General features: G+C 43.1%; 215 protein-coding genes, 2 tRNA genes and 6 pseudogenes (2 of these 223 cut by a window edge). 153 read left to right on the top strand and 70 right to left on the bottom strand.

What is annotated here, in order from left to right; all coding sequences use genetic code 11:
- Positions 1–59, bottom strand: the 5' portion of a protein-coding gene (panC, locus tag JRG66_RS06140; protein WP_265164963.1) for a pantoate--beta-alanine ligase. Its footprint begins 790 nt before the window's first position; the window shows 59 of its 849 coding nt (coding positions 1–59); it begins with the start codon at positions 57–59; its stop codon lies off the left edge, out of view.
- Positions 60–165: 106 nt separating this feature from the next.
- On the opposite strand from panC, the gene JRG66_RS06135 reads away from it, so the two are divergent.
- The 5 genes from JRG66_RS06135 (at position 166) to JRG66_RS06115 (ending at position 6,573) form a co-directional block, all read left to right on the top strand.
- Entirely contained in the window at positions 166–975 is an 810-nt protein-coding gene (locus JRG66_RS06135) for a glycogen/starch synthase (RefSeq protein ID WP_265164961.1), read from the top strand.
- A gap of 53 nt (positions 976–1,028) precedes the next feature.
- Complete coding sequence (gene bamH / locus JRG66_RS06130) at positions 1,029–2,555, top strand: BamH family beta-barrel-assembly machinery protein (RefSeq protein ID WP_265164959.1); 1,527 nt, start codon at positions 1,029–1,031, stop codon at positions 2,553–2,555.
- A 3-nt stretch (positions 2,556–2,558) separates the two neighbouring features.
- Positions 2,559–4,409 (top strand): glutamine--fructose-6-phosphate transaminase (isomerizing), encoded by a 1,851-nt coding sequence (gene glmS / locus JRG66_RS06125; RefSeq protein WP_265164958.1) that lies wholly within the window; start codon positions 2,559–2,561, stop codon positions 4,407–4,409.
- Positions 4,410–4,684: 275 nt separating this feature from the next.
- On the top strand, positions 4,685–6,196 hold the full coding sequence (gene atpD, locus JRG66_RS06120; protein WP_265164952.1) for a F0F1 ATP synthase subunit beta: 1,512 nt from the start codon (positions 4,685–4,687) through the stop codon (positions 6,194–6,196).
- A gap of 86 nt (positions 6,197–6,282) precedes the next feature.
- A complete protein-coding gene (locus JRG66_RS06115) occupies positions 6,283–6,573 on the top strand; it encodes a FoF1 ATP synthase subunit delta/epsilon (protein WP_265164951.1) in 291 nt (96 codons plus the stop codon).
- Between the two features lie 309 nt (positions 6,574–6,882).
- Here JRG66_RS06115 and JRG66_RS06110 read toward each other — a convergent pair whose 3' ends face one another.
- Positions 6,883–8,655: a M61 family metallopeptidase gene (locus JRG66_RS06110; RefSeq protein ID WP_265164949.1), complete on the bottom strand. Its 1,773-nt coding sequence runs from the start codon at positions 8,653–8,655 to the stop codon at positions 6,883–6,885.
- A gap of 299 nt (positions 8,656–8,954) precedes the next feature.
- On the opposite strand from JRG66_RS06110, the gene JRG66_RS06105 reads away from it, so the two are divergent.
- From JRG66_RS06105 to mnhG, 7 genes are read left to right on the top strand one after another with little or no spacing between them, the layout of a single operon-like run.
- Positions 8,955–11,270 carry a putative monovalent cation/H+ antiporter subunit A gene (locus JRG66_RS06105; RefSeq protein WP_265164948.1) on the top strand — a complete coding sequence of 772 codons (2,316 nt, stop codon included), beginning with the start codon at positions 8,955–8,957 and terminating at the stop codon, positions 11,268–11,270.
- 3 nt (positions 11,271–11,273) lie between these two features.
- Positions 11,274–11,687 (top strand): Na+/H+ antiporter subunit B, encoded by a 414-nt coding sequence (locus tag JRG66_RS06100; RefSeq protein ID WP_265164947.1) that lies wholly within the window; start codon positions 11,274–11,276, stop codon positions 11,685–11,687.
- 3 nt (positions 11,688–11,690) lie between these two features.
- Entirely contained in the window at positions 11,691–12,044 is a 354-nt protein-coding gene (locus JRG66_RS06095; protein WP_265164946.1) for a Na+/H+ antiporter subunit C, read from the top strand.
- Positions 12,041–13,549, top strand: a complete 1,509-nt coding sequence (locus tag JRG66_RS06090; protein ID WP_265164945.1) for a proton-conducting transporter transmembrane domain-containing protein — start codon at positions 12,041–12,043, stop codon at positions 13,547–13,549. Before JRG66_RS06095 ends, JRG66_RS06090 begins: the two co-directional genes overlap by 4 nt.
- 6 nt (positions 13,550–13,555) lie before the next feature.
- On the top strand, positions 13,556–14,032 hold the full coding sequence (locus JRG66_RS06085; RefSeq protein WP_265164944.1) for a Na+/H+ antiporter subunit E: 477 nt from the start codon (positions 13,556–13,558) through the stop codon (positions 14,030–14,032).
- Positions 14,029–14,307: a cation:proton antiporter gene (locus JRG66_RS06080; protein WP_265164943.1), complete on the top strand. Its 279-nt coding sequence runs from the start codon at positions 14,029–14,031 to the stop codon at positions 14,305–14,307. The genes JRG66_RS06085 and JRG66_RS06080 overlap by 4 nt, the downstream gene beginning before the upstream one ends.
- Positions 14,304–14,690: a monovalent cation/H(+) antiporter subunit G gene (mnhG, locus tag JRG66_RS06075; protein ID WP_307726313.1), complete on the top strand. Its 387-nt coding sequence runs from the start codon at positions 14,304–14,306 to the stop codon at positions 14,688–14,690. The genes JRG66_RS06080 and mnhG overlap by 4 nt, the downstream gene beginning before the upstream one ends.
- Here the strand turns inward: mnhG and JRG66_RS06070 are convergent.
- Positions 14,687–15,136 (bottom strand): MgtC/SapB family protein, encoded by a 450-nt coding sequence (locus tag JRG66_RS06070; RefSeq protein ID WP_265164942.1) that lies wholly within the window; start codon positions 15,134–15,136, stop codon positions 14,687–14,689. The genes mnhG and JRG66_RS06070 overlap by 4 nt on opposite strands.
- A gap of 106 nt (positions 15,137–15,242) precedes the next feature.
- Here JRG66_RS06070 and JRG66_RS06065 point away from each other — a divergent pair, with 106 nt between their 5' ends.
- From JRG66_RS06065 to JRG66_RS06055, 3 genes are all read left to right on the top strand, one after another.
- Positions 15,243–15,656: a putative signal transducing protein gene (locus JRG66_RS06065; RefSeq protein WP_265164941.1), complete on the top strand. Its 414-nt coding sequence runs from the start codon at positions 15,243–15,245 to the stop codon at positions 15,654–15,656.
- 237 nt (positions 15,657–15,893) lie between these two features.
- The gene (locus JRG66_RS06060) at positions 15,894–16,481 is read left to right on the top strand and encodes an SET domain-containing protein (RefSeq protein ID WP_265164940.1); all 588 of its coding nucleotides are present in this window, start codon (positions 15,894–15,896) and stop codon (positions 16,479–16,481) included.
- A gap of 219 nt (positions 16,482–16,700) precedes the next feature.
- Positions 16,701–17,579, top strand: a complete 879-nt coding sequence (locus tag JRG66_RS06055) for a cupin-like domain-containing protein (protein ID WP_265164939.1) — start codon at positions 16,701–16,703, stop codon at positions 17,577–17,579.
- Between the two features lie 29 nt (positions 17,580–17,608).
- On the opposite strand, the gene JRG66_RS06050 is transcribed toward JRG66_RS06055, so the two are convergent.
- The 3 genes from JRG66_RS06050 to JRG66_RS06040 form a co-directional block, all read right to left on the bottom strand.
- Positions 17,609–18,091, bottom strand: coding sequence for a regulatory protein RecX (locus JRG66_RS06050; RefSeq protein WP_265164938.1), 483 nt, complete (start codon positions 18,089–18,091; stop codon positions 17,609–17,611).
- Between the two features lie 124 nt (positions 18,092–18,215).
- Entirely contained in the window at positions 18,216–19,757 is a 1,542-nt protein-coding gene (locus JRG66_RS06045) for an Rne/Rng family ribonuclease (RefSeq protein ID WP_265164937.1), read from the bottom strand.
- Between the two features lie 295 nt (positions 19,758–20,052).
- Entirely contained in the window at positions 20,053–20,358 is a 306-nt protein-coding gene (locus JRG66_RS06040) for an HU family DNA-binding protein (protein WP_262507439.1), read from the bottom strand.
- 120 nt (positions 20,359–20,478) lie between these two features.
- Here JRG66_RS06040 and mutY point away from each other — a divergent pair, with 120 nt between their 5' ends.
- The 6 genes from mutY to JRG66_RS06010 all read left to right on the top strand — a co-directional run bounded on the left by mutY (position 20,479) and on the right by JRG66_RS06010 (position 25,194).
- Positions 20,479–21,513 carry an A/G-specific adenine glycosylase gene (gene mutY, locus JRG66_RS06035; RefSeq protein WP_265164936.1) on the top strand — a complete coding sequence of 345 codons (1,035 nt, stop codon included), beginning with the start codon at positions 20,479–20,481 and terminating at the stop codon, positions 21,511–21,513.
- 93 nt (positions 21,514–21,606) lie between these two features.
- Entirely contained in the window at positions 21,607–22,107 is a 501-nt protein-coding gene (locus JRG66_RS06030) for a single-stranded DNA-binding protein (protein ID WP_265164934.1), read from the top strand.
- Between the two features lie 21 nt (positions 22,108–22,128).
- Positions 22,129–23,451 carry a gliding motility-associated protein GldE gene (locus JRG66_RS06025; RefSeq protein WP_265164932.1) on the top strand — a complete coding sequence of 441 codons (1,323 nt, stop codon included), beginning with the start codon at positions 22,129–22,131 and terminating at the stop codon, positions 23,449–23,451.
- Positions 23,448–24,020, top strand: a complete 573-nt coding sequence (gene gldD, locus JRG66_RS06020) for a gliding motility lipoprotein GldD (protein WP_265164931.1) — start codon at positions 23,448–23,450, stop codon at positions 24,018–24,020. Before JRG66_RS06025 ends, gldD begins: the two co-directional genes overlap by 4 nt.
- Positions 24,021–24,063: 43 nt before the next feature.
- Positions 24,064–24,945, top strand: a complete 882-nt coding sequence (locus JRG66_RS06015; RefSeq protein ID WP_265164930.1) for a DMT family transporter — start codon at positions 24,064–24,066, stop codon at positions 24,943–24,945.
- A gap of 75 nt (positions 24,946–25,020) precedes the next feature.
- Positions 25,021–25,194, top strand: coding sequence for a hypothetical protein (locus JRG66_RS06010; RefSeq protein WP_265164929.1), 174 nt, complete (start codon positions 25,021–25,023; stop codon positions 25,192–25,194).
- 137 nt (positions 25,195–25,331) lie between these two features.
- Here JRG66_RS06010 and JRG66_RS06005 read toward each other — a convergent pair whose 3' ends face one another.
- Together JRG66_RS06005 and JRG66_RS06000 are read right to left on the bottom strand one after the other, a co-directional pair.
- Positions 25,332–27,398, bottom strand: a complete 2,067-nt coding sequence (locus tag JRG66_RS06005) for a M16 family metallopeptidase (protein ID WP_265164927.1) — start codon at positions 27,396–27,398, stop codon at positions 25,332–25,334.
- Positions 27,399–27,412: 14 nt separating this feature from the next.
- The gene (locus JRG66_RS06000; protein WP_265164926.1) at positions 27,413–28,732 is read right to left on the bottom strand and encodes a M16 family metallopeptidase; all 1,320 of its coding nucleotides are present in this window, start codon (positions 28,730–28,732) and stop codon (positions 27,413–27,415) included.
- A 172-nt stretch (positions 28,733–28,904) separates the two neighbouring features.
- Here JRG66_RS06000 and JRG66_RS05995 point away from each other — a divergent pair, with 172 nt between their 5' ends.
- The 5 genes from JRG66_RS05995 (at position 28,905) to JRG66_RS05975 (ending at position 30,986) form a co-directional block, all read left to right on the top strand.
- Entirely contained in the window at positions 28,905–29,369 is a 465-nt protein-coding gene (locus JRG66_RS05995) for a DUF4199 domain-containing protein (RefSeq protein WP_265164925.1), read from the top strand.
- A gap of 93 nt (positions 29,370–29,462) precedes the next feature.
- Positions 29,463–29,951, top strand: a complete 489-nt coding sequence (rplU, locus tag JRG66_RS05990; RefSeq protein WP_265164923.1) for a 50S ribosomal protein L21 — start codon at positions 29,463–29,465, stop codon at positions 29,949–29,951.
- 27 nt (positions 29,952–29,978) lie between these two features.
- Entirely contained in the window at positions 29,979–30,239 is a 261-nt protein-coding gene (gene rpmA / locus JRG66_RS05985) for a 50S ribosomal protein L27 (protein WP_265164921.1), read from the top strand.
- Positions 30,240–30,330: 91 nt separating this feature from the next.
- Positions 30,331–30,645 carry a hypothetical protein gene (locus JRG66_RS05980; protein WP_265164919.1) on the top strand — a complete coding sequence of 105 codons (315 nt, stop codon included), beginning with the start codon at positions 30,331–30,333 and terminating at the stop codon, positions 30,643–30,645.
- 23 nt (positions 30,646–30,668) lie between these two features.
- On the top strand, positions 30,669–30,986 hold the full coding sequence (locus JRG66_RS05975; protein ID WP_265164918.1) for a putative signal transducing protein: 318 nt from the start codon (positions 30,669–30,671) through the stop codon (positions 30,984–30,986).
- Positions 30,987–31,089: 103 nt separating this feature from the next.
- Here the strand turns inward: JRG66_RS05975 and ahcY are convergent, their stop codons facing one another.
- Positions 31,090–32,406, bottom strand: coding sequence for an adenosylhomocysteinase (gene ahcY / locus JRG66_RS05970; RefSeq protein WP_265164917.1), 1,317 nt, complete (start codon positions 32,404–32,406; stop codon positions 31,090–31,092).
- Positions 32,407–32,468: 62 nt separating this feature from the next.
- Here ahcY and JRG66_RS05965 point away from each other — a divergent pair, with 62 nt between their 5' ends.
- The 9 genes from JRG66_RS05965 to JRG66_RS05925 all read left to right on the top strand — a co-directional run bounded on the left by JRG66_RS05965 (position 32,469) and on the right by JRG66_RS05925 (position 39,391).
- Entirely contained in the window at positions 32,469–33,104 is a 636-nt protein-coding gene (locus JRG66_RS05965; protein WP_265164916.1) for a 4'-phosphopantetheinyl transferase family protein, read from the top strand.
- The gene (locus JRG66_RS05960; protein ID WP_265164915.1) at positions 33,104–33,811 is read left to right on the top strand and encodes a phosphoglycerol geranylgeranyltransferase; all 708 of its coding nucleotides are present in this window, start codon (positions 33,104–33,106) and stop codon (positions 33,809–33,811) included. Before JRG66_RS05965 ends, JRG66_RS05960 begins: the two co-directional genes overlap by 1 nt.
- Positions 33,812–33,893: 82 nt before the next feature.
- Positions 33,894–34,154 carry a YkoF family thiamine/hydroxymethylpyrimidine-binding protein gene (locus tag JRG66_RS05955; protein ID WP_265164914.1) on the top strand — a complete coding sequence of 87 codons (261 nt, stop codon included), beginning with the start codon at positions 33,894–33,896 and terminating at the stop codon, positions 34,152–34,154.
- Positions 34,138–34,773, top strand: coding sequence for a nicotinamide riboside transporter PnuC (gene pnuC / locus JRG66_RS05950; RefSeq protein ID WP_265164912.1), 636 nt, complete (start codon positions 34,138–34,140; stop codon positions 34,771–34,773). The genes JRG66_RS05955 and pnuC overlap by 17 nt, the downstream gene beginning before the upstream one ends.
- Positions 34,731–35,294 (top strand): AAA family ATPase, encoded by a 564-nt coding sequence (locus JRG66_RS05945; protein WP_265164910.1) that lies wholly within the window; start codon positions 34,731–34,733, stop codon positions 35,292–35,294. The genes pnuC and JRG66_RS05945 overlap by 43 nt, the downstream gene beginning before the upstream one ends.
- A gap of 4 nt (positions 35,295–35,298) precedes the next feature.
- Positions 35,299–36,849 carry a DUF4301 family protein gene (locus JRG66_RS05940; protein ID WP_265164908.1) on the top strand — a complete coding sequence of 517 codons (1,551 nt, stop codon included), beginning with the start codon at positions 35,299–35,301 and terminating at the stop codon, positions 36,847–36,849.
- Position 36,850: 1 nt separating this feature from the next.
- Positions 36,851–37,255: an alternative ribosome rescue aminoacyl-tRNA hydrolase ArfB gene (gene arfB / locus JRG66_RS05935; RefSeq protein WP_265164907.1), complete on the top strand. Its 405-nt coding sequence runs from the start codon at positions 36,851–36,853 to the stop codon at positions 37,253–37,255.
- Between the two features lie 184 nt (positions 37,256–37,439).
- Positions 37,440–37,778, top strand: a complete 339-nt coding sequence (locus tag JRG66_RS05930) for a hypothetical protein (RefSeq protein WP_265164906.1) — start codon at positions 37,440–37,442, stop codon at positions 37,776–37,778.
- A 269-nt stretch (positions 37,779–38,047) separates the two neighbouring features.
- A complete protein-coding gene (locus JRG66_RS05925) occupies positions 38,048–39,391 on the top strand; it encodes a sigma-54-dependent transcriptional regulator (RefSeq protein WP_265164905.1) in 1,344 nt (447 codons plus the stop codon).
- Here the strand turns inward: JRG66_RS05925 and JRG66_RS05920 are convergent.
- Both JRG66_RS05920 and JRG66_RS05915 read right to left on the bottom strand, forming a co-directional pair.
- Positions 39,381–39,788, bottom strand: a complete 408-nt coding sequence (locus tag JRG66_RS05920) for a hypothetical protein (RefSeq protein WP_265164904.1) — start codon at positions 39,786–39,788, stop codon at positions 39,381–39,383. The two genes, JRG66_RS05925 and JRG66_RS05920, sit on opposite strands and share 11 nt — an antisense overlap.
- Positions 39,749–41,794: an ATP-binding protein gene (locus tag JRG66_RS05915; protein ID WP_265164902.1), complete on the bottom strand. Its 2,046-nt coding sequence runs from the start codon at positions 41,792–41,794 to the stop codon at positions 39,749–39,751. The genes JRG66_RS05920 and JRG66_RS05915 overlap by 40 nt, the downstream gene beginning before the upstream one ends.
- A 295-nt stretch (positions 41,795–42,089) precedes the next feature.
- Between JRG66_RS05915 and JRG66_RS05910 the strand changes: the two genes are divergently transcribed.
- Together JRG66_RS05910 and JRG66_RS05905 are read left to right on the top strand one after the other, a co-directional pair.
- The gene (locus JRG66_RS05910; RefSeq protein WP_265164901.1) at positions 42,090–42,266 is read left to right on the top strand and encodes a hypothetical protein; all 177 of its coding nucleotides are present in this window, start codon (positions 42,090–42,092) and stop codon (positions 42,264–42,266) included.
- A gap of 14 nt (positions 42,267–42,280) precedes the next feature.
- Positions 42,281–44,446, top strand: coding sequence for a TonB-dependent receptor (locus tag JRG66_RS05905; RefSeq protein WP_265164900.1), 2,166 nt, complete (start codon positions 42,281–42,283; stop codon positions 44,444–44,446).
- A 62-nt stretch (positions 44,447–44,508) separates the two neighbouring features.
- Here the strand turns inward: JRG66_RS05905 and JRG66_RS05900 are convergent, their stop codons facing one another.
- Entirely contained in the window at positions 44,509–44,937 is a 429-nt protein-coding gene (locus JRG66_RS05900; protein WP_265164899.1) for a hypothetical protein, read from the bottom strand.
- Positions 44,938–45,052: 115 nt separating this feature from the next.
- Between JRG66_RS05900 and greA the strand changes: the two genes are divergently transcribed.
- The 3 genes from greA to JRG66_RS05885 all read left to right on the top strand — a co-directional run bounded on the left by greA (position 45,053) and on the right by JRG66_RS05885 (position 46,432).
- The gene (greA, locus tag JRG66_RS05895) at positions 45,053–45,529 is read left to right on the top strand and encodes a transcription elongation factor GreA (protein ID WP_265164898.1); all 477 of its coding nucleotides are present in this window, start codon (positions 45,053–45,055) and stop codon (positions 45,527–45,529) included.
- Between the two features lie 103 nt (positions 45,530–45,632).
- Positions 45,633–46,022, top strand: a complete 390-nt coding sequence (locus JRG66_RS05890; protein WP_265164897.1) for an HIT family protein — start codon at positions 45,633–45,635, stop codon at positions 46,020–46,022.
- A complete protein-coding gene (locus JRG66_RS05885) occupies positions 46,022–46,432 on the top strand; it encodes an acyl-CoA thioesterase (RefSeq protein ID WP_265164895.1) in 411 nt (136 codons plus the stop codon). The genes JRG66_RS05890 and JRG66_RS05885 overlap by 1 nt, the downstream gene beginning before the upstream one ends.
- On the opposite strand, the gene JRG66_RS05880 is transcribed toward JRG66_RS05885, so the two are convergent.
- Entirely contained in the window at positions 46,407–47,576 is a 1,170-nt protein-coding gene (locus JRG66_RS05880; RefSeq protein ID WP_265164893.1) for a sensor histidine kinase, read from the bottom strand. The genes JRG66_RS05885 and JRG66_RS05880 overlap by 26 nt on opposite strands.
- A 110-nt stretch (positions 47,577–47,686) precedes the next feature.
- On the opposite strand from JRG66_RS05880, the gene JRG66_RS05875 reads away from it, so the two are divergent.
- From JRG66_RS05875 to aat, 3 genes are all read left to right on the top strand, one after another.
- Complete coding sequence (locus JRG66_RS05875; RefSeq protein ID WP_265164891.1) at positions 47,687–48,565, top strand: flavin reductase family protein; 879 nt, start codon at positions 47,687–47,689, stop codon at positions 48,563–48,565.
- A 1-nt stretch (position 48,566) separates the two neighbouring features.
- Positions 48,567–48,941 (top strand): DUF3127 domain-containing protein, encoded by a 375-nt coding sequence (locus tag JRG66_RS05870; protein WP_265164890.1) that lies wholly within the window; start codon positions 48,567–48,569, stop codon positions 48,939–48,941.
- 128 nt (positions 48,942–49,069) lie between these two features.
- Positions 49,070–49,708 (top strand): leucyl/phenylalanyl-tRNA--protein transferase, encoded by a 639-nt coding sequence (aat, locus tag JRG66_RS05865; RefSeq protein WP_265164889.1) that lies wholly within the window; start codon positions 49,070–49,072, stop codon positions 49,706–49,708.
- A gap of 80 nt (positions 49,709–49,788) precedes the next feature.
- On the opposite strand, the gene JRG66_RS05860 is transcribed toward aat, so the two are convergent.
- From JRG66_RS05860 to JRG66_RS05830, 7 genes are all read right to left on the bottom strand, one after another.
- Positions 49,789–50,367, bottom strand: a complete 579-nt coding sequence (locus JRG66_RS05860) for a DNA-3-methyladenine glycosylase I (protein ID WP_265164888.1) — start codon at positions 50,365–50,367, stop codon at positions 49,789–49,791.
- 1 nt (position 50,368) lies between these two features.
- Positions 50,369–50,917 carry an energy transducer TonB gene (locus JRG66_RS05855; protein ID WP_265164887.1) on the bottom strand — a complete coding sequence of 183 codons (549 nt, stop codon included), beginning with the start codon at positions 50,915–50,917 and terminating at the stop codon, positions 50,369–50,371.
- Between the two features lie 187 nt (positions 50,918–51,104).
- The gene (gene truB / locus JRG66_RS05850) at positions 51,105–51,809 is read right to left on the bottom strand and encodes a tRNA pseudouridine(55) synthase TruB (RefSeq protein ID WP_265164886.1); all 705 of its coding nucleotides are present in this window, start codon (positions 51,807–51,809) and stop codon (positions 51,105–51,107) included.
- A gap of 3 nt (positions 51,810–51,812) precedes the next feature.
- Positions 51,813–52,613: an undecaprenyl-diphosphate phosphatase gene (locus JRG66_RS05845; protein WP_265164885.1), complete on the bottom strand. Its 801-nt coding sequence runs from the start codon at positions 52,611–52,613 to the stop codon at positions 51,813–51,815.
- A 2-nt stretch (positions 52,614–52,615) separates the two neighbouring features.
- Positions 52,616–52,870 (bottom strand): DUF3098 domain-containing protein, encoded by a 255-nt coding sequence (locus JRG66_RS05840; protein ID WP_265164883.1) that lies wholly within the window; start codon positions 52,868–52,870, stop codon positions 52,616–52,618.
- Between the two features lie 186 nt (positions 52,871–53,056).
- Positions 53,057–53,431, bottom strand: a complete 375-nt coding sequence (locus tag JRG66_RS05835) for a GxxExxY protein (RefSeq protein WP_265164881.1) — start codon at positions 53,429–53,431, stop codon at positions 53,057–53,059.
- A 28-nt stretch (positions 53,432–53,459) separates the two neighbouring features.
- Entirely contained in the window at positions 53,460–54,338 is an 879-nt protein-coding gene (locus JRG66_RS05830) for a cell division protein FtsX (protein WP_265164879.1), read from the bottom strand.
- A gap of 152 nt (positions 54,339–54,490) precedes the next feature.
- On the opposite strand from JRG66_RS05830, the pseudogene leuS reads away from it, so the two are divergent.
- Positions 54,491–57,306, top strand: a pseudogene (gene leuS, locus JRG66_RS05825) (leucine--tRNA ligase).
- Between the two features lie 114 nt (positions 57,307–57,420).
- Positions 57,421–58,113: a zinc metallopeptidase gene (locus JRG66_RS05820; protein WP_265164878.1), complete on the top strand. Its 693-nt coding sequence runs from the start codon at positions 57,421–57,423 to the stop codon at positions 58,111–58,113.
- Positions 58,114–58,189: 76 nt separating this feature from the next.
- Here the strand turns inward: JRG66_RS05820 and JRG66_RS05815 are convergent, their stop codons facing one another.
- The gene (locus JRG66_RS05815; RefSeq protein ID WP_265164876.1) at positions 58,190–58,702 is read right to left on the bottom strand and encodes a ferritin; all 513 of its coding nucleotides are present in this window, start codon (positions 58,700–58,702) and stop codon (positions 58,190–58,192) included.
- 183 nt (positions 58,703–58,885) lie between these two features.
- On the opposite strand from JRG66_RS05815, the gene JRG66_RS05810 reads away from it, so the two are divergent.
- Positions 58,886–59,083, top strand: coding sequence for a hypothetical protein (locus JRG66_RS05810; protein ID WP_265164875.1), 198 nt, complete (start codon positions 58,886–58,888; stop codon positions 59,081–59,083).
- Positions 59,084–59,196: 113 nt separating this feature from the next.
- On the opposite strand, the gene JRG66_RS05805 is transcribed toward JRG66_RS05810, so the two are convergent.
- Positions 59,197–60,570, bottom strand: coding sequence for a saccharopine dehydrogenase family protein (locus JRG66_RS05805; RefSeq protein ID WP_265164874.1), 1,374 nt, complete (start codon positions 60,568–60,570; stop codon positions 59,197–59,199).
- Between the two features lie 79 nt (positions 60,571–60,649).
- Between JRG66_RS05805 and JRG66_RS05800 the strand changes: the two genes are divergently transcribed.
- Both JRG66_RS05800 and pckA read left to right on the top strand, forming a co-directional pair.
- Complete coding sequence (locus JRG66_RS05800; RefSeq protein WP_265164872.1) at positions 60,650–61,039, top strand: DUF423 domain-containing protein; 390 nt, start codon at positions 60,650–60,652, stop codon at positions 61,037–61,039.
- 78 nt (positions 61,040–61,117) lie between these two features.
- Positions 61,118–62,719, top strand: coding sequence for a phosphoenolpyruvate carboxykinase (ATP) (gene pckA, locus JRG66_RS05795; protein WP_265164870.1), 1,602 nt, complete (start codon positions 61,118–61,120; stop codon positions 62,717–62,719).
- 66 nt (positions 62,720–62,785) lie between these two features.
- On the opposite strand, the gene JRG66_RS05790 is transcribed toward pckA, so the two are convergent.
- Together JRG66_RS05790 and JRG66_RS05785 are read right to left on the bottom strand one after the other, a co-directional pair.
- Positions 62,786–63,538 (bottom strand): uroporphyrinogen-III synthase, encoded by a 753-nt coding sequence (locus JRG66_RS05790; RefSeq protein WP_265164869.1) that lies wholly within the window; start codon positions 63,536–63,538, stop codon positions 62,786–62,788.
- Positions 63,539–63,549: 11 nt separating this feature from the next.
- A complete protein-coding gene (locus JRG66_RS05785; protein WP_265164868.1) occupies positions 63,550–64,218 on the bottom strand; it encodes a DUF4271 domain-containing protein in 669 nt (222 codons plus the stop codon).
- A 101-nt stretch (positions 64,219–64,319) separates the two neighbouring features.
- On the opposite strand from JRG66_RS05785, the gene JRG66_RS05780 reads away from it, so the two are divergent.
- The 3 genes from JRG66_RS05780 to JRG66_RS05770 are packed head-to-tail and all read left to right on the top strand — an operon-like array spanning position 64,320 to position 66,884.
- Positions 64,320–65,051, top strand: a complete 732-nt coding sequence (locus JRG66_RS05780) for a polyprenol monophosphomannose synthase (RefSeq protein ID WP_265164866.1) — start codon at positions 64,320–64,322, stop codon at positions 65,049–65,051.
- Entirely contained in the window at positions 65,051–66,391 is a 1,341-nt protein-coding gene (locus JRG66_RS05775; RefSeq protein ID WP_265164864.1) for a dihydroorotase, read from the top strand. The genes JRG66_RS05780 and JRG66_RS05775 overlap by 1 nt, the downstream gene beginning before the upstream one ends.
- 1 nt (position 66,392) lies before the next feature.
- Entirely contained in the window at positions 66,393–66,884 is a 492-nt protein-coding gene (locus JRG66_RS05770) for a DUF4296 domain-containing protein (protein WP_265164863.1), read from the top strand.
- 2 nt (positions 66,885–66,886) lie between these two features.
- On the opposite strand, the gene JRG66_RS05765 is transcribed toward JRG66_RS05770, so the two are convergent.
- Entirely contained in the window at positions 66,887–67,906 is a 1,020-nt protein-coding gene (locus JRG66_RS05765) for an SDR family oxidoreductase (protein WP_265164861.1), read from the bottom strand.
- A gap of 82 nt (positions 67,907–67,988) precedes the next feature.
- On the opposite strand from JRG66_RS05765, the gene tyrS reads away from it, so the two are divergent.
- Complete coding sequence (gene tyrS, locus JRG66_RS05760) at positions 67,989–69,284, top strand: tyrosine--tRNA ligase (protein ID WP_265164859.1); 1,296 nt, start codon at positions 67,989–67,991, stop codon at positions 69,282–69,284.
- 129 nt (positions 69,285–69,413) lie between these two features.
- Here tyrS and JRG66_RS05755 read toward each other — a convergent pair whose 3' ends face one another.
- From JRG66_RS05755 to JRG66_RS05740, 4 genes are all read right to left on the bottom strand, one after another.
- Positions 69,414–70,385 carry a LuxE/PaaK family acyltransferase gene (locus tag JRG66_RS05755; RefSeq protein WP_265164857.1) on the bottom strand — a complete coding sequence of 324 codons (972 nt, stop codon included), beginning with the start codon at positions 70,383–70,385 and terminating at the stop codon, positions 69,414–69,416.
- Positions 70,386–70,437: 52 nt separating this feature from the next.
- Positions 70,438–70,776: a T9SS type A sorting domain-containing protein gene (locus JRG66_RS05750; protein WP_265164856.1), complete on the bottom strand. Its 339-nt coding sequence runs from the start codon at positions 70,774–70,776 to the stop codon at positions 70,438–70,440.
- A gap of 165 nt (positions 70,777–70,941) precedes the next feature.
- Positions 70,942–72,111 (bottom strand): beta-helix domain-containing protein, encoded by a 1,170-nt coding sequence (locus JRG66_RS05745; RefSeq protein ID WP_265164855.1) that lies wholly within the window; start codon positions 72,109–72,111, stop codon positions 70,942–70,944.
- Positions 72,112–72,140: 29 nt separating this feature from the next.
- Complete coding sequence (locus JRG66_RS05740) at positions 72,141–74,906, bottom strand: TonB-dependent receptor (RefSeq protein WP_265164854.1); 2,766 nt, start codon at positions 74,904–74,906, stop codon at positions 72,141–72,143.
- A 188-nt stretch (positions 74,907–75,094) separates the two neighbouring features.
- On the opposite strand from JRG66_RS05740, the gene JRG66_RS05735 reads away from it, so the two are divergent.
- Together JRG66_RS05735 and JRG66_RS05730 are read left to right on the top strand one after the other, a co-directional pair.
- Positions 75,095–75,784, top strand: a complete 690-nt coding sequence (locus JRG66_RS05735; protein WP_265164852.1) for a response regulator transcription factor — start codon at positions 75,095–75,097, stop codon at positions 75,782–75,784.
- Positions 75,784–76,830, top strand: a complete 1,047-nt coding sequence (locus tag JRG66_RS05730; RefSeq protein WP_265164850.1) for a sensor histidine kinase — start codon at positions 75,784–75,786, stop codon at positions 76,828–76,830. Before JRG66_RS05735 ends, JRG66_RS05730 begins: the two co-directional genes overlap by 1 nt.
- Here the strand turns inward: JRG66_RS05730 and JRG66_RS05725 are convergent.
- Entirely contained in the window at positions 76,798–77,856 is a 1,059-nt protein-coding gene (locus JRG66_RS05725) for a glycosyltransferase (RefSeq protein WP_265164849.1), read from the bottom strand. The two genes, JRG66_RS05730 and JRG66_RS05725, sit on opposite strands and share 33 nt — an antisense overlap.
- A gap of 67 nt (positions 77,857–77,923) precedes the next feature.
- On the opposite strand from JRG66_RS05725, the gene trmB reads away from it, so the two are divergent.
- The 7 genes and pseudogenes from trmB (at position 77,924) to JRG66_RS05690 (ending at position 82,566) form a co-directional block, all read left to right on the top strand.
- Positions 77,924–78,598 (top strand): tRNA (guanosine(46)-N7)-methyltransferase TrmB, encoded by a 675-nt coding sequence (trmB, locus tag JRG66_RS05720; protein ID WP_265164847.1) that lies wholly within the window; start codon positions 77,924–77,926, stop codon positions 78,596–78,598.
- A gap of 6 nt (positions 78,599–78,604) precedes the next feature.
- Positions 78,605–79,228, top strand: coding sequence for a LysE family translocator (locus tag JRG66_RS05715; protein WP_265164846.1), 624 nt, complete (start codon positions 78,605–78,607; stop codon positions 79,226–79,228).
- A complete protein-coding gene (locus JRG66_RS05710) occupies positions 79,228–79,557 on the top strand; it encodes an MGMT family protein (RefSeq protein WP_265164845.1) in 330 nt (109 codons plus the stop codon). Before JRG66_RS05715 ends, JRG66_RS05710 begins: the two co-directional genes overlap by 1 nt.
- Positions 79,558–79,690: 133 nt before the next feature.
- A pseudogene (locus JRG66_RS05705) lies at positions 79,691–80,817 on the top strand (Mrp/NBP35 family ATP-binding protein).
- Positions 80,818–80,819: 2 nt separating this feature from the next.
- Complete coding sequence (locus JRG66_RS05700) at positions 80,820–81,065, top strand: NifU family protein (RefSeq protein WP_228916004.1); 246 nt, start codon at positions 80,820–80,822, stop codon at positions 81,063–81,065.
- Positions 81,066–81,095: 30 nt separating this feature from the next.
- On the top strand, positions 81,096–82,157 hold the full coding sequence (locus JRG66_RS05695) for an NAD(P)/FAD-dependent oxidoreductase (RefSeq protein WP_265164844.1): 1,062 nt from the start codon (positions 81,096–81,098) through the stop codon (positions 82,155–82,157).
- Positions 82,158–82,227: 70 nt separating this feature from the next.
- Positions 82,228–82,566, top strand: a complete 339-nt coding sequence (locus tag JRG66_RS05690; protein WP_265164842.1) for a 2Fe-2S iron-sulfur cluster-binding protein — start codon at positions 82,228–82,230, stop codon at positions 82,564–82,566.
- Between the two features lie 270 nt (positions 82,567–82,836).
- Here JRG66_RS05690 and JRG66_RS05685 read toward each other — a convergent pair whose 3' ends face one another.
- A complete protein-coding gene (locus tag JRG66_RS05685) occupies positions 82,837–84,015 on the bottom strand; it encodes an acyl-CoA dehydrogenase family protein (RefSeq protein WP_265164841.1) in 1,179 nt (392 codons plus the stop codon).
- A gap of 171 nt (positions 84,016–84,186) precedes the next feature.
- On the opposite strand from JRG66_RS05685, the gene JRG66_RS05680 reads away from it, so the two are divergent.
- The gene (locus JRG66_RS05680) at positions 84,187–84,327 is read left to right on the top strand and encodes a hypothetical protein (RefSeq protein ID WP_265164839.1); all 141 of its coding nucleotides are present in this window, start codon (positions 84,187–84,189) and stop codon (positions 84,325–84,327) included.
- A gap of 26 nt (positions 84,328–84,353) precedes the next feature.
- On the opposite strand, the gene JRG66_RS05675 is transcribed toward JRG66_RS05680, so the two are convergent.
- From JRG66_RS05675 to JRG66_RS05660, 4 genes are all read right to left on the bottom strand, one after another.
- Positions 84,354–85,034, bottom strand: coding sequence for a tRNA1(Val) (adenine(37)-N6)-methyltransferase (locus tag JRG66_RS05675; RefSeq protein WP_265164838.1), 681 nt, complete (start codon positions 85,032–85,034; stop codon positions 84,354–84,356).
- Positions 85,035–85,198: 164 nt separating this feature from the next.
- Entirely contained in the window at positions 85,199–85,540 is a 342-nt protein-coding gene (locus tag JRG66_RS05670) for a four helix bundle protein (RefSeq protein WP_265164837.1), read from the bottom strand.
- Positions 85,541–85,637: 97 nt separating this feature from the next.
- Complete coding sequence (gene rimM, locus JRG66_RS05665) at positions 85,638–86,162, bottom strand: ribosome maturation factor RimM (protein ID WP_265164835.1); 525 nt, start codon at positions 86,160–86,162, stop codon at positions 85,638–85,640.
- An 18-nt stretch (positions 86,163–86,180) separates the two neighbouring features.
- Positions 86,181–86,750 carry a 30S ribosomal protein S16 gene (locus tag JRG66_RS05660; RefSeq protein ID WP_265164833.1) on the bottom strand — a complete coding sequence of 190 codons (570 nt, stop codon included), beginning with the start codon at positions 86,748–86,750 and terminating at the stop codon, positions 86,181–86,183.
- Between the two features lie 240 nt (positions 86,751–86,990).
- Between JRG66_RS05660 and JRG66_RS05655 the strand changes: the two genes are divergently transcribed.
- The 5 genes and pseudogenes from JRG66_RS05655 (at position 86,991) to JRG66_RS05635 (ending at position 94,094) form a co-directional block, all read left to right on the top strand.
- Positions 86,991–87,440, top strand: a complete 450-nt coding sequence (locus JRG66_RS05655; RefSeq protein ID WP_265164831.1) for a ferritin-like domain-containing protein — start codon at positions 86,991–86,993, stop codon at positions 87,438–87,440.
- A gap of 215 nt (positions 87,441–87,655) precedes the next feature.
- A pseudogene (gene dnaE, locus JRG66_RS05650) lies at positions 87,656–92,037 on the top strand (DNA polymerase III subunit alpha).
- 558 nt (positions 92,038–92,595) lie between these two features.
- Positions 92,596–92,913 (top strand): thioredoxin, encoded by a 318-nt coding sequence (trxA, locus tag JRG66_RS05645; RefSeq protein ID WP_029034062.1) that lies wholly within the window; start codon positions 92,596–92,598, stop codon positions 92,911–92,913.
- Positions 92,914–93,005: 92 nt separating this feature from the next.
- On the top strand, positions 93,006–93,935 hold the full coding sequence (locus JRG66_RS05640; RefSeq protein WP_265164829.1) for a DUF58 domain-containing protein: 930 nt from the start codon (positions 93,006–93,008) through the stop codon (positions 93,933–93,935).
- Positions 93,936–94,020: 85 nt separating this feature from the next.
- Positions 94,021–94,094, top strand: a tRNA-Asp gene (locus JRG66_RS05635).
- A gap of 260 nt (positions 94,095–94,354) precedes the next feature.
- On the opposite strand, the gene JRG66_RS05630 is transcribed toward JRG66_RS05635, so the two are convergent.
- Positions 94,355–94,972 (bottom strand): hypothetical protein, encoded by a 618-nt coding sequence (locus tag JRG66_RS05630; RefSeq protein WP_265164828.1) that lies wholly within the window; start codon positions 94,970–94,972, stop codon positions 94,355–94,357.
- Positions 94,973–95,035: 63 nt separating this feature from the next.
- Here JRG66_RS05630 and JRG66_RS05625 point away from each other — a divergent pair, with 63 nt between their 5' ends.
- Positions 95,036–96,232: a site-specific integrase gene (locus JRG66_RS05625; protein WP_265164827.1), complete on the top strand. Its 1,197-nt coding sequence runs from the start codon at positions 95,036–95,038 to the stop codon at positions 96,230–96,232.
- Between the two features lie 71 nt (positions 96,233–96,303).
- Here JRG66_RS05625 and JRG66_RS05620 read toward each other — a convergent pair whose 3' ends face one another.
- Positions 96,304–96,762, bottom strand: coding sequence for a hypothetical protein (locus JRG66_RS05620; RefSeq protein ID WP_265164826.1), 459 nt, complete (start codon positions 96,760–96,762; stop codon positions 96,304–96,306).
- Between the two features lie 6 nt (positions 96,763–96,768).
- On the bottom strand, positions 96,769–97,692 hold the full coding sequence (locus JRG66_RS05615; protein WP_265164825.1) for a DUF6731 family protein: 924 nt from the start codon (positions 97,690–97,692) through the stop codon (positions 96,769–96,771).
- Between the two features lie 121 nt (positions 97,693–97,813).
- Between JRG66_RS05615 and JRG66_RS05610 the strand changes: the two genes are divergently transcribed.
- Positions 97,814–98,191: a hypothetical protein gene (locus JRG66_RS05610; RefSeq protein ID WP_265164824.1), complete on the top strand. Its 378-nt coding sequence runs from the start codon at positions 97,814–97,816 to the stop codon at positions 98,189–98,191.
- On the opposite strand, the gene JRG66_RS05605 is transcribed toward JRG66_RS05610, so the two are convergent.
- Positions 98,188–98,415 carry a helix-turn-helix domain-containing protein gene (locus JRG66_RS05605; protein ID WP_265164823.1) on the bottom strand — a complete coding sequence of 76 codons (228 nt, stop codon included), beginning with the start codon at positions 98,413–98,415 and terminating at the stop codon, positions 98,188–98,190. The genes JRG66_RS05610 and JRG66_RS05605 overlap by 4 nt on opposite strands.
- A gap of 265 nt (positions 98,416–98,680) precedes the next feature.
- Between JRG66_RS05605 and JRG66_RS05600 the strand changes: the two genes are divergently transcribed.
- From JRG66_RS05600 to JRG66_RS05570, 7 genes are all read left to right on the top strand, one after another.
- Positions 98,681–99,256, top strand: a complete 576-nt coding sequence (locus JRG66_RS05600) for a hypothetical protein (protein ID WP_265164822.1) — start codon at positions 98,681–98,683, stop codon at positions 99,254–99,256.
- 17 nt (positions 99,257–99,273) lie between these two features.
- The gene (locus tag JRG66_RS05595; RefSeq protein ID WP_265164821.1) at positions 99,274–99,777 is read left to right on the top strand and encodes a hypothetical protein; all 504 of its coding nucleotides are present in this window, start codon (positions 99,274–99,276) and stop codon (positions 99,775–99,777) included.
- A 244-nt stretch (positions 99,778–100,021) separates the two neighbouring features.
- On the top strand, positions 100,022–100,390 hold the full coding sequence (locus JRG66_RS05590) for a hypothetical protein (RefSeq protein ID WP_265164819.1): 369 nt from the start codon (positions 100,022–100,024) through the stop codon (positions 100,388–100,390).
- 117 nt (positions 100,391–100,507) lie between these two features.
- A complete protein-coding gene (locus tag JRG66_RS05585; protein WP_265164818.1) occupies positions 100,508–101,398 on the top strand; it encodes an AAA family ATPase in 891 nt (296 codons plus the stop codon).
- A complete protein-coding gene (locus JRG66_RS05580) occupies positions 101,379–102,362 on the top strand; it encodes a DUF3871 family protein (protein ID WP_265164817.1) in 984 nt (327 codons plus the stop codon). The genes JRG66_RS05585 and JRG66_RS05580 overlap by 20 nt, the downstream gene beginning before the upstream one ends.
- A 23-nt stretch (positions 102,363–102,385) precedes the next feature.
- A complete protein-coding gene (locus tag JRG66_RS05575) occupies positions 102,386–102,637 on the top strand; it encodes a hypothetical protein (protein WP_265164816.1) in 252 nt (83 codons plus the stop codon).
- A gap of 168 nt (positions 102,638–102,805) precedes the next feature.
- On the top strand, positions 102,806–104,002 hold the full coding sequence (locus tag JRG66_RS05570; protein ID WP_265163636.1) for an IS256 family transposase: 1,197 nt from the start codon (positions 102,806–102,808) through the stop codon (positions 104,000–104,002).
- 181 nt (positions 104,003–104,183) lie between these two features.
- On the opposite strand, the gene JRG66_RS05565 is transcribed toward JRG66_RS05570, so the two are convergent.
- The 3 genes and pseudogenes from JRG66_RS05565 to JRG66_RS05555 all read right to left on the bottom strand — a co-directional run bounded on the left by JRG66_RS05565 (position 104,184) and on the right by JRG66_RS05555 (position 107,820).
- Positions 104,184–104,504, bottom strand: a complete 321-nt coding sequence (locus JRG66_RS05565) for a hypothetical protein (RefSeq protein ID WP_265164814.1) — start codon at positions 104,502–104,504, stop codon at positions 104,184–104,186.
- A 570-nt stretch (positions 104,505–105,074) separates the two neighbouring features.
- A pseudogene (locus JRG66_RS05560) lies at positions 105,075–106,100 on the bottom strand (IS481 family transposase); the annotation flags it as partial.
- A gap of 76 nt (positions 106,101–106,176) precedes the next feature.
- Positions 106,177–107,820, bottom strand: coding sequence for a DEAD/DEAH box helicase family protein (locus JRG66_RS05555; RefSeq protein WP_265164812.1), 1,644 nt, complete (start codon positions 107,818–107,820; stop codon positions 106,177–106,179).
- A 164-nt stretch (positions 107,821–107,984) separates the two neighbouring features.
- Here JRG66_RS05555 and JRG66_RS05550 point away from each other — a divergent pair, with 164 nt between their 5' ends.
- The 4 genes from JRG66_RS05550 (at position 107,985) to JRG66_RS05535 (ending at position 115,873) form a co-directional block, all read left to right on the top strand.
- A complete protein-coding gene (locus JRG66_RS05550; protein WP_265164811.1) occupies positions 107,985–110,141 on the top strand; it encodes a site-specific DNA-methyltransferase in 2,157 nt (718 codons plus the stop codon).
- A gap of 1 nt (position 110,142) precedes the next feature.
- Positions 110,143–113,028: a type III restriction-modification system endonuclease gene (locus JRG66_RS05545; RefSeq protein ID WP_265164810.1), complete on the top strand. Its 2,886-nt coding sequence runs from the start codon at positions 110,143–110,145 to the stop codon at positions 113,026–113,028.
- Positions 113,029–113,460: 432 nt separating this feature from the next.
- Complete coding sequence (locus JRG66_RS05540) at positions 113,461–115,488, top strand: PAS domain-containing sensor histidine kinase (RefSeq protein ID WP_265164809.1); 2,028 nt, start codon at positions 113,461–113,463, stop codon at positions 115,486–115,488.
- 34 nt (positions 115,489–115,522) lie between these two features.
- Positions 115,523–115,873, top strand: coding sequence for a response regulator transcription factor (locus JRG66_RS05535; protein WP_265164808.1), 351 nt, complete (start codon positions 115,523–115,525; stop codon positions 115,871–115,873).
- A gap of 428 nt (positions 115,874–116,301) precedes the next feature.
- Here JRG66_RS05535 and infB read toward each other — a convergent pair whose 3' ends face one another.
- Genes infB through rimP form a run of 3 tightly spaced genes read right to left on the bottom strand, consistent with a single transcriptional unit; the run spans position 116,302 to position 120,841 of the window.
- The gene (gene infB / locus JRG66_RS05530; RefSeq protein ID WP_265164807.1) at positions 116,302–119,088 is read right to left on the bottom strand and encodes a translation initiation factor IF-2; all 2,787 of its coding nucleotides are present in this window, start codon (positions 119,086–119,088) and stop codon (positions 116,302–116,304) included.
- A 31-nt stretch (positions 119,089–119,119) separates the two neighbouring features.
- Positions 119,120–120,364, bottom strand: a complete 1,245-nt coding sequence (nusA, locus tag JRG66_RS05525) for a transcription termination factor NusA (RefSeq protein WP_265164805.1) — start codon at positions 120,362–120,364, stop codon at positions 119,120–119,122.
- Positions 120,365–120,376: 12 nt separating this feature from the next.
- Positions 120,377–120,841: a ribosome assembly cofactor RimP gene (gene rimP / locus JRG66_RS05520; RefSeq protein ID WP_265164804.1), complete on the bottom strand. Its 465-nt coding sequence runs from the start codon at positions 120,839–120,841 to the stop codon at positions 120,377–120,379.
- A 168-nt stretch (positions 120,842–121,009) separates the two neighbouring features.
- Between rimP and JRG66_RS05515 the strand changes: the two genes are divergently transcribed.
- From JRG66_RS05515 to JRG66_RS05475, 10 genes and pseudogenes are all read left to right on the top strand, one after another.
- On the top strand, positions 121,010–121,846 hold the full coding sequence (locus JRG66_RS05515) for a universal stress protein (RefSeq protein WP_265164803.1): 837 nt from the start codon (positions 121,010–121,012) through the stop codon (positions 121,844–121,846).
- Between the two features lie 351 nt (positions 121,847–122,197).
- Positions 122,198–122,377: a hypothetical protein gene (locus JRG66_RS05510; RefSeq protein WP_265164802.1), complete on the top strand. Its 180-nt coding sequence runs from the start codon at positions 122,198–122,200 to the stop codon at positions 122,375–122,377.
- A gap of 201 nt (positions 122,378–122,578) precedes the next feature.
- Positions 122,579–122,934, top strand: a pseudogene (locus JRG66_RS15580) (PAS domain S-box protein); the annotation flags it as partial.
- Positions 122,935–122,946: 12 nt separating this feature from the next.
- Entirely contained in the window at positions 122,947–123,849 is a 903-nt protein-coding gene (locus JRG66_RS05505) for a sensor histidine kinase (protein WP_307726319.1), read from the top strand.
- Complete coding sequence (locus JRG66_RS05500) at positions 123,846–124,898, top strand: response regulator (protein ID WP_265164801.1); 1,053 nt, start codon at positions 123,846–123,848, stop codon at positions 124,896–124,898. Before JRG66_RS05505 ends, JRG66_RS05500 begins: the two co-directional genes overlap by 4 nt.
- Positions 124,899–124,993: 95 nt before the next feature.
- Positions 124,994–125,806 (top strand): universal stress protein, encoded by an 813-nt coding sequence (locus JRG66_RS05495; protein WP_265164800.1) that lies wholly within the window; start codon positions 124,994–124,996, stop codon positions 125,804–125,806.
- 193 nt (positions 125,807–125,999) lie between these two features.
- Positions 126,000–126,728 (top strand): iron-sulfur cluster repair di-iron protein, encoded by a 729-nt coding sequence (gene ric, locus JRG66_RS05490; protein WP_265164799.1) that lies wholly within the window; start codon positions 126,000–126,002, stop codon positions 126,726–126,728.
- 84 nt (positions 126,729–126,812) lie between these two features.
- Positions 126,813–129,092, top strand: a complete 2,280-nt coding sequence (locus tag JRG66_RS05485) for a nitric-oxide reductase large subunit (protein WP_265164798.1) — start codon at positions 126,813–126,815, stop codon at positions 129,090–129,092.
- A gap of 94 nt (positions 129,093–129,186) precedes the next feature.
- Positions 129,187–130,407, top strand: a complete 1,221-nt coding sequence (locus tag JRG66_RS05480; RefSeq protein ID WP_265164796.1) for a hypothetical protein — start codon at positions 129,187–129,189, stop codon at positions 130,405–130,407.
- 51 nt (positions 130,408–130,458) lie between these two features.
- Positions 130,459–130,680 carry a hypothetical protein gene (locus tag JRG66_RS05475; protein ID WP_265164795.1) on the top strand — a complete coding sequence of 74 codons (222 nt, stop codon included), beginning with the start codon at positions 130,459–130,461 and terminating at the stop codon, positions 130,678–130,680.
- Between the two features lie 213 nt (positions 130,681–130,893).
- Here the strand turns inward: JRG66_RS05475 and JRG66_RS05470 are convergent, their stop codons facing one another.
- Positions 130,894–131,280, bottom strand: coding sequence for an SPOR domain-containing protein (locus JRG66_RS05470; RefSeq protein WP_265164794.1), 387 nt, complete (start codon positions 131,278–131,280; stop codon positions 130,894–130,896).
- Positions 131,281–131,496: 216 nt separating this feature from the next.
- On the opposite strand from JRG66_RS05470, the gene JRG66_RS05465 reads away from it, so the two are divergent.
- The 36 genes from JRG66_RS05465 to tsaB all read left to right on the top strand — a co-directional run bounded on the left by JRG66_RS05465 (position 131,497) and on the right by tsaB (position 177,848).
- The gene (locus tag JRG66_RS05465) at positions 131,497–132,876 is read left to right on the top strand and encodes a c-type cytochrome (protein ID WP_265164792.1); all 1,380 of its coding nucleotides are present in this window, start codon (positions 131,497–131,499) and stop codon (positions 132,874–132,876) included.
- Positions 132,877–132,898: 22 nt separating this feature from the next.
- The gene (locus tag JRG66_RS05460) at positions 132,899–135,976 is read left to right on the top strand and encodes a TAT-variant-translocated molybdopterin oxidoreductase (protein WP_265164791.1); all 3,078 of its coding nucleotides are present in this window, start codon (positions 132,899–132,901) and stop codon (positions 135,974–135,976) included.
- A gap of 33 nt (positions 135,977–136,009) precedes the next feature.
- Entirely contained in the window at positions 136,010–137,803 is a 1,794-nt protein-coding gene (gene nrfD, locus JRG66_RS05455; protein WP_265164790.1) for an NrfD/PsrC family molybdoenzyme membrane anchor subunit, read from the top strand.
- 2 nt (positions 137,804–137,805) lie between these two features.
- Complete coding sequence (locus JRG66_RS05450) at positions 137,806–138,333, top strand: DUF3341 domain-containing protein (RefSeq protein WP_265164789.1); 528 nt, start codon at positions 137,806–137,808, stop codon at positions 138,331–138,333.
- A gap of 5 nt (positions 138,334–138,338) precedes the next feature.
- Entirely contained in the window at positions 138,339–139,025 is a 687-nt protein-coding gene (locus tag JRG66_RS05445) for a c-type cytochrome (protein ID WP_265164787.1), read from the top strand.
- 27 nt (positions 139,026–139,052) lie between these two features.
- On the top strand, positions 139,053–140,444 hold the full coding sequence (locus JRG66_RS05440; protein ID WP_265164786.1) for a quinol:cytochrome C oxidoreductase: 1,392 nt from the start codon (positions 139,053–139,055) through the stop codon (positions 140,442–140,444).
- A 26-nt stretch (positions 140,445–140,470) separates the two neighbouring features.
- Positions 140,471–141,598 carry a cytochrome c oxidase subunit II gene (locus JRG66_RS05435; RefSeq protein WP_265164785.1) on the top strand — a complete coding sequence of 376 codons (1,128 nt, stop codon included), beginning with the start codon at positions 140,471–140,473 and terminating at the stop codon, positions 141,596–141,598.
- A gap of 21 nt (positions 141,599–141,619) precedes the next feature.
- Positions 141,620–143,437 (top strand): cytochrome c oxidase subunit I, encoded by a 1,818-nt coding sequence (locus JRG66_RS05430; protein WP_265164784.1) that lies wholly within the window; start codon positions 141,620–141,622, stop codon positions 143,435–143,437.
- A gap of 82 nt (positions 143,438–143,519) precedes the next feature.
- Complete coding sequence (gene ruvB / locus JRG66_RS05425; RefSeq protein ID WP_265164783.1) at positions 143,520–144,542, top strand: Holliday junction branch migration DNA helicase RuvB; 1,023 nt, start codon at positions 143,520–143,522, stop codon at positions 144,540–144,542.
- A gap of 48 nt (positions 144,543–144,590) precedes the next feature.
- The gene (locus JRG66_RS05420) at positions 144,591–145,175 is read left to right on the top strand and encodes a transposase (protein ID WP_265164782.1); all 585 of its coding nucleotides are present in this window, start codon (positions 144,591–144,593) and stop codon (positions 145,173–145,175) included.
- 129 nt (positions 145,176–145,304) lie between these two features.
- Entirely contained in the window at positions 145,305–146,630 is a 1,326-nt protein-coding gene (locus tag JRG66_RS05415) for a cytochrome P450 (RefSeq protein WP_265164780.1), read from the top strand.
- 74 nt (positions 146,631–146,704) lie between these two features.
- Positions 146,705–147,640 carry a tRNA epoxyqueuosine(34) reductase QueG gene (gene queG, locus JRG66_RS05410; RefSeq protein ID WP_265164779.1) on the top strand — a complete coding sequence of 312 codons (936 nt, stop codon included), beginning with the start codon at positions 146,705–146,707 and terminating at the stop codon, positions 147,638–147,640.
- Between the two features lie 47 nt (positions 147,641–147,687).
- Positions 147,688–149,619: a trehalase family glycosidase gene (locus JRG66_RS05405; protein ID WP_265164778.1), complete on the top strand. Its 1,932-nt coding sequence runs from the start codon at positions 147,688–147,690 to the stop codon at positions 149,617–149,619.
- 138 nt (positions 149,620–149,757) lie between these two features.
- Entirely contained in the window at positions 149,758–152,043 is a 2,286-nt protein-coding gene (locus JRG66_RS05400; RefSeq protein WP_265164777.1) for an NADP-dependent malic enzyme, read from the top strand.
- A gap of 174 nt (positions 152,044–152,217) precedes the next feature.
- On the top strand, positions 152,218–152,799 hold the full coding sequence (ruvA, locus tag JRG66_RS05395) for a Holliday junction branch migration protein RuvA (RefSeq protein ID WP_265164776.1): 582 nt from the start codon (positions 152,218–152,220) through the stop codon (positions 152,797–152,799).
- The gene (gene sov, locus JRG66_RS05390; RefSeq protein WP_265164775.1) at positions 152,796–159,950 is read left to right on the top strand and encodes a T9SS outer membrane translocon Sov/SprA; all 7,155 of its coding nucleotides are present in this window, start codon (positions 152,796–152,798) and stop codon (positions 159,948–159,950) included. Before ruvA ends, sov begins: the two co-directional genes overlap by 4 nt.
- 59 nt (positions 159,951–160,009) lie before the next feature.
- Positions 160,010–160,390 carry a glycine cleavage system protein GcvH gene (gcvH, locus tag JRG66_RS05385; RefSeq protein ID WP_265164773.1) on the top strand — a complete coding sequence of 127 codons (381 nt, stop codon included), beginning with the start codon at positions 160,010–160,012 and terminating at the stop codon, positions 160,388–160,390.
- Positions 160,380–160,793, top strand: a complete 414-nt coding sequence (locus JRG66_RS05380; protein WP_265164772.1) for a VanZ family protein — start codon at positions 160,380–160,382, stop codon at positions 160,791–160,793. The genes gcvH and JRG66_RS05380 overlap by 11 nt, the downstream gene beginning before the upstream one ends.
- 33 nt (positions 160,794–160,826) lie before the next feature.
- Positions 160,827–161,552: an energy transducer TonB gene (locus JRG66_RS05375; protein WP_265164771.1), complete on the top strand. Its 726-nt coding sequence runs from the start codon at positions 160,827–160,829 to the stop codon at positions 161,550–161,552.
- A gap of 208 nt (positions 161,553–161,760) precedes the next feature.
- Positions 161,761–162,477: an energy transducer TonB gene (locus tag JRG66_RS05370; protein ID WP_265164770.1), complete on the top strand. Its 717-nt coding sequence runs from the start codon at positions 161,761–161,763 to the stop codon at positions 162,475–162,477.
- Positions 162,478–162,604: 127 nt separating this feature from the next.
- Positions 162,605–164,716, top strand: a complete 2,112-nt coding sequence (gene remB / locus JRG66_RS05365) for a gliding motility outer membrane protein RemB (protein ID WP_265164769.1) — start codon at positions 162,605–162,607, stop codon at positions 164,714–164,716.
- 115 nt (positions 164,717–164,831) lie between these two features.
- Positions 164,832–165,734, top strand: a complete 903-nt coding sequence (gene cyoE, locus JRG66_RS05360; RefSeq protein ID WP_265164768.1) for a heme o synthase — start codon at positions 164,832–164,834, stop codon at positions 165,732–165,734.
- Positions 165,725–166,306 carry a cytochrome c oxidase subunit 3 gene (locus JRG66_RS05355; RefSeq protein ID WP_265164766.1) on the top strand — a complete coding sequence of 194 codons (582 nt, stop codon included), beginning with the start codon at positions 165,725–165,727 and terminating at the stop codon, positions 166,304–166,306. The genes cyoE and JRG66_RS05355 overlap by 10 nt, the downstream gene beginning before the upstream one ends.
- A 46-nt stretch (positions 166,307–166,352) precedes the next feature.
- Positions 166,353–167,333, top strand: coding sequence for a cytochrome c oxidase subunit 3 (locus JRG66_RS05350; protein ID WP_265164765.1), 981 nt, complete (start codon positions 166,353–166,355; stop codon positions 167,331–167,333).
- Positions 167,334–167,351: 18 nt separating this feature from the next.
- A complete protein-coding gene (locus tag JRG66_RS05345) occupies positions 167,352–167,714 on the top strand; it encodes a cytochrome C oxidase subunit IV family protein (protein WP_265164764.1) in 363 nt (120 codons plus the stop codon).
- Between the two features lie 76 nt (positions 167,715–167,790).
- Positions 167,791–168,447 carry a thioredoxin domain-containing protein gene (locus JRG66_RS05340; protein WP_265164763.1) on the top strand — a complete coding sequence of 219 codons (657 nt, stop codon included), beginning with the start codon at positions 167,791–167,793 and terminating at the stop codon, positions 168,445–168,447.
- A complete protein-coding gene (locus tag JRG66_RS05335) occupies positions 168,444–169,181 on the top strand; it encodes an SCO family protein (RefSeq protein WP_265164762.1) in 738 nt (245 codons plus the stop codon). Before JRG66_RS05340 ends, JRG66_RS05335 begins: the two co-directional genes overlap by 4 nt.
- On the top strand, positions 169,171–169,704 hold the full coding sequence (locus JRG66_RS05330; protein ID WP_265164761.1) for a DUF420 domain-containing protein: 534 nt from the start codon (positions 169,171–169,173) through the stop codon (positions 169,702–169,704). The genes JRG66_RS05335 and JRG66_RS05330 overlap by 11 nt, the downstream gene beginning before the upstream one ends.
- Positions 169,705–169,707: 3 nt before the next feature.
- Positions 169,708–169,935, top strand: coding sequence for a CAMCR motif-containing small membrane protein (locus JRG66_RS05325; RefSeq protein WP_265164760.1), 228 nt, complete (start codon positions 169,708–169,710; stop codon positions 169,933–169,935).
- Positions 169,936–170,052: 117 nt separating this feature from the next.
- Complete coding sequence (locus JRG66_RS05320; protein WP_265164759.1) at positions 170,053–170,754, top strand: ABC transporter ATP-binding protein; 702 nt, start codon at positions 170,053–170,055, stop codon at positions 170,752–170,754.
- Positions 170,747–171,991: an ABC transporter permease gene (locus tag JRG66_RS05315; protein ID WP_265164758.1), complete on the top strand. Its 1,245-nt coding sequence runs from the start codon at positions 170,747–170,749 to the stop codon at positions 171,989–171,991. The genes JRG66_RS05320 and JRG66_RS05315 overlap by 8 nt, the downstream gene beginning before the upstream one ends.
- A 2-nt stretch (positions 171,992–171,993) precedes the next feature.
- On the top strand, positions 171,994–173,256 hold the full coding sequence (locus tag JRG66_RS05310; RefSeq protein WP_265164757.1) for an ABC transporter permease: 1,263 nt from the start codon (positions 171,994–171,996) through the stop codon (positions 173,254–173,256).
- 22 nt (positions 173,257–173,278) lie between these two features.
- Complete coding sequence (locus tag JRG66_RS05305; RefSeq protein ID WP_265164756.1) at positions 173,279–174,400, top strand: efflux RND transporter periplasmic adaptor subunit; 1,122 nt, start codon at positions 173,279–173,281, stop codon at positions 174,398–174,400.
- Between the two features lie 59 nt (positions 174,401–174,459).
- Entirely contained in the window at positions 174,460–175,896 is a 1,437-nt protein-coding gene (locus JRG66_RS05300; RefSeq protein ID WP_265164755.1) for a TolC family protein, read from the top strand.
- Positions 175,897–175,899: 3 nt separating this feature from the next.
- Positions 175,900–177,174, top strand: a complete 1,275-nt coding sequence (locus tag JRG66_RS05295; RefSeq protein WP_265164754.1) for an efflux RND transporter periplasmic adaptor subunit — start codon at positions 175,900–175,902, stop codon at positions 177,172–177,174.
- 17 nt (positions 177,175–177,191) lie between these two features.
- Entirely contained in the window at positions 177,192–177,848 is a 657-nt protein-coding gene (gene tsaB / locus JRG66_RS05290) for a tRNA (adenosine(37)-N6)-threonylcarbamoyltransferase complex dimerization subunit type 1 TsaB (RefSeq protein WP_265164753.1), read from the top strand.
- A gap of 92 nt (positions 177,849–177,940) precedes the next feature.
- Here the strand turns inward: tsaB and JRG66_RS05285 are convergent, their stop codons facing one another.
- Both JRG66_RS05285 and JRG66_RS05280 read right to left on the bottom strand, forming a co-directional pair.
- Positions 177,941–178,786: a mechanosensitive ion channel family protein gene (locus JRG66_RS05285; RefSeq protein WP_265164752.1), complete on the bottom strand. Its 846-nt coding sequence runs from the start codon at positions 178,784–178,786 to the stop codon at positions 177,941–177,943.
- 266 nt (positions 178,787–179,052) lie between these two features.
- Positions 179,053–179,256 (bottom strand): dodecin family protein, encoded by a 204-nt coding sequence (locus JRG66_RS05280; protein ID WP_265164751.1) that lies wholly within the window; start codon positions 179,254–179,256, stop codon positions 179,053–179,055.
- Positions 179,257–179,436: 180 nt separating this feature from the next.
- On the opposite strand from JRG66_RS05280, the gene JRG66_RS05275 reads away from it, so the two are divergent.
- On the top strand, positions 179,437–181,731 hold the full coding sequence (locus JRG66_RS05275; protein ID WP_265164749.1) for an inorganic phosphate transporter: 2,295 nt from the start codon (positions 179,437–179,439) through the stop codon (positions 181,729–181,731).
- Between the two features lie 76 nt (positions 181,732–181,807).
- Here the strand turns inward: JRG66_RS05275 and JRG66_RS05270 are convergent, their stop codons facing one another.
- The 9 genes from JRG66_RS05270 to JRG66_RS05230 all read right to left on the bottom strand — a co-directional run bounded on the left by JRG66_RS05270 (position 181,808) and on the right by JRG66_RS05230 (position 190,775).
- The gene (locus JRG66_RS05270) at positions 181,808–182,716 is read right to left on the bottom strand and encodes a NifU family protein (RefSeq protein WP_265164748.1); all 909 of its coding nucleotides are present in this window, start codon (positions 182,714–182,716) and stop codon (positions 181,808–181,810) included.
- Between the two features lie 71 nt (positions 182,717–182,787).
- The gene (gene murI / locus JRG66_RS05265; RefSeq protein ID WP_265164747.1) at positions 182,788–183,576 is read right to left on the bottom strand and encodes a glutamate racemase; all 789 of its coding nucleotides are present in this window, start codon (positions 183,574–183,576) and stop codon (positions 182,788–182,790) included.
- A 62-nt stretch (positions 183,577–183,638) separates the two neighbouring features.
- On the bottom strand, positions 183,639–184,148 hold the full coding sequence (locus tag JRG66_RS05260) for an OmpH/Skp family outer membrane protein (protein WP_265164746.1): 510 nt from the start codon (positions 184,146–184,148) through the stop codon (positions 183,639–183,641).
- Between the two features lie 58 nt (positions 184,149–184,206).
- Positions 184,207–185,010: an OmpH/Skp family outer membrane protein gene (locus JRG66_RS05255; RefSeq protein ID WP_265164745.1), complete on the bottom strand. Its 804-nt coding sequence runs from the start codon at positions 185,008–185,010 to the stop codon at positions 184,207–184,209.
- Positions 185,011–185,043: 33 nt separating this feature from the next.
- Positions 185,044–187,737, bottom strand: coding sequence for an outer membrane protein assembly factor BamA (bamA, locus tag JRG66_RS05250; RefSeq protein WP_265164744.1), 2,694 nt, complete (start codon positions 187,735–187,737; stop codon positions 185,044–185,046).
- On the bottom strand, positions 187,670–188,410 hold the full coding sequence (uppS, locus tag JRG66_RS05245) for an undecaprenyl pyrophosphate synthase (RefSeq protein ID WP_265164743.1): 741 nt from the start codon (positions 188,408–188,410) through the stop codon (positions 187,670–187,672). Before uppS ends, bamA begins: the two co-directional genes overlap by 68 nt.
- A gap of 1 nt (position 188,411) precedes the next feature.
- Positions 188,412–189,128, bottom strand: a complete 717-nt coding sequence (porG, locus tag JRG66_RS05240; RefSeq protein WP_265164742.1) for a type IX secretion system protein PorG — start codon at positions 189,126–189,128, stop codon at positions 188,412–188,414.
- Positions 189,129–189,231: 103 nt separating this feature from the next.
- Positions 189,232–190,116 carry an NAD kinase gene (locus JRG66_RS05235; RefSeq protein ID WP_265164740.1) on the bottom strand — a complete coding sequence of 295 codons (885 nt, stop codon included), beginning with the start codon at positions 190,114–190,116 and terminating at the stop codon, positions 189,232–189,234.
- A 2-nt stretch (positions 190,117–190,118) separates the two neighbouring features.
- Positions 190,119–190,775, bottom strand: a complete 657-nt coding sequence (locus JRG66_RS05230; protein WP_265164738.1) for a CBS domain-containing protein — start codon at positions 190,773–190,775, stop codon at positions 190,119–190,121.
- Between the two features lie 88 nt (positions 190,776–190,863).
- On the opposite strand from JRG66_RS05230, the pseudogene JRG66_RS05225 reads away from it, so the two are divergent.
- The 10 genes and pseudogenes from JRG66_RS05225 (at position 190,864) to JRG66_RS05180 (ending at position 200,270) form a co-directional block, all read left to right on the top strand.
- Positions 190,864–191,579 (top strand): annotated as a pseudogene (locus JRG66_RS05225) (pyridoxine 5'-phosphate synthase).
- On the top strand, positions 191,579–192,346 hold the full coding sequence (locus JRG66_RS05220; protein ID WP_265164736.1) for an alpha/beta fold hydrolase: 768 nt from the start codon (positions 191,579–191,581) through the stop codon (positions 192,344–192,346). The pseudogene JRG66_RS05225 and the gene JRG66_RS05220 overlap by 1 nt, the downstream one beginning before the upstream one ends.
- Before the next feature lie 106 nt (positions 192,347–192,452).
- Positions 192,453–193,700: an OmpP1/FadL family transporter gene (locus JRG66_RS05215; protein ID WP_265164735.1), complete on the top strand. Its 1,248-nt coding sequence runs from the start codon at positions 192,453–192,455 to the stop codon at positions 193,698–193,700.
- Positions 193,701–193,713: 13 nt separating this feature from the next.
- Positions 193,714–195,300 (top strand): SGNH/GDSL hydrolase family protein, encoded by a 1,587-nt coding sequence (locus JRG66_RS05210; RefSeq protein WP_265164733.1) that lies wholly within the window; start codon positions 193,714–193,716, stop codon positions 195,298–195,300.
- A gap of 90 nt (positions 195,301–195,390) precedes the next feature.
- On the top strand, positions 195,391–195,732 hold the full coding sequence (locus tag JRG66_RS05205; RefSeq protein ID WP_265164732.1) for a phage holin family protein: 342 nt from the start codon (positions 195,391–195,393) through the stop codon (positions 195,730–195,732).
- An 85-nt stretch (positions 195,733–195,817) separates the two neighbouring features.
- The gene (gene tig / locus JRG66_RS05200) at positions 195,818–197,131 is read left to right on the top strand and encodes a trigger factor (RefSeq protein ID WP_265164731.1); all 1,314 of its coding nucleotides are present in this window, start codon (positions 195,818–195,820) and stop codon (positions 197,129–197,131) included.
- A 126-nt stretch (positions 197,132–197,257) separates the two neighbouring features.
- Positions 197,258–197,935, top strand: coding sequence for an ATP-dependent Clp endopeptidase proteolytic subunit ClpP (clpP, locus tag JRG66_RS05195; protein WP_265164730.1), 678 nt, complete (start codon positions 197,258–197,260; stop codon positions 197,933–197,935).
- Between the two features lie 48 nt (positions 197,936–197,983).
- On the top strand, positions 197,984–199,216 hold the full coding sequence (gene clpX / locus JRG66_RS05190) for an ATP-dependent Clp protease ATP-binding subunit ClpX (RefSeq protein WP_265164728.1): 1,233 nt from the start codon (positions 197,984–197,986) through the stop codon (positions 199,214–199,216).
- Between the two features lie 159 nt (positions 199,217–199,375).
- Positions 199,376–199,816, top strand: a complete 441-nt coding sequence (locus JRG66_RS05185; protein ID WP_265164727.1) for a VOC family protein — start codon at positions 199,376–199,378, stop codon at positions 199,814–199,816.
- A gap of 1 nt (position 199,817) precedes the next feature.
- Positions 199,818–200,270 carry an SRPBCC domain-containing protein gene (locus tag JRG66_RS05180; protein WP_265164725.1) on the top strand — a complete coding sequence of 151 codons (453 nt, stop codon included), beginning with the start codon at positions 199,818–199,820 and terminating at the stop codon, positions 200,268–200,270.
- A 560-nt stretch (positions 200,271–200,830) separates the two neighbouring features.
- Here the strand turns inward: JRG66_RS05180 and groL are convergent.
- The 7 genes from groL to miaB form a co-directional block, all read right to left on the bottom strand.
- Positions 200,831–202,468 carry a chaperonin GroEL gene (gene groL, locus JRG66_RS05175; protein ID WP_265164724.1) on the bottom strand — a complete coding sequence of 546 codons (1,638 nt, stop codon included), beginning with the start codon at positions 202,466–202,468 and terminating at the stop codon, positions 200,831–200,833.
- Positions 202,469–202,577: 109 nt separating this feature from the next.
- Positions 202,578–202,853: a co-chaperone GroES gene (locus JRG66_RS05170; RefSeq protein WP_029038864.1), complete on the bottom strand. Its 276-nt coding sequence runs from the start codon at positions 202,851–202,853 to the stop codon at positions 202,578–202,580.
- 147 nt (positions 202,854–203,000) lie between these two features.
- Positions 203,001–203,339 (bottom strand): preprotein translocase subunit SecG, encoded by a 339-nt coding sequence (gene secG, locus JRG66_RS05165; RefSeq protein ID WP_265164721.1) that lies wholly within the window; start codon positions 203,337–203,339, stop codon positions 203,001–203,003.
- Positions 203,340–203,344: 5 nt separating this feature from the next.
- Positions 203,345–204,199 (bottom strand): DUF8458 domain-containing protein, encoded by an 855-nt coding sequence (locus JRG66_RS05160; protein ID WP_265164720.1) that lies wholly within the window; start codon positions 204,197–204,199, stop codon positions 203,345–203,347.
- Positions 204,199–204,705 carry an LPS assembly lipoprotein LptE gene (gene lptE, locus JRG66_RS05155; RefSeq protein WP_265164719.1) on the bottom strand — a complete coding sequence of 169 codons (507 nt, stop codon included), beginning with the start codon at positions 204,703–204,705 and terminating at the stop codon, positions 204,199–204,201. The genes JRG66_RS05160 and lptE overlap by 1 nt, the downstream gene beginning before the upstream one ends.
- 29 nt (positions 204,706–204,734) lie before the next feature.
- A complete protein-coding gene (locus JRG66_RS05150; RefSeq protein ID WP_265164718.1) occupies positions 204,735–205,991 on the bottom strand; it encodes a sigma-54 interaction domain-containing protein in 1,257 nt (418 codons plus the stop codon).
- A gap of 162 nt (positions 205,992–206,153) precedes the next feature.
- Positions 206,154–207,599: a tRNA (N6-isopentenyl adenosine(37)-C2)-methylthiotransferase MiaB gene (gene miaB, locus JRG66_RS05145; RefSeq protein WP_265165408.1), complete on the bottom strand. Its 1,446-nt coding sequence runs from the start codon at positions 207,597–207,599 to the stop codon at positions 206,154–206,156.
- A gap of 368 nt (positions 207,600–207,967) precedes the next feature.
- Here miaB and topA point away from each other — a divergent pair, with 368 nt between their 5' ends.
- The 7 genes from topA (at position 207,968) to JRG66_RS05110 (ending at position 217,471) form a co-directional block, all read left to right on the top strand.
- The gene (topA, locus tag JRG66_RS05140; protein WP_265164717.1) at positions 207,968–210,511 is read left to right on the top strand and encodes a type I DNA topoisomerase; all 2,544 of its coding nucleotides are present in this window, start codon (positions 207,968–207,970) and stop codon (positions 210,509–210,511) included.
- 3 nt (positions 210,512–210,514) lie between these two features.
- A complete protein-coding gene (locus tag JRG66_RS05135; RefSeq protein WP_265164715.1) occupies positions 210,515–211,666 on the top strand; it encodes a formimidoylglutamase in 1,152 nt (383 codons plus the stop codon).
- 112 nt (positions 211,667–211,778) lie between these two features.
- Positions 211,779–213,134 carry a T9SS ring complex lipoprotein PorK/GldK gene (gene porK / locus JRG66_RS05130; protein WP_265164714.1) on the top strand — a complete coding sequence of 452 codons (1,356 nt, stop codon included), beginning with the start codon at positions 211,779–211,781 and terminating at the stop codon, positions 213,132–213,134.
- A gap of 54 nt (positions 213,135–213,188) precedes the next feature.
- Positions 213,189–213,833: a type IX secretion system motor protein PorL/GldL gene (porL, locus tag JRG66_RS05125; protein ID WP_265164713.1), complete on the top strand. Its 645-nt coding sequence runs from the start codon at positions 213,189–213,191 to the stop codon at positions 213,831–213,833.
- 57 nt (positions 213,834–213,890) lie between these two features.
- A complete protein-coding gene (gene porM / locus JRG66_RS05120) occupies positions 213,891–215,435 on the top strand; it encodes a type IX secretion system motor protein PorM/GldM (protein WP_265164712.1) in 1,545 nt (514 codons plus the stop codon).
- 11 nt (positions 215,436–215,446) lie between these two features.
- Positions 215,447–216,340 (top strand): type IX secretion system ring subunit PorN/GldN, encoded by an 894-nt coding sequence (gene porN / locus JRG66_RS05115; RefSeq protein ID WP_265164710.1) that lies wholly within the window; start codon positions 215,447–215,449, stop codon positions 216,338–216,340.
- A gap of 72 nt (positions 216,341–216,412) precedes the next feature.
- The gene (locus tag JRG66_RS05110) at positions 216,413–217,471 is read left to right on the top strand and encodes an NAD(P)/FAD-dependent oxidoreductase (RefSeq protein ID WP_265164709.1); all 1,059 of its coding nucleotides are present in this window, start codon (positions 216,413–216,415) and stop codon (positions 217,469–217,471) included.
- Here JRG66_RS05110 and JRG66_RS05105 read toward each other — a convergent pair.
- Entirely contained in the window at positions 217,468–217,854 is a 387-nt protein-coding gene (locus JRG66_RS05105) for a DUF983 domain-containing protein (protein ID WP_265164708.1), read from the bottom strand. The genes JRG66_RS05110 and JRG66_RS05105 overlap by 4 nt on opposite strands.
- Positions 217,855–218,074: 220 nt before the next feature.
- Between JRG66_RS05105 and JRG66_RS05100 the strand changes: the two genes are divergently transcribed.
- From JRG66_RS05100 to JRG66_RS05080, 5 genes are all read left to right on the top strand, one after another.
- Positions 218,075–219,985: an ABC-F family ATP-binding cassette domain-containing protein gene (locus tag JRG66_RS05100; protein ID WP_265164706.1), complete on the top strand. Its 1,911-nt coding sequence runs from the start codon at positions 218,075–218,077 to the stop codon at positions 219,983–219,985.
- A gap of 2 nt (positions 219,986–219,987) precedes the next feature.
- Complete coding sequence (locus tag JRG66_RS05095) at positions 219,988–220,170, top strand: CPXCG motif-containing cysteine-rich protein (protein ID WP_265164705.1); 183 nt, start codon at positions 219,988–219,990, stop codon at positions 220,168–220,170.
- Between the two features lie 69 nt (positions 220,171–220,239).
- A complete protein-coding gene (locus JRG66_RS05090; RefSeq protein ID WP_265164703.1) occupies positions 220,240–220,593 on the top strand; it encodes a SpoIIAA family protein in 354 nt (117 codons plus the stop codon).
- Positions 220,594–220,647: 54 nt separating this feature from the next.
- Positions 220,648–220,720 (top strand) — tRNA-Met (locus JRG66_RS05085).
- A 109-nt stretch (positions 220,721–220,829) separates the two neighbouring features.
- Entirely contained in the window at positions 220,830–221,276 is a 447-nt protein-coding gene (locus JRG66_RS05080) for a hypothetical protein (RefSeq protein WP_265164702.1), read from the top strand.
- A gap of 251 nt (positions 221,277–221,527) precedes the next feature.
- Here JRG66_RS05080 and JRG66_RS05075 read toward each other — a convergent pair whose 3' ends face one another.
- The 3 genes from JRG66_RS05075 to JRG66_RS05065 form a co-directional block, all read right to left on the bottom strand.
- Positions 221,528–221,743 carry a hypothetical protein gene (locus tag JRG66_RS05075; RefSeq protein WP_265164700.1) on the bottom strand — a complete coding sequence of 72 codons (216 nt, stop codon included), beginning with the start codon at positions 221,741–221,743 and terminating at the stop codon, positions 221,528–221,530.
- A gap of 77 nt (positions 221,744–221,820) precedes the next feature.
- Complete coding sequence (locus tag JRG66_RS05070) at positions 221,821–222,192, bottom strand: hypothetical protein (protein ID WP_265164698.1); 372 nt, start codon at positions 222,190–222,192, stop codon at positions 221,821–221,823.
- A 384-nt stretch (positions 222,193–222,576) separates the two neighbouring features.
- The gene (locus tag JRG66_RS05065) at positions 222,577–223,113 is read right to left on the bottom strand and encodes a gamma carbonic anhydrase family protein (RefSeq protein ID WP_265164697.1); all 537 of its coding nucleotides are present in this window, start codon (positions 223,111–223,113) and stop codon (positions 222,577–222,579) included.
- A gap of 137 nt (positions 223,114–223,250) precedes the next feature.
- Between JRG66_RS05065 and JRG66_RS05060 the strand changes: the two genes are divergently transcribed.
- Positions 223,251–223,877, top strand: coding sequence for a DUF4403 family protein (locus tag JRG66_RS05060; protein ID WP_265164696.1), 627 nt, complete (start codon positions 223,251–223,253; stop codon positions 223,875–223,877).
- Positions 223,878–223,945: 68 nt separating this feature from the next.
- Here the strand turns inward: JRG66_RS05060 and JRG66_RS05055 are convergent, their stop codons facing one another.
- A complete protein-coding gene (locus JRG66_RS05055) occupies positions 223,946–224,452 on the bottom strand; it encodes a hypothetical protein (protein WP_265164695.1) in 507 nt (168 codons plus the stop codon).
- Between the two features lie 197 nt (positions 224,453–224,649).
- On the opposite strand from JRG66_RS05055, the gene era reads away from it, so the two are divergent.
- The 3 genes from era (at position 224,650) to JRG66_RS05040 (ending at position 229,876) form a co-directional block, all read left to right on the top strand.
- Positions 224,650–225,540, top strand: a complete 891-nt coding sequence (gene era / locus JRG66_RS05050) for a GTPase Era (RefSeq protein WP_265164693.1) — start codon at positions 224,650–224,652, stop codon at positions 225,538–225,540.
- 171 nt (positions 225,541–225,711) lie between these two features.
- Complete coding sequence (der, locus tag JRG66_RS05045) at positions 225,712–227,016, top strand: ribosome biogenesis GTPase Der (RefSeq protein ID WP_265164692.1); 1,305 nt, start codon at positions 225,712–225,714, stop codon at positions 227,014–227,016.
- Positions 227,017–227,107: 91 nt separating this feature from the next.
- Positions 227,108–229,876 carry an outer membrane beta-barrel protein gene (locus JRG66_RS05040; protein ID WP_265164690.1) on the top strand — a complete coding sequence of 923 codons (2,769 nt, stop codon included), beginning with the start codon at positions 227,108–227,110 and terminating at the stop codon, positions 229,874–229,876.
- A gap of 499 nt (positions 229,877–230,375) precedes the next feature.
- Here JRG66_RS05040 and JRG66_RS05035 read toward each other — a convergent pair whose 3' ends face one another.
- Positions 230,376–230,686: the 3' portion of a TPM domain-containing protein gene (locus tag JRG66_RS05035; protein WP_265164689.1), read on the bottom strand. 484 nt of this gene lie beyond the right edge of the window; the window shows 311 of its 795 coding nt (coding positions 485–795); its start codon lies off the right edge, out of view — the gene reads right to left on this strand; it ends in the stop codon at positions 230,376–230,378.

The following is a 230,686-nucleotide window of genomic DNA, read 5'->3' as shown; positions in this document are numbered from 1 at the left end:
TCATTTTTTAAGGCTCTAACCTGCGTTCTAAGCGCTTCCTTCTCCTTTAAAATCTGCATCTTATTCCAAAATTAAGGGCCTGCAAACTTAATATAATACTGGCAATCTGCATAAAATTTTGTATTTTTGCGTGTTTTTATTTTACAACAGCATTAAAGTGATCCTATGAAAGATAAGAGGATATTGTACGTATCATCTGAAGTTATTCCCTACCTGCCCGAAACCGAAATTTCATCTATGTCTTTTGAAGCCCCCCGAATGGTTAACAACCAGGGAGGCCAAATTCGCATCTTTATGCCCCGGTTTGGGAATATCAATGAGAGAAGGCATCAGCTTCATGAGGTCATTAGGCTTTCCGGGATGAACCTGGTTATCAATGATCTTGATATGCCTCTTATTATTAAAGTTGCTTCCATTCCCAAAGAGAGGATGCAGGTGTACTTCATAGACAATGAAGATTATTTTAAGAGAAAGGCCACCCTTACAGATGAAGAGGGAAATCTCTTTCCCGATAATGATGAAAGAGCCATCTTCTTTGCAAAAGGGGTGATTGAAACCGTGAAGAAACTCAACTGGTCACCAGATGTTATTCATGTAAACGGCTGGCTGTCTTCATTGCTGCCGTTGTACCTTCGCAATTACTACGGAAATGAGCCTTTGTTCAACGAAGCAAAAATTGTGACCTCTGTATACAATCAGGACTTCGATGGAACGTTAGATAATCAAATGTATAAGAAAGTATTATTTGATGGTCTTGAAAACGAACAGGTGAAACACCTGAAAAAGCCATCTTACGTGAACATAATGAAAACAGCGGTAGATAATTCTGATGCTGTTGTTATTGCCGGAGATAATATTCCCGATGAGCTAAAGAAATATTTGAGTAAACTTGACAAGCCGGTATTAGGCTATAAGAACAGGGAAGAATTTGCCCAGGCTTATCAGGAATTCTATACCACAAAGGTGTTATCTTAATTAGAAAAAATTCAATGAACTTAAAGAATATAATGTTGAAAACAACAACAGTTATGGCTGTTGTTTTTTTGTTAGGTGCTTGCGAAGACGATTTCCAAACCCTTGGTAGTGATGTTATCGGGGAGCCCGGTTTTAACGCCAATGTGTATGATGAGACTTTGATCTCTGCACATTCTTACGATCTTCCTCCGGTACAAACCAACAGTTTGCCGCTTAACCTGCTGGGAGTTTATACCGATGATGTCTTTGGAACCCAGGAAGCCGGCATACTGTCTAATCTTGAGCTGGGTTCGTTAGATCCTTCCTTCGGGACCGATGCGGTGATTGACAGCGTGGTGCTCACCATTCCTTATTTTTCGCATGAAGTGCTTAGGAATAACGAAGTAGAATACGCCCTTGATTCTATCTACGGAAATACACCAATCAGCCTTTCGGTTTATGAATCTAAGTATTTTCTGAATACCTACGATCCCGATTCTAACTTTGAACAAGCCCAAAAATATTATTCCAATCTGGAGCCAAAGATCATGAACAACATCAATCCGGAGCCAATTTACGAGAGGGATAATTTTATTCCTTCCCCCAAAGGCTATGTAGAGTATACCGTAAATGACATGGGAGTTGTAGATACGGTGTCTAGAGGGCCGGCTTTAAGGATTATGCTGAACAATGATTTCTTCCAGGAAAAAATCATCGAGAAAGCAGGTACTTCGGCTTTGCTTAATCAGGATAACTTTAAGAATTATTTTAGAGGGCTTTATCTAAAAGCTGAAAAAGCAGGAGATGGAGGTACAATGATGCTCCTCAATTTACTGGGTGAAGATGCCGGGATCTCTATTTATTACAAGACAAAAATAGTTGACGGCAACGATTCCGATGGCGATGGTGACAGGGAAGAGCTTATAGAAGGAAGAAGGTCTTATTCGCTTAAATTTGGCGGAGTGCGCGTAAATACTTTTGAGCAGGAAGCACCGCAATTTGATGACCAGAACCTCTACCTTAAAGGCGGGGAAGGTTCTATGGCGGTCATAGATCTTTTCTCTGGGCCCGATGCAAATAATGATGGGGTTTCCGACGAACTTGAAGCCTTGAGAGATAATGACTGGTTAATTAACGAGGCACACCTTGAATTTTTTGTGAACAGGGATTATATTGGCAACCTTAACGAGGCTGAAAGAATTTATCTTTACGATCTAAACAATAATTCTATTTTGGCCGATTATGTTCTGGATGCAAGCGGGCAGCCAAACAATGCGGGCTCAGTTTCCAATGATCGCCACCTCGAACCTTTGGAAAGGGACGAGAACGGGAACGGGATTAGTTATAAGATGAGGATTACCCGCCATATTGACCAATTGTTGAACAAAGATTCTACCAATGTCAAACTCGGGTTGGTAGTGACACAAAACGTGAATTTGATTTCGACTTACAGAGTTTTGCCAGAAGCCAACCCCGAAGTAGAAAGAATTCCCGGAGGAGCGTTGCTTACGCCTGAAGCCACTGTTCTTTATGGCCCAAATGCACAAAATGAAGACAAGCGCCTCAAGCTTAAGATTTATTATACAGAACCAAAGAATTAGAATATGTGTGGAATAGTAGGATATATTGGTCACAGGGAAGCATATCCAATTGTTTTAAAAGGTCTGCAAAGACTGGAATACAGGGGGTATGATAGTGCTGGAATAGCATTGTATGATGACAAAGAATTAAAAGTAAGTAAGACCAAGGGAAAGGTAGCCGATCTTAAGGCGAAAATGGAAAGTGAACTCGATAATACTTCGGGAACCTTGGGTATTGGTCATACCAGGTGGGCAACTCACGGAGTGCCCAATGATGTTAACTCTCATCCCCATCTCTCAAATTCGGGAGATTTGGTGATCATCCACAATGGGATCATAGAAAACTATGAGAGCCTTAAGAAAGAATTGACCAAGCGCGGTTACAAATTTGAATCGGATACCGATACCGAGGTTTTGGTGAACCTAATTGAAGATGTTATTGTCAAAGAAGGGGTCAAGTTAGGTAAGGCAGTGCAGATTGCACTCAACCAAACTGTGGGGGCTTATGCCATTGCTGTTTTTGACAAGAAAAAGCCCAATGAAATTGTGGTAGCCCGTTTGGGTAGCCCGTTAGCCATTGGGGTTGGAAAAGATGAATACTTCATCGCATCAGATGCTTCTCCTTTTATTGAATTCACCAATAATGCCATTTACCTTGAAGATGGTGAAATGGCCGTGGTAAGACGCAGCAAAGGGGTGAAAGTGAGAAAGATTCACGATGACTCGCTTGTTGATCCTTACGTTCAGGAGTTGCAGCTGAATCTGGAGCAAATTGAAAAGAACAATTTTGATCACTTTATGCTCAAGGAGATCTATGAGCAGCCAAATGCTATAAAAGACACCTACCGCGGAAGGTTACATGCCGAAGAAGGAATTATTCGCATGGCAGGAATAGACGATAATCTCGAGCGTTTTCTCAATGCTCGAAGAATTGTTATTGTTGCCTGCGGAACTTCATGGCATGCAGGACTGGTGGCCGAGTATATTTTTGAAGACCTGGCGCGCATCCCTGTAGAAGTTGAATACGCTTCAGAATTCAGGTACAGGAATCCAATCATTAATTCAGACGATGTGGTGATTGCCATTTCTCAAAGTGGCGAAACAGCCGATACCATGGCGGCTATCAAGCTCGCTAAAGAAAAAGGCGCCTTTGTGTTTGGAGTTTGTAATGTGGTGGGCTCTTCAATTTCGAGAGAGACCAACGCCGGGGCTTATACCCACGCCGGTCCCGAGATTGGTGTGGCTTCAACCAAAGCCTTCACCACCCAGATCACGGTGCTTACCTTGATCGCCCTAAAGCTTGCAAAGGCAAAGGGCAGCATGTCTAATACCGATTTTCACATGCACCTGCAGGAGCTGGAGACCATTCCTCAAAAGATAGAACTTGCCCTTGAGGCAAATGATCATATCAAAGAGGTGGCCTTTAAATATAAAGATGCCCGCAACTGCCTTTACCTGGGTCGCGGGTTCAACTTCCCGGTTGCTCTTGAAGGAGCTTTAAAGCTGAAGGAAATATCTTATATTCATGCTGAAGGTTATCCGGCTGCCGAAATGAAGCACGGCCCTATTGCGCTTATCGATGAAGAGATGCCCGTAGTGGTGATCGCTACCAGAAAAGGGCATTATGAGAAGGTGGTGAGCAATATTCAGGAGATCAAATCAAGGCAGGGTAAGATCATTGGTATTGTGACCGAAGGTGACACCAGTGTTCGTGAGCTTGCCGATCATGTGATCGAGGTGCCCGATACTATAGAGTCGCTTACGCCGCTTATCACTACCATTCCGTTGCAGTTGCTGTCTTACCACATTGCAGTAATGCTTGGTAAGAACGTTGACCAGCCAAGGAACCTTGCAAAATCGGTTACGGTAGAATAAAATTTTTATTGCTGAAGTTTTCCTGAAAGTCCGCATCTCTTGCGGACTTTCTTTATTTAGCACCTTCCAAAAATGGCATTTTTGGAAGGTATTTTTCAATTCAGGAACATCCTGATGGTGGTTTAGTGAAAAAGTTATTATTTCTCTTATAGACTTTTATACAAAAAAACTATCTTTGCAGCCTGAAAAAGGCGACGGCTTTTTATGAGCAATTAAAAGTTGTTACTGGTTCTTTTTTAGGTATTTATAAAAACTCAATATTAAAGGAATAGAGAATGTCTAAAGTTACAGGTAAAGTTGCACAGGTTATCGGCCCTGTTGTTGACGTAAAGTTCGACACAGAGAACGCTGAATTGCCAAGGATCTACGATTCACTTGAAATTACCAGGAAAGATGGATCTGTATTGGTTCTTGAGGTTCAATCTCACATTGGAGAAGATACAGTAAGAACAGTTTCTATGGATTCTACCGATGGGTTGAGCCGTGGGGTGGAGGTGCTTGCAACTGGAGCGCCTATCCAGATGCCTATTGGCAAGGAAGTTTTTGGTCGTTTGTTCAACGTGATTGGTGATGCTATTGACGGTCTTGGGAATTTGCCCAAGGCAGAAGAAAAAGGTCTGCCAATACACCGTCAGGCGCCAAAATTTGAAGACTTATCTGTTTCTACCGAGGTGCTTTACACCGGGATCAAAGTAATTGACCTTATTGAGCCTTATGCAAAAGGAGGTAAAATTGGCCTTTTTGGAGGTGCAGGGGTTGGTAAAACAGTATTGATCCAGGAATTGATCAACAACATCGCAAAAGGTCACGGTGGTCTTTCGGTATTCGCAGGAGTAGGGGAAAGAACCCGTGAAGGAAATGACCTTTTGAGAGAGATGCTTGAGTCTGGGATTATCAGATATGGAGAAGACTTCATGCACTCCATGGAAGAAGGCGGATGGGATCTTCAGAAGGTTGATAAGAACGCACTTTTAGATTCTAAAGCTACTTTCGTGTTCGGGCAAATGAACGAACCTCCCGGAGCACGTGCACGTGTTGCCCTTTCAGGTCTTACCATTGCTGAATACTTCCGTGATGGGGCCGGGGAAGGACAAGGGAAAGACGTACTTTTCTTCGTAGATAATATTTTCCGTTTTACACAGGCAGGTTCAGAGGTGTCTGCACTTCTTGGGCGTATGCCATCGGCAGTAGGATATCAGCCTACACTTGCAACCGAAATGGGTGCAATGCAGGAGCGTATTACTTCTACCAAGAATGGATCTATTACCTCTGTACAGGCGGTTTACGTACCTGCAGATGACTTGACAGACCCTGCACCGGCAACAACCTTTGCCCACCTTGATGCAACCACGGTACTTTCCCGTAAGATCGCAGAGCTTGGTATTTACCCTGCGGTAGATCCTCTTGACTCTACTTCGCGTATTCTTACTGCTGAAATTCTTGGAGCCGATCACTATAATTGTGCACAAAGAGTAAAAGAATTACTACAGAGATATAAAGAACTTCAGGATATTATCGCCATCCTTGGTATGGAAGAACTTTCTGAAGAAGATAAACTGGCGGTGTCACGTGCCAGAAGGGTACAGCGTTTCCTTTCTCAGCCGTTCCACGTAGCCGAGCAGTTTACAGGTCTTAAAGGAGTGCTTGTAGACATAAAAGACACCATCAAAGGATTTAACATGATCATGGACGGTGAACTTGACCACCTGCCCGAAGCTGCCTTCAACCTTAAAGGAACCATTGAAGAAGCCATCGAAGCCGGTGAGAAAATGTTAGCTGAAGCATAAGCGGGGAAATCCCAATACACAAATTCCAAATTCCAAAAGAACAAGCTCTTGGAATTTGGGATTTGAAATTTGTAATTTAGATAATTATGTACTTAGAAATAGTTACTCCTGAAGCGGTTTTGCTTAGCGCAGAAGTTGATTCTGTGAGCGTACCGGGAGTTGAAGGGCAGTTCCAGATGTTGAACAACCACGCTCCCATAGTTTCGGTGCTTTCCAAAGGGGAGATCAAAGTATTTACCCATTCTCATCCTGTAAATTCTGAAGACCTTGCCAAAAGCTTCAGAAGAGATTCAGCCGATAGTAAGATCCTTGTTCTTCCTGTAGAAGGCGGGGTGGTTGAGATGAAAGACAATAAAGTAATTGTCCTGGCCGATTAAGCTGAAAAAAATATATTTGAAAAAGCCTGTTGTGAATGCAACGGGCTTTTTGTTTGTAAAAAAAATAAAAACCAGCTAGAAATATTCGCTCCTCCGGTGCTTTGAAGCATTTTTGGGCTAAAGCCCTGGAGAGAGATCCTTCTTTTATCCTCCGGCTGAAGCCGGAGGCAATTCATTATTAAAGTTTAAGATGGATTGCCACGGGCTTCAGCCCGTGGTTTTTGAAATTTGATGGAGAGGGCTTTAGCCTAATTTTATCTGTAGAATCAAAGCCAAAGGTTAACAGCTAATGGCCAACAGCTCAAAAATTTATTTTGCTGACAACCATTCTTTTCTCGCAGCTACAGCCTCGGGCTTTGCACCTTCGTCTATACTGATCGCAAAAGCAGGATCGGCTTCTAAAATGACAGTTTTGTGCATCTTTTTTCCGAAGCGTTCAATTTCCAGTTTTAGCTGCTCTCCCGGTTTGTATTGCCCAAATTCATCTTCCCAGGAGTTTTCAGCTTCTAAAGTAGTGCCGTTTACTGTCAATATCCTGTCGCCTTCATCAAGGCCGGCTTTGTAAGCAGGGGTGTTCTTTTTTGGGTTGCTGCTTACGTAAAAACCTTCGTCATCTTTTTGAACTGAGGCTCCAAAAAAGGCATTTTCGGAACCTTTTTTCAGCCGGAGGCCAACTTGGTCAAGCAGTTGCTCATAATCTGGCATTTCGCTGCTGTAGATGTACTTTCCGAAGTAATTTTCAGCAAAATCCTTTCCTGCATATGCGGCAAGGGCATTTTCCAGATCCTGCAGGTCATAGGGAACTTCGGGTTCGCCGTATTTTTCCCACACCAGTTCCATAAAAGCATCTAAATTTTGGCCTTTTTGACGCAGCTGTAAGTCGAGTGCCAGGCCAAGCATGCTTCCGTAGGAATAATAGGAAATAAAGGTGTTCTCGCGATTTACGGGATCTATGGAAGTCGCCGCGTCAACGAATGGAGCCTGATAGCTCATCTCAACCGGATTAAAATACTGGCGGGCGGGAGAATTCCACACGTAGTTAAAAGTGCCGTTGAGGCCTTTGGCATAAGCTTGAGGAGTAATGATCCCGGCACGGGCAAGGCTAAGGCCGGTGTAATAGCTGGTGAAGCCTTCGGCAAACCAGAGGAGGCCGCTCATATTGGCTTCAGTAAAATCAAAGGGTTCAAGAGATTGAGGGCGTATCCTTTCCACATTCCAGGCGTGGAAAAATTCGTGGGCTACGGTGCCAATATTTCCTTTCATGCCGCCATCGGCAAGGCTCGTGCCGCTGGTGAGCACGGTGCTGTTGCGGTGCTCCATGCCGTCTCCTGAAACCTGCGGCATATAACAACCCAAGAATGTGTATTTTCCGAAGTCAAATTGTGGCAACTCTCCAAAAATGGCTTTTTGCTGCCTCACTATTTCTCTGGTCTTCTCCCAGTATTCATCAAATTCCTGGGCGGTGCCGGGGTGGTGCAGGATGAACCGTATCAGCTGCCCGTCTATTTCAAACTCCCTGCTGTCAAAGTTGCTGATTTCAGTAGGGCTGTCCATGAAATAATAAAGATTGGGGGCGTAAAAGGTGTTTTGGCCGAGTTGCTTCAGCTGAGTGGCGATCTTCCAGTGGGGAAAATGCCGGGTGTCAAAAATGACTTCCACAGGCCTTTGCTTCAGGGATTCTGAATACATAAAAGTAGCGGGAATATTAAGGTGGGCGTGGGTCTGGTCAATTTGCGTATAAGTGCCATCGGCGCGGTTTCCGAAGAGAATATATTCAAGATTTACCTGTCCGTCGTGGCCGGTAATCGCCCATGAGTGGGGATCGGGTCTTGTAATGTCGAGTTTTTCACCTTTAGAATTTGTCGCCTTTAGGCCGTAGACGTTTTTTGCGAATTCGTGCAGGGCGTATCGGCCGGGAGAGGTGCGGCTCATTCGCACGGTCAAAGTATCCTGTTCGAGACTGGGAAAGGAAATCTGGATGTTGGCTTCGTGGTGTTCGGCATTTTCGAAGGAAATACGGTAAGTATTTTTCTGGGCAAAACATGCTGAAGTGGCCAGGAGAAAAAGAAAGAGAATATGCATGGAAAAAATTTTGGCTGAAAATAGAAAATTTTGGGGAGACTGCTGCTCCTGAAGTAATTATCTGCATCCGGGGAGCAGCAGATTTTAAGTTTTGTCAAAGTGCCTGAGTTTCAGAAGGGAAAATTTCTGCTGCTGAAGCTGTTGAACTTCCGGGAATCGAAAAAGATAAATTTGTCCACATTTTTTTGTGCTTAAATCTCACAATTTTTTGAAATTACGTTGTTGTAAAAAGCTTCCATGGGTTTAAATCCTCAGTTTTTCCTGCTATATTTGTCTTTCCAGTTATTTGAACGTTCCCTATGCTTTCAGCTATACTTTTAGGTTTTATCTTTTCCATTTTCCTGGTTTTTGCAGGAAAGTACTTCAAAGGTAAACTTGCTGTACTTTCATCACTCGTTCCGCTGGTGCTGTTCCTGTATTTTCTTTCCTTTATTCCGCAGGTGGCCAGTGGGGAGGTGATAAGGGCCAATTACCAGTGGGTGCCAAGTTTGGGGCTCAATCTCGATTTTGCCCTGGATGGGCTGTCCCTCCTGTTTTCACTATTGATCACGGGGATTGGCTTTCTGGTTTTTGCCTATACGGCTGCATATCTCAAAGGGCATGATTACCTGGACAGGTTCTATGGTTACCTGGGAATGTTTATGGGTGCCATGCTGGGCCTTGTGCTGAGCGATAACCTGCTCTCCATGTTCATTTTCTGGGAGCTCACGAGTATAAGCTCCTTTTTTCTTATAGGTTTTAACAATACGAGCGAAGCTTCGCGAAAATCGGCTGTACTTGCGCTTGCCATTACAGGGTCTGGAGGTTTTCTTTTACTGGCCGGTTCGCTGTTGCTTGGCGGCGTTGCGGGCACTTACAGTATTAGCGAGATGGTGGGGCTTAGCGACAGCATTGTTCAGAGTGAATCTTATCTCTGGATTGTCCTTCTCATTTTTGGCGCGGCATTCACAAAATCGGCACAATTTCCTTTCCATTTCTGGTTGCCCGGGGCAATGAAGGCACCCACTCCGGTGTCTACTTACCTGCATTCGGCCACCATGGTAAAGGCGGGGATATATCTTTTGTTGAGATTTACACCTGTATTGGGAGGAGAGGATATTTGGAACACCACGCTTATTACCGTGGGAGGAATTACCATGTTCTATGCTGCCGTGCATACCCTTTTCAGAACCGATCTCAAAGGGGTTTTAGCCTACTCTACCATTGCGGTTTTGGGGCTCCTGGTCTTCCTTATTGGACTGGGAACTGAATACGCTTTAACGGCAGCTGCGGTTTATATCATTGTGCATGCGCTTTACAAGGCAACTTTATTCCTTGTCACCGGGATCATAGACCACGAAACCGGAATGCGAGATATTACCCGCATTGCCGGCTTGAGAAAAGTGATGTTCCCCGTAGCTATTGCCGGATTCCTGGCTGCACTGTCAAGTGCCGGGATGCCGCCTTTTGTAGGCTTTATAGGAAAAGACCTGGTTTACGAATCTACCCTCCACATGGGTACCTGGTCTATTGTGCTGACGGTTTTGGCTATTGCTACGAATATCCTCGTGCTTTACGCCGGATTTGTAGCCGGAATAAAACCTTTTACAGGAACCCTGCCCGAGAGTTTCTCAAAGGTACACCTGCCCGGTTTCCTTATGTGGCTCCCGCCGGTTGTTCTCGCAGTGCTGGGGCTGGTTGTGGGGCTTTTTCCAGGTATTATAGACGGGCCGCTAATTCAGCCGGTTGTAAGTGCAGTTGGGATAGATTCTGAATTACACCTCAAACTCTGGCACGGTTTCAATACGGTTCTGGGACTGAGTGCTCTTACCCTGGCAGTGGGATTTGCAATGTACTTCCTCATCAAACCTTCAAAAAGCAAGGAAAGAGGCGTGGCGCGTTTTGATTTCATTTCGCCGCTTAGTCTTATTACCAGCTTCGGAAGTGCTTTCAGGACCTTTTCAAACTGGTGGACACGAATCTTCCAAAATGGTTTTCTCCGGAATTACGTTTCCACAATTATACTGTTCCTGGTGGTACTGGTAGGATACTCTCTTTTTTCTGACCATGACGGGATTCCTATAGATTTCTCTTCCTTTTCAAGAATGACCTATTATGAAATGATTATCATGGGAATTATGTTCCTGGCGATATTTTTTGTGATAGGGGCGAGGTCGAGATTAACAGCGGTGGTAGCCATGGGAGTAGTGGGCTATGCGATATGCCTTATGTTTGTGATTTACAGTGCGCCCGATCTTGCCATGACGCAGTTCTCTATTGATACGTTAACTGTGATCCTCTTTGTGCTGGTGCTTTCAAGCCTGCCAAAGTACCTTTCAATCTCAGATTATAAGATGAAAGCCATAGACGGGGTGCTATCTGTAGCCTTTGGTATACTTATAACACTCATCGCGCTAGAAGTGCTGGGCGAACCGGTGAACAAGGAAGTGAGTAATTTCTATGCTGATAATGCCTATGTCATGGCAAAAGGAAAGAATGTGGTGAACGTTATCCTGGTAGATTTTAGAGGGGTTGATACGCTCATGGAAATATCGGTGCTTACCATTGCTGCCATTGGAGTATTCAGCCTGCTTAAGCTCAGGTTGAGAAGAGATGACAGGGAATTAAAAGATTAAAACATGAAGACAATTATACTGCGTACTGCCTCGAATTACATGTTGCCGTTGCTTCTTGTGTTTTCGGTATTTATACTGCTTAGAGGGCACTACCTGCCGGGCGGGGGCTTTGTAGGTGGTTTGATAGCCTCTATTGCCTTTGTGCTGCACGCTTTTGCCAACGGGCTTGGAGATACTAGGCAATTGATAAGATTTCATCCGGGCTTTTTAATGCCTGCAGGTCTTACCGTGTCTTTTTTGAGCGGGATTTCCCCAATCATCTTTGCAGGAAAACCTCTAATGACCGGTTTATGGTATCCTCATCACCTGCCCATCGTGGGAAATTTAGGATCGGCACTATTTTTTGACATAGGAGTTTACCTGGTGGTACTGGGAGTCACTTTAACCATTATATTCACTATATCTGAATCTGTATAACCTATGGAAGTACTTTTAGCGATCATGGTGGGTACTCTTTACGCTTCGGGCATTTATATGATCCTGAGGCGCAGTTTAGTGAAGCTCATCATTGGTATTATCCTTCTGGGAAATGGAGCAAACCTGCTTATTTTCCTTCTTGGGCGTATAGCTAAAGGTTCACCTCCAATCATACCGGGAGACTCAAAAGTTTTTCTTGAAGCCTATTCCGATCCGCTTCCGCAGGCACTTATCCTCACAGCCATTGTAATAAGTTTTGGCCTGCAGTCATTTGCTATAGTGCTTGTAAAAAGAGCTCATAAAGTGTTGAAGACCGATGATCTCGATGAAATGAACGCAACAGACGAATACTCATGACCGAACAGTTAGTTATTTATCCTCTTATAACACAAATGCTCCTGGCAATAGTGCTCATGTTCTTTTGGAGCCGAATCCAGTGGCAAAGGGTGGTAAGCATATTGGGGAGCCTTATAAACCTGGGAGTGGCCGTATGGTTATTTGTTACTGTGTGGCAGGGGGGAACCCTTTCCATACAGGCAGGAAACTGGGAGGCACCTTTCGGGATCACCTTTGTAGCCGATACCTTTTCCGCAACCCTGGTGCTGCTCACGTCTATTGCAGGTGTGGCTGTATCGAGTTTTTCGGCCGGCTCTGTAATACCAGCGCGTTTAAAGTTCGGGTTTTTCCCCATTTTCCATTTCCTGTTACTGGGGCTAAACGGCGCTTTTCTTACAGGTGACATCTTCAACCTGTATGTGTGGTTTGAGATTATCATTATTACCTCCTTTGTGTTGCTCACCATTGGTGGTGAGAAAGCACAGCTTGAAGGTGCTGTAAAATATTTTACCCTTAATATCCTGGCTTCCATTGTTTTTCTTACTGCAATTGCAGTATTATACGGTCTCACCGGAAGCCTTAACATGGCCGATCTTGCCTCAAAAGTGGCCGCCGTTGAGAACCGGACACTTGTGCAGGTAAATGCCCTGTTGTTTTTGGTTGGCTTCGGAATAAAATCGGCACTGTTTCCGCTTTATTTCTGGCTGCCGGCTTCTTATCACACCCCGCCATCGGCTGTTTCTGCTATTTTTGGAGGCTTACTGACAAAGGTGGGGGTCTACGCCCTCATCAGGGTATTTACGCTTATTTTTGAAGTAGATCCATTCCTGGAGAATGTTCTGCTTGCCGTGGCCGTTCTAACGCTATTTAGCGGTGCCGTGGGCGCAATTGTTCAGAATAATATCCGCAAGATCTTTTCTTACCTGGTGATTTGCCATATTGGGTACATGATAGCCGGTCTTGGAATGATGACCGAGATGGCCATAACAGGAGCTATTTTCTATCTTATTCACGATATCATGGTGAAGACCAACCTGTTTATGATGAGTGGGGTGATCTACAAGATCAAGGCCAACCACAACATCAGGAAACTGGGAGATTTTTATGCCGATCATCCAAAGCTGAGCCTGCTGTTTGCTATTCCCCTGTTTTCACTGGTGGGGATTCCGCCGCTGTCAGGTTTCTGGCCAAAGCTTTCTTTAATTTCTGAAGGCTGGAACACAGATAATTTTATAGTAATAGCAGCTATTATTTTTGCCAGTTTTATAACCCTGTTTGTAATTGTAAAACTTTGGGGAGAAGTGTTCTGGAAGACAGGTGAAAAGTTGCCTGAAGTGAGGAATTTTCCGTACTTTAATAAGTTAACGGGTATTAAGAAAGCTCAAATGCTGGCCCCAATCATTTTCCTGTCTGTAGTAAGCCTTTATCTCGGGTTTGGGGCAGGGAACATACAAAACCTGGCTGAAAGGATCGCATTTGAACTTATGGACAATCAGGAATATATCAACACGGTACTAAGTAAATAAAAGAAGATGAAAAACCGGTTTTTAGCAAATTTACTTCTCACTTTTATCTGGGTGGCGCTTACCGGAAGCTTTACTATTGCCAATATTCTATTTGGATTCATCCTCAGTTATTTCGTGCTTTTTATCATTACCCGGGGCTCTGGCCGCGCCAGGTATTTTAAGCTGGTGCCAAAGCTTATTGGCTTTTTCTTCTACTTTCTTTATCAACTGGTAAAGGCAAATGTACAGGTGGCCTGGGAGGTGGGAACACCAAAGCTGCACATGACGCCAGGCATTGTGGGAGTGCCGCTTGATGTTGAATCTGATGCGCAAATTACATTGTTGGCAAATATGATCACGCTCACTCCGGGAACGCTTAGCCTTGATGTTTCCGAAGATAAAAAGGTACTTTACGTGTACTCCATGTACATCACGAACAGGGAAGAATTCATCAGGGATATCAAGGACGGATTTGAAAAACGCATTTTAGAGATCTCTTCATGACATTAGATAATTATTTATATTATATAATCCTTCCGGCATTATCTATTGCGATTTTGCTGGTCTTTTTCAGGTTCTTTAAAGGACCTTCAATTTCAGACCGGGTGGTGGCGGTAGATCTGCTGGTAACCATCGGGATTGGAGTTATAGCGGTGTACAGCATCCTCTCCCACCAGCCCACCTTTTTAGACATCGCTTTGATACTGGCCCTCATTGGCTTTTTGGCTACGGTGGCATATTCATTTTATATTCAGAAACGTAAGGATAGGGACAAATGATAACAGATACTATTATAGGAATTATAGCAACCCTGGGAACTGTTTTTGTGCTGCTGGCCGGCGTGGGAATCCTGCGAATGCCCGACACCTATCTTAGAATGGCAGTGACCACCAAAGCAGCAACCTTAGGCATTGGTTTGATTTTAGTTGCAGCAGCCATCTATTTCAATGACCTTTCTACCACCACCCGTGTGCTGGCGGTAATCATATTTATACTTTTAACCGCACCGGTGGGAGCGCATCTTATAGGAAAGGCTTCTTATATAAAAGGTAACAAGCTTTGGGAAAAGACCATTATGGATGACCTGGATGGCAAGTACAGAAAAACCGGAAAGAATATCAGCCTGCCCCGAAACATGGACCATGACAAAGAAAAACATTAGTCATCTATCTTCTCTTCCTTTTTATGGCCAAAGACCTTTGATATAAAACGGTCTACCGGGTTAAAAACCACATTTACAAATACAATTACTGCAACCAGTAGAAAAAGCTCCATGAATTGCCCTATTGCGGCAAGGCATCCGGCACCGGCACTGCACCAAACAGTTGCTGCCGTGGTAAGCCCCCTTACTATAGTGCCTTTGTGTAAGATGACCCCGGCCCCAATAAAGCCAATACCTGTTACCACCTGGCCAATTACCCTTGTGGTGTCAACATAGTCGTCTCCGGCAAAACTAAGGGAAGTAAGAACAAAGACCGAGGCACCCAGAGACACCAGGGCATTGGTTTTTAAACCCGCGTTCTTGTTGTGTATTTCCCGCTCAATTCCAATAAACAATCCTGCGAGCAGGGCAGCACCAATCCTTAATCCAAATTCCAGTAGCTCCATCTATATTTTTTAATTTAGCTTCTAATGCCTAAGTTAGTATTAAAAATGCACAGTATCAATTTACAGGAGGAATAACGGCCTTCTCAAAGGCCCAAAAATGGCAAATATGGATACAAATTTTTCAAACGTTGCGGTCTTTCAATATTCTGCGGAAGCTCAAATCCTCAAAGGCCGCCTGGAAGCTGAAGGTATCAAAACCTATTTGGTAGATAACCACACCATAGACACAGATCCTCTTGTGAGCAACGCCATTGGTGGGGTAAAGCTGAAGGTGCGAAAAGAAGATGAAGAAAAGGCTTTTCAGGTGCTCTCGGCTATCAGTAAATATTCTGTTGATGATGAGGGCAGGCAAATTAGCTGCCCGTCCTGTAACAGCCAACACGTTGAAATCTTTACCAGTGTAAAAAGTGCAAAATCCCTTATCTTTTTTTGCCTCTCCTTTTTAGTAAATGCCCTGCCGCTCTACATAAAAAGAAATTACCACTGCACAAATTGCAAGCACGAATTTAAGCTAAGCTGAACCTGGGGCTGCCAAGAAAATATTTTACTTAACTGCGGTTTTTCAGGTTAACCCTGGAATAGGCCACAATTGCTGACTCAAAAATGCCTTTTGGACTCTATATCTCTGTCGGAATTTTGATAGAATTTTCCGTAGTAGACTGGCAAATAGTAAAGGGTATTTAAAATCTTTCTGAAGCTGAAATATTTTCTCAACCACAATGCAATTTTTGTATTTTAGAAAGAAAATCAGCTACTTATGATGCATCCCGATACCGAACTGCGATTTATAAATGAAGTGATTGGCTACGGGGTCGTGGCCAAAAAATTTATTCCGAAGGGAACAATAACCTGGGTGCAGGATCCGCTGGACAGGCTGCTTACTGCCGGCGAAGTAGGGCAAATGCACCCCAGCGTGCAGGAGCAGGTAGATAAATATTCCTTCCGCAATAACAAAGGGGAATTGGTGCTTTGCTGGGATCTTGCCAAATATGTTAACCACAGCTTTAGTGCCAACTGCCTTTCTTCGGCCTATGACTTTGAGGTTGCCGTGCGCGACATTCAGCCGGGGGAACAACTCACCGATGATTACGGATATCTGAACATTTCTGAACCCTTTAAAGCAGTAGATGAAGGTACCGGTCGCGACACTGTTTATCCCGATGATCTTTTGAAGTACCACGAGGAATGGGACCGGCAGCTCCAGGATGCATTTAAAAGTTTTGAACAGGTGGAGCAGCCATTAAAACAGTTAATCTCTTCTAATGTTCTTGAAAAACTAAAGACAAAGCTTTCACAAAATGAGCCTCTCGATTCTATTCTAAATTTATACTACAGGGAAAAATAAGGTGTTGTTAAGGGCGTATGTGGTGTTAAGCTGTAATTTTGTTTAAAAACAGGAAACAGTTTATTGCTTAAAAATAGAGAAAGTTATATGTTATAGGCGGTCAGCCTATGGCTTTTGATTAATTTTGGGGAGAAAGACTTATTTTACATGCGAATAAGGCTGAAGTAAATTTTAAAGTCAAGCCTCAGGTACAGAACTTCGGTTAAAAGTAAAAGGGAAATGAAAGAGGGAATTGAATTAGCTGAAATCCCAAGAGAAAAAAAGATCTCTAAAAAAGACTTTTTAGAGAGGTATGTAAAACCACAGAAGCCGGTGGTTATCGAACAATTGATTGAAGACTGGCCGGCTTACCACAAATGGAACCTCGAGTACATAAAAGAGGTGGCCGGGGAAAAAACAGTGCCACTTTTTGACGGAAAAAAAACTATTTCTTCAGAATATAAGTTCAATGAGCCACATCTTCATATGAAGATGAGCGAGTACATTGACTTAATTAAAAAGGGGCCTACCAGCTATCGTATTTTTCTCTATCATTTGATGCGCGAGGTGCCGGCACTGCAAAAGGATTTTTATTTTCCAAAAATCGGGTTGCGTATATTAAAGCAGATCCCCATGTTATTTTTTGGAGGGGAGAACTCAAAGGTTTTTATGCATTACGATATAGACCTGGCCAATATTCTGCATTTCCATTTCCACGGAAGAAAGCGTTGTATCCTCTTTCCTCCTTCAGAAACAAAATACCTTTATAAGGTGCCTCATGCGTTAATCACGCGGGAGGATATAGATTTCATGAACCCCGATTTTGAGAAATTCCCTGCCCTGAAGCAGGCAAAAGGCATGGTGACCCAACTGGGGCATGGTGAGACTTTGTATATGCCCGAAGGCTATTGGCATCAAATGACCTATCTTAGCCCAGGCTTTTCAATGAGTCTGCGAGCAGTGCCACGACATTTGCCAAACCTTGGAAAAGCACTTTACAATATCATTTTTATGCGGCATTTCGACAATGCGATGCGTTCCTGGAAAGGCCAGAAGTGGATAGACTACAAAAACGAACAGGCCGTTAAAAGAACGAACAAACGTGTAGAAACCTCTTAAAAAGGGGAAATATGGCTCTCTATTTAGATTTATATCGATATAAGGTCTTCTGTCACTTCGTAGACCAGGGAGCTTTCATATCCCTTCCTGATGAGGTAATCGCTCAGCTTTTTCTTCCGTTTAAACCTGTCAGGTTCAGTAAGAAGGTTTAATTTATTTTCGGCGAGGCTGTAGAGAGTGGTTTTATAGTCGGCTTCCTCAATTTCGGTCATTGCCAGTTTAATTATGGGAGAAGAGATTTCCCGTAGCTTCAGTTCCTGTGTTATCCTGTACCGACCCCATTTTTTTATCCGGAATTTCCCCCTTACAAAGCTGCGGGCAAAGCGTTCTTCATTTAAAAAACCTTCCTGCATCAGTTTAATGATGATCTCTTCACGGGCGGCAGGGATCATTCGCATTTCCAGTAGCTTTTCCTCCACTTCCTTTTGAGAGCGGTCGCGATAGGCGCAGTACTGCATGAGCTTTAAGGTGGCTTCTTTTAGGGTGTATGACTTTCCGGATTCTTTATTCAAGGTATTGGATTCAAAGTTCAAAATTCAGGATTCAAAATTAGGAATTTTATATAAGTACAAATTCTCGATACTCATATCTGTAAAAAAAAACGCCTCCCAAATTAATGAAAGGCGTTACTTTATTTTATTGAATCACTTCCCCGGCGTTGTCGTGAAAGTGGTATTCAAGATACGTGTAAGCATCTCTTGGTACTATTTTAACCCACTTTTTATGATCAAAGAACCACTTGGAGCGGGGTGATGGAAAACCTTTGGTTAAAAAGGCTGCTATAAAAGGATGTGCACTTAGAGTGATCTTTTTATAGTCTTTTTTAAGAAGCTTTTGCAAATCCTGGTTGATCCGGTTTACCAAAACAATTGGGGCTTCAATTTCTTCCCCGTTCTTATTGGGGTTTTCTTCCCTTGTTTTGATGTTCATTTCGGGTCTAACCCGTTGCCTTGTAATTTGTACAAGTCCAAACTTACTTGGGGGCAAAATCTTGTGTTTTGCGCGGTCGTCACTCATCTCCTGTTTAAGATGATCGTACAAAGCTTTTCTGTTTTCAGCTTTGTTCATGTCTATAAAGTCAACTACAATAATCCCTCCCATGTCGCGAAGGCGCAGCTGGCGGGCAATTTCGGTAGCGCTTATGAGGTTTACCTCAAGTGCGGTATCTTCCTGGTTCTTTGATTTGTTTGAGCGGTTTCCGCTATTCACGTCAATAACGTGCATGGCTTCGGTGTGCTCAATGACCAGGTATGCCCCTTTGTTCATAGATACGGTGCGGCCAAAAGTAGTTTTGATTTGTCTTTCAATCCCAAATTTTTCGAAGATGGGGATGTTTGAGTCGTACAATTTTACAATGGATTCTTTCTTTGGAGCAATTTCGCTCACATAATCTTTAATTTGTGTGTACAAGGTTTCATCGTCTACACAAATAGAGGTAAACGAATCATTAAAAACATCTCTAAGAATAGAAGATGCCCTGTTTAATTCGCCCAGTACTTTTGAGGGATGAGGCGCTTTGTACAACTTTTTACACATACCTGTCCAACGGCTCATTAAATTCTGAAGGTCGTTGTCCAGTTCTGCTACTTTTCTGCCTTCTGCTACGGTACGTACAATAATGCCAAAGCCTTTTGGTCTAATGCTTTTTACCAATCGTTTTAGACGGTCTTTTTCTTCTTTGCTTTCTATTTTCTGAGAAACAGAGACGCGGTTTGAAAAAGGGACCAACACGATATAACGGCCCGGGAGGGAAAGTTCAGAACTTATTCTGGGGCCTTTGGTTGATATGGGCTCTTTTACTACCTGTACCAGTAGCGATTGATTTGATTTTAAGACATCTGCAATGCTTCCGTCCTTATCAATATCCTTTTCTAAAGGAAAATCCTTAAGGGAGTAATCCTTTAATTTACCTGTGCTTACACGTTTTATGAACTTCAGCAAAGAAAGTACCTGCGGGCCAAGGTCGTGATAATGCAAAAACGCATCTTTTGTATAGCCTACATTTACGAAGCCGGCGTTTAAGCCGGGAACAGTTTTTCGCACTTTGGCGAGAAAAATATCTCCCACCGCAAAATTACTGTCGTCTTCTTCCTTGTTGAGTTCTATTAGTTTTCCATCTTTTAATAAGGCAAAATCTACAGCAGAGGAACCGGTTCTAATAATTAACTCTTTGTTCACTCTAAATTGATTTTTATCCGCCTATGGCGGATGGATTAAACAATAAAATTCACAGGGTTTTTAAAATCCTGAGGAAATTCAAGCCCAGAAAACCTGAAATTGAACTTCGATTTCAAAGAACGTTTTAAATAAAAAAAGTAGTATGAAAACTACTTCTTTTTCTTGTGGCGGTTAGCTCTTGCTCTTTTTTTACGCTTGTGCGTAGCTACCTTATGTCTTTTTCTCTTTTTACCACTTGGCATAGTGTGACTTTTTAATTAATTAATTATTTTGTTTCTGCCTAAAGGCAGGGAATTTATTTTACCTCAACGTTAGATTTTACGCCTTCAACAAATACTTTGGCAGGTTTAAAAGCCGGGATATTATGTGCAGGAATCTTTATAGTGGTATTTTTGGAAATGTTTCTTCCGGTTTTTTCAGCTCTTGTTTTGATGATAAAGCTTCCAAATCCTCTTAGGTAAACGTTGTCACCAGCCTCTAATGAAGTTTTCACCTCCTCCATAAAGGTTTCCACAGTAGCCTGAACATCTCCTTTCTCCATTCCTAATTTCTCGGAGATTTTTGCCACGATATCTGCTTTCGTCATTTTCGTATAATTTATTAATAGGGTTTGTAAATTTTCGAGGGGCAAATATATGAATTAAATCCGCAACTTTTTAATCCTAACCCATTAAATAGTAAGAGAATAAAGAATTATTATTGCACTTAAGAAATTTGATTGATGTCTTTTGATAAAGAATTGATAAACTGGTATTTAGAGCATAAAAGGGATCTGCCATGGCGTAGAACCAAAGACCCTTATCAAATCTGGCTTAGTGAAATAATTCTTCAGCAAACCCGGGTTGAGCAGGGAAAACCTTACTATTTTAAATTTTTAAATGCCTATCCCAACGTGCAGGCTTTAGCTAATGCTTCGGAAGAGGAAGTGCTAAAACTCTGGCAGGGGCTGGGCTATTACTCACGGGCCAGAAACCTGCATTCTACCGCTAAATACATAGCTTTTGACCTGGGCGGAAGCTTTCCTGCTTCCTATAAAGAGCTGGTTAAATTAAAAGGGGTGGGCGATTATACTGCGGCGGCAATAGCTTCTATATGTTATGAAGAAGCCCAGGCAGCCGTAGATGGCAATGTGTACCGGGTGCTCTCACGCATTTTTGGAATAGCCACTCCCATAAATTCCGGTGTGGGGATAAAAGAATTCCGGCAGCTGGCACAAAAGCTTATTAATAAGGACGAACCTGCAAATTTCAATCAGGCGTTGATAGAATTTGGATCAGAACAATGCAAGCCGCGCAGGCCGCTGTGTGAATCCTGCCCGTTTTCGGTAAAATGTGTCGCCTTCAATCAGGATAGAATTGCCCAGCTGCCTGTGAAGCTGAAAAAACAGAAGGTTAAAAAAAGGCATTTTAACTACCTCGTCTATATTTCTGAAGAAGGCAAAACCCTCATGAACCAACGTCGCGGAAAAGGCATTTGGGAAGGACTTTACGAGTTTCCGCTGGTAGAAACTGCTTCCGAAGCACAACTGGAAAACCTCGTGGCCGATGTTCCTGCGGAATATTCAGTAATAAATAAGGAGCCGGTGCTCTACAACGACCTGCCGGTGGTGCACAAACTCTCTCATCAACATATCTACACCAAATTCTGGATAGTAAAATGCGATGAGCTGCCCAAAGAAGCGCTCTCCCTGGCCGAAGTAAATAAATTACCCGTCCCGGTTTTAATAGAAAATTTTATTGATACCTTTGATTTTTAAGCTCTTTAAAAAATCACCTTTCAAAAATGGCATTTTTGAAAGGGTATTGAAGAGCAATTTGCTATTTTTAAATTGTAACTAAAACTACAAATCATGACCGGAACCTTAAATAAAGTAATGCTTATTGGCCACACTGGAGACGATGTGAAAATGCACTATTTTGAAGGAGGTGGATCTATAGGGCGTTTTCCTTTGGCAACCAATGAGGTTTATACCAACAAAACTACAGGTCAAAAGGTCGAAAATACCGAGTGGCACAATATAGTGGTGCGCAACAAAGCTGCCGAAATCTGTGAAAAGTACCTCAAGAAGGGCGATAAAGTCTACATTGAGGGAAGGATTAAGACCAGAAAATGGCAGGACGACAAAGGGATTGAAAGGTATTCTACCGAAATTCAGTGTACCGATTTCACCTTTTTGACCCCTAAAGATGCTTCAGCACCTGGTGCAGGCAGCAACCAGGCTGGTGGTGGCTACGGCCAGTCTCAGCAGCAGCAGCAGGGGCAGCAGTACAACCAGCCTCGCCAGAATGCAGCTTCAGCCAGTCAGTCACAAAGTTTTTCACAGGAGGAGGAAGATGACCTTCCCTTCTAAGTTTAATTAAAAGTTACACATTTGGATCCCGATCCTGCCAGTTTTATACCTCTTTTAGTCGATAACCTTCCGCAGCTATTAGGTGTTGTCACGGCAATGCTTTTGCTCATTTGTTCTGCCCTTATCTCGGGTGCCGAGGTGGCTATGTTCTCACTTACCCCTGCCGATTTTGAGGTGGAAGAATCCAGGAGGAGCGTAAAAGAGCAAATTGTTATAAGCCTGCTCGATAAACCCAAAAAGTTGCTGGCTACTATACTCGTGGCCAACAACATGATCAATATTGCCATCATCCTGTTGTTCGATAACCTTACCGATACAGCATTTGAAAATATTGACACGGTTTTTATGGGGGTCGATCTTCAGTTCCTGCTCGAAGTGGTGGTTGTCACTTTCCTAATCCTGCTTTTTGGCGAAATCCTCCCAAAAGTTTATGCCAGCCGAAATAAGGTGGTCTTTTCGCATTTTATGGCCTACCCCCTTAATGTGCTCGATAAGTTGTTCTCTCCCCTCAGCATTCCAATGAGGGCGGTAACTGTGGGCATTCACCAGAGATTGGGGAACAAGAGCGTTGGGCTAAGCGTAGATCAATTATCCCAGGCCCTGGAGTTAACGAGTCAGCACGACACCACCAAGGAGGAGCAAAAGATCTTGCGCGGAATTGTTTCCTTCGGAAACACCGATACCAAACAGGTGATGCGGCCTCGTATGGATATTTTTGCGCTTAACGAGAACCAGCAGTACAGTGAAATCATTCCCGAGATCATAGAAAACGGGTATTCGCGCATCCCGGTCTATAAAGAAAATATAGACAACGTCACCGGGATTTTGTATGTGAAAGATCTTCTGCCTTTTCTCGAAGAAGAGAATTACGAATGGACTTCCTTGTTGAGGGAGCCTTATTTTGTGCCTGAAAATAAGAAGCTGGACGATCTTTTGAACGACTTTAAAAATAAAAAGAACCACCTGGCTATAGTGGTGGACGAGTACGGGGGAACCAGCGGACTCATCTCTCTGGAAGACATTATAGAGGAAATTGTTGGAGATATAAGCGACGAATTTGATGATGAAGACCTTATCTTTTCAAAATTAGATGAGAATAACTACGTTTTTGAAGGAAAAACTCCGCTGAAGGATTTCTACAGGGTGATAAAACTTGAAAATCCTGAACTGTTTGAAGAAAATAAAGGAGAGGCCGAAACTCTTGCAGGCTTTTTGCTGGAAATTTCAGGAAGTTTCCCTCGAAAGAACGATGTAATACTTTTTGACGGCTACAGTTTTACGGTTGAAGCTGTAGACAAGAAGAGAATTAAGCAAATAAAAGTGAGTATCACCGCAGCAGGATGAAAAGAATAATTTTTTTGGCATTTTTGACAGGTTTGATCTCATGCGGCGATGAAGTGCAGCCCAAACCCAATGCGTTCCTGGCGCTGGAGTATCCAAAAGCAGAGTATTCCTATTTTTTGAAAGATGCCTGCCCCTATGGTTTTGAAAAAAACTCCATGGCTGTGGTGCAGCCTTCCAGGGTAGGGAAAGAGTGTTGGTTAAATTTAGAATACCCTAAGTTGAAAGGCACTATTTTTATCACTTATCAGCCGGTAGAGAACAACCTGGATTCACTGCTTGCCGACGCCCAAAAATTGCCTTTGCAGCACACCATCAAGGCCGATGCTATTGAGGGGTCTGTTTACACCAACAATTTTCACAATACTTATGGTATGTTCTACCAGGTTTTGGGAGATGCGGCATCACAGGCACAGTTTTACCTTACTGACAGTACCAGCCATTTCCTTACCGGCTCGGTGTATTTTGAAGCCCAGCCAAATTTTGATTCCATCCTGCCGGCTGCGGCTTATCTTAAAAAGGATATCCGCCACCTTATGGAAACCGTGAAGTGGCAACCGGGAAATCAGTAATTTTCTGCCGTAGTTTCTTACTTTTGGCAGTTCAAATTTTGATATGCCCAATAGTAGCCTTAAATGGATTTATCTTTGCCTGCTTGCCCTGGTTTGGGGCAGTTCTTTTATCCTCATCAAAAAAGCTTTGGTCGGGTTGTCTGCCTTGCAGGTAGGGTCGTTGCGAACAGTGTTTGCAGCTTTATTTCTGATCATGATTGGCCTTAGGTCTCTAAAATACATAAAGGGGAAGCAGTGGCTGTGGATTGGCATTTCAGGCTTTTTCGGAACTTTTTTTCCCGCTTATCTTTTCTCTTTTGCTGAAACTGAAATAGACAGTGCCATTGTTTCCATTCTCAATTCCACCACGCCTTTACTGTCTATGCTGGTGGGCATAATAGTCTTTGAAGCGGCTTTTGTGAAAAAGAAATTTATAGGGGTCATTGTTGGCCTGGCGGGAACCACAGCTTTGATATGGAGTGGAGCCACGCTTAACCCCCATCAAAATTACTGGTATTCTTTACTGGTAATTTTAGCTTCCCTTTTTTATGGCTTTAATGCCAACATCATTAAAAGGCATCTGCAAACCCTGCCCGCCCTGGCCATTACTACGGGTAACTTTATGGTAATTGTATTGCCCGCTCTCGTTGTGCTCGCCAGTACCGGATTCTTTTCTGAAGAAACACTGTCTGCACCAAATGTACCACTGAGTTTACTGTATATAGGCATACTCGGAGTGGTGGGAACAGGCGCAGCTTTAATTGTTTTTAATAAGCTCATTCAGATCTCAGATCCGGTATTTTCTACTTCGGTTACTTATCTGGTGCCTATAGTGGCGGTAGGTTGGGGAATTCTTGACGGAGAGGAATTTACCCTGGTCCAGCTCTTTTCCGGAGTGATCATCATTATGGGAGTGTTGATCGTAAATAGCAGGAAAAAAAATTAGTTAGGGATGCATTTGGAGTGTTTTTAACTATTTCTTAACTTTACATTGCTATTGAATTTCTAATCCCTATATGAAATGAAAAAGAGACTATTTTTTGGGTTTGCGTGTTTTGTTGGATTCTCTCTTTTGATTGCCTGGCAATTTGCAGCCGCTGAACTTGCTGATCTTCAGAAGCAAGAGGACATGACCGTAGAGAAGGAGAGTACAGAACTGGTTGCCGCCCAGCCGGAGAGCCATCTGTTTCTTTAAGTCAAAGCCCTATTTGGAACTGACAAAATCTTGTTAAAAATTGCCCTTTGTGAGCAGTTTTTATCTTTAGCTATTGTTAAAAAAAGCCGGTACATCATTGTACCGGCTTTCAGTTTGTTTAAATAAAGCTTACTTCCTTATTCAAAGTCGGCATCGGTTACATTTTCGTTCACCATGATTTCGCTTATCTCGAAGTTCAGGTTCATTGCGCCCATGCTTTGAGATAGCCCGAATGGGAATTTCACTCCTTCAACTTCGCGGTAGTCGCTGTAAGTGATGGGGATTGTCATTGTTTGTGGCCCCTGGGTCATGGTCTTTACCTGCTTCAGTTTTAATCCGCTGTCTTTGCTGTAGTAGTTGGTAGTGGTTTCATCCATTTTAACAGCATAGGCTTCCTGCCCGTCTACATCTTCAATCCCTTCTAAAGTGGCATTTTCGGCGATCAATTCAGGAAAAGGATGAGCTTCGGCTTTTGCGGCCGTTATTTGTTCTTCGGTATAAGGGATCTTTTGGCCCTGTGCAGCGACAAAACCTGTAGCCCCGTTGAAGATCTGTTTTTGCATAACATTTCCACCCATAGAGATCACGGTAGAAGCTTTTCCGGAAGAAGTAACTTTGGTTTCCAGATCCATTTTTTGCCCCTGGATTTCGGCCTGTGCGATCATGTAAACCGATTCAATGTCGTTAACGGCATCTTTTCCGCCAATGGCCTGAATATATTTGTCAAATACTTTTGCAGCAGTCATTGAAGGGTCTGCCTTTTTGTTGAAATCGGGTTTTTCAATGGCATTGGCGTATTTGTCAAAATACTTCACCGGAATATCTTTTCCGTTATAAGTGAGTTTTTCAAGGGCACCGGCTACTTCACTACCTTTTCCCACAACCACAATCCTTGCATTGTTGGCCAGGTAGTACTTTTTAGCTACACGCTGAATATCTTCGGCAGTTACCGCATTGATCTTCTTCAGGTAAGTCTGGTAGAAATCCTGCGGCAGGTTATCGGTTTCAATGTTCAATGCGTATTGAGCGATGGTTGACGGGCGTTCAAGGGCCAGTACAAAATCTCCTGTGTATTTTGCCTTGGCATTGGCCAGTTCTTCTTCAGAAACTTTTTCATTTCTAATCCTGTGCAGCTCATCAAGAAAAGCCACCACGGCAGAGTCTGTAACTGCATTACGCACGCTTGCGCTTGCAACAAAACGGGCAACATATTTGTCGTCTCCCGTGCTGGAGTAGGCGCCATAAGTGTAGCCTTTATCCTCCCGCAGGTTTAGGAACAGCCTGGCTTCACCACCGCCACCTAAGATCTTGTTGGCGATCAATACAGGGAAGTAGTCTGGATCACCTTTTTGAAGCTGAATGGTGTTGGTAACCTGCACTTCACTTTGTACTGCATTTGGGAAATCAACAAAATTCACCTGGGTTTCGGGAACATTACTAACTTCTTGAAGTGAGTTCTTTGGAAGGTTACCTTTTTTCCAGGTGCCAAAATTCTTTTCAACAAGCTTCTTTACTTCAGGGGTCTTTACATCTCCAATAACCACTAAATATGCATTTTGTGGCACGTAATAGTTGTTGTAGTAATTTTTAATATCGGCCAAAGTTAAGCCCTCAATAGTTTCTTTTGTAGAGAATTCCCCGTATGGGTGGTTCTTTCCGTAGCTTAGGGCAGCGCTTAACCTGCGGGCATTTGAAGCCACATCTTTTTCTGAAGCTTTCAGGTTTTCAAGGGCTCTTTCTTTTTCAGTATTAAATTGTTCCTCTGTGAAATTTGGGTTCAGGGCACCTTTAGACATTAACTCCAAAACCCGGGGGAAATATTTTGAGAGCGTATTGGCTGAAGCGCCACGAGAAAAGAAATTCACGTTTGCTCCAAGATAGTCTATCTCCTCATTGAATTCGTCTTTTGGAATATCTTTGGTTCCTTCTCCCAGTACAGAGCCCATAAGCCCCGCAACTCCTGCTTTGTCACCCTCAGCATGTGGAGGGTTGTCCATGGTAAGCGTCATGGAGACACGTGGTAATTTGTGGTTTTCTACTACCAGAACTTTAAGGCCATTCTCCAGCTTAAAGGTTTCCGGCTTTTCGAGGTTGATTTTGGGTGCAGGGCCGGCTTTTGGTTGCTGGCTTCGATCTATTTGTTGTGCCTGGATTCCTGTTGTCGCCAGGAATAGAAGTGCTAAGGCTATAATTTTATTCTTCATCGTAATTTTTTATTTTATTGTTCAGATTCCTTTGGAAGGTATTCCAGTTCAACCCGTTGATTTGGATTAAGATATTTTTTAGCAACATCTCGTATTTCTTCACGGGTAATAGATCTGTAAATGTCTATTTCCTTGTTAATAAGGTTAGCATCTCCATAAAGCATCTGGTAGGTTGCCAGGGAGCTGGCAATACCTGCAACAGTACTGTTGGAATTCACGTATCTGTTCTCAAATTTGTTCTGAAGCTTTTCGTATTCCCTCTGGCTAATAAGTTCTGTTTGAAGCTTGTTGATCTCTTCATCAATTTCACTTACAAGAGTGTCTAAAGGCGTTTGGGCTAACGGAAGGGCAAATACTATATATTGCCCATAATCTTTTTGAGCAAGATTAACCGCAGCAACTTCAAGAGCCTGTTTTTGATCATCTACAAGTTTCTTGTAAAGGCGGGAAGACTTACCATCAGACAGAACTGAAGATACCATGTCTAATACGTAAGCATCTCTCTCGGTCATGCCGGGAGTTCTATAGCCAAGCAGGATGGCAGGGATCTGGATGTTTGAATCGTAGGCTGTAGCCTCAATGGTTTGGGTTATAGGCTCCTCTTCCGGAAAGTTTCTGGTAACTTCTTTACCTCCGGGAATAGGGCCAAAGTAAGCCTTGATAAGATCTTTGGTTTCGTTAATGTCTATATCACCAGCAACTACAAGAGTAGCGTTGTTCGGTTTGTAGTAAATGTCAAAGAATTCTTTGAATTCTTCAAGGGTTGCGGCGTCAAGATCCTCCATATAGCCTACGTTTGGATCTTTATACGGGTGCTTTTCAAAAAGTTTTGAAGAAATTTCGTTGACCAGGTTTCCATACGGAGCATTATCATAACGCAACCTTTTTTCTTCCTTTACAACTTCATTTTGGGTGTCAACGCCCGATTGTTTGATCACCGGGTGCAGCATTCTTTCAGATTCCATCCACAGACCCAGCTCCAGGTTGTTTGACGGAAAGATCTCATAGTAATAGGTACGGTCGTTGGAGGTGTTGGCATTGTTGGACCCTCCGTTAGATGAGACCATTTTAAACCATTCTCCCTGGCCAATATTCTCGGTGCCTTCAAAAAGGAGGTGTTCGAAAAAGTGGGCAAACCCGGTTTTGTTGTTTATTCGGTCTTTACCTCCCACATCATACATCACGGCGGTGGTTACGACCGGAGCTGAATTGTCCTGGTGAAGTATCACATCAAGACCATTGTCTAGTGTGTACTCTACAAATTCAACTTCCTGAGCTGTTCCTGTTGCACCAAGGAACAAGCCAAAGGCAGCTAACTTAAGTTTGTTGATCATTATATTATGGTTTATCATTAAATACTTTTTATAAGTAGGGGGAAGTGAGAATTTGTTACAGGAATCCAAATTCCTGAAAGGCAAAATGTACAGAAAATTCTAAATTAACAAGCTATTAAGGCTTATTTCCTCTTATTTTTTGGAAATTTATAAAAATCACAAAAACCAACACATGAAAAGATCATCTGTTCCATTGATGTATGGAATTTATATCGCGATCGCGTTAATAGGCTATTTCTTGTTGTTATCTTTGTTTGAATTGCACAAGAACCCTGCTTACAGTATTTTCAATATGGTTATTACCGGCGGCGGTATTTTTCTTGCCATTAAGAAATACCGCGATAAAAAAGTGGGTAAATTCAAATATCAAAAAGGGTTCATGGCAGGCCTAACAGCCGGATTTATTGCGACCATTCTATTTACTGCTTTTTTTGCCGTCTATACCAGTGAGCTAAACCCCAATTTTTCTGAAGAACTTATTACCATGTGGGAGACCGATTGGTTTGTGCCAATTGGCATGCTCATTTTTACCGTTGCTCTTATGGGTTTTGCTACTTCTCTTGTAGTTACCCTGGCAATAATGCAGTTGTACAAACCTTCCTGGAATACTGCTGAGGGTAAGAAACATACATATTAAATAAAGCCTTTGCAAATTAATTAATTAGGAGTATATTTGCACCCGCCTTGAAAAATCTCAGGGCGAGATCGTAAACCCTTAATTAAAGACGCTATGTACGCAATTGTAGAGATAGCAGGGCAGCAATTTAAAGTTGCAAAAGACCAGAAGGTATTTGTTCACAGGCTTGCAGGAGAAGAAGGAGACAGTGTTTCTTTCGATAAAGTTCTTCTTACAGGTGATGGTGACGATATTACGCTTGGCGCCCCAGCTATAGAAGGAGCTTTGGTTGATGCTAAAATCACCAGGCACCTAAAAGGAGACAAAGTAATTGTCTTCAAAAAGAAAAGAAGAAAAGGTTACCGTGTAAAGAATGGACACCGCCAGGCTCTTACCGAAATTTCTATTGAAGGAATTTCAGTAAACGGTAAAAAAGCAACTTCAGCTAAGAAAGAAGAAGCAAAATCAACTAAAGAAGATAAAGCTTCCAATAATGACCTTAGCAGCAACACAGTTGCCGAACTTCGAGAAATGGCTAAAGAAAAAGGAGTTGAAGGATATTCTTCAATGAAAAAAGCCGAATTGATAGCTGCTTTAAGCTAAACGTTTAACCGTAAAAAGTAAAAAGAAATGGCTCACAAAAAAGGAGTTGGTAGTTCCAAGAACGGTAGGGAATCAGAATCGAAACGCTTAGGTGTGAAGATCTTTGGAGGACAGGCTGCCGTTGCCGGAAACATCATCGTTAGACAAAGAGGTACTGCTCACAATCCAGGTGAGAATGTGTATGCAGGAAAAGACCATACTTTACATGCCAAAATTGACGGTATTGTAAAATTTACTAAAAAGAAAGACAACAAGTCTTACGTTTCTATAGAACCGTTCCAGGCTTAAGAACTTGCTTTTTAAGATACTATAATCAACCCTTCTGAATTTATTCAGGAGGGTTTTTTTATCTTTATAGGAAACCTTAAAATTCAGGATCATGAAGTACTTCACCATTTACTCCACAAAAGACCCGAATGAAATAGCTGTCCTGAAGAGGGTGTATACCGAAGAAGGTCTTGATTACCGGGTAGAACCTGATGAGACCGGAAAAGTAAAGAGGGTGCAGGTAGCCGAAGAAGACAAAACCCGTGCCCGAGAGCTCCTGGATCAAACCGGCTTCCTTACCGTAAGTCAGGTTCACGCACCTGTGCGCCGCAGTTTGAGGGCAAAGAGATGGATATTTATCTTTCTGGCAGCCATTATTCTCATCATAGTGGCCGTGGTGATTGTCATGTTCATGAATGTGGAGTAAAAACTTATACCAACCAGGAAATTATGAGCTATTCTGCCATTTTTGAGACTTCAGCACAAAACCAGGTTATCCTGCTTAAAAATATTTTTGAGCAAAATAATGTGAGGTACAGGATTCTTGATGAAGCTGCCAATACCAATTTTGCACTGGGGGTAAGAATAGAGGTTCATGACCGTGATAAAAAGAGAGCAGAAGCCCTTCTGAGGGAAAACGGATTTTTAGATGGTTCTGCTTCAAAAGAAAGTGCGGTGTCTATGTCAAAATTCTGGTTGTGGCTGGTCATAGCCCTCATGTGTGTCATCTTCGCAGCCTTCTTCATCAATATGTTCATGAGAGGTTAAAAAAAATCCCCTCCAAAAATGTCATTTTTGAAGAGGATTTTACTTCTAATCTCGTACTTCTAATCTCGTACTTCTAATCTCGTACTTCTAACTTCGTACTTCCTTAGTATCTGTAATACTCCGGTTTAAACGGGCCTTCAACAGTTACACCAATATACTTAGCCTGTTCTTCAGAAAGTTCGGTAAGCTCCACACCAATTTTTTCAAGGTGAAGGGCAGCTACTTTCTCATCTAAATGCTTCGGAAGCATATACACTTTGTTTTCATACTGGTCAGTATTCTTCCAAAGTTCGATTTGTGCCAGGGTCTGGTTTGTAAAAGAGTTGCTCATTACAAAACTCGGGTGTCCTGTGGCGCATCCAAGGTTTACCAGACGACCTTCGGCAAGAAGGATGATATCTTTCCCGTCAATAGTGTATTTGTCCACCTGTGGCTTGATCTCAGATTTGGTGTTTCCGTAGTTTTCATTCAGCCACGCAACCTGTATCTCGTTGTCAAAATGTCCAATATTACAAACAATGGTCTTGTCTTTCATTGCCTTAAAATGCTCGGCACGAACGATGTCTTTATTCCCTGTGGTGGTGATCACAATATCGGCTTTTGGGAGTACGGTTTCAAGTTTCTTTACTTCAAACCCGTCCATTGCAGCCTGTAGGGCACAAATGGGATCAATTTCGGTTACTGTAACTATGGCGCCTGCACCCCTAAAAGACGCAGCAGTACCTTTACCAACGTCGCCATATCCGCAAACCACAACTCTTTTACCGGCAAGCATCACATCTGTTGCACGGCGAATGGCATCAACCGCACTTTCTCTACACCCGTACTTGTTGTCGAATTTTGACTTGGTTACAGAGTCGTTCACGTTGATGGCGGGCATGGGAAGGGTGCCGTTTTTCATGCGCTCGTAAAGCCTGTGCACTCCCGTAGTGGTTTCTTCTGAAAGTCCTTTGATGCCTTCGGCAAGTTCGGGGTATTTATCGAGTACCATGTTGGTGAGGTCACCCCCGTCATCAAGGATCATGTTTAGGGGCTTGCGATCTTCTCCAAAGAAAAGCGTTTGCTCAATACACCAGTCAAATTCTTCAGCATTCATCCCTTTCCAGGCATAAACAGGAATTCCTGCAGCGGCAATTGCAGCGGCAGCCTGATCCTGAGTAGAAAAGATGTTACATGAACTCCAGGTTACTTCGGCTCCAAGAGCTACAAGAGTTTCAATAAGCACAGCAGTCTGGATGGTCATGTGAAGGCAGCCGGCAATGCGAGCCCCCTTCAAAGGCTGCTCTTTTCCATACTCCTCACGCAGAGCCATAAGGCCCGGCATTTCGGCTTCGGCAAGTTCTATCTCTTTTCTTCCCCATTCTGCCAGGGAAATATCTTTTACTTTATACTGGGTATAAGGCACTGTTTTCGTTGACATATTATTATATTTGATTTAGCATTTTCAGAACTGCAAAAATACAGAATATCTAAGAGTTATATATGCCCCTTTACAAAAGAATAACAATAAATAAGGCCACTAACGTTCTCATTTGGAAGATCGAAGAGCCTTTTGAAGAGTTAAGTAAAGGTATAGCGCTCACCCCCTTATGCAGCGAAAGGGTGCAGGGCATGAAAAGTGATATTCACCGCCGCGGTTTTATGAGCGTGCGGCATTTGCTGGCCGAAGCAGGTTATGAAGACAGCGACCTTTTTTATGATGAAGCTGGAAAACCCCATCTGCGAGATGGCAAATATATTTCTATCACCCATTCTTTTAATTTCTCCGGAATTATTGTGAGCGACAGGGAAGTGGGGATAGATATTGAGAAGCAACGGGAGAAAATCCTTTTAATCGCGCCAAAGTTCACTCCTATTGAAGAATACCGCACCCTCGCAAACACCGATGCGCTCATTAGAAAGCTCACTATAGTCTGGGGCGCCAAAGAAGCCGTTTACAAGCTTTATGCTCAGCCAAAAGTGAGTTTTTTGCAACACATCAATATTACCGATTTCGATTTTGACGTCCAGAAAACCACCGGAAAGATCACTTTTAACGGCCATACCAGCTGGTACGAATTCGAGTTTACCGAATTTGAAGGTTTCACCTGCGTCTACACCCTTCGAAAAGTCTCTTAATGTCAAAAGTGCTTGACGAAATTATTTCTGCGGAAAAAGCCGGTGCCAGAATGCTGGCGGTATTAATAGATCCTGAAAAATTCGACTGCAGCACTGCTCAAAATTTTCTTCGGAAAATGCCCTTTTTGACTACCCATATTTTTATTGGGGGCAGTACCTGTACGCCTGAAGCGGTAGAAGAATGTACAAAAGCCATTAAAGCCGAAACCCATCTTCCCGTAGTGCTTTTTCCGGGTGACCACCAGCAAATTTCAGGTAAGGCCGATGCGCTCCTTTTTCTAAGCCTGCTCTCGGGGAGAAATCCCGATTACCTTATTGGGCAGCAGCTGAGGTCTGTGCCGCTAATTTCAAAAACCAGGCTTGAAATCATTCCCACGACCTATCTGCTCATAGATGGCGGAAAGGAAACTGCCGTGCAAAAGGCCAGTAAAACCCAGCCGCTTCCGCAGAATGATGTGCAACAAATCGTAGACACTGCCATGGCCGGAAAATATATGGGAAAACGCCTGGTGTACCTCGAAGCCGGTAGCGGCGCAAATATTCCTGTTGGGGCAGGGATAATTTCCGCAGTAAAAGAAGCCGTGCAATTACCCGTTATTGTTGGCGGTGGGATAAGAACAAAAGAGCAGCTAGAGGCGGCTTATACTGCCGGGGCCAATATGGTGGTGATAGGCACAGCCTTTGAAAAAGGGCATTTTTTTCTCTGATTTTCTCCAGCTACAGCAAAAGTTTTCAAAAAGGCCGGTTTTACGTCTTAATCTTCCTAATTTTGAGACAAAACTATAAGACATGCAAATTTCAGTAGAACTTGCTCTTACTCCGCTTCAGGATGATTTTGAAGCCCCAATTAAAGCCTTTATCAAGAAACTTCGCAGTTCGGGCTTGACCGTGATGGAAAATCCGTTGAGCACCCAGGTCTATGGCGATTACGACAAGGTGATGGAATTTCTTACTGAAGAGGTGAGGGAAACTTTTCAGGCTTCAGATCATGTGCTGCTTACCATGAAACTTGTAAAGGGAAACAGAAGCGACTATGCAGCCGATTTTTGATTTCTTCTTTCAGCAGTATTCAGATTATCCAACGCTTTACATAATTCTCGAACTCATTGCGGTGGTGTTCGGTTTTCTTTCGGTTTGGTATTCAAAGCAGGAGAATATCCTGGTTTACCCTACCGGAATTATTAGTACCGTTATTTTTGTTTATCTGTTGTGGCAGTGGGAGCTGCTGGGCGATATGATGATCAATGTCTATTACTCTACCATGAGCATTTACGGCTGGTATGTGTGGACGCGCAAGGTAGATGCCCGGCATTATATTCCCATTACCACCACCACTCAAAAAGAGCATTTTTGGAGCCTCATGATTTTTGTTGCTACCATGGCTTTTACTTTTGGGGTCTACGAGTATTTTGACAAGTGGAATAGCTGGACAGCTTATGTAGATACCGTGACCACGGCCATATTTTTTGTGGGAATGTGGCTCATGGCCAGAAAAAAACTGGAAAACTGGATCTACTGGATTGTTGGGGATATCATTTCGGTGCCCCTTTATTTCTACAAGGGGCTTACTTTTACAAGTTTACAGTACCTTTTGTTTACCATAATCGCAGTTTACGGATATAAAACATGGAAGAAGAGCTTGAGCAGCGGCGGTCACGTGATGTCATAAAAATTGTGCTGTTTGGACCCGAGTCTACAGGGAAAACCACCCTGGCCCAAATGCTGGCCCAACACTACAATACCCAGTGGGTGCCCGAATATATGAGGGAATACCTGCAAAAGAAGTGGGATGAACAGCAGGAGACCTGCGAACCTCATGACCTTTTGCCCATAGCCCGTGGTCAGATGGCCATTGAAAACCTTAAGCAAACTAAAGCCGATAAATATCTTTTTTGCGATACCAACCTGCTTGAACTGGTAGTGTACAGCCGTGCCTACTATGACGAATTTGTTGATCAAACGCTTCTTAAACATGCGTTAAAGGCACAGTATGATCTCTATTTTTTAACGTATATTGATGTTCCCTGGGTTGAAGATGATCTGCGCGACCGCCCTGAAGACAGGGAGCAAATGTTCGCCCGGTTCAAAAAAGCCCTGGACGACAACCATTTAGCCTACCGCATCCTGGAAGGTGACTTGCAGCAGCGGCTGGAAATGGCAGTAAAAATTATTGATCAACTAAAAAAATAAACCATTGGACTTTAGCGAACATGACATCTCCCACTTTAGGGAGAAAGGAATCTCTCCCGAAAAAGTAGAACAACAAATTGAGATCTTTAAAAGAGGAAATATCGTTGTTAACATCAGGGAGGCAGCTACAGTAAAAAACGGAATCCTCGCATTTTCCGAAGAACAGAAGAAACAGCTTACAGAGCTTTACGAGTCTCGAAAGGATGACCTCAATCTCCTTAAATTCGTGCCGGCATCGGGCGCAGCCACCCGCATGTTTAAAGCTTTTTACAATCTGCTAAAGGAATTTGATCCCGAAAATGACGACTTAGATGAATACATAGATCAAAAAAACGAGCAGAGCCTGGAGGTTTTTTTTAACCGTATAAAAGATTTGCCATTTTACGGGGAGGTAAAGGAAAGGGCTGCAAAAGCTAATCCTGGATATGAAGATATGCCCCAGGACCGGCAGCAGTACCTGTTTGTAAAATATATGCTTGAGGAAGATGGCCTGAACCTGGGCGATCAGCCAAAAGGTCTTGTGCCTTTCCATAAATATGAAGATCATCTTGCCTCCGCATTCGAGGAACATCTGGTTGAAGCTATAGATTATGCGGCTTCGGGAAAGAAGGTCCGCATTCATTTTACGGTTGCCAAAGAGCACAGGGAGAAATTTGAAGACGAAGCCCGCCAGGTAGTGCCGCGCCTGGAACAGGAAACAGGCTACAAATTCGAGATCAGTTACTCTTACCAGGATCCAAAAACCGATACCGTTGCGGTTACCAGAGAAAACGAAGCCTTTAGGGATGAAAACGGGCAGATCTTCTTTAGGCCGGGAGGCCACGGTGCGCTCATCCAGAACCTGAATGAGCAGGATGCCGACCTTATTTTCATAAAGAACATTGACAATGTGGTGATCCCGAAAAACCGGGAGCTTATGGCTTCCTATAAAAAGATGCTGGGAGGAAAGCTGCTGCAGCTCCAGGAGAAGGTTTTTAGATACCTGGAGCAGCTGGAGCGTGGAGCCTCAGAAGATAAGCTTCAGGAGATGGCAGCATTTCTTCAGAAGGAATTGAACGCCGGCCTTAGTGTAAATTTTGAGGATCTCAATGAAAAGGAGAAGCCTTCAGTAATAAAAAAACTTTTAAACAGGCCGCTTAGGGTTTGCGGGATGGTGAAGAATGAAGGCGAACCCGGCGGAGGCCCGTTTTGGGTGACGCACAAGAATGGTGAGATCTCTTTGCAAATCGTGGAAAGTGCGCAAATAGACCACGAAAATTATCAGCAGAGTAAAATTGCCAACGAAGCAACCCACTTTAATCCTGTAGATATCGTTTGTTCTACAAAAGATTACCATGGGGGCATATTTTATCTCGATACCTATGTAGACGAGGATACGAGTTTTATTGCAAATAAGACCAAAGACGGGAAAGAACTCAAGGCTCTGGAGCTGCCCGGCTTATGGAACGGCGGAATGGCGCGCTGGAACACCATTTTTGTTGAGGTGCCGGTAGAGACTTTTAATCCGGTGAAAACCGTGGCCGATCTTCTCAAGTCTTCACATCAGGTACAGTAAGTTGGATCAACAACAGCTCATACAGGAAGCAGAATACAAGGCCGTAAGAAGTTCGGGTGCGGGAGGCCAGAATGTGAACAAGGTCTCTTCTAAAGTTGAACTGCATTTTAAGCTGGAGGAGACCGCAGCACTTTCTGAAGAAGAAAAGCAGCGGGTATTGCAGAAGCTATCTTCGCGGCTCACAAATTCGGGGGAATTGATCCTGCAGTGCGATGAGTCGAGGAGCCAGCACAAAAATAAAGAAATCGTAACCCGGAGGTTTCTCGACCTTCTTGAACAGGCGATTGTAAAACCAAAGGTTCGCAAGAAAACTAAAACCCCCAGGGCCGCAAAACTGAAGCGGCTAAGGGAGAAGAAGAAAATTTCAGAAAAAAAAGCCACCCGAAAAGACCCTTTAAAAGATTAAACTGAGGAATATTTCTACAACAGGTTGGGGAAAAATCTAAATTACCTCAACTCAAAACCTTCTTAAATTTAAGCTAAAGCCCCTGTTTCACAGGGGTTTTGTGTTTCATGTCTCAGAATGGCGCGATTTTCCCTCTTTATTTACCAAACAAAACTAAAACACTAAACCCAAAAAACTTAAAGCTATGAAAAAGGTATGTCTTACAGTATTCGCCGCATCTGCAATGTTATTCTCAGCTCAAAATCTTTCAGCTCAGGAAGTAGCCCAGGCGCAGGTTGAAGTAGAGGAAACAGTGGTTCAAAGGGCCCAGGACGATTTTACGCAAATTGAAGTTCAGGAATTGCCCGCCGCTGTGCAGGAGGCAGTAGCGCGTGATTATGCTGAAGCTACAATTGCTGAAGCTTATGTGAAAGAGCACGAAGGCGCACAAAAATTTAAGCTGAAGTTGACCACTGCCGATGGTGAGGAGAAAGAGCTTTATGCCGATGCCGAAGGTAACTGGATCGATAAGGACAAAAAGTAAAGACGGGTCAAGGCAAGTGATCTGATCGCTACCACTAACTAAAGGAGAAACCGACTCCTGGTGGCAGATCTCCCGCGGAAGATGTATTACATGAGTAATTACTACCCCGGGACCGCCAACCTCCCGGTGTGGTATCAAGCCAACAGAGGAGATCTGAAAAATGGAGAATGTTCAAAAAAGGGAGCTATGATTGTAGCTCTCTTTTTTATGTTTATTTTTGGTCTTGAGGGGTTGGAAAACTGTAATTTTGTTTCTATTTAAAATCACCAATGGCCAAAATTCTCTTAGTTGAAGATGATGTAGCATTTTGCACGATGCTCAAAACTTTCCTGGTAAAGAAGGAATGTGAAGTTGATGCCGTGTACACTGCAACTGAAGCTCTTAATTTGGTTGCCAAAAACAAATATGACCTGGTAATTTCTGACGTGCGTTTACCCGATAAGGAAGGGCTCGAGATCTTACAGGCCGTAAATCAAAAAGGGGAGAAAACCGGGGTTATCATGATGACGAGCTATGCCGAGATAAGCATGGCCGTAAATGCCATTAAGGAAGGGGCCCTAGATTACATCGCCAAACCTTTTCACCCGGAGGTGATCATGAACGCGATAGAAGAAGCGATAAACAATCCCGGGAGCACCAAAAAAGCACCGGCAGCCAAAAAACCTGAACCTGCTCCCTCACAGGATACCTACATCAAGGGGGGAAGCGAGGCTTCCGCCAAACTCAACAACTACATAGATCTTGTTGCCCCCACCAATATGTCTGTGCTCATTATGGGCGAAAGCGGAACGGGAAAAGAGCAGATTGCAAAAAGTATTCATCAAAAAAGCAAGAGAAATTCAGCCCCCTTTGTGGCGGTAGATTGCGGTGCCATTCCGCGGGAACTGGCTTCCAGTGAGTTTTTCGGGCATGTAAAAGGCTCTTTTACGGGGGCGGTTAACAACAAGACCGGCCATTTTGAAGCAGCCAACGGCGGCACGCTGTTTCTCGATGAAATTGGAAACCTCAGTTACGAATTGCAGGTGCAGCTGTTACGAGCACTACAGGAGCGCAAGGTTAAACCCGTGGGCAGCAATGAAGAGATCCATGTGAACATCAGGGTGATAGCGGCGACCAATGAAGATCTTTCAGAAGCTGTCAAAAAAGGCGATTTTAGAGAAGATCTTTACCACCGCCTCAATGAATTTTCAATCAAAGTTCCTTCTTTAAAAGACCGGAAAGAAGACCTTATGGTGTTTGCCAATTATTTTCTTGACAGTGCCAACAAAGAACTGGAAAAAGACATTTCCGGTTTTTCTGAAAAGACCATTGCGGCCTTTAAAAAGTACAACTGGCCCGGCAACCTCAGGGAACTCAAAAATGTGGTGAAACGCGCTGTCTTACTTTCGGGCGGGGAATATATTTCTTCCAGTTGTTTACCTTCGGAAGTGCTCGCGGCCAAAGAGGAACATGAAGAACAGGATTTTAGCCTTTTCAAGAACAAAAATGAACAGGAAATGATCCTCGATGCGCTTGAAAAGACCCGTGGTAACAAAAGTAAGGCTGCAAAACTGCTTTCTATTGACAGGAAAACGCTCTACAACAAACTAAAGCAGTACGGCATTAACCTGTAATCTCTTCCTGAAGGTTTGCCAGGAGTTCGTTCACCTCTTTGGCAAGAGAAGGCACATCTACACTTTCGGTTTCTGTGCCACCGGCATTTTCCAGTATGGCTAGCTTTTGCACCAAATGAGGTACCTGCAGCTGCCTGAACATAGGCAACATCTTATGCGCTACGGCAGAGACCTTCTTATTTTGCCCTTTTTGAAAAGCTGTTTGCAGCAGGAGCAGGTTTGAGCGGGTACTTTCAATAAATGCGGTTAAAATGGCATCCATAGCCTCCGGGTCTTCTCCCGCAAAATTCCTGATCTCGGTTAAAGTATAATTTTTTTCTGCCTGTGAAGAGGAAGTAGCTGTGGGGGACGGACTTTTCAACTGCAGGTCGAGAAGATCGCTGATAAGCTGCAGCAATTCCCCGAAGAGTAAGGTTTTAAAAGGCTGCCGCTAAACCCCTTTTTCAGATAGTCTGCTGCACTAACGTCTGGCCTGCCCGAGAGGGCAATCACCGGAAGGTCCTGCAATTCAGGTTCTTTCCTGATTTTTCGGAGCAGTTCAAAACCGTCCATTTTTGGCATCTGTATGTCGGTAAGCACCAGGTTAGGCGCAGAAGCCCGTACTTCTTTTAAAGCTTCCTTTCCGTTATGGGCAGTGCGATAAGACATGCCGGCATTCCGGATCAATTCTTTTAACAATCCCAGTTGCGCGGGTTCATCATCAACAATGAGCACAGAGATTTTTTCGGGGTCAACCACGGGCTGGCTCCTGGGAGCCGTGGGTTGTTCGCTTACAGCGGCATATTCCACGGGGATATTGATCAAAAAAGTACTGCCCTTTCCCGGCTCGCTTTCCAGGCTTATCTTTCCGCCTAAAAGATCGGTGAGCTTCTTGCTTATAGATAATCCCAGCCCCGTGCCGCCATAGCGTTTTTCTATGCTGCTGTCTTCCTGCGAGAATTCTTCAAAAACCTTTTCTTTTTGTTCTTTTGAGATGCCAATTCCGGTGTCTTTCACTTCAATAAACAGGAAAGGTTTGTTTTTTTCCTGTTGCAGCCAGGCTTTTACCTGCACGCTGCCCTGAGGTGTAAATTTGCAGGCGTTGTTCACCAGATTGGTAAGTATCTGTTTTATTCTGAAGGGGTCTGTGATCACAGGCCTGTCCAGTTCGGGGGCTACCTCAACCAGAACCTCCACATCCCTTGGCTTTTCAGGTGGAACAGCGTTTTCAACAGTTTCTTCAATCAGGTTCTTCGGATTAAAAGCCAGAGTGTCAATAGACATTTTTCCAGCTTCGAGCCGTGAGAGGTCCAGCAGGTCGTTTACCAGGCGCAACAGGTAATCTGAAGATCGCTTCAGCTGTCGCAAATACCGGTTCTGGGATTTGTTGAGCTCACTTTTTTCCAGTAAACCTGTATAGCCAATAATGGTATTGAGCGGCGATCTTAAATCGTGAGTAACCGTGTTCATAAACTGTTCACGGCTGGTGAGCAGTGATTCGGCATAAACCTTTGCAGCTTCCAGTTCCTGCCTGTACTGCTGACTCTTGGAAACGTCTTTTACCACCAAAAACACAAAGGTGAGGATCACCAGTAAGCTTGCAATTGCCAGGAAGAGAATGATCCTGGAAGTATCTTCCACCGTATCTTGCCAGGCCTCCACCTGGTCCATAGACGCCATGCGTTCTTCGGCTTCCAGAGTACTCAATAAGGTGCGTAACCTGTTGTTGAGCTGTATTTCATTGGCCAGTAACTGGTCTTCTTTGCTTTCAAGTTCCTGCCGGTAAAGCCGCTCTTGCGTTTCCAGCTGGCCCAGCACGCTCTTTACCGAATTAACCAGCGAATCAATGGTTATTCCCGGCGGTTTTGGGTTTTGTTCGTTTGAGTACTGCAGCAGTTTTATAAGCAGTTGCCGCTGGTGCGGCTGCAGGTCTTTAAAACGCTGGTCGTAATTTCGGCTTTCAAAGTTTTCATCTACCCGCTGCAATTCTGAAAGTACCCGCGCGTAATAACTGTCGGTTTCTCCACGGGCCCTAAGCTCTAATAGTTCTTCAAGGTTTTCGGCCTTTTGGCTCAGCAAAGTATTTATGCTGTCAATTTCCCTGTCCAGAGAACTGTCAGTCCTGAAGTTTTGCAGCGAGGCAAGGGTGAATTTTATGGAATCAATTTTGGCATCGTAGGTATCCAGGCCTTCAATGTTGCCGCTTTGAATAAGTTGCCGGCTTAAACTTTCAGCTTCATACAGCTTGGTGGCGGCTTCCCCTACGAGTAGTAATTTCTGGTTTCCGGCATTACTGCGTTCGGTCAAACTGGTGTAACCGGTGACCTGGTTGTAGATAAACCACACCGCCAGTCCCATGAGAGAGGCCAGGATGATATAACCTGCAAAGACGGTGAAAGTTATGGATGCCTTCTTTTTTGCCATGATTTCTTTGAAAGTGTAAAATTAAAAGCTTTCTGAGCTAAACCTTCAAAAATTAGGTTAAATCGAAAAAAAGCATTTACCTTTGCCGCATCTCAAAGGGGTGCTAAGTCCTGTGAAAGCAGGAGGAAGCTGAGATCATACCCAAGGAACCTGGGCAGGTAATGCTGCCAAGGGACAGGCGAAGAGTTCGCCGTGCAAGTATCATACTCCTGTTGACCCATGGTGGTTTTCAGGATTTTTTATTTTATAACAACAAGAATAACAGCCCCTTTTATTCGTAACCAATTTTTTACGAATGAAACATGTTTTCTTAATCTTCAGTTTTTTTCTTGCCGCAGTAAGCGGTTTTTCACAAGAATTTCAGGTGTCGGGCATAGTGACAAGTGGTGATAAACCCCTTGAAGGTGTCATTGTTAGAGTAGAAGGCTCTTCACAATTCACCCAGACTTCAGCAGGGGGAAGTATTCCCTAAGCCTTCAAGAAGGGGTGCACCATCTCATTTTTTCCTTCGGAAATAAAAAACGGGTGCGCATAGATCTTTCCGAAGATATGGTGCTGAATGTTGATATGAGTGACGCCGAAGAGCTCCTCGATGAGGTGTTTTTATCGGCGGTGCGGGTGAGTGCCGCGTCACCTATTACTTACAGTAACCTTTCTAACGAGGAAATAGCCGATCGCAACCTGGGCCAGGATATTCCCAGCCTTATGCAGTATATGCCGGGAGTGGTCACCACCAGTGATGCCGGTGCCGGAATTGGCTACAGCAGCATTCGCGTGAGGGGAACCGAGGCCCGCGGAATCAATGTTACCATCAATGGGATTCCTTATAACGATGCCGAAAGCCAGGGCACTTTTTGGGTGAACCTGGGCGATTTTGCCTCCTCTGTAGAAGACCTGCAGCTGCAACGAGGCGTGGGAACCTCTACCAACGGGGCCGGTGCCTTTGGTGCGAGTTTGAACATACTTACCGACAGGTATAACTATGAACCTTCGGCCGAGATCGCCAACAGCTTTGGTTCTTACAACACCCAAAAGCACACCGTGAAATTCAGTACAGGGATCTTCAACGATCACTGGGAATTCAACGGAAGGGCTTCAGTAATAAAAAGCGACGGCTATATAGACCGGGCTTCAACCGATCTTAAATCCTACTTTTTCCAGGGCTCTTATATTGGCGAAACCACCCTGGTCAAGGCCCTTAGCTTTGGGGGCAGTGAAGTTACTTACCAGGCCTGGGATGGGATTGACCGCGACCAATTAAAAGAAGACAGGCGCTTTAACCCCGCTGGGGCCTATGAGGATGATCAGGGAAATCTTCGTTTTTACGACAATCACATCGATGATTATAAGCAGGATCACTTCCAGCTGCTCTGGAATGAGCGCTATGGCAATGGCTGGTCTTCAAACATTGCGCTCCACTACACCTACGGGAGAGGCTTCTACGAATCTTATCGCGCAGAAGAAGACCTGGAGGCCTATAATCTGGAGCCATTCACCGCAAATGGGGAAGAGATTACCCAAAGTGACCTGGTTACCAAAAAATGGCTGGTCAATGATTTTTACGGCACAACTTTTAACCTGCAGTACGAGAATGAGAACCTGGAAGTGATTGCCGGTGGCGCCTGGAACAACTATGAAGGAGAGCATTTTGGAGAGGTGGTCTTCACCCGCTTTGCACCCAGCCTGCCTTTACACAGGTACTATGAGAATGATGCTGAAAAAAGTGATTTTAATATCTTCGGAAAGGCCACTTATGCCATTAGTGATAATCTTGCTTTTTATGGCGACCTGCAGCTAAGAAAGATCAATTATGAAGTCAATGGTTTTGAAGAGGAAAACACGCCTTTTATAGTTGACGACAGTCACACTTTTTTTAATCCAAAAGCCGGATTGACCTATGAATTTTCGGAAGCCAGCCGGCTCTATTTCTCCTTTGCACGTGCACATCGCGAGCCTAACCGGTCCGATTATGAAGCGGGTAACCCCGAACCCGAGGAGTTAAATGATTACGAGCTGGGTTGGAGGTTTGCTACAGGTAATTTTCAGCTTAACTCCAATCTTTATTACATGGATTACCGCAACCAGCTTGTGCTAACTGGAGAACTCAACGATGTTGGGGCACCCATTAGGAGGAACAGCGGGAACAGTTACAGGCTGGGCCTTGAACTGGATGCCGTGGTAAGGTTGCATTCAAAATTTAGCTGGCGCCCAAATGTGGCCATTAGCCGGAATAAAAACGACGAGTGGTTCGCCCCCTGGGATGGCGAGCTGCGCAGCTTCGGAAAAACCGATATTTCCTTCTCTCCCGAGATCATTGCCGGGAATATCCTTGAATACCGCCCCGTTGAAGGTTTGGAGATCAAATTCCTCTCAAAATTTGTGGGAGAGCAGTATATGAGCAACCTTGAAAATGAGGCTTCTTTGCTTGAAAGTTACTTTGTGAATGATCTCAACCTGCAGTACACCTGGAAAAATGCGCCGCTTTTTGAAGAGGTGGTGTTCACGGGTTTGATCAATAACATTTTTAGCGAAGAGTACGTATCAAACGGTTACTACTATACTTACGACTGGGATGGGGTCACCTACGATGGCGCCGGTTATTACCCCCAGGCCACCAGGAACTTCCTGGCAGGGCTTACTCTTAGATTCTAAGAAGGTGCCCTTCCAAAAAAGGCATTTTTGAGACCTCTCAAAAATGCCTTTTTTTATGCCTTTTAATTAGAGATTTGTAGCGTGCTTCCCCTTCTTTCAATGCGGTAAACCTGCAGCGCATATTCTCCTGTGCCTTCGGTTTGTTCGCCTGTAATAATGCTGTAGACATTTCCGTCATCACAACCACAGGAAGCAGAAATTCCGTTTACTGTAAGGGCCGAACAGGCCTGCGGCACATGGTTGGGATCGGTAAGTTCATAAGCCAGGTACTGGTCGTTGTTGAGGTTGTAGATCACAATCCCGTTAATGCCGTAGTTTCGGGTGATGAATTTATTTCCGGCGAAATTAAGCTGATTGTATTCAGGGAGGTTGAGGTCAAACTGCACCGAAAAACTCATTTTTGGCAGGTAAGGATTTCGGCGTATCTCATCGTCAGAAGAACATCCTAAAATGATAATAAAGAGGGCTAAAAGCAGGAAAATTCGCTTCATTTTTGTTTTTTTAAAGCTGCCGGATTATAATTGTACTGGATATTTTAATTTAGTATATTTGTGTAAAATCCCGTCGGCGAATGGGATTTTTTCTATTTATATAAACGACGAAGTTATGAGTAAAGTATCATATTATACTGCAGATGGCCTTAAAAAACTTAGAGATGAGCTCAATCAATTAAAGGATGTTGAGCGGCCAAAAGCTTCGCAGGCTATTGCTGAAGCTCGTGATAAAGGTGATCTTAGTGAAAATGCCGAGTATGATGCCGCAAAGGAAGCCCAGGGTTTGCTTGAAATGAAAATTGCAAAACTGGAAGAAATATATGCCAATGCAAGGTTGATTGATGAGTCGCAGCTTGACACTTCAAAGGCCCTGGTGCATTCTACAGTGAAAATTAAAAATGTGACCAACGGGGCCGAAGTGAAATACAAACTGGTTGCCCAAAGTGAAGCCGACCTTAAGGCAGGAAAGATCTCTGTAGACAGTCCCATTGGAAAAGGATTGCTTGGAAAGAAAGTAGGTGAGATTGCCGAAGTGCAGGTGCCGTCGGGAACCATGAAATTTGAAATCCTTGAGATCACCCGTGAGTAAAAGGTGTCAAAAATGTCATTTTTAAAGTCCTTTCTTCGGAAAGGATTTTTTTATGCCGTTTTCTGCTGAAAATCTTAACTTGTTACCTCTAAAATTTAATATTATGCCCAGCATTTTTACAAAGATCGTCAATGGAGAAATTCCCGCTTACAAAGTTGCAGAAACCGATAAATTCCTGGCTTTTCTCGATGTACGCCCAAATGCAAAGGGACACACCCTGTGCATCCCGAAAGAAGAGGTGAACAAGCTCTTTGACCTCGATGAAGAAACTTATATGCAACTTATGGCCTTTTCTAGAAAAGTTGCAAAGGGGATTGAAAAAGCCGTGCCCTGTAAGAGAGTAGGGGTGGCCGTGGTTGGCCTTGAAGTGCCGCATGTGCATGTGCACCTCATTCCTCTAAACAGCATGGGCGATATGAACTTTGCCCAGAGTGTTGAACTTAGTGAAGCGGAGTTTCAGCAAATCGCCAACGATATTAAAGCCAGTATTTAGTGGAACATGCAGATTATAAACTGTCGCTGGACCTTCGGATCGATTTCAGCGATCTCGATATGTACCGGCACGTTAATAACCTCACCTTTATAAGGTTCTTACAATCTGGCAGGGTGAATTTCTGGGAGGCTACCGGGCTTACCAATCTCCTTTCAGAATCTAACAAAGGCGCTATCCTGGTTTCCACGCACTGCGATTTCAAGAAATCGCTGTTCTACCCTGGTACGGCCACGGTTAAGACAAAACTGGCCTACATCAGGAACAGCAGCTTTGCCCTCGATCAATTGATCCTGAATGAAAAAGGCGAAGTTTGTGCCGAAGGCAGGGACATTGCCGTTTTCTTCGACTTTGATGAAGATAAGGCCCTGCCCATTCCGCCTGAACTCAGGATGGTGATGCAGCAGTTTTGATTTTGTGAAGCTGGATCTCAATGGTAGTGCCTTTGTTGATCTCGCTTCGCAATACTTTTATCCTTCCGCCGTGGTATTTCTCTATGATCCTTTTGGAGAGGGACAAGCCAAGGCCCCAGCCTCTTTTTTTCGTGGTAAAGCCGGGTTCAAAAATGCGTTTGAACTTGCTTTTTGGAATTCCTTTTCCGGTGTCGCTGACCCTTACTTGCACCTTTTTTGAATCCTGCTTCAGTTTGATTTCCAGCTCTCCTTTCCCCTTCATGGCATCTATGGCGTTTCTCACCAGGTTCTCTATGGTCCAGCTGTAGAGCTGGGCGTTGAGGTTTACCGGGATCTTTTCCGCAGGAAGATCGAGTTTAAATTTGATGAGCTTTGAACTCCGCGCTTTCAGGTATTCAAAAGAGTCCCTTGTCTTTTCTACAATGTCTTCGGGTTCCAGGGTTGGCGCCGATCCTATTTTAGAGAAACGTTCGGTGATGGTTTTTAGTCGGTCTACATCTTTTTCAATTTCAGTGATGTAATACCTGTTCACATTTTCTTCTTTTAAAATTTCTGTCCAGCCTATGAGTGAAGAGAGCGGGGTGCCAATCTGGTGCGCCGTCTCTTTGGCCATACCGGCCCATAACTTGTTTTGTTCGCTGCTTTTTGTGGTCCTGTAGAAAAAATAGATAACGGCAATGAAGAGGATAATGATAACGATGAGGGCCAGCGGATAATACTTCAGCTTGTTGAGCATAGGGGAATTTCCGTAGTAAACCCTGTTGACCCTTCCCTCACCAAGGTCCATTTCTATAGGTTCATTGGTACTTTTAAGGGAAAGCAGGTATTGCTGAAGCTCTTCTTCGCTGGCCATGATCTCGGCAGGTATGTTCATGGCATCTACAATCTTCCCGTTGTCGTCTACCAGGATGGTGGGAATGCTCGAGTTGCTGTTGATGATCTCCAGGTAAAGATCAAGGCCGGTATCTGTATCTACCTGGTCAAGATATACCTGCGCCGAAGCCCAGATGTTCATTTTTACCCGTTCTTCTTCCTTGATACGCTGAAAGAAAGCTACCGCATTCCACACAATAAGGCTTACAATGACGAGCGAAGTAACGATGATGAACCAGCGGCGAAAGTTTCGTTTGTCTGAAAACCTCATGAAGGCAGGGCTTAAATTGCGTTTAAAGATAATCGTTTTAAGCAACTTATTATTGTGTGGCCAATTTTTCATCTCTTCCGGGTTTCGTTACCTTTGCCAAAATCTCGAGCATGCTTAGCATAGATCCTAAAAAAGTTCCCGTAGCACAATTGCACCAGTACCTGCTGGGAGCAGTAGGGCCAAGGCCCATAGCTTTTGCCAGCACCCTCGATAAAGAGGGAAGGCCAAACTTGTCACCCTTCAGTTTCTTCAATGTGTTTGGGTCAAACCCTCCAATTCTCATATTTTCTCCCGCCCGCCGCGGAAGGGACAATACCGTGAAGCACACCTATAACAATTCAAAAGCCACGGGAGAAGTGGTGATCAACGTGGTGAATTATGATCTGGTGCAGCAGGTTTCACTCTCGAGTACCGAATATGCCGAAGGGGTGAATGAATTTGTGAAAGTAGGGCTTACTATGCTAAAGTCGGATATAGTAAAGCCCTTCAGGGTGAAGGAATCGCCGGTGCAGTTCGAGTGCAGGATTAATGAGATCGTAGAAACCGGAAGTGAAGGCGGTGCCGGGAATCTGGTGATTTGTGAGGTGCTAAAAATGCATATTCGCGAAGATATTTTAGATGAAAAAGGCTATATTGACCAGCACAAAATTGACCTGGTAGCACGCATGGGAGGCAACTGGTACACCCGCGCCACGCCTGGAATGTTCGAGGTGCCAAAGCCTTTGCAGACTTTGGGAATAGGAGTTGATGCCATAGCCAAAGAGGTGCGCAACAGCAAGTATTTATCGGGCAACGATCTTGGGAAACTGGGAAATGTGGAACGCCTTCCCACCGCCGGCGAAGTTCAAGAATTACTCGACAGTGATTCCCGGCTTTCAGCACTGGTGAAAGAAGCCGGTGAAGAAAAGCTGCATTTAACTGCAAAAGAATATTTAGAAAAAGACGACCCGGCAACAGCCTGGAAAATATTATTAGCAAAATACGTTTGATATGGAAGTACAAGGAAAAATTAAGATGATTGGACAAACCCAAACCTTTGGGAACAACGGGTTTAGAAAGAGAGAAGTGGTAGTGACAACAGAGGAGCAGTACCCACAGCATATACTTGTAGAATTTGTGCAGGATAAATGTGAACTTTTGAACAACTATGCGGTGGGGCAGCCTGTAAAGATAGGGGTGAACCTGCGCGGCCGCGAATGGGTGAACCCACAGGGAGAAACCAAATATTTCAACTCAATACAGGGGTGGAGAATAGAAAATCTTGCAGCTCAAAATCAGGGGGGAGGAGCTCCTGTACCACCGGCAGATCAATTTGAACCGGCCAGTAATTTAAACGACGAAGATTACGACGATCTGCCTTTTTAATTGAATTATAAAATAGATAGTGAAAACCCCTTTTCTGAAGAATTGGGGTTTTTTCTTTTCTGAAGCGATGGGAAAAATCAGAGTTATCAATTTGTTTTATTTTTACTCTCGAAAAAAGATTAGCGTTTTTGATATTTTTGAGACCCCAGGACGATTTTCCTTCAGTAGAGAAGGCTACGGCAGAAGGCCTGCTGGCTTATGGCGGTGACTTATCACCACAAAGGCTGCTGGATGCCTATTCCCGCGGAATTTTTCCCTGGTTTGATGAAGATCAGCCTGTTTTGTGGTGGAGCCCCGATCCCCGGATGGTATTGTTTCCCGAAAACCTGAAGGTCTCCAAAAGCATGAAGCAGCTGCTGAAAAAGAATGCTTTTGAAGTGAGTTTTAATTCGGCTTTTTCAGAAGTCATTGAGCAGTGTGCAAAGATCTACCGGCCGGGACAGCCCGGCACCTGGATCACCCCCGAAATGCAGCAGGCCTACCTGGCCCTTCACCAAAAAGGGGTGGCGGTTTCTGTAGAAGTCTGGAAAGAGAACGAACTCGTGGGCGGGCTTTACGGGGTTTACCTGAGGGAAAAGAAAATCTTTTGCGGGGAAAGCATGTTTTCAAAAGTCAGTAACGCCTCAAAATACGGATTTATCAAGCTGGTTCAGAAACTTCGGCAGGAGGGCGTGCGTTTAATTGATTGCCAGATCTATACCTCTCATCTCGCCAGCCTGGGCGCCGCCGAAATCCCCAGGAGCCTTTTCCTGGAATACCTGAGGTAAAGCCGAAGAATTTCCGTGATAATTAAAGTTCAGAAATAGCTTCCAAAAATGCCATTTTTGGCAGCTCATTCCGTCGTGCCTTAAGAGAGGTTTTTAACTTCCTGATGCCTGAAGCATTCCGCAACATGGTCATTTACCATGCCCGTGGCCTGCATGTGGGCATAGACCACGGTGGGGCCAACAAATTTAAAGCCCCGCTTCTTAAGGTCTTTACTCAGTTTTTCGCTTATCGCGGTGGTTGGCGGCACTTCAGCTAAGTTTTGCCGGTCATTTTGAATGGGGCTGCCGTCTACAAAGCTCCAGATGTACCTGGAAAAACTTCCAAATTCTTCCTGAACCCTCATAAAAGCCTGCGCGTTGGTAATTGCGGCACGAATTTTTGCACCATGCCGAATTATCCCACTGTTCTCCAGCAGTTCGGCTTGTTTAGCTTCAGAATAAGTGGCTATTTTCTCATAGTCGAAATTGTCAAAAGCCTTTCTGAAATTTTCCCTTTTCCGAAGAATAGTGATCCAGCTTAAACCCGCCTGAAAGGTTTCCAGCATCAAGAACTCGAAAATTTTGGCATCGTCTTTTAAAGGAACGCCCCATTCCCGGTCGTGATATTCTTCGTAAAGCGAATCGCCTACACACCAGCTGCAACGTGTTTTTTCTTCCATATTAATTCTGAAAATTATAGGTTATGGTACCGGGCTGCGCATTTCTCCCGGCCTGTTGACTGAATTTGGCATCTGCCGCATACCTCATCGCCATGTTGGTGAGGCATTCGTTGGTGCTGCCCGAAGCATTTTTGTTAATAGAGGTTTTCACCACGTCTCCCGTGGCGTTCACGGTGATGTTCACCACAATCCTGCCCGAAGTATCACAGGTGTAAATGGGGTTTGGGATATTTATCGCCCTGCGGCCTACGAGTGAGAACGAAATAGAACTATTTCTTATGCTGCCTTTTTTTACCGCTGTTTCTGTACTGGTGTTATTTCCTTCTGACGCCTCTTTTTTCTCCTCTTTCCTGCTGTTGTTCAGCGCAAATTCCCCCTGGGAAGATTCGGCAGCTTCTGCTTCGGAAGCTTCCTGTTGTGCGGCATTCTTCTGAAATATCTCCTCTAACCTCGACTCCAGGTTACTTTCGCTTTCTTCCTGGTTCTGGTTGAATGCCTGGTGGGTTTGCACGCTAGGCCTTGGGGGGCGAGGGGGTTCAGGTTCTGGCACCTCTTCTTGTTGAGGGGTTGCTGCTCTTCGGGGGCTGGCGTGGTGGCCAGGTTGTTGAGCTCAATGAGTGTCTCCCGGATCTTTTTAGATTCGTTCGAGATCCTGATATTATACATAAGGAGCATTAATATCGAAAAGATAAGTACCGTAATGATCAATGCCTTATGTCGATCGAAAAAATCCATTTTTAAGTTCCTTCCTTCCCCGAAAGATACTCATTTACAAACGAATCTACTGTTAAGGCATTTGCAAGGCTATAGTCGCCAATACGGGTGCGGCGCAGGGACGAGAGGTAAGCGCCACTGTTGAGTTCGCGGCCAAAATCGTGAGCTAGGCTTCTAATGTAGGTGCCTTTGCTGCACACCACCCTAAAATGCACTTTTTGACGATCGATTTTGGTGATCTCAAATTCAGAAATGTTAACGCTGCGGGTTGGGATCTCAACTTCCTCCCCGCTTCGGGCATATTCGTAAAGCCTTTTTCCGTCTTTTTTTAATGCTGAAAATACCGGTGGCCTTTGCTGAATATCTCCCAAAAATGCTTTTGTTGCTTCATGGATTCTTTCCGTAGTGAGGTGGTCTATGGGAAAAGTTTCATCAACTTCAGTCTCCATATCATAAGAAGGCGTGGTTGCCCCTAAAGTAAAGCTGCCGGTGTATTCTTTTTCCTGCCCCTGAAGGCTTTCAATAAGTTTGGTGGATTTTCCGGTACACAGGATGAGCAAACCCGTAGCTAGAGGATCTAAAGTACCTGCGTGGCCTACCTTGATTTTTTTGATCCTGAAGTTCTTCCGTATAAGCCATCTCACCTTGTTTACCAGCTGGAAGGAAGTCCATTCCAGGGGTTTGTCGAATAGGAGGATTTGTCCGGCTTTGAATTCTTCTTCAGTCATTATTTATCGGGCATAGAAATATTGGTAGATAATGGCTATTGCGCCAACGATGAAGCAGTAGATGGCAAAGTAGGTAAGTTTGCTTTTACGCACCAGCGCGATCATCCAGGTACAGGCGGCAAAACCGGCAACAAAGGCAGCAATGAAACCTGCCAGTAGCGGAATGGGTTCAATAGTGGTGTTGGTGAGGTCTCCGCTTAGAAGGTCTTTGGCAATCTTTCCCAAAATGAGGGGCACTACCATTAAAAATGAGAAGCGCGCAGCTTTAGATTTGTCGTTGCCAAGTAACACTGAAGTAGATATGGTGGCCCCACTTCTTGAAATACCCGGTAAAATGGCAATGGCCTGTGCCAGTCCTATGATTAAACTGTCTTTGTAGCTTACGATCTTTCCGGTGTTTTTTGCACGATCGGCCAGCCATAACAGCAGGGAAGTAATGATAAGCATGAAGCCCACAAAGGTGAGGTTTCCACCAAAGAGGGACTCCAGTTCTTCTTCAAATGCCAGGCCCACAATTACTGCGGGGATCATGGATATGATGATTTTGAGAGAAAACTTTGTTTCGTCGTTCCAGCGGAAGGAAAACAGGCCGCGGAAGATCTCAGCCACGTCTTTCCTGAAGACTACAATGGTACTCAAAGCGGTTGCAAAGTGAAGAACCACGGTGATCATTAGAGATTCTTCGGGGATACTCTGGCTCCCCAGCAGTGCTTTTCCAATTTCGAGGTGTCCGCTAGATGAAACAGGCAAAAATTCGGTTAGTCCCTGGATGATTCCAAGGAATACAGCATCAATAATTTCCATTCTTATTTTCGGGGGTTGAGAAGAATTGCGTAGACTTCAATAGCAAATCCCAGCAGCACCAGGGCCGGCGCGAGCCTTATTCTTCTAAAGCTATATATTTCAGGATTAAATACGTTGGGATCGTCACTGCCGCCACCGGCCATAAGAATAAATCCGAGGGCTATAACTGCCAGGCCTATTCCCATTACAACGTAGTTCTTCTTTTCGAAGACGAAATTAAGATCCTGCCTGTGTAAAGGTTTTTTGTTCTTGTTCATTTGTTCTTTGTTTTTGGCCACAATCGCAGAAAATAATTAAGGTGTCAAAAATAGCATTTTTAGATCTGTTTTAATAATACAACTTTTCCTTTTAAAAAGTTTGCCACAGATACACGGATATCTTTTTAGTGTTCCTCTTAAAATGGGAGAAAAAATCTCTTCTGCCTTACCTCCTTTTCTTTTTTCTCAGAGGATAATTCTATGATGTATTAATTTGTCGCCTTCAAAATTGGCTAAAATTGCTAACTTAAGTTTAGAAATTTTTAAATAGTTCAGGCATTGAGCCATATGGGATTCGTGCAAATGGGTAGCAGATTTTAACTCCAGAATTATCTTTCCGAAGACTACAAAATCGGCGTAGAAATGATGAGGTAGAATTGTGTCTTTATAATGAACCTGATATTTCTTCTCCCTTTCATAAGGAATATTCCGCATCTTCAATTCGTATTCTACTGCATCTGAATAAACTACTTCAAGGAAGCCACCACCTAATTCATTGTGCACATCGAACAGGACTCCAATTATTTGATATGTTAGATCTTTATAAAGGAAATCCCCCATTTTTATCTGTGTATCTGTGGCCTAAGATTTAATAATACAACTCATCGGTCTTTAAATTCAGGAAGCGCTGGGTGGCAAAAAAGGTACTTAGCCAGGTGATTATCGCGCCCATGAGGAATATTCCGAAGAACAGGGCGGCCAAAATGCTCATATCGCTTAGGAGTTCAAGTTCAGGGAAGCTTTTGTCCATATAATACAGTACAATGGCCATTCCTATTAGTGCAATAAACGCTCCTATCATGCCCAGTTTGACGCTCTTCAGAATAAATGGCCTTCTAATAAACCTTTTTGTAGCGCCAACCATTTGCATGGTCTTGATAATAAACCTTTTTGAATATACCGAAAGCCTTATGGAACTGTTGATCAACAACACGGCGATAAAAGTGAAAATGGCACTTATGGCCAGTACCCAAAAACTGATCTTGGTGACATTCTCATTCAAAAGGGAAATTAAAGGCTTGTCATAAACCACTTCATCTACAAAGTTCTTTGCAGTTAATTCTTCGGCAATCTGGTCTATTTCGCCAGAGGTAATATAATCTGCCTTAAAATAAACATCAATAGAATTTTGCAGCGGATTGTAACCCAGAAACTCCATGAAATCTTCGCCAATTTCCTTGCTGTGGGCCTCGGCTGCTTCTTCTTTGGTCACATAAGTGGTAGATTTGGTATACTCGGCCAGGGCCAGGGTCTTGTTGAGCTGGGTGATCTCTACTTCTTTTGCAGTATCTTTCAGGTAAATGGTAAGGGCGATCTGCTCCTTGAAATGATCGGCTATTTTTTTGGTGTTGAGCACTAAAAGCCCCAATAAGCCGAGTAAAAAAAGGACCAGGGCGATACTGATCACGACTGAAAAATAAGAGGAAATAAGACGTCTTTTTTGATATTTTTCAAAAGATGAACTCATAGGGCGGCTGCGTAAATTTGTGTAAAAATAAGAAAGTAAATCAATCCCTTTCTTTAAAACGCCCAAACTTTTCACTTTCGTACATTAACCGTATTTTTGCCCTTCCCTGAAGGTTTCGGGGCAATGTAATAACGTGACGCTGAATCTGTAAAATGAGGTACAACTTCAACCAAATTGAAAAAAAATGGCAGGAGTACTGGGCAAAGCACCAGACTTTCAAAGCTGAGAATAATTCTGATAAACCCAAATATTATGTACTCGATATGTTTCCTTATCCTTCGGGGCAGGGCTGCACGTGGGCCATCCGCTTGGGTATATTGCCAGTGATATCTATGCGCGTTTTAAGCGGCATAAAGGCTTTAATGTGCTGCACCCACAGGGATACGATAGTTTTGGACTTCCTGCAGAGCAGTATGCGATCCAGACCGGGCAGCATCCTGCGCTTACCACAGAGGCAAACATCAACCGCTACAGGGAGCAGCTCGACCAGATAGGTTTCTCCTTTGACTGGAGCCGGGAAGTGCGCACCAGCGAGCCAGATTATTATAAATGGACACAGTGGATCTTTATTCAGCTCTTTGACTCGTGGTATGACCATGATGCTGAAAAGGCACGGCCTATTGCCGAACTGGAACAGATTTTTGCTGCGGAAGGGAATAGTGGTGTAAATGCTGCCTGTGATGACGATGTGGAGGAGTTTACGCAAACACAATGGAATAATTTCTCTTCGGAAGAAAAACAAAAGCAATTGCTGAAGTACAGGCTAACCTATCTTGCTGAAACCGAAGTAAACTGGTGCCCGCAATTAGGAACTGTACTGGCCAATGACGAGATAGTGAACGGGGTTTCCGAAAGGGGAGGTTATCCGGTGATCAGGAAAAAAATGACCCAGTGGAGCATGCGTATCTCAGCTTATGCTGAAAGGTTGCTGCAGGGGCTGAATGAACTTGACTGGACCGAAAGTTTAAAGGAGAGTCAGCGGAACTGGATTGGGAAATCGGTGGGAGCGCTGGTCGAGTTCAAGGTTCAAGGTTCAAAGTTCAAGGTTCCAGTTTTCACTACAAGACCCGACACGATCTATGGGGTGACCTTCATGACCCTGGCACCAGAACACGAGCTGGTGGAGAAGATCACTACTCCTGAACATAAAGAACAGGTAGAGGCATATATCGAAGCTACAGCAAAACGTAGTGAGCGTGAGAGAATGGCCGATGTTAAAACCATTAGCGGGGTTTTCACCGGCGCTTATGCCGAGCACCCTTTTACTAAAGAGCCGGTGCCAATCTGGATTGGAGATTACGTTTTGGCCGGATATGGAACAGGGGCCGTTATGGCAGTGCCATGTGGCGACCAAAGGGATTACGAGTTTGCCAAGCATTTTGACCTGCCCATCAGGAATATTTTTGAGAATGTAGATATTTCTGAAGAAGCTTTTTCGGGCAAGGAAGGCACTGTGATCGCAAATTCAGATTTCCTTGACGGACTCGAATACAAAGCCGCCCTTCAAAAAGCCATTTTAGAGCTCGAAAAAATTGGGCAGGGGAAAGGAAAAACTAATTACAGGCTTAGAGATGCGGTGTTTAGCCGACAAAGATATTGGGGTGAGCCATTTCCGGTTTATTATGTGAATGGGCTTCCGCAGATGATCGAAAAAGAGCATTTGCCGCTGCGTCTTCCGGAAGTAGAAAAATATTTGCCAACAGAGACCGGGGAGCCGCCATTAGGAAATGCCACTACCTGGGCCTGGGATACAGAGAAGAATGAAGTTGTAGAGAATTCGCAGATCGACCACAAAACTGTTTTTCCTCTTGAACTGAACACCATGCCCGGCTGGGCAGGTAGTTCATGGTACCTCTTCAGGTATATGGACCCTCAAAATGAAGAATGCTTTGCTTCCGAAGAAGCTCTGCAATACTGGAAAAATGTAGACCTGTATATTGGAGGAAGCGAACACGCCACAGGGCACCTGTTATACTCCCGGTTCTGGACAAAATTTTTGAAAGACAGAGGCTTTTTGTCTGTTGAAGAACCTTTTAAAAAACTGATCAACCAGGGGATGATCCTTGGAACCAGTGCTTTTGTTTACAGGTTGGAGGGAGAAAATAAATTTGTCTCCAGGAAATTAGCTGAAGCACATAATGTGCAGCCAATTCATGCCGATGTTTCTTTGGTCAATGCTTCGGATGAACTGGATATTGAAGCTTTCAAAAAATGGAGACCCGAGTTCGCCGATGCCGAATTCATCACCGAAGACGGGAAATATATTGTAGGCCGTGAGGTGGAGAAAATGTCAAAATCCAAGTACAATGTGGTCAACCCCGATGATATTTGTGAAGACTACGGCGCCGATACTTTGAGGATGTACGAGATGTTTTTAGGGCCGCTGGAACAGGCAAAACCCTGGAATACCGCCGGGATTACCGGAGTGCATAACTTCCTGAAGAAGCTTTGGAACCTGTACCACGACCAGGAGAACAATTTTGCCGTGAGTGACGGGAAAGCTTCGGCCGATTCCTTTAAGACCCTGCACAAGACCATTAAAAAGGTGACAGAGGATATTGAAAACTTCAGCTTTAATACTTCCGTTAGTACATTTATGATATGCGTTAACGAACTTACCTCTCAAAAATGCCATTTTAGAGAGGTGTTGGAACCGCTTGCCATTCTCATTGCACCTTATGCGCCGCATATTTCCGAAGAACTTTGGCGAAAGCTGGGGCATGACACGTCGGTCACTACGGCAGCATACCCGGTTTACGAGGAAAAATATTTAGTGGAAAGTACTAAGGAATACCCTATTTCTTTTAACGGAAAGATGCGTTTTACCCTTGAACTGCCCCTCGATATGAGTAAAGATGAAATTGAAAAAACGGTAATGGCACACGAAAAGACACAGCAACAGCTGGATGGCAGGCTGCCAAAAAAGGTAATTGTAGTGCCGGGAAAAATTGTGAATATAGTAGGGTAAATTCCGGTTTAAGTCGCAGCAGCAGCGGAATGCGACAAAAGTTCACATTTTGTTCCCGAAAATAAATTGGCCGACTTTTTGTTATAACGTTTCAACAAAATAACCTTTAAAACTATGATAGGATATTATATTATCGCCGGGCTCATCTTTGTAGTGAGTCTTTATGTGAGTAATAAATTAAAAAGTAAATTCAGGCATTACTCTAAGGTGCATCTTCAAAACGGCATGAGTGGCCGTGAGATCGCCGAACAAATGCTTCGAGATAATGGGATTACCGATGTAAGAGTAATTTCAACACCGGGACAATTGACAGATCATTACAATCCGTCAAAAAAGACAGTGAACCTTAGTGAGGCAGTTTATACACAACGCAATGCCGCCGCGGCAGCAGTTGCCGCTCACGAGTGCGGCCATGCCATACAACATGCAAAGGCTTATAGCTGGTTGCAAATGAGAAGTAAACTAGTACCTGTTGTACAGGTAGCTTCCCAGTTTTCGCAGTGGGCTATCTTTGGTGGGTTGATCTTGATGACCATGGTTTCGGTGGGAATTGGGCAAACAGTACTGTTGGGCGGTATTATTCTCTACGCAATGGGAACGCTGTTTAGCTTTATCACGCTGCCTGTAGAATATGACGCGAGTAAAAGAGCTTTAGTTTGGTTGGAGACAGCAAACATGCTGAATTCACAGGAGCACAAAGCTGCTGAAGACTCCCTGAAATGGGCCGCCCGTACCTATGTGGTAGCTGCCATTGGCTCTCTCGCTACCCTGCTTTACTTCCTGAGTATTTATTTAGGTAGGGAATAGATAAGAACACGATATTAAAAAAAAGAGGCTGTCCAAAAAGACAGCCTCTTTTTTTTAACCGGTAAAGAACTACAGTTTAGTCGTGCTTAATTCGCTCATCAATGAACTTAAGCGCAATTCCGTCTGTGCCCATAAGGTCGAACATTTCGAGGATTCTGCGGAACTGGTTTTCTTCCTCCATTTGTTCCTGTACGAACCATTGCAGGAAGTTTTCTGATCCGTAATCCTGCACTTTGCGGCAACGGGTCACTATATTATTTATAGATTTCGTGATCTGGATCTCCTGGTCTAATGCGGTCTCAAATATTTCCTGAAGTGAATTGTACTCGTGGTTGATGTTATTGACTTCGGGAGAATAAGCGGTGCCACCGTTATCATTGATGAAGTTGAAGATTTTGAGCATGTGCTCCCTTTCTTCGGCTGATTGTTTATAGAAGAATTCGGCACTATTCGTTAGTCCGTTGTGGTCACACCAGGAAGCCATGGCAAGATAAACTGCTGCGGAATGCGCTTCTTTCGAGATCTGCTCATTAAGCAGGTCCATCACATCTACATTAATTCCTATTTTTTGCCTTACTATATCTTTCATATGTATTCTTTTTTCTAAAAATACGAAAAGAAATGAGCTTTTTAAGAGAGAAGCCGAATTTATACTTGATCTAAATTCAAAGATGGCTTAGTAGCTTACCAGAGAGTTCAACTCCAGGACGCCAAACGTTGACCTTAAAAGCTCTTTTAAGTCAATGACCTGTAGGGTGTCAAAAACGAATAAATGTTCCCGGTTACAAAGGCTGATAATTTCAATGCCGCTGTAGTTAAGGTCTTTATCGAAGTGAGAAGAGATATCGATGCGCTGTATTTTCTGTCTCATCGCCAAAAGCTGGCAAAAACTGAATTTTACCTGCTTATGGCCGAAGTCAATATAGAAGCAACGACTGCGATCGCACTGGTAAGAGGCAAAGTAATATGATTTATACAGCAGGTTCATTCGGAAGCAAATGTATGTCTTATTCAGAATTGATCCAAATAAACCTTAATAAAACTCCAAAAACCTGATAAAGATCAATTATAGATCTTTAAGCCTCAATTTCCCACCTCACCAAAAGGGTTGTATCCAAGGTATTCTATTTGTTCTTCTTTAAATATTATGCCGTTCTCGGCCAGCTCTTTTAAAATAGGATCATACACCTCTTTTGTAATGGGAAGTTGCACACCTGGAGTGCTAATGGTGCCGTTTAATATCTTTAGAGCGGCAATGGCCACAGGCAAACCTACAGTGCGTGCCATGGCGGTTCGCGTTTGATCCTGACCGATATTCACCATCGTGGCATCTATTTGTTTCTTTTCGCCATTGAGTTCGTATCCAAACTTGTGGTACATAACGATCATATCTTTATCTTCGGGGGAAAGCGACCATTTATCGGTCAATATCTTCTGAAGGATCTCGGCCGGAGTGGCATTTTTGAGCCCCACTTTTTTGTCGGGGTTAAAGAGGTCGAGTTCAAGCAGCTTGTCCCACATAATATCGTCCTGATCTATCTTCAGGTTGTGCCTGAATTTTAATTCCACAGAATCTGTAGGGGAGTAGGGGAGAAAAGAATTCACAAAATCCCGGTAGCTCATGTCTTCAGAATTTTCCATAGTGTAGCTGTCATCTGTCATTCCCAGCTGTACAAACATATTCCAGGCGCGGCTAAAGCCAACTCGGCGAATGGTGCCCCGATAGAGGGTGAGGATGTTGTCGAGGCCGTAAATGCTCTTGTATTTTAGGGAGTTGCGATTGGCGTAGACTTCAAATTTCCCATAATCTTTCACCTCAAGAAACTCAGTTCTCCTAAAAAGTCGGTTGTAAGGAATGTATTTGAATTTTCCTTCCTGTATAAATTTTGCCACGCCGCCCTGGCCTGCGACAACAACGTTGCGCGGGTTCCAGGTAAACTTGTAGTTCCACAGGTTGGTGTCGCTTTCGGGAGCTACGAGTCCGCCGGTAAAAGATTCAAAAAGGAGCATTTTTCCTCCTTCTTCGCGAATGCGGTCTATCACCTGCATGGCACTCATATGGTCAATCCCGGGGTCTACCCCAATTTCATTCATAAAAACCAGGCCCTTCTCCTTAACGGCATCATCCAGCTGCTGCATTTCTTCGCTAATGTAAGACGCAGTGACCATATTTTTCCCATAGTTAAGGCAGTCTTTAGCCACTTCTATGTGAAAACGTGCCGGAAGCATGGAGATCACAATATCGGCATTTTGAACAGCCTTCTCCCTTTCTTCTTTTTTAAAAATATCAAGTGTAATGGCTTTTGCCCGGGGGTGGTTACCCGCCAGTTTTCGTGCATTTTCTACTGCCAGGTCTCCAATAGTGATCTCAAGATCTTCAGAATCGGCTTTTTTCAGTAAATATTCGATGAGCACAGAGGTGGATTTTCCCGCACCAATGATAAGAATGTTGCGCATAAGGCTAAACTTTGAGTATGTTTGTTAATTGTTTGGATAACGAATTTAACTAATTGGCAGCGTCTTTTAAAATTATACTATGAACAGGAGTTTATTGATCACCGGTGGATTGTTTGGGGTTATAGCCATTATTCTTGGGGCATTTGCAGCCCATGGATTAAAACCTCTGCTTTCTTTGGAGAGCATGCAGACTTTTGAGACAGGGGTTAAGTACCAGATGTATAGTGCTTTATTTCTTCTTGTTCTTGGCGGTTTGCCCATAGCTTCTGAAAAAGTTAAAAGTATTTGCTTCTACTTAACACTTTTTGGGGTTTTATTTTTTTCCGGATCCATATATCTTTTAGCCACAAATAATCTCACTTCTTTTGATTTCAGGACTATTGCCCTCATCACTCCCATTGGAGGTACTTTGATGATCATCGCGTGGATAGTGTTGTTAATCAGCTTCTTTAAGTTAAAAAAGAAATAAAAGAAAATAGCCTCTGCTGTTTGTTTACAAGTTTTTCTACTTTTGTTCACCTAAACAAACCACTCAACTAAACTTTTTATGTTGGCTAAAAAACAATTTACGAAAACGATTGCGTTGGAACATTACGGTATTAATAATGCAGAGGTACACTATCAACTTTCTCCAAAAGAGCTACATGATATTACTATTGAAAAAGAACAGGGGGTAGAAGCTTCGTCGGGAGCTTTGGCGGTAAACACAGGTGAATTTACCGGAAGGTCTCCCAAAGACAGGTTCATTGTAAAAGATGACATTACCAAAGATAAGGTCTGGTGGGGAAATATAAACATCCCTTTTGATCCCGAAAAGTTTGATGCTCTTTATGAGAAGGTAACCCATTATCTTTCGGGGAAAGAAGTATTTGCCAGAGATTCTTACGCATGTGCAGATGATGAGTACCGGCTTAATATTAGGGTAATTAATGAATATCCCTGGTCTAATCTCTTTGCCTATAACATGTTTTTACGACCTGAGGAAAGTGAACTGGATAACTTTAAGGAGGACTGGCTTGTAGTCAATGCCCCGGGTTTTATGGCCGATCCTGAAGTAGATGGTACAAGGCAGCACAATTTTGCCATTTTGAACTTTACCAAAAAGATCGCTCTTATTGGAGGTACGGGATATACCGGGGAGATCAAAAAAGGCATTTTCTCAGCCTTAAATTTTATTCTGCCGGTAAATAAGAACACCCTGCCCATGCACTGTTCTGCCAATGTGGGAGAGGAAGGTGATACCGCGATCTTCTTCGGACTTTCAGGAACAGGGAAAACAACGCTTTCGGCCGATCCTGAAAGAAGGCTTATTGGAGATGACGAGCATGGCTGGACCAAAGAGAATCGTGTCTTCAATTTCGAAGGCGGATGTTATGCCAAGGTGATCAACCTTACCGAAGAAAATGAACCTGATATTTACAGGGCGATAAAGCCGGGCGCCATACTCGAAAATGTCATTTTGGATGAAAATGGGGATGTGGATTTTGAAAATACTGAAATTACCCAAAATACCAGGGTGAGCTATCCTATACATCACATTGATAATATTCAGGAGCCTTCTATTGGTGAAAATCCGAAGAATATATTTTTCCTCACAGCCGATGCTTTTGGGGTTTTGCCTCCAATAAGCAAATTAACTCCCGGGCAGGCCGCTTACCATTTTATTAGCGGGTATACTGCAAAGGTAGCAGGTACCGAAGCAGGTGTAGATGAGCCCATTCCAAGCTTTTCTGCCTGTTTTGGTGCGCCATTTATGCCATTACACCCCACCCGTTATGCCGAAATGCTTAGCGCCAAGATGAAAGAGAACAATACCAATGTTTGGCTGGTTAACACCGGCTGGACCGGCGGACCTTACGGAGTAGGTTCCCGAATGAAGCTGCGTTACACCAGGGAAATGATCTCTTCGGCACTTGAAGGGAAGCTTGATCATGTAGAATATGTTCAGCACCCGGTATTTGGGTTGCAGATGCCGGTAGAATGTGAAAATGTACCTTCTGGCGTGCTCAATCCAAGAAATACCTGGAAAGACAAAGAAGCTTATGATAAGAAAGCCAATCAGCTGGCCGAATCTTTTCAGCAGAATTTTGAAAAATTCCGGGAGCAGGCCAATGAAGAAATTCTTTCAGGTGCTCCAAATGTGTCATAAAAAGAACATGTTTAAAATTAAAAAAACCGGCATTTGCCGGTTTTTTTATGTCCAATTTTTAAGGATCTAATGAGCTTTTTTATTCTGTTCCTTGATATACTTTTCAAGGGCCATGGTCATGGAAGGAGTTTCGGGGGTTGGTGCCTGAATGTTCACGACCAGGCCGTGATCTTTGGCAGCTTTCACTGTAGTGTTCCCAAAAACTGCAATTTTAGTGTCGTTTTGTTTAAAATCGGGGAAGTTCTCAAATAATGATTTGATTCCGCTGGGGCTAAAGAACACCAGGATATCATAGAACACTTCCCTAAGGTGGGAAAGATCACTCACCACTGTTCTGTAGAAAACAGCTTTCTTCCAGTCAACCCCAAGTTTATTTAGGGTCTTTGGCACGTCGGGCTTCAGCATATCTGAAGACGGCAGGAGGAATTTTTCGTTTTTGTACTTTTTAATAAGGGGGGAAAGTTCAGCAAAAGTCCTTTTTCCAACATAGATCTTCCGCTTGCGGTAAACCACGTACTTTTGCAGGTAATAAGCAACGGCTTCGCTCTGGCAAAAATACTTTAAAGTATCGGGTACTTTAAATCGCATTTCTTCAGCAATTCTAAAGAAATGGTCAACAGAATTTCGACTGGTAAGTATAATTGCTGTATAATTTGAAAGGTCCACTTTTTGCTGTCTTACGTCCTTTGAAGAAACGCCCTCGACATGGATAAACGGGATAAAATCTATTTTTACTTTTTGTTTTTCTTCAAGATCAAAATAAGGAGAATTTTCAACCTTCGGTTCTGGCTGAGATACCAAAATTGTTTTCACTTTCATATACATTTTTTTTATTCACCCTGGAACTTGGTAACCAGCTTATATAAAATATAATAGGGCCCAATTTCAAGAGCGCAAAGATACAAAATAAAATAAAACCAATGGGTCGCAATGTACTGTCGGTTTTTGATAAAAATACTGAGCAGGGTAATCAAATTCATGAGTAAAATCACCCCCAGCAAAATGTACAGCACCAGCCGGGTTGGCTCCCATGTATAAATAAAAAATATAGATATGGGGAGTAGTATAAGGGCCATAAAGTTGCGGTAACTAAGCTTGTAGAACAGGTAATAGTTCATTTGCTCGTTCACCGAGACCACATCTGCCAGGATCTTTTCCAGCGAAAATTTAAGCAGGACAAAAGTAGCGTATGCCGTCATGATCCTTAGAAAAGTAATGCCCGGCCTGTCTGGGTGCCCCTCGCCAAATGTGAGGTAGTAAATATAAATGAACAAGCCGGCCGAGACCACGTTAACAGCAAAGAGCAAGATGTTGAAAGGATGAAAAAGATTAGGGTCTTTTCCCTTCAACAGGAGGTACTTATCTGTAGCGAACAGCATGCTAAAGTGCGCAAACCTTTGCGTAAAGGCATACTTTGCCACTACCAGCAGGCCAAACACCAGCACCAGCATGAGCGTGATCCAGTCTTGCGAAACTGCGTGTCTTTCTATAACTTCCAAACAAAGATATTTTATGCAAAGGTAGGATTTATACCATTAAAAGAAGTTTTAAAAGACTATCCTAAACTTTAAAAATAGTTACATTTGTCCAAAAGAATTTTATGCCAGATGGGATTGTTATAATACCCACCTACAACGAAAAAGAAAATATAGAAAAGATCATTAAAAATGTCTTTTCTCTTCAGCGCAATTTTCACGTTTTGGTGGTGGACGATAATTCTCCCGATCAAACTGCCGGGATCGTAAAATCCCTTCAACCGGTCTATAAGGATAAGTTGTTCTTAATTGAAAGGGAAGGGAAATCTGGCCTGGGTACTGCTTATATCAAAGGTTTTGAATGGGTGTTGGAACGGGATTACAAGTACATCTTTCAAATGGATGCCGATTTTTCCCATAATCCCAATGATTTGATACGCCTGTACAATGCCTGCAAACGAGGCGGGGCCCAGGTGGCTATTGGCTCCAGGTACAAAACCGGCGTAAATGTAGTGAACTGGCCCATGAGCAGGGTACTGTTGTCATGGCTGGCCTCAAAATACGTTCGTTTTATAACGGCCATGCCTGTGGAAGATACCACGGCAGGTTTTGTTTGTTATGACAGGGAGGTGCTTGAGAGGATACACCTTGACAAAATCAAATTTGTGGGTTATGCCTTTCAAATCGAAATGAAGTTCAAGGCTTACCTGGCAAAGTTCAGGATCGTGGAGGTGCCTGTGGTGTTTACCGACAGAACCCGCGGAACCTCAAAAATGAGTGGTTCGATTATTTGGGAAGCTGTTTTTGGAGTTATAAAAATGAAAATAAACAGTCTGTTTAATAAGATGACGATATAATGAAGAAGGTTTTAATTAAGAATGCAAAGATTGTCAATGAAGGTTCTATCATTGAAGGAGATGTTTTTATTGAAGATGGAATTATTAAAGAGATCGCTTCAAGTATAAGTGCCAAATCTCCCAACCTTAATATCGTTGATGCCGAAGGTAATTATCTTATGCCCGGCCTTATAGATGATCAGGTACATTTCAGGGAGCCGGGGCTTACCCATAAAGAAACTATTGAAACAGGCTCTAAAGCAGCTGTGGCAGGCGGTATTACTTCATTTATTGAAATGCCCAATACCCAGCCGCAAACCACGACCATAGACCTTCTGGAAGAAAAATACAAGCTGGCCGAAAATGTGTCTTATGCCAATTATGCTTTCATGTTTGGCGGAACAAACGACAACCTGGAGGAGATCAAAAAAATAGATCCTAAAACAGTTCCGGCCCTCAAATTATTTTTGGGTTCCTCTACCGGGAACATGCTGGTAGACGACGAAAAAGTGCTGGAGAGCATCTTCAAGGAATCGCCTGTGCTTATAGCTGCTCATTGTGAAGACGAAAAAACCATTCAGGAAAATCTAAAGAAATATACAGAACAATATGGAGATGATATTCCTGTAGAGCTGCACCCTGTAATTCGAAGTGAAGAGGCCTGTTACATATCTTCTTCTAAAGCTGTGGCGCTCGCTAAAAAAACGGGTGCGAGATTACACGTTTTTCACCTGTCTACGGCAAAAGAGCTCAAACTGTTCGACAGTAAGAAGCCTCTTAAAGAGAAAATGATCACTGCGGAAGTTTGCGTGCACCACCTTTGGTTTAATGACAAAGACTATGAGAAGAAAGGCACTTTTATTAAATGGAACCCTGCTGTAAAGACCGAAAAAGATCAGGAAGCCTTATTAAAAGGTTTGATTGATGACAAGATAGACGTCATCGCGACAGACCATGCACCCCATACCCGCGACGAAAAGAAGAATGTATACACCAAAGCTCCAAGTGGCGGCCCGCTGGTGCAGCACGCCTTGCCCGCAATGTTGCAGATGTACCACCAGGGTAAAATTTCGCTGGAGAAAATTGTAGAGAAAATGTGCCACAACCCGGCCATTCTTTTTGACATTGAAAAGAGAGGATTTATAAGAGAAGGTTATAAGGCCGATCTTGTCATTGTCGATCTTAATGCGCCCTGGGCTGTACAGCCAGGAAATACACTTTACAAATGTGGCTGGTCTCCTTTTGAAGGAACCACTTTTAAATCGAGGGTGACCCACACCTTTGTGAATGGAAATTTAGTGTACAAGAATTTCAATTTTACACCTTTTGTAAAAGCAGAAAGGTTAAAATTCGACAGGTAACATGAAAAAGCTCCTTTTAATTTTCATGGTGTTTTCCGTGTTGGTTTCCTGTCAGGAGATCACCCGCAGCTCAAAACCCGATAATCTCATTCCTGAAGATAAGATGGTTGAGGTGCTCACAGAAATTTCCCTGCTCCACGGGGCAAGGTCGTATAACAAGGCACTCATGGAAGAAAAAGGAATTAATGCATACCCTTACCTTACAAAAAAGTACGGGATAGACAGTACGCAGCTGGCACAAAGTAATGAATATTACGCCCAGAACTACAGACAGTACGAAAAAATTTATGAGCGGGTAAAGGAAAATCTTGAACTGTTAATGGCCGATTATGACTCTATTAGGGAGGCCAATGAAAAAGTGAGGGATTCCCTTAGAAAAAGGCCTGAAAATGACACTTTGATACGGCGCGGGTTTAGCAGGGATACATCAGGAATGCTTGAGCCCGATCCCAGGCTTCCCATGCCTGTTTCGAAAAGCCGGGTTCAGCGTTAAAATTATTTCTGAAGGTCTTTTTTGTAGAAAGAGGCTGTTTTTTCTATTACTTCTGAAATAGGTTCAAATTCAAAGGCCATTTGTTCCTTCAGTTTTGCTGAAGAATAAAATGAATGCTCAAAAAGGCTTTTTTGAGACCTCTTTTCCAGTTGTTTTTCCCGGTTTGAGAAAAGCCCTGAAAGTTCCTGCCATAACCAGCCGGTAAAGACCATCCATTTTTTCAGGGCCTTTGCAGGTGCGGGCTGTCCAAAAGAATTTGCTGTCATAGCAAACACGGTCCTGAAAGAAAGGTTTTCAGAAACAACTAAAAATTCGTCATTTTTGACAGGTGAGTCCATAAGCTCCTGCAAGACCTTCACTACATCCCAAACCCCAACAAACCCGGTAGTTTTCGGAACATAGTAGTTGAGTCCGCCGTGAATTTTTTTGAAGATCCTGCCGCTGCCACTATTCCAAAATCCCGGGCCAATGATGATTCCGGGTTTTACGATCACCACCGGGACTCCTTCCTGGCTTGCGCGCCAAACTTCCATTTCAGCACCGTATTTGGTAATGGCATACATACTGTGATTGAGTTCCTTGTTCCAAAAAGACACTTCAGTGATCTTATCTTCTCCCGGTTTTTTGTCGAGAGTGGCAATGGAACTCACAAAACAGAGTTTCTTAATTTTATTTTTAATGCACAGGTTCACCACGTTGGCTGTGCCTTCAATGTTCACCTTCCGCAGTAAAGCATCTTTGGAAGTGTCAAAAGTAACCAGCGCAGCAGAGTGGTACACTTTATCAACACCTTCAAAAGCCTGTTCGAGACTGGGAATATCAATGATATCTGCTTTTACCCATTCAATTGCTGAAAATAGCTCTTCTGCCCTGGGCCGTAAATTTGTGTAAGAAAATACTCTTTTTACGGCCTCCAAACTTGCCTGGCTGCGGTAGATTGCACGAACAGATTTGCCTGCTTTTGCAAGATCAAGCAGTAAATGGGAACCAACCAAGCCTGTGCCTCCGGTGACTAGAATCATGAGGTAAATATAGCTAAAACCGCTTAGGAAAAATGAAGCTTTATGGTATCTTTACGGCTGTTTTTACTTCAAAGAAAAGATCATGAACAAGAATTTTGTAGAAGAATTGACCTGGAGGGGAATGATTCACGACGTGATGCCCGGCACCGAAGAGCATCTTTTGGAAGGCCTTAGGTCTGCCTATGTAGGAATTGATCCCACAGCCGATTCTTTACATATAGGTCACCTGGTGGGGGTTATGATGCTCAAACATTTCCAGGAGGCGGGGCACAGGCCGGTAGCCCTGGTAGGAGGAGCTACAGGAATGATTGGCGACCCTTCGGGAAAATCGAACGAGCGCAACCTTCTTACTGAAGCAACCCTGCTTCAAAATCAAAACGCCCTCAAAAATCAACTGTCTAAGTTCCTCGACTTTGAAAGTGAGGCCGAGAACGCAGCAGTAATGGTGAATAACTATGACTGGATGAAAAACTTCAGTTTTTTGAGTTTCATTCGGGATGTTGGGAAACATATTACCGTGAATTACATGATGTCTAAAGACAGTGTAAAAAAGCGGTTGTCTTCAGATTCTTCCGAAGGAATGTCTTTTACCGAATTTACTTACCAGCTTGTGCAGGGTTATGATTTCCTGCATTTGTACAGGGAGCTTGATTGTACCCTGCAAATGGGCGGCAGTGACCAGTGGGGGAATATCACCACCGGTACCGAGCTTATTCGCAGGATTGGCGACGGGAAAGGTTATGCCCTTACCTGCCCTTTAATTACCAAGGCCGACGGTACAAAATTCGGGAAAACAGAATCGGGGAACATCTGGCTTGATCCTGCACGTACCTCCCCATACAAATTTTACCAGTACTGGCTCAACACCAGCGACGAAGACGCCGAGAAATTCATAAAAATATTCACTTTTCTTTCAAAAGAGGAAATTGAAGCGCTTATTGCGCAGCATAAAGAAGCTCCTCATTTAAGGGAGTTGCAGCGTAAACTGGCAGAAGAAATTACTATCATGGTACATTCGGCAGAGGAGTATGAGAATGCGGTGAAGGCTTCGGAAGTGCTCTTTGGAAAAAGTACCGCCAATGACCTCAAAAAGCTGAATGAAGCTACTTTTCTCGATGTTTTTGAAGGCGTGCCCCAGGCACAAATTTCCCGCGAAGATGTTGAGGCAGGGCTCGATATGATCGCGGCACTTTCTGCAAAGACCGATTTCCTCAAGTCGAACGGAGAGGCCCGAAGAGCTTTAAAAGAGAATTCGATCTCGGTGAATAAAGAAAAGGTTACCGAAGATTATACGATTACCACAAATGACCTGCTTAACGATAAATATGTGATTATCAATAAAGGCAAAAGAAACACCTACATTTTAAGGGTTGAGTAAATAAGATAGCCCCCTTGCTTTTGAGGGCGAGGGGGCTTCTAACTAACCAACCAATTATGAAAACATAATCTAACCGTACAGTAAGTCGGCATAAAATCAATTCCTTACACTACGGGTAATTATTTTTTGTTAAAAAACCATCAGGTTGCAGCCTCTTATGTCGCTGTGGTCAAAACGGCCAAGAATTTCAGTCTTTCCGCCGCCTAAGTTTTTCCCGAGATCCTGGGTGGCAATAAAGGAGCAGGAATTGATGTTGGCGAGGTCTGCCACATTGATCCCGCCCGATTTTCCTTCGGGTAGCAGGCTCATGGCGTCTTCGGGTTCACGAATAAAGATCTTCATCCAGGGCGGGCATTCAAAAATGCCATTTTTGAGGGCGTATGCCTGGGAGAGTAGTTCGGTCATCCCGTATTCGCTGTGAATAGCCGGTACGCCCAGGCCTTTTTTGAGCACTTCGTGAAGTTCGGTGCGTATCATTTCCTTGCGCCGGCCCTTCATTCCGCCGGTTTCCATCACAATAGTATGCTTCAGGTTTAAAGTGTAGTTTTCCACAAGATCGAGTAGGGCAAACGAAACTCCAATCAGTAATGTTTTTTGCCCTTTTTCTTCGAGTTCTTTCAGCTTTTGAACCAGCGCATCGAGGTTGTGCAGGTAAAATCCACTTGCCGGGTTATTGCTTTTTTCGATAAGGTCCTGCACCATGTAAATTAAGGAAGAACCTTTTCTTTCAAGATAGGAAGGAAGAAGTGCAAGCACGGCATAATCTTCAACATTACTGTAGAAATGTGTGAAGCCCCTGCGGAAACTTTCCTCATAAACCTTCACATCGGTAACATAGTGTTTGCTTGATTGTGTGCCGGTGGTGCCGCTGCTGGTAAAAACCATTTCAGCGGAAGCTTCCGAAGAAATTATTTTGTGGGATTTAAAGAGGGAGATTGGCAAAAATGGTATTTCTTCAACGTATTTTACCTCTGCCGGGCTGCGGTGCACCAGGTTGGCAAATTGCTGGTATACAGCATTGTTTTTGTACTGGTATTCAAATACCTGCAGGGCCTTTTTGTTGAACTCCCCTAAAGTGGAAATAGAAAATACGTCCTTCAAATCTTTATAAAAATTGAGGACACAAAGGTACTGAATAAAATAAAGGAACTAATTATCTTACCACGAGCTTTCGGGTGGCAGAGCTTCGACCTTCCTGGATCCTCATGATGTAAACCCCGGGATCGAGGTTGGAGATATTGAGCTCATTGCCTGTGAGTTGTGCAGAAAGCACGCTGTTGCCCAATACATTATAAACCTCTATGCGTTTTGCTTTTCCGGCTTTGGTGTTAATATACACTTTTTGCCCTGAGGCAGGATTGGGAAAAATAGAAAGCCCTTCTATAGGAACTTCTTTTGCAGGAGGTTCGGGGGCTGATACCTGTGCAGAGACCGGGCTCGATAAGAGCAAAAGGCCAATGATCATAAGAGGGTACAAGTAGAGTTGTTTCATTTTCAATACGGTATCAATTCAAAATTACAATAAAAAATTCAAAAACCGCACCAAATTTTAGTTGGGGAAAAGTTAAAGCGTGATTTCTACACAATAATTTTCAAAAAAAGGGGTTGCGATGCCGCAACCCCTTCAAAACAAATCTATTAAAAAGTGGCTAATTCATTAAAATTCCTGGGCAGGATCAAGGTTGCTCCAGTTCTTAAAAGCACTGAGGTCAGCTCCTGTTGCGTTCTCATCAAGTTCAAGCAGATCACCTGCTACATTGGTCTCATCAACATTGTTCACCAGTAGGCTCTCACTGTATTCGAAGTGCGAGCCGGTAAATTGTAGTTGGTCATTCTCTACTTCCTGCAGCTGGTCGTTGAGGAAAATGATAGTTTCATAATTTGTTGCTACTATATTCTGGAAAATTCCTCCCGTGCCCTGTTTTAGGTCAAATGCAGCCTTACCGCTTCGGTTATGGCCCAGAATACTCACATTCTTTACCGTGCCCATTGAACGTGGTTCGGCGTTGTTCTCACCTTTTCTGTTGGCCAGTTCAAAGGCGAAATCGCCCACGCCGTCGTATTGAACAATAGCAAGGTTAGTAAGCGTTCCGCGGTAACCTTCATCCCAGTCTACAGAATCATCTTCCATACCTATGGCCACAAGGTTTTTGGCATTTACGGTGCCCCCGTAAAATTCAAAACCGTCATCGGCACCTTCAAAAGCCTCAAGGTTTTCAAGTACCGTACCGCTGCCCACTGCAAAGAAGGAGAAGGCATTGAATTCAAACTGCCCGTCTGAAGAGGCCTGCCCTGCATATTCTACCCTCACAAACTTCAGGCTGCCCGAGCTGTCCTCATCATTGGTTCCGCCGTAAGGCAGCTGTCCGGCTTCGGAGATCGAGGTTCCGCCGGGAGCATTCATTTTAGCGCGGCCATGAATTCCAATGCCGCCCCAGTCGCCGTCGCCGCCTTCAGAATTTTTATTTTCAGAAGTAAAAACTATGGGTTTTGCAGCTGTGCCTTCGGCGATTAGTTTTCCGCCCTGTTCTACAAACAAAAGGTTTACTCCTGCCGCCTGGTCTGCGGCGCTTACCGTAAAAGTTGTGCCTGGCTCTATGGTGAGGGTGGCGCCATCTTTTACTGAAACTGCGCCTTTCAGGTTATAATTTCCTTCTTTAACAAGCAGGTCGTCGGTAATATCGCCCTCAAGAACGCTTCCTTCAAGCACGCCGGTGTCACCTCCCGTGCCGGGATCGGGGTTTGGTACATCGTCATCACTGCTGCACGAAAAGAATACTGCAGAAAGTACAAGTGTAAACACGGTTTTTAAAAAGTGGTTTTTCATTTTTTACTGATTTAGTTGAATATTTAAGATTAAAATTTATAGGTTAGTGAGGCCCCGTATGTGGTGCCGGTATCAAATGATTCTATGGTGTTGCTGAATTTCTCCGGAAATCTTATCTCACGGGTTGGATCCTGAAAGAACTTTGTTTCTTCATGGAGCAGATTTCTCGCAGTTAATTTGAGCCCCCAGTTTTTGTTGAATTGCGTGGCCCATACCAGGTCGAACTGATTTATTGGTTTTTCGTAAATCTCATCGGCTCCTTCAACTCCTACGGCATAAATTCTTTTTCCGAAGCTGTTGTAAATAAGGTTTAGGGAAGACTCTGTGTTGCCCTGTTTAAAAATCTGGTAAAGCAGATCGGCGTTGATCCCCCAGTTTGAAGCTCCCTGTAACTTTCGATTTTTATGGGTCACTGCTGCGAAACGCGGATTGCTTTCTTCGGCAGTTGCTTTAGAGTCCATCAGAATTCCGTTAAAGCCTACAGATAACCTGTCAAAAATGGCATTTTTGAAGAGGCTTCCTGCCTTGAACCTCGCTTCGGCCTCTATTCCGTAGAGAACAGCTTCATCAAAGTTGTCAAAATAGGTCCTGTAGCCTACCGATGTTGCCCGGGCCAGCCGCTCAATGGGATCGTCAAGGTACTTGGCAAAAACGGTAATGGCGAATACTTCTTGGCTGGTAGGGAAAAGCTCGTATTTGAGGTCAAGGTTGTAATTGCGGGAATTTAAAAGATCGGGGTTTCCAATTACCTGGTTGCCGTCGCCATCCTGGTAAACGCTTGGCAGGATCTCCCTCATTCTTGGGCGGGTAGTGGTGACAGACGAAGCCAGCCTTAGGTTGGAGGTTGCGTTTAGGTTGTACTTCAGGTTAAGCGAAGGGCTAAGATCGAATGGTTTATAAATAATCCTGCTGAATTTTGTGTCGAGAGGCTTTTTATAAATGATCTCCCCGGGTGCATATTCTGCCCGCACGCCTATATCAAGTAAAATGTCGTCCCATTCTTTCAAAAAGATGAAATATCCTGCATGTATAAATTGATCTACCTGAATGTCAGGTGAAGTGGGGCTAAAGTTTCCCGAATACTGAAGGAATCCTTCGGCAAAACCTTGTTGAAAGAAAGCTTCAGGGTCATTGGTGTTAAGGTTTGGCAGGTCAGCCGAATTTACCTGAGCCGTGATGGTGCGGGTGAAAAAGTCGTAATTTATTCCGTCGAAATTATGGCCTGCCTTGATCCTTGTGGAGAAGGTGTTGTCTTCTTTTCTCTGAATTCCCAACTCGTACTCCAGGCGTGAATTGTAACTAACATTTTCCAGTTCCTGGTAAAACCTGAAGGGGTTGATGCCGTTTGTGGTAATATACTCGGCATCTTCGCCGGTTCCTGCTGCGCGCAGCAGCCTGCGGTCGGGGATATTGTTGTTGCCCAGGCCTGCAGAGCCGCCAAAATGCAGTTGATGTTTTTTGTTGTCCCATTCCAGATCTCCCAGGAGCTGGAAAGTGAGCATGTCATTTTGTGTGTACCGAATATCGCGGATAAAGAAATCTTTGTTGTTAAGCTGGGTAAATCCGTCATTCCTTCCATAGGCTTCCCTTATAAAATTGGAAGTATTCTGAAGATAGATGGTATTGAAGTTCAATTTCAGTTTATCAAAGCTGTGGTAATCCAGTGCCAGTAAAGCCGATTTTCGGGTGGAGAAATTGTAGGTTGTGGTGGTAAAATCCTGGCCTGCGGTGCCTTCAGAATTTAATGTGCGTTCTACCCCCTTGTTCTTTTCGTAAGAATTGCGGTAGTTCACCCCCAGGTAAAGGCCCAGGGTTTGTTCGTTGTCACTCAGCAGCCTTTGCCCGTGCGTGATCCCAAAAGTAGTTGCCAGCGGGGCAGTTATTGTCTCGGGAGTCCAGGAAGTGGAAAAGGGGCTGGAAGATTGTGAAGCTGAAGAGGGCAATTTCCTGCTGCTGCCGGTATAACCCAGATATTCGAGTTCACTGCTTTTATCCATACGGTAATCTTCAAAGGTGGCGTTGGTGTTGTAGTTTACGCCAATGTTCAGGGTGGTAACAGGCTTTGAAGGTGCCGTAATGGTATTGACATTAAAGGTTGCGCCCGCAAAATCCTGATAGAGCGAAGGGCTGAAGGTCTTGTAAACATCAATGTAGCTCACAATATTCGTGGCGATATAGCTGAGGGGAATAATCTTGAAATCGGGGTCAGATGATGCCACGGGAAGTCCGTTCATCATCAGGAAGTTGTAGCGGTCATCGAGGCCTCTCACAAAAATCCCGCGGTCTTCTGCCATACTGATCCCCGAAATCTTTGAAAGTCCCTGTTCTACGGTATTGATCCCTTTCCTGTCAAGTTCTTCAGAGCCTATGGCCTGTTTTATCGCAATGGCATTCTTCTGCTCTAAAAGCAATGCCACCTCAGAATCGGCTCTTGAGACCGTAGAGATAACAACTTCATCAAGGGAAGAGGCAGTGGTCCCAAGTTCGGTGTTTATCTCTGTTACTTTACCCGATTCGACTTTAACATTGGAGACCTCAAGCTGTTCGTATCCAATAAAGCTGAAGGCAATGGTGTAATTTCCGGGTTCCAGGTTTTCGATTTCAAAGAGTCCGTTCACATTCGTGGTGGCGCCTGTACCTGTGCCTTTCACCAGCACATTGGCAAATGGCAGGGGCTCGCCCTGCATTTCTTTATCGGTCAATTTTCCGGCAATGCTTCCGGTGGGGTGGTTTTCCTGTGCCAGCAATCCTGTGAAGGAAAGAAGTACTGCGGCAGTAATCAAAAGAAGTCTCATTTTTGTCAATTTTCTCTGCCGCAAAGAAAACTCCTCAATGTAACTGTGGCGTTAGCTGAAAATTACCAATAGATCAACTTAAAGTTACGCCTGATTAAATTTAAGGTTAACAGAAGGTTATCAATGATTGGTGGTGAAAGGCGACATAATTATTATCTTTACTTTTACAGGGTAAATCAACCACACCCATGAAAAAAAATGAAATTTGTATTCTTTTGGTCGATGATGAACCCGATATCATTGAGATTATAAGGTATAATCTGGCTGCTGAAGGTTACCGCGTGGTAACTGCAGAAAATGGCAGGCAGGCACTAAAGGTTGCCAGGGAACATCATCCTCATCTCATTATTTTAGATGTAATGATGCCCGAGATGGATGGCATTGAGACCTGTATTCAAATGCGGAAGGAACCCGAGCTAAGCAACAGCATGATCACATTCCTTACCGCCCGCGGGGAAGATTACTCTCAAATGGCCGGGTTTGATGCCGGCGCAGATGACTATATCACCAAACCCATAAAGCCAAAAGTGCTTATTAGCAAGGTGAAAGCTTTGCTGCGCAGGTTCAACAGCGGGGAAACCGGAGGAAAACCCGAGATCATAAGCACCGGGAATTTGGAGATCAACAGGGAAGAATACAAGGTCGTTAAAGGTGGAGAAGAGGTGATGTTGCCAAGAAAGGAATTTGAGCTGCTATATTTACTGGCATCCCAACCGGGGCGGGTTTTTCAGCGAGACGAGATCCTTGAGCGGGTTTGGGGCAATGAAGTGGTGGTTGGCGGCCGCACCATAGATGTGCACATCAGGAAACTCAGGGAAAAAATTGGCGATGGGAGTATACAAACCATTAAAGGTGTAGGTTATAAGTTTGTGGAATAATGGCTAAAGGCTTTAGGCGCTCATATAAATTTGCAATAAAGACCTCAATTTATGTGTCGCTCTTCCTTACGGGAATATCGGCTGTATTTCTAATTATCCACAATGCTTATTCAGAATGGGCACTGCTGCTATACGGTATTTCCTGTTTCATTTTTGCATTTTTCATCATCCAGTACAGGGTTGAATTCTTTATTTATAAAAAAATAAAGAAGATATACGAGAATGTGAGCATGTTGAGTTCCACTCCTCTCAACCCCGAGCAGGTCACTACCGATATGACCACGCTCTCCCAGGAAGTTCAAAAATTTGCTGAAGGTAAAAAGCTGGAGATAGAAGCCCTTAAAGTGCGGGATTCTTACCGCAAGGAATTTATGGGCAATATCTCGCATGAACTCAAAACGCCACTTTTCACTGTGCAGGGATATATAGAAACGCTCTTAGCCGGGGCCATGAAAGACAAGACCGTGCGCAAACAATACCTTTCAAGGGCAGCCAAAGGGGTGGAGCGGCTGGTTTACATAGTTCAGGACCTCGATATGATCACCAAACTGGAAACAGGGGAGCTTAGGCTTAAACCTGAAGTTTTTGACATCGTGGAAGTGGTTCAGAATGTATTTGACCTCCTGGAGATGAAGGCCGCAAAGAAGAATATTACCCTAAGCTTTGAAACTCCCTATGCACCTGTTTGGGTAAAGGCAGATAAGGAGAGGATACAGCAGGTGGTGACCAACCTCATTGTAAATTCCATAAAATACGGAAAAAACGATGGCACCACCGAAGTTGCCATTGAAGACCATTCCAAAAAGAAGATCATTATTAGGGTTAGCGATAACGGGGAGGGGATCCAAAAAGAGCATATTCCGAGGTTGTTTGAGCGCTTTTACAGGGTAGATAAGAGCGGTTCCCGCAAGGAAGGCGGTTCTGGGCTTGGCCTGGCTATAGTAAAGCACCTGCTCGAAGCCCACAAAGAGAGGATTTTTGTAGAAAGCACCTACGGCATGGGAAGTGAATTTTCATTCACCCTTAAAAAGGCCAAAAAGCTTTGAGAAATCACAAACGAACTGTAGATCCTTTAATCCGGAGTAATGTTTCACCTGATGCAACTTGGCAAGGCTAAAATCTTCTTGCATACAGGTTGGGGCAAAGCCCAGTTTTTGCATCCTTCCGGCTAAATATTCCTGTTCAAACTGTCCGGGTGTGGGAATGAAAAAAGCCCTTTTTTCAAGCCTGGCAAGATCCATAAGTGTGGTGTACCCAGACCTTGCTATCACCACTTCGCTGCTGTTCAATGCCTGTTCCAGTTCCTTTCCAAAAAGGTAATTTTTAATGCTGAGGTATGGTGTGTTGAGGCGGGGAGCTTTTTCATCTACCACGCCCCTTACAAACAAAATCCTTCCGGAAGATTTACTCAATTCCTTCAGGAGAATTTCTTCCAGGATACTTCTCTGTGGTTCCGGTCCCGAGAGCAGTACCGTATAGTCATATTTCCGTGGTAAATCTTCTTTTTTAAACCTGCTAATGACCCCTAAATAATTTACTTCTGGAAATGCCATTTTTGAATGTCCTAAAACCCCGCTTAGGTTTAATTTTCCGGGGGCATCGGGAACCCAGTACTGGTCGTATTTTTTGATGTACTTCCGGTGAAGCCGGCTGCTTAAAAATGTGGTGTTGCCCGAGAGCACGTTGAGCTGGTGGGTGATGTAAACACTGGGTACATGTGGGTGGCGCACACCAAACCGGTTATCGGAAATTATTCCGTGTAAATTTAATTTTTCAACCAGCAGCTGTGTTGCCTGCTTTTCCTTTCTGATGTTTCTTAAAATGTGCGGACTGTCAAAAAGCAGCTTCAATTTTAAAAGGCTTCCCTTTTTGGTGTAGGTGATATTATAAGAGGGTAATCCAAATGCCTGCAAATGTGGAAACTCCTTTTTAAGAAGGGTGAGCGCAGCACCGTCGGATGCTAAAATAGGGGTAAAACCCTGTTCCTCAAGCTTTTTTATGATAAGAATACAGCGGGTGGCATGACCTAAGCCCCAGTTGATTGGCGCAACCAGGATCCTTCTACTTTGCATAAAACAATTTTATTGGAAAAGCCTGTGGAGGATTTTGTTTAATTTTACCAAAATATTAAATTTTCAGGTGGGAAGTAAGAATAAATTAAAGCGGTTTAGAGAAAATGAAACTTTTTCTAATGTGGTGCAGCCAGGCCGGGAAGAAGTTGTAGACGGGCAGTTTGGCCTGAAAGGGAAATGGGGCAGTGACTTCTTCAAAAACGATAAGCCAATTGTGCTCGAACTGGGCTGCGGAAAAGGGGAATACAGCGTGGCCCTTGCCAAAGCTTATCCCGAGAAAAACTTTATCGGGATTGATATTAAAGGGGCGCGTTTTTGGCGGGGAGCCAAGACAGCCCTGGAAGAAGGACTTCAGAATGTGGCATTTTTGAGAAGCCAGATTGAGCTTATCGATTTGTTGTTTGGAGAAAATGAAGTGGATGAAATCTGGATTACCTTCCCCGATCCGCAGATAAAGTACAAACGCACCAAACACCGAATGACCAATTCGGAATTTCTTCAGCGATATAAAAAGATCCTGAAACCGCAGGGCCTGGTAAACCTCAAAACCGATAGTGAATTTATGCACGGCTATACACTTGGCCTGCTCCACGGCGAAGGCCATGAGGTGGTACAGGCCAATCACAACGTGTACAAGAACGAATATTCTCCAAAAGAAGTTACTGGTATTCAGACTTTTTATGAAAAACAGTATCTTGAGCAGGGAAAACCCATAACTTACGTTCAGTTTAGGATAAAATAGCTACTGTTGGAGGAAACTAAAATTTTCCTTATTACCTATTTCGCGGCTTTGTTGGGGGTAGTGCCCCCCGGGCTTGTGAATATGAGTGTTGCCAAAACCTGTGTAAAAAGAGGTAAAAAGAACGGCATCTATATGGCCATTGGCGCATCTTTGATCGTGCTGTTGCAGGCTACCATTGCGGTAATGCTGGCTCGCTATATCTTTGATAACGCTTATATCAACAACGTGCTTTTGCGTGCCGGGCTGGTGATCTTTTTGATCATGATGTTCTACTTTCTGGTTATGGCACAGCGAAAGAAGAAGGAGGTAGAGGTAAACCCCACTTCGGGAATAAAAAGTGTGCTCAAGGGAATGATGATTGGGGCGCTTAATATTTTTCCCATTCCGTTTTTTGTGGCACTTGCTGCTGCGCTCAACGTAAATGGGGATTTTGAATACCATCCGCTTAACAATTCGGCTTTTGTGCTGGCGGCTTCTATGGGAACTTTTACAACGCTTTACTTCTACGCCCTGTTTTTTACAAAAATTGAGGCTGAGGGCACTTTCTTTGTAAAGTATTCCAACTACTTCATGGCGGCGCTTATGCTGGTCTTGCTGATCATCACCTTCATTAGGATCTATATGCAGTAATGGCTGAAATTTCTTTTTTTGAAAAGGTTTATGAAGTGGTAAAACTTATCCCTGAAGGGCGGGTGACCAGCTATGGTGCCATTGCGGCTTTTTTGGGAACAAAAGGCAGTGCGCGAATGGTGGGTTGGGCCATGAACAATGCTTCAAAAACGGAAGGTATTCCGGCGCACCGCGTGGTCAATAGAAACGGCCTGCTTACAGGGAAGCACCATTTTCCGGGTACGCGTGTAATGGAGCAGATGCTCGAAGCTGAAGGCGTACAGGTGGTAAATGACAAAATCGTTGATTTTCAGAAGTATTTCTGGGATCCTTCCGCAGAACTTCAGTAAAAATTTAAGCTATTTTTGTATTGATTTTATTGATCCTTAAATATGGGTGATAACTTCGTTATCTTAGCTTTTCAGCTTATATTTGCATTTAGAATGAATCTACATAAGGTTCAGAAATTACAAGAAATACAGCATGAAACTTAATCGTAAGGATATATTAAATGCCCTTGAAACTATTTCTGTTTCAGGGGAAGGTAAAAATATGGTAGAGAGTGGTGCGGTTCAGAACATTATGACCTTTGGAGATGAGGTGGTGGTAGACCTGCTGCTTAGCACTCCGGCGCTTCACATAAAAAAGCGGGCAGAGGTAGATGTGATGAAGGCTATTCATGAACACGTACACCAAAAGGCCAAGGTGAAGGTGAATATTAAGGTTCAGGCACCCGAAAAAACGGAGATCAAGGGAAAATCTATTCCCGGGATCAAGAATGTGGTGGCGGTAGCTTCAGGAAAAGGCGGGGTAGGTAAATCTACCGTAACAGCCAACCTGGCCGTAAACCTCGCAAAAATGGGATTTAAAGTGGGTCTTCTTGACGCCGATATTTACGGGCCGTCTATGCCCATGATGTTCGACGTGCAAACCGAAAAGCCACTGTCTGTGAATGTGGACGGAAAGTCTAAAATGAAACCTATTGAAAACCACGGGGTGAAGCTGCTCTCCATTGGATTCTTTACTCAGCCAAATCAGGCGGTAATCTGGAGGGGGCCCATGGCAGCAAAAGCTTTGAACCAGATGATCTTTGATGCAGCCTGGGGGAACTCGACTTCCTGCTGGTAGACCTGCCTCCGGGAACCGGGGATATTCATCTTTCCATCATGCAATCATTACCTTTAACCGGCGCTGTTGTGGTGAGTACGCCTCAAAACGTGGCTCTTGCCGATGCCCGTAAAGGAGTGGCAATGTTTCAGCAGGAATCCATCAACGTTCCTGTTTTGGGGATCATTGAGAATATGGCCTATTTCACGCCGGAAGAATTACCCGATAACAAATATTACATTTTTGGAAGGGAAGGAGCTAAACTTTTGGCCGAAGATTTGCAGGTGCCGTTTTTAGGGCAGTTGCCTTTGGTGCAAAGCATCAGGGAGGCCGGGGATATAGGCCATCCTGCCGCATTGCAGGACAACACGCCGCTATCTAAAGCTTTAGAGCTGCTCACACAAAATGTAGTGCAGGAAACGGTGAACCGCAACAGCAGTTTACCTCCTACCGAAGCAATAAAAATCACCACTATGGCTGGCTGTAGTGCAGTTAAAAAATAGTCATGACAAGCGAAGAAGTTAGGTTGAACGTAGAGAGGGCCCTTGAAGAAATAAGGCCTTTCCTTAGGAATGACGGGGGAGACATTTCCCTCATTAGTATTGAAGATGATGACCGGCTGGTAAAAGTGCAGCTGCAGGGAGCCTGTGTGGGCTGTAGCGTAAACACCATGACTTTAAAATCGGGTGTTGAAATGACCATTAAACGCTATGTACCTCAAATTGAAAAGGTGCTGAATATTGAAAAATAACATTTTCGGCAATTCACAAAACAAGAAGTAATGATTAAAACAGATATGTTGATCATCGGTGCCGGGCCAACTGGTCTTTTCGCCGTATTTGAAGCAGGATTATTAAAATTAAAATGTCACCTTATAGACGCCCTTCCACAGCCGGGAGGGCAGTGTTCAGAGATCTATCCTAAAAAGCCTATCTATGATATTCCGGCTTTTCCCGAAGTACTGGCGGGAGATCTTGTAGATAATCTTATGGAGCAGATCCGCCCGTTTGAGCCGGGATTCACCCTGGGGGAAAGGGCAGAAACCATAGAGAAGCTGGATGATGGTTCTTTTATCGTCACTACCAGTGAAGGTACACAACATCAGGCCCCGGTAGTGGTAATCGCCGGTGGTTTGGGAAGTTTCGAGCCGCGAAAGCCTCCCATTCCTAATATTGCAAAGTATGAGAACAACGGGGTTGCGTATATGATCAAAGAACCCGAAGATTACCGTGACAAACGGGTGGTAATTGCGGGAGGGGGAGACTCAGCTTTAGACTGGGCCATTTATCTTTCTGAAGTTGCTTCGGAAGTTTCCCTGGTTCACAGAAGAAATGAATTCCGCGGGGCATTAGATTCTGTAGAGAAAGTTTCTGAACTCTCAAAAATAGGAAAAATCAACCTCATTACTGAAGCTGAAGTAGTTGGGCTGCAGGGGGAAGAAAGCTTGGATTCAGTAGTGATCCGCCACAAAGGAGACGCTTCCGAAGAAGAGATCAAAGAAACCGATTATTTCATTCCGCTCTTCGGACTTTCCCCAAAGTTAGGCCCTATTGCCAACTGGGGGCTTGAGATTGAGAAAAACGCGATCAAAGTTGACAACAGCTACGATTATCAAACCAATATTCCGGGGATTTATGCCATTGGAGATGTAAATACCTATCCGGGGAAGCTAAAGCTCATTTTGTGCGGTTTCCATGAAGCGGCCATTATGTGCCAGAGTGCCTATCAAAAAATATTTCCCGATAAGAAATATGTGATGAAATACACCACCGTAAGCGGGGTGAATGGGTTTGACGGCAGTAAGAAGGAAGCCAAGAGAGAGGTTGTGAAAAGTATAAATTAAATAATTTTAACCAAAGTTTAAAACCAGACCTAACAGGTTCTTGAAACCTGTTAGGTTTTATAATTGACAAATGTCAGATATTAAAATCACCGTTATCGACCGCGAAGGAGAAGCTCACGTGGTTGACGCACCTACCGATATGAATATGAACCTTATGGAGGTAATTCGCCTTCATGAGCTTGCCCCCGAAGGAACTGTTGGTATTTGCGGGGGGATGGCCATGTGTGCCTCCTGCCAGTGCTATATGCTCAACAAAGAGCACCTCTTGCCCGAAAAATCTTATGAAGAAGAAGATATGTTAGATCAGGCTTTTTTTGTTCAGGAAAATAGTCGTCTAAGCTGTCAGATTCCTATTGAAAAGGAACTGGAGGGGCTAGAGATAAAGATTGCCCCCTTTAACGCAGACTGAGTTAAAAAAGGGTGTGATTTTTGCCTTTTTTGACAGGTAAGCAATTCGCAGTCAGCATGATTTTAAATGTAATCGTTTTCTACTCCCCCAAGTCCAAAGATTATCTCAAGCTGGATGGGGTGATCGCGAAAAAACCTGTGGAATTAAAAACCGAATGCTGCGAGAAATATAAAAAGGGCAAGCGTTGTAAACGTTGCCCCTGTTTTGATTTAGATATTTAAATTTGGGGTAGACCTCACAGGTTTCTAAAACCTGTGAGGTCTTTTCTTTTTACTGAAATGCAGGAATTCCTGTAATATCTGCCCCTGTAATTAAGAGGTGGATATCGTGAGTGCCTTCATAAGTGATCACACTTTCCAGGTTCATGGAGTGCCGCATGATGCTGTATTCGCCTATAATTCCCATTCCTCCTAAAATCTGCCTGGCTTCCCGGGCGATATTGATGGCCATTTCAACATTATTCCTTTTTGCCATAGAGATTTGTGCTGAGGTGGCAGTGCCTTCGTTTCTCATCACTCCCAGTCTCCATGCAAGTAACTGGGCTTTGGTGATCTCGGTGATCATCTCGGCCAGTTTCTTTTGTTGTAGCTGGAAACCTGCAATAGGCTTCCCAAACTGTTCCCGTTCCTTTGCATAACGCAAAGCGGTGTCATAACAATCCATGGCAGCGCCAATAGCACCCCAGGCAATTCCATAGCGGGCAGAGTCCAGGCAGCCAAGAGGTGCGCCCAATCCGCTTTTTTCGGGCATCAGGTTTTCTTTAGGAACTTTCACGTTGTTAAAGACCAGTTCCCCCGTGGCACTGGCACGGAGAGACCATTTGTTGTGAGTTTCGGGTGTGGTGAAGCCTTCCATCCCGCGTTCTACAATGAGTCCGTGGATGCGGCCTTCCTCGTTTTTTGCCCATACAATAGCGATATCGGCAAAAGGAGCATTGGAGATCCACATTTTTGCACCGTTAAGCAGGTAGTGATCGCCCTTATCTTTAAAATTTGTAGTCATGCCGCCGGGATTGGAACCGTGATCCGGTTCGGTTAGGCCAAAGCAGCCCATCATTTCTCCCGAAGCCAGCTTTGGAAGATACTTCTTCTTTTGTTCTTCGGTTCCGTATTTAAAGATTGGGTACATCACCAAAGAAGACTGTACTGAAGCTGTAGAGCGCACCCCGCTGTCACCTCTTTCAATTTCCTGCATAATCAATCCGTAGGAAATTTGATCCAGGCCGGCACCTCCATATTCTTCGGGAATATATGGGCCAAATGCGCCAATGTCGGCAAGGCCGTTGATTAACTGCTTCGGAAATTCGGCTTTTTGAGCGGCCTCTTCTATAATGGGAGAAACCTCACGCTTCACCCATTCCCGGGCAGCGTCACGTACCATTTTATGTTCATCACTAAGAAGGTCGTCAAGATTATAATAATCGGGCGCCTGGAATTGGTCTGCTTTCATTGTTGGTAGTTTAAGTTTTTGTCTGGAAAAGTAAATTTACGCAGAAAGACCATAAAAACCTGTTAGGTCTGAGGATATTTCATCCCTTCCAGGGTTTGAAGCACTAAAAATATTAATGAGTCCGAGCTCCCGAAGTTTTTTTTTCTTGTTCAGGCAAAATAAATACTATAAATGAATGTATTCCTTGTACTGCTCCTGGTCTTGGTCACCGGGTGTAATGAGTCTTCAGGAAAAGAAATAGCAATTGCTGGTCCTGTCATCGAAATTTCAGAAGAAAAAAAGGCACAACAGGAAGTTAAGAACAGAGATTAATCGCTGCAAATTATTGTAGTTATTTCCTACATCTTCAAATAAAATTCCTTTACCAGTTCAATGTACTCCGGAGTGTATTGGTGCCTGGCGGTTTCTATAATAAGCTCATCAACTTCCGGCTTACCTTCCAAAAATGACAATTCCAGCAGACTTCTTTTCAGCTCACTTTCAGGAGTACCTTTTACGTGGGTGATGCGCTGCGGAAATAGTCCGTAGTCAGCTGCCAGGTAGCGGAATTTTTCTTCTTCAGTATAAGGAATAATGACACTGAATATTCCCCTTTTTGAGAGGAGTAGGGAAACTCCTTCCAGAAGTTCGTCAAACGGAAGTGCTTCTGCAAATCTCGCCTGGTCGCGCTTTGCATCTCCCGAAGAATAATCGGCCGAATAAAACGGGGGATTGGAAATAATGAGATCATATTTTTCCTCTTCTTCCATGCCTTCTTCCTGCATCTCTGCCACAAACTCATCAAAGGCGGCATGGTAGCAAAAGAGCCGGTCGCCCCAGTGGCTGTTCTCAAAATTATCAACTGCCTGCTCGTAGGCGTCCTCGTCTATTTCAAGGGCATCAATAAGTTCGGCGTTACAGCGTTGCGCCAGCATCAAGGCAATAACCCCCGTGCCGGTGCCAATATCCAGGATAGAAAACGGCTGGTGCGCTAAAGAAGCCCAGGCTCCCAGCAGCACCCCGTCGGTACCGATTTTCATCGCGCATTTATCCTGCTGAACTGTGAATTGTTTAAACCGGAAACCTTCCATTGCAGATCATAGTTTTAGCATCGCAAGATAAGCACCAAATTCCAAGCACCAAATTCCAAAAGGAGTAAGATATTATTTGAAAGTACCAAATCCCAAGAGGGCCAAATATTAAATTATGATTTATTAATTATAGCAGATAATATTTTCCGAAGCTCCTGCGCTTCATTTATGATTCCTTCTATTTCTGATTCAAGAGTTGGATTTGCAGCCTGTAGCAGGCGTAGCCAGTAGGCAGATTCTTTAGCTTCCTTTCTGGCAATTTTTAAACGGAAAGAAAAATCTTTGTCCCCCAGTTTCTCATTAGCCTCAATGTAATTCGCACCTACAGATCCCGACGATCTTATAAGTTGCTTTCCGTCTTCAATATTTGAAATTGTTTTGGAAAGCTTTGAAACCAATAACCTGCATTGTCTTGCAAATTCAAAAGTTCTTTCTTCCAGGTTATAAGGTTTCATACTTAAAGTTAGCAAAAAATGCCTTTTTTAGAACCTTATTTTTTTTGCTCCAGATTTTCTTCCGATTGTAATTTGGAATTTGGTGCTTGTGATTTTCCTAAAGATAAAGATCAATAAGTCCCTCCGGTGTCTCAACGATAATCTTTTTGTTCTTCTTATCCACTTTCTGAAGAAACTCGTCGTTCATTGGGATGAGGATCTGTTTGCCGTCTTTTTCTACTTCAAAAAGGGCTTGTGAGGTGGTGTCGTTCACTCCTGTAAGGGTGCCAACCACTCCGTAATTTAGGTCTTCTACGGTAAAGCCGATGACTTCATGAAAGTAGAACTGATCTTCATCGAGTTCGGGCAGGAGGCTAAGGGGTAAGTAGAGGTCGCATTTCATTAGATCTTCGGCGTCTTCTTCAGAATCTACTTCTTCAAATTTTACCCGCAGAAGGTTGCTTTTTTGCAGCGAACTTCTTTCAATAAAAAATGGAACCAGATTATTGTCATATTCGACAAAAACTGATTCCATTTCTAAATAACTTTCGGGTTCATCGGTATCGAGTTTGATCAATACCTCTCCCTTAAAACTGAATTTACTAACGATTCTGCCAAGATAGAAACACTCTTCTTTTGTCATGTTCGTTAGAGGGAAAAATTAAGAACCTGCCTGGTCCTGTTTTTCTTCAGCATTTGCTTCGGCAGCGGTAGCATCGTCTACTTCATTTGCAGCAGCAGCTTCCTGGTCTTCAGCATTCTCCTCAACTTCAGGTTGTGCAGCGGCAGCAGCTTCGGCCTCGCGCTTAGCGTTAACTTCTTTTTCAGCCTCAAGAGCTTTAGCTTTAGCAGCTTCCTGCTCTTTGCTCAAATTCTCTTTTTTAGCTTCAACTTTGCCTTCTTTTTCCGATACCCATGCGTTGAATTTCTCCTCTGCTTGTTCTTCGGTCAAAGCACCTTTTCTTACACCACCGGCAAGGTGATTTTTAAGAAGTACTCCTTTGTAAGAAAGGATAGCCCTTGCAGTATCTGTTGGCTGTGCACCATTCTGTAACCATTTTACAGAGCTGTCTACATCAATGTCAATAGTAGCAGGGTTAGTAGTTGGATTATAAATTCCTAATTTTTCAAGAAATTTACCATCTCTTTTTGCGCGTGAATCCGCAGCAACGATCCAGAAAAAAGGCTTTCCTTTTTTACCGTGTCTTTGTAATCTAATCTTTACAGGCATAAAAATTAATTTGTGGGGTTCCCGACCCCGGTTATTAATGAGGGGGCAAAGATACTATTATTTTTTCTTGTATATGAGGTGGTTAGGAAAAAAATATTTCATGCTCCCTACCCTTCAAAAATAGCATTTTTAAACAAAGTTAAGGAGTGCTAAACCCTGTTAAACATTAGGTTACGTGCTTTGTTCATTCTTATATTAGAGCAGAAAAAGAAATTGCTAACAAATAAAAAAGAAATAGAAATGGCCACAACCAAAGAACTTGCGTCAAAACTAAATGAACTGCTGGAAAAAAATTATGATTCTGAAAAAGGCTTTCAAAAAGCAGCAGAAGATGTTAAAAACCCACGGCTGAAAGATTTTTTTGAAGCCAAGGCAAAAGAGCGTTATGATTTTGGGCATGAACTAAAAACCGAAATCAAGAACCTGGGGGAATCTCCCGATAAAGGAACAAGTATGAGCGGTAAGGCCCACCACGCCTGGATGGATTTAAAAGCTGCTTTTAGTGCAGATAAGGAAGAAGAAATCCTGGAAGAAGTGGTTAGGGGTGAAAAAGTGGCTGTAGAAGATTACAATAAGATCATCAAAGAAGACGGCTTTGCGCCTTCTACGGCAAACCTCCTCATTAAACAGCGCAATGCCATAGAGCGGACATTTAAACAGGTGAAAGACCTGGAGGAAGCTTTTGATTAGTAAATTTTTAGAATGTAGATAGAAAGCCCGGGCCAAGTGCCGGGTTTTTTTATGTATCAAAAATGGCATTTCTGGCACGGCCCTTTCGTTAATAATTCCTGAAAACTTTCCCTGAGATTACGTTCATTTATCTTTACTTTTACCAATTCGAAAATTGCTTCAAATGCTTTGGTTGGTGCTAGTAATCAGCCTAAAAGCCTCTAAAATATTATTTTATGTACCTTATTTTTGATACTGAAACCACGGGTCTTCCCAAGCGCTGGGATGCCCCGCTTACCGATAGCGACAACTGGCCGCGCTGTATACAAATTGCCTGGCAGTTGCACGATGACATGGGGAGGGTAGTTGAACATCAGGATTATCTGGTACAGCCCGAAGGTTTTAATATTCCCTATGATGCCGAAAAGGTACACGGGATCTCAACCGAATTAGCAACAGAGCAGGGTGTGAGCCTGCAGGAGGTGTTGGAGAAGTTCAATATAGCCCTTTCGCGCTCTAAGTTTGTGGTGGGTCAAAATGTAGGTTTTGATGTTAATATCATGGGAGCCGAATTCCATCGGCTGCAGATGGAAAATAACCTGACGAGCCTGCCGGTGCTTGATACCTGTACCGAAGTTACTGCCCAGCTTTGCTGTATTCCCGGCGGTAGGGGAGGTAAATTTAAACTGCCAACCCTTACCGAGCTGCATGAATTTCTTTTTCATGAGCCTTTTGCTGAAGCCCACAATGCAACTGCCGATGTGGAAGCTACCACCCGCTGTTTCCTGGAGCTCATCAGGAAAAGGGTATTTACTTCGGAAGAACTGGATGTAAAGCCCGATTATTTCGAGAATTTTTCAGAAGCTAATCCGCAGCCAATTCAGCTGATTGGGTTAAAGCACATCAATCTGAAGAAGGCTTCCGAAGAGATTAGGAAAAGGCTTCAGAAGAAAGAAGGGACTGAAATTTCTTCCGCAGAAATAGAGGAAAACCTTGAAAAGCTTGATGAAGTTGCCTTTTCTCATCTTCATAACCACAGCCAGTTTTCTATTTTGCAGTCTACCATTAGCATTAAAGATCTCGTAAACGCCGCGGCAAAGCAGAATATGCCGGCCGTAGCACTTACAGATCACGCTAATATGATGGGCGCATTTCATTTTGTAAAAGAAGTTGGCGCCTATAACAAAGGTGTAAAAGCTAAAAATGCTGCCGCCGCCGAAAATAACGAGCCTGCCACAGCACGCGAGCTCAAAGCTATTGTGGGTTGCGAGTTCTTTGTGTGTGAGAACCGCAAAGACAAGAGCCGGAAGGATAACGGGTACCAGGTGGTGCTGCTGGCCAGGAATAAAAAGGGTTACCACAACCTGGCCAAAATGTCTTCTATTGCCTATACTGAAGGGTTTTATTACGTGCCGCGGATTGACCGCGAGGTAATTATGCAGTATAAGGAGGATGTGATTGCCCTTACCGGGAACCTCTATGGGGAAGTGCCTGGGAAAATATTGAATGTAGGGGAAAATCAGGCAGAAGAAGCTCTGCTCTGGTGGAAGGAGCAGTTTGGGGAAGACCTGTATATAGAGCTTATGCGCCATAACCAGGAAGACGAGAACAGGGTGAACCCTGTTTTGGTAGAACTGGCGAAGAAACATGACGTCAAGTTGGTCGCTACTAATAATACCTATTACTGTGAGCAGGAAGATGCCAATGCCCATGATATTTTACTATGTGTAAAGGATGGCGAAAAGCAGGCGACGCCTATTGGCCGAGGCCGAGGCTATCGTTACGGACTTCCCAATAACGAATATTACTTCAAGAGCGGTGATGAGATGAAATCGCTTTTTAAAGACCTGCCGGAAGCTATTTCAAATGTCCAGGAAGTTGTAGATAAAATAGAGCCTTATGAGCTGGCAAGGGATGTTTTACTTCCTGCCTTTACCATTCCTGAAGAATTTGTGGTGGCCGAAGACGCCGAAGATGGCGGGAAGAGAGGGGAGAATGCTTACTTAAAGCACATCACCTATGAAGGAGCAAAGGCCCGGTATGGAGAGATCACACCATCTATTAAGGAGCGGCTTGATTTTGAGTTATCCGTAATTGAGAATACAGGTTATCCCGGTTACTTCCTTATTGTAGAAGATTTCATCAGGGAAGCCCGTAATATGGATGTTTCGGTAGGGCCGGGACGTGGATCGGCGGCAGGTAGTGCGGTAGCTTACTGCCTGGGAATTACCAATATTGATCCTATTAAGTACGACCTGCTTTTTGAGAGGTTCCTGAATCCCGATCGTGTAAGTATGCCCGATATTGATATCGACTTTGATGATGAAGGCCGAAGCAGGGTGATGGATTACGTGATCAAGAAATACGGGGCAAATCAGGTGGCGCAGATCATTACCTATGGTACCATGGCTGCCAAGTCTTCCATTCGGGATACGGCCCGGGTGCTCGACCTTCCTTTAAATGAAGCCGACAGGATTGCCAAACTCATTCCCAACACCAAGCTGGGTAAGATTTTTGGGATGGATGAGAAGGCCATCAGGAGTAATTTCAGGAGTGAGGAGGTTGACAAGATCAATGAGCTTTTAAATATTTCTGAAGGAGACGACCTGGAGGCGCAAACGGTGAACCAGGCGAGGATTCTGGAAGGCTCGGTTAGAAATACAGGGATCCATGCCTGCGGGGTGATCATTACACCCAGCGATATTACCAATTTCGTACCGGTGGCGGTTGCTAAAGATTCAGAGCTTTACGTAACCCAGTTTGACAACTCGGTAGTTGAGAGCGCCGGACTCCTAAAAATGGATTTCCTGGGCCTCAAAACCCTTACGCTTATTAAGGATACCGTGAAGATCGTTAAAGGTCGGCACGATATTGATCTCGACCCCGATAGTTTTCCGCTGGACGATGAAAAGACCTACGAGCTCTTCCAGCGTGGAGAAACAGTGGGGATCTTCCAGTACGAATCTCCGGGCATGCAAAAGCACATGAAAGATCTCAAACCTACGGTCTTTGATGATCTTATTGCTATGAACGCCCTGTACAGGCCCGGGCCTATGGAATATATCCCAAGTTTCATTGCGCGTAAACACGGGGATGAAGAGATTGTCTATGACCTGCCGGCGATGGAGGAATATCTTAAAGAAACCTACGGAATCACGGTATACCAGGAGCAGGTGATGTTGCTGTCGCAAAAGCTCGCCAGCTTTACCAAAGGTGAAGCCGATGTTCTTCGGAAAGCCATGGGTAAAAAAATATTTTCACTCCTGGAAGAACTAAAACCGAAGTTCCTTGACGGGGGGAGAAAAACGGGCATCCGCGGGAAGTGCTTGAAAAGATCTGGAAAGACTGGGAAGCCTTTGCCTCTTATGCCTTCAATAAATCGCATTCTACCTGCTATGCCTGGATCGCGTACCAAACTGCATATTTAAAAGCCCATTACCCGGCAGAATATATGGCGGCGGTGCTTTCCAATAATATGAACGACATTAAGCAGGTGACCTTCTTCATGGAAGAATGTAAGCGAATGAAGCTGAATGTACTTGGCCCCGATGTGAATGAATCTTATTACAAATTCTCTGTTAATAAAGAGAACGCGGTGCGTTTTGGAATGGGGGCTATTAAAGGTGTGGGCGCAGGGGCTGTGGCTACTATTGTTGAGAACAGGAAAGAGAAGGGGCATTACCGCTCAATCTTTGACATGGCCAAACGAATAGATTTAAGGGCGGCCAATAAAAAGGCTTTTGAGAACCTGGCTTTGGCCGGAGGTTTTGACAGCTTTGGTGACACGCACAGGGCCCAGTACTTCCATGATGAAGGCGATGGCATTACCTTTCTTGAAAAGGTGGTGAAGTATGCAGCCAAGTACCAGGAGAATGAAAATTCGGCGCAGGTAAGCCTTTTTGGGGATACCAGCGAAGTACAAATTCCCGAACCCGTGGTGCCGCCCTGTGAAGAATGGGGAACCATGGAAAAACTCAAGCGCGAGCGGGAAGTTGTGGGGATTTATATTTCAGGACATCCTCTCGATGACTTTAAGACCGAATTAAAGTACTTCTGTAATGCCGTTTTAGCCGATTTCCAGAACCTGGAGGAAGCAGTCAATAAAGAGCTCACTTTTGGAGGCGTGATAAGCGACGTTCAGCATAGAGTGAATAAACAGGGGCAGGGCTGGGCCAGCTTTATTGTAGAAGATTATTCAGACTCTTACGAGTTTAGGATGTTCAAGGAAGAATATCTAAAATACAGGCATTTTCTTGTTCCAAATTCCTTTATTCATGCGAAGGTGTTTATTCGGGAAGGATTTCCGAACAGGGAAACCGGCAGAAAAGGCGACCCTAGGTTGCAGTTCAACAATATTCAGTTGCTTCACGATGTAATGGAGAATTATGCCAAAAAGCTCACTATTCAGCTGAATATAGATGAACTTCAGGAGGATAAGATCGATGCTCTTTTTGATATTTTCAGAAATCACAGCGGGGATAACCGCCTGAATTTTGTGGTGTATGAGATGAAGGAAAGGATCAAACTGCACATGCCCAGCCGTAAGCAGAAAGTGAGGATCTCGCAGGAACTGCTCAATGCACTGGAAGAGCAACAGGTGCTTTACAAACTGAATTAAAGAAAAAATACTCTCCAAAAATGCCATTTTTGGAGAGTATTCTATAAATATTGCTACCACAAAAAAGTGTTGTTTGCATGGTGAAACTTCAGTTGAGCTTCAGCTTATCTGGTTAATTCCAGGTAAACCAGGAAAAGCGCAAAAATAGCTGTAGCTAGAATGAAAGTCAGGATAGTTCCGATGATAATTTTCTGAACAAATGAAAAGCCTTCCGTTTGTTCTTTCCAGAGGTGAGAGAGTGCAGACATGGCAATGTTTTTTAGGGTAAAGTTATACGAATAAGCGCTGATTTTTAATTACTTATGTATTAAAGATAATGAAATCTTAAATGCTGGTTATTCAGATTTCAGATAAAACGTTTAAGATCTTAATTACCAGATGAAGGGCTGAACCGGAGAAATCAATGAAAGTTTTTTCCTACATTTATGAGCGTCTGAAATGGCTTTTTATAGGGGGTGACAATGAGCAGATAGGTAAATCTGATTTTCTTAATGTAAGGATTCCTTATTATTTTGACTATTTTTGTCTATAGTAGAACAATGAACTAAAACGAGAAATATGGCTTTAGAAATAACTGATGCTACTTTTGAAGAGAAAGTACTAAAGAGCGACAAACCTGTAATGGTAGATTTTTGGGCAGCATGGTGCGGCCCATGTAGAATGGTAGGTCCTATCATTGACGATATAAGCAAGGAATATGAAGGAAAAGCAGTAGTTGGAAAGCTTGACGTAGATGCCAACCAGGAGTTTGCTGCTAAGTATGGCGTGCGTAACATTCCTACTGTTTTGATCTTCAAAAATGGAGAAGTAGTGGGAAGACAGGTAGGGGTTGCACCTAAGAACACTTATGCCGAAGCACTCGATCAGCTTTTATAGTACCTGTCGTGTTTAGATATAAAGAGATCCGGGGTTTTTTCCCGGATTTTTTTATGCCTTAAATTCTGTACCTTGGGAATAAATTTCAGGAAATGCAGTTAGAGCAGGAGTTACATCATTCGGGTAAATTTGTGAATCTTGAGTTGCTGGCCAGGCAGGTGGTGGAGGGGTTCATTTCGGGGCTTCATAAAAGCCCTTTTCACGGCTATTCTTCAGAATTTGCCGAACACAAGGTTTACAACCCGGGCGAAAGTACCAGGCACATCGACTGGAAGCTGTTTGCAAAGACCGATAAGCTCTTTACCCGCCGCTATGAAGAAGAGACCAACCTGAGGTGTCATTTGATCATTGACAATTCTGCTTCGATGCATTTTCCTGGAAAAAGCCGTCAGAGCCTCCAGGACCTCAATAAAATTGGTTTTACCGCCCTTGCTTCGGCCTGCCTCATGCAAATCCTCAAAAAGCAGCGGGATTCCGTAGGGCTCAGTATTTACAGCGATACCTATGAATATTACGCACCTGAAAAAGGGGGTGACAGGCACCGCCGTATGTTGCTGCACGTGCTGGAAGAGGCCCTTGGCCGCCCAAAAAGTAAAAACAGAACCTCTACCTACACCTATCTTCACCAAATCGCCGAGAAATTGAAAAGGCGGTCCCTGATATTTTTCTTTTCTGACATGTTCCAGGATGAGGTGGAGGAAGAGAAGCTGTTTGAAGCCTTGAGGCATCTCAAATATAACAAGCATGAGCTGGTTTTATTTCATGTTTTGGATAAGCAGAAGGAATTTGATTTTAATTTTGGCGAAGAGCCGCATCGTTTCACAGATGTGGAAACCGGAGAGAAAATTGACCTTTATGCTGATAATGTGAAAGATAGCTATTTTGAAGAGGTGAAAGGCTATTTTAACCGACTTAAGCTGAAGTGCGCCCAATACGGGATCAAGTATGTAGAGGCTGATATAAATGAGAGTTTTGAAAAAATTTTGCTCACCTATTTGGTTGAGCGACAGAAGTTTGTTTGAGCCCAGAAAAATACTTTCAAAATATTTTAAAAAACGTTTGTGGAATTGAAAATGTGCTGTATATTTGCCCTCGCAATAAAGCAACGGTCTGGTAGTTCAGTTGGTTAGAATACCTGCCTGTCACGCAGGGGGTCGCGAGTTCGAGTCTCGTCCAGACCGCAAATTGCAAAGAAGCTCCTCAAATACGGGGAGCTTTTTTTCGCAGTAAACGTTAGTTGTGTTGTTTGTGGTAAGTCTTTGACTTACCTGGGTTTAGAAGTAAACCAATGAGAAGCTTTTCCCTTTTTTGGGAAGGGCTTTTTTGTTTTATGCCTATTTCATTTCTTTCTTCCTACATCTCTTATTTTATCAAAGTATATCTAAAAAAAGGGACCTTTTAAGGGACCCCTGTACAAATTAAAAGGGACCCTTTCAAGGAATTAATTCATTAAAAAGCTATGAGAGGTAAATCCCTTGTTATAGGCTTTTTGATATGGAGAGGGCATAGGTTCGTACCGTGAATGAGGCTTAAATTCTCCATGTGCATACTCATTAATTAAAAAACCTATCAAGTCGTTAGTAACGGGGACAGGTTGTCCTCTTTCATATTTGATTTCATATCCTTCCTCTTGTTGCGCTTTCTTTTCTTTTAAAATTCTTTCCTCAACTTCCAAATCAAAAGACAGGCGACTAATTTGACCTAAGATTTCATGAGCTAAAATCATTTCCTCTTGTTTTAAAGCTTTGATATGCTGCTCATGAAGATCTTTTAATTTAACCAAAAAGCTCTGCACATCAGCATGATCATAATGTTTAGGTAAATTATCTTCTATTGCCTTAAACCGATGTTGGAGAAGCTTGATATATTCTGAATTATCTGTATTTGTGCTTGTATAATAGAAAATATTATCTCTTGCTGCAAAATTACCTCCAGAGATTTCTACTTCATCATTTATCTGAATCCCTTCAACAGGGTTGGGTTCATTAAAAAAAGTAAAGAGAAGCGTAAGAATTGTTGCGACGGCAGCCAATGCTCCTAGAATTTTGTACCAGCTCATGTATAGGTCTCATTTGATTTAAATACCTGTAAAATATATAATAACCTTTAAAACCAACTACATATGAAAACATTATTTTTAATCAAGAAGCAAAAGCTTAATAAGGCAGGTTTAACTCCTGTCATTTGCAGAATTACCTATGAAAAATCACGAAAGCAATTCTCTACAGGACTGTATATCAACCCTGATTATTGGGATAGAGAAAAACAAAAGGTTCTGAAGAAGGCAGAAAATTCAGAATATGTGAACAAACAAATGAGCCTGATTAAGCAACAACTTGGTCAGGCTTTTTTAATGCTCCAAATTCATCAAAATTCCTTTGATGTAGATGATATCTACAAAAAGTTCAAAGGAGAGGAGACTAAACAGGAATTAGGTGTAATTTCTGCTTATGATGAGCATAATGACTACTATAAGAAGTTGATAGGAAAGGATATTAAGGAAGTTTCATGGCAAAAATTTGAGAATACAAAAACTCATCTTCAGGCATTTATTAAATGGAAATTTCAACAGAGAGACATGAAGCTTGAAAAGCTGAAATACCAGTTTATTAAGGACTTTGAATACTACCTCAAGACAGAAAAGGAGATGCAGCAAAGTACCATAAATAAAACTCTTCAGAGATTTAAGAAGATGATCAATTTCGCTGTGGCTCAAGATTATTTAGATAAAAACCCTTTTCTGATGCATAAACCTAAGCCAGCTAAAAAGGAGGTAGTTTATCTTACCAAGACTGAACTTTCCCAGCTACAAAATAAAGAGTTAGGGAATAAGAGGTTAGAAGAGGTAAGAGACTGCTTTGTATTCTGCTGTTACACAGGTTTAGCTTTTAAGGAAATGAGTAATCTTCGGAGTAGTCATATACTAAAAGGTAAAGACGGTAGAGACTGGATAAAGATGAAAAGGCAGAAAACTGGAAAATCTATATCCATTCCTCTACTTCCTGTGGCTCAGAAACTACTGGATAAGTATAAAGGGCAATTGAAGGAGGATAAGGTTTTACCTGTCAGATCTAATGCTCACTTCAATGCTTACCTCAAGGAAATAGCTGTTCTGTGTAGGATCAGAATCAATCTGACTCACCATATAGCCAGAAAGACTTTTGCGACCACTGTGCTGCTTCTAAATGATGTGCCAATGGAAATTGTCAGTAAGCTTTTAGGGCATTCCAGAATTGGAATAACACAAGCTCACTATGGCGCAATTTTAGAAGAAAAGGTTGATGAAGAAATGTCAAAACTGGCAAACAAACTTATATAGTGGTAAATGTTTCCTAGTGGTAATTAAATAGAGCATCCTGTCTCTCCAGGCAGGATGTCTCCTTCTGTAAGTTATTGGTAATCTGACATAATTATCCTATAGAATACCAAAGTGAATAGGAGCGTATTGGCAAGTACCATGGTAAATAATCCAAGATTTACTGAAGTCATGAAAATAAGTACTTCACAACTTTTTTCCCGAATAATTTCAAGACCTAACAGAAGAATCAGAGAGTAGAAGCTAGTGATAATGGCTAAGGTAACTGTCATTTTGTTGAGACGAATTAATCTTACGAAACTACCGTGCTGTTTCATTCCTTCAATCGTAGAGCTGTTACTTTGTATAATCAAGGCTAAGACTGCTAGTAAAAACCCAAAAAGGGTTGAGGAAATAGAAATTACCTTGTCTAGAAAAGTGGCATCATCTAAGAATTTTAAATTTTCCCAAAACAAAATACTAAAAGCAAATGCTGCAATTCCTAAACCATAGGTTGCCAAAATTTCTAACCAATATCCCAAAGTTTTGTTCATGTTATATTATCCAAAAATTTCTTTCAGATCATTTTGGCAATCTTTGTAAATTCTCTTCATTTCATCGGTTCTTTGCTTCTCTAATAGATCATGATTCTCCCGTGGTTCATCTAATGTCATTTCTTGATAATAACGATTTGCTATAAGGTCTAGTTTTTTTAGTTTTTTAAGGTCATTTTCATACCCTGTAACTGTTACTTTTTGAACATTTTCACCTGATCTTTTTTTAAGTAATGAACTGACGTCCTGCAAAACTTCTCTTATAGTTTTAGAGGATAAGCTTTTGGCGGTACGTTTTGCTTCAACCTCAAACTTGGCAAAGACGCGACCAGACTCTAATTCTTTTCCTGATTTACACACATTGTAAAGAGCCCCATTCTTATGACTAATATCCTTCATCATTTTACTTGGCTGAGCAATTTGAACCTCAACTGATTTGTGAAAGTCAAAATTAAGAATTCGCTGATACTCATTAGAAGTCAATACGACATCTAACTTTATTCTAAATGCTTTGTAGTACTTGCTCTGGCTTTCTTTTAAAGCCGAATAGATGTAGGTAACAAAATGATCTAAATAACTTCCAAATTTATTGCTTTCGTACATGAATATTTGGCGTTTAATGTCATAAAGAAAAACATTTCCATAGGCTAATCCTTCCTCATTTTTTAAACCTAATTTTGACATCTTTTTGGCTACTGTATCCTTCTTAGGAGGAAGATTGCTGCTCCGACTTGTTTCCAACATGCCAAGAACGTAGTGGCTATTGCTTATGAAAATCTTTAATTCTAAGTCTTTTCCTTTAAAGCTAATTGGTCTGTTTACTACTTCTGGAGAAGTAAGTAAATCCTGAAAAGCTACAGAGCTTTTTTTACCACTCATTTTCACTAGGGAGAGCTGAAAGAATTCAATCTTTTTTTTCTTTTTTGCCATTTGATATTATCTAAAAATTTAGCATCCACAATATACTGTTTTTGTAATAGAGCTATAAAAATCTATTTATTTTTAAAATTATTTAAAAATTTAATATCTTTCTCTTGAAATACAGTAAGCTATGAAATTGCCTCTGTTACTTTTAATGCTTCCTATAATATGTGTCTCCCAAACTTATACTTCACCTTATACACAACACTTACCTTCTGGAATAATTGAGGATATTAACCGCACAATTACATTTTCAGAATCAGAAGTGCAGATAATAACTGAGACCCCCGAGGGAAAGGATTTATATGTTTTAAGGATTCAGCAGGTTACCTCAGAATTTTTAAAGGGATCTGCTGGGGAGGATACTATATTTCTATGTGTCACCAGAGACGGAAAATTCCCAACTACAATAAGAATACCCTACCAAGAAAAAATAGAAATTATAGATGTTATTGAGCCTTCTCTGGATGGGGAAGGGGAACATTATTATAGATTTTTAGTGGATTAAGAAAGATCAAATAGGTCCTTAATATCTACACGTAAAGCTGAAGAGATAGCATTTACATTCCCTACAGATGTATTTATTATTCCTCTCTCAATTCTACTGATTTGGGAGATTTCTACGCCAATATCATTGGCTAGTTGTGCTTGTGTAAAACCCTGAGCTCTTCTTATTCTGCGCAAATTTTTACCAAATGCTAATAGAAAATCCTTTTCACTTAAATATTCCACGGGTTAAAATTCGTGGAGGATCAACACAACTTTATAGGCATATTTGCCTATTTTTAACTTTTAATTTTTTTAATAATGAAGTACAAAATTTTAATGTTCAGTTCAAGTATGTCCTTTTTCACAAGTTGTTCATGGATAGAAACAGATATAAAAAGAATGTCCTATGTAATGGTCGGAACTTTTATTCTGGGTTTAATTGGATATGCATTTGACTCTTCTAAAAAGAAATAGACTTTAATTTTTACTAACCAAAACCATAACTCTTATGAAAAATGTGATTTATTTGGCAGCTCTTCTTTTATTCATTACCTCATGTCAACAGAATGGTTCTACAAATCCTGAGATAGGACAACTTTCCCATGCATCTGCTAAAATACCATCTAATGTTGAAAAAAATCTAAAGACTCAATTAGGAGAATACAATCATGCCTTGCATGGTGAAGATTCAAATCCAGAAAAAGTTTTGGAATTTATTTACTCAGACACCTTCACTTATCTGAAAAATCAACATGGAAATAATTATAGTAAGGAAATGGTAATTAGTCTCTTTAATGAACCTGTAAAGCGGCTCAAAGCAATGGCGAGGGAGAATAATGTGACATACAGTACTAGGGTAGGTGAAATTGTTCACAAAGTCAATGAGGGGAATAAATTGATTTATACGGTTGAAATTTTTCTTGATATGGAGTATGGAATGGAAAAACATACTACTGGAGACAAAATTTTAGGAATCTCCTTAGATAATGGTAAAATCTGGAAATTTCTTGAAATAAATCCTAATTCTACTGCCCAAATTTTAGGAATGAAATTCTCGGATAATACGATAAAGAAGGTTCTTTAACTGAAAAAAATCCAATTATGAAATACCTTATTACTTTAAGCTTAATTCTTGTAACTTCTCTAGTTTCTTCTCAAGAAAAGTTATTAAAAGGATTCGGAAGCCTTCAATTGGGGATGACAGTTCAAGAGGTGAATCGAATTGTACATCCTAAAATTTCAATAGAAAATGAACCAAATACACACTACACTCTTGTGCGTGAATTTGTCAGAATCACAAAAGATCTGATTCTCTCAGATGTTCACCTAATTTTTCTCAATAATAAACTAATATTTGTAAAAAGTGACTACAGTGAACACCTTCATAACGGACTCTCCAAAATTTATGGAGTAAGCCAAAAGTACGGAACATCTAATGGAACTTTAATTAGATATAGAACCAACTCATCGACAATTACTTGTATTAGTCTTTACCCAAAGGAGATGGTAATTTTTAACAACGAAATTAATTATGGCTTACTCTTTAACCGATTGTACCCAGCCATTAATGAATTGAATAAAATACAAAGTTTCGATGGATTATAAATTTTTAAATTTTTAAAATTTTCAGTGAAAGAGTGCTTTAATCTATAATACCTACCCCTTAGATTTTTAAATTGGGCATACCCCCCGCACCGCCCAAAGATTCCTCAGCCATTGCTTAGAAGCTCCCGTAGTTTTTTAAGGAATGGCTTTTTACTTTTTAAAACCTAAAGGTCAACCGACTCCCCTTAGATCTTGAGGGAATGTCCTCAAAAATTAATGTATAATTCTAAAAATTGAAATTACCATGGTAACAATTGTGGATTTTAAATCATTTGAAAATGAGGATGGTAAAACCTTTCATTCTCTGGTTGTGCAAGGAGGTTTAGAAGCAGTAAAAAGTAAAGAGACTAACAATGTATACTTTACAGCTAAAACGGCTCTAGTGTCAAGCACTTTTGATGAAAGGACTTGTAAAGAACTAATAGGTACTAAAATGCCTGGTCTGATTAAAAGGGTTGAAGTTGAACCTTACGAATATGCAGATCCATCTACAGGAGAAATTAGCACTCATACATCCAGGAACAGATATTTTACTGATGAAAAGGATGCTGAAGAAAACGAAAGGGAGGAAATTATCTCTAAAAATGTAGAAGAAATTGAATCGGTCATTTAAAGAGTGATCTAATTAAGAAAAGAGGGTTTCTAGAAATAGGAGCCCTTTTTTTATGTCTAATCCTGTCATTGATCCTAACTAATTAATTCAATGACAATAAATAATCTAATCGAATATATGAAACTACAACAAGCGCAAAGAAGCCAAGTTAAACTGCGAATTGGCTTAAGTGGACCCAGTGGTTATGGGAAGACATATTCAGCTCTACTACTTGCCTACGGTATAACTCAAGACTGGGGAAAAGTAGCTGTTATTGATACTGAAAATAATTCTGCCAGCCTCTATTCTCACTTAGGAGGTTTTAATGTTCTAACTCTTGAAGAACCATATTCTCCACAGCGATATATAGAAGCAATTAAAGTCTGCGAAGCTGCAACCATGGAGGTAATTATCATTGATTCTATTTCACACGAATGGAGTGGGAAAGGTGGTTGCTTGGAAATGCATGAGCAACTAGGCGGCAGATTTCAAGACTGGGCTAAGGTTACTCCACATCATAATTCTTTTGTAGATGCTCTCTTACAATCCAATGCACATATTATCACAACCACTAGGAGAAAGGTAGATTACTCCTTGGATAGGGATATGAACGGTAAGACTAAGGTAATGAAGCTGGGTACCAAAGAAATTACAAGAGAAGGCTATGAATATGAATTAACAGTCAATTTTGAGCTAATCAATGATAACCATCTCGTGAACGCATCTAAGGACAGAACAGGGCTTTTTATGGATAAACCTGAATTCATCATAAATGCTTCAACAGGTAAAAAACTAAAGACATGGTGTACAGAAGGTGTATCACTTGAAAAAGTGAAAAAAGAAATTTCAAACTGTCATCATTTAGGTGGTCTTAAGCACATCTATGAGAAGTATCCTGCTTTGTCAAAGGAAATATACCCGCTGATTATGCAGAGGAAAACAGTAATAGAGAATGCTAATTCTCAGGTAATAGAAGAAAGAAAAGTTGAACAATCAAAAATTATAGAAAATGGAGTTAGTAGTGAATAGCCCCCTACAAAATCAAATAGTAGGTGGGGAAGAAATAGTATCAAATACGAACAGAAATTTTATTGAAGCAAATACAAAACAAGTAACTCTTGAACATTTGAGGAAAGACTGTATAATTCCTGTATTTGCCAAGGATAATGAAAGTACAATCAGTCATTATCAGTTTGTGCAAAAGACCAGGGAGATAGCACAGGATCTTTTCCCAGAATTTCAAGTATCTGAACCAGACATAAGGATCTCCCATTTAATAAAGGGGAGAATTCCTTCTGCTATAGGAAAACCTGCAAAGGAATTACTAGAGCATGAAAAAACTCTTTATTATGAAAGGTGTGCTTTTGTGATGGAGATACCTGAGGTAGTAGAAAATGTAAATGGTAATAGGCTTGCCTTGACCATTGGAGGTGTGAGAGCTTATAACCAAGAGAACCTATTCAGTAAAAAAAGTCCTGAGAAGTTCAAAGTTTTCATTGGCTTCAAAAATATGGTTTGTACCAACCTCTGTATAAGTACGGATGGATTGGCTGATCAGATTAAAGTTACTGATGTTAACCAGCTCTCATTTGCTGTAGAGGACTTGTTACAACAATACGACCGAGAGCATCATTTAGGATTAATGGAGAGGATGAGCAGGTACCTCCTCACAGAGGAGCAATTTGCTCATTTTATTGGCAAGCTTAGAATGTTCCAGTTTATGGATAAATCTGAGCAGAAAAGATTATTTCCAGTAAGCTTAAATGATGGACAGATCAATACAGTTGTAAAGAATTATTATTCCTGCCCAAATTTTAAGCGGAGTGATGATGGTTCTATTAATCTGTGGAGGCTGTATAATCTCTTCACGGAAGCTAACAAGAGCTCCTACATTGATAACAATTTTGAAAGATCTGTAAATGCATACGAGTTAACCAACAACCTCGTTAATTCCCTTCAAAGTGGGGCTAGAAACTGGTTCCTTCATAATTAATATTATAGCTGTTTTGAGTAAAAATGAATGAGAAGCAATTAGCAGAAATTTTGAAATATAGCTCGCCTACTGCATTATATATAGTGACTTGGAACAACCTGCTGAAACTCCTATTCTGTCCTTTTAAAGTGCTTGTAAAGCAAAATATCGGGCATTTAAAGGAGGGAGAAGAAGTTGTGGTTGAGGCAGTTAAGGTTACGTCTAATCTCACTACTGTTTTTATTGTAGGAGGGCGAGCATATTTCTATTATCATTTTGAAATATTGGATGATTGAAAGAGCTATATAATAATAAGAAAAAAGGAGTTTATGCTGTATTTTGGATAACCAAGCTTTTGAGGGGACTATCTCAAAAAATGTGTAAGTAGAAAATATGGGGGTTTGCGAACGCCCATATTTTTTTAACCTTGCCTGCAAATTCCAGGCACTAATATTTACACAGTAATGAAAAAAGAAGATCTATTCGATGATGAGTTTTTAAAACAGTTTAAATCAGGAGAAGAACTTAGTAGTTTTCTCAAGCAACTTCAAAAACGTGGATTGGAGAAAATGCTTGAAGGTGAACTGGATGGCCATTTGGATTATGATAAGCACCAGAAGTCTGGATCTGGAAATACCAGGAATGGCTATACTAAAAAGAAGGTTCGGAGTTCTTTTGGTGAAGACACTGTAAAGGTTCCCCGGGACCGGGATGGATCCTTTAATCCTATGATCGTTCCCAAGCGGCAGAACATGATTGATGGCATCGAAAATGTCATTGTATCGCTGTATGCCAAGGGAATGAGCAATAGTGATATTGAAGAACAAATCTCTGAGGTGTATGGCTTTGATGTCTCTACTTCTACTATCTCCCGAATTACAGACCGAATCAGCAATGATATCGTTGCCTGGCAAAATCGTCCTTTAGAGCCCGTTTATTTGATTGTCTGGATGGACGGAATCGTCTTTAAAGTACGAGAGAACTCCAAAGTAGTCAACAAGACGATTTATATAGCTGTAGGTCTCAAAAGAGATGGTAAAAAGGAAGTTCTTGGTCTTTGGCTTGGAAAGAATGAATCTGCAGCCTTCTGGATGAGCGTATTGACAGATATGAAAGCTCGGGGAGTTGAGGACATTTTAATCACTGCTACCGATAACCTCAATGGATTTACCGATACCATCAAAAATGTTTTTCCACAGTCTAAAACCCAAATTTGTGTAGTGCACCAGATCAGAAATGCCTGTAGATATGTAGTTTGGAAAGATAAAAAAGCCTTTACCAAAGACATGAAGCTCATTTATGATGCACCTACTAAACAAGCCGCAGAAGCTGCTCTAGAGGATTTTGCTAACAAATGGAACTCCAAATATTCTTATGCAATAAAAAGCTGGAGAGACAACTGGGAAGACCTTACCGTCTTTTATGAATTCCCGCTGGAGATCAGACGAATTATTTATACCACCAATCTTATTGAGAATCTGAACGGGAAGATCAGAAAGTACACTAAAAACAAATTATCCTTCCCAACCGATGATGCTGTAATGAAATCTGTATATTTGGCTCTGAGGGAAGCAACCAAAAAATGGTCAGTGCCTATTAGAAACTGGGGAATCGTCCTCAATCAGTTCTTGACTATATACGAAGAAAGGGTTCAACTTTAGATAAAAAGTCAAACCCCTTTATTTAAACTTACACACTTTACGGGATAGTGTCCTTTTGAGATGGTTTACTCCTAATAATCAAAACCACTGAAAACGTGCAATTGCAAGAATCTGTGCAGATTTATCTCATTTAGAGAAATTTCTATATATAACATATAGGGGATAAATCTGCATGAAGATTCTAATTTTCTATATCCTCTATTAAATAGTAATATTCATCATCCAAAAGTTTATGGAGTATTAAGTCTTTAGAAGTGATAAATCTAGGGGATGGATTCAATTTTGGATAACTGAACCGTCGAGTAGCTAATTGAAAATCCAATTTTTCTTGTTGGTCATGAATAACTTTTCTTTCTTTCTTCTGAAGTTTTGTTTTAGCTTCATTAATATCTGGCAAATTTAGTTCAAACATATATGTAGCTTTTCTATTTCCTTTAGGATCCGTTCTATACTTCTGATTAGGATTGATATAAAAAAGGCCATTTACAAGGCCTATTAGCAAGTTCTTTTTATAATTAATAACCTCTTTTGATGGTAATTCAATTTCTATTTCATCTAAAATAAAACTTGATTTTAGCGGAAATTTAAGCTCAGCATCGAGGAGGTATTTATTTAAAACCTCATAATTAATATAGTCATAGGAGGTTAAAAAGGAGTATGTTTTGATGACAAGATTAAGGGTGGAGGAAGTAACTGCATCTTCCCTTAGAGTTAACGGGTTAATATTTTTTTTTCTTTTTAATGAAGGGGGGTGTAAAGGATATTGGTGATAATCTAGTTCCAGGTAACGTCTAAAGAGATCATTAATATGAAGAGATATTAAAGTGGATTTTCTTTTATTAGTGGGAGTGGTTTTTATAAAGTAGAGTGTAATAGCTCCGATCTCGTCTGACAGTTAAGAGTTTTTTTAGGCATTTTGACTTTTGGAATAAACCTGATTTAGGGGCTCGTTTGGAGCCCCTTGACCATTCCAGTCGTCAGGCAAGTTATTCCTGACAGGTTGGTCTCCACCAGAGCCTGTTTCCGCTTTACCTGCCTTTAATAAAGGTACGAGTTTTTCCGATTGTAAATCCAGCATTTTTTCATCAGCCAAATGTTTGCTGTCGAGCAAAGTTTGCATCGGAGTTTTTCCAAAACAATGTTTTCCGGAGTGGGTTCTTTCATTGTTATAGTAGTTTAACCAATCATCCAGATCAGCTTGTATCTCCTCTATGGAGGTGTAGATCTTTTTCCTAAAGGTAATGGCGTAAAACTCATCCTGAATCGTCCTGTGGAAGCGTTCACAGATTCCGTTGGTTTGCGGGCTTTTAGCCTTGGTCTTTGTATGATCTATATCCTCGATAGCCAGGTAAAGTTGATATTCGTGGTGCTCTCTATGGCCACAGAATTCTGTGCCTCTATCGCTTAATATTCTTAAAAGTCGCAGGTCTTGCTCTTCGTAGAAGGGTAACACCCGATCATTTAGCATATCAGCAGCTACAAGAGCATTTTTACGATCATAAAGTTTAGCATGGGCTACTTTGCAATACGTGTCAATGAATGTTTGCTGATAGATTCTTCCAACTCCTTTGATGGTTCCTACATAATAGGTATCCTGAGCTCCAAGATAGCCGGGGTGGTGGGTTTCTATTTCTCCATGGGCTTTCTTTTCTTCTTTCGCTTTCTCCAAGGCATTTAGTTGAGCATCAGTCAACACCAGTCCATCCTGGGCCATTCTGGCTTCTAAGTACTTCAGCCTTTTTTTAAAAGTCTCCAGATCATTGCGTAACCATACACATCGAACACCTGCTGGTGAGATAAAAATTCCTTTCTTTTTGAGTTCATTGGAAGCGCGAAGTTGTCCAAAAGCAGGATAATCAAAAGCAATCTGGATTGCTGCTTTTTCTGTTTCTTCTTCAATCCTATTCTTAAGATTTGGCCTTCTTCTATTGAGCTCTCGTAGTGCTAACTCACCTCCCTGGTCATAAAGTTCTTTAAAGCGGTAAAAACTATCCCTGCTATAACCAAAGAGTTTACAAGCCTGGGACACGTTTCCTAATTGTTCTGCTAACTGTAATAAACCTACTTTAGATTTAATTACCTTTGCTTCTGTATTCATTCTGACAGTTTTAAGGGTTAATGTTTTTTGTTTCAACTCTTTAAATATAATCCTTAACTGTCAGATTTTATCGTGTCTATTTCAAGTAGAGACTCTTTGGAATGTCTTGTATAAATTCATCTACCGTGTATAAAGGATATAGTATTCGGGAAATAAAATCAAACTGTGAAATTATTTCTAAAATTTCTTTGTCAAGATCTTTCTTTTTAATATTCTGAATATTTCTTCTAGCTTTCAAGAAATCTTCTAACTTCCATTTTTCATAAGCATCCTTAATTGAGGTGAAATAGTGAAGGAGAGCTTGAAAATAATTATCCTGACGCACAATAAAATCTGAAACAATAGACTGGTACTTTAATTCATCCAATTGTTTATAAATTCCGTCATCTATTTGTTGGGGGTTGTCATCTATGGATTCAGTTAGAACTGAGGTTACATCATCATGTTTATTTAATGCCTTTACCAATTCTATTGGGGTATTGAAGGTGTAGGATATTTGCTCTACAAAATAAGCTTCCTGAATAACCAATCTTTCTATTGTGCTTTCTAACAACTGAACTGGAGATCCAATAAAGGTTTCATTATGAAAATTTCTGTCAAACTTGAATAAGTTTTCCTCCCCTGTGTAAAAAATTTTTATAGCATCTAAAAGTCTCTGATAGAAAAACCTTTGATGATTTCTTTCCTCTATTAATTCCTGTCTAACCTCTTCTACAGGTCTTTCATTCTTAAGATAATTTTTGTTTACAATTTCAATTTCTATATCAGGTTTCTTGCGGAACCTTTTAGAGAATTGTTTTATTTCTGTTGGATTGAACTCATCTATCATTAAAGCCTTTCCAATATTGTCATTGAGTATATTGGCGCCAGTGCTAATGACATTGGTAGTAATTAAAAATTGGTAATCTTTTTGAATAAAAGATTCTTTTTCTAGAGTTTTATAAACTGCTGTTTGTTTTCTCTTAGATGTCAATACAAAAGCTTTGCACTTGAAATTATCCTCAATAGCACTTTTTATGGAATCACATTTTTTAGTGTTTCTTATGTATATCACATTTAATTTTTCCTTACCGTATTGCATAAGACAGTTCTCCGCAAAAGACAAAGCTACCGCCAAATATTTTGTGTTTGAATAATCAACTTTAACTCTGGCTTTTATTTCACTTCTTACAACTCTCAGTTCCGAAAGGGAAAGTAACTTCGTAATGCCGTGGTAAGGAGTGCCTGTCATTAAGACCATTTTAGCTGAAGTTTTATATAGAGATTGAATTGCTTTTACAAAAAAGTCTCTCTTGCCTTCCTTTTTATAACTATAAAGGAGTGAGTGCGCTTCATCAATTATTAATAAATCATTGGAGTGGAGATCCTCTTCAATTAATCTTAAGCTTTTGTATGTGGTAGTAATAATTTTATCTTGAGGGAGAAGTTGCTTTCTTCTAGAGGCTGCATTTAATTCAAGATCAACATTGATATTTTTCTTTTCTAATGCTCTTTTGAATTGGCCTTGAATGATTAGGTAAGGGCTACAGAAAATTATTCTTCCTTTTTTTTTATTTTGTAGGTGGGTGATACAGAGATTGGCAAAGAAGGTAGTTTTACCACTACCTGGACTAGCATTAAGAAGAACTCTTCTGTTTTCTTCAATAAAGGCTAAAATAAATTCCTTCTCTTCTGAAATGTATTTTTTTATGGGTATTTCTACGGGGCTTTTTGAAGTCATTCTCTGAAAAAATATAGGCGGCAATTTCGCAAAATTATTAGTAAGAGAAGGTAATAACTCTTTAATTTGTAAATGAACTCCTACTACAATTCAAGGTTAATATGAACTTTAAATTGGCGCTTTAGAGAAGTGTAGTACCTTTAAAACTGAGATAATTTATAATTATGGGCAACGAAGAGAATAGATCTAACCTAACAGAATCAATCCCAAATAATATTGAAATCCTGAAAAAATATTTCGGACAATGTTTTACCAAAACTGGAACTTTCGATATTGAAAAGTTTAAACAAGAAATTGCAGAGAATGAAGTAGACTTTTCAGTGGAAAGTTACACTCTAGATTGGCTGGGGAAATCCTATGCTCAGATTTTAGCTACTAACGATCCAACCACGTTATTGAAAGAGGATGAAGCCTTTAATAATAAAGAGGGCAATAAGGATTCTCAGAATTTATTAATTAAGGGAGATAATCTTGAGGTACTAAAACACTTATCAAATGCCTATAATGAAGCTATTAGACTAATATATATTGATCCCCCCTATAATACTGGGAGTGATGGTTTTGTTTATAAAGATAACCGAAAGTTTACAGTAGATGAATTAAAAGAATTGGCTGGTATTGATGAAGAAAAAGCCAAGAGGATATTAGATTTTACTCAGAGCAATAGTAACTCTCATTCTGCATGGTTAACTTTTATGTATCCTCGTTTATACATTGCAAGACAATTATTGGATGAGGATGGGGTCATTTTTGTATCTATTGATGATAATGAAGTTGCCCAACTTCGCGTGTTAATGGATACTGTTTTTGGTGAGGAAAATTTTATTGCTCAAATTGTTCATAATAAACTTAATTCTAAAAATGATACTACTAATGTTCAAAAGAACCATGAATATTTGATCTGTTATAGGAAAGAAACACAATATATATCAGCAACAGATATTAAAGCATCATTAGAAAGAAAAAAAGTTGTCACAAAAGAAGTTTTCAAAGAAGAAGACAAGTTTTTTGAAATTAAAGATCCTATTACTACTAGAGGAGACGGAGGTACATTGAATAAGCGACATAATTTAGGCTACACTGTTTATTATAATCCTGAAACAAAAGATTTTCAGGGAATTCAAGATTATAATATTGAATTAGCCAAGACTTCGAATAATGAGGAAGAAGTTTATGAAGATAATATTGATCTTTTAGAAAGAGGTTATATTAAAATCAGACCTCCAAAGGTTCGTGGAAAGTTGGGAGCATGGACATGGGAGTTGCCAAAATTCACAAAGGATAGCGCAAAGATTATTATCAAAAAAACTAAAAACGGATATACTGTAAATAAAAGAAATTTTATTCCTTCAGAAAATGTTGAGTCTATAGATGGAAAATTTTATGTTACATATGATGATACCACAAATAGTAGAAGCATATTAAAGTTTTCCACTAATGATGGAACCACCCAATTAGCCGATCTTTTAGGAGTTAGTGGGGTCTTCAGTAATCCTAAAAACAGGAATTTAATTAAATATATAATTAGTTTAATACCAGATAAAGACTTTATTGTTTTAGATTTTTTTGCAGGATCAGGAACTACTGGAGATGCAGTAATGGAGTTAAATGCAAATGATGGTGGAAATAGAAAATATATTTTAGTGCAACTACCAGAAATTATTGACCCAAAGAAAGATAAGGCAGCATACGATTTTGCTAAAAATAAACTGAGTGTAAAAACACCGACAATATTTGATATTACCAAAGAAAGGTTGATCAGGTCAGCAAAAAGGATAGAAAAAGAGAATGTGGATAAGCCTTCAAGTTCAAAAAAAGAATTATGTGAATTCTGTGGTAAGAAGCATACCGTTGAAATTCCAGAAAGCAAGGCAAGAGATTTGTCTGAAATGGATTTAGGGCTAAAAATTTTTGAAACTTTTCCTGTTTGGGAGGACTACAATTTGAAAGCAGAGAAACTAGAAGCTCAAACGAAATTATTTGATGAAAAAAAATTAGTTGATGAGGATTTAAAAGCATTGCTTACAACATGGAAAACATATGATGGAATTGCATTAACAAATGAACTGGAGGAAATCTTGTTAGGGAATTACATTTCCTACTTTACGGAAAAAAGATTGTACTTAGTTAATAAAGGATTTAAAACCATTAATTTAAAAGCTTTGCTTGAAGAAATTGACACTAATAAAAAATTTAATCCTACCTCAATTGTTGCTTTTGGTTATCACTTCGAAAGTAAAAATCTACGAGAGATCGCGGAAAATATAAAGACTTATTCTAATAAGAAGAATATTGATATTGACTTCATAATCAGGTATTAAAATGAAGGGATTTAATTTTGAAAAGAATCTTCAGCATCAGACTCAGGCAGTAGAAAGTACTCTAGCTGTTTTTAATCATCTAGAGATACAGAAATCTTCAGGAGTAAATAAAAATTTCATCAATCCTGTTTTCAATCATAAAACGGGAATGAGATATAGTGAAAACCTAAGGTTAATTCAGGGTCACAATGGGATTAAAGAACTGCCAAGTGGTCAGAGTAATATTTTAGACATTATGATGGAGACAGGTACAGGAAAAACCTATACCTATGTCAAGACAATTTTTGAAATGAACAAACATTTCGGGATTTTCAAATTTATAGTTGTAGTTCCAACTTTATCCATAAAAGCAGGGGCCATAGATTTCATAAAATCTGACACTTCTCGTCAACATTTTAAAGAGCAATATGGAAAAACTATAAGATTGCATAAGGTCGAGAGTATTAAAGGATCTCAAAAGAGAAAATCAAATATGCCTCCTGCCGTTAGTTCCTTCGTTTCTTCTGGTGACTTTGAACACTCAAAAATCCAGGTAATGATAATTAATACTGGTATGATTAATTCTGATACGATGCAGAAGAGTTATGATAAGGGTCTCTTCGATGAATATACCGTACCATTTAAAGGAATATCTGCCGTTAAGCCTTTTGTAATTATTGATGAACCTCACAAATTTTCCCAAGTCAATAAGACGTGGGGAAATATTCAAAAAATGGGACCTCAATTTATTCTTAGATATGGGGCAACTTTTCAGGAATATGAAAATCTTATTTACACACTGTCTGCAGTGGACTCTTTCAATAATAACTTGGTTAAAGGTGTTATAGGTCACATTACAGAGTTTGAAAGTGGGAAAAATGCATTGGTAAGGTTAATAAATACTGATGGTAAAGAAGCTACTTTTGAATTAATAGAAAATGGTAAAAAACAAAGGGTGAAATTAAGTAGGAAAGAAAGCCTTCAAAAAGTTCATTCCGAAATGATCGATTTGATAATTGAGAATCTTAGCAAGAGTAAAGTGGAATTATCAAATGGTCTAGAAATGAAAAAGGGTGATAAAATAAACCCTTATTCCTATGCACAAACTGTACAGGAGACAATGATTCAGAAGGCTGTGAAGAATCATTTCCTAATAGAGAAAGCGCTATTGACGAGAGATGTTAAGATAAAGCCTCTAACTCTGTTTTTCATAGATAATATAGAAGAATATAGGAAGGAAGATGGATATATTAAAAAGACTTTAGAACGATTAGTGGAAGCTGAAATAAGGCACTTACTAAAGGATGAAAAAAACTTGTTCTATAGGAGCTATTTAGAAAAATCTTTAAAGGCTATTTCTCGAACTCATGGAGGATATTTTGCGGTAGATAAAAAAGGGAAGGATTCAAACAAAGAAGATGATATAAGCCAGCAGGTGGATGAAATTTTGCATAACAAACAAGCCATGCTTGATTTGGGTAATCCAAGACGATTTATATTCTCAAAGTGGACCTTAAGAGAAGGTTGGGATAATCCTAATGTATTTCAGATTTGTAAATTAAGAAGTAGTGGAAGCGAGATCTCAAAATTGCAAGAAGTAGGACGAGGTTTACGTTTACCAGTAAATGAATATGGTAATAGGGTAAAGGATGAGCAATTCTTTCTTAACTATTTTGTAGACTTTACAGAAAGCGATTTTATTGATCATCTTGTTAATGAAATCAATTATAAATCTGGAGCAATATCCGCAGAAGAAGTACCAGAGAAACTTTCTGGTGAAATGATAAAAAAAATCTGTGATTTGTATGAGACTAGTGAAGATGAACTACTGGATTTACTTGACCAAGATAATGTTGTAACAAGAACAAATAAATTTAAAGAGGGAGGATTTATATATATAAAAAACAAATATCCCTTAATCTTTCAAGGAGTAGGTTCGAATAAAATTAGAAAATCTACGGAATCAAACAAGAGACTGAAAATTAGAACAGAAAAATATCAGGACTTAAAGGAGTTGTGGGAAAAACTCAATGAAAAAGTGATTTTGGAGTATAAATTTCATGAAGAGTCTCAATTTAAAAAACTGTTGACGGAATTTTTTATAGAACAGAAAGCAAATTTTTCTGTAGAAGGAATAAGAGAGCGTAGATCTAAAATTGAAATAAAAGATGACCAAGCAATTTCATCAGATGAAATTTCTATCCTTGATGAAGATATTACACCTATTTCAACTATGGATTATAGTGAGTTTTTATTGGAATTGGCAGGATCAACAAATCTCAACATTAAGACTATTCATGAGGCTTTAATTGCTTCGGAAATTGAGATTAATAAGTATCTGAATAATTCCACAGTAAGACTTATAAAACAAAACTTTAATAATTTCTTGATGTACAATGCCGTAGATAAGTTCAGCATTGAGTATATGAAAGTTTCAAATACTATTCACCCGACAAAAATTACTAATAGTGAAGGAGAGGTTTTAAAAGAAATTTCCGCCTCAGATGTTGGAGTGAAATATTCTGATTTGCCTGTTAATAAAGACTACTTTTTCGACGAATTATATTATGACTCTGAACTAGAAAAGGAAAATATTGAATCTCCAATTGAAGAAGTAGTAGTCTTCACTAAGATTCCCAAAAATTCCATTAAAATTCCTGTAGCTGGGGGAAAAAGTTACTCCCCCGATTTTGCCTATGTCCTCCATCTAAACAATGGTGAAAAAAAGCTACATTTTATAATTGAAACTAAAGATGTTTCTGGAAAAGATCGCCTGAGAGATGAAGAGAAGCAAAAAATAAAACATGCAGAGAAGTTTTTTGGTGGGAATGTTAAAATCAATTTTAAGACTCAATTCAGTACACAGAAAATTGTAGATTTAATAAAAGAAATCACTGTTAAACCTTAGAATTAGTGGATTTTTATTACAATAAAGGGACCCTTTCTATGGTTTTGCTTGTAATTGGTTGGGAATGACTTGGTTAATGAAATACTGTTCTGTCTCGTCCAGACCGCAAATTGCAAAGAAGCTCCTCAAATACGGGGAGCTTTTTTTCGCAGTAAACGTTAGTTGTGTTGTTTGTGGTAAGTCTTTGACTTACCTGGGTTTAGAAGTAAACCAATGAGAAGCTTTTCCCTTTTTTGGGAAGGGCTTTTTTGTTTTTAGGGCCTTTCAAATCTCCTGCAGGGCCGGGAATCGTGTTAAAGGAATTATAAGGTTGCGTTTTAAGCATTTATTATTGCCTGTAAGACTTATCTTTAATTTTTGATAAGGAATTTTCTTAATTCAAAGATTATAATCCAAAACTCCTTTTTTGGCGCCCTAGAAAACACGAGAAAGATGCAAAGCAATGATGAACCCGAGATAGGTGGTCCGGGAGTATTGGGTGTGGAGTTCAGGCAGCTGCTTGAAGACTCCCCCGTTGCTAATTATTTATGTGATGCAGAAGGTAAGCTCACCTATTTCAATAAAGCAGCCGTAAAGTTGTGGGGAAGGACCCCCAGCCTGGGCAAAGAGTACTGGTGTGGTTCCTGGAAAATATTTTACCCCGATGGTAAACCTATGCCTTTGGAAGAAATCCCGATTGCAAAGGTGCTAAAAAAGGGATCTCGGGAGGAGGGTAGCGAGATTAGAATTGAATGTCCCGACGGTTCTTCCAAATTCTTGCTGGTTTTCCCCAAACCTATCTTTGCAAAAGATGGCCGGTTAGAGGGGGTGCACAGTACACTGGTAGATATTACCGATCAAAAGCGGGATCATATCAAAAAAGAAACCCTTTCGGCTATAGTGCAATCTTCAGATGACGCAATAGTGAGTAAGAACTTACAGGGCATCATCGCGAGCTGGAACAGGGGGGCGCAGGAGATCTTTGGGTACACCGAAGAAGAAGTGGTGGGGCGGTCTATAACCCTATTAATTCCGGAGGAGCGCCTTAGCGAAGAAGATGTGATTCTAGACAAGATCAAGAGGGGAATAAAAATTGACCATTTTGAAACCATCCGAAGGCATAAATCGGGTAGAGAGATTCCGGTTTCTATTACCGTTTCCCCAGTAAAAGATTCCGCAGGAAATATAGTTGGTGCTTCCAAAGTGGCCCGTGATATTACGGCCCGGCTTGAATCCCAGGCGGCAATGGAGAAATATATTCGCAACCTGGAAACGCTGAATACGGTAGGAAAAAGTATTTCGGAAAATTTAGATGTGCAGGGAATACTGCAGCGGGTAACCGATGCCACCACCAAGCTTACAGGGGCGGCATTTGGAGCTTTTTTCTACAATAATCTCGATGACAGGGGCAACACCTTTCAGCTGTTCACGCTTTCGGGTGCTCCCAGGGAGATCTTTGACCACATGGCCATGCCGCGGCATACAGATTTGTTCCTGCCCACCTTCAGGGACAGGAAAGTGGTGAGGGTTGACGATATTACCAAACATAAGGACTTCGGAAAAAATGCACCTTACAAAGGCATGCCAAAAGGGCATTTTTCAGTGGTGAGTTACCTGGCTATCCCGGTAATCTCAAAAAATGGAAATGTTATTGGCGGATTGTTATACGGTCATCCTGAAGCCGGGAAATTTACAGCCGAACATGAACTGCTGGTGCTCAACATCGCTGCCCAGGCCGCAGTTTCTTTAGATAATTCAAGGCTCTTTGAGCAGGTAAAATCTTTAAGTGAAAAGAAAGATGAGTTCATTGCACTGGCCAGCCACGAATTAAAGACACCGCTTACCACTATTAAAGGATATTTGCAGGTGCTGTCAAAAAAGAAAGCCGATAAGATCTCTCAGTTATTTCTTGATAAATCTTTATGCCAGGTTGATAAACTGAACACCCTTGTGGAAGACCTGTTAAACATGTCGAGAATAGAATCTGGTCAGCTCAATTTCAATCTTGAGGTTTTTGATATCCGTGAGATGCTGAAGGAGATCATTGAGACCTTTTCTTACTCTTCGCAGTCTCACCGGGTCACCGAGAAGCTGTGGAATGATTCAGTCATTATTGAAGGCGACAGACAAAGAATAGAGCAGGCGATTCTCAACCTAATGACCAATGCGATTAAATACTCCCCAAAAGCCGATGAGATCTTCGTTGAGCTAGAGGTGGTTGGAGAGAATGTGGTGGTGAAGGTTCGGGATATGGGAATAGGGCTAACCGGGGAGCAGCGTAGACAGCTCTTTACGCGCTTCTACAGGGCCGAAGAGACCCAGGGTATAAGTGGCCTCGGGCTCGGCCTGTACCTTACCAAACAAATCATTGACAGGCACGGCGGAAAGATTGAAGTGAACAGCGAATATGGAAAGGGATCTGAATTCTCCCTTATTCTGCCACTGGCAGTTCAAAATTTAAAAAAAAGTAAATGCATATAGGAAGTATTAATTATTCCTGATTAAAAAAGTTGTGATGAAAGAGATATTTATTGTAGAGGATGACGATGGGATTAGGGAGCTGTTAGAATTTCTTTTGGAAAGTCAGCAGTATGTGGTGAAGACATTTCCCACAGCAAGAGCTTTTTATAAAACCGTTCCTGAAAAAGTTCCCAACCTGTTCCTGCTTGATATTATGCTGCCCGATGGCAATGGTGTAGATCTTTGCAGAGCGCTGAAGGGGAGTGCAGAAACCAGGGGTATTCCTGTGGTTCTTATGTCTGCCCATGCCGATATAAGCAGGACCGAGGGTGCCGATGATTTTATCGCCAAGCCTTTTGATGTTGATGAACTGCTGCAGAGAATAGAGAAACAACTTGCTTCATGAGTTAGTTTGTAGGTGAGGAGTTATTTGATGGAGCTTTAGCTCGAACCTAAAAATAAATTAAACCTGGAAAAAAGACCTGTAAATACAAATAGAGTTGTTGGGTTAAATAAATAGAACTGGAGCTAAGGCCAAGAATTCGCTAATAATACAGCCATTTATAGGTATAAGGGCAGTTTTCAGTTTCTGAATAAATAATAGACTTAATCTGTAAAATATAACTGGAGGCCGCTGTTAATAAGCTTATTGTGTAAATTCTTTGGCCCTGGCTCCTGCAGCCTGCCCTTAGATAGGCGAAACGGTCTTGACTCTTTTCCCGGACAAAAATGATTCGGAATGATATTGTGCTAATTAGAAGGAAGATTATATAAAACCTTCCATAAAAAAAGGCTGCCTCGAAGGGCAGCCTTTTCATTTTCTGTATCTAAACTTTACTTCAGTTTTTTCTTCACGGCTACTTCCTGGAAGGCTTCAATCACATCGCCTTCATGAATGTCGTTGTAGTTCTTGATCTGCAATCCACAGTCGTAACCTTTAGAAACTTCCTTCACGTCATCTTTAAAACGTTTCAAAGAGGCGAGTTCGCCGGTATAAACTACCACGCCATCGCGGATAAGCCTGATTTGGGAGTTTCTGTAGATCTTTCCGTCAGTAACCATACAACCGGCAATACTGCCAATCTTGGATACTTTAAAGATCTCCCTGATCTCTGCGTTACCGGTAACCTCTTCTTTCATCACAGGAGAAAGCATACCTTCCATGGCATCTTTAAGGTCGTTTATAGCGTCATAGATAATAGAATATGTTCTGATATCTATTTCTTCTTTTTCGGCTACTGTACGTGCATTTCCGGCAGGCCTCACATTAAATCCGATAATAATTGCGTCGGAAGCTGAAGCAAGCAACACATCACTTTCGGTAATGGCACCTACTCCTTTATGTATAATGTTCACCTGGATCTCTTCAGTAGAAAGCTTCTGGAACGAATCGGTAAGCGCTTCTACAGATCCATCAACGTCACCTTTAAGAATAATGTTGAGTTCTTTAAAGTCTCCAAGTGCAATACGACGTCCAATCTCATCAAGTGTAATGTGGCGCTGAGTCCTTACAGACTGCTCACGTTGTAACTGGGTTCGTTTTGCTGCAATATCTTTGGCTTCGCGCTCATCGGTCATCACCTTAAACTTGTCACCTGCCTGTGGGGCACCGTCAAGCCCAAGGATGGAAACCGGCGTTGAAGGGCCTGCTTCTTTTACATCTTTTCCGCGCTCATCCTGCATGGCTTTTACCTTACCGCTATGTCTTCCGGCGAGTACATAATCTCCAATTCTAAGTGTACCAGCCTGTACGAGGATAGTAGAGACATAGCCTCTGCCTTTATCTAGGTAGGCTTCAACTACAGTACCGTTGGCAAGCTTGTCAGGGTTGGCCTGTAGCTCAAGAATTTCGGCTTCAAGAAGCACTTTTTCAAGAAGTTCTTTAACACCCAGTCCTGTTTTGGCCGAAATGTCATGCGACTGCACCTTTCCACCCCAGTCTTCAACAAGAAGGTTCATTCCTGCCAGCTTTTCTTTTATTTTTTCGGGGTTTGCCGTTGGTAAATCCACTTTATTTATGGCAAATACAATTGGAACCCCTGCCGCCTGTGCATGAGAGATCGCTTCTTTTGTTTGTGGCATCACATCATCATCTGCTGCCACCACAATAATAGCAAGGTCGGTTACCTGTGCACCCCGTGCCCGCATTGCGGTAAAGGCTTCGTGACCCGGAGTATCCAAAAATGTTATTTTTTGACCATTTTCCAGGTTCACGCCATAGGCACCAATGTGCTGCGTGATCCCTCCGCTTTCACCGGCAATTACATTCTCCTTACGAATGTAATCAAGCAGGGAAGTCTTCCCGTGGTCAACGTGTCCCATTACGGTCACAATTGGGGCTCGCGGAATAAGATCTTCAGGGTTTTCGGGCACTACTTCTTTAGGCTCGTCAATATCGGCTGTAACAAATTCTACTTCATAGTCAAATTCTTCGGCAACTATTGAAAGCGTTTCGGCGTCGAGGCGCTGGTTCATGGTCACCATCATTCCGAGTGACATACACGCGGAAATAATTTGGGTCACCGGCACATCCATCATCGTAGCAACTTCGCTTACGGTAACAAATTCGGTTACCTTCAATACCTTGTTCTCTTCTTCAAGCTGGGCGTCTTCGGTCCTTTGACGGTGAGTATCCCTTTTATTTCTTCGGTATTTCGCACCACGGCCTTTGCCGGATTTCCCCTGAAGTTTTTCAAGGGTTTCCCGCACTTGTTTTTGTACTTCTTCCTCGCTTGGCTCTTCTTTGGTTACCGGGCGGGTGCGCTTTCCTCCAGATTTAGATTTTGCTCCGGCTCCACCCTGTCCTGGTGAGCCTTTCACATCTTTGCTTATACGGCGACGGCGTTTTTTGCGCTTGTCTTTATCGTCTTCAGCTTTTTTATCTTTATCGTCTTTCTTCTTTGCGGGTTTCTTGAACTGAGAAAGGTCAATTTTCTCACCTGTAAAATTAGGGCCGCTTAGTTTTTGATATTTTGTGGCGAGGGTAGAAGATTCTTCTGCCTTTTCTTCTGAAGCTTCAGGCGCAGCCTCCTTCTTAGGACGCTCTTCCTCTTTAGGTTTTTGTTCCTGCTGTTTTGGAGCCGCGGCTTCTTTTTCTGCAGGTTTTGGAGTTTCGGGTTTGGCTTCAGGTTTTGGGGCTTCGGCTTCCGGTTTTGTGGGCTTTGGAGCTTCCGGTTCTTTAGCTTCAGGAGCTTTGGCCTGTGGCTGTTCAGGCGCTTTGGTCTCTTCTGCCTTAGGTTCGGGTTTTTCCGAAGAAGTGGATTTTGGCTTATCGAGATCTATTTTGCCTACCTGTTTTGGGCCTTCCAGGTTTGACTTGGCTCGTATAACCTCCTGCTTCTCCTCCTGCCGGCGCTTTTCTTCCTGTTCCTTCTCCCTTTCAAGACGAAGGCTCTCTTTCTCCTTGCGCTTTTCTTCTCCAACTTCTTTCGCCTCTACCTTCTTACTTTTGTCGGTCTGGAACTCATCAGAAAGCACCTGATATATCTCTCCCGAAATCTTTGTAGTGGGACGCGCCTCTATTTCGTGGCCCTGGGAATTCAGAAATTCCACGGCACGATCCAACGAAATGTTGAATTCGCGTAACACTTTATTTAATCGCATTGTCTTCGCTTCAGCCATAAATTGCCCTCTAAATTAACCTCTTTTATTCTTAACTTTTGTTCTCTTCTTCAAATTCTTCTCTAAGAACCTTCATCACATCACGTATGGTCTCTTCTTCAAGATCGGTTCTTTTGACAAGATCATCTACATCCTGTTCTAATATACTTTTTGCTGTATCAAGCCCAATTTTAGCAAATTCTTCGATGACCCATGCATCAATTTCATCTGCAAATTCTCTTAATTCAACATCTTCTTCAACGCCTTCTCTAAACACGTCTATTTCATAACCTGTCAATTGTCCTGCCAATCTTATGTTATGCCCGCCACGTCCAATTGCTTTTGAGACTTCTTCGGGTTTTAACATCACTTCGGCCCGCTTGTTCTCTTCGTCTATCTTAAGGGAAGTGATCTTAGCCGGGCTCAAGGCGCGGGTAATTAACAACTGGTTGTTGGTCGTGAAATTGATCACGTCAATGTTTTCATTCCCCAATTCACGAACAATACTGTGGATTCTTGACCCTTTCATCCCCACACAGGCACCCACCGGGTCAATGCGATCGTCGTAGGAGTCTACAGCTACTTTTGCTTTTTCTCCCGGGATTCTCACCACTTTCTTCACGTTAATGAGCCCGTCGAACACTTCAGGAATTTCCTGCTCAAAAAGTTTCTCCAAAAATAAGGGAGAAGTTCTTGACATAATAATGGCAGGCTTATTTCCTTTTAATTCCACGCTTTCAATAATTCCTCTCACATTTTCTCCTTTTCTGAAGAAATCTGAAGGGATCTGGCGGTCTTTAGGAAGAATGATCTCGTTGCCTTCATCGTCCAGCAGGATAATTGCACGGTGGCGAATGTGGTGAACTTCGGCAGTATAGATCTCTCCTTCAAGCTCTTTAAAGTGCTTGTAGATATTGGTGTTATCGTGTTCGTGAACTTTAGAAATAAGGTTTTGGCGCAAAGAAAGAATGGAACGACGCCCAAGGTCGATCAACTTCACTTCTTCAGAAACATCTTCCCCAACTTCAAAATCGGGTTCAATTTTGCGGGCTTCGGTAAGAGAAATTTCCTGGTTTGGATCTTCTACTTCTCCATCGGCCACCACCACACGGTTTCTCCAAATCTCAAGATCCCCTTTATCGGGGTTCACAATGATGTCAAAGTTATCGTCTTCTCCGTACTTCTTTTTAAGCGCACTACGCAATACCTCTTCAAGAATTGCCATTAAAGTTGGCTTATCTATAGACTTATCATCCTTAAATTCTGAAAACGAATCTATCAACGCGATATTTTCCATATCCTATGTCTGTTAAAATGTTATTACCACCTTTGCCTCTTTCACATCCTCCAAAGACAAGACAGCTTCTTTATTTACGGTCACTTTTCCTTTACCCACAGGTTTAGGCTCCCTGGCCTTCCACTTGAGCGTAATCTTTTCATCCTCAAAAGAGGTAAGTTCGCCCTCGATCTTTTCTCCTTTAGTTGTAGTCACCGCTAGAGTTCTTCCAATATTTTTCTGGTACTGCCGCGGCATTTCCAGGGGGCTGGAGACCCCTGCCGAGGAAACGTCCAGTGAAAAATCCTGTTCTTCGCGATCAAGGTTATGTTCAATCTTGCGGCTTACCGCAATACAATCATTTACAGACACTCCTTTATCACCATCAATAATGACCGTGATATGGTTTGAGTCGTTAACGTTGAGCTCAATTAAAAATAATGAATTATTTTCTTCGAAAGCTTCCTGCAGTAATTTTTCTACTTTCTCTCGTAACATTCGCGGGTTCGGCTATAAAAAGAGGGGACTTTTTGTCCCCTCGTTGTTCTTTTTTTCGCTTCAACGGTGCAAATATAGTAATATTTTTGTAGAACGAAAACAAGAATTAGAATGAAAAAATATTTGTAGTTTTATAACTAAATCAACCTTACCTATTTACAATTAGCTATGAAAACAATCCTTGTGCCGACCGATTTTTCGGAGCAGGCAGAAAATGCCTTAAAAGTTGCCGCCCAGCTCGCTAAAAAATTTAATGCGCAAATCTACCTTTTGCATTTAATAGAGTTGCCGGTAGACATGGTGAACCCGGTGGGCGAGACACGTTCCAACGATTTGCCCGAGGCCATATACTTTATGAAACTTGCAAAAAAGAGGTTTGACGACCTGCTTTCCCGGCCCTACCTCAAAGGCCTGGAAGTGCAGGATATCGTAGAAATCAATAAAGCATTTGACGGGATTCTTGAAGCCAGTGAGAAACACCATTGCGATTTTATAGTAATGGGTTCACAGGGCGCTTCGGGCTTAAAAGAAATGTTCATTGGTTCAAACACCGAGAAAGTGGTGCGCAAATCCAATATCCCTGTATTGGTGGTAAAAAATGACCATGCCTCATTTGATGTTAAGGATTTTGTTTTTGCCACAAACCTCGAAGCTACAGGAAGGGAAGCCCTTAAAAAAGTGGTGGAACTGGCGCAGTTGTTCCAGGCCCGCCTGCATCTGGTTTATATCAACACCGCCAATGAATTTGTAACTTCAAATGAATGCGATACCAAACTCAAGAAGTACCTGGAAGGCATAGATTTCAGCAACTATGAATTTCATGTGTTCAACGATGATTCCGTAGAGCAGGGGATCCTTAATTTCTCTAAAAAGATGAAGGCCGATCTTATGGGGATCGCCACTCATGGTCGCAAAGGCCTTTCGCATTTTTTTAATGGCAGCATTAGCGAAGACCTGGTGAATCATGCAAACAGCCCGGTGATCACCTTCAGGCTCGAAAAATAGCATTTTGAACTGCCTTTTTTGAGAGGTACGTGCCTAAGTTTTTGCTTTTGATTTTTAAGATTTCTGCGGAAGGTTTTTCTTCTGAATAGCTTTTTTGGCAGCTTTTTAAGTAATGCCGAAGCCAGTAAATTAACAGATGATCCTGAAGCCCACATTGCGGTGCGGGTTCTTGCTTCAGTATTTTTCAATTTTAGGACTGAAGCTGCGCACTCGTTTGCGTTAAGCAATTGAAAGCCATACGTTAAATTTGCGTCAAAGCTGAAAAATAGGCTTAAAATAATTTGCTACAGACGTATCTTTACCGCATATTCTTTTTATATGATTTTAAAGGCAAGTTTTCAATTAGCATTTTTGGCTATAGAGATTATTCTCACTTTTTACAGCAATGTGCTGGAGGATAATCTCATGGTGAAATTCCTGCTTTTTGTGATTACCGCCGTGCTTATAGCCATGGGGGTTACCAAACTTGCAAGCCGGCTTCTGCCGGCCGATAAAGACTATGTCTCTCCCGAAGAGGAGCACGCAGCATAGTTGTGGTTTTACAGGTGCCCGATTGAATGCATGATGTTGTTGACTGTAGACCTGCAACAAAGGATCCGGAGGGGAAATTTTTCCCTCCGGATCCTTTTGATTTTACACCTTTCAAAAATGGCATTTTTGGTTTGTCTTATGTTTAAAGCCTGAGTTATTCTAAAATGTTTAAATTTGACCTTCACTTAAAAAAGACGGGTATTGAGCACTGCCGAAGATAAGCACCTGGAAAAATTTGAGACAGACCAAAATGTATTCAACGTACTTTTTGAAGCTGCATCAGAAGGAATTATAGTTGTTGATACCAATCAAAACATTGTGAGCAGCAACCTGGCTGCCGATAATATGTTTGGGTACACCAAAGGAGAGTTGAAAGGGAAGCCTTTGAACCTGCTTATCCCCCCAAATACCGGTCTGCCCATCCCACTCATTTTAAAGGTTTTCTAAAGGATAGCGAAAAAAGGCAAATGGGTCATGGCCGTGACCTGTACGGTGTGAAAAAGAATGGCGATGAGTTCCCGGTAGAAGCCGGTCTTAACCCGTTCCAAATCGGGGAGGAGCGGTATGTAATGTCCCTTATCATAGATATTTCGGTAAGAAAAGAGGCGCAACGTCAAATTACAGAACTCAACAATGAGCTTGAAGGCAAGATCAAGGTGAGGACGAAAGAGCTCGAAGAGAGTATTCAGAAGCTGCAAAATGCCAATAAAAGCCTTGAACTGGAAATAAAACGCCGCAAGGAGGCCGAAAACCGTATTAAAACAGCTCTTCAGAAAGAAAAAGAGCTCAACGAGCTAAAGACCAAATTCCTTTCTTTAGTATCACATGAATTCAAGACTCCGTTAAGCGGGATTCTCACCTCGGTGGTGCTGGCCGGGAAATACAAACTCGAAGAGCAGCAGGACAAAAGGGAAAAACACCTCAATACCATAAAAAGCAAGGTACACTACCTCGATAACATCCTTAACGACTTTCTTTCAATTGAAAGGCTGGAGAGCGGGAAGGTGAACTACAAATTCACCAGTTTTAGCCTTAGCAAGGTGGTGAACGAGGTGGTTTACAACGCAAATGTCACTTTAAAGAGCGGTCAAAACATTGAGTACACCCGCGATATTGACAATATTGTGCTGCACCAGGACGAGAAAATCCTGGAACTGGTACTGTCAAACCTCTTGAGCAACGCCATTAAATACTCTCCCGAAGATACCCTTATCAAGTTTGAAATAGAGGTTGAAGCAAAGAAAATCAGGTTTATTGTGACCGATGAAGGAATGGGGATTCCTGCTAAAGATCAAAAACATATCTTTGAGCGATATTTCAGGGCCGAAAATGCCCTTTTGAATCAGGGAACGGGAATTGGGCTCAACATAGCAAAAGTACATCTCGAAAACCTGGGGGGCACTATTAGTTTTAGTAGTGAAGAAAACTCCGGAACTCAGTTTATTGTAGAATTACCTATAGTGAAAGAATGAAAAAAGTATTGTTTATAGAAGATGATACCGTAGTACGGGAAAACACAGCCGAATTACTCGAGCTGGCAGAATATGATGTGCTCACGGCAGCAAACGGCCGCTCTGGCCTTGAGGTGGCACGGCAGGAGCTGCCCGATATTATCGTTTGTGATATTATGATGCCCGAGATGGATGGTTACGGAGTGCTTCAGGCCCTTGCCGATGACCCGCAAACCCGCCACATCCCGTTTATATTTCTTTCAGCAAAAACAGAACATAAAGATATTCGCCGCGGAATGGACCTTGGGGCCGATGATTACCTTACCAAGCCTTTCGAAGAAGAAGAGCTTATTAGTGCCATAGAAAGCCGCCTGGCAAAAATGGCAATTTTGAGCAAGCTCCAGGAGAACGCAAAACCTGCTGCCCCTGCCGAGCCACAACAAAAGATCAATTCCCTGCAGGAGCTTAGGGAAGAGGTTAAAAAGTACGAACAGCAGACTTTTAAAGCCGGCGAAACCATCTATGAAGAAGGAAAATTGGGGAACCATTTCTTCTTTGTTGATAAAGGCGTGGTGAAAAGCCACCGTATGGATGAATACGGAAAGGAGCTCATTACCTCTATCTATAAAGAAGGGGATTTCTTTGGGAATACTTCCTTCAAAAAGAGCGATGCTTATAGCGAATATGCCACAGCCATGGAAGAAACCCGTGTGTATGCGGTTTCTAAAGAAGAGCTGAAGAATATCCTGATGAAAAACAGTAATATTACCCTCGAGTTAATAGACGTGATGGGAGATAATATTGCCGGCATCAAAGAGCAGCTGCTCGAAATGGCTTACGGGTCGGTGAGAAAAAAAGCGGCGCGCACTATCCTGTTGTTTTCTCAAAAAATCAGGAGGCATCCTACCCAAAGCATCAGGATTTCCAGGAGCGACCTTGCCAGTGTGGCGGGCATGGCTTCAGAAACACTTATCCGTACGCTTTCCGATTTTAAAAAGGAAGGCCTGCTCGAAATTGAAGGCCGCAATATAAAATTGCTCAACGTAGAGGCGCTTAAAAAGATTAGTTGATCCTGCTAATTTCCTAGAATGATTCAATAACTGATGTTCATCATTTTTTCAGCCTGTCTTCCTGCATATTTTTGCCGGGTAAATAGATGTGACTGATGATGAATATCCTATTGCCTACCGATTTTTCTGAAAATAGCAGGAATGCTGCAGCATATGCGTTGCAGTTCTTTAAGGATACTCCCTGCAATTTTCATTTGCTGAATGTATTCCCGGTCCCGGCAGATAAGATGACGACTGGATACATGTCTATGTCCTCTGAAGTTAAGGAGAATTTTGACAGGCTCATCAACTGGCTGGAAAGCATACGCACCAATCCCGAACATCACTATAAAGTTTGTTTCAAGGCCGATTACCTTATCAATGCTGTAAGGGCTAAAGTTCAGGAAAAGCAGATAGACCTCATCCTTATGGGAACCAAAGGGAAAACCAATAAGGAAGGTGTTGTTATTGGTAAAAATACTTCTGATGTGATGATGAAAGTGAAATGTCCTGTGCTGGCCATTTCTGAACATGCTTCTTTTAAAGAGCACAAGAAGATCCTTTTCCCTACAGATTATAAGATACATTATGGCAGTAAGGTGTTGCGTACCCTGCTCAATCTCGCTTCCCTTTCAAAAGCCAATGTGAAGATCCTTGAGATCTTTAGCAATGAAATGGAACCTTCGGCCGAGCAAATAGAGAACCGCGAATTTCTTCAGGATTCCTTTTCGCCAAGAATTCCGGTGCTGCAAACCTATTACACTTCAAGAGATCAAAACCCGAAAAAAATCCTTGTTGCCAACCGCGATGTAGATATGATTGTGCTGGCGGCAAAAAATCTCAACCTCTGCCAAAAGTTTTTGCGCAACGAGGAAAATGAGAATATACCTTTTATAAACCAGTTGCCATTACTGGTTTTGCATGGTTAGTAGTTTGTTTTAGATTAGTATTATTTAGTTTGTTTTTGTAGTTGGCACCTTCAATTTTGGAGGTGCCAATTATTTTTAACACTAATTAATAGGACAAATTTGTCCTTTATGACTCATCTCATAAATGGCCCTTCCATATTCCATCATCTTTGTAGCTCAAAATTAAACTCCTGTTAATCTAAATATTATGATCATGGAAAATCTACAAAGTAAAACAGTTGCAGAAATGGTGACCGAAAACATCAAAACTGCCCACATCTTTAAGAAATACGGAATCGATTTTTGCTGCGGTGGAGGGATAAGCCTCGAAAAAGCCTGCGAAAAATACAGCGTTGATTACAGGCTGTTGAGCCAGGACCTGCTAAATGTAGATCAATCAGATTCAAGAGCTGTCAATTACAATAAATGGGAGCTCGATTTTCTTACAGATCACATAATTAATGTGCATCACAGTTATGTAGAAGAGAATATTCCGCTATTGCTTCAATATTCGGAGAGAGTGGCGCAGGTGCACGGTTCTCACTACACCGAGCTTCTCGAAATAAAAGAACTGGTTAAAGAAGTGGCCGGAGAGCTGAGTGCCCATCTCAAAAAAGAAGAATTGATCCTCTTCCCGTTCATCAAGAAAATGATGAAGGCCAAAAAAGATAATATTGAATTGCCCCCGGCTCAATTTGGGAGTGTAGATAACCCTATCAAAATGATGGAGACTGAACACGAAGATGCCGGTGAACTACTTAGAAGAATTGCCAGGCTTAGCAATAACTACACCCCGCCCCAGGGCGCCTGCAATACCTATAGGGCATTCTTCGCCAAGCTTGAAGAATTTGAGCAGGACCTTCATCAACACGTGCATCTCGAAAATAACATCCTGTTCCCAAAATCCCTTTTGCTTGAAAAAGAATTGCGTTCAAACCAGTAAAAATTAGAAATAAAAATCCCTTAATCCTGCCGAAACTGAAAGGCTTTGATCAGTGTTCATTTTCGGCTTTTAATGATGTAAATAATGAGTAAAGAAAGAAAATTATGGATCGCTTTCCTGCTAGTCATCTCTGTATCCTTTGCTATTCTGGGTTATTACGGCTTTGAGATCTATCAAAAAGCACCCCCAATGCCTGCAAAAATTGTCACTACCGAAGGCGAAGTGGTCTTTGATGGGCAGGATATTAAAGATGGGCAAAATGTGTGGCAGAGTATGGGTGGCCAGGAAGTGGGCTCCATATGGGGTCACGGTGCCTACCAGGCGCCCGACTGGACTGCAGACTGGCTGCATAGAGAAGCCCTTTTTATTCTGAATGAGTGGTCTCAGGAAGATTACGCTGTGGCCTATGATAATCTTGAAAGTGAGAAACAGGCCCTGCTTGAGAGAAGGCTTCAGCTTGAATTAAGAGAGAACACCTATGATGAAGCCAGTGATATAATCACCATCTCTCCCATGCGCGCCAAAGCCGTTGCACATCTTAGCGATTACTATAGTGGCCTCTTTATGGAGAATCCTGAACTTGATGAACTCAGGAACTTCTATGCCATTCCGAAGAACTCTATTAAAGACGATGAGAGAATGCACCAGATGGCGGGCTTCTTTTTCTGGGCTACCTGGGCAACAGTTACCGAAAGGCCCGGAAGTGAAGTTTCCTATACCCACAACTGGCCGCCAGATGACTTGGTGGGTAACAAAGCTACCGGAGACCTTCTAATCTGGACAGGTTTTAGTATCATCCTCCTGCTTATAGGAATAGGGATCATGGTCTTCTATCACGCTAAAATGAAGGAAGAGGAGGAGCTTGAAAGACCGGTAAAAGATCCGCTAATGGATCAAACCATTACTCCTTCAATGCTTGCCGTGAAAAAGTACATGTGGATAGTATGTGTTCTTATCCTTATTCAGGTGACCTTTGGGGTAGTGACCGCCCATTACGGGGTAGAGGGCGACGGCTTCTATGGCCTTGATCTCGCCGATATTCTCCCTTATTCCATTTCAAGGACCTGGCACGTGCAGCTGGGTATCCTGTGGATTGCCACCGCATGGCTGGGAACGGGGCTTTACATTGCACCTGCTGTTTCAGGGAAAGATCCGAAATTCCAGAAACTGGGGGTGAATTTCCTTTTTGTTTGCCTGCTAATCATTGTCTTTGGTTCTATGGCCGGACAATGGATGGGAATTATGCAAAAACTCGGACTGGCCGAAAACTTCTGGTTCGGGCACCAGGGGTATGAGTATGTAGACCTTGGAAGGTTCTGGCAAATTTTTCTTTTTGTCGGTTTGTTCGTTTGGCTGGCATTAATGGTGAGGCCGCTCATTCCTGTGATTAAACAGCGAACTTCAGAAAGAAACCTGCTTATTATGTTCCTGGTTTCATCGGCAGCAATTGCCTTGTTCTACGGGGCAGGTCTCATGTGGGGGCGTCAAACCAACCTTGCAATCGCCGAGTACTGGCGCTGGTGGGTGGTTCACCTTTGGGTAGAAGGTTTCTTTGAAGTGTTTGCAACCGTCGTCTCTGCCTTCCTTTTTGTAAGGCTAGGGTTATTGCGTACAAAAACTGCTACTTTAAGTGTGCTTTTAGCAACCGTAATTTTCCTTTCAGGAGGTATTTTGGGAACTTTTCACCACCTCTATTTTAGTGGGACCCCAACTGCAGTGATGGCTTTGGGAGCTACTTTTAGTGCACTTGAAGTTGTGCCGCTGGTATTGATTGGTTACGAAGTATATGAGAACTACCAGCTCTCAAGAGCTACTGCCTGGCTTAAAGATTACAAATGGCCTATTTACTGCCTTATTGCCGTGGCCTTCTGGAACTTTTTGGGGGCGGGCATCTTCGGGTTTATCATCAACCCTCCAATTGCACTTTACTATATGCAGGGGCTTAACACCACCGCAGTTCACGCGCACACCGCCCTTTTTGGGGTGTACGGGTTCCTGGGAATCGGGCTTATGTTGTTCGTGTTGAGAAGCCTCTTTAGAGTGCAGGTGTGGAATGATAAACTTTTGAGCTTCTCTTTCTGGTCAATAAATATAGGGCTTATTCTTATGGTGCTGCTAAGCATCCTTCCTATAGGCCTGCTCCAAACAGTGGCCAGCGTGAACGAAGGAATGTGGTACGCGCGTTCTGCCGATTTCATGCAGCAACCGGGAATGGATACCCTGCGCTGGTTGAGGGCTATTGGGGATACCATATTTGCAATAGGGCTTTTCGCCTTCGTGTGGTTTGTATTTAGTCTTGACAGCCGTAAAAAGCTGCCGAAGGATAAGAAGAAAACCCTCGAAAAAGAATACCAGGAAGCTTAAAATACAGAGGAGGCAAAAAGCTGGCATCGCTCCAGGAAACAGGAGTGTCAAAAATGCGGTTTTTTGCCTCCTCCCTTTTTCCTATTTTTAAAAAATGATCAGTTTAAAGAAGCACACCAATATTGCCCTTGGCTATTTTTTTCTTGTGGGGCTGCTGGGAACGTTCCTGCGGTTCTTTTTTGTAATCCCTATTCCTGCCAATTTTCGGTACGTGGTGCACTCGCATTCCCACATTGCCCTGTTGGGCTGGGTTTATATTGCCCTTACCACCATGATCTATAAAATGTATTTTGCTGAAGCTGGCTTCGGAAGAATTTATAAACGGATCTTCTGGTTTACGCAGGTGACATTAATAGGAATGATGCTCAGCTTTCCCTTCACCGGATACGCTCTTTTTTCCATCACTTTTTCTACACTTTTTCTTTTTGCCTCCTATTTTATGGCCTGGTTCATCCTGAAAAAGACGCCTCCACAGTATAAGTCCATCTATTCTTTCAGGCTTATTAAAGCTGCGCTCTGGTACATGGTTTTTTCGAGTATTGGCCCCTGGGCTTTAGGCGGGATTATGGCCACTACGGGCAGTGCGAGCATCTGGTACAAGATGGCGATCTATTATTACCTGCATTTTCAATACAATGCCTGGTTCATTCTCGCGCTCCTGGGAATTCTCTTTTACTTTATGGAGCAACAAAATCTGAGGCCTCAAAAAGGGCATTTTAAAAGCTTCTTCTGGCAAATCAATCTGGCGGTGATCCTCAGCTTTTTCCTTTCCGTGCTTTGGGTAGAGCCGCACTGGGCCTTTTACGTGCTAGGTGGTGCCGGGGCAGTTTTTCAAATTACGGCTTTCGTGAAGTTCTGGAAGATGCTTGCGCCTTACTGGAATCAACTTCAGTTTTCCCCATTTTTGAAGCTGCTGCTTAAAATAGCAGGCCTGGCCCTAATTCTTAAGCTCATTTTGCAGCTGTTCTCGGCCTTGCCCTGGTTTGCGAAGCTCGCCTTTAGTTTCCCCGATTTCGTTATAGGCTACCTGCACTGGGTCTTTCTGGGGGTGGTGACGGTTTGTCTCTTTGCCTTTCTCGCTCATCACCGGCTTCTAAGACTTCCAAAGTGGGTTTTCTGGCTGTACTTTTTGGCTTTTTTGGCCACCGAAACTCTTATCTTTTACAAAGGCCTGGTCACCTGGCAGGAAATGGCGCTTTTTAAAGACTACTTTCGGGTGCTGGCATATTGCAGTCTCTTTTTGCCATTTTCGGCAGGGGCGCTACTTTTAATAAATGCCTTAACAAAAAGTCAAACTTCTGCTAAATATGAATGATTTAGTAAAGTCTTAACTGGGTGTGCCTGTGCTCTTTGCTAAATTGAGGCTATGAAGCTTTCAGCACACTTTTATGTGGTTATCACCAGCCTTCTTCTGGCATTGGTCGCCGTTATGGTGTTTTACAACCTTCCTTATAATGCAGTTTTCTTTACTGTGCTCTTGGGGCAGGCGTGGTGGCTTTTCACGGTTTACAAAGTGCTTACCGATAAGTATTCTACAAATAAAACTTTTGACGACTGGTACGAAGACCATCCTGTTGGAAAAGAATAAATAGCACAAACCGATTTATCTGGCAGGTAAACTCGCTGGTTCTTTTCAGAAAAAACTTCAGCATTAGAGGGTTTTGAAAGGCTGCAAGATCGCAGCTCAAAAATTTCCTTTTCCGTAGAAGAAAACTTGGGGGCTATTCTTTTTTATTGTTCTGAAAAAAAATAGCAACCCGTTTGAGTTGCTATATGTTAAACTTTTTGCTGAAACTGAAAGCTATCTTTTCTCTGGCCTAAACCTGAAGGCTGCCGGGAACGACTTTTTGATTTCGAGCAAGGCTCTGTCGGCTTCAAGGCTGTTCCTGAAATTTCCTATCCATACCTTGTAATTGGGAGTTTCAAAAACTATGGTCGAAGACCAGTGGGGGAAAAGGGCCCGGTATTCTTTTATGACCTTACTGGCCTGGTTGTTATCACCCGAAAACAGTTGTATTCTATAGCGTTCGCCAATAACCCCATCTTGTACCATTTCAGATTTTTGCTCTAAAAGCGCGGGAATAGTTTCGTCTTGTTGAATGCTTACCTGCCCTTCCTGGGCGATTGTATTTGCTATTGCGCCAATTATGAGGGCGGTAGTTATGGCTATTTTATTTTTCCTGAACATTTTTCATTACTTTTCTGAAATACAAAAGTATAACTTTCTGTATCGATTCGGCTGTTAACACTTATTTAGAACAGTTATAAATTATTTAGCTGTCCTTTCAAATCGAACTTAAGTATTACTTTTGTCGGTAAATTTTTAGTGACTAAAACATGACAATAATCACGTTTTAATTACACTAAAAACCGTACCAAATAAGACGTTAATTCAACTTATAATATGAAAAAGGTGAAATACCGCCATTCAGCAGCTCGAATAGTATTTTTTAGTGTATCCCTGTTTTTCTCTTTTAATACTCTCCTTTTAGCTCAGGACACACCTCAGGATTCACCGCTCTCTACAGACGAAGCCGACAGGCAGGAGACTGTTCAGGGGCCGCAGGAATCTAATGTTGAAGCGCCAACTTCGGGTGGGGATGAAGCTGCAGGGAAAGAGCTTTTTAACACTTTGTGTGCCGCCTGTCATAAACTTGACGGGAACTCTATTGGGCCTGCGCTTAGGGGTGTAGGCGAAAGAAGGGATACGGAGTGGCTGCACAGCTGGATTAAAAATTCCCAGGCTTTGATCGCATCTGGAGATGAGCAGGCGGTTGAAATCTTTAACGAATACAATCAGGTGGCGATGCCTCCTTTTCCGCAGTTAAGCGATAGTGATATAGATAATATTCTTGCTTATGTAAATGCGCCCAAGGCTGTGCCTCAGGAGCAACAGGCCGGAACGGCAGCAGGCGCTGATGCCGCGCAGGGAGGCGGTGGAGTGTCAACAGATATCCTCCTTGGAATTCTTGCCTTTGTGCTTTTAATGCTGCTTGTGATCCTTTATCTGGTGAACAAGACATTAAGGAGATTTGCTGAGGCTAGTGGAGTTGAGCTTCCGGTAAGGGAGAAAAGGGCTAAGCCGGTTTGGAAAGCTTTTGTGGAAAACCAGTTTTTGGTGATTGTCACTGCGGTATTCCTTGTGCTGGTAGGTTCTTATTTTGCTTATGGTTATTTGATGCAGGTGGGGGTTGACCAGGGGTATCAGCCAATTCAGCCTATTCATTTCTCGCACAGGATTCACGCCGGGGAGAACCAGATAGAATGTAAGTTCTGTCACAGTTCGGCCAGGGTGTCCAAGACTTCAGGTATACCTTCCCTGAATGTGTGTATGAACTGTCATAAATCTATCAGCGAAGTGGCTGAAGCTACGGCTACTGAAGAATACTCTAAAGAGTTCTACGACGGTGAGATTGCAAAACTATATGATGCCGTGGGCTGGGATGTATCTCAACAAGCCTACACCGGAGAAACTGAGCCGGTAAAATGGATCAGGATCCACAACCTTCCCGATTTTGCGTACTTCAACCACTCTCAGCACGTAGAAGTGGGTGGTATAGCCTGTCAAACCTGTCACGGTCCTGTTGAGGAAATGGAAATTATGTATCAAAATGCACCTCTTACCATGGGGTGGTGTGTGAACTGTCACCGAGAGACAAATGTTCGTACTGCCGGAAATGAATATTACGAGAAAGTTCATGAAGAGCTTTCCAAAAAATATGGGGTAGAGGAATTAACTGTTGCCCAAATGGGTGGAATTGAATGTGCCAAGTGCCATTATTAATTAAAAAGTAGAAAGTAAGCATATGTCATCAAACAAGAAATACTGGAAAAGTGTTGAAGAGCTGAAGGAATCCAGCTCAATTGTTGAGACGCACAGCCAAAAGGAATTTGTAGAAGAGATCCCTACAGATGAATTTTTGGGTAACAAAGAGACTCTTGAAGGATCAACTACTTCCAGGAGAGACTTTTTGAAGTACGTTGGTTTTAGTACTGCAGCGGCTTCCCTTGCTGCCTGTGAGGGTCCGGTAATGAAGTCTATTCCTTATGTGGTGCAGCCGGAAAGGATTGTGCCCGGGGTAGCTAATTATTATGCTACTACTATGGCTGATGGATTTGATTTTTCAAGTGTCCTTGTAAAGACACGCGAAGGTCGTCCTATTAAAATAGAGCAGAATACCATGGGAACTACAGGTGCAAATGCCAGGGTGCATGCATCTGTACTTTCTTTATATGATAACAAAAGGCTGCAAAGGCCATTGGCTAATGGAGAAGTGGTTTCCTGGGAGCAGTTTGACCGGGAGGTGAAGGAGAAGCTTAACAGCGTGAATGGAGAGATTGTTCTGTTGACGCAAACTTTTGCCAGCCCATCTACTTCTAAATTGATCAGCGAGTTTTCACAGAAGTATGGGAATGTGAGGCACGTTGTGTATGATGCTGTTTCTGAAGATGCCGCGCTTGAAGCTTTTCAGGCTCGTTACGGGCGTAGGGCGCTTCCAAATTACGATTTTGCCAAAGCGGAAGTGATTGTTTCTATTGGAGCCGACTTCCTTGGAGACTGGGCAGGTGGTGGCTACGATGCTGCTTATGCAAAAGGGCGTATTCCGAAGAATGGAAAAATGTCAAGGCACGTACAGTTTGAATCTAATTTTACTCTTAGTGGGGCCAATGCCGATAGAAGGATAAGCTTAACCCTTTCTCAACAGAAGGCAGCTCTTGCGGCACTTCATGGGTATGTAACTGGGGGTGCTTCTACAAGTAACCTGCCTGCGCATATTGACGATGCACTTGTAAAAGCTGCAAGGCAATTGCGTAAAGCCGGAAACGGAGCTGTGGTGGTAACAGGTATTCCTGATGTTGACGCACAGGCACTTGCGCTTTCAATAAATGAAGCTCTTGGAAGTGGGGTGATGGATACTGCCAGTCCAAGAATGTTGCGCCAGGGTAATACTGCCGCAGTAAAACAACTGGTGGCCGATATGAAAGCCGGACAGGTGGGGGCTCTGCTTGTGGCCGGTGTTAATCCTGCTTACAGCCTGCCGTTCGCCGATGAATTTGTGGAAGGGATGTCTAAGGTAGACTTAAAAGTCACTTTCTCGATGAAGAACGACGAGACCGCACTTCTTTCTAATTACGTAGCTGCAACGCCACATTATCTTGAAAGTTGGGGTGATGTTGAGTTTACCACTCAAAAGTTTGGTTTGATGCAGCCAACCATCAGACCTCTTTTTGATACAAGTCAGTTCCAGGATGTACTTCTAAGATGGACCGATAACAATACATCATACGCAGATTATCTAAAACAGACCTGGGAAGGTGCTATGGGTGCCGGTTCCTGGATTGATGCGCTTCACGACGGGGTTTTTGAAGGAACTTCTCCTTTTGCTACCCAGGTGGGAGCCGATCAAGCACCGACCTCAGTATCTTTTGACGAGAGCGCAGCTGTTAGAAATCTCTCTGCGGCGCAGGGGGAGGGGCTTGAACTCGAGCTGTACACTTCTGTGGCTTTAGGATCGGGAAATCAGGCTAACAACCCATGGCTGCAGGAACTGCCCGATCCAATTACCCGTGCTTCATGGGATAACTACCTTAAAATTTCACGAGCCGATGCCGAAGCGCTTGGGCTTGAAAATGAACACGTAGCCAACGGGGCTCTTAATGGAAACTACGTCAATCTGAAAGTTGGGGATACTGTGCTTGAAAAAGTGCCTGTGTTCATTCAGCCGGGTCAGGCTAAGGGAGTGGTTTCCCTTGCCCTGGGTTATGGTAAAAAAGAAGGCATACAAAAGGAGATGCAGGTTGGTGTGAATGCTTATCCGCTTTACAAAGATTTTAAATCTCACCAGCAGGTTACTATAGAAAAAGCTGCGGGAGTGCATGAATTTGCATGTTTGCAGCTGCATACTACTCTAATGGGTAGGAACGATATTATTAAAGAAACTACGCTTGAGATCTTTAACACACAAGATTCTCATGTGTGGAACCACATGCCTGAAGTTTCCCTTAACCACGTTGAGACTCCGGTGACTTCACCAGATGTTGATCTTTGGGATGGTTTTGACCGTTCGGTAGGGCATCACTTCAAGATGTCTATTGATCTTAATGCCTGTACAGGTTGTGGGGCTTGTGTGATTGCATGTCACGCCGAGAACAATGTTCCTGTTGTTGGGAAAGAAGAAGTGAGAAAGTACCGCGATATGCACTGGTTGCGTATTGACCGTTATTACTCTTCTGAAGAAAGTTTTGAGCAGGATGTTGAGAAGAAGGAAAATATGAGTGGTCTTGGCGATTCTCTTTCTCAGTTTGGAGAGATGGAAGTAGCTTCAGATAACCCTCAGGTTGTGTTCCAGCCAATGCTTTGCCAGCACTGTAACCATGCTCCGTGTGAAACTGTATGTCCTGTAGCTGCAACTATGCACGGGCGCCAGGGGCAGAACCAAATGATCTACAATAGATGTGTTGGTACCCGTTACTGTGCAAACAACTGTCCTTACAAAGTGAGAAGGTTCAACTGGTTCCTTTACAACAAGAATGACGAGTTTGATTATAACATGAACAACGACCTTGGCCGTATGGTGTTGAACCCAGACGTTACCGTTCGTTCGAGAGGTGTTATGGAAAAATGTTCTTTCTGTATTCAGCGTACACAAAAGACTATTCTTGATGCTAAGCGTGAAGGCCGTGCGATTGAGGATGGAGAGTTCCAAACGGCCTGTTCGGCAGCCTGTGACAAAGGAGCTATCGTGTTTGGAGATGTGAATGATGAATCCAGTAAAATTGCAGCATTGAGTGAAGATGACCGTATGTACCATGCGCTGGAATATGTGGGAACAAAACCAAACGTAATGTACCAGACAAAGGTTCGCAATACATCTGAAGCATAAATAAACAGTTAAAGAATTAATTACAAAAAGCATATGTCTCATTACGAAGCACCTATTCGAAAGCCTTTAGTACTTGGCGATAAGACCTATCATGATGTTACGGCCGATGTTGCTGCGCCTGTTGAAGGACGAGCTAACAAATCATGGTGGATAGTTTTCTCTATTGCACTTGTCGCTTTTCTATGGGGATTAGGTTGTATTATCTATACCGTTTCTACAGGAATTGGAACCTGGGGATTGAACAGGACCGTGGGTTGGGCCTGGGATATCACTAACTTTGTATGGTGGGTTGGTATTGGTCACGCCGGTACCCTTATCTCGGCGGTTCTTTTACTTTTCCGTCAAAAATGGAGAATGGCAATTAACCGTTCTGCCGAAGCCATGACCATCTTTTCGGTTGTACAGGCAGGATTGTTCCCAATCATTCACATGGGGCGCCCATGGCTTGCATACTGGGTGCTGCCAATTCCAAACCAGTTCGGTTCTCTCTGGGTTAACTTTAACTCTCCGCTACTGTGGGACGTATTCGCAATCTCTACCTATCTTTCTGTTTCCTTAGTATTCTGGTGGACAGGATTGCTTCCCGATTTTGCGATGATTAGAGACCGTGCTGTAAAACCCTTTCAGAAACATATTTACGGAATATTGAGCTTTGGGTGGAGCGGCCGTGCTAAAGACTGGCAGCGTTTTGAGGAAGTATCACTGGTTTTGGCCGGTTTGGCGACTCCTCTTGTACTTTCGGTACACACTATCGTATCTTTTGACTTTGCTACTTCGGTAATCCCGGGATGGCACACCACCATCTTCCCCCCTTACTTTGTTGCGGGAGCTATCTTCTCTGGTTTTGCCATGGTAAACACCCTGCTCATCATCATGAGAAAGGTGTCTCATCTTGAAGATTACATTACCATTCAGCATATTGAGCTTATGAACATCGTTATCATGATCACCGGTTCTATTGTAGGTGTCGCCTATATCACAGAGCTGTTCATGGCATGGTACTCTGGTGTTGAATATGAGCAGTACGCTTTCCTTAACAGGGCAACAGGGCCTTACGCGTGGGCTTATTGGGCGATGATGACCTGTAACGTATTTTCTCCGCAGTTCATGTGGTTCAAGAAACTGCGTACCAGCATCATGTTCTCTTTCTTTATCTCTATTGTGGTAAACATAGGGATGTGGTTTGAGCGATTCGTAATTATTGTGACCTCACTGCACAGAGATTACCTGCCCTCGTCATGGACCATGTTCTCGCCAACATTCGTTGATATCGGGATTTTCATTGGAACCATCGGCTTCTTCTTTGTACTGTTCCTTTTATATGCGAGAACTTTCCCTGTAATTGCACAGGCCGAAGTGAAAACTATTCTGAAAGCTTCTGGAGACAGGTATAAGAAGTTAAGGGAGGAACATGGAGATCATGTTGATCACGTAAACCCAAACCCTGTAGGAAAAGAACCTGCTGTTAATAAGGCTGAAGGTTGGATAAAGAGAGGGGAATTTGAGGCAAAACGGGAGCACGAACCCACAACGCATACCGAAGGATTGACAAACTCTGAAGTTGACCGGGATAAGATTGATGAAATGCTGCACAGAATTGGCATTTTTGACCCGGGTACAGCATCTGCCGATGATCTTCAGAAATTAAATGGTGTAGGTCCTGTAGTAGAACAGAGGTTACATCAGGTTGGGATATACACTTATGCACAGGTAAGCAATCTCAGCTTTGAAGATTACGCCCTTCTTGATAAGGTAATAGAGAATTTCCCTACTGCCGATAACCGAGGGGACTGGAACCAGCAGGCAAACGAACTAAAAAGTAAATAAGAATGGCATCTAAAGTTATACACGCTCTTTATACAGATGACGACTTGCTTTTACAGGCTGTAAGGCAAGTAAGGGAAGCCCGCTACAGCATTGGGGAAATATATACACCTTTTCCCGTACACGGGCTCGATAAAGCCATGGGGCTGGCACCAACAAGATTGGCGATCACGGCTTTTCTTTATGGGATTGTTGGCCTTTCGGTAGCAGTAGCCATGATGAATTTTATAATGATCGAAGACTGGCCTATGGATATTGGTGGAAAACCAAGTTTCAGCTTTATCCAGAACATGCCTTCCTTCGTTCCTATTATGTTTGAGCTAACTGTGTTCTTTGCTGCCCACCTTATGGTATTTACTTTCTTTATGAGAAGTAAATTGTGGCCGTTCAAGAATGCTGAAAACCCTGACATTAGAACCACAGATGATCATTTTTTGATGGAAGTTGTAGTTGGGAGCCATGATGCAGAGGAGCTAACCGGATTTTTATTTAACACCGGTGCTTCTGAAATTAAACTAATAGATAAGAAATAAACCCGATGAAAAGTTTATTTAAAAGATCCATATTTTTCATTTTAGCGGTAACTGCGGTTTCCTGTGTGGAGAACTCCAAGCCCAATTACCAATATATGCCCAATATGTACGAGACGGTAAGCTATGAACCTTATGGAGCTTACGAAGTTTTTGTTAATGAACAGGAAGCTAAACTTCCCGCAGAGGGAACAGTATCAAGAGGCTGGAAACCTTACGAATATGAGAATTCGCCGCAAGGTTATGCTGCTGCGAAAGCCGAATTGAAGAATCCGCTGCCATACACCGAAGATAACCTGGCTGAAGGTAAAGCCTTATACACCATCTATTGTGCAGTTTGCCACGGTGACAAGGGGGACGGAAAAGGTATTTTGGTGCAACGCGAGAAGATTCTCGGTATTCCAAGTTATTCAGACGTGGGGAGAGCGATCACAGAAGGAAGTGTTTACCATGTAATGTACTATGGATTAAATGCAATGGGATCTTATGCTTCCCAGACTTCCATAGAAGAACGTTGGAAAATAGATCATTATGTGATGAACCTCAAAAACCAGCTTGAAGGTGGTCCCGAAAGAGCATTTGATTCCCTGCCCGGCAATGAGCCCGAAGCAAACCTTATGCCGCCGGTAAACGCTGAACAGCAAATGGAGGTGAAACAGACTGAGCCCGAAGGAGAACCAATTGACGAAAACTAAGAATAACAGCATTAGATATTAGATAATATGTACACGCTATCCAGTAAATTAAAATTATTTTCCATTGTCCTCATGGTTGTTGGTCTCCTGGGCCTTGTCTACGGATTTATTGCCGTTCCTTCTACTATTGAAGATGTGAGGGAGCTTGTGGCACATGATGATCATGGAGAAATGGTTGAAATGCCTTTAACCGGGCAAACTGAAGATGAATTGGAAGATGATGCCAGGGGTTTTGATTATGTGCCTTCTGAACATAAAGTAGAAACCGATCGTACAGATGAAGAAGTGCACAAAATGGCCGAAGATGCTGAATTGGTTCACCTGGAGCACATTTTACATCAGCTTCAGAATAAGCCATGGGCGGCATTATATGTTGCTGCTTTCTTCTTTTTTATGATTTCACTTGGAGTGCTGGCTTTTTACGCCATACAGTTTGCAGCGCAGGCCGGATGGTCGCCTGTACTCTTTAGAGTGATGGAAGGGATCACTGCGTACCTTCTTCCGGGTGGTGTGATTATGTTTGTTTTACTGGTGCTTTCCGGTCTCCATCTCAACCATTTATTTGTGTGGATGGATCCTGAAGTTGTAGCGCACGATGAGATTATTCAGAATAAACAGGGTTACCTTAACGTTCCCTTTTTCCTGATTAGGGCAGCTATTTACATTGGTGGCTGGGCCTTCTTCAGATATCTTCTTACCAGAAATTCAAGAAGACAGGACGATGCTAAAGATATTACCTGGTACAAGAAGAACTTTAAATTATCTGCAGGTTTCCTTGTATTTTTTATAGTTACTGAATCTATGATGTCATGGGACTGGATTATGAGCCTTGATCCGCACTGGTTTAGTACCCTTTTTGGATGGTATGTATTCTCCAGTATGTTTGTGTCAGGAATTACCGTTATTGCATTGGTGACTATATACCTGAAATCCCGCAGCTATCTTCCTTTTGTTAATGACAGCCACATACACGATCTTGCGAAGTTCATGTTTGGTATCAGTATCTTCTGGACTTACCTGTGGTTCTCACAATTCCTTCTTATCTGGTACTCTAACATTCCTGAAGAGGTTACCTATTTTGTGGCGCGTATAGAAGATTACGGACTGGTATTCTTTGGTATGGTGGCCGTGAACTTCCTATTCCCTGTACTCTTGCTTATGAACAGCGATTTTAAAAGGGTGAACTGGTTTGTGGTAATGACCGGAATAGTTATCTTACTGGGTCATTATCTGGATATTTTTGTGATGGTAATGCCTGCAACCGTGGGAGAATCATGGTTCATTGGTATTCCTGAACTTAGTGCGCTCGCATTTTTTGGAGGATTATTTATTTTTGTGGTATTTAGCGCCCTAACAAAAGCACCATTACTGGCTAAAGGCAATCCTTTCATCAAGGAGAGTGAGCATTATCATTATTAAAAGATTGTTAAAAGAGAAACTATAAAATGACAGTATTTTTAATCATAATAGTAGTAGCATTATTTGCGATAACTATCTGGCAGCTTTCCAGGATCTTTCAATTATCGAGGAACACCAGTTCCACCGATGCTTCTGAGGTCGCAAGTGATAAGGATAACAGAACTCAGGGGAACCTAATGCTTGCCTTTGGTATCGCATTCTATCTTTTCATGCTTTACAACTTCTGGAACTTTAGCGACAGGGCTTTACCTGCAGCTTCTTCAGAACATGGAGCCGATTATGACAACCTCTTGTTGATTACCATGGCTGTGATCATGTTTGTGCAGGTGATCACCCAGGGCCTTCTTCACTACTTTGCCTTTAAATACAAAGGTAAAAAAGGGCAGAAAGCACTTTTCTTTGCCGATAACGATAAGCTGGAATTTGTTTGGACCATCATTCCGGTAATTGTACTGGCCGGGTTGATCATCTACGGATTGTTTACCTGGAGTGATATTATGGATGTTGATGAAGAAGATGACCCTATTGTCATTGAACTTTATGCCAAACAATTTAGCTGGCAGGCACGTTATGCCGGGCAGGATAATGTTCTTGGAAAAGCAAACGTTCGTTTTATTGAAGGAGCTAACACTATGGGGGTTGATGAAAGCGATCCTTATGCAATGGATGATGTGATCACGGCAGAGATCCACCTTCCGGTGAACAGGCCTGTATTGTTCAAAATGAGATCGCAGGATGTGCTGCACTCTGCATACTTCCCACACTTTAGAGCTCAAATGAACGTGGTTCCTGGAATGATCACTCAGTTCTCATTCACGCCAACTGTAACTACCGATGAGATCAATGAGACCGAATATATGAGAGACAAGGTCGCATATATTAATGAAATAAGAAGAGAGAAGAGCGCCGAGCTTGCTGCATTGGGGGAAGAACCTTTGGGAGACTATGAGCAATTTGAATATTACCTGTTGTGTAATAAAATTTGTGGTGTGGCACACTACAACATGCAAATGAAAGTAGTTGTAGAGACCGAAGAAGAATTCAATACCTGGATGGCAGAACAAAAGGAGTATTCTGAAACCATGCAAGCAGCAACTGCAGGCACGCAGGTAGAACAAAGTAGCGGGAACGAACTTGCACAGGTAGAAAATTAATAAAGTTAAGAATAAAGAAATATGTCAGCAGTAGGACACGTACCGGTTAATGAACACGCTCATGATGATCATCACCATGAGGGTAATTTCTTTACGAAATATATATTCAGCATGGATCATAAGGTTATTGCAAAGCAATACCTTTTCACGGCTCTTTTTATGGGGATTATTGGAATTGCAATGTCCATTTTCTTCCGTATGCAGCTTGCCTGGCCGTCTGAATCATTTAAAATATTTGAGATCTTTTTAGGAAAATGGGCCCCGGGAGGTGTTATGAGCCAGGAGATCTACCTTGCTCTTGTGACTATTCACGGTACCATCATGGTATTCTTTGTACTTACACAGGGGCTTAGTGGAACCTTTAGTAACCTTTTGATTCCGCTTCAAATTGGTGCCCGCGATATGGCTTCAGGATTTATGAATATGCTCTCTTACTGGCTGTTCTTCCTTTCCTGTGTCATCATGCTAAGCTCATTGTTTATTGAGTCGGGTCCTGCTTCCGCAGGATGGACTATCTATCCGCCGCTTAGTGCACTGCCACAGGCTATTGGTGGTTCGGGGCTGGGAATGACACTTTGGCTGGTGTCTATGGCCATCTTCATTGCTTCGTCTCTACTTGGTTCGCTAAACTATATTGTTACGGTCATTAACCTTAGAACTAAGGGCATGTCTATGACCCGTTTACCATTGACTATCTGGGCACTTTTTGTTACTGCAATCATTGGGGTGGTTTCTTTCCCGGTACTCTTATCGGCAGCTTTGATGCTTATCATGGATAGAAGCTTCGGAACTTCGTTCTTCTTAAGTGATATCTATATTGGAGGTGAAGTATTGCACTACCAGGGTGGGTCGCCTATCCTGTTTGAACACCTTTTTTGGTTCCTTGGTCACCCCGAAGTTTACATTGTTATTCTTCCTGCCATGGGTATCGCTTCAGAGATCCTTGCAACCAACTCCAGAAAACCCATTTTTGGATACCGTGCGATGATCGCTTCCATTCTGGGAATTGCCTTTCTTTCAACCATCGTTTGGGGGCACCACATGTTCGTATCGGGTATGAACCCGTTCCTTGGTTCGGTGTTTACCTTTACCACGCTATTGATCGCGATTCCTTCCGCAGTAAAAGCCTTTAACTGGATTACAACGATCTGGAAAGGAAACCTGCAAATGAACCCGTCAATGCTGTTCTCCATTGGTTTCGTTTCTACCTTCATCACAGGAGGTCTAACCGGGATCGTGCTTGGGGACAGTACCCTTGATATCAACGTTCACGATACATACTTCGTTGTGGCTCACTTCCACCTGGTGATGGGTATTTCGGCGCTCTACGGAATGTTTGCCGGTATCTACCACTGGTTCCCAAAAATGTTTGGGCGCATGATGAACAAGAACCTTGGCTACATCCACTTCTGGATCACCATTATAGGGGCCTACGGGGTTTTCTTCCCAATGCACTTTGTGGGAATGGCAGGTCTTCCGCGTAGATACTACGATAACACCGCTTTCCCATACTTTGATGACCTTTTGGAGATCAACGTGTTGATTACCGTATTCGCCATCATTACTGCTTTGGTACAGCTGGTGTTCCTTTACAATTTTATCCATTCTATTTTTGCGGGTAAGAAAGCTACTGCCAACCCCTGGAACTCCAACTCACTTGAGTGGACTACTCCTGTGGAGCCTATCCACGGAAACTGGCCTGGAGAGATCCCACACGTTTACCGTTGGGCTTACGACTACAGTAAAACAAATGAAAATGGCGACTACGTAATTGCAGGGCAGGATTTTGCGCCCCAAAACGTACCGCTTCAAAAAGGGGAAGAAGAGCTTAACCACTAAGCAATCCTTCTTTAATACTACAAAGCCTTTTCAACTACTGAAAAGGCTTTTTTCTTTTATCTTTGCTCCAAACCTCATGAGCATGAACGAAAACCTTGATCCAACCGGAGAGAATTTTTCTCCTGAAGAAATGGACATTGAAAGAGCTTTAAGGCCGCTGCAATTTGACGATTTTGCCGGCCAGGATCAGGTGCTCGATAATCTGAAAGTTTTTGTAAGTGCAGCCAATCAGCGGGGAGAGGCGCTAGATCATACGCTGTTTCACGGGCCTCCGGGACTTGGTAAAACCACTTTAGCTCATATTCTGGCCAATGAACTTGGAGTCGGGATTAAAGTCACCTCAGGTCCTGTTTTGGATAAACCCGGCGATCTTGCCGGTTTACTAACCAACCTTGAAGAAAGGGATGTACTTTTCATAGATGAGATCCACCGCCTTAGTGCTGTTGTGGAAGAATATTTGTATTCAGCCATGGAAGATTACAGGATCGATATCATGATCGAAACCGGCCCCAATGCCCGTTCAGTCCAGATCAATCTTAATCCTTTTACCCTTATTGGTGCAACCACCCGTAGCGGATTACTAACCGCACCTATGCGCGCCCGCTTCGGAATTTCCAGCCGACTCGAATATTACACTACCGAATTATTATCTGATATCGTACAACGCAGCGCCCATATCCTCAAAGTGCCAATTTCTATGGAAGCTGCTATCGAGATTGCAGGCCGCAGCCGTGGTACCCCTCGTATCGCAAATGCCCTTTTAAGAAGGGTAAGGGATTTTGCCCAGATCAAAGGCAACGGGAAAATAGATATTGAAATTGCCAAGTACAGCCTTAAAGCGTTAAATGTTGATGCCCACGGCCTCGATGAAATGGATAACAAGATCCTCACCACTATAATTGACAAATTCAAAGGTGGTCCTGTTGGAATTACCACATTGGCAACCGCCGTTAGTGAAAGCGCAGAGACTATAGAAGAAGTATACGAACCTTTCCTAATTCAGCAGGGCTTCATTCAGCGCACCCCCCGGGGAAGAGAAGTCACCGAGGCGGCCTATAAACACCTCGGAAGAGTAAGAGGCGGTATCCAGGGAGGACTGTTTTAACAAACCTAATAGGTCTTCAAGACCTGTTAGGTTTTAAAGTATTTGGACATGAAACAGGATGTACTGGAGCCGGGTGGAACCTACCATATTTTCAATCGGGGGAATAATAAGGAAGATATTTTTAGAGAATTGGAGAATTATCAATATTTTCTTTATCTCCTTAAAAAATATTTAGTGCCTGTTTGTGACATTTATGCCTACTGCCTTCTAAAAAACCATTTCCATTTATTATTGAGGCTTAAAGATCCTCAGGATTTATCTCCTAAATTATGTGAAAAGCCACACCTGGCTTTTTCACATCTATTCAACGCCTACACTAAAGCCTTTAATAAAAGATATGGCAGGTCTGGAAGTCTTTTTCAGGAACATATTAAAAGAAAAAGAGTGGAGGATGAGAAATACTTAATTCAATTAATTGCTTATATTCATCTTAATCCGGTAAAGCACGGTTTTACTGAAGATTATAAAACCTATAAATTTTCGTCATATCAGGCTTATAAATCGTCTAAACCTTCTCTTCTGAAAAGAGAATATATACTATCTCTTATCGATCCTGAAGTGTTCGAACATTGGCATGATGAAAGAAAATTACAAACCGATTATCTGAGTAACTTTCTACAGGGCCAGACCTAACAGGTCTTCAAGACCTGTTAGGTCTTTATTTAATAAATTTTAGGCGTTACCAAAGGATTTCAAAATTGGCCTTTTAGACTTACCTAACGGGTTTCAGAAACCTATTAGGTCTGAAAAATTACTGAAAATATGAAAAAGACCCACGGCATACCCAAAGTTTCCCGAAAGCATTTTTACAAAAGTGCCCTTGGCATTTTAAAAAATCCGCTGCCGTTTCACCATCAGAATTTTGAAAAGCACGGGGACACTTTTTTGCTGAACGTGGGGATGGGAAGGGAGATCATCTTTTCCCGTGATTCTGGTTTTGCCGAATATGTGCTTCAGAAGAATCAGAAGAACTACACGAAATCGGAAATTCAGACTGTAGATATGGCCAAATATCTGGGTCAGGGCCTGCTCACTGCCGAAGGAGAGCTTTGGAAAAAACAGCGTAAGCTCATCCAGCCTGCTTTTCACAAAAAGCAATTGGCGGGGCTGTTAGATAAAGTGCAATCGGCAATCGTGGAAGAGTTGAAGAAGATCAATACCACGGCACCCATGGATGTTTTTCCGGTGTACAATGACCTTGCTTTTCAAACTGTGGTAAAATCCCTTTTCAGCAGTGCCGTGGGCCAGCGGGAGATCGACAGGCTTCAGTTTATTACCGAAGCTGCTCAAAAAATGCTCGTGAAGGAGCTGCGGCAGCCGTACCTGGGCTGGTACTTTAAGTGGTTTGGAAAAATTAAGGAACACCTCGACCTAACCGCCGAGGCCAGGCAGATCCTCACCCGCATTATTGAAGATCGCAAACAAAGCGGCAAGCGTGAAGACGACCTGCTCGATATGCTGCTCGACGCCCGTTATGAAGATGGCAATACCATGACGCATGAGCAGCTTATCGACGAGATCCTCATCCTGTTTACGGCCGGCCACGAAACTACTTCAAATGCACTGACTTTTATTACCCAGCTGCTGGGAAGAAATCCCCAAGTGCAGGAGAAAATACTCGCAGAAGTGCAACTTGCCAAAGATAATCCCGAAGATCTTATGGGATTCCTAAGGCATTGCCGCTATACGCAGGCGGTGGTGGAAGAGGGCATGAGGCTGTATCCGCCGGTATATTTTATTGACAGGGTGAACCTCGAAGATGACGAATTCGAAGGGAAATTCTATCCCAAAGGTTCCAGCCTGTTGTTTTCTATTTATGAGATCCACAGGCACCCAAAGCATTGGAAGGATCCTGAGCAGTTTTTACCTGAAAGATTTCTTGAAGGGAAATACGCCAGTTTTTTTCCTTTTGGTGCAGGCCCGCGCAAATGCATCGGGAATAATTTTGCCATGTATGAAATGGTCATGACGGTAGCCGAACTGGTTTCCAGGTACAAAATTGAGGCCGGCCCGGGAGAAATCCAAATTCAGCCGCTCATCACCCTTAAACCAAAAAACGCCGTACTTCAGTTTAAGCTTCGGAAATAATCCCTTCCAAAAATGCTATTTTTGGCACCTCATAATTTTTTGTGTTGGGCACAGAAGTTGCAAAGTTTCAGAAAGTGAATAATTCAGCAAGATCAAAGAACAGCGCTTTAATTAAAGCCGAAGCTAAGCGCCTTGGCTTCTTGTCTTGCGGCATTTCCAAAGCTGAATTTCTCGAGGAAGAAGCGCCGCGCCTGGAAGAATATCTTTCCAAAGAAAGACACGGAAAAATGTCATTTTTGGAGAATTATTTTGACAAGCGACTCGACCCCACCAAACTTGTTGAGGGCTCAAAAAGCGTGATTTCCCTGCTGCTCAATTATTACCCCGAGGAGAAACAGCGCGAAGATTCCTACAAAATCAGCAAATACGCCTACGGCACCGATTATCATTATGTCATAAAAGATAAACTGAAAAGTTTACTGCAGTTCATGCAGCAGGAAATAGGCGAGGTTGGAGGCAGGGCTTTTGTAGATTCTGCGCCGGTGATGGACAAAGCCTGGGCCGCCAAAGCCGGTTTGGGCTGGGTGGGCAAGCACACGCTGCTGCTTTCCAAACAAAAAGGTTCGTTCTTTTTTGTAGCCGAACTCATTGTGGACTTGGAACTGGAATACGACGCGCCCGTAACCGATCACTGCGGAAGCTGCACCGCCTGTATCGACGCCTGCCCCACAAATGCCATTGTAGAACCCTACAAAGTTGACGGCAGCAAATGTATTTCCTATTTCACAATTGAACTGAAGGATCAGCTTCCGCAGGAAATGAAGGGGAAGTTTGATGACTGGGCTTTTGGCTGCGATACTTGCCAGGATGTGTGCCCGTGGAACCGGTTTTCAAAACCCCATAACGAGCCGCTGTTCAATCCGCATCCCGAATTGTTGAGCATGAGCAAAAAAGACTGGGAAGAGATCACAGAAGAGACTTTTCGGGAGGTTTTCAGGAAGTCGGCGGTAAAACGCACCAAGTACAGCGGATTTACCCGAAACATTAAATTCCTCAAAAAAGATTCCTGAAGCTTTCTCTCTGAGAATTCGTAACTTTCTGTTTCAACAGAAAAACTATGGTCTCAAAAAGGAGATTTTTCAGCTTTATTTTTTTCCTGTTTCTTCTGAATGCTCCTGTTTTCGCACAGGAATTTCAGCTGGAGACAGAAAAGACTATGCAGCGCCTGTTGCAGCAGGCCGATACCGATGGGGATAAGAAGGTCACGGTAGAAGACGAGCCAAAAATGCCATTTTTGATACCCCGTTCCCAGGGAGATTCGGTAGCAATTGGGGAAATTTATTATTTATCAAATTTACTTCAGGAGCTGGCCATTGCCAGGGGAAATGATGAGGATTATCTTGAAATCAGCCTGGAAGAGATTCAGGAAAAACCGGCAGATCGAATTTCCCGCAGGATCAAAGAGCAATTTTGGGATGACCTCACCCGCACCATAGACCGGAAGGGGATTGAGAAGATCCTGAGGGATACAAAAGCTTCAGATGGGGTGCAGCGGCTGTACGTGCCGGCAACAGATACTTCAGGAATAAAATATTACAAGGATCTTCAGCAGGAATTAAGCGGGTTTGAGGTCGTGGTGCTTCCGGAGAAAATCACACCGCAATACGTGAAATCCATAAATGAGAAGCCGGGCCTGCTGGCTCTAAAAATTGAGGATGGGCGCGGGGTTCCGTTTGTGGTTCCCGGCGGCAGGTTCAACGAAATGTACGGCTGGGACAGTTATTTTGAAGGTGTGGGGCTGCTTATTGACGGCAGGATAGATCTTGCCAGGGCCATGGTAGATAATTTTATCTACCAGATCAATCACTACGGAAAGATCCTCAATGCCAATCGCTCCTACTACCTCACCAGGACTCAGCCGCCGTTCATGTCTTCTTTTGTGCGGGAGGTTTATGAAGCCATGGAAGAAAAGGATGAAAAATGGCTGCGGAAGGCTTTGGAGGCAGCCATAAAAGAATACGGGCAGGTGTGGATGGTAAAAGGCGAACGTCTTACTGGAAACGGTTTAAACCGCTATTTTGCTGAAGGGATTGGTATACCGCCGGAGACTGAAAAAGGGCATTTTGACGAGGTGCTTCGGGGATTTGCAGAGAAATATGGTTTGGAAGTTTCAGAATTTGTGGAGAAGTACCAGTCGGGAGAAATAGATGCGCCTGAAGTAGATGAGTATTTCCTGCACGATCGCAGTTTGCGCGAGAGCGGGCATGATACTTCCTGGCGGCTGGAGAACAGAACGGCTTATCTCAACACCGTAGATCTCAATTCCCTGCTCTATAAATATGAAAAGGATTTTGAGTATCTCATTGATGAATATTTTGACGGGCGTTTTACCACTTCTACAGGAAAAACCTACACCGATGATCACTGGGAAGAAAAAGCCGAAGATCGAAAAGAGCTTATGAACAGGTATTTGTGGAATGAAAATTCCGGCAGCTTTTACGACTACAATTTTAAAACCGGGGAACAAACTGGATATACTTCGGCCACCAACTTTTACCCCTTGTGGAGCGGACTGGCTTCCGAAGAGCAGGCAGAAAGGATGGTACCTCAATTAATGCACGATCTACAGGCGCAGGGCGGAATTCTCTCAAGTGCAAGATCTTCCGTAGAAAAAAATGCTACCAATGAGGTGCAGCGGCAATGGGATTATCCTTATGGCTGGGCGCCGCACCAAATGCTGCTATGGCAGGGCTTGCTCGATTATGGCTATGAAGCACAAGCCTATGAGCTCATTTATCGCTGGCTGTGGATGATTACCAAAAATGCGGTAGATTACAACGGAACAATCCCCGAAAAATATGATGTTGTTGATGCCACGCACAAGGTTTACGCTGAATACGGCAACGTGGGAACCGAATTTGATTATATCACCACCTCGGGCTTTGGCTGGATGAATGCTTCCTATCAACTGGGGCTGGAGTTGCTTCCGGAGCAATATGTAGAGAAGCTAAACGCGCTGGTGCCGCCGGGGGAGCTTATATTTAAATGAAAACCTTCAGGAAGAGGTCTTGTTGTTATTACAATTCGAGCCCGCACCGGCAGTGGTGCTTACTAAAAAGTGAGCGGCATTAATAAGCCATATAGCCGAAACTATTACCTTTGTACCGCCTGAAAAAACAGGGGAATTATGAGGAACGAACGCAAAAGACGTGAAGCGCTGGTATATCACGCAAAGCCGCACCCGGGTAAAATACAGGTGGTGCCAACAAAAAAATATTCTACTCAACGCGATCTTTCACTGGCTTATTCACCCGGGGTGGCCGAGCCCTGCCTGGAAATCCATAAAAATAAAGAAAACGTTTACAAGTATACGACCAAGGGCAACCTGGTGGCGGTGATCTCTAATGGTACAGCCGTGCTCGGGCTTGGCGATATTGGGCCCGAAGCCTCCAAACCGGTGATGGAGGGCAAGGGTCTGCTCTTTAAAATCTTTGCCGATATCGATGTGTTTGACATTGAAGTAGATACCAAAGATGTGGATGCCTTTGTGGATACTGTTAAAAATATAGCTCCCACTTTTGGAGGGATAAACCTGGAAGATATTGCTGCGCCCGAAGCTTTCGAGATTGAAAGCAGGTTGAAGGCCGAGCTTGATATTCCGGTGATGCACGACGATCAACACGGTACAGCAATTATTTCTTCGGCGGCTCTGCTCAATGCGCTAGATCTTGCCAATAAGAAGATAGGCAAGGTAAAAGTTGTGATCTCGGGAGCCGGGTCGGCAGCCATTGCCTGTGCCAACCTCTATGTTGCCCTGGGCGTGAAAATTGAGAACATCGTGATGTTTGATGTGAACGGAGCGTTGCACAAAGACCGCGAAGACCTTTCTGAACTTCAGAAGAGGTTTGTGGTAAAGAAAAGATACGAAAATTTATCGGCGGCCATGGATGGAGCCGATGTTTTCCTGGGGCTTTCGGTGGGGAATATCGTAAAACCCGAAATGCTGAAGAAAATGGCAAAACGCCCTATCGTTTTTGCCATGGCAAACCCCGAACCCGAAATAGATTATGACCTGGCCGTGGCTACCCGCAAAGATATCATTATGGCCACGGGCCGCAGCGATCATCCCAACCAGGTGAACAACGTACTGGGATTTCCGTTTATTTTCCGCGGAGCTCTCGATGTGCGCGCCACCAAGATCAATGAAGAGATGAAGATGGCTGCGGTAAAGGCACTTGCGGCTTTGGCAAAAGAGCCGGTGCCAGAGCAGGTGAATATCGCCTATGGCGAAACCAAGCTGCTGTTTGGGAAAGATTATATCATTCCCAAACCTTTCGATCCCCGATTGATTACCCAGGTGCCGCCGGCAGTGGCAAAAGCCGCGATGGAAACAGGGGTCGCCAAAAATCCTATTCTCGATTGGGAACGCTATGAGCATGAACTGCTCGAGCGAATGGGCAATGACAATAAGATCACGCGCCTGCTTATGAACCGGGCCAAAATGAGCCCGAAGACCGTGGTTTTTGCTGAAGCCGATCACCTCGATGTGCTTAAGGCAGCTCAAATTGCGCATGATGAAGGTATAGCAAAACCAATCCTGCTGGGCCGCCGCGATGTGATTGAAGAACTGATGCGGGAAATCGATTTTCATGCCGATGATGTGGATATTATCGACTCCAAAAGCGATGACGAGAATGACCGCCGTACCAAATACGCCGAAGTTTACTGGCAAACCCGGAAGCGCAAGGGGGTTACCCGTTATGATGCGCAGCTTCTCATGAGGCAGCGCAATTATTTTGCTGCAATGATGGTGAACGCCGGCGATGCCGATGCTTTGATCTCGGGCTACTCCAGGGCTTATCCCACTGTGCTCAAGCCTATGCTTGAGCTCATAGGCAAGGCCGCAGGGGTTTCAAAAGTAGCCGCCACCAATTTGATGAACACTTCCCGCGGGCCCTTGTTTATTAGCGATACTTCTGTAAATGTGGATCCCAGCGCAAAAGAGCTGGCTAAAATAGCACAAATGACCGCCCGTACCGTGAAGCTCTTCGGAATGGAACCGGTCATTGCCATGATCTCCTACGGAAACTTTGGTTCTTCAAAGAATGAAAAGGCCGAAAAAGTGAAAGACGCCGTAGATTATTTGCACCGTTTTTACCCCGACCTTATTGTAGATGGGGAAATGCAAACCGATTTTGCCTTGAACAGCGAACTGTTACAGAAAAAATTTCCTTTTTCAAAACTGGCGGGGCGTAAGGTGAATACCCTTATTTTCCCCAACCTCGATTCGGGTAACAGCACCTATAAGTTGTTAAAAGAGCTCAACAAAACAGAATCTGTGGGGCCAATCCTTATGGGGATGAACAAGCCGGTGCACGTGCTGCAATTGGGTGCGAGCGTTGAAGAAATTGTGAACATGACTGCCGTAGCAGTGGTTGATGCACAGGAGAAGGAGCGCAGGGCAAAGCGATAAGAAATAAATTATTGCGCTGGAGTAGTATTAAGAAAGATCATAGAGATGTTTAGCTGGAGAACTGAAAAAATGATGCGGAAAAATACCTTTTTTGAGTACCGTGGGCAAAGGGATTTTCTTATTTCTTCATCCTGCAAATTTTACTACATTTGACGCCTTAACTGTCTATTTTCCATGATCTATAGTATTAAAGGCCGACTGGTTGAAAAAAATCCGACGAATGTGGTGATTGATTGCAACGGGGTGGCTTATTTCATTCATATTTCGCTTAACACTTTTTCCCAGATTCCTTCGCAGGAATCCCTGCAGCTGTACACACATTTGCAGGTGAAAGAAGATTCCCATACCCTGTATGGCTTTTGGGGAAAGACTGAGCGGGAGATCTTCAGGCTTTTAATTTCGGTTTCTGGAGTGGGGGCGAGCACTGCCCGCAGCATGTTATCTTCGCTTGAGCCCGTGCAGATCATGGAGGCAATAGCTGCCGGGGATGTGGCGACAATTCAGGGAATAAAAGGGATTGGGGCAAAAACGGCGCAGCGGGTTATTATAGATCTTAAAGATAAAATCGTAAAAGTCTTTGGTATTGAAGAAGTTTCGGCAACACAAAGCAATACAAATCGTGAAGAAGCGTTATCAGCTTTAGAGACCCTGGGTTATACAAGAAAGCAATCCGAAAAAGTAGTGGAGAAAATTGTGAAGGCAGAACCCGATGCTTCAGTAGAATCTCTTATAAAGCAGGCACTTAAAAAACTATGACTCCTTTGGAGCAAAATTACAATTTCAGGTTTTGGCTTTCAATCTCCCTTGCACTTATTGGTGTACTGGTATTTTCGTCGCCTGCCCTGGCACAGGATACACTCGTTCAACAGGACACTACAAAAACGGGGTATTCTCTGGGGAAACTCCGCTTGCCTGATCCCAATAGCATAGTTGCTTCTTACACTTATGATCCGGTTATAGACCGGTATATTTATACCGAAACCCTGGGCAGGCTGAATATAACCGCCCCTCTCATCCTTACTCCCGAAGAGTACCAGGAGCTGGTGATACAGGAGGAAATGCAGCAGTATTTCAAAGAAAAATCAGATGCTTTATCGGGAAGGAAAGAAGGTACCGAGGAAGGGCAGAGAGATCTGCTTCCGGGATTTTATGTGAACTCAGATTTCTTTCAGAATATATTTGGAGGGGGCGACATTGAATTTATTCCGCAGGGATCGGTCGCGCTTGACCTGGGGGTTTTGTATTCAAAAAGGGATAACCCTGCTTTCTCGCCCCGTAACAGGAGTTCGTTCACCTTCGATTTTGATCAGCGAATTCAGTTGAGCCTGCTTGGAAATGTTGGCGAACGCCTTAAAGTGACCGCAAATTACGATACAGAGTCAACTTTCGATTTTCAGAACCAGTTAAAACTCGAGTACACCCCTACCGAAGATGATATTATCCAAAAGATCGAGGTGGGGAATATCAACATGCCCCTAAATTCAGCTTTGATACAGGGGGCACAGAGCCTGTTTGGGATCAAGACCCAGCTTCAGTTTGGCAAAACCACGATCACCGGAGTTTTTTCTGAACAAAAGAGTGAGCGGCGTACCGTAAATGTTGAGGGTGGCGCAACTGTTCAGGAATTCGACAAGTTCGCTATAGAATACGACGAGAATAAGCACTTTTTCCTCGCTCATTACTTCCGAGATCATTATGACGATGCTCTTGAAGATTACCCCTTTATAAATTCGAATGTGCAGATCACCCGGGTTCAGGTTTGGGTGACCAACAGGACGAATAACGTGCAGAACCTCACAGATACCCGTAACATTGTAGCTATACAAGATCTTGGGGAAGCCCCGGTAGCGGGAAATGTGGGGCTCGAGAATCCGCCGGCAGGATTCTTTAACCGGCCCGCAGGTTCTTTTGCCGATAACCGCAATAACGACCTTAACCCATTCGGGATTACAGGTCCGCAGGAATCTGTGCTTAGCCCTGCAATACGCGATGTGGCCAGGGTAGAGTCTGGTTTTGGAGGTTTGCAGGTTTCAGAAGGAAGGGATTACGTAAAGCTGGAAAATGCGCGGCAGCTAAAACCAACCGAATTTCGGGTAGATACCAGGTTGGGGTACATCTCCCTCAACCAGCGGCTGGCAAGTGATGAAATTCTTGGGGTGGCTTTTCAATACACCGTGGGAGGTGAAGTTTACCAGGTGGGTGAATTTGCCAGTGACGGGATTGACGCCTCGGGAGGTACGGGAGTAGAATCTTCTGTGTCTCAAAACCTGGTGGTGAAAATGCTGAAAAGTTCTGTTACCAATGTAGAGGAGCCGGTGTGGGACCTTATGATGAAGAACATCTACAACCTGGCGGCATTTAATCTGGAACGGGAAGATTTCAGGATGAATATAGTCTATACAGATCCTCAGCCCCTCAATTACATCACCGGTGTAGACGGTGTTCCCCTGCCCGAAGATGTAGAGCAAACCACACTTTTAAGGGTGTTTAACCTCGATAACCTCAATGTTGCGGGAGACCCTATTTCGGGAGGCGACGGGTTCTTTGACTTTGTGCCGGGAATTACCATTAATCCTGAAACCGGGAATATTATATTTACCTCGGTTGAACCCTTCGGGAGTTATCTTTTTAGAAAACTTGACCCCAATCCAAATACCGGTTCAGAGGTTTATGAAATTCCGGAGACCTGGAATGCCAATCAGCAAAAATACGTTTTCAGGGCGCTTTACGAAACTACCAAAACACAGGCAGAGCAGGAGCAGGCAGAGAAGAATAAGTTCCAGCTTCGCGGGCGTTACAAATCTTCAAATGTTGAAGGGATTGCAATTGGCGCATTTAATGTTCCGCAGGGGTCGGTTACGGTGACGGCGGGAGGCCGGGTGCTGCAGGAAGGTGTAGATTACGTGGTGAATTACCAGTTTGGAAGGGTGCAGATTCTTGATGAAGCTTTGCTGGCCTCAAATATCCCTATCCAGATATCAACAGAGAATAATGCCCTTTTTGGGCAGCAAACAAAGCGCTTTACCGGGCTGCATGTAGAGCATTTGTTCAATGAGAACTTTTTGATGGGGGCTACCTACCTCAATCTCAACGAACGCCCCTTAACCCAAAAATCGAACTACAGTTATGAGCCCATCAACAATACCATTCTTGGGCTTAACCTGAATTACTCAACAGAATTGCCATTTTTGACCCGCTGGGTGAACAAACTTCCGAATATTGACACCGATGTTGCTTCCAATTTATCGCTGCGCGGTGAAGTGGCGTATTTAGTGCCGGGAGCACCAAAAGGAAGTGAATTCAATGGCCGTGCCACCACTTATGTAGACGATTTTGAAGCTGCACAAACCTCTATTGCCATAGATAATCCGCTGGGGTGGGAGCTTTCGAGTGTGCCGCTTGGTTTTGGAGGTGAGCTGGCCAACGGGAACCTCGCGACCAACTATAAAAGGGCAAAACTCGCCTGGTACAGCATAGATCCTGTTTTCTACGGAAGCAGCAGGCCTTCGGGAGTTTCAGATTCCGACCTTTCCAGCTATGCCACCAGAAGGGTATTTTTAAATGAGATTTTCCCCAATATAGACGTGGTGCAGGGGCAGTCGCAGGTGCTTTATACTCTGGATCTCGCTTACTACCCCAACATTCGTGGGCCTTATAACTTTAATCCGCAGGCTGCCGGCGGCAATACCCTGCCAAATCCTTCGGAAAATTTTGGAGGGATAAGCCGGGCCATAAATTCCACCAACTTTGAACAGAGCAATGTGGAGTACATTGAATTCTGGATGATGGACCCTTTCCTGTATTCAGAAAATGCCGGGAATGACGGCGGAAAGCTGGTCTTTAACCTGGGGAACATTTCAGAAGATGTTTTAAAGGACGGCAGGAAACAATATGAAAATGGCCTTCCGGTAGACGGAGGTGTACAAAATACCACGCCTACAGAATTTGGTAAGGTGCCGTCTAACCAATCGCTTATCTACGCGTTTAATTCTGAAGGCCAGGAAAGGCTGAATCAGGATGTGGGTTACGACGGACTTTCAGATGCTGAAGAAGCAGCGCAATATCCGGCTTTCCAAAGCCTTCCCGATCCGGCAGCCGATAACTACGATTACTTTTTGAATGCTTCCGGAGGAATTTTAGAGCGCTACTACGACTACAACGGAATTGAAGGAAACTCCCCGCCCGATTTTTCGAATACCAATCGCGGGAACAGCACGCTTCCCACTGTAGAAGACCTTAACCGCGACAATACCATGAATACGGTTGACAGTTACTACGAGTATGAAGTGCCTGTTTACCCGAATATGAATATTGACAACAGCCGCTACGTGACCGATGTGAAGAACTTCACGATAAGTTTGCCCAACGGGCAGGAGATGCCGGTGAGATGGCTGCAATTTAAAATTCCAATTTATGAGCCTACCGCGGCCAATGGAGGGATTGGTGATTTCAGGTCTATAAGGTTCATGAGAATGTACCTCACAGAATTTGAGGAACCCACCGTGTTGAGGTTTGGAACTATGGATTTGGTGCGCGGGGACTATCGCAGGTACACCCAGACCCTGGATCCAGACAAATCTGATCCGGCCAATGAAAGTACCACTTTCACGGTTTCTTCGGTAAGTATCGAAGAGAACGAGAACAGGCAGCCTATTCCGTATGTATTGCCTCCGGGTGTAGATCGTGAAGAATTGATGAACAACAATACCACGGTGAGGCAGAACGAGCAGTCGCTTGCCATTAATGTTTGTGACCTGGAGCCGCAGGATGCCCGCGGGGTTTATAAAAACTTCCAGTTAGACATGCGCCAGTATAAGAACCTTGAAATGTTCATTCATGCCGAGCCTGTAGTGAACAGGTTAAAATGGCAGGAAGGGGAACTGGTGGCCTTTATGAGGATTGGTACCGATTTTACCGATAACTTTTACCAGATTGAAATTCCGCTGAAGCCTACCGAATTTGGGGCTGTTTCGGCTTCAGAAATATGGCCTGCAGAAAACCGGATGAACCTGTCGCTCGAATTGTTGCAGGAAGTGAAAGCCACCGTCATTGGAAATCCTGAATTGGTCTCTACCGAGCTCAACTTCTTTAACGAAGCCGGAGAAATGGTGGCAGCCGATGCGCCTTATGAGATGGGGCGTTTAAGGGTTGGAATCAAAGGAAACCCAAGCTTCGGAAATGTGAGAATGCTGATGCTGGGTGTCAAAAATGGCCTTTCTGAAGCCACTTCCAGAAACCTTTGCGGCGAAGTATGGTTCAACGAACTTCGGCTTTCTGAACTCGATAATGAAGGTGGCTGGGCAGCAATTGTAAATATGGATGCCAACGTGGCCGATTTCGCAAACCTTTCGGCTACCGGAAGAAAGAGTACGGTGGGGTTTGGGTCTCTGGAGCAGGGGCCAAACCAGCGAAGCCGAGAAGATTTCCTTCAGTATGACGTGGTGAGCAACCTCAATATGGGGCAGTTGCTGCCGCGCAATTGGGGGGTGAGAATCCCGGTGAGTTACAGCTATGGCGAAGAATTGATCACCCCCAAATATGATCCGGAATTTCTTGACCTGGAGCTCGAGACCGTGCTTGACAATGCCGCAACAGAAGAGATAAGGAATGACCTAAAAGAAAGGGCCGAAGATTACACCCGTCGCCAAAGTATTAACGTTATTGGACTTCGCAAGGAGCGGGTCAATGACGATAAGCCCATGCCGTATGATATTGAAAATTTAAGTGTTTCGGGAAGTTACAACCAGGTAGATCACAGGGATTTTGAAATAGAAGATGCTTTTGATCAAACCGTGCGGGTGGGCGCAACTTACGATTATACATTTGCACCGGTGAATATCGAGCCTTTGCGAAATGTAAAAGCCCTTGACAGTAGCGCGTATTTTGCACTTTTGAGAGATTTCAACTTTAACGTTTTTCCCTCAAACATTACGGCTACCTCTACCATCTTCAGGCAGTACAATGAACAAAAATTCAGGGAGATCAATCTGCCTCCTGGGTTCCTTAACGGAATTCCCACTTTATACCAGAGAAATTTCCTGTTTGACTGGCAGTACACCATCAATTACAATTTCACCAAAAGCCTGAGGCTCAATTTTGATTCTTCGACCAACAGGGTAGTGAGAAATTACTTTGATGATGAGAACAATCCCGATACCACCACCAGGGTGTGGGACGGGTTCTTCAATACAGGGATTCCAAATCAACATTTCCAGTCGCTGCAGCTCAATTATGATCTTCCACTTTCAAAGATCCCGGCGCTTGGTTTCCTTAAAACCACTTATTCTTATACAGGGAACTTCCAGTGGGAACGTGGTTCCGAAATTTATGAAACTCTTGAAGACGTACCCGATCTTGGGAACAGCATTCAGAATTCCAATATGCACCAGATAAGTGCAAACCTTGAAATGCAGACGCTTTACGATTATATTGGGCTTAAGAAAAGGACCCGCCCCGGGGGAGGCCCAAATACCATCGAGGAGCGAAGCAGGGCAGTGCCCACTTTGGGCAATAAACCAGCAGCGCCGTCACAGGCCGATGTTGCCAGGCTTAGTGCAGGAGACAGAACGTATAATACCATGATTGGGCTGCTTACTTCCATTAGGAGAGTACAGGTAAATTACCAGGAGAACAACGGGATCTTTTTGCCGGGCTATACCAATGACATCGGATTTTTGGGAACCTGGAACCCTACCTTTGGCTTTACCGTGGGGAGCCAGGAAGACGTGAGGTATATGGCGGCTCGCAAAGGCTGGCTTACCCTTTACGAAGATTTTAACCAGCAGTACACCGAAGTGGAAAACGAGCAGCTTGGCATCAACGCCGAAATTTCACTTCTGCCCGACCTTACAATTCAGCTTACCGCAAACCGGTTGTATTCTGAAACTTTTCAGGAGAATTACAGGGTCACGGAAGGCCGGTATAATCCGCTTACCCCGCTTACATATGGGAACTTCAGTATTTCTACAGTGCTGCTGAAGACAGCTTTCAGCCAGAGTTCGGCAGAATCTTCAGCTACTTTCCAGGACTTCAGGGAGAACAGGCTGGCCGTGGCAAGGAGGCTTGCAGTGGCGAACGGGTTTGATCCTAATGAGACCGATGCTGAAGGTTACCCGGTGGGCTTTGGCAGGAATAGTCAGAATGTACTGCTTCCGGCATTTTTAGCGGCTTATTCGGGCGCCGACCCCGATGATGTTTCATTAGGTGCTTTCAGAGATTTTCCACTTCCAAACTGGAACCTTAAATACACCGGCTTTATGCGCCTGCCATGGTTCAGAAAGAATTTTAAAAGATTTTCAATTAATCACGGCTACACCGCTGGTTATACCCTTAACCAGTTTCAGAGCAATCTCGATTACAAGCCTGAGAATCAGCGGGAAGTTGACCAGGCCGGGAACTACAAGAGTGAATTGCTGTTTTCAAACGTGAACCTCACCGAACAGTTTAGTCCGTTGATTCGCGTTGATCTTGAAATGGCAAATTCGGTTAAGATTTTAGCCGATATTCAGAAAGACCGGGCACTGTCACTGAGTTTTGACAACAACCTGCTTACCGAAATCAACGGGAACCAATACACGCTGGGGCTGGGTTACCGCATAAAAGACCTTAAAATAGATACCAAGTTTGGAGGGCGTCAAAGAATTCTAAGCAGTGACCTTAACTTTAAGGCAGATGTTTCTTACCGCCACAACGAGACGGTGATAAGATATCTCGATATAGATAATAGTCAGGTAACGGCCGGGCAGGATATTTGGGCAATTTATTTTAAGGCCGATTATGCCCTTTCCAAGAACCTTACTGCAGAAGTTTATTACGATCACAGTTTTTCTGAATATGCCATTTCTACAGCATATCCTCAAACCACTATACGTTCGGGTGTGACTTTGAGATATAACTTCGGAAATTAAAACGGGAAGCTTGACTAAAACGATTAAAAAATTACCTTTGTTATACAAAAATACTAACCATGAAAATTCCAAAAGATTTAAAGTACACCAATGATCACGAATGGGTGAGAATTGAAGGAGATGTAGCAGTAGTAGGTATTACCGATTTTGCCCAGGGAGAGTTGGGGGATATCGTTTATGTAGAAGTAGAAACTGTAGACGAAACTCTTGACAGGGAAGAGGTTTTTGGTACCGTTGAAGCTGTAAAAACAGTGTCTGACCTGTTTGCTCCACTTTCGGGGGAGATCATCGAATTTAATGAGAGTCTTGAAGACGAGCCAGAGAAAGTGAATTCAGACCCTTATGGCGAAGGCTGGATGGTGAAGATCCGCTTTAGTGACGCTTCTCAAATTGACGACCTTTTAAGTGCCGAGGAATACACAGAAATTGTTGAAGGTTAAACTTCTTTTCTTTTTTCCTGCCTTAATCTATACGGGGCTTATACTATACCTGTCTCTCATCAACCTTGCCGACACGCCTGTGAAAAACCTGGGGATGAGTGATAAAGCCATGCACTGCGGCGCCTATTTTGGTCTTGGCCTGCTGTGGATGTTCTTCGGCCTTTTTACCTTTGAGCAAAAAGGCCTTTTTAAGAGGATAATCATTATTTCCCTGGCTTCAATAGTCTTTGGCATTTTTATTGAGGTTCTTCAGGGTGTAATAACCAGTTATCGTCAACCCGATCTTTTTGATATTCTTGCTAATACCACGGGTGTGGTAGTGGCCGGAGTGGTCGTCTGGATCTTAAGGAAAAATCTAACGAGGTTAAAAGCTAAGATAAATTTAGATTTAATGAAAAATTAATTATTTTAGCCAACCTATAATTAAAACGGAATTATGAAACCCAAAAAGAACCCAAAAGCTGATTTGTCCAGAAGAAGCGTTCTGTTCTTCCAGATTGGAATGATCGTGATGCTTTTTGTCACCTGGCAGGCGATTGAGTGGAAAACCTACGACAGGGAGGTTATTGATACCGGAATGGTTGATATGGACGCCCTGGAGGAGGAAGATGTGCCAATCACCGAATTGAATACACCACCGCCACCACCACCGCCACCACCGCCACCAGCACCCGAGGTTATCGAGATCGTAGAGGATGAAGAAGAAGTTGAAGAAACTGTGATCGAATCTACTGAGACTAACCAGGAAGAAATCGTGGAAGTTGAAGAAGTAGAGGTTGTTGAAGAAGAGGAAGAAATTGGGGACGTTCCGTTTGCAGTTATTGAAGATGTGCCTGTTTTTCCCGGATGTGAAAACCAGAAGAACAACGATGCCCGTAAGAACTGTATGAGTGAAAAGATCAACGAATTTGTAAACCGTAGGTTTGATACAGGTTTGGGAAGTGATCTTGGTCTTTCAGGAATTAACAGGATCTACGTTCAGTTTAGAATTGAAAAGAACGGTTCGGTTACTGTGTTAGGGGCACGTGCTCCACACCCACGCCTGCAGCAGGAAGCAGAAAGAGTAGTAAATATGCTGCCTAAAATGCAACCTGGTAAGCAACGTGGTCAACCGGTTGGGGTATTGTACTCCCTGCCTATCACCTTTAGGGTGCAAGACTAGGACAGTCATTTTGAATAAAAAAAAATCCCGCAACTACTGCGGGATTTTTTTTTGCTCTAAACTTTCAGGTTTATCTTAAAGTATGTGCAATCTAGATAGGCTGCTGCTCTTCGGCTTAATTATTGAGGTTATGTTATTAATGTAGTTAAAAAGGTGATTTATCATCTGCTTTTGATTCCGTAATTAATTAATCTATAAATATATTATTATGAAAAACAAGAAGAATACAAAGGCAGATCTTTCAAAAAGGAGCATTTTATTTTTTCAATTGGGGTTGGTCCTCGCGCTTTTCATGGCCTGGCAACTCATAGAATGGCAGGTACCTTCGGCGCCTGTATCCCAGCCAGAGCTGCAAATGGCTTATGCTTTTGAAGAAGAAGCAGTGCCGGTAACCCGGCTGGAAGACGTGAAGCCGCCCCAGCTTCCGAAGGAAATAACTGAAGAGGTAGAGATCATTAAAGACGATGAGCTTAAGGAGGAGACCCTGATAGCGCCTACAGAAGCCCTTGAAGAGATTGTTGCGGTTGAAGAAGTGGAATATATTGATGAGGAAGAAAAGATCGAAGACTACAATATTCACGCGGTAGAAGAGGTGCCTGTTTTCCCCGGATGTGAAGGTCTCAAAAATAATGATGCCCGGAAACAGTGTTTTAGCGAACAGGTAAACAGGTTTGTAGGTCGCACTTTTGATAAAGGCCTGAGCGAAAAATTAGGTTTGAGTGGCCTGCATCGCATTTACGTAAGTTTTAAAGTTCAAACAGACGGTACGGTGAAAGCCATTGGCGCACGTGGGCCACATCCAAAACTGGAGGAAGAGGCCATTAGGGTGATCAATGCTTTTCCCGATCTCATTCCCGGTAAACAGGCTGGCAGGCCTGTGGGGGTGATCTATTCTTTGCCCATAACCTTCAGGATACAGGAATAAAAGTATTCAAAAATGGCATTTTTGATCCCGTAGTTTTCTGCGGGATTTTTTTTGGCTGAAGGAACATATTCCAGATATTTAAAAAAATGTATCTTTCCCCCGTAATCCATTCAGCTTTGTGCAGGATATGACTAAATTTTACCCGCTCCTCATCTTTTTCCTCCCTTTTTTCGCTTTTTCCCAGGACTTTAAAGGAGATCCGGAGAGGTTTCCGCAGTTTTCTGAATGTGAAGCTGTGGCTTTTGAGCAGGAGGAAGCCTGTTTCACCACCACTCTGAAAAAGAAGATCAGGGCGCAGTTTCGCCTGCCTCAAATTGTTGCTGAAGATAATTACGAAGGTCAGGTAGTGGTACTTTTTGAAGTTACCAGCGACGGAAATTTCAGAATAAATTATATCAATGCCGCTTATCCTGAATTAAAGGATGAAATAAATCGCATTTTTGGAACCCTTCCGCAGATTTCTCCTGCCACTTATAACGGCAGGCCAATTGACATGCAGTTTCGAATGCCGGTGAATATTCCTGTAGAAGCTGAAGCTGCTTCCGAAGTTATTGTAGAGCAGGAAGTGGAAGTTGTGAAAGCTGAAATTGTGGGGCGGCAAAAGGATTTTGCGCTAAGCCGGGAATACGGCGAAATCGCTTCTCTTGATTTTGATCACCCAAGGTTTGAGAGTGAGATCAATATCCCGTTATCTCACGAGTTCTACAGCAGGTTTGAAGATGAGGTGAACATGGTGGGAACCAATTTTCATTCGGCTTCCAAACCCTTTTTGTTTTCCGAAGTAAAAAAGTACTACAGCTTTGAAGAAGAGTTGCTGGGCATGCAAAAATCGGTTAATTCCTGGTTTGAAAGAAAATTGTGGAATGAGCACCTTTTTAAATTTCAGGGCGAAGATTACTGGTTTACGATAGATTTTGGGCTTGACCTGCAGGTTGGGAAAGACCTTGACAGTGAGCTTGATGTGACCTATAACAACACCCGGGCAGCGATTATTCAGGGTGGGCTGGGCAGGAATTTCAATTTTTACTCGGTGGTTTATGAAAATCAGGGGCGGTTTGCAGATTATTTTAATCGATATGCAGAATCTATAAGGCCGGGTACCGAAGGTGCTGCCATTATTCCCGGCCGGGGGATTGCCAAGCCTTTTATGGGCCAGGCTTACGATTATCCTGTAGCTGAAGGTTATCTTTCTTTTAGCCCTGCAAAATTTATCAATTTGCAGTTTGGCCACGGGAAGAATTTTATTGGTGACGGGTACAGGTCTTTGCTGTTGAGCGACAATGCTTCGCCATACCCATTTTTTAAGCTGAATACCAGCTTCTGGAAGATCAAATACACCAACACCTGGATGTCACTTCGCGATGTGCGGCCCGAAGTTACTGGAGAGGATTCTTACCGTACCAAGTTCATGGCCAACCACTACTTGAGCTATAATGTCACAAAGCGCCTTAATATCGGCTTTTTTGAATCGGTGATGTGGGAGAATGACAATAACCGTGGCTTTGACCTCAATTATCTCAATCCTGTAATTTTTTACAGGGCGATCGAATTTTCTACCGGCGCACAGGCGGGAAATGCCATTATTGGGCTTACAGGAAAATACAAATGGAACAACAGTTTTCTTACTTATGGGCAGTGGCTCATTGATGAATTTTCTTCCACTGATGTTTTTGGGGGCGAGGGCAGCTGGAAGAACAAACACGGCTTTCAGGTAGGAGCAAAATATTTTAATGCATTTAATATTCAGGATCTTCACTTACAGCTTGAATACAATCAGGTGCGGCCTTATACCTATTCGCACAATACCATCACGCTTAATTACGGGCATGCCAATCAATCTATGGCGCATTTGTGGGGCGCCAACTTTAGGGAGCTGGTGGCCATAGCCCGCTATAAAACCGGAAGGTATTACGCTCACGTGAAAGCCATCTACGGGGAACGCGGCTTCGATTTTCTTGAGAATGGCGCCTATTACGGCGGTAATATCTATAGAACCGAAGAAGACCGGCCTTTTGAAACCGGTGTGGAAATTGGGCAGGGCAATACCACCCAGTCATTTTTCAGTCAGGCAGAAGTGGGATATATAGTAAATCCGGTGACTAACCTGAAGTTCTTCGGAAGTTTTATTTACCGGAATTTTGATCCACAGGTAAATACTTTAAATCATTTTAGCAATAGTAACTACTGGTTCAATATTGGGTTGCGTACCGATATTTTCAACTGGTATTTCGATATGTGATCTATATAAGATATTGATTATCAATCTTTGATTTTTTCTTCAGTTTTAAATTTAACGCTGTCAGGTTCTTGGTAAAAACCAATTAAGAAGTATCTTTGCGCCAAAATTGCCATTTTTGGAAAACACCCAAGTACATAGTCCGGCCGTATCCCTGGTAAGTGATCTTAAGGAGGTTACAAAGGTGAGACTGGCTGTAAGCGTAGTATTTTCTTCGGTTGCCGGATACTTTTTAGGAGCAGAATCTATCGACTTTCTTACGGTGGTGATGCTTTCTATTGGAGGTTACTGCCTGGTTGGGGCGTCTAACGCCTATAACCAGATCCTGGAAAAAGACCTCGATCTTTTGATGAAGAGAACGCGCAACAGGCCTGTTCCTTCAGGAAGGATGTCGGTTAATACCGCATTTCTCATCGCCAGTTCGCTCACGGTGCTGGGCTTGATCATACTCTACCTTATCAATCCGCGCACCGCAATGTTTGGTGCGATAAGTATCTTACTGTATGTAAGTGTTTATACGCCGCTAAAGACAAAAACCCCGCTTTCTGTTTTTGTGGGTGCATTTCCCGGGGCCATTCCTTTTATGTTGGGCTGGGTGGCCGCAACCGGAGATTTCGGGATTGAACCCGGAACTCTGTTTATGATCCAGTTTTTCTGGCAATTTCCGCATTTTTGGGCCCTTGGCTGGTGGTTGTATGACGATTACGCCAAAGGTGGTTTCTTCATGTTGCCCACCGGAAAGAGGGATAAAGGGACTGCGGTGCAAATTGTGCTTTATACGCTGTGGACCTTGATCGTATCATTGATCCCGGCCACGGGAATGACAGGAGCCCTCTATATTACGCCGCTTTCTGCCGCGCTTGTACTGCTTCTTGGTTTGGGGATGTTGTATTATGCAGTGCAGCTCTACAGGAAGCGCGATGAAAAATCGGCAAAGAAACTTATGCTTGCAAGTGTGTCGTACATCACCTTGCTGCAAATAATATATGTATTAGACAAATTAATTCGAGTATGGATTTAACACAGGGAACCAGTCAGCACAAACAGGGCAGGGCCAAAAAAATGATGCTTTGGTTCGGGATTATAAGTATGGCTATGATGTTTGCGGGCCTTACCAGTGCTTATGTGGTGAGTAAAAACCGGCCAGACTGGCTATCTGATCTTCAGTTACCGGCTACTTTTATCTGGAGCACGCTGGTGATCTTTTTGAGCAGTGTCGCTTTTCACATTGCTGAAAAAGCCGTAAAGCGGAATAAACACATGCTTGCTACTGTTGGGCTTTTGGGAACTTTGTTGCTTAGCTTTATCTTTATAGGCCTGCAGTTCCAGAGTTTCAATGAGTTGCTGGAAACCGGATATTTCTTTACCGGAAGTGCCAGTAGTGTTACTACTTCTTTCCTTTATTTGATCGTTGGGTCGCATTTAGTGCACCTTTTAGGAGGAATAATTGTGCTTTTGGTAATAATTTATAACCATTTTAAACAGAAGTACCATGCAGGGCAAACACTTGGATTAGAACTTGGTGCTACCTTCTGGCACTTTGTTGATGCCCTTTGGATATACCTGTTTTTATTTTTATATTTCTTTAGATAAATAAAAAACCTATTTTTGCCCATACTTTAAAAATCAAACTCTTTCTATGGAAGCGACTGTTACCAGAACAGGTACCGAAGGAAAAACATGGGGCGGTGGGAATCAACCTTTGAAAGTGAGCTATGGCAAAATGATGATGTGGTTCTTCATATTGTCTGATGCGCTTACTTTTTCCGGTTTTCTTGCCTCTTACGGTTTTGCGAGATACAAATTTTCTAACAGCTGGCCTATTGCCGATGAGGTTTTTAACCACTTTCCTTTCTTGCACGGGGTAGATGCCCCAATGTACTATGTGGCTTTAATGACCTTTATCCTTATTTTTTCTTCTGTGACCATGGTTTTGGCGGTAGACGCCGGCCATCAAATGAAGAGGGGCAAAGTAACCCTTTACATGTTGTTGACCATCATTGGGGGTATTATCTTCCTTGGGTCACAGGCATGGGAGTGGAAAAACTTCATTCAGGGAACCTATGGTGCTATTGAAACCAGGGGTGGGAACGTGCTGCAGGTGATAGATACTGAAGGGCACCGCGTGGCACTTGATGAATTTGTGGTTGCTGCACCAAAAGAAAGAATTCAGCATGAGCGTTCAAACGGCCTTTGGTTTACAGATGAGCCCACTTTGGCGCGTTTTACCATCGAAGATGTACTCGCCGGTTTTGAAGCAAACCCCGACCTTCTTATCAGAACCCAGCAGCTGACAGAGACAGGTGAGAAAGTAATTCTTACAAGACAGGCATCTTTGGCCAAACTTCAGAATGAAGGGATTGGTGTTATTGAAGGTGCAAACCTTCAGAAAAACGAATATGGAAACCCTCTTTTTGGAGACTTTTTCTTCTTCATTACAGGTTTCCACGGTTTCCACGTACTAACAGGGGTGTTGATCAATATCATTATCTTCTTTAACGTGCTTATTGGTACTTACGAGCGAAGGGGGCATTATGAAATGGTAGAAAAAGTTGGTCTGTACTGGCACTTTGTAGACCTTGTATGGGTATTTGTATTTACTTTCTTCTATTTGGTATAATCTGGAATAAGTATAAAAATGGCACACGATACTACACACGCACACGAATCGAATTCAAAAAGGATCTGGACGGTATTTATCATCCTTTCCATCATCACTCTTGTAGAAGTTATTCTGGGGATCATCAAGCCAGACTTCCTGATGCATACCTATTTTGTTAGCTTAAAGCTCATCAACTGGATATTCATTGTTCTTACTATCTGGAAAGCTTATTATATCACCTGGGCATTCATGCACATGGAGGGCGAGACCAAGGGGTTAAGGCGCTCTGTGGTCTGGACGGCAGGTTTTCTTATTGTTTACCTTGTCTTTATACTTCTTACTGAAGGAGATTATGTTCACGAGGTAATGCAGCGGGGGCAGGTTGCCTGGGATTTCTAAAAGTTAAAACATTAAGGAAAGGCGGTTTTAAGACCGCCTTTTTTTATTTTTGTGCACATCTTTCCGTAAAGGTAATATGAAAAAATTCTTTGTCATTTTTGTGCTTTTTGCACTTCCCCTGGGAGCTTATTTGTTCTTCGCTTCAGGAGTTAATAACTTTGCCCGCCTGCCTGTTCTTACTCAGCAAATCTATCAGTTAGAATCTTTCAGAAGCCTTGAAGGCGGCGAAGAGGAAGTGAGTTTTGATAACAAGATCACTATTCTTGGTTTTCCGGGGGTTGAGCCCATAGATTATATGAACAACGCCTATCACCTGGCCGAGAAGATCTATGATCCTTATGCCGGGTTCAACGACTTTCAGTTTGTTTCTGTAGTTCCCGAAGGAAGCGAGGCTGAAGTAGAAGAACTGAAGCAAAAAATTTCCAAGGTCATAGATCTCAAAAAATGGAAATTTGTGACCGGTTCTTCCGAAGAGATCAACGCCCTTTTTGACAGTCTCAATACCAATCTTGAGCTTAACAATGACCTTTCTTCTCCCAATGTTTTCATTATAGATAAAGACGGGAAGCTGCGTGGCAGGGATAAAGATGATGACGGGAACGAACTTTTTGGATATGATACCGGCTCCATTTACGTTCTAAACAATAAAATGACCGACGATGTTAAGGTAATCCTGGCCGAATATCGCCTGGAGCTCAAAAAATACAATAAAGAGAATACTGAAGATCAATGAAAAATTACTCGTACATAGGCTTATTCCTGGTGGTGGTGATCTTTGGGATCATAGTGGTTCCCGAGATCATTGACAGGGTAAACGAGGAAGAAATGGTTTCCTCAAACCGGTCAAATGGCAGGGAAGAACGCGCTGCCGCCAACATGGAGCTGGATTATATTATGGTGAATGAAGAGCGAAAGAAGGTGCCCCCGTTTAAATTTGTAGATCAGCATGGAGATACCATTACCAACAAAGATTACGAAGGGAAGGTTTACATAGCCGAGTTCTTTTTTTCTACCTGCCCTACCATTTGCCCAATTATGAAAGAAAACCTGGTTGAGGTGCAGGAGGTATTTGCCGGAAATGACGAATTTGGGATAGCTTCCTTTAGTATAGATCCACGTCATGATACTCCGCAGGTGCTCAAAGCCTATGCTGCCAATAATAATATCACCCATGACAACTGGCACTTGTTGACCGGGAAACGGGAAGATATTTACGAGCTTGCCAATTCAGGGTTTAATATCTATGCCGGCGAAGATGAAAATGCCGCGGGTGGTTTTGCGCATTCGGGGTATTTTGCGCTGGTAGACCGTGAGGGGTACATCAGGTCTCGAAAAGACTCTTTTGGGAACCCCATAATTTATTACAGAGGTTCTGTGCCGCGCAATGCCGTGGTGGAGCCAGGTGAGGAAGAGCCTCAAATTGATATGCTTATTGCTGATGCTAAAAGACTTGTAGATGGTAAATAGAGGTGCAGATAAAGTAATGGTACCCACCATTTTGGTGGTGTCTATTTTAGTGCCGGTTGCAGTACTCATCCTGATGTATCTGCCAGAGCGCTATGATGTTTTAGGCGGAAGCTTTAAGAACTTCCCGCTATTTCACGCCGTGCTTAATTTCTTCACTGCCCTGTTTCTTATAGCAGGCTATTACGCAATGAAAAAGAAGGAGCTGGTATGGCATAGAAATCTTATGATCTCAGCCTTTTTTCTTTCCGCTGTATTTTTGGTGAGTTACGTGATATCAAAAATAAGTAACGAGCCAGTGCCTTATGGCGGCGAAGGCGTGCTGCGGTACGTTTACTTCTTTATCCTTATCACTCATATCCTGCTTTCGGCGATTATTGTGCCTCTTGTGTTGTTCACCATGTACCGCGGGCTCACAGGGGAAGTTGAAAAGCACCGAAAAATTGCCCGTTACACTTATCCTGTCTGGCTGTATGTGGCGGTAACCGGGGTGCTGGTGTATTTGTTCATGGCTCCTTATTACTAAGTTATGAGAACAAGAATTTTTCTTACTGCAATTTTCATCCTTTTCCTTTCGGTTGACGTAGAGGCGCAGTGCGCTATGTGCCGAGCTGTACTGGAAACAGAACAGGGACAATCTACTGCGGAAGGGATCAATGACGGCATTATGTACCTCATGATCTTTCCTTATCTCTTAATGGCCGGGGTAGCCTATTTTATTTGGAAATCCAGAAAAAAAGCAAGTACAGGGGAATAACGCTATTCCTTTCAAAAATGACATTTTCTGAAATCTTTTTTGGAATAGTGTAACATTTCCGGTTTTTGCAAGTCTAATGGGTGCGTCCCGTCTTAAGTAATCTCAATTACACCCGGTATGATTGAAATCAAAGATTTGCATAAATCCTATAAAACTGGAAGTAATTCCCTTCATGTACTTAAGGGAATAAACTTTAATGTTGCCGAAGGGGAACTTGTTTCTATTATGGGGTCTTCGGGCTCTGGCAAATCTACCCTCCTCAACATCCTTGGGATGCTCGATGAAGCCGACAGTGGTACTTACACCCTTGATGGCGTCCCCATTAAAAATCTAAATGAAAAGATTGCTGCCCGTTACCGCAACAAGTTTCTCGGGTTTATCTTTCAGTCATTCAATCTTATCAATTACAAAACTGCGCTCGATAATGTGGCCTTGCCCCTGTACTATCAGGGGATGAAACGCAGGGAGAGAATAGAGCGTGCCATGGCCTACCTTGATAAAGTGGGGCTTACTCCCTGGGCACAACACCTTCCCAATGAATTGTCGGGAGGGCAAAAACAACGAGTTGCGATAGCCAGGGCACTGGCAAGTGATCCAAAAGTGCTGTTGGCCGATGAACCTACCGGAGCCTTAGATACGGCTACTTCTTATGAGGTGATGGATCTCATTCAGAAGATCAATGAAGAGGGGCGAACCATTCTCATAGTTACCCACGAGCATGATATTGCCGAAATGACAAAACGCATCGTCAACCTCAAAGACGGTTTGATTATAGATGATAAAAAAGTAGATCAGGTAAAAGCACTGCAACATGTTTGATCTTGAGCGTTGGGAAGAAATCTTTGAAACCATACGCAAAAACAAATTGCGAACCTTTCTCACAGGGCTTTCGGTAGCCTCGGGGATTTTTATTCTCGTGATCTTACTTGGCCTGGGAGAAGGTATGCGGAAGGGGATTTCTTCGGAATTTGAACGCGATGCTGCCAATATCCTTTATATATGGACAGGTACTACATCTGTGGAGCACAAAGGGCTTAACCCCGGGCGAAATATTAGGCTGAAGAATACCGATTTTCAAACCCCTGCCCAAAAATATGAGAACGAACTGGAATATAAATCTTCTGTGTACAGGATCTGGAATGGAGTAGTGACCTACAAGAAAGAATCGGGATCTTACAGAGTAGAGGGGGTGCTGCCAGATTACCAGTTTCTCGAAAACAGCAGTATGATCCAGGGGCGCTACATCAACTATTCAGATCATGAAAATTATGAAAAGGTAGTAGTGATTGGGAACAGGGTGAGCAATGACCTTTTTAAAGGGAAAGACCCTATTGGACGCTACCTCGAGATTTCAGGAATAAATTTTAAAGTAGTAGGGGTGTTCACAGATCCCGGAGGGGAGCGGGAGGAGAACCGGGTGTATGTGCCTTTATCTACCGGGCAGCGTGTTTTCAATGGTCAGAATTACATCAACAACATGGCCTTTACCCTCGAAAAAGAGGAGAATTTCGATGCAGCACTTGCCGCCTCCAACAAGTTTACTTCAGAATTGGAACAATTCCTGAAAGAGCAGCACAGCATCGCCCCCGAAGATGACAGGGCTGTGATCATCAACAATTCTCTCGAGAACATGAAGCGCTTCTATGATCTTATCAATATGATCAAATTTTTCTTTTGGGGCGTGGGTATTTGTACCATTATCGCAGGAATTGTAGGGGTAAGCAACATCATGCTCATTATTGTAAAAGAGCGAACCCGCGAGATAGGGGTAAGAAAAGCCCTGGGGGCAGAACCCTTGTCGATCATAGGAATGGTTTTGCATGAATCTATTTTTGTAACTGCCATTGCCGGGCTGGTGGGGCTTATAGGAAGTTTAGCCCTGCTAGAATTCGTGGGGCCGCTTATAGAGACAAATTTTATAGCAAATCCGTCGGTTGATTTCCGGGTAGCGCTTACTACAGTGATCATACTTATAGTTGCCGGTGCGCTTGCAGGCTTCTTTCCTGCCTACAGGGCGGCAAAGATCAAACCTATTGTAGCATTAAGAGATGAATAAGCATGTTTAGTAGAGATAACTGGGACGAAATACTCGAAGCTCTAAGTGCTAACTGGTTCAGGACCCTGCTCACTGCCTTTGGGGTACTGTGGGGAATTTTTATTCTCGTTATCCTGCTAGCTGCAGGTAAAGGTTTGGAGAATGGAGTGAAACAGGGATTTGGGGGAATGGCTACCAATTCTATGTTCATGTGGACCCAGGTAACTTCAAAACCCTATAAGGGCCTGCCAAAAGGGAGAAGGTACAATTTTAAGATAGAAGATGTGGCCGCCATAAAACGGGAAGTGCCAAATATGAGGTTTGTTTCTCCCCGTAACCAGCTGGGGGGATTTGGCGGAGGTAATAACGTGGTAAGAGGCCTTAATACGGGAGCTTTTAATGTCTACGGAGATTATCCCGAGATCATTCAGCAGGAGCCAATGGATATCACTTCAGGCAGGTTCCTGAACTATTCGGACATCAACGACAAGCGGAAAGTTGCCGTGATAGGGGAAGGCGTGCGTACTACACTTTACGAGCCGGGGGAAGAAGTTCTGGGCACTTACTTAAAGATTAGCGGCGTCAATTTTATGGTGATTGGCACTTATAAAAAGAAAGGCAATAACGGGAATGCCGAAGAAAATCAAAAACAGATCTACGTTCCGTTCACAGCTTTTTCACAGGCTTTCAATATGGGCAACAACGTGGGCTGGATGGCCATCACGGCACAGGACGGGGCGTCTATTACCAACCTGAAGGATGATGTGATAGAGGTGATCAAAACCAGGCACTCCATACATCCCGAAGATGACAGGGCAGTAGGGAATTTTGACCTTTTTGAAGAGTATAACAAGATCAACGGCCTGTTTGTGGCTTTAAAGGGCGTGGCTTACTTCGTGGGAATCCTCGTGCTGCTGTCGGGGATCATTGGAATAAGCAACATCATGCTGATTGTTGTGAAGGAACGAACAAATGAAATTGGCGTAAGGCGGGCACTTGGTGCAACCCCATGGGCCATAAGAGGGCAGATCCTCATGGAGTCTATATTTCTTACCATTATTTCGGGCATGGCAGGAATAGTTCTCGCTACAGGGGTTATAGCTCTGGTGAACAAAGCTTTGAGCGGAATGGATACTTCAAAAATGATGTTTCTTAACCCGAGTGTAAACCTGGGGGTGGTCATAACCGCTCTGGCCATATTAATAATTTCGGGCTTGCTGGCCGGTTTGATTCCTGCGCAAAATGCAATCAGGATCAAACCCGTAGATGCCTTAAGAACAGAATAGATTAAAAATAAACAGAAACAGAATGAAAAGAATTGTAACGATCCTGATCCTGGTGGTAATTGCAGTAGCTTTTACCGGAGCTCTATACTACCTGTATGCAAAAAATCAGGAAGATCCAACAGTTTATGAGACCGAACAGGCTTCAGAAAAAACCATTGTGAAGAAAACAGTGGCGACCGGGAATATTGTTCCTAAAGAAGAAGTTCTTATTAAGCCCAATATTTCAGGGATCATTGAAGAGATATTCATTGAGGCCGGCGATCGTATAAAGGCAGGAGACCAGATTGCAAAGATTAGGGTGATCCCTAATGTTTCTTCTTTGCAGAACGCCAAAGATGCAGTGCAAACAGCGAAGATCAATTTTGATAATGAAGCCAAAAACTTTGAGCGTCAAAAATCTCTTTTTGAAAAAGGAGTGATCTCGACCAACGAATTTGATAATGCCCAGGTTACTTACAAAAGGGCAGAACAGAATTACAAATCTGCGCAGCAGAACTACGAAATTGTGCGCACGGGAACCACCAGTGGCCTTGGAACTGCGGCCAACACCATGATTCGTTCTACAGTAGAAGGTATGGTGCTCGATGTTCCAGTAAAAGTAGGAAACCAGGTGATTGAAAGTAACAACTTTAATGACGGAACTACTATAGCTGTGCTTGCCGATGTGAATAAAATGATCTTTGAGGGAAAGGTAGATGAAAGTGAAGTTGGTAAGATAAAGGAAGACCTGCCGCTTGAGGTTACCGTGGGTGCCATTGAAGATAAGACTTTTAACGCGGTACTTGATTATATAGCGCCCAAAGGAGTGGAGGAAAACGGGGCCATTCAGTTTGATATTGAGGGCACCCTCGACAAAGCCGATACTACCTTTATAAGGGCCGGCTTAAGTGCAAATGCCTCCATTATTCTCGCAAAAGCCGAGAATGTCCTTGCCCTTAGGGAAGCCCTAATCCAGTTTGACCCTAAAACGCAGCAGCCTTTTGTTGAAGTTGCCACAGGAGATCAGCAGTTTGAGCGTAGGGAAGTTGAGCTGGGGGTAAGCGATGGCATTTTTGTAGAAATAAAAGATGGCATTACGGCAAACGACAAAATCAAGGTTTGGAACCAGCTAAAACCCGTGAACCCTACCGCACAGGTGCAATAGATTTTGTGCTGCTGTAACAAAACAGGTTCTTAAAAGACTTATATTTTACAACTACCATTATGAAAAGATTTTTATTAACTGCAGTTTTCCTTTCCTCTTCCTTTCTGGGTTTTTCCCAACAAAAGGAATGGACGCTCCAGGAATGTATAGAATACGCACTTGAGAATAACATAAGCGTGAAACAGTCTCAGCTTGATGTTGAGCTGGCCGATATTCAGATCACTGATGCCTTCGGAAATTTTCTGCCCTCAGTAAACGGGTCGGCTTCCAATTCATGGAACACGGGTCTTACCCAAAATGTCACCACCGGGATACTTCAGACGCAAACCACACGGAACTTTTCCGCAGGAGTAACTGCCGGATTAACCCTTTTTGACGGGCTGCGGAATTTTAAGCAGTATCAGTACGCTAAAATGGCAAAATTGGCGAGCGAATATTCGTTGGAGCAAATGAAAGACGATATTGCCCTGTTTGTTGCCAATGCTTACCTGCAGGTACTTTTTAATAAAGAAAACCTGAAGGTGATCCAGTCTCAGCACGAAATTACCCTTGAGCAGCTCGAAAGGGCAGAGGCCCTGGTAGAGGCCGGTTCTTTGCCGCGGGGCGACCTGCTTGAGATCAAAGCCACATCGGCCAATGAGGTACAGCGAATGATCGTGGCCGAAAACCAGATCGAGATATCTTTGATAGCTCTCGCTCAAACCCTGCTCATTAAAGATTACGAAAATTTTGATATCGCCGATCGGGATTATGATGTCTTTGGGAATGAGATCCTCGATGTGCCGGTATCCGAAGTTATTGAATCGGCAGAAGAAGAGCGCTACGAAGTAAAGGTAGCCGAAATGAATACCGAACTTGCAAAAAAAGAAGTGGAGATATCCAAAGGGGCTTACTGGCCAACCTTAAATGCCTTTTTTAATTATAACACCAGGGAGTCGGGTGCCGGAAGGCTTATTTCGGCAGGTCTTGACCCCGATGAGCCTTACCGCCAGATAGGTTTTGTTCAGAATACAGAAGAAATAGTGGTGGCGCCAAACATGGTCACCGAGCTAGGAAACCCGCTTCCGTTTTTTGAACAGCTGCAACTCAACGACGGGATCTCTTATGGGGTACAGCTCAATATACCTCTCTTTAACGGATTCTCTACCCGTAACCAGGTAAAAAGGAGCAAAGTAAACGTGCTAAGGGCCGAGTACCAGATGGAACAGACCAAACTCGACCTTGAGGCAGATGTTTACCAGGCTTATACCGATGCCCGAGGGGCTTTAAAAGCTTACGAAGCTGCACTGGTGGCCCGAGAAGCTCAGCAACAGGCATACGAATATGCTACAGAGCGCTATAATGTGGGGATGACCAATGCCTTTGACTTTAGCCAGGCGAAATTCAACCTTGAGAATGCCGAAAGTGAAGTAGTTAGAACCAAATACGATTATATTTTTAAATTAAAAGTGTTGGAGCTATATTTTGGAGTGCCCATCACAGACCTTAAATTCTAAATAATGAAGAAGAAAACTATTTATATTATTGTCGGGGTTGCCGTAGTTCTTATTGTTCTGCTCATCGTGGGTAAAAAAGCAGGATGGTTTGGCAAATCGGGGAATTTCAAGGAAGTTGAGGTTACAGAGGTACAGAGGTATGACGTTATTGAGAAGGTTTCAGCCACGGGAAAAATTCAGCCCGAGGTTGAGGTAAAACTTTCTTCGGAAGTTTCAGGAGAAATAATTGAACTTCCGGTAGTAGAAGGGCAGCAGGTAGAAAAAGGAGATCTTCTGGTGAGGGTAAATCCTGAAATATACCAGTCTAACCTTGAAAGGGTGCGGGCAGGACTTCAGAATGTAAGATCAAGTCTTTCGCAGGCCGAAGCATCATTAAAAGAAGCTGAATCAAATTACCAGAGAAACCAGACCCTGTTTGAAAAAGGAATTATTTCCAAAGCCGAATGGGACAGGATCGTTTCGGCTTATGAAGGCGCACAGGCCAACAGGCAGGCGGCTTTTTACAGTGTGCGCAGTGCCGAGGCCAGTGTGAATGAAGCCGTTGAAAATTTAGGGAGAACAAATATTTACGCTCCCATGAGTGGTACCATCTCTTCTCTTGATGCCGAACTTGGTGAAAGAGTGGTGGGGACACAGCAAATGGCAGGAACCGAGATCTTAAGAGTGGCCGATCTTAGCGATATGGAAGTGGAAGTTGATGTAAACGAGAACGACATTGTTAAAGTCTCTATTGGAGATTCTACCATAGTTGAGGTTGATGCCTACCTCAAGCAGGAGTTCAAAGGCGTGGTGACAGAAATTTCAAATTCGGCCAATGCAACAGCAACTGCCGACCAGGTGACCAATTTTAAGGTGAAAGTGAAGATTGTAAAGGAATCTTACGATCATCTTCTCGAAGGGAAACCAGAAAATTTCTCCCCATTTAGACCTGGGATGACGGCCACAGTTGATATCATTACCAATAGGAGGGATGATGTTATAGCGGTGCCCATTAGCGCAGTAGTGGTCAAAGCCGATACAAGTGCCGGAAGCCGAAAGCCTGCTGATGCAAATGCAGCTTTAGATGAGCTTTTTGAGACCGTGTATGTCAAAGAGGGCGATGAGGCCAAAGTACGGGTAGTAGAAACAGGAATACAGGATGATGCCAGGATAGAGATCAAAGAAGGTCTTGAAACCGGGGAAATGGTGATTACCGGGCCCTATAACACCGTTACTAAAATTCTGAAGCCCGGAGACAAGGTAGAAGTGAAAGGGGAAGTCAAAGGAGAAAAAGAATAATTTCTTACCTTTCGGCCGTGATTCTATGTATTGAAACAGCTACCACAAATTGTTCGGTAGCGCTCGAAAATAACGGAAAGTTGCTGGCTTTAAAAGAAGACTACAGCAATAATTATTCGCACGCCGAAAGGCTACACCTTTTTATCGAGGAGATCTTGCGGGAGAACGAGGTGGAAGCCAAAGATCTCGATGCCATTGCGGTGAGCAAAGGTCCGGGTTCATACACAGGCCTTAGAATTGGTGTTTCGGCCGCCAAGGGCCTCTGCTTTGCGCTTAATGTGCCGTTGATCTCCATCGCCACGCTAAGGTCCCTGGCTTTACAGGTGAAACAGGAAAAAGACGGCTTCATTATTCCCCTTTTAGACGCCCGAAGGATGGAGGTCTACACCGCCGGGTTTACTGCCGATTACCGCAAAGTATTCGATACCCGGGCGCAGATCCTTTCCGAAGATTCTTTTTCAAAATATCTTGAAAATGCCGCAGTTACTTTTATTGGAAGCGGAGTGGAAAAGTTCAGCAAGATCTGTACCCATCCAAATGCCACTTTCATTGAAGGGAAATTACCCTCGGCGGCAGAAATGACAGTTCTCGCTGCAGAAAAATTTCAGAAGCAAAAATTTGAAGACGTGGCTTATTTTGAGCCGTACTACCTCAAAGATTTTATGGCCGGTTAGGCTTTAAAGTTCAAAATTTAAGGTTTATGGCTGTAGTTTGAAAAAAAATCTAAACCACAAACCATAAACTTTGAAGTCGTAAGTCATTACTGTCAACTACTCTGCTCTTCCTTGCTGTGGTTGAAGAAATGAATGTCTCGCTGCGGGAACGGAATGGAGATACCGGCAGCTTCAAGTCGGGTTTTGGCCTCTTCAATAGTATACCAGTGGCGGTCCCAAAAAACATCATTTTTGGCCCAGAACCTAACGGAAAGATTTACGGAACTGTCGGCAAGCTCGGTCACTACTACCGCAGGTGCAGGATCTTCGAGAATATCTTCCTGTTCTTTGAGCAGGTTCATGAGCACATCTTTGGCCAGTTTTATGTTGCTGTCGTAAGAAATACCGATGGTTATGGCATCCCTTCTTTTGTCTTCGGCAGAATAGTTAATGATATTCTCGTTAGAAAGTTCCCCATTGGGAATAATGGCCAGTTGGTTGCCAAAGGTATTGAGTTTGGTATAGAACATCGAAATATCCTTTACACTTCCCGAGATACCGTTTACTTCAATCCAGTCTCCCAGCCTAAAAGGCTTTAGCAGCAATATTAGCACCCCGCCGGCAAAATTTGACAGTGAGCCCTGTAATGCAAGGCCTATAGCAAGACCTGCGGCCCCTAAAATGGCAATAAATGAAGTGGTTTCTATACCCAGCATTCCTACTACGCTAATGATCAAAAGCACTAGCAGAATGCCGTTGGCAAGGTTGAGGAGAAATTTTACCAGTGCCGGGTCGTGGTTGCTTTTCTGAAAAAACTTCTTAAGATAACCTATAACGATCTTGATGAGCCACCAGCCAATGAACAGCCAGAGTAAGGCACCCACAAGATCGGGCAAAAAAGCAATGAACTTTTCAAGATATTCTTTAGATATGGCCTTTAGATTGGTAATTTCCTCCATTTACATTAATAATTTGATGCAAAGGTGGGACAATCGGCTTTTTTTATGCGCTTAGAGAATGTTAAAATACTGCTAATAAAAAATGAGCGACTCGTTTCCAAACGGAGAAGCTGCCTCAAAAGCCCTTTTTTGAACCTCCTGAACCTAATTATTTCAGATTTCTTTACTTCTGAAAAAAATCAGATATATGGGTTTGCTGAAATATTTCAGGATTGGCTTTTAGCTTTTAAGACAGCTTCAGTTAACTAATTAAACTATGCCTGTAATCAGGCTTCTACTTCAAAGGTGATCTTAACAATCACCCGGTAGTCTGTAATAGTATCCCCTTCAACATTGGCATTTTGATCTTTTACGTAAACAGACCGTATATTTTTCACAGATTTTGATGCAGTCTTTACTGCATTTTTTACGGCTTCTTCCCAACTCTTTTCAGAGTTGGCCATAATTTCCAGTACTTTCATTACCGCCATAATACATTCTTTTTTTAGGTTAGCAATTTATTTTAATCTATTGATTATCAATATACAAAAATCTAAAGGGGGCTTTTGACAAGAAACTGTTAAACCTTGAGCTTTTTGCATTAAGGAAAAGCTTTCAGCAACTTTCTTTAAATTATCCTTATTTTGCAGTAGCAAAACCCGCTTTTCCTAATGGAAGATATTTACATTGTAATGCTGGTCGCCCTGTTTGCCCTGGCAGTGACCGATCTGGTTGTTGGAGTGAGCAACGATGCTGTAAACTTTTTGAGTTCGGCTATAGGTTCCCGTGCCTTTTCCATGAAGACCATCCTTATTGTGGCCAGTGTGGGAGTGGGGGTAGGGGCCATATTCTCAAGTGGCATCATGGAAGTGGCGCGAAAGGGGATTTTTATGCCGGGTGAGTTCTACTTTGAAGAGATCATGATCATTTTTATGGCCGTGATGATCACCGATGTGCTGCTGCTCGATTTTTTTAACTCCCTGGGGCTGCCCACCTCCACCACGGTTTCTATAGTATTTGAACTTTTGGGTGCCGCGGTGAGTGTGGCCGTGATCAAGATTTATAATTCTTCCGGAAGTTATGGAGATATCTTTAATTATATCAATACTTCCAAAGCTACAGAGATCATTGTGGGAATTCTAATGGCTGTGGTCATTGCTTTTCTCATTGGGGCCATAGTGCAATATTTTTCACGGCTTATATTTTCATTTCAGTTTGAAAAGAAAATTAAGTACGCAGGTGCCATTTTTGGAGGGGTATCCCTTACTGCTATTCTTTATTTTATATTGCTGAAAGGCCTTAAATCGGTTACATTTATTTCTGAAGGTTTCCTAAACTATCTTGACAATAATACGCTGATTATCCTTGCGGCTGGCCTGGTGGTTTTTACCATAATTTCCCAGCTTTTAATGAGCCTGTTCAAAACCCATATCTTGAGGTTTATCATTCTGGTGGGAACCTTTTCTCTTGCCCTGGCCTTTGCGGGTAACGATTTGGTGAATTTTATTGGTGTTCCCATTGCGGCCTGGCAGTCATTTGAACTATGGCAGGCAGCCTATGCCAGCTCGGGCACTTTGCCTTCAGAATTTTTGATGAGTGGTTTGCAGGGCGAGGTGGCCACCCCGGCTTTTTTACTGCTGGTGGCGGGTGCCGTGATGGTAGTTACCCTGTGGTTTTCCCGAAAAGCCCGTAACGTGGTAGAGACAGGCGTAAACCTTGCCCGGCAGGGGGAAGTGACCGAGAGGTTTGATCCTAATTTTCTTTCCCGCGGAATTGTTCGCTATTCGGTATTACTGGGTAATGTGATTGGAGCGATTACACCAAGGGCGGTAAGCAGAAAAATTGATGAAAAATTTCAGAAGCCCGGTGCTTTCACACGTGATTCTGAAGATACCCCAGCTTTTGACCTTGTTAGGGCCTCAGTGAACCTTGTGGTTGCCAGTATCTTGATCTCTATAGGAACCAGCCTCAAATTGCCACTTTCAACAACCTATGTTACCTTTATGGTGGCTATGGGAACTTCACTGGCCGACAGGGCCTGGGATAGGGAAAGTGCTGTTTATCGTGTTGCCGGGGTGGTGAATGTGATTGGCGGGTGGTTTGTAACCGCGCTGGTGGCTTTTTCGGCGGCTGCAATCTTTGCCGCGATTATTTACTTCGGAGGGATCATAGCCATCACCGTTCTTATAGGGCTGGCCATTTTTAGCATTGCCCGCAGCTTTGTGCTTCATTCCCGAAAGGAGAAGGAAAAAAAGCTGAAAAAGCCCTTCCGAAGAAATGATATCAGCACCATTAACGACATTGTAGGGGAAAGCTCCAAGAACATTTCCAGTATAGTATGCGGGGTAAACCAGATGTTTACCAAAACTGTCAAGAACCTTGGATATTATGACAAGAGCAAACTCAAAAAGAATAAAAAGTCGATTAAAAAACTGGAATCGGAAATAGACGAACTTAAGCGCAATGTCTTCTATTTCATAAAAAGCATTGAGGAAGAATCTCTCGACTCAAATCGTTTCTACATTCTTATACTCGACTACCTGCAGGATATTGTACAATCTATAGGCTACATTACCCGCAATAGTTACAACCATGTGAATAATAATCACAAGAACCTCAAGTTTAATCAAATTAGGGACCTAAAAAGGGTAGATGACAAGATGCAGGCCCTGTTTGATGAGATTGAGGATATTTTCGCGAATCAGGATTTTGCCAGAATAGACGTGGTTTTAGCCGGTAAACAGGCCTTGCTTAACGACGTGGGCGAGCTTATAGAAAAACAGATCAAACGAATTAGAACTACCGAAAGTAGCCCGAGAAACTCTGAACTTTACTTTGGTCTCTTACTGGAAACCCGCGATCTCATCACTTCTACCATGAACCTTCTAGAGCTTTACCGGGAATTCAATATTGCGGTTGAGACCACGAGGTTTTCTACAGGCTTGCCACAAAAAGAACAGGACTAAAAAACACCATTTTTGAGGGTTTTTTAGTCCTGAGATTTTTTAAAGTGCAGGAATTTTAGTGTCTGTGTGAATTTGCTTATCCGTTTATGGCCTCCACGCAGTCTACTCTGCCCTGCAGCATGTCTCTAAGCATGGTCTCAATGCCATTTTTGAGGGTCATGGTAGAAGAAGGGCAGCCACTGCAGGCTCCCTGAAGTATTACCTTTACAAGCTTGTCCTGCGGATCATAACTCTCAAATAAAATATTGCCTCCATCACTGGCAACAGCCGGTTTTATGTATTCATCGAGAATAGCCACAATTTCTTTTGAAGTATCATCCAGTTCAACCTTTTTTATGGGTTCTTTTCCTTCAGGTTTGGTAGCTGAAGGCTGGTCGCTGTTTTCAAGCAGTACGTCTTTACCCTGTTCCAGGTATTCCCTGATATACTCCCTGAGTTCCTGGGTGATTTCTTCCCATTCAGAAATGTCATATTTCATGATGGAGAGGTAATTCTCATCTATAAAAACTTCCTTTACAAAAGGAAAATGGAATAAAGCCTTAGCCAAAGGGGCATTTTTGGCCTCATCAATATTTTTAAATTCCAGGCTTTGCAGTACCAGTTTCTTGTTTGAAACGAACTTCATTACAGTTGGGTTTGGTGTGCTTTCAGCGTAAACCGTGACGGGTACTTTTTTGATTTCCTCTTGTGGAGGAGTCACTACAGTGCCGCCATTGTTGAGGTAGGTTTCAATTTGTTCAGAGATTTCCTCCTGTACGTCTTTCCAGTGTACTATGTTATACTTCTCTATAGCCACAAAATTTTGTGCTATATAAACCTTCTTTACAAAAGGAAGATGGAATAGCTGCTGGGCCAGAGGAGAACGCCCGGCTTCTTCTATGTTGTTGAATTCAAAGCTTTCATGTTTTGTCAAAAAAACATTGGCCTCAAACTTTACAATGGTGGGCCTGGTAGTAGGCTGAATATTTATGCTGATGTTTTTCATGTCGAAATTTTGGCAAAAATACGATTTTCTGTTCGTTTTCTGGTGCTTATTTAGAACGATTCAATTTGCAGTTAGAAATCCATAAAACTGACTTTAAAAGAATTTTGAGGAGCCGGGATGATGTTTCTAAGAATTTCAGGATCGCCATTGCTGAAGAATTCGGGGATTTTTTGCTGTTCTGCAGTGAGCAGGTCAAGGCTTTGCAGAACAACACGGGTTTGTTTGGCAACGGCCATGCCCGAATCTATGATCTGCACGTGGGGCGGAAGTATTTTCTTGAGGGTGGGGATTAGGTAAGGGTAGTGGCTGCAGCCCAGCACGAGGTAATCTATACCGGCTTTTACCATGGGCTCCAGCAGCTGGGAAAGCATACCCTGCACAACCGGGGCATCTTTTTGCCCCTGTTCAATCTTTTGCACAAGGCCTTTTCCTACCACCTCAACGATCTTGTTATCTTTGGAATATAGATCTGACGCCTTTGCGAAAAGTGTGCTGGAGAGCGTTCCTTTGGTGGCCAGGATCCCAATGCACTTGGCGCGGGTTTGTAAAGCAGCAGGTTTTATGGCAGGTTCAATCCCAATGAACGGGATGTTATAAGAAGTTCTCAAATGCACTATGGCGTTTGTGGTAGCGGTGTTACAGGCCACCACAATGATTTTGGCGCCCATGTCGAGCAATTTCTCGGTGTTCTTTACACTTAGCCTTACAATTTCCTCGGGAGGCTTTTCTCCATAGGGAGCGTTGGCGCTGTCGGCTAAATAAATCGTGTGTTCCAGGGGGAGCAGGTGGTGGATCTCTTTCCAGATGGAGGTGCCGCCCACCCCCGAATCAAAAATACCTATAGGCTTGTCTTTGCTCATTCCTGTAAAAATAAAAACTGCGCATCAATGATGCGCAGTTTTTACAGAATATTTTGGTGGAATTAAATTCCGAGTTCTTTTTTAACGTCTGGCATTAAGTCATAACCATCGGCCATAAGAAGTCCGGTTCCGGTAGTAGAATCAAGCACATAGTCATATCCTTTTGCACGGGCTACTTTCTGAATAGTGGTGCGGGCTTTTTCAAATACCGGCTTAAGTAGTTCTACTTCCTTTTGACGAAGATCCTGCTCGGCAGTCTGACGGTACTCCCCTATAGATCTTTGAGTTTGTTGAAGCTCTAAAGCTCTTTTCTGGTTCTCTTCGTCTGTCTTGGTCTGAGCTTCAGACTCATATCTTTTCATGGTTCCTTGAGCTTCAGTAACCATCTCTTTAATTTGAGTATCATAGGTTTTCTGAAGTTTTTCCAACTGGTTCATTGCAGCTTTGTAGCCTGGCATTTGCTCAATCAATTCCTGTGAAGCGATATGCGCTACCTTTGATTGTGCATTTGCAAAAGAAGTTGCTCCAAAGATTAAAGCTACAGCTATTAGAAGGGTCTTGAATTGTTTCATGTTTAAAATTGATTATTTAATTGTTGAATTATTTGTTGTCTAAGTTTCTTATATCCTGTTAATTATTCCTGATTTCTTCTCTGGCCTTTGCAACGGAATCTTTCTTTCTCTGGCGTTCTTTGAGAATCTCTTCCCGGCGCCTCTCTGCCTCTTCATTTTTCGCGGTTCGAATAGAATCCCTTAGTCTTCTTCGTTCCTCAAGCAAAGCCTCTCTTTCCTGTTTTCTCTCCAGTTGCAGCTGCTCTCTTTCTGAAAGCACCTCTTCCTCTTCAACAGTTTTGGCTTCCTGTCTTATCAGCTCTCTTTTTTCCTGCCGCGTTTCCAGTTCTCTTCTGTTTGAGGCCCTGGTAATGCTTCTTAGTACCTGGTCGCTCACATCAAGCCTGTCTGCCGCAAAAAGGGTCACTACGTCTGCCGACTTGTCAAAGATAAGATCATAATCCCGGTTTTTGGCAATTTCCTGAACTGCTACGAAAACCTGATCCTGAATTGGTTTTACCAACTGTAGCTTTTGCGTGATGAAATCTCCGTTGGGACCAAATCTTTTTTGCTGATAGTCCAGTATCTTTTTCTCTTCAAATCTTATTTCATCCTCGCGGTCTTTGATCAATTCACTGGTCAAAAGAGGCCTTTCATTGGCGAGGTCCTGTTTCATTTTATCAATCCTCTTCAACTCGGTTTCCACCTCTTTCTTCCACTGCTGTACCTTTTTTTCAAGCTGGGCAGAGGCTTCCTGATATTCGGGAACGTTTTGAAGAATGTATTCCATATCTACATAACCTATTCTTACTGTTTGTTGTGCCTGCACAGCAAAACCCGAAACGAGTAAAAAAGCAAGTGGTATAAGAATGGATTTTTTCATAATTAATGGGTGTATAGAAAATACCGTGCCAAATTAAAACTGCTGTCCAATTATAAAGTGGGTCTCCCATCCGTTTGCCTTGCTCTCACCAGGAAGTGGATCAAATCCATACCCAAAGTCTATCCCAAGTAATCCGAAGGCTGGCATGAATATCCTTATTCCGGCTCCTGCCGATCTGTTGATCTGGAAAGGATTATAGTCTTTAAAATCATCAAAAGAGGCACCGGCTTCCAAAAAGGTAAGGCCATAAATAGAGGCTGTGGGTTTTAAGGTAATCGGATATCTTAATTCCAGAGAGTATTTGTTGTAGATGGTAGCACCATCATTATCTGTAGCAGTGCTCATTACGCCGCGGTCAACCGGGATAAGTGACTGGTTGGGATATCCTCTAAGGGCAATAGCTTCACGGCCATCCATGCTGTAGGTTCCCATCCCGTCTCCCCCAAGGTAAAACCTTTCAAAAGGCGGTACCCCGCGGTCATTGTTGTAAGCTCCAAGAAATCCGTATTCGGCATGAGTTCTCAAGACTAACTTGTCATACAGGTTGGTGAACCATGTACCGTTGAATTTAATTTTGTAGAATTCTAACCACTTGTATTTTTCCTGGTCAATCTTTGCCTGATCTGGTACAGGGTCTTCCCCGTCTCTCAATGGTCTTCCCTGACTGTTTATAAGTACTCCGTTCTCATTCTGAAGCTGATATTCTTTCTGGTCACCCAGGTTTGCATAATCAATGTCGTTAAACAAAGAATAAGGTGGGGTTAACTTGGCAATAATTTCAAACTTTGAACCTCCCATCGGGAAAATCGGGTTGCTGAAGGTGTTGTCGCGGGTGAGCCCCAGGGTGAGTGAGAAGTTATTGGAATAACCGTCACCAAAGGTAAATAGTCCTGTGTTGTAGTTGCTCAGGTTATAGTGCTGAAAAGCAACTGCCGTAGAAAGTACAAAGAAGTCATCGGGTACTGTAAGTCTTCTGGCAAGCCCCAGGGTGATCCCCGAGATTGAGAATTTACGGTCTTTATCGGCTTCACGGTTCCTGTAGTCGTAGAAATACTGTTCTGTATGCTGCAGGGAAGTTGAAAGCCTTACCGGTTTCTTTCCGCCCCACCAGGGTTCAGAAAAAGAAAGGCTGTAAGTTTGGTAATAGGTGCTTGCCTGTGCCCTTAGTGAAAGCGTTTGTCCATCTCCCATAGGCAATGGTCTGTAAGCATCTTTATCAAAAAGTCCGCTCAGCGAAAAGTTGTTGAAGGAAAGCCCCAGAGTACCTACAAAGCCTCCGCCGCCATAACCTCCCTGAAGTTCAATCTGGCTGGCCCCTGCTTCTACAACAGAATACTCTAAATCAACAGTTCCGCTGTTCTGGTCTACTTCCTTAAAATCGGGGGTCAGGTTTTCAGCATCAAAGAACCCTAGTTGGCCAAGTTCCCGCACGGTTCTTACCACTGCTTCTTTGCTGTACTTGTGCCCAGGTTTGGTTCTCATTTCCCTAAAGATCACGTGGTCTTTAGTCTTGTCATTTCCTACTACGGTAATTTCATCAAAGTAGGCAACCTTACCTTCCCTGATCCTTATTTCAAAATCTATGGTGTCGTTGTATACCTTAACTTCTACCGGGTTGATGTTAGAAAATAAGTACCCGTTATTTTGATAAAGGTTGGTAAGGTCATTTGCATCGGGTTTGGTATTGTCGGCAATTTGCTTTTCAAGCAGCACCCCGTTGTACACGTCTCCTTTGCTTATTCCCAGTCTTCTTTTTAATTCCTGGTCGGTATAAACCGAATTTCCTACAAACTCTATATCTCCAAAGAAGTAGCGGTTTCCTTCTTCAAGATCGATATGCAGTGCCACATCGTCTTCATCTACGCGAATGAGGCTGTCTGAAACTATCCTGGCATCACGGTAACCTCTTTCTTTGTATATGCTAAGCAGTTTTTGCTTGTCGGCTTCATATTCTTCAGGAATAAATTTGGAGCGTTTCCAGAACCTGAAGAATTTTTGTTCCTTGGTTTTCTTCATGGCGCGTTTTAAACGACCATCAGAAATAGCTTCATTTCCGGAGATCTCAATATCTTCGATCTTAACGCGTTCTCCCTTGTCAACATTGATCACAAGGTTAACGGTGTTCCTGTTAAGGGTATCTTCCGCAGGCACAGTATTCATGGCCACTTTTGTGTTGAGAAAACCTTCCTCTTTAAAAGTGTTCTGAATGTAGTTCTTGGTGGTGGTCAAAAGGTTTTCTGTAACCTTTGTGCCCTTGTTAAGCTTATTTTCTTTTATAAACTCTTCCTGTTTCTTTTTCTTGATCCCCTGGATTCTCACATTGGCCAGGGCAGGCACCTCCTGAATTTCCAGCTCAAGATCGGCAACATTACCCTCAATATTGGTAACATAGATGTTAACATCACTAAAGGATCCAACATCCCACAACTTTTTAAGCACTTTACTAATGCGGTCTCCGGGAATGAAGATTTTTTCGCCCTTTTTGAGACCTGTGTAGGCAATAATGGTTTGCTCGTTAAAGGAGACATTTCCTGTAACTTCTATTTCACCTATCGTGTATTCCTGGCCGTTGGCAAGTGGCAGATCCTGTGCTGCTGAAGTAAAATTTATAAAAAGGCCAAGGGCCAAAAGTGCTAATGTAGATTTTGTTTTTAAGGCACTAACTAAGTTGCTCACTTGTTTTTCCAAATCTTCGTTCTCTGTTTTGATAATTATAAATGGCTTCATACAGGTCTTCTCTCCTGTAATCTGGCCAAAGTATTTCTGAAAAATATAATTCGGCATAAGCAATTTGCCATAACAGGAAATTGCTTATGCGTTGTTCACCGCTTGTTCTTATTACCAGATCAACATCCGGAAGCTTGCGGGTGTAAAGATGCTTATTTATAACCGATTCATCAATATCTTTAGGGAAAATCTCTCCTGCCGATACTTTTTCTGAAATTTTCCTTACCATTGTGGTGAGTTCTTCCCGTGAGCCGTAGCTAAGGGCCAGGGTGAGGACCATCCTCTTGTTTCCTGAAGTCTTTTCGATTACTTCCTGTAGTTCCCGGTAAGCTTTAGATGGGAGGTTGTCCAGGCAGCCTATGGCATTAAGGGAGATGTCGTTATCCTGAAGGGTCTTGATCTCTTTTTTAAGGGAGGAGACCAAAAGCTTCATAAGGGTATCCACTTCAATTTTTGGCCTGTTCCAGTTTTCCGTAGAAAAAGCATAAAGGGTGAGGTTTTTTACCCCAATCTCTGCGCAGCCTTCTACTACTTCCCTAACAGCTTTGGTGCCTTTTTCATGACCCTTAACGCGCATTAATCCCTGCTTTTTTGCCCACCTGCCGTTGCCATCCATTATTATGGCAATGTGCCTGGGTAATTTTGAAGGATCAATATTTTCTTTAAAGTTCATATTAGTATTTGTTGAAACAGCCCGACCCTCTTCCGAAATTAAATGTGAAGTAGATGCCGGTAAACACATACCAGTCGGTGGTGTTTTCATTTCCGAAATCGTACGGCTGGTAATTGCCCTCTACTTCAGAAGGACGGCTCCCATCCAGGTTGTCGGTAAAAGTATAACGGGCACCTATTTCTATTCCGGCAGCGAGAAAATTGGTGAGGGTTTGTTTGTAGCCCATCACTATAGGAAGCGAAAATTCCCAGTTATTTCCGGCTTCCTGCAGCTCATTTGCCGCAGGATTGGTATATGCCCTGTTCTTTAACATGTAATGTTTGGCAAAATAATAGCTAATGCCGGTGTAAAGATAAGGAGTTGATTGGTATGTATTGGAATGCAGGTCCCAATTCCAGAAAGTAAATTCCAATCCTAAAGAGGCTTCAGCAATATTGTTGGAAAAAGAATAGCCTCTGTCCAGGCGGCGTCCTTCATTAGATTTGGCGTCATCGGCTTTGAGTTGTGCATACAATAATGAAAACCTGAACGAATGGCGGTCACTGCGGTTCCATTTTACCAGGCCTCCAAATACGGGGGCGTTAGGATTTATGTAGGTAGTGTTGCCCACATCCCCAATATAATTTGCACCTCCTATAAAAGGGCCCACTTCAAAATTTTGGGAATATGTTTGGAAGCCGCAAAGCCCAATCAAAACCATAACAACAAGATACCTCATAGGTTTTCAAAAGTCTGCAAATATAACAATAATGTTTGCCCCACAAATAACGTCTGCGGGTTTGTGCCTTAGCAATAACAGTTTAAAGCGGGTTTTATTGTTTTTAATTTCGCTTATCTTCACCCCAAAGTAGTTTTTTTCGGAGGGTTTTTAAGAAGGTGTCACTGGTAAATTCAACTATCTTGATCTTAAAAGGGGCTTTTTTAATTGTGACGGTAGTGTTATTTTTTAAAGTTGCCAGGCGCGAATCCATCGAGACCAGGTAATCATCTGCCCGTCCCGACACCCTCAGCCTAATGCGGGTGTTGTCTTTGATCACCAGTGGGCGGGCGTTGAGGTTGTGCGGGGCAATGGGGGTAATAACCAGGGCTTTTGTGGCCGGTGTTATTACGGGGCCGCCACAGCTAAGCGAGTAGCCGGTAGAGCCGGTGGGTGTTGAAACTATTAATCCGTCTGCCCAATAAGAAGTGAGTGGTTCATCATCAAGCCAGGTGTCTATAGTGATCATAGAGGTGCTGTTCTTTCGGCTTACGGCTATTTCATTTAGCGCAAAATTGTTGCCGTGCAGTTCTTCCACTTCAGGATCGGTCATGATGCACAGCAGGGAGCGTTCAGAGATTTTGTATTCTTCTTTTAGGAGCCTGGAAATTGTAGCCCTAATTTCTTCTTTGTGAACAGTAGCCAGAAACCCCAGTCTTCCGGTGTTAATTCCCATAATGGGAATATCCAGATCGCGCACAAAATTAATCGACTGCAGTATGGTGCCATCTCCGCCAACACTTATAAAGATATCGTATGAGTTGTCAAGCTCTTTAAAGGTCTTAAAGTGCTGAAAATTTTTCTTGATCTCGTTGTTTTCATCAATAAGCCTCAGGAAGTTTTCTTCTATGGCGATCTCAATATTTTCTGAATCGAGCACGTTGAGCAGCTCTTCAATATAAATGCCTGAATTAGCGTGATAAAATTGTCCGTAAATCGCAGCCTTCATCTCTAGATGTTTAGGTATTTATCCAGGTAACGCGAACGATCCTGCAGGTCTGAAGAAAAGGAATCTTCAGGGTGTTGGGAAATTACCTCGTAACCGTACCTTCTAAAGGTTTGAAAAATGGCATTAAAAGGAACCTTTCCGGTTTTAAGGGTGATCTGGGCGCGCTCATTTTCTGTGCCCGAAACAAATGCCCCTAGAACATCTGCCCCATTAGATTCTACTATCTGGCAAACTTCACTAAAGGAGTAATCTTTAATGCCTTTTTCTACCACTATGATTCCGCCGGGGTTATTCAGAAAAGGCGATTCCGTAAATAAATTCATGATGTCTTGCAGTTCAAGGTACCCCAAGAACTGGTTGTTCTCGTCAAGAACAGGCATGATGTTAGCGTCATTTTTAGAAAAATTGTGCAGCACATCTATCCAGTTATCGGTATTTCTTACAAAAAAACCTTCCAGGGCGTACTGAAAGTCTTCTATGGGTTTACCGGCTTCAAAGATCCTCGCATCGGCCACGGGTATGCACCCCATGTAAATATCCCCCTGCATTACAGGTAAATGAGAGTAGGGGAATTCATTAAAAATCTTCAGCACTTCAGACACAGGAGTGTGAAATTGCGGAATTTTAATCTCATTGAGGATGTATGGCTGAATGTTCATTGCCCGGGGCTTTTTCTGCAAATTAATCAAAATAAAGTATTTCTTTGCTTATTCAACTTTGTATTTTTGTTGAAAACAGGTGCCAAAAATGACAAAACTAAGCGTAAATATTAATAAGATTGCAACCCTTCGAAACAGTCGGGGGGGGATGTGCCCAACCTTGTAGAGGTGGCAAAAGACGTGCAGCGGTTTGGCGGACAGGGTATCACGGTGCACCCGCGGCCCGATGAGCGACACATTAGATACCAGGATGTGCTAGACCTTAAGCCGGTGGTCACAACTGAGTTCAATATTGAAGGAAACCCCATACAGAAGTTTATGGATCTGGTATTAAAAGTGCAGCCCGAGCAGGTAACCCTTGTTCCCGATGCCGAAGATGCCATTACTTCAAATGCCGGCTGGGACACCGTAAAACATCGTGATTACCTGAAGGAGATCATTTCAGAATTTAAAAGTAAAGGCATTCGAACATCCATTTTTGTAGACCCCGATGTAGGCATGGTAAAAGCAGCTGCAAATACGGGGACCGACCGTATTGAGCTTTACACCGAAGAATATGCCAGGCAATATGCCAAAGGTAAAAAAGACGGGGTGAAACCTTATGCCTTATGTGCCGAAGCTGCCCTTGACCTGGGGCTTGGGATCAATGCCGGCCACGATCTTTCCCTGAACAACATCGAGTACTTTCAGAATAACGTCCCGGGGCTGCTTGAGGTATCTATAGGCCACGCCTTAATTGCCGAATCTCTGTACCAGGGGATGGAATATGTTATTAATCAATATTTAAGTCTATTAAGAAGCTAATGAAATTACATTCCACTATACTTGGAGAAGGACAGCCCATTTTGATCCTCCACGGATTTTTGGGCATGAGCGATAACTGGAAAACTTTGGGGAATGAATTTTCGGAGGCAGGTTACCAGGTTCACCTCATTGACCAGAGAAACCACGGGCGTAGCCCCCACAGTGAGGTGTTTAATTATACCGAACTCGCCAAAGATGTTAAAGAATATATTGAGAACTACAGTCTCAAAAATGTCATTTTAATAGGACATTCTATGGGCGGCAAAACGGCCATGACTGCTGCGGCTCTCTTTCCGCACCTCATTGAAAAACTTGTGGTTGTGGATATCTCACCCAAATATTATGCGCCGCACCACCAGCAGATCTTAAAGGGCTTAAAAGCTGTAGACGACGCTACCCTCAGTTCAAGGGGAGACGCCGATGAGGTGATGGCGCAGTATGTTCCCGAAAAAGCCGTGCGAATGTTTCTGCTTAAAAACCTGTACTGGAAGCAAAAAGAAAGGCTGGGCTTAAGGCTCAACCTCGATGTGCTAACCCGCGAGATCGAAGAGCTGGGCCAGAGCCTTCCGGCCGACTATACTTTCTCAAAACCCAGCCTGTTCATTAAAGGAGAAAAGTCTAATTACATCACTTCCGAAGACGAGGGGCTCATAAAAAAGCATTTTCCAAAGGCTACGCTCTCTGTTGTTTCTCGGGCAGGCCACTGGGTGCACGCTGAGAATAAGAAAGGATTTTATGAGCAGGTCATGAAATTTCTCTCATTTTAGGGGGTAATTTATTATGCACGCGTAATAAATTGAGGTTTTTCTTGCCTTATATGCAATTTATGCTATTTTTGAGCCATTGATCCTTTATTAATCTACACAAATTATTATGAGAAAAGTATTATTGTCAATGGTATTTGCGCTTGCAGGTGCCATAACTTATGCCGGGGGTTACCGGGTTGGGGTGCAGGGGCAGCGAGCGCTGGCCATGGGGCACACGGGAGTTGCCGTTGTGAACAGTGCCGAGTTGGGATTCTTTAATCCTGCGGGACTGGTTTATCTTGAAAATCAATTAACGATCTCTGCAGGGGTAAGTGCGGTTTTTTCTGAAGTTGCCTGGCAGAACGAAAAAACAGGGGAGAGTGCACGCACCGATAATCCTGCGGGAACACCTTTCTATTTCAATGCTTCTTATAAACTGAATGAAAACCTCGCGGTAGGCCTAAGTGTCTATACTCCTTATGGAAGTACCGTGAAATGGGAAGATGACTGGGCAGGTTCTCACCTGGTGAACAATATTGAGCTGCAGGCAATTTATATCCAGCCGCTTATTTCTTATAAAGTTGCCGATTTCTTAAGTGTTGGGGGAGGTCCCATCTTCGTAACCGGTTCAGTGAACTTTAACCGAAACCTGAGCAGAACCCTCACCGACATTGATGGTAACAGGGCAAATGTAACCATTGATGCTTCGGGGGTAAACGAATGGGGATGGTCTGCCAGTGCCCTTTTCACAGCAACCGAAGACTTCAGAATAGGAATTAATTACCGTTCAGAAATCATTATGAACGCCGAAGACGGCGATGCCGATTTCCAGAATATTCCTGATACTCCTTTGGCACCTTTTAGTGACACAACTTTTGATGCGCAATTGCCGCTGCCAGCCGAGCTTACCGTAGGACTGTCATACCAGCTCAACGAGAAATGGTTGCTGGCTTTCGATTTTAACAGGACTTTCTGGGATGTTTACGAATCTCTTGATATTAAGTTTGCAAACGGTGTGGTTTCTCAAAACGCCCGTAATTATGAAGATGCCAATACCTGGAGGTTTGGAGCGCAATACGAAGCTACAGACAGGCTTACACTGCGTGCAGGATATTATCTTGACGAATCTCCGGTACAGGAAGGCTATTTTGCTCCCGAAACGCCTCGTAATGATTCCATGGGGTTCACAGCAGGTCTTTCACTTGATGTTACTTCAAGACTGGCCATAGACGCTTCTTTCGCCTATGTGAGATTTGATGAGGTTGATGCTTCGTATGATTATTATGTTGATGAAAACAACCAAACTGTACCTTTTGGAGGCACATATAAATCTGTAGCCTTTATTCCCGGGCTTGGGGTAACTTATAAATTCTAAAAAGAAACTTATTATGAAAAATTATATAAAATATATCGGGATCCTGGCGCTGGGAATGGTTGCATGTGAACCTGAATTTGATAATCCCGTAGATGAGCAGGACGCATACAGTAATGGAGAAGCCGATTTTTCCAACTACGTGGCATTAGGAAATTCCCTTACTGCCGGATATGCAGATAACGCACTTTATATTACCGGACAGGAAAATTCCTATCCAAACATCCTCGCGCAGCAGTTCGCCAAAGTGCAGGAAACCCAGGAGTTCAGAATTCCTTTCATGGCTGATAATGCCGGGGGGCTTTTATTCGGAGGACAGCCTAATCCGAATTTTAGAAATCGATTAGTGCTTTCTATTATCGACGGAGATACCCTGCCAAAAGTCTATACCGGAATGGCACCAACTACAGAGGTTGCTAATTCCCTGTCGGGATATTTTAACAATATGGGAATTCCCGGTGCCCGAAGCTACCATTTACTGGCTCCGGGGTATGGTAATATTGAGGGGTTGGGTGCAGATCCTACTACTGCAAACCCTTATTTTGTGCGTTTCGCCTCAACTCCCGGTACAACGGTAGTTGCAGATGCAGTTGCACAAAATCCTACTTTTTTTAGCCTTTGGATTGGTAATAATGACGTATTAGGATATGCAACTTCAGGGGGTGTAGATGAAAATGAAATCACGAGTTTGGTAATGTTTCAGGGAGTATATTCCACTATCGTGAATTCTTTACTGGAATCTGGGGCAACAGGTGGAGTCTTAATAAATATTCCAAATGTGACAGACGTACCGTTCTTCACTTATATCCCAACTTCTCCTTTAGATCCGACCAATCCACAATACGGTCCAAATATTCCAACTTTAAACCAAACTTTTGCTCTTCTAAATCCAGCTTTACTTGCTTTAAGAGGAGTGACAGAAGAAACACCAGGGGAATCTGAGTTTTCGATTGAGTTCAATCCGGCGGGGGCAAGTCCTGTTATAGTTAGGGACGAGTCACTTCCAGACATTTCTCAGCAATTAAAAACAGTCCTTCAGGACAACGGTTATGATGAAGCTACAGCAACTATTTATGCTTCTCAATTTGGACAGGTAAGACAGGCTACATCAGAAGATCTAATTCCTTTAACCTCTTCAAGCGCAATTGGAGCATTGAATCAGGAAAGGTTTGAGGAGCTTGTTGAAATGGGGCTTCCTCAATCTCAGGCAGGATTGTTAGCTACAAATGGTATTACATATCCGCTGGAAGATCAATATGTACTTACTCCTTCAGAACAGGAAAAGATATCTGCCAGGACTGAGGAATTTAATGAGCACATAAAAACTGTTGCAGAGCAAAATGGTCTTGCTCATGTAGATGCTGCCGGATTGCTTAGCAAAGTAGCAACAGAGGGAATTTCTTTTGATGCCGGTACTGTAACTTCAGATTTTGTACGTGGCGGTGCTTTCTCTCTTGACGGGATCCACCTTACCCCACGCGGTTATGCTTTAGTGGCAAACAAAATCATTGAAGAGATCAACAAAACCTATAATTCAGAAGTTCCAACAGTAAACATCGGGAATTACGGAACCGTAACTCCAAACAATCAGGTGGGTAATTAATACCAATCTTCTTTAAAAATGTATTAAAACGTCGGGCTGGTCCCGGCGTTTTTCGTTCAAAGTAGTATCTTAGTGTTAAAATTAAGCCCTATGACCTTTCTTTTAAGAATCCTCCTCACCGCTGTAGTAGTGGTGTTTCTTGCGAATTTCTTACCCGGAGTAACTGTGACGGGATATGTTACCGCCATAGTTGTTGCGCTGGTATTGGCCTTACTCAATCTTATTGTAAAACCAGTTTTGGTGTTGTTGACGCTCCCCGTGACCATTCTCACCCTGGGTCTTTTTCTCATAGTGATCAACGCTATTATTATTCTATTAGTAGATGCTTTTGTGAGTGGATTCCAGGTGAGTGGTTTCTGGATTGCAGTGCTGTTTAGTATCCTGCTGTCAATAATTCAATCCATCTTTTTCTCAATTGCCGAAAGGAAATAAAGCCTTCTGAATTTCAGCTTTTTGAAACTTTGCTTGCTCTTAAAAAAGTTGTACTTTTGCAAACCAATTTTTATAAGCGCTTATAATGAATATAACGAGAGAGAACATTGACGAACTTAATGCAGTCCTCAAGGTTGATATAGCCAAAGAAGACTATAGCGGAAAAGTTGAAAAAGTCCTGAAAGATTACCGTAAAAATGCAAATATTCCCGGCTTCCGTAAAGGGCATGTGCCAATGGGAATGGTAAAGAAGCAGTACGGGAAGGCAGTTTTGGTAGATGAGGTGAACAAACTTCTTCAGGATGCCCTTAACAAATATCTTACTGAAGAAAAACTGGATGTTCTTGGAAATCCGCTTCCAAAGGAGCAGGAAAATTTCGACTGGGATAGCGACAACTATACCTTCGAGTTTGAACTTGGCCTTTCTCCACAGTTTGAGGTGAGCCTTGACAACGAGAAGCCAATTACTCATTATAACATTGTTGCCGGTGACGAGATGATCGACAACCAGGTGAAAACAATTCAGAAGCAATACGGGAAACTTGTTTCCAAAGAAACTGCCGAAGAAGGAGACCAGCTTTCAGGTACTTTTAAAAATGAGGCTGAAGGCATAGACAACAAAACTAGCTTACCTCTTGAAAAGGTCAAAAACAAGGAGCCTTTTCTTGGCGCAAAAGCAGGTGATACTGTAAAAGTGAGCACTAAAGGCCTTTTTGAAGATGATCATCAGTTGATGGATTTCCTTGAGGTGGAGCATGACAAAGCACATGGGCTTGATGTGGAGGTAGCATTTCACGTAGAGGAAGTAAACACCCAGGAGCTTGCCGATCTTGATCAGGAGCTTTTCGATAAATTATTCGGAAATGGGGAAGTAACTTCGGTAACCGAACTTAAAGAGAAGATCAAAGAAGATGCGGCCAAGCAATTTGAGCAGCAAAGCGATCAGCAATTGCTGAATGATGTTACTGAAATGTTGATCGAAAACACTCAGTTCGACCTTCCGAAGGAATTTCTTCAGAAGTGGATCCAGACTGCCGGTGAAAAGGAACTTTCAGCTGAAGAGGCGCAAGAGGAGTACGAAAAGAGCGAAAAAGGACTAAGATTCCAGCTTATTGAAGGAAAATTGATCCAGGAGCACAACCTTGAAGTGAAATTTGAAGACCTTAAAGCTTTTGCTAAAGAAAGGATCAAAGAACAAATGGCACAATTTGGCCAGTTGAACCCTGAAGATAAGGAGCTTGATGATATCGCCGCCCGTATCCTTTCCCGACAGGATGAAGTAAAACGCCTTTCTGAGCAGTTGATGAACCAGAAGCTGCTCGCCCTGTACAAGGAAAAAGTGAACCTTGAGGAGAAAGAAGTAACATACGAAGAATTTGTTAAAGAAGTTTACGAATAGAACTTCTTTTAATTAATACTTATATCTTTAAGGGCGTTAGACCAAGTGCGGTATAACGCCTTTTTTGGCAAGTAAGAGAGAGGTTTGAACCTCTTTATTTAACCTCAGTAAAACCACATAATTTCAATGGATTACGCTAAAGAATTTGAAAAATACGCTACCCGGCATCACGGGATCAACAGCAATTATTACAATAAAATTATAAGCAGCATGTACCCGCAAGGTATGACGCCCAACATTATTGAGGAGAGGCAAATGAATATCGCTATTTTTGACGTTTTCTCCCGTTTGATGATGGATCGTATCATCTTCCTGGGCACAGGGATCAGTGACCAGGTAGCCAATATCATCCAGGCGCAATTGCTGTTTTTGGAGAGTACAGACTCTTCAAAAGATATTCAGATTTATATCAACTCTCCGGGTGGAAGCGTGTACGCAGGCCTTGGAATCTACGATACCATGCAGTTCATAAAGCCCGATGTGGCTACCATTTGTACAGGTATGGCCGCTTCTATGGGAGCTGTGTTGTTATGTGCAGGTGAAAAAGGAAAAAGAAGCGGGTTGCCACATTCCCGTGTGATGATTCACCAGCCTCTTGGGGGAGCCCAGGGCCAGGCAAGTGATATCGAGATCACCGCCCGGGAGATCCTTATCCTTAAAAAGGAGCTTTATGACATTATTGCCAAACATACAGGCCAGACATACGAGAAGATCCATGAAGATAGTGATCGCGATTACTGGATGAAAGCAGATAAGGCTTTAGAATATGGAATGATTGATGAGATTCTAACAAGGGAGAAATAATTCCCTCAATAGAATACCGAAGCCTTTAATGGTTAGAAGAAAAAATTTATGGCAAAAGAAGAACTAGAATGCTCCTTCTGCGGAAGGAAAAAACCTGAAACCAACCTGCTTATCGCCGGGCTTGACGCCCACATTTGCGACCGGTGTATTGAGCAGGCCCATGGGATCGTTATAGAAGAATCAAAGCAGGACAGCTCTGGTGAGCTTTCATCTGAACTGAAACTGAGAAAGCCCAAGGCAATCAAAAGCTTTTTGGACCAGTACGTCATAGGGCAGGAGCACACCAAAAAAGTGCTTTCCGTTGCCGTTTACAACCACTACAAAAGGTTGTTGCAACCGGCCAGTAATGACGATATTGAGATCCAGAAGAGTAATATCATTATGGTGGGGGAAACCGGTACCGGAAAGACCCTTATGGCAAAGACCATTGCCAAAATGCTCAACGTGCCGCTGGCCATAGTAGACGCCACCGTATTGACCGAAGCCGGTTATGTGGGGGAAGATGTTGAAAGCATCCTTACCCGACTTTTACAGGCTGCCGATTACAATCTGGAAAAAGCCCAGCACGGCATTGTATTTATCGATGAGATAGACAAGATCGCCCGCAAGAGCGATAACCCTTCCATTACCCGCGATGTTTCGGGAGAAGGCGTGCAGCAGGCTTTACTGAAGCTTCTTGAAGGTACTACCGTGAACGTACCGCCCAAAGGAGGCCGTAAACACCCCGATCAAAAGTTCATCGAAGTAGATACCGAAAATATCCTTTTCGTTACCGGAGGGGCTTTTGATGGTATTGAAAAGAACATCAGCAAGCGGCTTAACATGCAGGCGGTTGGGTTTAGCGCTTCAAAGAACGATGAAGCCATAGAACGCGAGAACCTGTTGAAGTACATCATCCCCAAAGATCTAAAAGATTTTGGTTTGATTCCCGAGATCATTGGGCGTCTTCCGGTGCTTACTCATATGAATCCCCTGGATAGAAAAACGCTGAGGTCAATCCTTACCCAGCCCAAAAATGCCATTATCAAACAGTATCAAAAATTGTTTGAGATGGACGATATCGAATTCAGTATCACCGATGAAGCACTCGATTTTATTGTGGAAAAAGCTATAGAATACAAGCTGGGAGCCCGCGGTTTGAGGTCGCTTTGCGAAGCCATACTCACCGATGCCATGTTCGAAATGCCCGAAGGTAACACAAACCAACTGGTGGTCGATAAAGAATATGCTGAAGAAAAACTCGATAAATCGGGAATAAAGAGGCTTAAAGCTGTTTCGTAAAAACAAAAGATTATCAATAAACTCAGAAGCCACGCAACCTGCGTGGTTTTTTTGTTTCCGAAGCTCTTTTCCTGCTCCTAATTTTGGAAAATTTTAATATAACAATACAAATATTCCAGTAAATTAGTTAAGACGTATTGTTTTGTAAATCAGTTTAAAATGGAAAAATTAAATCCCTACTTAACTTTTCCCGGCAATTGCGAAGAAGCCTTCAACTTTTATAGGTCAGTTTTTGGAGGCGAATTTTCGTACATAGGAAGGTTTCGCGACATCCCTTCAGAAGAAGGCTTGTCCATCCCCGAAGACAGAATGAACAAGATCATGCATATTGCCCTGCCCCTGGGTGAAAAATGCCTGCTTATGGGCAGCGACTGCGATGATGGCTGGTGCCCCGATGTAGTGGTGGGCAACAACATCTCGCTCTCCATTAATACCGAAAGCAAAGAACAGGCCGATCAATTCTTTGAAAAGCTGTGCAGCGAAGGAAAGATCACCATGCAAATTGGCGATGTCTTTTGGGGGAGTTACTACGGAATGTGTACAGATAAATTCGGGGTCACCTGGATCATTAACTATTCAAAGCCCGAAGGCAACACCTAAAATGGAAGCTCTCGAAATACAGCTCAGCATACAGATCGCCCGATCTCAACGCTGGATTTTTGACGCCATCACAGAACCCGAAAAAATATCGTCTTACTTCATTTCTCATGCCTCCGGAAGGATGGAAGAGGGGGAGACCCTGCGCTGGACTTTCCGGGAATATCCCGAAAGTTTTCCTGTTAAAATCCTGAAGCTAAGACCTCCCGAAAATGTCATTTTTGAGTGGGATGGAGCCGAAGGTTATAAAACTACGGTAGAAATTGTGCTGGAGAAGATCTCCGATAATCAAACCCTGGTAAAGCTTACGGAAGGAAAGATGGAAGCCAGCGAGGCAGGTATAAAATGGTTTGGGGGGAATTCGGGAGGCTGGATGAATTTCCTGGACTGCCTGAAAGCCTATACCGAATACGGCATCAACCTTAGAAAAGGAGCTTTTGATTTTATGATAAAGTAAGCTGCCTGAGGAGCATCAGGGAAATGTGTTCACAAAATGACATTTTTGACACTTTAACTTCCGGAATTTTGTGGCAGGAAGGTTTTTTGTCTGGTAAAAGATTCAGGATCGCTTAGCCTGGTTAACGGCAGGCAGGCTGCAAGAACCAGGAAACCAGGTTTCTTCAGCCAGCTGATTAACAGCGATGTTTTATTTTGTTTTATGAATTTAGTACATTATTTATTCAGAAACTGAAAGCTGAGCTCCATAGCTCCATACTTTTAAATGGGCTGTATTATTAGTATTAGTGCTCTTAGCTTCTGTTTAATTTATTTAATCGGATATCCCTGGATAGGGAGTTTCTAATTATCGGATCTGGAATTGGATTTCTAAAAAAAAAAAGCCTTCCGAAGAAAAACCTTCCGAAGAAAAAGGAACCTTTCCAAAATGGCATTTTTGACGCCAGGCTGGCACAGGCTGAAAATAAAAAACCCGCTTCATTGCTGAAGCGGGTTTTCCTATAGTTGAGTGAGTCTAACTTCTCACTTATAAAATCTAAAATCTAAGATCTAACTTCCAGATTACATCATTCCTGGCATACCGCCGCCCATGCCTTGTGGCATTCCGCCACCGGCGTTTTCTTCTTTGATGTCAACCAAAGAACACTCGGTAGTAAGGATCATTCCGGCAACCGAAGCAGCGTTTTCAAGGGCTACCCGGGTCACTTTCTTAGGATCGATAATTCCGGCTTTCATCATGTCAACATAGGTGTCAGATTTTGCATCGTAACCGTAGTGGTCTTTTCCTTCAAGAACTTTGTTGATCACCACAGAGCCTTCGCCACCTGCATTTTGAACGATGGTTCTAAGAGGTGCTTCAATAGCACGGCTTACAATCTGGATTCCTGTAGCTTCATCGGCGTTGCCAGATTCAAGGCTGGCAAGCACAGCTTTTGCGCGTACAAGGGCAACCCCACCACCGGCAACAATACCTTCTTCTACAGCCGCACGGGTTGCGTGAAGGGCGTCGTCTACACGGTCTTTCTTCTCTTTCATTTCAACTTCTGAAGCTGCGCCCACATAAAGTACGGCAACACCTCCGGCCAGTTTAGCCAAACGCTCCTGAAGTTTTTCTTTGTCATAATCTGAAGTAGTGGTCTCCATCTGAGCTTTGATCTGGTTCACGCGCTCTTTGATGGCTTCATTGTCACCTGCACCGTTCACTACTGTGGTGTTGTCTTTATCAATAGCTACTTTTTCAGCAGTACCAAGCATATCAAGAGTGGCATTCTCAAGAGTGAATCCTCTTTCTTCAGAAATTACTGTACCCCCGGTAAGGATGGCGATGTCTTCAAGCATTGCTTTTCTGCGGTCTCCGAAGCCTGGAGCTTTAACAGCAGCAATTTTCAAAGAACCTCTTAGTTTGTTCACTACAAGAGTAGCAAGGGCTTCGCCGTCTACGTCTTCAGCAATGATCAAAAGTGGTTTTCCAGACTGGGCAACCGGCTCAAGTACCGGAAGCAGGTCTTTCATTGCAGAGATCTTCTTGTCGTAGATAAGGATGTACGGATCTTCAAGATCGGCAGTCATTTTCTCGCTGTTGGTAACGAAGTAAGGAGAAAGGTATCCGCGGTCAAACTGCATTCCTTCCACAACATCAACATAAGTTTCTGTTCCTTTAGCCTCTTCAACAGTGATCACTCCTTCTTTTCCAACTTTTCCGAAGGCCTGGGCGATAAGCTCTCCAATCTGGTCGTCGTTGTTGGCAGAGATAGAAGCCACCTGCTTGATCTTTTCTGAAGAATCCCCTACCTGCTGGGTTTGCTCTTTAAGGTTGGAAGTCAAAGCTTCAACAGCCTTGTCAATTCCGCGTTTTAGGTCCATTGGGTTTGCACCTGCAGCAACGTTCTTGAGGCCTTCTTTAACGATGGCCTGTGCAAGTACGGTAGCAGTGGTAGTACCGTCACCTGCGATATCATTGGTTTTGGAAGCAACTTCTTTCACCATTTGAGCTCCCATGTTCTCAAGAGCATCTTCCAGTTCAATTTCTTTTGCCACGGTCACCCCGTCTTTTGTCACTACAGGAGCTCCAAAAGATTTGTTGATGATCACGTTACGGCCTTTAGGCCCTAAAGTTACTTTTACTGCATTAGCCAGTGCATCCACTCCGCGCTTAATACCGTCGCGGGCTTCGATATCAAATTTTATTTCTTTTGCCATTTTACTTAAATTTTTTTCTCCCAAAAGCGGGAATTTGTTAGTTATTTTCTAAAAATAATGAGGTAAAAAAACCGCCGGAAAGATAGTTGGCGGCCGGGACCACAGTTAATTATACTATGGCAAGAATATCATCCTCTCTCATTATAAGGTAATCTTTACCTTCCAGTTTGAGTTCGGTACCTGCATATTTTCCGTAAAGTACACTGTCACCAACCTTAACGGTCATGTCGTGATCTTTTTTACCGCCACCTACGGCTACTACGGTACCTTTTTGAGGCTTTTCTTTTGCGGTTTCGGGAATGTAAATACCTGATGCAGTCTGAGTTTCGGCTGCGGCAGGCTCAACAAGTACTCTGTCTGAAAGAGGTTTAATGTTTAGTGCCATTTTTCAAATGTATTTTAGTTAATGAATTCTTTGTTTGAATTGCCTTATGGACGAAAATTGTGCCACTTGAAAAATGCTGACAAAAGCCAAAAAAAAATGCCAGCTTGTCATAAGCCGGCATTGATATAAGTGTGAAAAATGTCGTTTCTAGTTCTGCTCTGCAGGGGTAGTGGCAGGAGCTTCAACAGGGGCAGGGATGTTAGTCTCTACTTCAGGTTCTCCCCCCATGATCTTAGATTCGCCCACTCCGCTGCCATCCATGATGGTCACGTTAGAAAGCAGGATAAGCACAAGAAGAAGCGTAGCAAGCGTCCAGGTACTTTTATCTAAAAAATCTGAAGTCTTTTGAACTCCGCCAATCTGGTTTGCGCCACCGCCAAAAGCTGAAGATAATCCGCCGCCCTTAGGGTTTTGAACCATGATTACTACTACCAGTAGGAACGCTACTATAATGATTAGCGTTAAAAAGATTGTAAATGTGCTCATTATGCTTAACTGTTATTTTCCTGTAATTTCTCGATTGCCCGAATTTGGTCTGCAAAGAAACCACTTTTTTCCGGATTTTTCAAAATTAAAATTTTATATGCCTGGATGGCTTTTTTATAGTTTTTCTGCTCCAGGTAAACCCGCGCTAAAGTCTCTGTCATAAGGGCTTCGGGGGCTGCAAGGCTCTCTTCGGCGAGGTTGGCTTTTTTTGCCGTTTTTGACGGGGTAATCCTTGGGTTTTTTGAGATAAATTCCTCGATAAGTTCAAACTTCCGGCTCTTTTCTTCCTGTTCTTCGGAAGTTGATTCTTCACGTTTTACAGGTTTTGCCGAAGCCAGTTTCAGCCATTCAGAAAAAGAGTGGTTTTCGTTGCGGTTAAACGACAGGGGTTTCCCAATTTCGAGCGAATCATCACCTTCTCCTGAAGCCTGTTGCTCTTTGTCTTCCCTCTTCTGGAACAGCCCCGGATCAAATACCCGGGCCGATTCCTGAGATTTCATTTTCAGGGCTTTGTCGAGGGTCAGGTTTTCGTCCTCTTTGGGCTCTGTTGATACCGATTTATCTTCAAGTTGCTTTTGCTGCTGCTCCTGCTTCTTGATAGATTCGGCAATTTCATTTTGGTTGAATTCTTTTGAAGTAATAAAGTCAAAAAGCACCCCTCTGTCTGTAGTGTGAGCGGCTGTTACCTTGAGCTCCTTGTTGTAGTGCAGGCTGTTCACATTTTTGAGCCCCTTGAGCCTTACGGCACGGGCCGCCTGGAAATACGGGTATTTCTTTAAAATATCGTGCAGCGCTTTTGTCTGCTCAAAAGAAATGGCAGCAGGATTTTTAAGGATCGATATGACTTCTGCCTGTTTCATTACCAGTTTGCCAGAGTAGCATTAAAAATATCCTGAGTGATGCGGGTAAAGATCTCTTCAAGGGCTGTTGCCAGCACCGGCCCAATAAGCTGTGCACTGGCAGGATAGTCGTAGTAGAACGAGAAACGCCTGTCTAAAATGTCTTTTTCGGGATCTAAGGTGTTGTAAAACCTGAGGTTGACCACGATGGTGAGACGGTTTTGTGCGGCAGTACTTTGAGCCGTGGCACTCATGGGCGAAACGTAGTAATCTATAATTTCCCCTTCGTATACCAGGTCTCCGTTCTCATTGGTTAGGCTCAGGTTCGTCTGACTCTGAATAAGATCCTGGAGCTGGAGCGTGAAGGTACGGTCAATTCCCGGCTCCACAATTGGTGCGGCATTCTGAAAATAATTAACCTGAAAGGTTTGCGCATTCCCCACATCGGCCCCCGAAAACGAATAGATGCCACAAGATGACAGGCTGAACGAAAGCATCAAAAGAAACAAGAATTGTATTTTTTTCATAAGAGACTGGGTGTCAAAAATGACATTTTTTAAAGGTCGTATTGTTTGATCTTTCTGTACAGGGTGCGCTCGCTTATCCCAAGCTCTTCGGCGGCCGCCTTGCGTTTTCCGTTGTGGCGCTCCAGAGATTTCTTAATGAGTTCCAGCTCCTTGTCCTGGAGGGAAAGCGTCTCTTCTTCCTCAATTTCTTCAGCAAAGTAATATTTATCCTGTTTATCTGAAGGGTTTTGCTGCGGAATTTGAAGTACTTCCAGTTGTTCATCGGTTATTTCTTCAGGAATAACATCTTCTTCCTCATTATTCCCGTAGATCTTGTTGATGAGGCTTTCGTTCTCTTCCCTTACATTCTTGTGGCCATCATTTTCCATAAGCTCCAAGGTGAGCTTTTTAAGGTCGTTAAGGTCGCTTTTCATGTCAAAAAGCACTTTGTAAAGAATTTCCCGTTCATTGCTGAAGTCGTTTTCTTTCTTCTTCTCTTCGATAACCGCCGGCAGGTTACTGCCATAACCGGGAAGGTATTCCTTGAGTTTTGCGGCGTCTATGCTTCTTTCCTGTTCTAAAACTGAAATCTGCTCTGCGAGGTTCCTTAGCTGCCTCACGTTTCCATTCCAGGAATATTTTTGCAGGAGGCTTATGGCATCGTCTTCAAGGCGAATGGTGGGCATTTTGTATTTCAGGGCAAAATCGGCTGCAAATTTCCTGAAGAGCAGGTGGATGTCTTCCTTGCGATCGCGCAGCGGTGGCAGGTAGATCTCCACGGTGCTAAGCCTGTAGTAAAGGTCTTCCCTGAATTTTTCCTTTTTAATGGCTTCGGCCATATTGAGGTTGGTGGCAGCTACAATGCGCACGTTGGTCTTTTGCACTTTTGAAGAGCCTACCTTGATAAATTCGCCATTTTCGAGCACACGCAGAAGCCGTACCTGCGTGGTGAGTGGCAGTTCACCAACTTCATCGAGGAAAATGGTGCCGCCATCGGCCACTTCAAAATATCCGCTTCGGGTTTGGGTGGCACCGGTAAAAGCACCTTTTTCGTGCCCAAAGAGTTCACTGTCAATAGTACCTTCGGGAATGGCACCGCAGTTCACGGCGATGTATTTTCCGTGTTTGCGGTGGGAGAGCGCATGGATGATCTTTGGGATGCTTTCCTTTCCCACCCCGCTTTCCCCGGTAACCAGCACCGAAATATCTGTTGGCGCCACCTGCATGGCTTTTTCTACTGCCCTGTTCAGCTTCTGGTCATTTCCCAGAATGCCGAAACGCTGTTTTATTGCCTGAATACTTTCCATATTTCTAATCAAATTCCAATAAACAAGCACCAAATTCCAATAGGGGTGCGGGAAATCCTTTTAATATTAAATGTAAATCTACTGCTCAAGAAAGGATGAACAAATGTAGACCTGATATTTTCCTTAAACCTTAGCAAACCACTGCCTGCTGATCACTGCGCACTAATTATTCTCGCTATATCCAACCGCTTCTCCTATTAAAGTGGCGCTGGTGCAGTCGTTGATCTTTACGTTCACAAAATCCCCAACCTTATAATCTTCCTTCGGAAATACGGCAACGGTGTTTTGAGTGGTCCTGCCGCTCCAGTGAGCATCAGATTTCTTGGATTCTTTTTCGATCAACACCTCTACCGTCTTGCCAACAAACTGGCTGGTCCTGTAGTGGCTGTGTTTTTGTTGCAGGTTCACAATTTCTGTGAGCCTTCTTTTTTTAACTTCTTCGGGAACATCGTCTTCCAGTTTCCTGGCAGCCATGGTTCCGGGTCTTTCAGAATAGGCGAACATGAAGCCAAAATCGTACTTCACATATTCCATTAGAGACAGGGTGTCCTGGTGGTCTTCTTCGGTTTCCGTAGGGAATCCGGTGATCATATCCTGCGAAATGGCGCAATCGGGCATTAGTTTCCTGATGTTGTCAATCAACTCAAAATATTCTTCGCGGGTGTGCAGACGGTTCATGGCTTTAAGAATCCTGTCGCTTCCACTTTGTACAGGCAGGTGGATATATTTACAAATATTCGGGTACTTCGCCATGGCCTCGATCACATCGAGTGTCATATCCTGCGGATTTGAAGTAGAGAACCTTATCCTCATTTTTGGATGGGCTTCGGTCACCATCCTCAAAAGCGCAGCAAAATTTGTAGCGGTGGCCTTTTGCATTTCCGAAGCATTTTTAAAATCTTTTTTGAGTCCGCCGCCATACCACAGGTAGCTGTCAACATTTTGTCCCAAAAGGGTGATTTCCTTAAAGCCTTTTTGTGCCAGGTCATTCACTTCTTCCAGAATACTTTGCGGGTCGCGGCTTCGCTCTCTTCCGCGGGTAAAAGGTACCACGCAGAAAGTACACATATTGTCGCAGCCCCGCGTGATAGAAACAAAGGCTGAAACGCCGTTGCTTTGCAGGCGCACGGGAGAAATATCACCGTAGGTCTCATCTTTGGAAAGTATCACGTTCACCGCATTGCGGCCTTCTTCCACTTCATTGATGAGGTTTGGCAGGTCTTTGTAGGCATCGGGGCCTACCACCAGGTCTACAATTTTTTCCTCTTCCAGGAACTTTGCTTTAAGGCGTTCGGCCATACAGCCAAGCACCCCCACTTTCATCCCGGGGTTGATCCTTTTTACCGCGTTGTATTTTTCAAGTCTCTTGCGTACCGTTTGTTCTGCTTTATCTCTAATTGAACAGGTGTTGATAAGCACCAGGTCTGCCTCCTCGAGGCTTTGTGTGGTGTCAAAACCTTCTTTTGCAAGTATTGAAGCCACGATCTCACTGTCGCTAAAGTTCATCTGGCAGCCGTAGCTCTCAATCATCAGCTTTTTCCCATTGCCCTTTTGAGGCTCCATTACCAGTGTATTTCCCTGCTGTTTTTCGTCTATAATCTTCTCCATAATTCCAAAAAATGCCTTAGGCAATTGAACGGGCAAAGATACAGTTTTAGTTGGTATGTGACAAAGTGACAGGAGGAAATTCTGAAAGGCTTCTTCGGAAGGAGTGGGGGCAAAAGAGAGAGCCAGGTTATGAGGCTTCAAAAATGGCATTTTGAAAGGTATTTTTCAGTTTCTAAGGATCCCTATATAATATGACTGAAGTATAAATTCTTCATATAAAATTCAGAATAAATTACAGGGAAGGCGGGTTGTGCATTTTAAGTTAATTGCCAAATTATTGTTTAGGGGCAGGGTTGAGCGGATAAAAATTTGTGATTTGCAGCCATATTTAAAAATTCCCATACTTTTGCAAAACAAAAAATGATACTATGGCAAAGAATTTAGTGATTGTAGAGTCCCCCGCAAAGGCTAAAACTATTGAGAAATTTCTCGGCAAAGATTACACTGTTGCTTCCAGTTTTGGTCATATTGCCGACTTGCCAGCAAAAGAGCTGGGCGTAGATACCGAGGGCGATTTTACTCCTAAATATATAGTGTCTAAAGACAAGAAAGACGTTGTTAAAAAACTGAAGAGCCTTGCAAAGAGCGCCGAGATGGTTTGGCTGGCGAGTGATGAAGACCGGGAGGGGGAAGCTATTGCGTGGCACCTGGCCGAAGAGCTGGATCTTGATAAGAACAAAACCAAAAGGATCGTTTTTCACGAGATCACAAAATCGGCTATTCTCAGAGCAATCGAAAACCCAAGAGGGATCAATTACAACCTGGTAAATGCCCAGCAGGCACGGCGTGTGTTGGACAGGCTTGTGGGCTATGAGCTTTCTCCTGTGCTTTGGAGAAAAGTAAAAGGAGGCCTTTCGGCAGGAAGGGTTCAAAGTGTGTCGGTGAGGTTGATTGTGGAGAGAGAGCGCGAAATTCAGGGTTTTATTCCTGAAGCTTCCTTCAGGATTGATGCCGAATTTACCAATGAGGAAGGTAAATCTTTCAAAGCAAAACTTCCTAAAAATTTTGATACCAAGGCTGAAGCCGAACAGTTCCTTTCAGATAACCTGGGTGCGAATTTCAAGGTGGCCGATCTTACGACCAAACCGGCTAAAAAGTCCCCGGCACCACCCTTTACAACCTCAACACTTCAGCAGGAAGCTGCCCGAAAATTATATTTTTCAGTAAGTAAGACCATGACCATGGCGCAGCGTCTCTATGAGGCGGGGCATATTACTTATATGAGAACCGATAGCGTCAACCTTTCTGATGACGCAAGAAAAGGTGCCAAAAAAGAGATTTTAGACGCCTACGGTGAAAAGTACAGCAAGACACGTCAATTCAAAGGAAAAACAAAAGGGGCGCAGGAAGCTCACGAGGCCATTAGGCCAACAAATTTTGCGGCCCACAGCGTGCAGGCCGATCGCGATGAACAGCGCCTGTATGAATTGATCTGGAAACGTGCCATAGCTTCCCAAATGAGCGAAGCCGAACTGGAAAGGACCAATGTGAAAATTGAAGCCGATAAGCACGATAAACAGTTCACTGCCAACGGGGAGGTTTTAAAATTTGAGGGTTTCCTGAAAGTTTACCTGGAAGGCCGCGACGAAGAGGATGAAGAATTACAGGAACAGGAAGGCATGTTGCCGGCACTACGGGTGAACGAAAAACTTGAAAATAATCATATCACGGCCACCGAGAGATTTACACGGCCCCCTTACCGCTATACTGAAGCTTCTTTGGTAAAGAAACTCGAAGAGCTGGGAATAGGACGCCCGTCTACCTACGCGCCAACCATTTCTACAATTCAAAACCGGAATTATATCGAAAAAGGATCGGTTGACGGGGTGGAGCGTGATTATGTGCAGCTTACATTAAAAGCTGAAAAAATCAGCGAAAAGAAACTTACGGAAACTGTAGGTAGTGATAAGGGCAAACTTGTGCCAACCGATGTTGGGATGGTGGTGAACGATTTTCTTGTCAACCATTTCTCAAGCATCCTCGATTACAACTTTACCGCCAAGGTAGAGCAGGATTTTGATGATATTGCTGAAGGAAATGAGGAGTGGACCAAGATGATGAAAGATTTCTACAGTGATTTTCACCCTCATGTGCTCGATGTTGCCCAAAATGCGGAAAGGGAAGTTGGCGAAAGAATTTTAGGGGAAGATCCTGTTACCGGAAAGCCGGTGAGTGTGCGGCTCGGGAAATTTGGACCCATGGTGCAGATGGGATCTGTAGAGGATGAGGAGAAGCCAAAATTTGCCAGCCTTTCTCCAGATCAAACCCTTGATTCAGTCACTTTTGAAGAGGCGATGGAGCTGTTTAAACTTCCGAAGGAACTAGGGGAATATGAAGGGGAAAAAGTGGAAGTGAACAACGGGCGTTTTGGCCCTTACGTGCGCTACGGGAAAAAATTCGTTTCGCTTGAAAAAGGGGAAGATCCTATAGCCGTAACCATGGATCGTGCGCTCGAGTTGATCAAGGCAAAAGAAAAAGCCGATGCGCCTATCTATGAATACAAAGATCTTCCGGTTCAAAAAGGGGTGGGGCGTTTTGGGCCTTACCTCAAATGGAACGACATGTTCATAAACGTGAACAAAAAGTATGATTTTGATAATCTTTCCGCAGAAGATATTGAAGAGCTTATTGAAGATAAGATAAGGAAAGAGCGCGAGAAGGTGATCCATAACTGGGAAGAGGAAGGAATCAGGGTAGAGAAAGCCAGGTGGGGACGTTCAAATATTATTAAAGGCAAGACAAAAATTGAATTGCCAAAGACTGTAGATGCTGCAAAACTGAGTCTTGAAGAGGTGAAGGACATACTCGAGAAAAAAGCTCCCAAGAAAAAGGCCGCTAAAAAAACTGCCGCTTCAAAGAAGACCGGGACCAAGAAAACCACCCGTAAAAAAACTGTTTCCAAAAAGGAGTAATTTATGGAATTCGATTTTCTTACGCCGGTGAAAGAGGAATTGGCAGCTCAAGGTAACCGCCTTGGGGCGTCCCTGCGCATTCATCTTGAGAATAGGGCCTTTCCCGATCTAGAGGGCGTTAAAATTGCCTTTTTTGGGATCCTTGAAGATCGTTTGGATGAGGAACCTACAGGAGAGCCGTTTGATTTTGATAATATAAGGAGGGAGTTCTATAATTTATATGCCGGTAACTGGCATTTGCCCATGGCCGATTTGGGGGATATCCAAAAAGGGAATTCTGAAGAAGATACTTTTTTTGCGGTACAATCGGTGGTGAACTACTGTCTCAAAAATGGCATTATTCCGGTGCTTCTTGGAGGTGGCGAAGATTTACTTTATGCGCAGTACAGGGCTTATGACGGGGTGGAGCAGATGGTGAACCTGGTGAATATAGACGCTAAATTTGATCTTGGTGATGCCGATAAGCCAATAAGCAACCATTCGTATGTGGGAAAGATGGTGGTGACAAAGCCGTACAATCTTTTCAATTATTCAAATTTGGGGTACCAGACTTATTTCAACTCGCAGGACGAGATCGAGTTGATGGAGCGGCTGTTTTTTGATGCCATAAGGCTGGGGGAAGTATCGGCTGATATTACTGCTATTGAGCCGGTAATGCGCGATGCCAACCTTGTGGGGCTTGATTTGAATGCGGTTAGTGCCGGTGCACTTGGTAATTACCGTCTTAAATCGCCCAATGGTTTTGATGGAAAGGAAATTTGTGCTTTGGCGAGATATGCAGGTATTAGCGACAAGGTGACTTCATTTGGGGTTTTTGAATATACATCGCGCCTCAATTTCCCGGCTTCCAATATGTTGGTGGCTCAAATACTATGGTATTTTGTTGAGGGAGTGAATTTTAGGAAAAATGAAAATACTATTTCCTCTAAAAAAGAGTTTATTAGGTATCAGGTGCCAATAGACGATGAGGTCCTGGTTTTTTATAAAAGTCCGGTCAGTGGTCGCTGGTGGATAGAAATTCCATTTATTTCCCCGGCAAATAATAAACTTAAAAGGCATACGTTATTACCTTGCACGCAAGGAGATTACCTTGACGCCTGTAATCAAATCATCCCTGAGAGGTGGTATAAAACGAAAAGGAAAAACGAAATTTAAATGATATAAACATTTGTAGCTTCTGCATTTTAACTAAATAAATTGTTTATTAGAAAATAAATAAATAGGTTTACTGCCTTGGAGCTATTATGTCCTAACTTTGAGAGATATTATGAGGAAAATTTTTTCGCTTATTGCTGTAATTTCTGTTTTGGCCTCTTGTGGCCGCGGTGATCAGGGGCAATTGGTTGGTGCGCAGGGAAAGAAATGGCATCCCGAAAAACCATTGGGAATGACATTAATTCCCGGTGGCGCTTTTATTATGGGTAAGAGTGATGACGACATTGCCGGCCTGAACAATGCACCGCCAAAAACCGTTACAGTTCGTTCCTTTTATATGGACGAGACAGAAATTACCAATGCGGAGTATCGCCAGTTCGTAAATTGGGTGAAAGATTCAATCACCCGAATGAAGCTTGCGATTTTTGCCGAGGAAATTGGTGAAACCCCTGGAACGGGTGGAATTGGTGAATTTGCCTTTGCCGATAGCGAAGAAGGTGAAATGACCCCGTATGAGCAATACATGTACGATAACTACTTCAGCCTTGGGGGTTATGAAGGCAGAAAGATCAATAAAGATGTAGATATTATTTGGGACACCAGAGATTACCCCGATGCATATTATGCCGAGGTGATGGATACCCTTTATATTCCTATTGAAGAAGCCTACAACGGTCAGCGTTCTTTTGACGTGAACCACCTAAAATTCCGTTACACCTGGATGGACGTTAGTGGCGCCGCAAGAGCAGAACCCGGAAGACGTACCGATTTTATCGAAACCGAAGAAATTAAAATTTATCCCGATACCACCGTCTGGATCAAGGATTTTAACTATTCTTACAATGAGCCCATGCACAACGATTATTTTTGGCATGAGGCTTATGGTGAATACCCGGTGGTTGGGGTTTCGTGGAAACAGGCCCGTGCTTTTGCACAGTGGAGAACCCTTTACCACAACGCTTACCGAAAATCTAGAGGCAAGCACAATGTGAATTCTTACCGTTTGCCTACAGAGGCCGAATGGGAATATGCAGCCCGGGGCGGACTGGAATCTGCTACTTATCCATGGGGTGGGCCTTATACCAAGAACGACCGCGGTTGCTTTATGGCTAACTTCAAACCTCTAAGAGGAGATTACGCAGCAGACCAGGCTCTGTACACCGTAGAAGCCAAATCTTATGAGCCTAACGATTATGGGCTTTATAACATGGCCGGTAACGTGGCCGAATGGGTGTTCTCATCTTACGATCCCGCATCTTATGAGTATTCTTCATCCATGAACCCTTCGGTTAACGATGAGGCCAATATGAAAAAAGTTGTGCGTGGCGGGTCATGGAAAGATGTGGCATATTTTCTTCAGGTGAGTTCGCGTGATTACGAATACGCAGATTCTGCCCGTAGTTATATAGGCTTCAGAACCGTACAGGATTATTTGGGGACAGACCTTACCCTTAATCAAACAAGATAAACAATCCCTATTTCATAAATAACCTATTAAAAAAGAACTAAATTTTTATTTATCATGGCACAATCAAAGTCGAGTAAGAAATTAATGAATATGGTGTATGGTTTGGGTGCTTCTGTGGTTATCCTAGGAGCACTTTTTAAAATTATGCACTGGCCTTTCGGAAACCTCATGCTTATCATTGGTCTTATTGTAGAGGCAATTGTATTTGCTGTCTCTGCGTTTGAACCTGTAGATGATGAGGTAGACTGGTCTTTAGTTTATCCTGAACTAGCCGGTGGGGAAGCCACTGCCCGAAACAACCAGGCACTTGTGAGCAATGAGGAAACTGAAGGGATGTTGTCTAAGAAACTTGATAACATTTTGCGCGAGGCCAAGATTGATGCCAGCTTAATGAGCAGCCTTGGCGAAAGCATTAGGAATTTTGAAGGTGCCGCAAAAAATATTACCCCTACCGTAGATGCTATGGCTTCTCAAAAGAAGTACAGCGAAGAAATGAGCCTTGCAGCAAACCAGTTGGAGTCATTGAACAGCATTTATAAAGTACAGGTAGAATCTGCTTCACGCCAGGCAGAAGTAAATGAGGCAGTTGCCGAAAACGCTGATAGATTGAACAAGCAAATGGAGTCTCTGGCTTCAAATCTTTCTTCTCTAAACAATGTTTATGGAGGAATGCTTTCTGCTATGCACGTTAAGGCTTAAAAGCAAGTTTTGCTTTTGCCGCTAAAAAAAATTAAAAGAACAAACTAAAATTAGAGAATGGCGTCTGGAAAACAATCCCCAAGACAGAAGATGATTAACCTAATGTATCTGGTTTTCATCGCGATGATGGCTCTAAATATGTCCAAAGAAGTGCTTACTGCCTTTGGAATGATCAACGAAAGTTTAGCCGAATCAAATGCCTCTGTTACTGAACGAAATGCCGCTGCAATTGCAGGTTTGGCAACAAAAGCTCAGGAGCAGCCGGCAAAATACGTTCCGTTGCAGGAAAAAGCGGAGCAAATTCACACCTTAACAACTAATTTCACTACTTATATTGATAATCTAAAGGAAAAAGCCCTTGAAGATATTGAAGGGGAAGAGCGTCAGGATTACGAGGCGATGGATCAATCTGCTAAGCTTGATGAATACCTTTTCTCAAGCGGGCAGCCAAGTGAAGCCGGAAAAGAATTTCTTGCCGAAATTGAAAAATACCGCGAAGGTGTTGCAAATGTATTAGGAGAAGATTTTTCTCAAATTGCATCTGAAGTCAGAAGAGAATTTAGCACAGAACCAGTTGTAGATGGTGAAGGTGTAAAACGCCCATGGTTATCATATAACTTTGAAGGGTTTCCGCTAATTGCATCTATTACAAAACTTACCCAAATGCAGGGGGACGCAAAATCTGCAGAAAATGATGCACTTTCGGCAATGCTTTCGGGCCAATTGCAAAGCGATGTTTCCTTAACTAATTACGAAGCTATTGTGATCCCCGATAAGACCGCCTTCTTCAGTGGAGAGCAGTTCTCAGGAAAAGTTGTTTTGGGAAGGGTAGATCCGTCACTTCGATTTGAGAATGTTGTGATCAACGGTAATGAAGTAGCGTCTACACAGGCCGGGCAGGTGCAGCTTAAATTTCCTGCAGGAAATGTAGGTGAGCAAAAAATCACCGGTCAGCTTCAGTTTAAAGAAGGAGATTCTATTGTAGAAATTCCTGTGAACAGTTCTTATAGCGTAATTCCGAAGCCAAATTCCGCAGTAATATCAGCAGATAAAATGAACGTGGTGTACCGGGGGGTGGCAAACCCAATGACCATCTCTATACCAGGAGTGGGTAATGTATCGGCAAATGCGCCGGGGCTTAGATCTGCCGGTGGAGCCGGAAATTACGTTATGGATGTTACCACCTTGCAGGCTCGTGAAGTAACCATCAACGTAAGTGGTGAACTTCCGGGAGGAGAAAAAGTAAGCGACAGTAAAACATTCAGAGTACGCGATATTCCAAGACCTGTTGGAACCGTAAGAGGGGAAGACGGTACTGTGAGGATGCAGCGTCAAAACCTTGAAATTTCAACCATTGGTGCAAGCCTGCCCGACTTCGAATTTGATGTTGACCTAAGGGTGACCGGCTTTAAATTTCGTGTGCCGGGCCAACCTACCATTCAGGTTAGGGGGCAAAAGCTTGACCAGAGTGCTATTGGAGCCCTTAGAAGAGCAGGCAGGGGTGAAACAATCCAGATCTTTGATGTGGAAGCCCAACTGGCCGGAAACTCAGGATATAAGCTAAAGCAGGTATCTCCGGTACTGGTTGAATTAACAAATTAAATCATTAGAACATGAACTGGAACCAATTATTGTTAGGATTATGCGGATTGCTCGTTTCGGTGACCTCTTTTGGCCAAAGCAACCTTCTTAACGCCAAAAGTCCCGACGAGATAGGAGCTCCAACCAGAGCCGAGCTTACCTATGGAAAGAACGATCCTTTGGAATATGGATATGTGGATGACAGGGATGTGCTGTGGGCAAAAACCACCTGGGAGATCATAGATCTTGACGAAAGGGTGAATTTTCCGCTGTATTATCCTATAGATACTAACCAGATTGGTGGTTCGAGACGCTCTCTTTACGACGTGCTCGTAGCCGGGATCAAAAGCGGAAAGATCAAAAATATCTATGCCGATTCTTACTTCAATGACAAACGTACCCTGAATGACATCCAGGCAGCATTGTCTAAGGTAGATACTACAGATCTTGGTATTGAGCAGTACAACGCCGGGGAAGAGATTGATCCGCAGTACATCAGCCGAAGGGATATCTCTTCAGCCGATATTGCCGAGTACCACATTCGCGGGTACTGGTATTTTGATAAGCGCCAGGCCGAGCTTAAGTACAGGCTGCTGGCCATTGCACCGGTTGCCCCCGATGTTAACTTTATAGACCAGGGTGGGGCTTCTGCTTTAGTAGAGCTCTTCTGGGTGTGGTTTCCGGGTGCAAGGGAAGTGTTGAACGAAGCTTACGCCTTTAACCCCGATAATACTTCAAACCCTGTGTCATTTGACCATTTGCTCAACTCGCGAAGGTTCAACGCAGTGATTTATGCTGAAGATAACGTACAGGGCAACCGCCAGGTAGACGACTACATAAGCAACAATGCCTTTATGCAGTTACTGGAGTCTAAAAGGATAAAAGAGCAGATAAGGAATTTTGAACAAGATATGTGGAACTACTAAACTGTTCGCATGAATGAATTTATAACGCCTTTTCCTTCCGAAAAGGCGTTTTTTTATATCTAATTTTGTAACATGAAAGACTATATTATTGTTGGGGCAGGCCTTAGCGGAACCTGCCTTGCATACAGGCTCGAAAAAGCCGGAAAATCCTTTGTTGTTTTTGATGATGGCAGCCAGGAAGCCTCAAAAGTGGCCGGCGGCTTCATGAACCCGGTGATCCTGAAACGCTTTACCCTTGCCTGGAAAGCCGATGTACAACTCGCAAAAGCTTACGATTTCTATAAGGAGATGGAAAAGCATCTCCAAAAGACCTTTTTAGGCCCTCTTGAGGTCTACAGGCGGTTCTCGTCTGTAGAAGAGCAGAACAACTGGTTTGCCGCGGCCGATAAGCCTAAAATCGCCCCTTTTCTCGATACAAAACTTGTCGCTTCGGTGAATAAGCATATTCCCGGCAAATTTTCCTTCGGAAAAGTATTGAAAACCTCCCGAATTGATCCGCGTTACCTTCTGGAATCCTATTCTGAACACCTTCAGGAGAAAGGCTGGCTGTTACAGGATACCTTTGATCATAATGCACTGCAATTAACAGGTTCGGGCGTTCAGTATAAAAACACAGCTGCCAAAAATGTCATTTTTTGCGAAGGTTTCGGGCTTCAGCAAAATCCGTTTTTCAGCTATCTTCCGTTAAGGGGGAATAAAGGGGAATACATCATCATAAAAGCCCCGAACCTCGACCTGGAAGTGGGTGTAAAATCGTCTATCTTTATATTTCCGGCAGGGGGAGACCACTACGCCGTGGGGGCAACCTATAGCAATACCGATAAAACCCCCGAACCTACACAGGCCGCCCGGGAGGAACTTGTTGAAAAACTGAAGGACCTCATAAAAACCGATTTTGAGGTGGTAGGCCAGGTAGCAGGCTTGCGGCCTTCTACCATAGACCGCAGGCCAATGCTGGGGCAGCACCCAGAGCACAAGAATTTGTACACCTGCAATGGTTTTGGGAGTCGCGGGATTCTCATAGCTCCTTCAGTTTCCGAAGAACTTCTGGACTTTATTGAAGAAGGAAAAGCCCTTGACCCCGAAGTTGATATCTCCAGGTTTACCAAAAAATGGTATAAAAGAGCTTAGCTTTTTGCCTTTTTTGGATCATAACTAAAAAAGAAGTTGATCCAGATATTCCTGCTCCACCGAACTATGACCGGCAGGAATATAACCAGCGTGGCCACAATAATGATAAAGGTGGGCAGCAGGGGCAGGCTTAAAAAGAAGTAAGAGATCACAAAAGCGGCGGTGGCGAAGGCAATTCCCACCGCATAGCTCACATACATGGCACCAAAAAAGAAAGAAGGTTCCATTTTGTACTTGGTGCCGCAATTTGAGCAGCGATCGTGCATGGCAAAGAGCTTCGAGACCTTGTAAGGGTTACTTGCCTTATACATACTCTCTTCCTGGCACACCGGGCATGTGCCGGTGAAAATACTGTAGAGTTTATTTCCTTTTAAAGAATTCATAAGCTTGGGTAAGAGTTACAAATTTACGCATCTTTCGGTTAAAGAATAAGACTTCGGAAGGCTTTTCCGAAGCCGGAAAATGTAGTGCTTAAAATGGCATTTTCCGAAGTAATACTGGCAGTAATTTTGAGTGTGATTGGTTTTTAATTAGTTATATCAATAAAGAGCTTCTTTTTTTACCCTGAAAAAATGAGCATCTTTGCAGAAATTTTGAAGAGGAATGTTGAATATCCATAATTTATCGGTCGCCTTTGGCGGAGAGTATTTGTTTGAAGAGATCACCTTTAGGCTTGGTGGTGGTGACAGGGTGGGGCTAATAGGTAAGAACGGTGCCGGAAAATCTACCATGCTCAAGATCCTCTCGGGCGAAATGGAACCCGATACAGGGCAAATTGCAGCCGATAAAGACCTGAAAATAGGTTTTCTTAAGCAGGATATAGATTTTGTGGAAGGGCGTACGGTGCTTGAAGAATCTTATGAGGCCTTTGAAGAGATCAAGAAACTGGAAAAGCAGCTGGAACAAATCAACACTCAGCTGGCCGAACGTACCGATTATGAGAGTGACGCATATCACCAGCTTATGGTAGACCTCAACGATGTGCAGCACCAGTATGAGATTCACGGCGGGTACAATTACCAGGGGGAGACAGAGCGCATTTTGCAGGGGCTTGGTTTTAAAAGGGAAGATTTTAATAAGCTCACCAATACCTTTTCGGGAGGATGGAGAATGCGAATTGAACTTGCAAAATTGCTGCTGCAGCAAAACGACATTCTTCTGCTTGATGAGCCTACCAACCACCTCGATATTGAATCTATTATCTGGCTCGAAGGGTTTTTGAACAATTATCCCGGGGCTGTGGTCATCGTGTCTCACGATAAGATGTTCCTTGATAATGTGACCAACCGGACGATTGAAATCTCCCTGGGAAGGATTTACGATTTCAATAAACCGTATTCAAAATACCTTGTACTTCGGAAGGAATTGAGGGAGCAACAGCTGGCTTCTCAAAAGAACCAGGAAAAGCAAATTCAGCAGACGGAAAAGCTGATTGAGAAATTCAGGGCCAAGGCTTCAAAGGCAAGCATGGCGCAATCGCTCATCAAGAAGCTCGACAAAATAGACCGTATTGAAGTAGATGAAGACGATAACTCGGTGATGAATGTAAAGTTTCCGGTTTCTGTAGTGCCCGGCAAAGTGGTCATTGAAGCTCATCATATCAGCAAGAGTTACGGGCATAAAAATGTACTGAAGGATATCGACCTGTTGATTGAACGGGATTCAAAAACTGCTTTTGTGGGACAAAACGGGCAGGGAAAATCTACCCTGGCCAAGATCCTGGTGGGGGAACTCGAGTATAAAGGAGATTTGAAATTGGGGCATAATGTGCAGATAGGGTATTTTGCGCAGAACCAGGCAGAATATCTTGACGGTTCCAAGACAGTTTTAGATACTATGATAGATGCTGCCAATGAAAAGAACCGGGCAAAGGTGAGAGACATACTCGGGTCTTTTTTATTCCGCGGTGATGAGGTAGATAAGTACGTGAGGGTGCTTTCTGGGGGAGAGCGAAATAGATTGGCATTGGCTAAAATGCTGCTTCAGCCTTTTAATGTGCTGGTAATGGATGAGCCTACCAACCACCTTGACATCAAATCTAAAAACGTTTTAAAAGACGCCCTGAAAAGCTTTGAAGGTACGCTCATCCTGGTGTCTCACGACAGGGATTTTCTTCAGGGGCTTACCAATAAGGTTTACGAGTTCAAAGACCACAGGATCAAAGAATATCTTGGGGATATAGATTATTACCTGGAGCAGCGAAAACTGGTAGATATGCGGGAGGTAGAGAAGAGGGATGTTGAAAAGCAGGGGCCTAAAGACAGTACGAATAAAGATTCTTACCAGAACCAGAAGAAACTGAAATCCCTTAACAATAAGCTGAGCAATATAGAAGCCCGTGTCACCAGGCTTGAGAAAGAGATCAAAGAAAAAGATATTGAGCTGGCGACAAATTATGAAGAGACCATTAAGAAGCCAGATTATCTTGAAAAGTACCAGGCAAAAAAGAAGGAGCTTGAAAAGGCCATGAAGGAGTGGGAGCAGGTACAGGAAGAACTTGAGCAGGTAAGTTAGGCATGTACGAGCATTTCTTTCATTGTCCTTATTGCTGGGAAGAGGTTTCTATGTTGCTCGACCCCAGCATAGCCCGGCAGGAGTATATAGAAGATTGTGAAGTGTGTTGCAACCCTATTGAAGTTACAGCTTCTTTTGAAGAAGGGGAATTGACTGCTTTTGATGTTAGGGATATGGGGCAGTAAGATATTAGGTCGTTAAGTAATTGATCTCTAATATTTTTCGTAAATTGGAGGAGCCTTACCTTCTTAAAAATGACAAATTCCTTTGCTTTTTCAGATGATGTAGTGGGGGTTTTGATCGACACCGAACTCAACGATGAGAAATTAGAAGAGATAACAAATCTTCTTGAGCAGAAGATGGAAAATAATCTCTCGGTGAGCCTTTATTTAGAAGATGAAAGCAAACAGGGCATTACTTTGTTAGCATACCTTAAAAGTCTGTTTTTTCACTATGCTCATCCTTATTCCATTCGCAAAGTTGCTATAGTGACCGACCTTAAATGGTTTCAGAGATCGATGGAAGCAAAAGACTTTATAATTGAAGCCGACCTTAAAACCTTTGATATCAGCGATCGGCTGGATGCAATGAACTGGGTGATGCAATAATTTAAAAAAAGCTTTGGAGAATTGAAAAATGACTGTATATTTGCAGTCCAATATCGCGGGATAGAGCAGTAGGTAGCTCGTCGGGCTCATAACCCGAAGGTCACAGGTTCGAGTCCTGTTCCCGCTACTAGCAAAACCACCTTCAAAAGAGGTGGTTTTTTATTTTATATGCTCTGGATTTACTTTGTGTTGCAATTTTGTTATAACTTTTCTCCCGATAATAATAAATCAGAATAATGAAAAAGGTATTTACATTACTGTTCATTTGTATTATGTTCACCGGCTGTGATGACACAGATGAAGGCATACTTTGTGCCACAGGGCCGGTCGGCTTAACATTTGAGGTGGTGGATAAAGAAACGGGCAAAAATTTATTCGCAAATGGATCTTATGAAGAAAATCAATTAACAATAGTCGATAAAAAAGGCGAAGCTGTAGAATTCAGCTTTTTGGCAGAACGCGAAGTGCTGAATGTATTGCTGGGCTGGGGGTCAAAATCTGATACATATACAGTAACCATCGGGGAAGAAATAACATTCACCATTGCCTTTACGCTGCAGGAATCGAGCAGCGGCGATTGTACTTCTACCAGCTTGACAGCATTAGAAATAGAGGGTGCCACTTTTGAAATAAGTGAGAATAGTGAAGTGGCCACCATACTAGTTAGTGCCGGGGGTAGTTAAAATGGATAAGAGAGATTTTTTATTCGGAAGGTTCCATTTCTATCAGATTTGTCCGATGAAATAACTGTAACAGGAGCTAAGGCCGCGAATTCGCCAATAATTCAGCCCAATTAGAGGTATAGAAGGATGGTTTTTAGCTTCTGAATATATTAGGAACCTTATTTAGGCGGCAATGTATTTTAATCCTTTTTGAAGTATTATGGGTATTCAAAAATGGCTTTTTCTGATGAATTTTTCGGAGGGAATGAAAATTAGCTTTTTGGCGGAAAAATGGAATTCATCTTTAGATCTGAATAATCCAGTTTTTGACCTTTCCACAGCAGCATCTTTTCTTCTTCATCTGTTGGGAAGCCGGGGTCGATATGTTTATCGATCACTACCGAATTTTCGTTGGTGATCACCCAAAAGGAAGCAGGTTTTCCATTGGTCCCGGTCCTAATCCAGATATATTGATGCCATTCGCTCAACTTGGAATCAAATTCGAGGTAAAGGGCAATTTCTTCCTCGTTCAGAGGGATATCAAAAGCCGATGGGTTGTGTGGCTTTAAAGTGCCCAGGTCGGTAAGGATTCCCCTTGTTCAGGTTTTAAGGATTCCTTTGCTGAATAGTTGAAAATGACATTTTTCCTGAGCTTTAAATTCGGAATGGGATCTTTGCCGTTTAAGGAAATGAGTACTGTTGCCACGGCGCCATTTAATTTTGACACTATAGTAGCCTGCGGATAGCTGTAAATGCCGCGGGAAGTCAATTCTTCTGAAAGCTGCTGATTCTTCTTTTCCAGGATCTCAATTTTTCCCAGTTGCTCTTCGAGCCGTTCTTCGGTCTTTAGGTTTTCCCTGGTCATTCCCAAAAAGAAGGATGCTGCTGCCACTGCAATCAGGGCCAGGGCCCAAATAAGATCTGAATTTATCTTCATTAACTATCGGGGGATTTTTGGTGCAATATAAGATTATCCCTTAAACTACCCTTAATTTAAGGTTTTTAGAAAACAGGAAAATAAAAAATGCAGCTTCAGTACCACTTTGGCAGCAGTACAGCACTGGTTAAAAACTGGTAAGTCTCTTCAGAAAAAAGATGTAGATACTTCTCCTTTTTCCGCAGAAAAGGGCAATAGAGAAATTTTATATAAGAAGTGCCCGTCTCTGGCACTCAATTTGCTCTCAAAGAGGAAAACCTGTATATGTCAAAAAGGGATATCATAAAGCTTTTCAATAACTCAAATGTGAGGTTAATCGCTATATTCCTTTTTGCGGCAGTGGCGGGTATTTTTCTTATTCTTTCCCTACACCAGTTGTGGTCTTTATAAAGGGCTCTGTTTTACCGGCTCATTGTCAAACCAGCTACTGTACATGATATAATTAGCGGCAGTTTTTTTGAGGTTGGCAATTTGGGCTTCAGATAATTTTTTAACCTTTTTTGCAGGAATTCCGGCGTAGATGTGGCCGGCTTCACAAACTGTTTTTTCGAGCACAACGGCCCCCGCCGCAATAATACAGCCTTCTTCAACTATAGCGTCATCCATCACAATGGCCCCCATCCCCACCAGGGAGCGATCTTTTATATGGCAGCCGTGAACTATTGCCCGGTGGCCTATAGAAACGTCATTTCCTATGGTGGTAGCTGCTTTTTTGTAGGTGCAGTGAATTACGGCACCATCCTGTATGTTCGTTCTGTCTCCAATGCGAATGGAATTTACGTCTCCTCTAATAACGGCAGTGAACCATACCGAACACTCGCTGCCCAAAGTGACATCTCCAACTATGGTCGCATTTTCTGCAATGAAACAATTTTTTCCTATTTCGGGGCTTTTTTCTTCTACGGGTAAGATAAGTGGCATAACAAAGATTTAGTGAGATAAATTTACGAAACCCCCGGCGTTTATTGTCTGCCGGTACTATAATTTTCCGGCTTTTTAAACAGAGTTGATTGGAAGGATAAAATTTACTATCTTCTGTTCTCTTCAACCAGAGAACTATGGAAGGAAATAATCCTGATAACAAGCATAATGTGATTTTACGACTGCCGGTGAGAATAGATTACCAGGTGCTTGAAGACTATCTGCAAAAGAAACTGCAGGGAAAGATCCTTAGCAAGGGAAAGGCTGGCGGGGAAACTTCCGATCATGCCCGAATTCAAAAGATCAGTCTTCAAAAAAGCCATTTAGAAGACTTTGACCTGGCCGTGCATGTACGCTTAAGCCTTCTCACCACATTTTTCAGAAATAAAGAAATTTCTGCCGTGGCCCATCTCGCCATAGCTTTTCATGAAGCAGAGCAGGAGGTGCTCATAAGGCGCTTTAAAGTGGAGGGGGAGAACAATGGCTGGTTTGTAAACACGCTGGTGGAGGCGCTTATCAACAATTTTCTGTATTCAAAGCTGAAATCGAAAATGAAGTTTGACATTAGGCCTGTAGTTGAAGCTCAACTGGAGAAGATCAATGAAAAACTGGCCAATGCCCTTGAAATTACAGACGGCGTGAACCTCACCGGGAAAATAAACGAACTCCGTATCCAGGAGATTATTGCCGGTCAGCGAAAGTTGCTGGTTTCGGTAAGTATTTTGGGGACTAATGTGCTCAATATTGAAAGTATCAACTTCTAGAAAAAAGGTTCCCATAATGCCATTTTTGGATACTACGGGAACCTTTGCTTTTAATGGTTTTTTGGGCTTTAAGATTGCGGTTGCCCGTCCTGCCTGTTGCTGTCAATAAGGCTCTTCCTAATTTCGTCGTGCTTGTTCATCATTTCCTCATGCTCACTTCGCATGCTGCTGTGCTCATCCATCATGGTTTGGTGCACTTCTTTCATTTTAGAGATCTGGGCTTTCATTTCTGAACTGCTCAAATTTCCGAAATTATCCTTCAGGTCGCGGTGGCCCTCCATAAATTCTTTGTGCCCGGCTAAAAGGCCTTCGTGTTTCTTGATGATCACCTCGTTCTGGGCCATTTGCTCGTAATAGGTAGAATCTGCCACCTGCATGGTATCCAGCTGTTGCATAAGTTGCTGGTGGTTTTGCTTCATCTGGTCGTGGGTAGATTGAAATTCGGAATAAACCTGAGAAATACTGTCGTTTTGCGACATTAGCTCATCAAATTCCTTTGAAAGGTTTTCCTTCTCATTATTTCCGCAAGAAACTAAAAGCCCCACGCTAAAAATTAAAATCACAAATTTTTTCATTATTTTCTGTTTTTTCTGGTTAGTACCTTTAAAATTACAAAAGTCAGTTCTTAGTCATTATAATTATCTGTTAAAAGGAAGTCTGGAAAGCTGTTTTAAAAAGCTCATTTTTAAATAATTCCAATGAATCACCTCAAATTTTTACGCCAGGTCGCCTGCTTTTATAATTAAGTATCTTTGTATCGAAAAATTGAATTATGGCACATAAAGCAGGATTTGTAAATATTGTAGGGAACCCAAACGTGGGCAAGTCAACCCTAATGAACGCCTTTGTTGGGGAAAAGCTTAGTATTATTACCTCCAAGGCGCAAACTACGCGGCACCGTATTCTGGGAATAGTGAATGGAGAAGATTTTCAGGTGATCCTTAGTGATACTCCGGGGATCATAAAACCGGCTTACCAGTTACAGGAATCGATGATGGATTTTGTGAAGTCGGCTTTTGAAGATGCCGACGTGCTTGTGTACATGGTCGAAATTGGTGAAAAGGAACTAAAAGACGAGGCTTTTTTTAATAAGATCATCAATTCTGAAATCCCTGTTTTATTACTTCTGAATAAGATCGACAAATCTAACCAGGCTGAACTCGAAGAACAGGTACAGCTGTGGAAGGAAAAAGTTCCCAATGCCGAAATTTACCCGATATCTGCGCTTCAGGGCTTTAATGTGGCTGAAGTATTCAGCCGCATTGTAGAATTCCTTCCCGAATCTCCTGCTTTTTACCCGAAAGATACCCTTACCGATAAACCCGAACGTTTCTTTGTGAACGAGATCATCCGCGAAAAGATCCTGATGCACTACAAAAAGGAAATTCCTTACAGTGTAGAGATCGATACCGAAGAATTCTTCGAAGAAGAAGAGATCATTCGCATGCGCAGCATTATCATGGTTGAGCGGGAAACCCAAAAAGGGATCATCATTGGGCATAAAGGTGCAGCCTTAAAAAGAGTGGGTGTAGAGGCCCGCAAAGACCTCGAGAAATTCTTCGGGAAGCAGGTGCACCTTGAACTCTATGTGAAAGTGAACAAAAACTGGAGGAGCGACCTCAAGCAACTGCGGCGCTTTGGCTATTCCGGAGACAGGAAGTAAAAATGCCCTTTTTGACAGGTGAGCCTGTTTATGAGCAGTGGCCAGTAATTTTATCTGAAAGATTTTTCCAGGATGATCCTCTCAGTAATTCCTGAAAATTAGGCAGCTGTAAGTACAGGGCATTTGTTTTAAATCCCCTAATTTTGCACTTTTATTTAAGAGCATATATTTATGAGCAGTATTGTAGCTATTGTAGGACGACCTAACGTTGGGAAATCTACTTTTTTTAATCGTTTGATCCAGCGCCGCGAAGCCATTGTAGATTCGGTGAGTGGAGTGACCAGAGACCGGCATTATGGAAAAACCGACTGGAATGGCCGCAATTTTTCTGTCATTGATACCGGAGGTTATGTACTGGGAAGCGACGATGTTTTTGAAGCCGAAATTGACAAGCAGGTAGAACTTGCCATTGGAGAAGCCGATGCCATTATTTTCATGGTAGACGTAGAAACCGGCGTTACTCCTATGGACGAAGATGTGGCCAAATTACTTCGGAAGGTGAACAAACCCGTATTTCTTGCCGTAAATAAAGTAGATAATTCAAAACGGCTTGAAAATGCCGTAGAATTTTACGCTCTTGGACTTGGGGAGTATTTTCCCATTGCCAGCACCAACGGAAGTGGCACCGGGGAATTGCTTGACGCCCTTGTAGAGGCCCTGCCCGAAGACACCCGTGAAGAAGAAGCCGAACTGCCTCGTTTTGCGGTAGTGGGCCGCCCCAACGCCGGGAAATCTTCTTTTATCAATGCGCTCATAGGTGAAGATCGCTATATAGTGACCGATATCGCCGGCACAACCCGCGATTCTATTGACACAAGGTACAACCGTTTCGGGTTTGAATTTAACCTGGTTGATACTGCCGGGATACGACGCAAGTCTAAAGTGAAAGAAGATCTTGAATTCTACTCGGTGATGCGTTCGGTTAGGGCTATAGAGCACTGCGATGTATGTTTGATAGTCATGGATGCCACCCGTGGTTTTGACGGGCAGGTGCAAAATATTTTCTGGCTCGCCCAGCGAAACAGGAAAGGGATTGTGATTTTGGTGAACAAATGGGACCTTTTAGAGAAAGAGACCAATACCATGAAAGAATACGAGGCGAATATTCGCCGCGAAATGGAACCTTTCACCGATGTGCCTATCGTCTTTATGTCGGTACTCACAAAGCAACGCATTTTTAAAGCTATAGAAACTGCGGTAGAGGTGTACAACAACCGCAGTAAAAAGATCAAGACCAGTGAACTCAATGAGGTGATGCTGCCAATTATTGAATCTTACCCGCCACCGGCCTATAAAGGCAAGTATGTGAAGATCAAGTTTTGTATGCAGCTGCCAACACCGCAGCCGCAGTTTGCCTTTTTCTGCAACCTTCCGCAGTATGTAAAAGATCCGTATAAAAGGTTTTTAGAAAATAAATTGAGGGAAGAATTTGACTTTACCGGCGTGCCGGTATCGGTGTATTTCAGGAAAAAATAAACAAGGCCATGTAACTTTTGCCTTTTTTGGGAGTCCAATAAATGCTGTTACCCAAAGTAGCAGCATTTAATATTTAAAGTCCTCCCATTCCATGAAGCATTTTTTCCTTTTTTGCCTGCTCTTAATTTCTTCGGGAGCAATGGCCCAGCAGTTCTCTATTTCGGGTAAAGTCGTAGATGCCGAAACCCAGCTTCCATTAGAATCGGCTACTCTGTTCGTTGAAAAGCTGAAAGACAGCAGTCTTGTTTCCTATACAATTTCCAATCAGGACGGGGGGTTTGTTATTGAAGGTTCAGGAAAAATGGACAGTCTTAGGCTGGTGAGCACCTATAATGGTTATGAGCCTTTTACCCGACTTATTAGCATGAGACAGGCCAGCATAGATCTTGGGCAGCTAAAAATGCAGGTGGCAAACAACATGCTGGGGGAAGTAACCCTGGTTTCAGAAAGAGCTCCTGTCACAATAAAGTCAGACACCCTTGAGTTCAATGCCGGATCTTTTAACACCAGGCAGGATGCCAATCTTGAGGAGGTGATGAAAAAATTGCCGGGTGTGGAAGTAGATGCCCAGGGAAATATTACCGTCAACGGAAAGCCTGTTTCCCGCATCCTGGTGAACGGAAAAGAATTCTTTGGGAATGATCCCAAGATCGCCACCAAAAACCTTCCTAAGGATATCATAGATAAGATACAGGTTGTCGATACCAAGACCAAATCGGAAGAATTCACGGGCAAAGCAGGAAACCCCGATGATAAGACCATCAACGTTACTATAAAAGAAGATAAGAACAAAGGCTATTTTGCACGCGCAACCGCAGGAGGGGGAACAGATGACAGGTATGAATTGAGCGGCATCGGGAATTATTTCAAGGACGATATGCGGCTGAGTGTGCTTGCCAGTTCCAACAACATTAACTCTTCGGGTTTCTCTTTTGATGAGGTCTTTGACATGATGGGGGGCAGGGCACGCAGCATCTCCTTTAACCGTAACGGCAGCTTCAGCATTAACGGGAATAGTTTTGGCGGTAGCGGTGGTATCACAAAAAGTGAGACTGCCGGTTTCAATTTCACCAACGAATGGGATAAAAAATATGAACTGACTGCCGATTATTTCTTCGGAAAAAATGATACCGAAACCTTTACGGTGGTAGAGCGGGAGACTTTTCTTCCCAATAGTACTTTCTTCACTAATTCTGAAACTTCAGCAAATATGGTGAACGAAAGTCACCGGGCAAACCTGGCTTTTGAGGTAGATCTCGACACCCTAACCAGGATCTCGGTAAGGCCATCGGTAAATATCAATAACGGATTTTCAGATCGCAACAGCGTTTCAGAAAGAATTGAAGGGGCCTCTCAACTCCTTTCCAACACCTTCGATAATGAAGAACTGTACAGCAGCAACTTCAGTAACAGAATCGACTTTATCCGCAAATTTGGCAGCCGTGGCGCCTATTTGCAAGTTGATTTTAATAACCGTAACGAAAAACAGGAAAGAGAAAATTTCTTCTACTCCGAAAGGGCTACCGTAGAAGACGGCGCCACCACAGGCACCGCGATACAGGATCAGTTCATTGATGAAGATAACAGCTCAGATGAATATGAAGCGGGAATTACCCAGCGCTCTGTGCTTGCCAACAAACTCTTTCTTGATCTTTCTTACGATTTCTCTGTGCTCAATCTCTCCAATACGCGTTCTGTGTACCAGGTTGACGAAAACACCGGTAATTATGACCTTTTGGAAGGGGAGCTAAGCAACGATTTTGAAGTGACGAGTTACAAGCACATCCCCAATGCCGGAATTAATTACGAGGGTAAAAAATTGCGGGGAGGCTTTAACCTGGGCCTTTTAAATACCTCTCTTGAAAATGAGGATTTTCTGGTAGAGAGTTCATTTAAGAAAAATTACAGTGAACTTTTTATGGAGGCCGATATCAGGTATGAGATCACCCGTGGTAAATCATTTTACTTCAGGTATCGTACAGATAATAACATCCCTTCAATATCGCAGTTGCAGCCGGTGCCTAATCTTACCAACCCCCTGAACATCATTGTGGGTAACCCTGAACTAGACCCAACCTACTCCCAAAACCTTAATTTTGGATACCATAACTTTGACTTTGCCACCCGCAGCGGAATGAATATATATGCTTCGGCAACATTTTACGACAACCAGGTGGTGCCTTACTCAATTACTGAAGACCTTATAACCACCACCACATATAGAAATCTGGATGGAGGTTTGACTTCCTATGCCGGGGTATTTTATTCAAAGCGGTATAAAAAGGAAAAGCAGGAGTTCAACTATCGGGTGGGCCTTAACGGAAATTATAACCGGCAGTTAGGCTTTTCAAATGGTACCCGCTATAAGGCAGATCGTTTTGGAGCTAGCCCTTCATTGAGGCTGGGTTACAATTATGAAGATGTTATCGAGATTAATCCCCGGTATGAGCTTAGCTATGTCAATACACAGTACGGCATTAACAACAACAGGGAAGAAGAGTATGTGAATCATACGGTGGCCCTTGAAACCACAACATACTGGCCCAAAAATGTGGTTTTTGGCAATGATGTTTCCTTTAATTCCTACGGAAATGTTGCGCCAGGGTTTGATGATACTTCCCTTTTATGGAACATGAGCCTTGGCTACAAATTCCTGAAAGACGATGCCACATTAAAGCTGAAGGTTTACGATTTGCTCAATGAAAATGTGAGCACATCCCGTACCACGGGGGAAGATTTTGTGCAGGACACACGGGAACTTATCCTTGAACAGTATTTTATGCTTAGCTTCACCTACAAACTAAGTAAGTTTGGAGGAAAGGATCCAAACCGGAGAGGCGGGGGGATCATACGAATGTAGGGGAATGTAGAAGGTAGATTTTAGAAATACCATAAAAAAACAGGGGTTCCAAAAATGCCATTTTTGGAACCCCTGTTTTTTTATGGTTTGCAGTAGGCAGTTTTGAGTAGGCAGTAAATAGGAAGATAAGGTCTCCCGCTGGCGCGGATTTATGATCCGTGCCGAGTACAAATGTTGATATTGGAATTTGTTATTTGGAATTTGTTTTTTGGAATTCGAATTTCCTGACCACGGAGCACTATTAGATGAATAAAAATGGAAATTTATTCCCCAAACATATATCTCCCTTTCAGGGCTCCTGATGTGGGGTGGTACTTTTAATCCCGGGCTTGAAAACCCCGGCTACCAATATTTTGCCCCGCTGGGGCTTTCCATTGGAGTTTGTTTTTTGGAATTTAGTGCTTTGTAATTTGGTGCTTGTAATTCGAATTTCCTGATCACTGACCACTGACCACTGAACCCTACTGCCTACTAAAAGACTGCTCACTGCTAACTGAACCTACCATCCACCGCCGGCACCGCCGCCGCCAAAGCCACCGCCGCCAAAGCCGCCCCCAAAGCCGCCGCCACCACCGAAGCCACCTCCGCCACCAAAACTACCGCCCCCGCCAAAGCCGCCACGGCCAAGACTGGAGAGCACAAGGATGTCGAGGAGTCCGCCGCCACGGCGATATCCTCCACGGCCACCGCCTCTTTTGTTGCGGGAACTAAGGATGATGAGAAAAACGATCAAAATGAGGGCCAGAACAATGAATCGTGGAGCAGCTCCGTCTCCCGAAGCGGGTCGTGAACCTTCAAAAGTGCCATTAA

Origin of the sequence: Salinimicrobium tongyeongense (genome assembly GCF_026109735.1) — a bacterium.
Classification (GTDB): Bacteria; Bacteroidota; Bacteroidia; order Flavobacteriales; family Flavobacteriaceae; genus Salinimicrobium; species Salinimicrobium tongyeongense.
The sequence above is the reverse complement of the archived record's forward strand: the minus strand, read 5'-3'. Positions and strand labels throughout refer to the sequence as shown.

What these genes read in the sequence shown, in the direction of transcription:
- JRG66_RS06135 (WP_265164961.1), top strand. Translation starts at nt 166, where the DNA reads ATGAAAGATAAGAGGATATTGTACGTATCATCTGAAGTTATTCCCTAC.
- bamH (WP_265164959.1), top strand. Translation starts at nt 1,029, where the DNA reads ATGGCTGTTGTTTTTTTGTTAGGTGCTTGCGAAGACGATTTCCAAACC.
- glmS (WP_265164958.1), top strand. Translation starts at nt 2,559, where the DNA reads ATGTGTGGAATAGTAGGATATATTGGTCACAGGGAAGCATATCCAATT.
- atpD (WP_265164952.1), top strand. Translation starts at nt 4,685, where the DNA reads ATGTCTAAAGTTACAGGTAAAGTTGCACAGGTTATCGGCCCTGTTGTT.
- JRG66_RS06115 (WP_265164951.1), top strand. Translation starts at nt 6,283, where the DNA reads ATGTACTTAGAAATAGTTACTCCTGAAGCGGTTTTGCTTAGCGCAGAA.
- JRG66_RS06110 (WP_265164949.1), bottom strand. Translation starts at nt 8,655, where the DNA reads ATGCATATTCTCTTTCTTTTTCTCCTGGCCACTTCAGCATGTTTTGCC.
- JRG66_RS06105 (WP_265164948.1), top strand. Translation starts at nt 8,955, where the DNA reads ATGCTTTCAGCTATACTTTTAGGTTTTATCTTTTCCATTTTCCTGGTT.
- JRG66_RS06100 (WP_265164947.1), top strand. Translation starts at nt 11,274, where the DNA reads ATGAAGACAATTATACTGCGTACTGCCTCGAATTACATGTTGCCGTTG.
- JRG66_RS06095 (WP_265164946.1), top strand. Translation starts at nt 11,691, where the DNA reads ATGGAAGTACTTTTAGCGATCATGGTGGGTACTCTTTACGCTTCGGGC.
- JRG66_RS06090 (WP_265164945.1), top strand. Translation starts at nt 12,041, where the DNA reads ATGACCGAACAGTTAGTTATTTATCCTCTTATAACACAAATGCTCCTG.
- JRG66_RS06085 (WP_265164944.1), top strand. Translation starts at nt 13,556, where the DNA reads ATGAAAAACCGGTTTTTAGCAAATTTACTTCTCACTTTTATCTGGGTG.
- JRG66_RS06080 (WP_265164943.1), top strand. Translation starts at nt 14,029, where the DNA reads ATGACATTAGATAATTATTTATATTATATAATCCTTCCGGCATTATCT.
- mnhG (WP_307726313.1), top strand. Translation starts at nt 14,304, where the DNA reads ATGATAACAGATACTATTATAGGAATTATAGCAACCCTGGGAACTGTT.
- JRG66_RS06070 (WP_265164942.1), bottom strand. Translation starts at nt 15,136, where the DNA reads ATGGAGCTACTGGAATTTGGATTAAGGATTGGTGCTGCCCTGCTCGCA.
- JRG66_RS06065 (WP_265164941.1), top strand. Translation starts at nt 15,243, where the DNA reads ATGGATACAAATTTTTCAAACGTTGCGGTCTTTCAATATTCTGCGGAA.
- JRG66_RS06060 (WP_265164940.1), top strand. Translation starts at nt 15,894, where the DNA reads ATGATGCATCCCGATACCGAACTGCGATTTATAAATGAAGTGATTGGC.
- JRG66_RS06055 (WP_265164939.1), top strand. Translation starts at nt 16,701, where the DNA reads ATGAAAGAGGGAATTGAATTAGCTGAAATCCCAAGAGAAAAAAAGATC.
- mutY (WP_265164936.1), top strand. Translation starts at nt 20,479, where the DNA reads ATGTCTTTTGATAAAGAATTGATAAACTGGTATTTAGAGCATAAAAGG.
- JRG66_RS06030 (WP_265164934.1), top strand. Translation starts at nt 21,607, where the DNA reads ATGACCGGAACCTTAAATAAAGTAATGCTTATTGGCCACACTGGAGAC.
- gldD (WP_265164931.1), top strand. Translation starts at nt 23,448, where the DNA reads ATGAAAAGAATAATTTTTTTGGCATTTTTGACAGGTTTGATCTCATGC.
- JRG66_RS06015 (WP_265164930.1), top strand. Translation starts at nt 24,064, where the DNA reads ATGCCCAATAGTAGCCTTAAATGGATTTATCTTTGCCTGCTTGCCCTG.
- JRG66_RS06010 (WP_265164929.1), top strand. Translation starts at nt 25,021, where the DNA reads ATGAAAAAGAGACTATTTTTTGGGTTTGCGTGTTTTGTTGGATTCTCT.
- JRG66_RS06005 (WP_265164927.1), bottom strand. Translation starts at nt 27,398, where the DNA reads ATGAAGAATAAAATTATAGCCTTAGCACTTCTATTCCTGGCGACAACA.
- JRG66_RS06000 (WP_265164926.1), bottom strand. Translation starts at nt 28,732, where the DNA reads ATGATCAACAAACTTAAGTTAGCTGCCTTTGGCTTGTTCCTTGGTGCA.
- JRG66_RS05995 (WP_265164925.1), top strand. Translation starts at nt 28,905, where the DNA reads ATGAAAAGATCATCTGTTCCATTGATGTATGGAATTTATATCGCGATC.
- rplU (WP_265164923.1), top strand. Translation starts at nt 29,463, where the DNA reads ATGTACGCAATTGTAGAGATAGCAGGGCAGCAATTTAAAGTTGCAAAA.
- rpmA (WP_265164921.1), top strand. Translation starts at nt 29,979, where the DNA reads ATGGCTCACAAAAAAGGAGTTGGTAGTTCCAAGAACGGTAGGGAATCA.
- JRG66_RS05980 (WP_265164919.1), top strand. Translation starts at nt 30,331, where the DNA reads ATGAAGTACTTCACCATTTACTCCACAAAAGACCCGAATGAAATAGCT.
- JRG66_RS05975 (WP_265164918.1), top strand. Translation starts at nt 30,669, where the DNA reads ATGAGCTATTCTGCCATTTTTGAGACTTCAGCACAAAACCAGGTTATC.
- ahcY (WP_265164917.1), bottom strand. Translation starts at nt 32,406, where the DNA reads ATGTCAACGAAAACAGTGCCTTATACCCAGTATAAAGTAAAAGATATT.
- JRG66_RS05965 (WP_265164916.1), top strand. Translation starts at nt 32,469, where the DNA reads ATGCCCCTTTACAAAAGAATAACAATAAATAAGGCCACTAACGTTCTC.
- JRG66_RS05960 (WP_265164915.1), top strand. Translation starts at nt 33,104, where the DNA reads ATGTCAAAAGTGCTTGACGAAATTATTTCTGCGGAAAAAGCCGGTGCC.
- JRG66_RS05955 (WP_265164914.1), top strand. Translation starts at nt 33,894, where the DNA reads ATGCAAATTTCAGTAGAACTTGCTCTTACTCCGCTTCAGGATGATTTT.
- pnuC (WP_265164912.1), top strand. Translation starts at nt 34,138, where the DNA reads ATGCAGCCGATTTTTGATTTCTTCTTTCAGCAGTATTCAGATTATCCA.
- JRG66_RS05945 (WP_265164910.1), top strand. Translation starts at nt 34,731, where the DNA reads ATGGAAGAAGAGCTTGAGCAGCGGCGGTCACGTGATGTCATAAAAATT.
- JRG66_RS05930 (WP_265164906.1), top strand. Translation starts at nt 37,440, where the DNA reads ATGAAAAAGGTATGTCTTACAGTATTCGCCGCATCTGCAATGTTATTC.
- JRG66_RS05925 (WP_265164905.1), top strand. Translation starts at nt 38,048, where the DNA reads ATGGCCAAAATTCTCTTAGTTGAAGATGATGTAGCATTTTGCACGATG.
- JRG66_RS05915 (WP_265164902.1), bottom strand. Translation starts at nt 41,794, where the DNA reads ATGGCAAAAAAGAAGGCATCCATAACTTTCACCGTCTTTGCAGGTTAT.
- JRG66_RS05910 (WP_265164901.1), top strand. Translation starts at nt 42,090, where the DNA reads ATGAAACATGTTTTCTTAATCTTCAGTTTTTTTCTTGCCGCAGTAAGC.
- JRG66_RS05900 (WP_265164899.1), bottom strand. Translation starts at nt 44,937, where the DNA reads ATGAAGCGAATTTTCCTGCTTTTAGCCCTCTTTATTATCATTTTAGGA.
- greA (WP_265164898.1), top strand. Translation starts at nt 45,053, where the DNA reads ATGAGTAAAGTATCATATTATACTGCAGATGGCCTTAAAAAACTTAGA.
- JRG66_RS05890 (WP_265164897.1), top strand. Translation starts at nt 45,633, where the DNA reads ATGCCCAGCATTTTTACAAAGATCGTCAATGGAGAAATTCCCGCTTAC.
- JRG66_RS05880 (WP_265164893.1), bottom strand. Translation starts at nt 47,576, where the DNA reads ATGAGGTTTTCAGACAAACGAAACTTTCGCCGCTGGTTCATCATCGTT.
- JRG66_RS05875 (WP_265164891.1), top strand. Translation starts at nt 47,687, where the DNA reads ATGCTTAGCATAGATCCTAAAAAAGTTCCCGTAGCACAATTGCACCAG.
- JRG66_RS05870 (WP_265164890.1), top strand. Translation starts at nt 48,567, where the DNA reads ATGGAAGTACAAGGAAAAATTAAGATGATTGGACAAACCCAAACCTTT.
- JRG66_RS05860 (WP_265164888.1), bottom strand. Translation starts at nt 50,367, where the DNA reads ATGGAAGAAAAAACACGTTGCAGCTGGTGTGTAGGCGATTCGCTTTAC.
- truB (WP_265164886.1), bottom strand. Translation starts at nt 51,809, where the DNA reads ATGACTGAAGAAGAATTCAAAGCCGGACAAATCCTCCTATTCGACAAA.
- JRG66_RS05845 (WP_265164885.1), bottom strand. Translation starts at nt 52,613, where the DNA reads ATGGAAATTATTGATGCTGTATTCCTTGGAATCATCCAGGGACTAACC.
- JRG66_RS05840 (WP_265164883.1), bottom strand. Translation starts at nt 52,870, where the DNA reads ATGAACAAGAACAAAAAACCTTTACACAGGCAGGATCTTAATTTCGTC.
- JRG66_RS05835 (WP_265164881.1), bottom strand. Translation starts at nt 53,431, where the DNA reads ATGGGGGATTTCCTTTATAAAGATCTAACATATCAAATAATTGGAGTC.
- JRG66_RS05830 (WP_265164879.1), bottom strand. Translation starts at nt 54,338, where the DNA reads ATGAGTTCATCTTTTGAAAAATATCAAAAAAGACGTCTTATTTCCTCT.
- JRG66_RS05820 (WP_265164878.1), top strand. Translation starts at nt 57,421, where the DNA reads ATGATAGGATATTATATTATCGCCGGGCTCATCTTTGTAGTGAGTCTT.
- JRG66_RS05815 (WP_265164876.1), bottom strand. Translation starts at nt 58,702, where the DNA reads ATGAAAGATATAGTAAGGCAAAAAATAGGAATTAATGTAGATGTGATG.
- JRG66_RS05810 (WP_265164875.1), top strand. Translation starts at nt 58,886, where the DNA reads ATGTTCCCGGTTACAAAGGCTGATAATTTCAATGCCGCTGTAGTTAAG.
- JRG66_RS05805 (WP_265164874.1), bottom strand. Translation starts at nt 60,570, where the DNA reads ATGCGCAACATTCTTATCATTGGTGCGGGAAAATCCACCTCTGTGCTC.
- JRG66_RS05800 (WP_265164872.1), top strand. Translation starts at nt 60,650, where the DNA reads ATGAACAGGAGTTTATTGATCACCGGTGGATTGTTTGGGGTTATAGCC.
- pckA (WP_265164870.1), top strand. Translation starts at nt 61,118, where the DNA reads ATGTTGGCTAAAAAACAATTTACGAAAACGATTGCGTTGGAACATTAC.
- JRG66_RS05790 (WP_265164869.1), bottom strand. Translation starts at nt 63,538, where the DNA reads ATGAAAGTGAAAACAATTTTGGTATCTCAGCCAGAACCGAAGGTTGAA.
- JRG66_RS05780 (WP_265164866.1), top strand. Translation starts at nt 64,320, where the DNA reads ATGCCAGATGGGATTGTTATAATACCCACCTACAACGAAAAAGAAAAT.
- JRG66_RS05775 (WP_265164864.1), top strand. Translation starts at nt 65,051, where the DNA reads ATGAAGAAGGTTTTAATTAAGAATGCAAAGATTGTCAATGAAGGTTCT.
- JRG66_RS05770 (WP_265164863.1), top strand. Translation starts at nt 66,393, where the DNA reads ATGAAAAAGCTCCTTTTAATTTTCATGGTGTTTTCCGTGTTGGTTTCC.
- JRG66_RS05765 (WP_265164861.1), bottom strand. Translation starts at nt 67,906, where the DNA reads ATGATTCTAGTCACCGGAGGCACAGGCTTGGTTGGTTCCCATTTACTG.
- tyrS (WP_265164859.1), top strand. Translation starts at nt 67,989, where the DNA reads ATGAACAAGAATTTTGTAGAAGAATTGACCTGGAGGGGAATGATTCAC.
- JRG66_RS05750 (WP_265164856.1), bottom strand. Translation starts at nt 70,776, where the DNA reads ATGAAACAACTCTACTTGTACCCTCTTATGATCATTGGCCTTTTGCTC.
- JRG66_RS05745 (WP_265164855.1), bottom strand. Translation starts at nt 72,111, where the DNA reads ATGAAAAACCACTTTTTAAAAACCGTGTTTACACTTGTACTTTCTGCA.
- JRG66_RS05740 (WP_265164854.1), bottom strand. Translation starts at nt 74,906, where the DNA reads ATGAGACTTCTTTTGATTACTGCCGCAGTACTTCTTTCCTTCACAGGA.
- JRG66_RS05735 (WP_265164852.1), top strand. Translation starts at nt 75,095, where the DNA reads ATGAAAAAAAATGAAATTTGTATTCTTTTGGTCGATGATGAACCCGAT.
- JRG66_RS05730 (WP_265164850.1), top strand. Translation starts at nt 75,784, where the DNA reads ATGGCTAAAGGCTTTAGGCGCTCATATAAATTTGCAATAAAGACCTCA.
- JRG66_RS05725 (WP_265164849.1), bottom strand. Translation starts at nt 77,856, where the DNA reads ATGCAAAGTAGAAGGATCCTGGTTGCGCCAATCAACTGGGGCTTAGGT.
- JRG66_RS05710 (WP_265164845.1), top strand. Translation starts at nt 79,228, where the DNA reads ATGGCTGAAATTTCTTTTTTTGAAAAGGTTTATGAAGTGGTAAAACTT.
- JRG66_RS05700 (WP_228916004.1), top strand. Translation starts at nt 80,820, where the DNA reads ATGACAAGCGAAGAAGTTAGGTTGAACGTAGAGAGGGCCCTTGAAGAA.
- JRG66_RS05695 (WP_265164844.1), top strand. Translation starts at nt 81,096, where the DNA reads ATGATTAAAACAGATATGTTGATCATCGGTGCCGGGCCAACTGGTCTT.
- JRG66_RS05690 (WP_265164842.1), top strand. Translation starts at nt 82,228, where the DNA reads ATGTCAGATATTAAAATCACCGTTATCGACCGCGAAGGAGAAGCTCAC.
- JRG66_RS05685 (WP_265164841.1), bottom strand. Translation starts at nt 84,015, where the DNA reads ATGAAAGCAGACCAATTCCAGGCGCCCGATTATTATAATCTTGACGAC.
- JRG66_RS05680 (WP_265164839.1), top strand. Translation starts at nt 84,187, where the DNA reads ATGAATGTATTCCTTGTACTGCTCCTGGTCTTGGTCACCGGGTGTAAT.
- JRG66_RS05675 (WP_265164838.1), bottom strand. Translation starts at nt 85,034, where the DNA reads ATGAAAATCGGTACCGACGGGGTGCTGCTGGGAGCCTGGGCTTCTTTA.
- JRG66_RS05670 (WP_265164837.1), bottom strand. Translation starts at nt 85,540, where the DNA reads ATGAAACCTTATAACCTGGAAGAAAGAACTTTTGAATTTGCAAGACAA.
- rimM (WP_265164835.1), bottom strand. Translation starts at nt 86,162, where the DNA reads ATGACAAAAGAAGAGTGTTTCTATCTTGGCAGAATCGTTAGTAAATTC.
- JRG66_RS05660 (WP_265164833.1), bottom strand. Translation starts at nt 86,750, where the DNA reads ATGCCTGTAAAGATTAGATTACAAAGACACGGTAAAAAAGGAAAGCCT.
- JRG66_RS05655 (WP_265164831.1), top strand. Translation starts at nt 86,991, where the DNA reads ATGGCCACAACCAAAGAACTTGCGTCAAAACTAAATGAACTGCTGGAA.
- trxA (WP_029034062.1), top strand. Translation starts at nt 92,596, where the DNA reads ATGGCTTTAGAAATAACTGATGCTACTTTTGAAGAGAAAGTACTAAAG.
- JRG66_RS05640 (WP_265164829.1), top strand. Translation starts at nt 93,006, where the DNA reads ATGCAGTTAGAGCAGGAGTTACATCATTCGGGTAAATTTGTGAATCTT.
- JRG66_RS05630 (WP_265164828.1), bottom strand. Translation starts at nt 94,972, where the DNA reads ATGAGCTGGTACAAAATTCTAGGAGCATTGGCTGCCGTCGCAACAATT.
- JRG66_RS05625 (WP_265164827.1), top strand. Translation starts at nt 95,036, where the DNA reads ATGAAAACATTATTTTTAATCAAGAAGCAAAAGCTTAATAAGGCAGGT.
- JRG66_RS05620 (WP_265164826.1), bottom strand. Translation starts at nt 96,762, where the DNA reads ATGAACAAAACTTTGGGATATTGGTTAGAAATTTTGGCAACCTATGGT.
- JRG66_RS05615 (WP_265164825.1), bottom strand. Translation starts at nt 97,692, where the DNA reads ATGGCAAAAAAGAAAAAAAAGATTGAATTCTTTCAGCTCTCCCTAGTG.
- JRG66_RS05610 (WP_265164824.1), top strand. Translation starts at nt 97,814, where the DNA reads ATGAAATTGCCTCTGTTACTTTTAATGCTTCCTATAATATGTGTCTCC.
- JRG66_RS05600 (WP_265164822.1), top strand. Translation starts at nt 98,681, where the DNA reads ATGAAAAATGTGATTTATTTGGCAGCTCTTCTTTTATTCATTACCTCA.
- JRG66_RS05595 (WP_265164821.1), top strand. Translation starts at nt 99,274, where the DNA reads ATGAAATACCTTATTACTTTAAGCTTAATTCTTGTAACTTCTCTAGTT.
- JRG66_RS05590 (WP_265164819.1), top strand. Translation starts at nt 100,022, where the DNA reads ATGGTAACAATTGTGGATTTTAAATCATTTGAAAATGAGGATGGTAAA.
- JRG66_RS05585 (WP_265164818.1), top strand. Translation starts at nt 100,508, where the DNA reads ATGAAACTACAACAAGCGCAAAGAAGCCAAGTTAAACTGCGAATTGGC.
- JRG66_RS05580 (WP_265164817.1), top strand. Translation starts at nt 101,379, where the DNA reads ATGGAGTTAGTAGTGAATAGCCCCCTACAAAATCAAATAGTAGGTGGG.
- JRG66_RS05575 (WP_265164816.1), top strand. Translation starts at nt 102,386, where the DNA reads ATGAATGAGAAGCAATTAGCAGAAATTTTGAAATATAGCTCGCCTACT.
- JRG66_RS05570 (WP_265163636.1), top strand. Translation starts at nt 102,806, where the DNA reads ATGAAAAAAGAAGATCTATTCGATGATGAGTTTTTAAAACAGTTTAAA.
- JRG66_RS05555 (WP_265164812.1), bottom strand. Translation starts at nt 107,820, where the DNA reads ATGACTTCAAAAAGCCCCGTAGAAATACCCATAAAAAAATACATTTCA.
- JRG66_RS05550 (WP_265164811.1), top strand. Translation starts at nt 107,985, where the DNA reads ATGGGCAACGAAGAGAATAGATCTAACCTAACAGAATCAATCCCAAAT.
- JRG66_RS05545 (WP_265164810.1), top strand. Translation starts at nt 110,143, where the DNA reads ATGAAGGGATTTAATTTTGAAAAGAATCTTCAGCATCAGACTCAGGCA.
- JRG66_RS05540 (WP_265164809.1), top strand. Translation starts at nt 113,461, where the DNA reads ATGCAAAGCAATGATGAACCCGAGATAGGTGGTCCGGGAGTATTGGGT.
- JRG66_RS05535 (WP_265164808.1), top strand. Translation starts at nt 115,523, where the DNA reads ATGAAAGAGATATTTATTGTAGAGGATGACGATGGGATTAGGGAGCTG.
- infB (WP_265164807.1), bottom strand. Translation starts at nt 119,088, where the DNA reads ATGGCTGAAGCGAAGACAATGCGATTAAATAAAGTGTTACGCGAATTC.
- nusA (WP_265164805.1), bottom strand. Translation starts at nt 120,364, where the DNA reads ATGGAAAATATCGCGTTGATAGATTCGTTTTCAGAATTTAAGGATGAT.
- rimP (WP_265164804.1), bottom strand. Translation starts at nt 120,841, where the DNA reads ATGTTACGAGAGAAAGTAGAAAAATTACTGCAGGAAGCTTTCGAAGAA.
- JRG66_RS05515 (WP_265164803.1), top strand. Translation starts at nt 121,010, where the DNA reads ATGAAAACAATCCTTGTGCCGACCGATTTTTCGGAGCAGGCAGAAAAT.
- JRG66_RS05505 (WP_307726319.1), top strand. Translation starts at nt 122,947, where the DNA reads ATGTCCCTTATCATAGATATTTCGGTAAGAAAAGAGGCGCAACGTCAA.
- JRG66_RS05500 (WP_265164801.1), top strand. Translation starts at nt 123,846, where the DNA reads ATGAAAAAAGTATTGTTTATAGAAGATGATACCGTAGTACGGGAAAAC.
- JRG66_RS05495 (WP_265164800.1), top strand. Translation starts at nt 124,994, where the DNA reads ATGATGAATATCCTATTGCCTACCGATTTTTCTGAAAATAGCAGGAAT.
- ric (WP_265164799.1), top strand. Translation starts at nt 126,000, where the DNA reads ATGGAAAATCTACAAAGTAAAACAGTTGCAGAAATGGTGACCGAAAAC.
- JRG66_RS05485 (WP_265164798.1), top strand. Translation starts at nt 126,813, where the DNA reads ATGAGTAAAGAAAGAAAATTATGGATCGCTTTCCTGCTAGTCATCTCT.
- JRG66_RS05480 (WP_265164796.1), top strand. Translation starts at nt 129,187, where the DNA reads ATGATCAGTTTAAAGAAGCACACCAATATTGCCCTTGGCTATTTTTTT.
- JRG66_RS05475 (WP_265164795.1), top strand. Translation starts at nt 130,459, where the DNA reads ATGAAGCTTTCAGCACACTTTTATGTGGTTATCACCAGCCTTCTTCTG.
- JRG66_RS05470 (WP_265164794.1), bottom strand. Translation starts at nt 131,280, where the DNA reads ATGTTCAGGAAAAATAAAATAGCCATAACTACCGCCCTCATAATTGGC.
- JRG66_RS05465 (WP_265164792.1), top strand. Translation starts at nt 131,497, where the DNA reads ATGAAAAAGGTGAAATACCGCCATTCAGCAGCTCGAATAGTATTTTTT.
- JRG66_RS05460 (WP_265164791.1), top strand. Translation starts at nt 132,899, where the DNA reads ATGTCATCAAACAAGAAATACTGGAAAAGTGTTGAAGAGCTGAAGGAA.
- nrfD (WP_265164790.1), top strand. Translation starts at nt 136,010, where the DNA reads ATGTCTCATTACGAAGCACCTATTCGAAAGCCTTTAGTACTTGGCGAT.
- JRG66_RS05450 (WP_265164789.1), top strand. Translation starts at nt 137,806, where the DNA reads ATGGCATCTAAAGTTATACACGCTCTTTATACAGATGACGACTTGCTT.
- JRG66_RS05445 (WP_265164787.1), top strand. Translation starts at nt 138,339, where the DNA reads ATGAAAAGTTTATTTAAAAGATCCATATTTTTCATTTTAGCGGTAACT.
- JRG66_RS05440 (WP_265164786.1), top strand. Translation starts at nt 139,053, where the DNA reads ATGTACACGCTATCCAGTAAATTAAAATTATTTTCCATTGTCCTCATG.
- JRG66_RS05435 (WP_265164785.1), top strand. Translation starts at nt 140,471, where the DNA reads ATGACAGTATTTTTAATCATAATAGTAGTAGCATTATTTGCGATAACT.
- JRG66_RS05430 (WP_265164784.1), top strand. Translation starts at nt 141,620, where the DNA reads ATGTCAGCAGTAGGACACGTACCGGTTAATGAACACGCTCATGATGAT.
- ruvB (WP_265164783.1), top strand. Translation starts at nt 143,520, where the DNA reads ATGAACGAAAACCTTGATCCAACCGGAGAGAATTTTTCTCCTGAAGAA.
- JRG66_RS05420 (WP_265164782.1), top strand. Translation starts at nt 144,591, where the DNA reads ATGAAACAGGATGTACTGGAGCCGGGTGGAACCTACCATATTTTCAAT.
- JRG66_RS05415 (WP_265164780.1), top strand. Translation starts at nt 145,305, where the DNA reads ATGAAAAAGACCCACGGCATACCCAAAGTTTCCCGAAAGCATTTTTAC.
- JRG66_RS05405 (WP_265164778.1), top strand. Translation starts at nt 147,688, where the DNA reads ATGGTCTCAAAAAGGAGATTTTTCAGCTTTATTTTTTTCCTGTTTCTT.
- JRG66_RS05400 (WP_265164777.1), top strand. Translation starts at nt 149,758, where the DNA reads ATGAGGAACGAACGCAAAAGACGTGAAGCGCTGGTATATCACGCAAAG.
- ruvA (WP_265164776.1), top strand. Translation starts at nt 152,218, where the DNA reads ATGATCTATAGTATTAAAGGCCGACTGGTTGAAAAAAATCCGACGAAT.
- sov (WP_265164775.1), top strand. Translation starts at nt 152,796, where the DNA reads ATGACTCCTTTGGAGCAAAATTACAATTTCAGGTTTTGGCTTTCAATC.
- gcvH (WP_265164773.1), top strand. Translation starts at nt 160,010, where the DNA reads ATGAAAATTCCAAAAGATTTAAAGTACACCAATGATCACGAATGGGTG.
- JRG66_RS05375 (WP_265164771.1), top strand. Translation starts at nt 160,827, where the DNA reads ATGAAACCCAAAAAGAACCCAAAAGCTGATTTGTCCAGAAGAAGCGTT.
- JRG66_RS05370 (WP_265164770.1), top strand. Translation starts at nt 161,761, where the DNA reads ATGAAAAACAAGAAGAATACAAAGGCAGATCTTTCAAAAAGGAGCATT.
- remB (WP_265164769.1), top strand. Translation starts at nt 162,605, where the DNA reads ATGACTAAATTTTACCCGCTCCTCATCTTTTTCCTCCCTTTTTTCGCT.
- JRG66_RS05355 (WP_265164766.1), top strand. Translation starts at nt 165,725, where the DNA reads ATGGATTTAACACAGGGAACCAGTCAGCACAAACAGGGCAGGGCCAAA.
- JRG66_RS05350 (WP_265164765.1), top strand. Translation starts at nt 166,353, where the DNA reads ATGGAAGCGACTGTTACCAGAACAGGTACCGAAGGAAAAACATGGGGC.
- JRG66_RS05345 (WP_265164764.1), top strand. Translation starts at nt 167,352, where the DNA reads ATGGCACACGATACTACACACGCACACGAATCGAATTCAAAAAGGATC.
- JRG66_RS05340 (WP_265164763.1), top strand. Translation starts at nt 167,791, where the DNA reads ATGAAAAAATTCTTTGTCATTTTTGTGCTTTTTGCACTTCCCCTGGGA.
- JRG66_RS05335 (WP_265164762.1), top strand. Translation starts at nt 168,444, where the DNA reads ATGAAAAATTACTCGTACATAGGCTTATTCCTGGTGGTGGTGATCTTT.
- JRG66_RS05330 (WP_265164761.1), top strand. Translation starts at nt 169,171, where the DNA reads ATGGTAAATAGAGGTGCAGATAAAGTAATGGTACCCACCATTTTGGTG.
- JRG66_RS05325 (WP_265164760.1), top strand. Translation starts at nt 169,708, where the DNA reads ATGAGAACAAGAATTTTTCTTACTGCAATTTTCATCCTTTTCCTTTCG.
- JRG66_RS05320 (WP_265164759.1), top strand. Translation starts at nt 170,053, where the DNA reads ATGATTGAAATCAAAGATTTGCATAAATCCTATAAAACTGGAAGTAAT.
- JRG66_RS05315 (WP_265164758.1), top strand. Translation starts at nt 170,747, where the DNA reads ATGTTTGATCTTGAGCGTTGGGAAGAAATCTTTGAAACCATACGCAAA.
- JRG66_RS05310 (WP_265164757.1), top strand. Translation starts at nt 171,994, where the DNA reads ATGTTTAGTAGAGATAACTGGGACGAAATACTCGAAGCTCTAAGTGCT.
- JRG66_RS05305 (WP_265164756.1), top strand. Translation starts at nt 173,279, where the DNA reads ATGAAAAGAATTGTAACGATCCTGATCCTGGTGGTAATTGCAGTAGCT.
- JRG66_RS05300 (WP_265164755.1), top strand. Translation starts at nt 174,460, where the DNA reads ATGAAAAGATTTTTATTAACTGCAGTTTTCCTTTCCTCTTCCTTTCTG.
- JRG66_RS05295 (WP_265164754.1), top strand. Translation starts at nt 175,900, where the DNA reads ATGAAGAAGAAAACTATTTATATTATTGTCGGGGTTGCCGTAGTTCTT.
- JRG66_RS05285 (WP_265164752.1), bottom strand. Translation starts at nt 178,786, where the DNA reads ATGGAGGAAATTACCAATCTAAAGGCCATATCTAAAGAATATCTTGAA.
- JRG66_RS05280 (WP_265164751.1), bottom strand. Translation starts at nt 179,256, where the DNA reads ATGGCGGTAATGAAAGTACTGGAAATTATGGCCAACTCTGAAAAGAGT.
- JRG66_RS05275 (WP_265164749.1), top strand. Translation starts at nt 179,437, where the DNA reads ATGGAAGATATTTACATTGTAATGCTGGTCGCCCTGTTTGCCCTGGCA.
- JRG66_RS05270 (WP_265164748.1), bottom strand. Translation starts at nt 182,716, where the DNA reads ATGAAAAACATCAGCATAAATATTCAGCCTACTACCAGGCCCACCATT.
- murI (WP_265164747.1), bottom strand. Translation starts at nt 183,576, where the DNA reads ATGAGCAAAGACAAGCCTATAGGTATTTTTGATTCGGGGGTGGGCGGC.
- JRG66_RS05260 (WP_265164746.1), bottom strand. Translation starts at nt 184,148, where the DNA reads ATGAAACAATTCAAGACCCTTCTAATAGCTGTAGCTTTAATCTTTGGA.
- JRG66_RS05255 (WP_265164745.1), bottom strand. Translation starts at nt 185,010, where the DNA reads ATGAAAAAATCCATTCTTATACCACTTGCTTTTTTACTCGTTTCGGGT.
- bamA (WP_265164744.1), bottom strand. Translation starts at nt 187,737, where the DNA reads ATGAAGCCATTTATAATTATCAAAACAGAGAACGAAGATTTGGAAAAA.
- uppS (WP_265164743.1), bottom strand. Translation starts at nt 188,410, where the DNA reads ATGAACTTTAAAGAAAATATTGATCCTTCAAAATTACCCAGGCACATT.
- porG (WP_265164742.1), bottom strand. Translation starts at nt 189,128, where the DNA reads ATGAGGTATCTTGTTGTTATGGTTTTGATTGGGCTTTGCGGCTTCCAA.
- JRG66_RS05235 (WP_265164740.1), bottom strand. Translation starts at nt 190,116, where the DNA reads ATGAAGGCTGCGATTTACGGACAATTTTATCACGCTAATTCAGGCATT.
- JRG66_RS05230 (WP_265164738.1), bottom strand. Translation starts at nt 190,775, where the DNA reads ATGAACATTCAGCCATACATCCTCAATGAGATTAAAATTCCGCAATTT.
- JRG66_RS05220 (WP_265164736.1), top strand. Translation starts at nt 191,579, where the DNA reads ATGAAATTACATTCCACTATACTTGGAGAAGGACAGCCCATTTTGATC.
- JRG66_RS05215 (WP_265164735.1), top strand. Translation starts at nt 192,453, where the DNA reads ATGAGAAAAGTATTATTGTCAATGGTATTTGCGCTTGCAGGTGCCATA.
- JRG66_RS05210 (WP_265164733.1), top strand. Translation starts at nt 193,714, where the DNA reads ATGAAAAATTATATAAAATATATCGGGATCCTGGCGCTGGGAATGGTT.
- JRG66_RS05205 (WP_265164732.1), top strand. Translation starts at nt 195,391, where the DNA reads ATGACCTTTCTTTTAAGAATCCTCCTCACCGCTGTAGTAGTGGTGTTT.
- tig (WP_265164731.1), top strand. Translation starts at nt 195,818, where the DNA reads ATGAATATAACGAGAGAGAACATTGACGAACTTAATGCAGTCCTCAAG.
- clpP (WP_265164730.1), top strand. Translation starts at nt 197,258, where the DNA reads ATGGATTACGCTAAAGAATTTGAAAAATACGCTACCCGGCATCACGGG.
- clpX (WP_265164728.1), top strand. Translation starts at nt 197,984, where the DNA reads ATGGCAAAAGAAGAACTAGAATGCTCCTTCTGCGGAAGGAAAAAACCT.
- JRG66_RS05185 (WP_265164727.1), top strand. Translation starts at nt 199,376, where the DNA reads ATGGAAAAATTAAATCCCTACTTAACTTTTCCCGGCAATTGCGAAGAA.
- JRG66_RS05180 (WP_265164725.1), top strand. Translation starts at nt 199,818, where the DNA reads ATGGAAGCTCTCGAAATACAGCTCAGCATACAGATCGCCCGATCTCAA.
- groL (WP_265164724.1), bottom strand. Translation starts at nt 202,468, where the DNA reads ATGGCAAAAGAAATAAAATTTGATATCGAAGCCCGCGACGGTATTAAG.
- JRG66_RS05170 (WP_029038864.1), bottom strand. Translation starts at nt 202,853, where the DNA reads ATGGCACTAAACATTAAACCTCTTTCAGACAGAGTACTTGTTGAGCCT.
- secG (WP_265164721.1), bottom strand. Translation starts at nt 203,339, where the DNA reads ATGAGCACATTTACAATCTTTTTAACGCTAATCATTATAGTAGCGTTC.
- JRG66_RS05160 (WP_265164720.1), bottom strand. Translation starts at nt 204,199, where the DNA reads ATGAAACAGGCAGAAGTCATATCGATCCTTAAAAATCCTGCTGCCATT.
- lptE (WP_265164719.1), bottom strand. Translation starts at nt 204,705, where the DNA reads ATGAAAAAAATACAATTCTTGTTTCTTTTGATGCTTTCGTTCAGCCTG.
- JRG66_RS05150 (WP_265164718.1), bottom strand. Translation starts at nt 205,991, where the DNA reads ATGGAAAGTATTCAGGCAATAAAACAGCGTTTCGGCATTCTGGGAAAT.
- miaB (WP_265165408.1), bottom strand. Translation starts at nt 207,599, where the DNA reads ATGGAGAAGATTATAGACGAAAAACAGCAGGGAAATACACTGGTAATG.
- topA (WP_265164717.1), top strand. Translation starts at nt 207,968, where the DNA reads ATGGCAAAGAATTTAGTGATTGTAGAGTCCCCCGCAAAGGCTAAAACT.
- JRG66_RS05135 (WP_265164715.1), top strand. Translation starts at nt 210,515, where the DNA reads ATGGAATTCGATTTTCTTACGCCGGTGAAAGAGGAATTGGCAGCTCAA.
- porK (WP_265164714.1), top strand. Translation starts at nt 211,779, where the DNA reads ATGAGGAAAATTTTTTCGCTTATTGCTGTAATTTCTGTTTTGGCCTCT.
- porL (WP_265164713.1), top strand. Translation starts at nt 213,189, where the DNA reads ATGGCACAATCAAAGTCGAGTAAGAAATTAATGAATATGGTGTATGGT.
- porM (WP_265164712.1), top strand. Translation starts at nt 213,891, where the DNA reads ATGGCGTCTGGAAAACAATCCCCAAGACAGAAGATGATTAACCTAATG.
- porN (WP_265164710.1), top strand. Translation starts at nt 215,447, where the DNA reads ATGAACTGGAACCAATTATTGTTAGGATTATGCGGATTGCTCGTTTCG.
- JRG66_RS05110 (WP_265164709.1), top strand. Translation starts at nt 216,413, where the DNA reads ATGAAAGACTATATTATTGTTGGGGCAGGCCTTAGCGGAACCTGCCTT.
- JRG66_RS05105 (WP_265164708.1), bottom strand. Translation starts at nt 217,854, where the DNA reads ATGAATTCTTTAAAAGGAAATAAACTCTACAGTATTTTCACCGGCACA.
- JRG66_RS05100 (WP_265164706.1), top strand. Translation starts at nt 218,075, where the DNA reads ATGTTGAATATCCATAATTTATCGGTCGCCTTTGGCGGAGAGTATTTG.
- JRG66_RS05095 (WP_265164705.1), top strand. Translation starts at nt 219,988, where the DNA reads ATGTACGAGCATTTCTTTCATTGTCCTTATTGCTGGGAAGAGGTTTCT.
- JRG66_RS05090 (WP_265164703.1), top strand. Translation starts at nt 220,240, where the DNA reads ATGACAAATTCCTTTGCTTTTTCAGATGATGTAGTGGGGGTTTTGATC.
- JRG66_RS05080 (WP_265164702.1), top strand. Translation starts at nt 220,830, where the DNA reads ATGAAAAAGGTATTTACATTACTGTTCATTTGTATTATGTTCACCGGC.
- JRG66_RS05070 (WP_265164698.1), bottom strand. Translation starts at nt 222,192, where the DNA reads ATGAAGATAAATTCAGATCTTATTTGGGCCCTGGCCCTGATTGCAGTG.
- JRG66_RS05065 (WP_265164697.1), bottom strand. Translation starts at nt 223,113, where the DNA reads ATGCCACTTATCTTACCCGTAGAAGAAAAAAGCCCCGAAATAGGAAAA.
- JRG66_RS05060 (WP_265164696.1), top strand. Translation starts at nt 223,251, where the DNA reads ATGGAAGGAAATAATCCTGATAACAAGCATAATGTGATTTTACGACTG.
- JRG66_RS05055 (WP_265164695.1), bottom strand. Translation starts at nt 224,452, where the DNA reads ATGAAAAAATTTGTGATTTTAATTTTTAGCGTGGGGCTTTTAGTTTCT.
- era (WP_265164693.1), top strand. Translation starts at nt 224,650, where the DNA reads ATGGCACATAAAGCAGGATTTGTAAATATTGTAGGGAACCCAAACGTG.
- der (WP_265164692.1), top strand. Translation starts at nt 225,712, where the DNA reads ATGAGCAGTATTGTAGCTATTGTAGGACGACCTAACGTTGGGAAATCT.
- JRG66_RS05040 (WP_265164690.1), top strand. Translation starts at nt 227,108, where the DNA reads ATGAAGCATTTTTTCCTTTTTTGCCTGCTCTTAATTTCTTCGGGAGCA.